Source organism: Azospirillum sp. TSO35-2, assembly GCF_003116095.1.
GTDB lineage: Bacteria > Pseudomonadota > Alphaproteobacteria > Azospirillales > Azospirillaceae > Azospirillum.
The window spans coordinates 1,342-229,408 of sequence record NZ_LGRA01000013.1 but is presented as its reverse complement, the minus strand read 5'-3'; the positions used below and the strand labels follow the sequence as shown (position 1 = coordinate 229,408).

Below are 228,067 nucleotides of genomic sequence, written 5' to 3'. Positions count from 1 at the left end.
CCCGCTGATCTCGGCGCTGAGCGGCATCGTCGCCGGCCGAATCGTCGACCGTTTCGGCGCGTCGGTCATGGTCGTCGCCGGGCTCGCCGCGACGGCGGCCGGTGCGCTCGCCCTGTCGGTGCTGCCGTCGCTGTTCGGCGTTGCCGGCTACATCGCGGCCATCGCCGTGCTGACGCCGGGCTACCAGCTGTTCCAGGCCGCCAACAACACCATGGTCATGATGGACGTCGCGGCGGACCGGCGCGGCGTCGTGTCGGGCATGCTGAACCTGTCGCGCAACCTGGGGCTCATCACCGGGGCGTCGGCGATGGGGGCGCTGTTCGCGCTGACGGCGGGGGCGGCCGACATCACCGCGGCACCGCCCGCCGCCGTTGCCGCCGGGATGCGGGCGACCTTCGCCGTCGCGGCGGTCCTGGTCGTCGCCGCCCTCGCCATCGCCGGCCTCAGCCGTGCCGCCGCGGCCCACCGCCCACGAACCGGCGACGCGGTGTGAGCGGTGGGTTCAGCCTCAATCGCCGGCGCGGGCCTCCGCCCACTTGGCTATCGCGGGCATGGGCCCGCGGGGCCGCCGTCGCGGCCCTCCAGCGACACCGGCCGATGACCGGTGCCGCTGGCCTTACAGCTTCGCCGCCGCGTCGAACACCGCGTGGCTGTAGGCGCCCTCCGGCTTCTTGGAGATCACCGGGGTGGACGCGCCCGACATCAGGATGCCGACGGTGCGGTCGAAGTCGGCCGGGTCGAGATAGCCGGTGCCCTTGGCGCCGCCCTCGATCAGCTTGGCGACCTCCTGCATCATGGTGGTCTGGTGCTCTTCGGTCTGGGCGCCGGTGGTGTCGTTCTCCAGCACGATCTTCACCGCTTCGGGCTGGTTCTTGGCGGCGTACTCCCAGCCCTTGGCCGAGGCCTTCACGAACTTCGCCAGCTTGGCGACGATCTTCGGATCGGAGAGCGACTTTTCGGTGGCGTAGAGACCGTCCTCCAGCGTCGCCACACCCTGGTCCTGGTACTTGAAGACGGTCAGCTCGTCGGCCTTCATGCCGGCTTCGATCAGCTGCCAGTATTCATTGTAGGTCATGGTGGAGATGCAGGCCGCCTGCTTCTGCAGCAGCGGGTCGACGTTGAAGCCCTGCTTCAGCACCTTCACGTCCGGGTTGGCGCCCGAGGTGGAATAGCCGAGCTTGCTCATCCAGGACAGGAACGGATACTCGTTGCCGGAGAACCAGACGCCCAGGGTGTGGCCCTTGAAGTCCTTCGGATCCTTGATGTTGGCGTCCTTGCGGCAGGTCAGCATCATGCCCGACGTCTGGAACATCTGGGCGATGTTGACCAGCGGCACGCCCTTTTCGCGGCTGGCCAGCGCCGAGGGCAGCCAGTCGACGATCACGTCGGCGCCGCCGGCGGCGATCACCTGGGTCGGGTTGATGTCGGGACCACCGGCCTTGATCGTCACGTCCAGCCCGGCGTCCTTGTAGAAGCCCTTGGCCGCCGCGACGTAGTAGCCGGCGAACTGGGCCTGGGTCACCCATTTCAGCTGGAGCGTCAGCGGGTCGGCGGCGGCGGCCGGGTCGGCGAAGCCGGTCAGCGCGGTGGCGGCGAGCAGGACGGCGGAGGCAAGGGTCTTCATCGCGTGCGATCCTCTTTTGGCTGGGGTCTGCAAATGGCTTTTTATAAGGACGGACTGTAAAGACGGGCGTCGGGGCCACGTTGATCTTCAGCCCATTGAACAAAAAGGGCAAGGCGCCGCGAGGCTCGGCGTGGCCGGGGCTGGGCGGCTGGCACGGGGGTCCTGGTCCCTTCGCGTTGGCCTCTCTCGCCGGAACGGCAGCAAGAAGCGAGCCAGACCGGGCGCCGCGCCGCGGCTGCCACGCCAACCCGTTGATTTCAAAGGTGGGAAACCTGTCCGACCGGACAGGACCTGACGGAACGGACAGCGCCGGGCCGGTTCGGGTGGGGGGCGGCCGCACATTCTCCGGGCTGCCGTCGCCGGTCTGGTCAAATTTTGGGCGGCGGGACGGCAGCAAACCGGAGCTTGCCAGCCGTGCGGCGTCCCCGCTAACTGGTGGGCCGACCGACGGACTGACCGGATCTCATGATCGACAGTTTTCTGCTCGCCTTCACCGCGCTGTTCTCGATCGTCAACCCGATCGCGATGGCGCTGATCTTCAGCCAGGTGACGGCGGAGCGCAGCCGGCGCGACCGGGCGCGGCTGGCCGGCCTGGTCAGCCTCTATTCCGCCATCGTCATGCTGACCGCGCTGTGGGCGGGTGCCTATGTGCTGAACTTCTTCGGCGTGTCGATGGCGGCGCTGCGGATCGCCGGCGGCTTCATCGTGGCGGAACGCGCCTGGGCGCTGCTGTCCGCCCCGGAAACCCACGAGGCGCGCAAGCAGGAGCAGGCCGCCTCGGCCGGGGAGGGCGAGGGCGTCGCCGAATCGGCCTTCTTCCCGCTGACCATCCCCTTCACCACCGGGCCCGGCACCATCTCGGTCGCCATCGCGCTGGGCTCCACCCGCCCGACCCGCGGCGGCGGGCTGGTGGAGTTCTTCATCGGCATGTCGGGGGCGGCGCTGGCGATCGCCGGGCTGATCTGGCTGTCCTACCGCTCGGCCGACCACATCGTCGCCTTCCTCGGGCCGACGCGGGTGCGGGTGCTGACCCGGCTGTTCGCCTTCCTGCTGTTCTGCGTCGGCGTCCAGATCCTGCTGACCGGTGTTCTGGACGCCTTCCCGCTGTTGTCGCAGAAGAACTGAGCCGGAGGATCAAACCGCCTTCGGCCGCAGGTCCTGCACCCGCTTGGCCTTGCCGATCGACCGGGCGATGCCGCCCGGTTCGACGACCTCGACCCGGGTGTTGATGCCGATCAACGACTTGATCGAGTGCTGCAGGTGCTTGGCGTGGCCGTCCCATTCCGACGGGTGGACGCCCTCGTGCATCTCCACCCGGACGGCGAGGTTGTCCATGTGGCCGTCGCGCGTCACCACCAGTTCGTAGTGGGGGGCGAGCGCCGGGATCTTGCAGATCAGCTCCTCGACCTGGGTCGGGAAGACGTTCACGCCGCGGATGATGAGCATGTCGTCCGACCGCCCGGTGATCTTGTCCATCCGCCGCATGCCGCGGGACGTCGGCGGCAGCAGCCGGGTCAGGTCGCGGGTGCGGTAGCGGATGACCGGCATGCCCTGCTTGGTCAGGGTGGTGAAGACCAGCTCGCCGTAGGAGCCGTCGGGCAGCACCTCGCCGGTGTCGGGGTCGATGATCTCGGGATAGAAATGGTCCTCCCAGATCACCGGGCCGTCCTTGGTCTCCACGCATTCCGAGGCGACGCCGGGCCCCATCACCTCCGACAGGCCGTAGATGTCGACGGCGTGGATGTTGAAGGTGCGCTCGATCTCCTCGCGCAGCGCGGCGGTCCAGGGCTCGGCGCCGAAGATGCCGACGCGCAGGCTGGTGCTGCGCGGGTCGATGCCCTGGCGGCGCATCTCGTCGGCGATGTTCAGCATGTAGGACGGCGTGACCATGATGATGGTCGGCTGGAAGTCCTGGATCAGCTGGACCTGCTTCTCGGTCTGGCCGCCCGACATCGGGATGACGGAGCAGCCCAGCCGCTCCGCGCCGTAATGGGCGCCCAGGCCGCCGGTGAACAGGCCATAGCCGTAGGCGATGTGCACCCGGTCGCGGCGCGAGCCGCCGGCGGCGCGGATGGAGCGGGCGACGACCTCCGCCCACACGTCGATGTCGCCCTGGGTGTAGCCGACCACCGTCGGCCGGCCGGTGGTGCCGCTGGAGGCGTGGACGCGGACGATGTCGTCCATCGGCACGGCGAACATGCCGAAGGGATAGGCTTGGCGCAGGTCGTCCTTCACGGTGAAGGGGAACAGCGCCAGGTCCTTCAGCTCCTTGAAGTCGTCGGGATGAACGCCCTTCGCCTCGCACTTGGCGCGGAAGGGCGGGACGTTGTCGTAAGAGTGGCGCAGCGACCAGGCCAGCCGCTCGGTCTGCATCGCCGTGATCTCGTCACGGCTGGCCATTTCGTAGCGGTCCAGGCCGCCCTGGGCGGCGGCGGTCTGATCCATGCCGCCCTTGGTGCTGGCGGCGGGCGCGGTCTCGGTCATGATGGACGACATGGTGCGTTTCTCCCGTTGTCATGGTTCCGGCGCTTTCCGGCCGGTGTGGCGTCGAACCCGCCCGATCAGACCCGTTCGAGCATCATGGCGATGCCCTGGCCGACGCCGATGCACATGGTGCAGAGCGCCCGCGCCGCCTTGCGGTCTTCCAGCTCCATCACCGCGGTGGCGACCAGACGGGTGCCGCTGGCGCCCAGCGGGTGGCCGAGCGCGATGGCGCCGCCGTTGGGGTTCACATGCTCCGCGTCGTCCGGCAGACCCAGCATGCGCAGCACGGCCAGCCCCTGCGCCGCGAAGGCCTCGTTCAGCTCGATCACGTCGACGTCGGCGATGGTGAGGCCGAGGCGGGCCAGCAGCTTCTGCGTCGCCGGGGCCGGGCCGATGCCCATCACGCGCGGCGCGACACCGGCCACCGCGGTGCCGACGATGCGGGCGCGCGGGGTCAGGCCATAGCGCTTCACCGCGTCTTCCGACGCCACGATCACCGCGGCGGCGCCGTCGTTGACACCGGACGCGTTGCCGGCGGTGACGCTGCCGCCCTCCTTGCGGAAGGGGGTGCCGAGCTTGGCCAGCGCCTCCAGCGTCGTGTCGGGGCGCAGATGCTCGTCGGCGGCGATCACCGTCGGCTCACCCTTGCGGCGCGGGATGCTGACCGGGACGATCTCGCGGGCGAGGCGGCCGGATTCCTGGGCGCGGCCGGCGCGCTGCTGGCTGCGGACGGCGAAGGCGTCCTGGTCGGCGCGGCTGATGCCGTAGTCGGCGGCGACGTTCTCCGCCGTCTCCGGCATGCTGTCGATGCCGAAGCGGGCCTTCATCAGCGGATTGACGAAGCGCCAGCCGATGGTGGTGTCGAAGATCTCGGCCTGGCGGGAGAAGGCGCTGTCCGACTTGCCCATGACGAAGGGGGCGCGGGTCATGCTCTCGACGCCGCCGGCGATCATCAACTCGGCCTCGCCCGCCTTGATGGCGCGGGCGGCCATGCCGATGCTGTCCATGCCGGAGCCGCACAGGCGGTTGACCGTGGTGCCGGGAACGCCGTCGGGCAGTCCCGCCAGCAGCGTCGCCATGCGGGCGACGTTGCGGTTGTCCTCGCCGGCCTGGTTGGCGCAGCCGAGGATGACGTCGTCCACGGCCGACCATTCGACGCCGGGGTTGCGCTCCATCAGCGCCTTCAGCGGCACGGCGGCGAGGTCGTCGGGGCGCACCGGGGCCAGCCCGCCGCCATAACGGCCGAAGGGGGTGCGGACGGCGTCGCAGAGAAAGGCTTCACGCATGGTTGGCTCCCGAAACTATCAGATGGGGATCGTGACCGTGGCCGCCAGGGGCAGCTATTCGACCGGGATCACGGTCCCCGCAATGCGCGCCGACTGGCCGCGGAACAGGCCGACCACCGTGCCGTCCTGGTTGGTGACGGTGACGTCGTAGACGCCGGAGCGGCCACGCTTGTGCACCTCCCGGCATTCGGCGGTCAGCACGTCGCCCAGCCGCGCCGGGGCCGGGAAGGTGATGGAGCAGCCCGCGGCCACCGTCACCTCGTTCGCCGCGTTGCAGGCGTAGGCGAAGGCGGTGTCGGCCAGCGTGAAGGTCATGCCGCCATGGCCGATGTCGTGGCCGTTCACCATGTCCTTGCGCACGGTCATCGCCATGCGGGCGTAGCCGGGGGCAATCTCCAGCAGCTCGATGCCATGGGCCTGGGCGCAATGGTCGCGCTCGTACATGCCGCGGCCGACCGCTTCGGCGAGGCTTTGGGGATCGGTGTGGGTCTCAGCCATGGAAGCGGTTTCCTCCGGAAATCTTGCGGCGCAGCAGGGCCGACGCGCGGTAACGGTCTTCGCCATAGGTGCGGGCCAGGGCGTCGAGCACGGCCAGCACATGGGGCAGCCCGATGCGGTCGGCCCAGGCCAGCGGCCCCAGCGGGTAGTTCACGCCCTTGGTCATCGCGGTGTCGACGTCGGCGGCGCTGGCGACGCCCTGCATCGCCGCGTCGGCCGCCTCGTTGGCGAGCATGGCGACGGTGCGCATCACCACCAGACCGGGGGCGTCGTCGATCACCGACACCGCCTTGCCCAGCGCCTGGAACAGGCCGGCCGCGGCGGCAAGCGCGTCCGCCGGCGCGCCGTCGGCGGGGGCCAGCGCGACACGGGTCGCCTTGGCGTAGTCCAGCGCCAGATCGAACAGCACCAGCGGGGCGATGCCGTCCTCCGCCGCACGGGCGGTGGCGGTGCGGCCGTCGGTCAGGGCCAGCGTGACGCCATCCACCAGCAGGACGCCGGGGCCGGCGGTTTCCTCGACCGCGATGCCGGCTTCGCGCAGCAGCCCGACCAGCGCTGCGGCGGGGCCGAGGTCGCCCTGCACCGTCACCCGCCCCGGCTTGGCGGCCGGTTCGGCGGTGTGCGGCGCCGGCTTGGCGGCGCCGGGGCTGTGGTTGTAGAAACCGCGGCCGGTCTTGCGGCCGAGACGCCCGGCCTCCACCAGCTCCTGCTGGATCAGCGAGGGCTGGAAGCGCGGGTCGCCGAAATAGGCGGCGTGGACCGAGCGGGTGACCGCGAAGTTCACGTCATGGCCGATCAGGTCCATCAGCTCGAACGGCCCCATGCGGAAGCCGCCGGCCTCGCGGGCGACGGCGTCGATGGTGGCGGGGGCGGCCGCCTGCTCCTGCACCAACCGCAGCCCTTCGGCGTAGAAGGGGCGGGCGACGCGGTTGACGATGAAGCCGGGAGTCGAGCGGCAGCGCACCGGGCTCTTGCCCCAGCCCTTCGCGGTGTCGAACAGTGTGTCGAGCACGCCTGAGTCGGTGGCCAGCCCGCTGACGATCTCCACCAGCGCCATCAGCGGCGCCGGGTTGAAGAAATGCAGCCCGGCCAGCCGCTCCGGCCGCTGCACCCCGGCGCCGATGGCGGTGACGGACAGCGACGAGGTGTTGGTGGCGAGGATGGCATCCGGTCCGACAATGCCCTCCAGCTCGGCGAACAGGCGGCGCTTGACGTCGAGATCCTCGACGATGGCCTCCACCACCAGCCCGGCGGGGGCGAGGTCGGGCAGGCCGTTGACGGCGCGCAGACGGTCGACCGTGGCGTCGCGCTCCGCCACCGTGCGCTTGCCCTTGTCGACCAGCGCGGTCAGCGCCTTGGCGATCGACTCGACGGCGGCCTGCGCGGCACCGGGGCGGGTGTCGACCAGCAGGACCGGGTGGCCGGCCTGGGCCGCGACCTGGGCGATGCCCTGGCCCATGGCGCCGGCGCCGACCACCGCGATGGTGACGGAGGGATCGAGCGCCGCCATCACCGTCCCTCGAACTTCGGCGCGCGCTTCTCGACGAAGGCGGCAACGCCCTCGCGATAGTCCTGCGTGCGGCCGGCCTCGCGCTGGAGGTCGCGTTCCAGGTCCAGCTGGGTGTCGAGGTCGTTGGCGGAGGAGGCGTTGAGCGCCTGCTTGATAAGGGCGAGACCGCGCGTCGGCTGGGTGGCCAGCTGGCGGGCGAGCGCGCCGGCCTCGGCCATCAGCGTGTCGTCGTCCACCGCCTTCCAGATCATGCCCCAGGCTTCCGCCTGCTCGGCCGAGACCTTGTCGCCCAGCATGGCGAGGCCCATGGCGCGGGCATGGCCGACCAGACGCGGCAGGGTCCAGGTGCCGCCGCTGTCGGGGATCAGCCCGATCTTGCAGAAGGCTTGGATGAAGCTGGCCGACCGCGCCGCCAGGACGATGTCGCAGGCCAGAGCGATGTTGGCGCCCGCCCCGGCGGCGACGCCGTTGACGGCGCAGACCACCGGCATCGGCAGGGCGCGCAAGGACCGGACCAGCGGGTTGTAGTTGGTCTCGATCGACACGCCGAGATCGGGACCCTGGGCGCCCGGCGCGACGGCGCGATCGGACAGGTCCTGCCCGGCGCAGAAGCCGCGCCCGGCGCCGGTCAGCAGCAGGCAGCGCACGGCCTTGTCGTCGCGCACCTCGCCGACGGCCTCGCGCAGTTCCTCATGCATCGCCGCGGTGAAGCTGTTCAGCCGGTCCGGCCGGTTCAGCGTGATGGTGGCGACGCCGTCGGCGATGGCCAGGAGGATGGTTTTGTCGCTCATTGCGCGGTCTCCAGCACCGGAACGCGGCTCTGCACCACGCGGAAGCGGTTGGCGACGAAGGCGAGGTCGCACAGCGCGGCATTCGCCGCTGGGTTGGCGCCGGTGCCGTGGAAGTCGCTGTAGGCCGCCGACTGGTTGACGAAGACGCCGCCGGTCAGGTTGACCGACAGGGCGACGCCGGCCTCGACGAACAGGTCGGTCGCCTGCTCGATCAACTGCGGGTCGGTGCTGTAGAGGCCGGTGGTCAGCGCCCCCTTGGTGCGGGTCAGGCGGGCGGCGCGCTCCAGGCTGTCGGCGGTGCTGTCGGTCTTCACGATGATGGAGATCGGGCCGAACAGCTCATGGCCGTACTTGCCCTCGTCGGCCGCGTCCATGGTCAGGATCAGCGGCGTGCGGATGCGGGCTTGCCCGAACTTCGGGTGGGTGATGGCGCGCGACGGCAGGACGACGGTGCCGAGCTTGGCGGCCTCGTCGATGCGGGCCAGCGTGGCGTCGGACTGGATGGCGCCTAGCACCTCCACCGCGCGTTCCGGGTCGGACAGGAACTTGTCGACGCCGCCGGCCAGCGCCGCGACGACCTGATCGAAGCTCATCCGTTCCGGCCCGGCCTGGATGCCGTCCTTGGGCACGAAGATGACCTGGGTCGTCGTGCACATCTGCCCCGAATAGAGGCTGAGCGTGAAGGCGAGGTTGCGCACCATGCCCTTGGGATCGTCGGTGCTGTCGATCACCACCGTGTTGACGCCGGCCTTCTCGGTGTAGACCTGGGCCTGGCGGGCGTTCTGCTCCAGCCAGTCGCCGAAGCCGGTGGAGCCGGTGTAGTCGATCACCGCCACCTCCGGCCGCAGCGCCAGATCCTTGGCGACGGTGTCGCCGATGGCCAGCGTGACGAGGTTGGGGTCGAGACCGCAGTCCGCCAGCACCTCGCGGGCGATCTTCACCGTGATGGCGAGCGGCAGGATGGCGGTCGGGCCGGGCTTCACCACCACGGCGTTGCCGGTGACGAGGCTGGCGAACAGGCCGGGATAGCCGTTCCAGGTCGGGAAGGTGGCGCAGCCGATGACCAGCCCGACGCCGCGGCCGACCACCTCGAAGCGCTTGTCCATCACCAGCGGCGGGTTCTTGCCCTGCGGCTTTTCCCAGCGGGCCGTCGGGGTCTGGTCGGTCATCGCCTTCCAGCCATAGGCCACCGCCTCCAGCCCGCGGTCCTGGGCGTGCGGGGCGCCGGCCTGGAACGCCATCATGAAGGCCTGGCCGGTGGTGTGCATCACCGCGTTGGCGATCTCGAAGCTGCGCGCGTTCAGCCGCTTCAGGATCTCGATGCAGACGCCGGCGCGGCCGTTCGGCCCGGCCTTGCGCCAGCCCGGCATCGCCGCCTTGCCCGCCTTCAGCAGCGCATCGATGTCCGACACCGGGTAGGTGATGCCGAGGTCGAAGCCGAAGGGCGAGCGCTCGCCCCCCGCGGTGCCGGTGACGCCGGGCTGGTCGAGGGTGAAGGGCTTGTCGCGGTAGGCGGCGAAGGCCGCCTCGCCATCGGCCGCCGCCGTCTCGCCATAGGCGCGCGGGCTCGGCATCTCGGGGAAGGCCGCCCAGTAGGCGCGGCTGCGGCAGGCGTCCACCGCCTGACGGAGCGTCGCCTCATGCGTCTCGAACAGGCCCAGTGGCGTCAGATGCGGAGTGCTGGTCATGGCGGGGCGTTTCCTTATTGTCGTTGGGCAGGCGGTGGGGCGTCAGGCGGCGTCGAAGTCGATGACGACCCGTTCGGTCAGCGGGCGCGACTGGCAGGTCAGGACATAGCCGGCCTCGACCTCCCACGGCTCCAGCGAGTAGTTCTCGGCCATCTCCACCTTGCCTTCGCGGACCTTGGCGCGGCAGGTGCAGCAGACGCCGGACTTGCAGGAATAGGGCAGGTCGGCACCGTGGCGGTGGGCGGCGTCGAGGATGCTCTCGCCGTCATAGGGCAGCGTGAATTCCTTGCGCTTGCCGTCCTGCAGGATGGCGATGGTCGCCGCGTCGGTCGGGGTGTCGGCGGCGGCCTTCTTCGCGGCGGGGCGTGCGGCGGTCGTCGTGCCGAACAGCTCGACATGGATGTTGGCGGCGGGTGTGCCGCAGGCGGCCAGCGCGTCGCGCACCTCCTCCACCATCGGCTGGGGACCGCAGAGGAAGGCGGCGTCGATGTCCTCCGCCGTCAGCGGGCCATCGCACAGCGCGCGCACCAGCTCGGCGCCGATGCGGCCACGCAGAAGCCCGGCTTCCTCCGGCTCGCGGCTCAGCACATGGTGGATGACCAGCCGGCCCATGTAGCGGTTCTTCAGATCCTCCAGCTCTTCCCGGAAGATGATGGAGGAGACGGTGCGGTTGCCGTAGACCAGCACGAAGCGGCTCTTCGGTTCCTGCGCCAGCACGGTCTTCACGATCGACAGCACCGGCGTGATGCCGCTGCCGGCGGCGAAGGCGACGTAGGTGCGGGCCGCCTCCGGGTCGATGGGGGTGTGGAAGCGCCCCATCGGCGTCATCACGTCGAGCACCGCGCCGGGCGCCAGCGACTGGTTGGCGTGGGTGGAGAACAGGCCGCCATCGACCTTCTTCACCGCGACGCGCAACTCGCCCTCGTCCACGCCGGAGCAGATGGAGTAGGAGCGCCGCACCTCCTCGTCGCCGATGCGGGTCTTGAGGGTGAGGTACTGGCCCTGGATGAAGCGGAAGCGGTCGGCGAGATCGGCCGGCACGTCGAAGGCGATCGACACGGTGTCCGCGGTCTCCCGCCGGCACTCGCGGATGGTCAGCGGGTGGAAGCTGGGGGTGGTCATGGGCTCGGGATCCTTGTGGAGCAGACGCGACGAGGCCCCCTCCCCAACCCTCCCCCGCTGGCGCGGGAGAGGGGACTGCCGCCGTTTTGGCGCGTGCTCCCTCTCCCGCGAAGCGGGGGAGGGTTGGGGAGGGGGCAAACGCCGCGACCACTCATCAATGGCATTTGAACACGTCGAACGGTTCGAGGCAGGCGTTGCAGGCGTGCAGCGCCTTGCAGGCGGTGGAACCGAAGCGGCTGATCTGGCGGGTGTCGTGCGAGCCGCAGCGCGGGCAGGCGATCACCTCGTCCGGCGCCGTCAGCGACCGCTTGCCGGAGTGCGGCGGCGGGACGATGCCGACCTCGGCCAGCTTTTCCCGGCCGGTGTCGCTGATCCAGTCGGTCGTCCAGGGCGGGGCGATCACCACCGACACGGCGGCGTCCAGCCCGGCGCGGGCCAGCGCGGTTTCCGCTTCCAGCACGATCACGTTGGTCGCCGGGCAGCCGGAATAGGTCGGCGTGAGATCCACCGACAGCCGGCCTTGCGCGTCGGCCGACACCGCGCGGACGATGCCGAGATCGACGATGCTCAGCACCGGGATCTCCGGATCCATCACCCCGGCCAGGGCGTCCCAGGCGGCCTTCACGCCCGCGTCGGCGCCCGGTTCCGGTCCCCAGCAGCCCGCTGCATCCGGCATTACGCCCTCACCACGTCGCGTCGGGATAGGCGCGCGGCAGGAACTGCATCTCGGCCAGCAGATAGCCCAGATGCTCGCTGTGCTCGCCGCGGCGGCCGCCCTTCTGCATCCAGCCGTCGGCCGGGCGGTCCAGCGTCGCCTCCTCCAGCACCGCTTCGACGCGGGCGGTCCAGGCCGCCTTCAGCTCGGCCGGGTCGGGGATGATGCCGGCGGCGACCAGCGCCTGTTCGGCCTCGTCGCGCTCGAACATCTCGCCGGTGTAGGGCCAGAGCCGGCCGAGCGCGTCGGCGACCTTGGCGTGGCTGACGTCGGTACCGTCGCCCAGCCGGACCAGCCAGTCGCCGCTGTGGCGGACATGGTAGCGCACCTCCTTCACCGCCTTGGCGGCGATGCCGGCCAGGGTGGCGTCGGTCGAGGCGCAGAGCCGCCCGTACAGCTCCACCGCCCAGGCGTCGTGCAGGAACTGGCGGACGATGGTGTGGCCGAAGTCGCGGTTGGGCTGTTCGACCAGCAGGTGGTTGCGGTAGTCGAAGACGTCGCGCCGGTAGGCGAGGCGGTCCTCGTCGCGGCCCTTGCCCTCCAGCTCGCCGGCGTAGGTCAGCAGCATCCGGGCATGGCCGACGAGGTCGAGCGCGACGTTGGTCAGCGCGATGTCCTCCTCCAGCTCCGGCGCGTGGCCGCACCATTCCGACAGCCGGTGCCCCAGCACCAGCGAGGTGTCGCCCAGCCGCAGCGTGGTGGCGAAGAGCGCTTCTTTGAGATCCGTGCTCATCAGATGTTCTTCACGTCTGCCGGGATGTCGTAGAAGGTCGGGTGGCGGTAGACCTTGTCATCGGCCGGTTCGAACAGGCTGGCCTTGTCCGAGGGATCCGACGCCGCGATGCTGGCGGCCGGGACCGCCCAGATGCTGACCCCTTCGCCGCGGCGGGTGTAGACGTCGCGGGCGTTGTCGAGCGCCATGTGGGCGTCGGCGGCGTGCAGGCTGCCGACATGCTTGTGCGACAACCCGTTCTTCGGCCGGATGAAGATCTCGAACAGCGGCCAGTCTTTACGGTCCATGGTCTCGTCCCCTCGGATTTCTTTGGTCAGCCGGCCTTCTTCAGGGCGCGCTGCTTGCGTTTGGCGGCGTGGGCGGATGCTGCGTCCCGCACCCAGGCGCCGTCGTCCCACGCCTGGCGGCGGGCCTCGATGCGCTCGCGGTTGCAGGGGCCGTTGCCCTTCAGGATCTCGTTGAACTCGGTCCAGTCGATGGCGCCGAACTCGTAATGGCCGGTCTCGGCGTTCAGGCGCAGCTCCGGGTCCGGGATGGTCAGGCCGAGGAACTCCGCCTGCGGCACGGTGGCGTCGACGAAGCGCTGGCGCAGCTCGTCGTTGGAGAAGCGCTTGATCTTCCACGCCATGTTCTGCGCGGAGTGGGCGGACTGGTCGTCCGACGGACCGAACATCATCAGCGACGGCCACCACCAGCGGTTCAGCGCGTCCTGCGCCATCCGCTTCTGCTCCGGCGTGCCCTGGGCCAGCGCCAGCATCAGCTCGTAGCCCTGGCGCTGGTGGAAGCTCTCCTCGCGGCAGATGCGGACCATGGCGCGGGCATAGGGCCCGTAGGAGCAGCGGCAGAGCGGCACCTGGTTCATGATCGCCGCACCGTCGACCAGCCAGCCGATGGCGCCGATGTCGGCCCAGGTCGGCGTCGGGTAGTTGAAGATGCTGGAGTATTTGGCCTTGCCGGACAGCAGTTGCCCGACCAGCTCGTCGCGCGACACGCCCAGCGTCTCCGCCGCGCTGTAGAGGTACAGGCCGTGCCCGCCCTCGTCCTGGACCTTGGCCAGCAAGGCGACCTTGCGGCGCAGGGTCGGCGCGCGGGTGACCCAGTTGCCTTCCGGCAGCATGCCGACGATTTCCGAATGGGCGTGCTGCGAGATCTGGCGGACCAGCGTGCGGCGGTAGCCCTCCGGCATCCAGTCGCGCGGCTCGATCTTCTCCTCGGCGTCGACGCGCGCCTGGAAGCGGCCCTGAAGGCGGATTTCGTCGTCCGTCACCAGCCGGGGAGACGGCTGAGCGCCCTGGTCGGTCTTGGCATCCAAACCCTGCGTGTACATCGGCGTCCCCGAGATGGATTGAACGTCCAGCGAACAATGTGTGTGCGGAAAATATGATACAGATCAAAGACTGTAAAGCGAAAATATGTGTCGCTTTGGTGCCGGCTCCTGCCCTGCCGGAGAAAATTCAATGAAATCAGCTCTATAAGCCGAGTTATCCCGAAGAGGGAGAGCCTGCGATCCCGCCGGTTTTGATTGAAGGCGGCGGACAGCGATACAGGAATGTGCGTCTGTCGCCGCTTTTGTGCGGTGCGGGGAACGGTGGGCCGGGCGGGGGTGGATGGGCCGGCGCTATGGTTGACGAAAACGCTGTGTTTTGAGACCGCGGCCATCGGCCTCGGCCGGTGCCGCCATACGTTGCGGGAGGCCCGGCCAGAATTCCGGCGGGTTAATACATCCATTCGCACCAATCATCGCGCGACTCTCAAAAGATCCGCCCGGCGACGGCTGGAGGGGCGACAGTCCTGGCAAGACATCCGGCCCGGCCCGATGGTGCGGGACGGTGCAACCATTTGTTTCGGGCCCGGAAATCGGCGGCCGGCGGCCGCGATGCCGTCTCCGGGTTTATTTTCCTTCGATAATCTTGCAATCGATTGGCGAACCGACACCGCGCGCCGCGCCGCTGCTTAGCGGTCCGGCTCCGTGCCGGGGGCGAGCGGCTGCGGGCGGAACCGCACCAGGAAACGGGTGCCGGGGCCGGCGTCCTCGACCGTCAGCCGGGCGTCGAGCTGCCGCGTCAGCCCGGTCAGCAACCGCATGCCCAGGCTCTTGGGCTTGCCGGTCATCGCCTCCGCCGGCATGCCGGGGCCATGGTCGCGCACGCTGATGGTGACGAGCCCCTCGGCGTCCATCCCAAGCCCGACCTCGATGGTCCAGTCGTCGGCGTTGGTGGTGCGCGGCTGTCCATGCTTCAGCGCGTTGGTGACCAGCTCGTTGACCATCAGCCCGAGCGGGACCGCCTGGTCGGTCGGCAGGTCCATCGCATCGGCGGCGACCCGGATGCGCCAGAGCGGCTGGCTGGCCGGAGCCGACTGTTGCAGATCGGCGCAGAGCGCGCGGAGATAGGCGGCGATCTCCACCCGCTGGACGTCGGAGGTCTGGTAGAGCTGGTCATGCACGCGGGCGATGGCGTGCAGCCGCGCCACCGTGTCGGTCAACTGCTGCCGGGTGTCCGGCGATTCGACGATCTGCCGCTGCATCTGCACCAGCGACGCCGCCAGTTGCAGGCTGTTCTTCAGGCGGTGGTTGACCTCGCGCAGCAGCAGGTCGCGCTGGGCCAGCGCCTGGGTGCGCTCGGAGACATGCTCCTCCAGCTCGATGTTGGTGCGGCGCAGCCGTCCGGCCAGCGCGGTCAGGGCGTTCCGGCTCGCCTCGTCGGCGGTCGACCAGCGCAGCAGCACCAGGGCGATGACCGCCAGCAGCACCGACACCATCAGGTCGAGCGCCAGGGCCGGTGGCGCGGTCGCCATCCAGCGGTCCAGCACCGCCCGCCCGGTCGCCGTCACCTCCACCAGCAGGGGGTGGTCCCCGACCATCCGGCGGACGGTCGCCCCCGCCGGCTCGCCATCCGGCCGGGACAGCACCGCCATGTCCTGCCCGTCCCGGTGCCGCCAGCGGATGCGGCTGACGTCGCCCATGAGCGGACGAGCGGTGTCCCGCATCAGGTCGGCGGCGATCTCCGCCGGCCGGACCGACAGGGTGGCCACACCGGCGAAACCGCCGTCCGGGCGGTTCAGGCGGTGGCTCAGCACCAGGATGGCGGAGCCGTCGACGATGGAGGACAGCGGGGTGCTGATCTCCAGCCCGTTGTGGCCGCCCGCGCCACGCTCCGCGTGGACGGTGAAGTAGGGCCGGTCGGCGATGCTCAGGCCCGGCGCCAGATTGCTTTCGGTGGTGGCGAGCGGCCGCGCCGCGGTGTCCCACAGGCCCAGCCGGACCACCGGCGGCAGCAGGGTGCGCAGCCGCCGCAGCTCCGCCGACACCCGCGGGGCGCTGGCCGGATCGGCCCAGTCGGTGTCTTCCCCCAGCCGCGTCACCCGGTCGAGCAGCACGGCCGCCGCCTGGATCACCAGCTTGGTGCGGTCGGCCAGCGAGTCGGCCTGCACCTCCAGCGCGGCGAGCACGTCGCGCTCCGCCCGCTGGTGGAAGTCATAGGCGGCGACGGCCAGCGCCACCGCGACGACGCCCGCCGACAGCCCGGCGCCCAGCCCCAGCCGCCGCGCCATGCGGCGCAGGCGCGGTGACGGCAACCTGTCCGCCTTGACGGTCTGCCCGGCGTCGTGCGGCGGTCCCGCCAGCGTCACGCCTTCGGTCTTTCGGCGTCGTCATGCGGCGCGTGCCGGGGCCGGACGTCGGAAAAGGCGCGCTCCAGACGCCGCGGCGCGTGGATCAGGTGCAGGTACAACTCGTCGAACTGGCCGACCGAGGCGAGCTGGCGAACGTCGTTGACGGTGATCCGCTGGCCGTTCAGGTCGATCAGCCCGCTGTCGCGCAGCCGCCGCAAGGTGCGGTTGATGTGGACGATGCTGAGCCCGAGCGCGTCGGCCAGGATCTCCTGGGTGACCGGCAGCACGAAATGGCCGTCGGTGGCCATGTTGACGACGCTGAGCCGCCGCAGCAGCTCGACGATCAGGTGGGCGGTGCGTTCCAGCGCGGTGCGCCGGCCCAGGCTGAGCAGCCGTTCGGCGAGGATCGCCTCCTCCCGCGCGCCGGACCAGGCGAGCGCCGCCGCCAGCCGCGGGAAGGAGCGGAACAGCTCGCCGAGCCGTTCCGGCGGGAAGCTCGCCACCTCGACCGCCGTCAGCGTGGTGACGCTGTGGTCGGCCGATTCGAACAGCGTGCAGTACATGCCAATGATGTCGCCGGGCAGAACAAAGTTCACGACCTGCCGGCGCCCGTCCGGCAAGGCCTTGTGACGGATCGCCCAGCCGTCCCGCATGATCCGGACGTCGCGATACCGTTCGCCCTGTTGGAGGAGGTCGGTGCGCGGCGGTTGCCTGGAGGTCGTGTTCTCCAGATCGGTGAGGTACATCTTTTCCTCATCCGACAGGACGAGGTAGCTGCTCAATTTGAGCCACAATGGAGTGGGTTCCGGCACTCGGCTCGCCGGGGCGCGAGTCATGATCGTCTCTTTGCCTTCTTTGTCCTAATATTCAGTGCCTAAGGAACGGACTCGCTGCTAACCCTGTTCCGAGCGGTCTCGCACGATTAAGGCTTTCGACGAAGGCGGCTACAACATAGGTTAAGGGGACTAAGATTTTTCTCGAACACCGTGCGACGGCCCCAGGACCCGGCTGTTGTTCCTATGTCTTCGGGCAATGCCGGTGGGAACCCGAAACGACCTTGAAACCCGACATGCGGGGGACGTGATGACATCGGAGGATGGAGCGGCGGGTTTGGCCGCTCTCTCGATTTGTGAATCGCTGGTGATTGCCATGGTTGAAAAGGGCCTGCTCACGGCGGAGGAGGCCCGCGGGGCGCTGGAGGACGCCGCGGCGGCCCATTTGCGGCAGGAGACGCCGGGACCGGTGCGCCACCACCAGGAACTGGCGGCGCAGTTCATCGAACGGCTGGCCATGCAGGTCGATGCGGCCGGCCAAGTCGACGGTGGTCAAGTCGATGGTGGCCACATCAACGGTGGCCACATCAACCGTGATTGAACAGACGCAGGGGAGTTGAAGACGCAACGGGGCACGGGCTGGTGACGCCGGCTCCGCCCCGTCGGCCGCCCGTCCTCAGCCGCGTAGCGCGGCCGATCCGTGATTGCGGGGGGCGGGGCTGCGGGACGCCGGTTTCTTCGCTCGCCCGGATTGGCTCAGCAACTGCGCGACCTCCTTGGCGGCGATCGGCTTGTGCAGGATGCGGTAGCCGCTGGCCTCGGCGTCGGCGATGCGTTGGGGGGCGGTGTCGCCGGTCAGCACGACGCAGAGCGGCTGCGGGCGCCCCCGTTCCTTCAGCAGCGCTTCGACGGCGCGGATCGCCTCCAGGCCGGTGGCGCCCGCCTCCAGCCGGTAATCGGCGATCACCAGATCGGGGGAGGGGGACGACTCGCCCAGCAGGCGCAGGGCGTCGGCGGCGCTGTCGGCGGCGATCGCGCGCCAGCCGAAATCCTCGATCAGCAGGGTCAGCCCCTCGCGCACCAGCGGATCGTCGTCGATCACCAGCGCCATGCCCCGGCCGGGATCCGGCGGCAGTTCCGCCGTTTCGTCCGCCGCCGGCCCCGCCGTGCTGGGCAAGGCCGGATCGCTGATCTCCAGCGTGAAGCAGGAGCCCTTGCCCGGCCAGGACGCCACATGCACCCGGTAGCCCAGCAGCCGCGCCAGCCGGTCGACGATGGCAAGCCCCAGCCCCAGCCCCTTGCCGCGGTCGCGGGTCGGGTTGGAAACCTGGTAGAACTCGTGGAAGATGCGCTCCAGATGCTCCTGCGGGATGCCGATGCCGGTGTCGTAGACTTGGATGCGCAGGCCCTTGGCGCTGCGGCGGCAGCCCAGCAGGATGCGGCCATGGTCGGTGTAGCGCAGCGCGTTCTCGACCAGATTGCGGATGATCCGCTCCAGCAGCGCCGGGTCGGCGCACAGCGTCAGGCTGTTGGGCACGCTGCGGAAGGCGATGCCCTTCTCCGCGGCGCGCAACCGGTATTCACCCTCCAGCCGTTCGAAGATGGCGCCCAGCGACACCGTCTGCACGGTGGGCGAGACGGTGCCGGCGTCCAGTTTGGAGACGTCGAGGATGGCGTCGAGCAGCCGGCACAGCGCGTCCATCGACGCCTCGATGCTGCCGACCAGCGACGCCGCCGGATGGTCGCCCAGCCGGATTGCCAGCGCCGAGGTCAGCAGCACCAGCGACTGCACCGGCTGGCGCAGGTCGTGGCTGGCCGCCGCCAGGAAATGGGTCTTGGCGGCGTTGGCGCGCTCCGCCACCATCAGCGCCATGATGGCCTCCTGGCGCGAGCGTTCCGCCTCGTTGCGGGCGCTTTCGGCCTCGGCGCGCGCCTGCTCGGCCCGTTCGGCCAGCGTGCGCTGGATGGTGATCTCTTCCGCCGCGCGCATCTCGCGCTCGCGCTGGATCGCCGCGATGTGGTCCAGCATGGCGTTGAAGCCGCGGGCCAGCGCCGACACCTCGTCGTCGCCGCGCACGGTGGCCCGCTGCCCGGTGAAGCCGTTGGTGGCGATGGAGCCGGCCAGCCGTTCCAGATCGCGCAGCGAGCGGGTCATGTGGTTGCCGACGGCGCGGCTGCCAAGATAGATCGCCAGCAGCGCGGCGATCGTCACCAGCCCATAGGCCGGCAGCATCCAGGACAGGAAGGCGGCGGTCGGCGCCGCCGGCGCCTCCAGCCGCAGCATCAGCCCCAGCGTCGACAGCCGGTAGGGCACCGTCAGCGGGACGGTCACCACCATCCGGTCGCTGGGCACCGGGATCGGCGGTTGCCCGGCGTAGATCAGGTCGGCCTCCGGATGGGGGACCAGCGCGTCGAGCGGCACCTTGTAGAGCAGCGCCCCCTCCGGCGACGCGGTGCGGGAGTAGATCAGCATCTCCGCCGCCAGCAGATAGGCGGTGCCGCCCTGCTCGACCACGATGGCGGCGGGCTTGCCGGTGGCGATGACGGTGCGCAGCCACGCCATGTCGCCCGGCGTGATGGCCAGCGCGCCGGAGTGGCGCCCGTTGTCGGCGATCGGGCTGCCTTCGAAATCGGTCAGGATCATCGCCACCGGCACGCTGGCGATGTGGTTGAAGCTGCGCAGGAACGGCAACAGGTAGGTTTCCTTGCCCGCGGAATCGACCAGCGCGGTGGCCAGCACGCTGTTGTCGGCCAACTCGCGCACCGTGCTCGCCAGCGTGCCGAGCAGCCCCTCGGTCTGGCGGGCGGCGAGGCTGGCGTTCGCCTCGACGTTGGCGTGGTGCTGGCGCATCAGGTGGCGGCTCGACACCAGATAGAGGCTGGCGCCGATCATCACCGCCAGCACAACCCCCAGCATCAGCGAGACCATCGCGAAGCGCCGCGCCAGCCGGCCGGAGGTCAGCCGCCGCGGGGGGCCGCGGTGCCGCGGGCCGGGGACCGGACCGGGGTATGGGCCGGAATGCAGGGTGCTGTGGGGATCGTCACCGGACATCCGCGCTTCCTCAATCGACCGGCGCCAGGACACCGTCCGGGCGGAATCGGGCCATCAGCAGATCGTCCGGTCCCAGCGCGTCGTGCCGGTCCGGGGTGAAGGGGCGGTCGAAATCCTTGACGACCCCGTGGTATGGGCCGACCTGCTCCAGCGCGTCGCGGACGGCGGCGCGGTCGGTGGTGCCGGCACGATTGATGGCGAGCGCCAGGATGCGCGTCAGGTCGTAGGCCTGGAGGAAGCCGGCCGGCGACACGATGTCCTCCGGCCGGTGGATGCCGAACAGCCGCCCGGCGGTTTCCAGAACGGGGGCGAGACGGTCGGGCGGGATGCGCAGCGGGCTGACGGTCTGGATGACGGTGAAGTCGACCTGCTGCAGCGCCGGCCCCGCCTCCGCCACGAAATTGCCGCCGGTGACGCCCCAGTGGCTGAGGATCGGCAGCCGCCGTTCGGGCGGCAGGGCGGCGACCTCGCGCACCAGCACCGCGGCCTCGTCGTCGTTGGCGACCAGCACGATCGCCTGGGCGCCGGCGGCGGCCAGCGTCTCGTACTTGTCGATCAGCGAGCGGTCGCGCCAGTTGTACCAGACGGTCCCGACCGACTCCGGCACCCGGTGCCGTTCGAAGTGGCGGTTGGCGGCGTCGAGGTTGGAGCGGCCCCAGGCGGTGTTGGTCAGCAGCAGGCCGACCCGCGTCAGGCCGCGGTCGGCGGCGCGCCGCAGCAGGAACGGCATCGCCAAGCTGTCGCGCAACGACAGGCGGAAGATGTAGTTGGGCGTCATCCCGTTGTCGACGATGGCGTCCGCCGACGACCAGGGCGCCAGGAACAGGGTGCGGGTCTGCTCGAGGACGGGCAGCTCCTCGATCACCACCGGGCTGAAGCGCCCGCCGAACACGGCGACGAGGCCGGGGATCGTGGCGAGTTCCCGGATGTTCTTGATGCCGCGGGCGGAGATCGACCGGTGTTCCCGGGTGATCAGGGTCAGCGGCCGCCCGCCCAGCACGCCGCCCGACCGGTTGATCTGGTCGATGGCGGTCCGGATGCCGCGCTCGATCGCTTCCGCCGACGTGCTGTTGGTCAGCCCGAACTCCCCATCCAGCGCCAGGATCACCGGCTCCGGCGCGGCCGCCAGGGTGCTTCCTGCCCACGCGAGGTGGAGCAGCAGGGCAAGCAGCAGGGGAAGGCGGAGACTGGCGGCCAGCATCGTCCGTCGTTCAATGGGGTGCGGCCGGAAGACGGGCTTCCGCACGCAGAACGCGGCACTATGGGTGGGGGGATGCCGTAAGGTCAATCTGCCCTTCGGCCGAAGGGTGCATCCGTCGGCCCGTCCAGCCGATCAATCGCCTCCGCCATCGCCGCCAGCACCCGGTCCGGCTGGTCGCGGTGGGGGGTGTGCCCGCACTCGTCGAGCACCAGCACGCTCACCGGCCCGCCGGATCCGGCGGCGATGGCGTCGTACTGGGCGGCGGTGGCGTATTCGTCGTGCACGCCCTGGATGACCAGCAGCGGCGCGCCGATGGCGGGCAGGCGGTCCTCCACGTTCCACGACCGGAAATGCGGCGCCAGCCACGTCTCGCTCCAGCCGCGGAAGGCGGTGTCGGTGTTGGCGCCGTGCAGCCGCTCCAGCCCGCGGCGTAGCGCACCGTCGCGGTAGGCGGCGCAGGCGGCCTCGATCCCGGCGATGGTCACGTCCTCGACGAAGACGTGGGGCGCCTCGACGATGGCGAGGCGGATGCGGGGGCCGAGCGTCCCGGCCGCCGCCAGCAGCGCGATGGTCGCGCCGTCGCTGTGCCCGACCAGCACCAGATCGCCGCTCACCCCCAGCCGCTCCAGCAGCGGCGGCAGCACGCCGTCGGCCTCGTCGCGGTGGTAGTGCAGCGGGCGCGGCAGCGGACAGGGGGTGGAGCGGCCATAGCCCCGCCGCGAATAGACCACAGCGGCGCAGCCGGTCGCCGCGGCCAGGCGGTCGGGGAAATCCTTCCAGATGGCGACGCAGCCCAGCCCTTCATGCAGGAACACCAGCGTCGGCGCGCCGCTGCGCCGGGCCGGAATGCGCCGGAACTCCAGCCGGGCGTCCTCCACCTCGACGAAACCCTCGTCTACAAAGCTGTTGGCCGCCGTCATGCCGCCACTCTCCGCCCCCGTCGATTCCAAGCTCCAGGGGCGTGGCGGAGGGGTGCGCCGCCCGGCCCCGGGCCGCGCACCCTAGCATTGGTCTGACCTATAAGGGAAACGCCGCGCTCACAGCAGCGTGGCGGTCAGGCTGATCTGCGTGCCGGCCAGCGCCTTCGAGACCGGGCAATTGGCCTTGGCAGTGTTCGCCTGCTCCTGGAAGGCGGCGTCGTCGATGCCGGGGACCTCGGCCTCGCAGGCCAGCTCGATCCGGCTGATGGCGAAGCCGGCGCCCGCCTTCTCCAGATGCACCTTGGCGGTGGTGTGCACGCGGGTCGGCGGGTGGCCGGCCTGACTCAGCCCGGCCGACAGCGCCATGGAGAAGCAGCCGGCGTGCGCCGCCGCGATCAGCTCCTCCGGGTTGGTGCCGCTGCCGTTCTCGAAGCGCGACGGGAACGAATAGGCGCCTTCGAAGGCGCCGCTGCCCAGCCGCATGGTGCCGCTGCCCGATTTCAGGTCGCCGCGCCATTCGGCGTCCGATTGCCGCATCGCCATGTCCGGTGTCTCCCCTCTTGGTGGTTGTGCCTCTGCCGGCTCGCCGCGGTCGGGAGCCTGTCCAGCGTCAAGTGGGGCGCCGCGGCCGCTCCGCCATCGGCATACCCCTTTGCGGCAGGGCGGCGCCCCGATCTGCACATCGTTGCGCCAGTCAGCCCAAGGGTTGAACAGTTGCAGGTCAATTCCTCCTTTTGGTCCCCTTCCGCGGCGTGGCAAGCCGAACGGCCCGCATTTTGCGTCGCAAGATCGAAAGGCGGGCGGGGCCAAAGGATCGGCCCTTTCGGCTGGGGTCCCGCGACCGATCGCCGTGGCGGGGCCGGCAATGGCATTGGCAAGGGGGGTGAGCATGACAGGAACCGTCTCGACCCGGGGTGTCTCGATGCGCGATCTGCGCGCCGCCGCCCGGTTCGTCCTGGTGACGCGTTTCCGGCGCGTGCGCGACCTGGAGCAGTTGGCCGCCGTCTGCGGCCTGGTGTCCGCCGTCGCCGGCCTGATCCACGAGCTGCAGAAGGAGCGTGGCCTGTGGAACCTGCGTCTCGGCACCGCCGGAAGCCGCTTTTCCGGCCCGCTCGACGCCCAGACCGGCGCGTGCCGCAACCATGAGCAGGCTGTCCGCGCCGCCATCGACGGCCTCGACCGCATGGCGCATGGCGCCGCCCTGTTCGGCGCGGTCCGGCGGGCGCTGGCCGACCTCGACGCGCTGCCGGCGGCGCGCGGGCGTGCCGGCCGGGCGGAGATCCCGGCGCGCGAGCTGTTTGCCATCTTCTGCGGCCTGATCGCCAAGCTGCTGGCGGTGGTGTCGGTCGCGACCGACGTCGCCGCCGATCCTTCGGTGTCGCGCGCGCTGATCGCCGCCTTCAACCTGATGCAGGGCAAGGAGCAGGCGGCGCAGGAGCGGGGCACCGGTGCGGCCGGCCTGTCGGCCGGGCGGTTCGACACCGCGCAGCACCGCCGTTTCCTGGCGCTGATCGCCGCGCAGGAGCGCTCGTTCCAGGTGGTGGCCGAGACCGCCGCCCCGGCGCTGGCCGACCGGTTGCGGGCTCTGCTGGCCGATCAGGCGGAGTTCGCGCGGATGCGCGACGCCGTGCGGGCCGGCGGGCTGACCGGCGCGCTGGAGGGGATGGACGGCCCCGCCTGGTTTGCCGCCGCCACCCGCCGCATCGACGGGCTGAAGGCGGTGGAGGACGCGCTGATCGCCGACCTCGGCCGCCTGTGCGCCAGCGGTCTGGACAGCGCGCGCCGCGCCTTCGCCGCGCCGCTCGACGGGGCGTCGCCGTTGCTGCGGCTGGCCGTCTGGTGGACCCGCCGCCGCCTGACCGCGGAGGCGCGGCGTGGCGACGGGGTGGCCGGCGCCATGGCCGCCGCCGCTGGTCGGCTGGTCGCGGCGGGAGGGGCGCTGCCGGGTTGGGCCGGCGAGGCGGCGGGCCGGTTTCGCGACGGTACGGGCGACGGAACCGGCGATGTCGCCTCGCTCGCCGCCCAGCAACAGCGCGAGCGCGACCTTGCGGAGGAACGCCAGCGTGCGCTGGAGGACGCGGTCCATGATTTCGGCGCCAGCAGCGACGGGGCGCTGGCCACCATGACGGCGATGGCCGCACGCATGCACGACAGCGCCCGCCGCATGACCGACCTTGCCGGGCAGAACAGCGAGCGCTCGCTCACCATGGCGGGCGCGTCGCGCCAGTCGCTCGATGGGGTGCGGACGGTCGCCACCGCCGCCGACGAGTTGAGCGCCGCCATCCGCGACATCACCCGCCAGACCGAGAAGAGCCTGCGCGTCACCGGCGCGGCGGTCGCCGAGGTGGAGCGCACCAGCGGCACCGTCGGCGGCCTGCACGAGGCGGCGAACCAGATCGGTCAGGTGGTCGGGCTGATCCACGAGATCGCCGGCCAGACCAACCTGCTGGCGCTGAACGCCACCATCGAGGCGGCCCGCGCCGGGGAGGCTGGCAAGGGTTTCGCCGTCGTCGCCGGCGAGGTGAAGACGCTGGCCAACCAGACGGCGCGGGCGACCGAGCGGATCGCCGGACAGGTGCAGGGCATCCAGGAGGCCGCGCTGGCGGCGGTCAACACCATCGGCACGATCCGCGGGACGGTGTCGCGCATGGAGGACATCGCCGCCCGCATCGCCGCCGCGCTGGCGCAGCAGGAGGCGGCGACCGACCGCATTGCCGCCACCATCCAGCAGGTCGCCGCCGGGGCGGAAAGCGTGTCCGGCACGGTCGACGGCGTCGCCGCGGCGGCGGACGACATCGGCGCCATGGCCGGTCAGGTGCTGGACGCGGCGCGCGACCTCGACGGGCTGGCACGTTCGCTGCGCGACGATCTGACCGGCTTCATCGCCACGGTGCGGGCGGCCTGACGGGGCCGCGGCACTGTATCACGCCTCCTGCACCGTCTCGATCTCCGACAGGTCGGACAGGCGGCGGGCCAGCCGTTCGGTGCAGCGGACCTCCAGGATGCCGAAGCCGGCGTTGGGGGCGATGGTGTGCAGGTCGCCGGCCATCCCGTTCTCGCTGGCCAGCCGCCGCACCCGCTCCACCATCGAGTCCCGCTCCGGCCGGCCGGGGCGCAGGCCGGGCAGCGGGCGGGTGAAGTGCAGCTTGTAGCGCTTGAAGATCGAAGGTGCCATGAGGTCACGCGGGCGGTGGTGGGGGACGGTTGGTGGTGGGCGTGCGTTGCGGCACCGTCCCCCGGATCTCGCACAGGCCGGTCGCCGGACGCCAGGGTTTCCGTGCGGCCGCCCGGCTGCCGACGGTCACGGCGCCCGTCCGGCGGCTGGAGGGCGGTTGAGTTTTGTCACAGAACAGCGCGCATTAATGGAATTTGTTGCTTGCAACGCCCGCCATGGGTCGGCAATCCTTTGCGTGCATGCGGAGTGTGTTTTGAAGCCATTCCGGGAAACGCGCAAGCGACATCAGCCTCAGGAAGCCAGATTCCATGTCCACCAAGAAGCTCGGCCGCCTTCCCCGTGTCCATAACCCGCGCGTGCCGCATCTGAGCGCGTTGCTGTCCGGCCAGACCCTGCCGCCTCCGCCGGCGTCGGTCGACTACACGGCCGGCCTGCCCGCCAACCTGGGGGTGATGCTGAACGACCGGCTGGGCGATTGCACCTGCGCCGCCTTCTACCACGCGCTTCAGGTCTGGAGCGCCAAGGCGCAGGGCGCCATCCAGACCCAGCCCGACGTCGACGTCGAGCAGCTCTACATCCAGGCCTGCGGCTACAACCCCAACGAGCCGGGCGAGGGGCCGGGCGGAATCGAGCAGAACGTCCTGACCTACCTGCTGAACACCGGCGCCCCGGTGGGCCCGGACGGCCAGTCGCGCCACAAGATCGCCGCCTTCGTCGAGGTCGATCCGCGCAACACCGTCGACGTGAAGACGGTGATCGCCGACTGCGGTGTCGCCTACATCGGCTTCCAGGTTCCGGAGTTCATCCTGCCGCCGGACCAGCCGTCGCCGGCGATCTGGGACGTCCAGACCAGCGACACCACGATCAAGGGCGGCCACGCCGTCGTTCTGGCCGGCTATGACGACAACGGCGTCCGGGTCATCTCCTGGGGGAACTACTACACGATGACCTGGGCCTTCTTCGCCCAGTATGTCGACGAGGTCTACGCCATCGTCGACACCAGCTGGATCGAGAATGGCGGCACGACCCCGGCCGGCCTGACGCTGGCCCAGCTCGAAAGCCAGATGGCGGCTCTGAAGGAAGCGGCCTGACCGTCGCGGCCGGCGGTTCCGGGGCGGTCCGCCCCGGCGCTGCCGGCATCCGGACGTCGGCCCGCCGGGTCAGCCCTTCTTCTTGTGCTCGACATTCTCCGCGCCGGCGCGGGTGCCGCCGAAGCGGTCGGCGCCCTTGGCGTCGGGGGCGTCGGGCGTCTTGTGGTTGCCGGTGTTCTGCTCGCCCTCGGTGTGGCGGACGGTCTGTTCGGTGTGGGGCTGCTTGTTCTGCGGACCGGTCATCGGGGGACTCTCCCTTGTGAAGGATGTCCCCCGTCAACCGGATCAGATCACATTGGTTTCCAGCAGCGGACGGTTTTCGACCAGCCGCTGGTAGCCGAAGGGCGTCAGGTCCAGGCTGCGGAAGCCGCCATGGACGATCAGCTCGGCCAGCCCGCGGCCGACGCCCGGCGCCTGCTGCAGGCCGTGGCCGCTGAAGCCGTTGCAGAAGATGAAGTTGGCGAGGTCGGGGTGCGGCCCGATCACCGCGTTCTGGTCGACGTCGTTGTATTCGTAGAAGCCGGCCCAGGCGTTGGTGACCTTGATCGCTTCGAAGGCCGGGACGCGGGCGGCCAGCGCCGGCCACATCATCTCGTCGAACAGGTCATGTTCCACCGTCAGGTCGTCGGTGTCGGGGTCGCGGTCGGCCGGCGGCGGGGCGCCGCAGATGAACTGCGCGCCCTCCGGCCGCCACCAGACGCCCGACGGGTCGATGACCAGCGGGCAGCCGGGCAGCGGTTCGCGGCAGTCGAAGACGAAGACGCAGCGCTTGCGCGCCGACACCGGCAGTTCGACGCCGGCCATCTCGGCGACGCGGCGCGCCTTGGCGCCGGCGGCGTTGACGGCCACCCCGCAGGCCAGCCGGTCGCCGTTGTCCAGCGTCACCGCGGTGACGCGGCCGTTCTCGGTCTCCACCCCGGTGACGTCGGCGGTGATGAAGGTGACGCCCAGCGACTTCGCCTTGCGGCGGAAACCCTGCATCAGGCTGTAGCCGTCGAACCAGCCCTCGCCCGACAGGCCGAGCGAGCCGGACACCAGCCCCTCGGTCGACAGCCAGGGGAAGCGGGCGGTCAGCTCGTCCGGCGTCAGCAGGGCGACGTCGACGCCGCAGGATTTCTGGATGGCGTGGTTGCGCGCCAGGATCTCCGCCCCCGCCGCCGTCGCCAGATAGAGGTAGCCGGGCTCGCGCAGGCCCAGATCCACCGGATCGCCGTCGACGCCCAGATGCTCGGTCGCGTTGCGCAGGAAGGACAGGCCGTATTGCGACAGGGCGATGTTGGCGGGGGTGGAGAACTGCTGCCGGATCGAACTGGCCGACAGGGCGGACGACGCGGTGCGGTAGGTCGGGTCGCGCTCCACCACGGCGACGCTGCCGCCGAAACCAGGGTCCGACGCCAGGTAATAGGCCACCGAACAGCCCATCACGCCGCCACCGACGATCACCACATCATACCGACCGCTCATCATGCCTCCGCTGGTCCGGCCACGTTTTTCCGGCTGCCGCCGCACGGACGCGCGGCACCGGTCGATCGGCGGATTAAGGCATGGAAAATCGGCTTGGAAAATACAGGAAAATTATCGCGATACGTTGGTTATAAGGAATCGATTATAACTCATCTTTCTTGCGATATGGCTTGCGCCACCGCGATCCATTCATCGCCATCGTCGGCGTCATGGAGCGCCCGCAAGGGCGGCCACACGCCGAGCCGGCTGGACCGGCGGAGCGCGAAGAAACGGTCGAGTTCGTCCGGGGTGGGCAGCCGGTCGGCCTTGCGCTGGTTGCAGCGGCGGTGCGCCAGCACGACGTTGGCCGGGTCGTCGATCCCGCCATAGGCCTGCGGGATCAGGTGATCGAAGGTGGCCTGGCCACCCACCGGCCCATCGCAGAAGAAGCAGCGCCCGCCCTGCTGGACGTCCATCAGTTGGGCATCGTCCGGCGTCACGGGCATGGCGCACTCCTTATATAGTGTCCCAGGCTGTGCGGCCCCGGCCACGACGGCGGCGTCTGAGGGCTCAGCATGCCCCGGCCAACAGCCGGGACATGCTGAAATCACCGAATCACTCAGGCGTCGCGTTCGACGCTGCCCCACAGGTCATACTCGTCGGCGTGCTCGATGGTGACATCGACGAGGTCGCCCGGCTTCAGGCCGGTTTCGCCGTTCAGGAAGACGCTGCCGTCGATCTCCGGGGCGTCGGCGTAGGAGCGGCCGATGGCGCCGTCCTCGTCGACCTCGTCGATCAGCACGCCCAGCGTCCAGCCGACCTTCTGCTGCAGGCGCTCGGCGCTGATCGCCTTCTGCGTCTCCATGAACCGCTCCCAGCGCTCCTGCTTGACCTCTTCCGGGACGGCACCGGGCAGCTCGTTGGCGGCGGCGCCCTCCACCGGCTCGTACTTGAAGCAGCCGACGCGGTCGAGCTGGGCCTCCTTCAGCCAGTCCAGCATGAACTGGAAGTCCTCCTCCGTCTCGCCGGGGAAGCCGGTGATGAAGGTGGAGCGCAGCACCAGATGCGGGCACTCGTCGCGCCACTTGCGGATGCGGTCGAGCTGTTTTTCCTGGGCGGCCGGGCGGCGCATCGCCTTCAGCACCGTCGGCGAGGCGTGCTGGAACGGGATGTCGAGGTAGGGGAGGATCTTGCCCTCCGCCATCAGCGGGATGACCTCGTCGACATGCGGGTAGGGGTAGACATAGTGCAGGCGGACCCACAGGTCGAAGTTCGCCAGCTCCTTGCACAGGTCGAAGAAGCGGGTGCGGACCTCGCGGTCGTACCAGGTCTCCGGCTTGTACTTCACGTCGACGCCGTAGGCGCTGGTGTCCTGGGAGATGACCAGCAGTTCCTTGACGCCGGCGACCGCCAGCTTCTCCGCCTCGCGCAGGACCGAGGTGATCGGCCGGCTGACCAGATCGCCGCGCAGGCTGGGGATGATGCAGAAGCTGCAGCGGTTGTTGCAGCCCTCGGAAATCTTCAGGTAGGCGTAGTGGCGCGGGGTCAGCCGCAGCCCTTCCGGCGGCACCAGGTCGGTGTAGGGGTTGTGGACCGGCGGCAGCGCGTCGTGCACCGCGCTGACCACCTGTTCGTACTGGTGCGGACCGGTGACCGCCAGCACGCCGGGGTGGGTCTGGCGGATCAGGTCCGATTCCACGCCCATGCAGCCGGTGACGATGACCCGCCCGTTCTCCTTGATCGCCTCGCCGATGGCGTCGAGCGATTCCTTCTTCGCGCTGTCGAGGAAGCCGCAGGTGTTCACCAGCACGACATCGGCGCCGTCGTAGGACGGCGAGATCTCGTACCCCTCGGCGCGCAGGCGCGTCAGGATGCGCTCGGAATCGACGAGGGCTTTCGGGCAGCCGAGGCTGACGATGCCGACCTTCGGGGCGGAAGCCGGCGAGGTGGGCTTGGCAACGGACGATGTGGTCATCGCGCGCGTATACAGGCTTGCCGGGAGAGGCGCCAGAGAAACCTTGATCGGACCCATCTTCGTCATGCCGGCCATGCCGATTCCGCCGGACCGGGCGCCAGCGGGAAGCGCGTCCGGCACCCGCCGGGCCGATGCGACAATTCGCAACAAAAGGATGAAGTCTGCCGGGTTCCGTTTTCTCTCCAGTCGCGGTACAGTGCTTCGCGATCTTAGGATCGACGTGGCTGCCGCCGTTACAGCGATAGCCGCCAGCCTTTTTGTATGCCCATCGTATAGCCTCTATACGTTATAGAGTGGAACAAATGGACCTCACAAAATTGCGCGGCGTTGCGGTGGATCGGGCCATGCTGCGGAACACGGTTGCACTGGATCGGTCACCGGCCGGATCGGCTGTGGGAGCCGCGATGGACGGACTCGACTCGACTGGGATGGGCGGCGGCGCATCGCCGTCGGCGATCGCCGACGTCATGCTGCAGATCGCCCACATCGCCGACAGCCTCGGCTACACGCATGGGCTGAAACCGTCGCAATGGACGGCCCTGCGCTATTTCGCCAGCGCGAACAACAGCCAGCGCACGGTGTCGGCCTTCGCCGACTTCCACGCCACCACCCGGGGCGCCGCCTCGCAGATGGTGGAAGTGCTGGTGGGCAAGGAACTGCTGGTCCGTGTCCCGGTCCCGGAAGACCGCCGGGTCACCCAACTGCACCCGACGCCGAAGGCGCTGGAGCTGCTGCGCCACGACCCGCTGAACGGCTTCGCCGACGTCATCGCCGACCTGCCGGCGGACGACCAGTACCGTCTGGCTGAAACCCTGACGACCCTGCTGCGCGGACTGCTGGAGAAGCGTCAGGCGGTCTGACGCGCCCGCGCGCCCGGCTTGTGCGCCCCCGGGCCGGGGGCGACGCCTTCCCCGCGCTGTCGCGGGTCCGCCAGCCGTGAAGGGGCTGTCGGCGCCCCTGCCGACCAAATGCCGACCAAAGCCGGCGGGTGTCAGCTGTCGCTGGAAACCGGGACGGTGTCGAACGGGGTGCTGATGAAGGGGCGGCCTTGGCCGTGCCCGGCCCGCGCATGGCCGCGTTCCGTCGCCGCCTGCCGGAAGTAACCGACCACGAACACCCGCAACGCGTTGGCGAGCGAAACGCCGGATTGCGCCGCGCGGCGGGATTGCTGCTCCATCCGGTCCTGGACGTCGGCGCACAACTCGTCCACCGTCAGATCCTCGCGCCGGCAGATCTCCTCCAGCCCTTCCCAATAGGAGGGTTCCAGCCGGATTGCGGTTGCACGACCCAACAGCTTCAAGGTGCGGGTTTCCAACGATGCAACGCCTGACGGTTGATTGCTGCGGGGTGTTCTGTTCCCGTCGCTCGACATGACCCTGGATCCTCGTGCTACCCGTGCGATGGCCCCCCACCGCACACCCATTATAGCGCGACTGCCACCCGCCAAGGGAACAAAACTTTCGGCTGGTAAGTATTGCCCCTAGGGGCCCCGCTCGGGATCCCCGGCCATATCCTTGAGTAGAGCCAGATCCGTGATGACGATAAAACCTTTGGCATATGTCACTGCGCCAGTCTTGCGCAGCGCGCCGAGGCACTTGTTCACCATCTCGCGGGTGACGCCCAGCATGTTCGCCAGCGCTTCCTGGGACAGCGGCAGGGTCAGCCGCAAGCCGGCCGGAGTGGCCTGGCCATAGCTGTCCGACAGCAGCAGCAGGCGGCGGGCCAGACGGCGGGGGACATCGTGGAAGACGGCGTCCTCGATGTTCTCCGACACCCAGCGCAGCCGTTCGCACAGCACGACCATCATCCGCGTGCACAGTTTCGGATGGCGTTCCAGGAACGGGATGAAATCGGCGCGGTCGATGCGGTAGAGGTGGGTCGGGCGCAGGGCGATGGCGGCGGCGGTGCGTTCCCGCCCGTCGATCAGGCCGATCTCGCCCAGGACGTCGCCGGTCTCCAGGATGTTCAGCAGCATCGTCTTGCCGTCGGCCGACGAGGTGCGGATGGCGATCTGCCCCTTCAGCACGGCGAACAGGCAGTCGCCCGGGTCGCCCTTGTCGAAGATGGTCTGGTCGGCGTCGAAACGGGCAATGTGTCCCAGGCCGAGCAGTTCGGCCATCTGCCCGGAATCCAGCTCTTCGAGCAAGCGGTTGCGCCGCAGCACCCCCGCAACATCCATCGGCGCGTTCATCCATCCATCCAGACACCGTTTCGCGCCCCGGTGAACCGGTCTTCCACCGGAGCGCGATCACTGTAGCGGATGCGCCCTCACATCGCGAGGGGGGCGGCCTCGCGCAGGGCACGATCCCACAGAACGGTGTGTTCGAAATGGAAGCGGGCTTCCGCCGCCGCGTCGCGCGGGTCGGCCGCCCGGCCCAGCCGGCGGGCCATGGTCCGCAGCATCGCCTTGGCGTCGTTGCGCTTCTGGTCGAAGCGGCCCTGCGGCAACCATTGGCGGAAGGCCGCCAGTTCGCCGGCCGACAGGCCGATGTCGCCGCCAAGGCGCAGCATGCGGCCATAGCCGCGGTCGCGGTAGGGCAGTTCCTTGGCGATCGCCTCCAGGCGCAACGCGGTGTCCTGCGCCAGCACCCGCTCGGCCACCGCGTCGGACAGGGTGCGGCGGATGTTGACCATCGCCTCGGACAGGGCGGTGTAGCCCAGCTCGGCCGGGCCGTGGATCACCGCCACCTCGTCGTCGTCCTCCAGCCGGCCGTCGCGGTAGGCCTCGAAGATGGCGCCGACGCCGATCATGCCGAAGGGGTACAGCTCCGCCGCGCGCAGCGCGCCCATGCTGGAGGCGCCGAACACCGGGATGCCGGCGTGGATGGCGTACAGGATCTCCTTGTGCCACACCGACGGCACGCTTTCGAAGAAGCCGTCGATGATCCCGATCGCCGCCGGCTTCTGCGCGCACAGCCGCAGGACATCGCCCTGGGCGACCGGCGGCAGGAAGGTGGCGTCCAACTCACGCGCCGCGTCCTCACGCGGCAGGGTCGGGCCGAGGAAGACATAGACGCCGCTCATGCCGCCTTCTCCAGTGCATCATGGCCAAGCGCGCGCAGCCCGCGGTCGCCCAGCAGATAGTCAGGGGATTCGTCCGCACCCTCCAGCCCGGGCACGACGACGCGGACGACGGGGATGCCGAACTCGGGCTTGGTCAGGTCGACCGCCACCGCCTCGTCGATGCCGACCGCCCGCAGCCGGTCCAGCTGGTGGGCGAGGTCGGCCTCGATGGTCGGCGCGGCGCTGGTCGGGCACTCGGCGAAGGCGCGCCGGCCGCGGCCGTCGACGATGGAGGCCTTCCAACGGGCGTGGTGGGCGGGGTCGAGGTGCCGTTCGTACTCGGCACGGGGCATGTCGTCGCGCGCGCCGGCGATGAAGGTCAGCCGGCTCTGCGCCGCCTCGGTCAGGGCGCGGGACAGGGCGATCTCGCGCGCGGCGTGGCAGCCCATGCCGGTGGCCGGGCGGATGGAGTGCTGCGGCAGCTCCTCACGCTCGACGATGCGGCAGAGGTAGGCGGGCAGGCCGACGTCGCTGGTGATCTCCCACACGCCGACGGCGACGCCCGCCGCCTCGAACCGGTCGATCAGCGAGCGGCAGACCGGGTCGTCGACGCTGTCGAGGTCGATCCGGGTCGCCGCCTGCGCCGCCGGGCCGGACAGGCGCCACAGCGTGGTCGCGTCGCGTTCCACCAGCTCGGTCACCGCGTGGCTGATCGCCTCCACCCGGTGATTGCCGGAGGCCAGCCCGTTGGAGCCGGCCAGGAATCCGCCATGGCCGGGGGCCATCGGCACGGTGAAATTCAGGTGGACCATCTCGAACGGCACCCATTTCGGGCCGCCGTTCAGCAGATCCTGCCCCTCGATCCACAGGATGGGGCTGTGCGGGTTGTAGCTGCTGGTCGACAGCCGGGGCAGGCGGTCGACGTTCACCACCGGGTGGGTCCAGCGCAGCTCTTCGAAGCTGGCGAACTTCAGCGGCAGCGTAATGCGTTCGGCGTGGTAGCTCTCGATCGATTCCATGACGCCCGACGCCTTGGCGGCGGCCAGCGTCACCCCCTTGCCCTGCGACACCGAGATCGAACGCGAGTTCGGCCGCGTCACCATGACGACCGGGATCCCGACGCCGTCGAGTCCGGTGACGTTGGCGACCCGGGTGATCCCCATGATCGGCAGGAACGGCGCGACCCGCGCCAGGGTCTGTTCGGGTGCCATGACCCGGTGGGTGCCCACCGTGTGGGCCTTCACCGCGTCCGTTACGGACGCTTGGACATCGAGCAGATCGAAGGGCATCGCGGCTCATCCAGGCGAAAGACAATCAACGAGACAGGGGGCCAACGAGACAGAGGGCCAAAACGAAACAGGAGTGCCGGCCTCGGGTCCGTGGCCGGTCAGCGCCTTGCGGCGCTGGTGGCCACGGTCCGAAAGAACCGGATCCGAGGACCCGATCAGGCGCCCGGGGTGATCATGACGCGGGCGGCTTCGTGGTCGCCGAACTGGACACCGTCGCGGTCGCCCGAACGAATATGGCTGCGGGCGGTGGCGGTGGCGGTGTCGGCGACTTCCGACACACCATGCGCGGTCACGGCATAGAGACGGCCGTCGGCGCCGCGGACCATCGAAGCCTGGGAGATCGAGACGTTCATGAACACGTTCCTTCTTGTGCGTTGTGACGGGCCGATTCTTCACATGCGAAGGGATGTTCCGCTGTGAAGGATTTCACAGTGTGGGCGGTACCGGCGGTGTAGACACGGTCACATGCTGTCATCGCATGGCGAACGCGTCGTATGGCGCGCACGGCGAGGATGCAATGCAGGGAGGAGCGGACCGATGTTCATTCAGAAGAGGGCTTTCACCGAAACGACCGACGTGATCGACCTCACCGCCCTCATGGCGTGGCCGACGGTTGTCTCGCGCACCATTCCGTTGCCGAACCGGCGCGCCCGGCTGCGGCTGGAATCGGCGATCTGGAGCGGTCTGGACGACATCGCCCGGAAGGAACGCCGGCCGGTTCAGGAATTGTGCCGGGACGTGGACGCGACCCGGCCATCGAGCACGCCTCTGACCAGCGCGATCCGCAGCTATGTTCTGGATTACTACCGCGAAGCCGAAGTGCGTTGACCGTGTCAAACCACTGTGATGGTGCCGGCCAGGCCAAAACGGTTGATCTTCGTGTTTCCGATTCGAAGATCAGCGCAGCGGGCAGCAATTTTCTTCAACGATAGACGTTGTGCTTCCTGCTCGGCCCGAACCAGGGCCTCGTAAGATTGCTCGTCGCCGCCGCTCATCATGAATGCAGCTTCGGCGTCGAGCGCCTGTGCTTTGGTAAGATAGCCGATTCGGCCCGTCTTGTAGGCCGACGCCTGCACCAGTGCGGCGTGCTGTCGAGCTTCCGCCGCGTTCCGGGCAAGCAGACACGATTCTCCAAACCATAAATGGACTTGGTTCAAATAGGCGCTGACCGGCTCATGTCGGGCTGACAGGAACGATTGCTCGAACAGCCGAAAGCCTTCCTGGCTCTGTCCTCCAAGGACATGCGCATAGGCGCTGGCGCCCAATAAAAACGCTTTATGAAGCTTGGAGTTTATTGCATTGCAAAGCTCCAATGCCGTTCCAAGATATCGAATCGAGTTTCCGGGGTCCCCCAACAACAGGTAAGACCAGCCCATGTGCTGATAAGCGAAGAGCCGCGAGAAATTATGCGAGCTGGATTCGGCAGCATCGACGGCTTTGGATGCTGCTGAAATGGCTTTGGCGGCGCAGTCCATTTCGGCATAGCTGCGGGCAAGGTTCGCACAGACTCCAACCTCGCCGATAACGGCAAGACCGAATCGCTCGTGCGGGCGCCCCCCGGAAAGCATGCCTCGAGCCGTTTCCAGCACGTCCCGCCCTTCTGCGAAATTTCCTTTTTCGGTCAGGATACCGCCAAGGCGTCCCAGGAGCTGTATACGGGTGTTCAGATCAAACCTGCCGTCGTCGGCGTCCAGACCCTGCTGGCTGTACTGGATGGCACGGTCGATGTGACCGTGCGGCCATTCGATCGCAGCCAGCATCGACGACGCCCTGGCGAAGCGCCGGGCGTCGGGAATGGATTGGGAGAGTTGCCGGGCCTGTTCGAGCAGCTCGTTGGAGTCGGTCAGACCGCGCGGCAGTCTGACCCGCGCCAGTGCGATCGAGCCGTCGATCCGACGCAGGCGGTTGTGCGCCGTGTCCGGTGAGCGTGACAGGGCGTCCAGGGCGTTCCGGCAATGCCGGCTGGCGTCTTCCAGCTTGGACCGCAACTCCGCCCGCACCCCCGCCCGGCGGCCGAACAGGTAGGCGGCCGGCCAGTTCTCGGCCATGAAGGCGTGGTGGGCCAGCAGATCCAGGCGGTTCGGCAGATTCTCGTCCCGGCGGTGCTGAAGCGCCTCCAGCACCCGCGTGTGCAGCGTCCTGCGGTCGGCCTTGGTCAGGGTCGCGTAGGCGACCTCCTGGATCAGCGCGTGCTTGAACGAGAATTCCAGGTTGGGCAGCAGGCGGGTGCGCAGCAGGAAGCCGGCGCGTTCCAGATAGGCCAGATGCTCGGTCAGGACGGACTGCGCCATGCCGGTCAGCGCCTGGAGCAGGCCGACGTCGAAGGTGGTGCCGATCACCGCCGCGTTCATCAGCAGCCGCCGCCGTTCCAGCGTCAGCAGGTCCATCCGCTCGGCCAGCAGGCCGTGCAGCGAACGCGGCAGCCGGTGGACCACCATCGGGTCGTTCAGCCGGTAGGCGCCGGGGGTGCCCTCGATGGCGTTCGACGCCTCCAGCGTGCGCAGCACCTCTTCCAGATACAGCGGCACGCCCTGGCAACGGGCAGCGACCTGGGCCTTCAGTTCGACCAGCGACCAGTCGGGGCCGAGCCAATGGGTCAGGAACGCCTGCACCTGCTCCGGCGTCAGCGTGCCCAGTTCGAGGCGCCGGGTGCCGGGCGGTCCGACCCAGCCCCGCTCCTGCGATTCCGGGCCGAGCGGCGGCGGCCGCCGGGTGGCGAGCAGCAGCAGGCGGGCACCGCTGCCCCGCAGCGCCTCCGCCAGCCGGTCGAGCAGCCGGACCATCACCGGCCGTGCCCAATGGGCGTCCTCCACCAGGACCAGCAACGGACGGCCGACGACGCCGGCCAACTCTCCGGCGATGTCCGCGGGAGCGGCCGCAAGGGCGGCGGCCGGGCTGGGCGACGCCAGTTCCAGGACGGCGCCGACCAGCCCCTCGATGCCCAGGGACAGGCGCTGGGAGGGGTCGAGGCCGGTCCACAGCGGATCGCTGGCCGGCCGGCCGAACAGCGCGCGCACGGCGTCGCCGGCCAGCGGGCCGGACCGGTGGTGGGCGGCGTCGCACACCCAGCCGATGCCCTCCGCGCTGGCGCGGCCCGCCACCTGCTCTGCCAGGCTGAGCGCCACCGCCTCCAGGTCGTCCGGATCGGTCAGGCGGCGGATCGGCATCTGCGGCCATTGCAGCAGGGTCCAGCGCCGGCTGCGCGGATCGCGCAGGAACTGGCCGACCAGCCGGGACTTGCCGATGCCGGCCTCGCCCTGCAGCAGCAGCGCGCCGGCCGTCCCCGTCTCCACCGACGAGGCGGCGGCGAACAGGGTGGCGACCTCCGCCGCCCGGCCGACATAGGGCGCGTCGCTGGCCGACAGCAGGTCGGTCGCGGTGCGGCGCACCGCCCGCGCCCCGTCGAGCAGGAAGGCCGGCGTCGGTTCGACGGTCGGCGACAGGGTGACGCTGCCGACCGGGCGCGCCGCCACCCCGACCGGGATCAGGTCCAGCGTGTCGCGGCTGAGCTGCGCGGTGTCGGGGGCGGCGCGCTGCTGCAGCTTGGCCGCCATGTGCACGCATTCGCCGACGGCGCGATAGTCGGCCCACAGCCCGTTCGACATGACATGGGCGACCGCATCGCCGGAACTGATGCCGATTCGGATCTGGAAGGCCGGCAGGCCGGTCTGGTCGCGGGTGGCGCTCAGGATGTCCTGCGCCGCCAGGCAGGCGCGCAGCGCGTGGTCCTCCTTGGCGCCGGGGGCGCCGAACAGCGCCATGAAGCCGTCGCCCAGCATCTGCGTCACCGTGCCTTCATAGCGCGGCACCGCTTCGGTCAGGCAGGTCAGGATCGACAGCAGGCGGTCGTCGGCGTCCTCCGGATCGCAGCCGGCCACCATGACGGAGGAGCGCACGATGTCGACGAACATCGCGGTGACGACCTTGCGCTCGCGCGGCTTTCCAACCGTCAGGCGCGATGCGTCCTGACAGGGCCGGCCGTCGTCGGGTGCTGCGCTCCAGTCGGTGTCCGCCATGTCCGCCCCCCTCGCGGAATTCGCGTTGACATATTAGAGCATGCATTTTGCATTTTGCGAATATCCCAGCGATGCAGGGCGTAAAGTTTTTCGCGTGGGTGGAATGCAACATACGGCCGTATGGCGATCCCCGCAAAAAAGAAAGCGCCGCGATTCACGCGGCGCTTGTTGGCGTTATTTGCATGGGATAGCCGACGCCGCGCGTTGGTGGGGCGCGGTGTCATGGCCAGCCTGTGTTGATCAGCGGCGGACGGCGATGCCTTCGACTTGGGACACGTCGCGCACCGCGCCACGGTCGGCGCTGGTGGTCAGGGCGGCGTAGGCGCGCAGCGCCGGAGTCACCACGCGGTCGCGGCTGGCCGGCTTCCAGGCGTTGACGCCCTTGGCGTTCATCGCGTCGCGGCGGCGTTGCATCTCCTCGTCGCTGACGACCAGACGGATGACGCGGTTGGGGATGTCGATCTCGATGCGGTCGCCGTCCTCGACCAGGCCGATGGCGCCGCCGGCCGCCGCTTCCGGCGAGGCGTGGCCGATCGACAGCCCGGAGGTGCCGCCGGAGAAGCGGCCGTCGGTGACCAGCGCGCAGGCCTTGCCCAGCCCCTTCGACTTCAGGTAGCTGGTCGGGTACAGCATCTCCTGCATGCCGGGGCCGCCGCGCGGGCCTTCATAGCGGATGACCACGACCTCGCCGGCCTTGACCACGTCGCCCAGGATGCCGGCGACGGCGTCGTCCTGGCTTTCAAACACGCGGGCCGGACCGGCGAAGATCAGGTTGGAGGCGTCGACGCCCGCCGTCTTCACGATGCAGCCGTCCGCCGCGATGTTGCCGTACAGCACGGCCAGCCCGCCATCCTGGCTGAAGGCGTTTTCGACCTTGCGGATCACGCCCTTCTCACGGTCGAGATTCAGGTCGGGCCAGCGGCGTTCCTGGCTGAAGGGCACCACGGTCGGGATGCCGCCGGGCGCCGCCTTGTAGAGGGTGTGGACGGCCGGGTCCTGCGTGCGCACCACGTCCCAGCGGTCCAGCGCCTCGCCCAGCGTCCTGGCGTGGACGGTCGGCGCGTCGCGGTGCAGCAGGCCGCCGCGATCCAGCTCGCCCAGGATGCCGAAGATGCCGCCGGCGCGGTGCACGTCCTCGATGTGGACGTCGGACACCGCCGGGGCGACCTTGCAGACGTTGGGGACGCGGCGCGACAGCCGGTCGATGTCGGCCATGGTGAAGTCGATGCAGCCCTCCTGCGCCGCCGCCAGGATGTGCAGCACGGTGTTGGTCGAACCGCCCATGGCGATGTCCAGCGTCATCGCGTTCTCGAAAGCTTCCTTGGTGGCGATGCCGCGCGGCAGGGCGGTCGCGTCCTCCTCCTGGTACCAGCGGCGGCAGAGCTCGACCGCGGTACGGCCGGCGGCGAGGAACAGCTCCTTGCGGTCGGCGTGGGTGGCCAGGATGGTGCCGTTGCCGGGCAGCGACAGGCCCAGCGCCTCGGTCAGGCAGTTCATCGAGTTGGCGGTGAACATGCCGGAGCAGGAGCCGCAGGTCGGGCAGGACCCGCGCTCCATCTCCGCCGCCTCTTCATCGCTGACCGTCGGGTCGGCGGCGGCGACCATGGCGTCGATCAGGTCGACCGCCTTGACCTTGCCGCGCCAGTTGACCTTGCCGGCCTCCATCGGGCCGCCGGACACGAACACCGCCGGGATGTTGAGGCGCATGGCGGCCATCAGCATGCCCGGGGTGATCTTGTCGCAGTTGGAGATGCAGACCAGCGCGTCGGCGCAATGGGCGTTCGCCATGTATTCGACCGCGTCGGCGATCAACTCGCGCGAGGGCAGGCTGTAGAGCATGCCGCCATGGCCCATGGCGATGCCGTCGTCCACCGCGATGGTGTTGAATTCCTTGGCGACGCCGCCGGCCTTCTCGATCTCGCGGGCGACGAGCTGACCCAGATCCTTCAGGTGGACGTGGCCGGGCACGAACTGGGTGAAGGAGTTGGCGATGGCGATGATCGGCTTGCCGAAATCGCCGTCCTTCATGCCGGTCGCCCGCCACAGGCCGCGCGCGCCCGCCATGTTGCGGCCATGGGTGGAGGTGCGGGAACGGTAGTGCGGCATGGATCGGTCCTCAGCTGGTCGATTTTGGCGAGTTGGCGAAAGGAATGGAACGAAACGGGTGGGCACCTTAGCAATCTCCTGTCGCGGATGCCAGAGGCGCGACGCCCGCGTGGCCCTGCCATGCACGCGGCGAGGATTGTCGATCGTAAGCAAGCTTATTAACTTCGCCGGAGTAATAAGCAAGCTTATGATGTCGAGCCATGCCCTCCAGCGCCAAACCGCATTCCCTCACCCTGGGCGCCGTCCTGAACGACACCGCGCGGCTGATGCGCGTGCGTTTCGACCAGCGCGCCCGCCATCTCGGCCTGACCCGCGCCCAATGGTCGGTGATCGCCACGCTGGCGCGGAACGGCGGGATCAAGCAGGCGGCGCTGGCCGACCTGCTGGAGATCGAGCCGATCACGCTGTGCCGGCAGATCGACCGCATGGAGGAGGGCGGCTGGATCGAGCGCCACCCCGACCCGCAGGACCGGCGCGCCCGCCTGCCGCACCTGACCGCCAAGGCGCACGCCATTCTGGAGCAGGGCCGGGCGCTCGCCGCGGAGATCTACGCCGAGGCGCTGGCCGGCCTGCCCCCCGACACCGAGGAGCGCCTGGTCGGCATCCTGGCCGCCATGCGTGCCAACCTGTCCGACCGGCGTGCCGAACCGGCCGCCAAGGCGGTTGTTCGTTCGTGAGGCCGCCTTTCCTGAACCCGCACCGTTCTTCCGCTTGGGACCGACCCCGATGACCGCCGTGACCGACCGCGATACCGACACCCGCCCCACCGTTCCTGCGAAACCCGCCCGGCGGTCGCGCTGGCGGCGTTACCTGCTGATGGCCGCCCTGCCGCTGCTGGTCGCCGTCGGCGGCGGCTACGAGTATGTGGTGGGGGGCCGCTTCGTCTCGACCGACAACGCCTATGTCCAGCAGGACAAGGTGACGATCAGCCCCGACGTCTCCGGCCGCATCGTCGAGGTGGCGGTGCGCGAGAACCAGCCGGTGTCGCGCGGCGCCGTGCTGTTCCGCATCGACGACGAGCCCTACCGGCTGGCCCTGCAGCAGGCCGAGGCCGCGCTCGCCTCGGCCCGGCTGAAGGTGGAGCAGCTGCGCGCCGACCTGGGCGAGGAGCTGGCCAAGCAGGCCGCCGCCGAGGAGAAGGTCGCCTTCGAGCAGCGCGAGTTCCAGCGCCAGCAGGATCTGCTGAAGACCGGCGTCGCCGCGCGGGCGACCTACGATTCCGTCCGCCACGACCTGATGGCGGCGCAGCAGGACCTGAACACCGCCAAGCAGGCGGTGGTCAGCGCCCGCGCCGCGCTGGGCGGCGACCCCGAAGTCCCCACCGACCGCCACCCGACGGTGCTGGAGGCGCTGGCGAAGACGGCGACGGCGCAGCGCGACCTGGACCACACGGTGGTGCGGGCGCCGGCCGACGGCGTCGTCAGCCAGACCGAGCGGCTGCTGGTCGGCCAGTACATGCCGGTCGGCCTGTCGGCGGTCAGCGTCGTCATGAACGGGGCGAGCTGGGTCGAAGCCAACTTCAAGGAGACCGACCTGACCCACATGGCGGTCGGCCAGACCGCCACCGTGGTGGTCGACGCCTATTCCGGCCGCACCCTGACCGCCCATGTCGAGAGCATCGGCGCCGGCACCGGGTCGGAGTTCTCGGTGCTGCCCGCCCAGAACGCCACCGGCAATTGGGTGAAGGTGGTGCAGCGCGTGCCGGTCCGCCTGCGCATCGACGGCAACGAGCCGGTCGATGGCAACGCGGCGGTGCCGCTGCGCACCGGCCTGAGCGCCGACGTCGAGGTCGACACCCACTACGCCCGGCCGCTGCCGGGGGTGATCGGCAGCGCGCTGGCGGCGATCCGGTAAAGCTCGACCCCCACCATAACCCTCCCCCGCTGGGCGGGGGAGGGGACTGCCGCCACTCTCCCAATCAAGCACTTACTCCCTCTCCCGCTGACAAGCCGGGGAGGGTTGGGGAGGGGCATCGGGCAATCACGTTTCCCATCAGCCGCAGGCACTCCCATGGCCGCCACCCAATCCTCCGCCGCCCCGCATGAGGTGAAGCACCGCGGCATGATCACCGTGTCGATCATGCTCGCCACCATCATGCAGGTGCTGGACACCACCATCGCCAACGTCGCGCTGCCCAGCATGCAGGGCAGCCTGGGGGCGGCGCAGGACACCATCACCTGGGTGCTGACCTCCTACATCGTCGCCGCGGCCATCGCCACGCCGGCCACCGGCTGGCTGGCCGACCGGTTCGGGCGCAAGCGGCTGTTCCTGATCGCGGTCGCCGGCTTCACCGCGGCGTCGGTGCTGTGCGGGCTGGCCGGCAGCCTGACGGAGATGGTGGCCTTCCGGCTGGTCCAGGGCATCTTTGGTGCGGCGCTGGTGCCGCTGTCGCAGTCGGTGCTGCTCGACATCAACCCGAAGGAGCGGCACGGGCAGGCGATGGCGATGTGGGGCGCCGGCATCATGGTGGGGCCGATCGCCGGGCCGACGCTGGGCGGCTGGCTGACCGACAGCTTCAGTTGGCGCTGGGTCTTCTACATCAACCTGCCGGTCGGGCTTCTGGCCTTCTTCGGCATGCTGGTGTTCCTGCACGAAACCAAGGGCCGCCAGCGCTCGTTCGATGTCTTCGGCTTTGCCATGCTGGGCCTGGCGGTCGGCGCCTTCCAGATGCTGCTGGACCGCGGCGAGCAGCTCGACTGGTTCGGCGCGACCGAGATCTGGGTCGAGACGGCGCTGGCCGCCTGCGCCTTCTGGATCTTCGCCATTCACATCGCCACCGCCCATGGCAACAGCCGGACCGAGCCCTTCATCGACCCGCATCTGCTGCGCGACCGCAACTTCATCGCCGGGCTGATCCTGATCTTCGTGATCGGCGTGATCCTGCTGGCGACCATGGCGCTGCTGCCGCCGATGCTGCAGAATCTGCTGGGCTATCCGACGGTCACCACCGGCCTGGTGCTGGCGCCGCGCGGCGTCGGCACGATGATCTCGATGCTGGTGGTCGGGCGGCTGGTGCGAAGGATCGACGCGCGGCTGCTGATCCTGGCCGGCATCCTGCTGACCAGCTGGTCGCTGTGGGCCATGACCGGCTTCACCATCGTGATGGACCGCAGCCCGATCATCATCAGCGGCGTGGTGCAGGGGCTGGGCCTCGGCCTCGTCTTCGTGCCGCTCAGCACCATCGCCTTCGCGACGTTGGAACCGCGCTTTCGCACCGACGCCGCCAGCCTGTTCAGCCTGGTCCGCAACCTGGGCAGCAGCGTCGGCATCTCGGTGGTGATGACGCTGCTGTCGCAGAACACCCAGATCAACCACGCCGATCTGGCCGCGCACCTCACGCCCTTCTCGTCGACGCTGAGCGAACAGGCGGTGGCGTCGCCGGCGGCGCTGGCGATGCTGAACGCCCAGGTCACCCAGCAGGCGGCGATGATCGCCTACATCGACGACTTCAAGCTGATGATGTACGTCGCGCTGCTGGTCATCCCGATGCTGCTGCTGCTCCGCCGGCCGAAAGCGGGCGCGGCGGCGGCGGACGCGGCGGTGATGGAGTAGGCGGGGCGGCCCTGTCGCAAAGGTCAGGCCGCTGCGGTCGACATCGCCCGGCAGCTTTCGGCGCAGCGGCGGCAGGTTTCGGCGCAGCGCTTCATCATCGGGTCGTCGGCCATGCGGTCGCAGCCGTCGGCACAGGCCGCGCAGATCTCCGCGCAGGCGCCGCAGGTCCGGTGATGGAAGCGCGAGCCGCGGATCATGAAGTCGGCGCTGGTGCGGCAGATGTCGACGCAGTCCAGCAGCAGGCGGATGTGCCCGGCCTCGGCGTGCTGCCCACCCTTGGTCAGGCAATGGGCAACGGTCGCCAGGCAGACGGCGTGGCAGTCGGTGCAGTTTCGGATGCAGTCGTCCATCGACGGCGAGGCGGTCATCGGTCGGTCCTCCGGTCGGTTGTCAGTGTGGTCAGACAACCGTTCGGGAAGCTGGACGGTTCCGTCGCCGCGGCCTCGCCGCCGGGTGTGGTCAGCCGGCCGAGGCGCTCTTGCCGCTGTCCTTCTTCGAGCCGCGGGCGGGCTTCGCCGCCGGGGCCTTTTCAGCGGTCTTGCCGGTCGATTTGCCGGTGGTCTTGCCGGTCTGGGCGGTTTCGGCCTTGCCGCGCTCCGCCTTCACGCTTTCGGTCTTCGTGCTTTCGGCCTTGCTGCCGCCCTTGCGGGTGGAGGGCGGCGCGGCCTTGTCGACCTCCGACAGGGATTCGGCGGCGGCGCGGGTGGTCTTGCCGGTCGTCTTGCCCGGGCCCGCCTTTTCGGCGCCCGCCTTGTCCGGGGCCGTCTTGGCGGTGGCCTTGCGGCGCGAGCCGGCCACCTTCTCGGCCGGTTCCGGCACGCCGGCGCCGCGGATTTCCGCCTCGGCCTGGGCCCAATGCTCGCTCTCGCGGCCATGCGGATGCCCTTCGCGCTCCCACAGTTCGTGGGCGCGGCGTCGGATACGCTCCTGGATATCATCGGTGTCGGCCATCGGGTCCCCCGTTCGTCTGCCCAATTGGTCTGCCATACCGTATTTTGTGGCAGTCCCCCGCCGGTGTTGCAAAGCCACTCCTGCGAGGCACCCCGAAAGGGGCGCACGCGCACGCGTCCACCCTGTGATGAGCGTGCAACAGGGGGCGCTGGACATGGTTCCCAACCGGCGGATTCCGTGCCACAAGGCGCGGCCGGTCCGAACCGGCCAGCGACACTGGACCGCACGCCCGCCATGACACCCGACCTCCGCACCGCCCGCCCCTCCCTCCTCGACCGTGTCGCGGCGGCGCCCTGGTGGGCGTTGTGCCTGGGGCTGGCGGCGGCGATGGCGCTGTCGGTGCTGCTCGTTGGTTTCCGGCTGCCCTACTGGATGCACGCCGACCAGGATCTGGTGCTGGCCTATCACGGGCTGCTGTTCGGCGACGGGCTGCCGCAGGAGTATTTCGACCATCCCGGCTACGGCTATTTCCTGGTGATCGACGTCTGGTACCGGCTGCTGCACGGCCTCGGCCTGCTGCCGGTCGCCACCCTGTCGGCGCTGCCGCCCGGCGCCGATCCGGCGGCGACCGCGGCGGCGTGGCAGGCGCTGGTCGAGGCGGGCCGCGCGCTGTCGATCCTGCTGACCGCCGCCTTCGCCGTCACCTACGCCACGCTGCTGCGCGGCCTGACCGGCGACCGCCGGGTGGCGCTGCTGGCCGGCATCGTCCTGGCCTTCGGCGTCGGGCTGACGGCGCAGGGCCGGCAGATGCGCACCGACCTGCTGTCGGCCGGTTTCGTCGTCACGGCGCTGCTGCTGGTCCTGCAGGCGGTGCGCCCGTTGCCGGGCCGGGGCTGCGGCGGCCGGTCGGTCCTGCAACTGGCGCTCGCCGGGCTGCTGGTCGGGCTCGCCATGGTGACCAAGGTGCAGGCGGTGTTCCTGGCGATGGGCATCCCGGTGGCGGCGATCCTGTTCGGCCGCACCGGTGAGGACCGGACCGGCCTACAAGGCAAGACGGGGGCCACGGCGGCGGTGCTGGTCGGGCTGGCGGTCGCCGCGGCGGTGCCGGCCTTCGGGCTGGTCGCGGCGGGGTTGGCCGGCTGGGGCCGCGCCGTCTACCCCTACACCCCGGTCGGCGGCGGGCTGTCGGGCGGCGGCTATCAGGGGATCGTCGCCGGCTGGGTGCTGCTCGGCATCCTGGTCCATGCCGGGGTGCACCGGGTGCCGCCGCTGCGGGCGGTGGCCGGGGCGGCGGCGGTGCTGCTCGGTCTGTCGCTCGGGCTGCTGGCGCTCGACCTTCGCTGGAACGAGCAGAACGCCATCGCCGTGGCGAACTTCGTCGAGCACATGTTCGTCTTCACCTCCTGGCGCCACGGCGCCGAACTCCAGGGCCAGGGGCAGGTGGTGGGGGAGGGGACGCTGGCGCTGCTGCTGGCGGGGATCGGCCGCACGCTGGCGATCCGCACCATCGTCCTGCACCCCGACAACATCCCGCAGACCATCATCGTCGAGTGGTTCGCCATCGCCGGCTCGGTGGTGCTGTGGCGCCGCGGCCAGCGGTTGGCGGCGGTCCAGGCGCTGTTCCTGCTGCTGGTGGCCTGGGGGCTGGAGGCGCTGTTCTCGCTGCGCGGCTTCCAGCGCGCCTACGCCGCCTACACCGACCCGCTGGCGGTGCTGTCGGCCGCCTGGGTGCTGACGCGGCTGCCGGGCCTGCTCGACCGGCCGCGGCCGCGCCGCTGGATCCTGGCCGGCGTCGCGCTGGTGGTGGTCGCCGCCCACGCCTGGCCGGTCGTCGAGAGCCGCCGGCTGCCCAACCCGGTGACCCATTGCGACTGGATCCCGATCTACATGCCGAAGGTGGCGCCCTTCCCGTTCTGCCGTTAATACCGTCGTGCGTAAAGCCTGACATATCAGGCTTTACGCACGCCCTCAAACGGCGGGCGCGGCCGTCCGGCCGCTTGCCTTCGCAGGCATGGGCCTGCGGGGCCGCAGTCGCGGCCCTTGCCGTCGAGCGTCAGTCAGAACTTGCGCTCGATGGTATCAAGACGCCTTGCCGCGTATCCCGTCGAGCGCGTCGAGCACGCCGGCGCTGTCCATCGCGGCGAAGTCGGGGCGGTGGTGGATCAGGGCGCGCGGGCCGGTGCTGTGGATCGGGTTCGACGCGTCGGAGAAGACCACCACCGTCGGGCAGCCGACCGCCGCGATCAGGTGGGTCGGGCCGGTGTCGTTGCCGACGGCGCCCCAGGCCCGCCGCGCCAGCCCGCCCAGCTCCGGTACGCTGGTGCGGTCGGTCAGGTCGACCGCCTGCGGGCAGAACTCCACCACCGCGCGGGCGAGGTCGCGTTCGATCGCGGTGCCGATCACCACCGGCGTGACCCCGCGCCCGGTCAGCGCCGCCGCCAGCTCGGCGTAGCGGCTGACCGGCCAGCGCTTGTCCGGGCGGCCGGGGGAGGAGCCCGGCACCAGCAGCGCGAAGGGGCCGTCCAGGCCGAAGCGCCCGATGTCGGCGTCCAGCCAGGACAGGTCCGGCGTCTCGTCCAGGACGATGCCGAAGGGCGCCAGTTGGCGGACGTAGCGCTCGCGCACCGGCACCTTGCGCCGCCCCTCGTAGCGGTCGGGGTGCGAGGCGCCGTGCGCGGTGCCCGACCATTCCGGCCAGGGTCCGGGGAACAGCAGCCGGTGGTACAGGTCGGTGCGCGTCTGCGCCTGGAGGTCATAGACGCGGTCGAACCGGTGGGCGCGCAGCGTCCGGCGGATCGCCAGATAGGCGGCGAGCGAGCGCTCGCGCGGGTCCTCCAGCACCTCGTCGAACAGGCCGCTCATCCGGGCGAGCGGCGCCAGCGAGGGCAGGGTCAGCAGGGTCAGCCGGTCGCCGGCATGGTGGCGGCGGATCGCGGCGAAAGCGGTCTGGGCCAGGAAGAAGTCGCCGAAGGCGCCCAGCTTGATGACCAGGATGCGGAGCGGACGCTTGCTCATCGCGGGTCTCCCTCCGGCTGTCCGGCGATGCGGGTGGCCAGCCGCAGCATCAGCGCGGCGGCGAGGAATCCCGCCATCCACCACGCCTGCCAGATGCCGTAGGCGGTGCTGCCCATCGCCAGCGCGGTGGCGTAGAGCGCCAGCGCGAAGGGCTGGTCGTGCCGGCTCAACCGCGCCGTCCCGGCCAGCAGCAGCAGCATCGCGGCGAGCGCCAGCATCGCCCCGGCGGCGCCGGTCTCCAGCCAGACCTGAAGGAAGGCGTTGTGCGGGTGCAGCGGCAACAGGCTGTCGCCGATCGGCGCGAAGTCGGACACCGCGCCCTCCGGCGGCAGCGCGCGCGAGGAATCGATGCCCTGGCCGAACCACGGGGTCTGCAGGGCGCGCGTCGCCGCGTGGCCCCAGATCTCGACCCGGTGCTGGGCGGAGCGGAACAGCCAGTGGGCGTGGTCCAGATCCAGCCGTCCGGCGATCAGCAGCGCCCCCGGCAGCACCAGCAGGAAGGCGGCGGTGACGACGGCGCCGATCACCCGGCGGGTCCAGCGGGCGCAGCGCCGCGCCGCCGCCAGCGTCACCAGCCCGACCGCGATGCCCAGCATCGCCGACCGGCTGGTCAGCGGCAGGCAGACCAGGGCGTAGCCCACCGGCACCAGCAGGGCGATCAGGCGGTGGCCGAAACGGTCGACCGCCAGCGCCGCCGGCCAGACCAGCAGGCACAGCAGCGCCGCCGTCCGTTTCGGCACGTTGCCGTTCAGCAGGTTGGGCAGATGGTCGTCGGGGACGGCGTTCCACCAGCGGTTCAGCGGGAAGTCCAGCGCCGCCTCGACCGCGAACACCGCGACGCCGGCCAGCCCGCCGCCGAGGAACAGGACGGCCAGCCGCCGGGCGTCGGCCGCCGGCAGCGTCGCCACCCAGGCGCCGCCGGCCAGCGCGCCGAGCGCGATGTAGCCGATCTCCGCCACGGTGGCGAGCGCGCGGTCGGACGGGCTCCACAGGCAGGACAGCAGGGCCACCAGCAGGAAGGCGACGACGACCAGGATCGGCGTCCGCGACCGGGCCAGCCGGCCGAGCGCGTGGCCGCGCGCCAGCCCGGCCAGCGCCAGCAGGGTGAAGGCGATCGCCCAGATCGGCAGGCCGCGCGGGGCCAGCGCCGCCAGCGGCCCCAGGGCCAGGGCGGCGGCGCCCGACAGCAGGCGCAACGCCGCATCGGGGCCGGCAGCCCGCGGTGCATGGGTGGAGGCGGTGGGACGCGAGACGGTGACGGCCATGAACTCTGCGCGGACTGCGGAAACCGGCGGGGACTTAACCGCACTCCCGCCGGGAAAGCAACGTCCAGCGCCCCGGCCGGCCCGGGCCGTCAGGCCAGCAGGTCGCCGTGCTGCTTGTTCCGCCGCATCCACAGGGCGGCGTAGCTGCACAGCGGCACCACCTTCAGCCCTTCGCTGCGCGCCGCGTCCATGACCCCTTCCATCAGCCGCCCGGCGGCCCCGGTGCCGCGCAGCGACGGCGGCGCCTCGACGTAGGAGATCACCAGCGTCCGCCCGTTGCGGCGGTAGTCGGCGAAGACCGTCTGGTTGCCGACGGCCAGTTCGAACCGGCTCTGGTCCCGGTTGTCGGTGATCGCCTGTCCCATTCCGTCCTCATCCCTGCTTGTTGCGGTCGGCCTTTCCCTAAACATTGGGGCGCGCCGGTCGGGACGGAAGCACCCCATTTGCGTTCAGTCTCCCGGCCAGCCGCAGGCGGCCAGTGCGTCGCGCATGTGTTCTGGGATCGGGGCGACCGCGGTGATCCGCGGCCGTTCGGAGGCGAGCTGGAAGGTGACCGAGCGCGCCAGCAGATGCAGCCCGCCCGGCACCCGGCGCTCTGGCCCGTAGAAGGGTTCGCCGACCAGCGGGCAGCCGATCGCGGCGCAATGGATCCGGATCTGGTGGGTGCGGCCGGTGCGCGGGCTCAGCTCCAGCCAGGAGCGGCCGTTGCCGGTGCCCAGCACGCGGTAGTCGGTGACCGCCGGCTGGCCGTCGGGATGGGGCAGGATGGTCCAGGAGGATTGCCCGGTGGCCGGTGCCTCCGGCGTCGCTTTCGGCATGATCCGCTTCAGCAGCGGCAGGTCGATCGTCCCGGCCTCGTCCGCCGGGATGCCGTCGGCGACCGCCCAATAGGTCTTGTCGACCTGGCCGGCGGCGAACATCTGGCCGAAGCGCTTCAACGCCCAGGACGTGCGGCCCAGGATCAGGCAGCCGGCGGTGTCGCGGTCCAGCCGGTGCGCCAGCTTGGGCGGCTCGCCGCCGGGGTCGGCCAGGAACGGCAGGTAGAGGTCGAGATGATCGGTGATGCGGCCGGCCTTGTGGACCGCCAGCCCGGCCGGCTTGTCGATGACGAAGCACAGCTCATCCTGGTGGAGCACGCGGGCGCGCAGCGAGTCGGGGGTCATGGCGGTCCGGCCGGTGCGGAAGACGGCCGGCACCATGGCCGCAGTGGCCCGGCGATGCAAGCCCGCCGGACGTGGTGGCAACGGGGGCTGGAACGGGGGTCCGGAACGCGATGAACGGCAGCGGCACGGTGTCGCGCCGTGCGCTCCACCGCCTATGAGAAAGGTTCGGGTTTATGTCGGACGTTGCGGATAAAGATCGACTGCAACGAGGACATTCGGCTGATTTTCGTTTGATTTCGCCCTCTGGGACTAGCCTTTTGCCCGGTCTCGGAAGGTTTGTTGCGCCGCCGGGGAAGGCATGGCAGAAAGCCGGGACAACGGCTGTGCCCCCGTCGGTTCCGCTTGCGGTCCGGCGTGTGCGCGACCATTGATCTTGCCTTCGCCTTAACCACAAGAGACGTCCAATGCGGAAACCCGTGCGCAAGGTGGTGTTCCCGGTCGCCGGTCTCGGCACGCGCTTCCTGCCGGCCACCAAGGCCATCCCGAAAGAGATGCTGCCGCTGGTCGACCGCCCCCTGCTGCAGCACGCCGTCGAAGAGGCGCGCGCCGCCGGCATCGAGGATTTCGTCTTCGTCACCGGCCGTTCCAAGCGCGCCATCGAAGACCACTTCGACGCCGACACCGAACTGAACCGCACCCTGGAAGAGCGCGGCAAGCTGGACGCGCTGGAAGAGGTCCGCCACAGCGAGATCGCGCCCGGCCGCTGCTTCTACACCCGCCAGCAGGTGCCGCTCGGCCTCGGCCACGCGGTGTGGTGCGCCCGCGCCCTGATCGGCAACGATCCCTTCGCCATCGTGCTGCCTGACGACTATGTCCAGGGCAAGACCCCCTGCCTGAAGCAGATGGTCGAGGCGTACGAGGAGGTCGGCGGCAACATCGTCGCCGTCGTCGACGTGCCGCGCGAGCGCACCAGCAGCTACGGCATCCTGGATGTCGAGAAGGACGACGGCCGCCTCGCCACCGTGCGCGGGCTGGTCGAGAAGCCGAAGCCGGAAGAGGCGCCGTCGACGCTGTCGATCATCGGCCGCTACATCCTGCAGCCGGAGATCTTCGATCATCTGGAAAAGCAGCAGCGCGGCACCGGCAACGAAATCCAGTTGACCGACGCGATGGCCAAGCTGATCGGCAACCAGCCGTTCCACGGCCTGCGCTTCGAAGGCACCCGCTACGACTGCGGCGACAAGATCGGCTTCATCGAGGCCACGCTCGCCCATGCGCTGAACCGGCCCGACATGGCCGGCAAGGTGCGCGAGATGCTGCGGAAATATTGCTGACCGACGGGCAGCATGCGTGATGCCGTGCCCGCCCCGTCCCCTGAACCGGACGGCGGCGGGCGCGTGCGTTTGTGCCGACGCCAATTCGGCCAACCAACGAATGAGCCGGCCGCAAGAAACAGGCCGGCCCGAGGAAAGCCCGGCAGGGCGCCCACGAGTGATACGGGATTCCTTAATTCAAAGGACATGAGGGGGACACGATGCGCATAGCGATGATCGGCACGGGCTATGTCGGCCTGGTCTCCGGCGCCTGCTTTTCGGAATTTGGCGTGCACGTCACGTGCGTCGACAAGGACGCCGGCAAGATCGAGCGGCTGAAGCGCGGCGAGATTCCGATCTATGAACCCGGCCTCGACGATCTGGTCGCCCGCAACGTCGCCGCCGGCCGGCTGTCCTTCACCATGGACCTGCGGGAAGCGATGCAGGGCGTCGACGCCGTGTTCATCGCGGTGGGCACCCCGTCGCGCCGCGGCGACGGCCACGCCGACCTGTCCTACGTCTATGGCGCGGCGGAAGAGATCGCCCAGCATCTCGACCACTACACCGTGGTCGTCACCAAATCGACCGTCCCGGTCGGCACCGGCCGCGAGGTCGAGGCGATCATCCGCCGCGTGCGGCCCGACGCCGAGTTCGACGTCGCCTCCAACCCGGAATTCCTGCGCGAAGGCTCGGCCATCGGCGACTTCATGCGGCCCGACCGCGTCGTCATCGGCGCCACCTCGGACCGCGCGGGCGATGTGATGCGCCGGCTGTACCGGCCGCTCTACCTGATCGAGACGCCGATCGTCATCACCTCGCTGGAGACGGCGGAGCTGACGAAATACGCCGCCAACACCTTCCTGGCCGCCAAGATCACCTTCATCAACGAGATCGCCGACCTGTGCGAGAAGGTCGGCGCCAACGTCCACGACGTGGCGCGCGGCATCGGGCTGGACGGCCGCATCGGCCGCAAGTTCCTGCACCCCGGCCCCGGCTATGGCGGGTCCTGCTTCCCGAAGGACACGCTGGCGCTGGTCCGCACCGCCCAGCAGGTCGGCAGCCCGCTGCGCATCATCGAGACGGTGGTGGACATCAACGACAAGCGCAAGAAGCAGATGGCGGAGCGCATCATCGCCGCCTGCGGCGGAACGGTGGACGGCAAGATCGTCGCCGTGCTGGGCGTCGCCTTCAAGCCGAACACCGACGACATGCGCGACAGCCCGTCGCTGGACATCGTTCCCGCCCTGCAGGCGGCCGGCGCCACGGTGCGCGCCTTCGACCCGGCGGCGATGCACGAGGCCGAAAAGCTGCTTCCCGGCGTGGAATGGTCCAAGGACGTCTATGGCACCTTGGAGGGCGCCGACTGCGTCGCTATCCTGACGGAGTGGAACGAGTTCCGCGCCCTCGACCTGCGTCGGGTGAAGACGATGCTCAAGCGGCCGGTGATGGTCGACCTGCGCAACATCTACAACCCCGAGGACATGGCAAAGGCCGGATTCACCTACAGTTCCATCGGTCGGCCGACGCCGGCCGCCAACCCCGATGGCCGGCCGACGACGCCGTCCGGCGACACAGACCGTGGCTGAGGTCTGAGACGGCGTGCAACAGAGGACGAACAAGACGATGAGCGAAGCCCATACCTTCCACCCCACGGTGCTGCGCGAGTACGACATCCGCGGCATCGTCGGCACGACGCTGACCCCCGCCGACGCCCGCGCGGTCGGCCGTTCCTTCGGCACCGTCGTGGTGCGCAAGGGCGGCAAGACGGTCTGCGTCGGCTACGACGGCCGTCTGTCCTCGCCGGATCTGGAGGAAGCGCTGGTCGAGGGTCTGGTCTCCACCGGCCTGCATGTCCTGCGCATCGGGCTCGGCCCCACGCCGATGCTGTATTTCGCCACCCGCGACCGCGAGGCGGCGGCCGGCATCATGATCACCGGCTCGCACAACCCGCCGGACTACAACGGCATCAAGATGATGCTGGGCAAGGGCCCGGTCTATGGCCAGCAGATCCTCGACCTCGGCACCATGGCGGCCAAGGCCGACTGGGAGCAGGGCCAGGGCTCGTCGGAGAAGATCGACGTCCAGGACGAGTATGTCGCCCGCCTGCTGAAGGACTATGACGGCACCCGCGACCTGACGATCGCCTGGGACGCCGGCAACGGCGCGTCGGGCGAGATCCTGCGCCGCCTGACCGCCAAGCTGCCGGGCAAGCACATCCTGCTGTTCGATGACATCGATGGCAACTTCCCGAACCACCACCCCGATCCGACGGTCGAGAAGAACCTGATCGACCTGAAGAAGGCGGTGGCGGAGCATGGCTGCGACATCGGCATCGGCTTCGACGGTGACGGCGACCGCATCGGCGCCATCGACCACAAGGGCCGCGTGGTGTGGGGCGACCAGCTCGTCGCGCTCTACGCCGCCGACGTGCTGAAGAGCCATCCGGGCGCCACCATCATCGCCGACGTCAAGGCCAGCCAGGCCCTGTTCGACGAGATCGCCAAGCATGGGGGCGTTCCGCTGATGTGGAAGACCGGCCACTCGCTGCTGAAGGCCAAGATGGCGGAGACCGGGTCGCCGCTGGCCGGCGAGATGTCGGGCCACATCTTCTTCGCCGACAAGTGGTACGGCTTCGACGACGCGCTCTATTGCGGCGTGCGGCTGGTCGGGCTGGTCAGCAAGCTGAACACCACGCTGGCCGCCCTGCGCGACGGCCTGCCCGACATGGTCAACACCCCGGAGACCCGCTTCCAGATCGACGAGGAGCGCAAGTTCGCCGTCGTCGACGAGGTGAAGGCGCGGGTCAAGGCGTCGGGCGCCAAGGTCAACGACATCGACGGCGTCCGGGTGACGACCGACGACGGCTGGTGGCTGCTGCGCGCGTCCAACACCCAGGACGTGCTGGTCGCCCGCGCCGAGTCCTACAGCCAGGAGGGTCTGGAGCGGCTGAAGACCGCCCTGATCGACCAGCTGGTGGCGTCCGGCCTGCCGGCGCCGTCCTTCGAGGGCGGCGGTTCGGCGCACTGAGCGCGGTCCCCGGTCCGGTGTGACAACGAGCCCTCTCCCCCCGGGGAGAGGGCTTCGTCGTTTCAGCGGAACGTTTTCAGCGGAAGAGCGGGGCGTACAGCATGCCGCCGCGGGTCCAGGGCTGGTTCAGCCCGCGCTCCATCCCGTAGGGCTTGCCCAGGTTGCGGTCGAAGATCTCGCCGTAGTTCCCGACCTGTGCCAGGACCTGCAGGGCCCAGTCGTCGGGCAGGCCCAAGTTGCGGGCGGCGTTGCCGGCATGGCCCAGCATGCGGTCGAGTTCCGGGTCGTCGGGGATGCGGCCGGCCTGCACGTCGGCGGCGGTGACGCCCTTGGCGTCGGCCAGGATGATGGCGTGGAGGATCCAGCGGGTGACGTCGTACCAGTTGCGGTCGCCGCGCGCGATGTAGGGCGTCAGCGGTTCGCGCGAGATCACGTCGGGGTAGATGTGGATGCCCACCGCCTCGCGGTAGCCGGCCAGCGAGGTCACCAGCACGGTGCGGTCGGTGGTCAGCAGCCCGCATTCATGGGCCAGGAACGCCTGCAGCGCCTCGTCGAAGGTCTTGAAGGTGCGGATGGTCCAGGGCCGGTCGGCCTGCCGGATATGGTCCTCCAGATTGCGGACGGTGGTGGTCGGCGACTTGACGCAGACCGTCTGCGGCCCCAGCCGGTCGAGCGGCGGCGGCGGGCCGTCGCTGAGGATGGCGAAGCCCTGGCCGTCGTAGAGCAGCGGCAGCAGGAATTCGACGTCGAAGGACAGGTCGCGGCTGAAGGTCCAGGTCGTGGTGGTCAGCGCCACGTCGACCTCGTGCTTCTCCACCGCCTCGAACTCCTGCGGCTTGTCGGGCAGGCGGACGACGCGGATCGCCTGGGCGCTGCCCAGCGTTGCGGCGGCGAAGGCGCGGCAGACATCGACCAGGAAGCCGTCGAGATGGCCCTGCGGGTCGGTGAAGGAGATGCCGCTGACCCCGCTGCGCAGCCCGCAGACCAGGACGCCGCGGTTGTGGATGCGCTCCAGCGTCTCACCGTCGGCCGCCCGGGCCGGGACCACGGAGGTCGCCAGCCCCGCCAAAACGGCGAGGCCCATCACCATCCACGCGCCGAACCCCATCGCCACCGCCGCTCCACCCCACCGGACGCGGCGCGCGCGGCCCCGGGATCAGGCCGCCTGCTGGGCGCGCAGCGTGTTGAGCAGACTATGCAGCGATCCCGCTTCCTCGGCCAGCGTGTTCGCCGTCTCGGTCAGGGTGCCGGCGATGTCGCCGGTGCGCGCGGCCTGGGCGCTGACCCCGTCGATCAGCGCCGCCACCTCGCCGGAGGTCGCGGCGATCTCGCCGACGCGGTTGCGAATGTCGGTGGAGGATTCGGTCTGCCGCGCCACCGCGTCGCCGATCAGGTCCTGCACCGTGTTGATCCGCTCGACCGAGGAGGACAGGCGGGTGAAGCTGTCCACCGTGTTCTGGATGCTGCCGTTGATGGCGCTGACCGAGGTGGCGATCTGCACGGTGGCGTTGGCGGTCTCCTCCGCCAGCTTCTTCACCTCGGCGGCGACGACGGCGAAGCCCTTGCCGGCCTCGCCGGCCACCGCCGCCTCGATGGTGGCGTTCAGCGCCAGCAGCTTGGTCTGGTGGGCGATGCCGGTGATGACGTCGACGATCCGGCGGATCTGGTCGGTGTTCTCGCCCAGCTGGCCGACCACGCCGCGGGCGGCGCCCAGCTCGCCGATGGTGGCGCCGACCACGCCGGCGGCCTCGTTCGCCAGGCTGGCGACGGTGCCGATGGTGTCCATCAGCGTCACGGCGCTGCCGTTGCATGTGGCGGCGTTGCGGTTGCTCTCGGCGACGAAGCTGCCGGCGCTGACCGTGCTGTCGATGGTGCTGGCCGACTGCTGGCGTAGCGTGTCGGCCAGCGTCCGCAACTGGCCCGATTGCAGCGCCACGCCCGACGCCACCTGATGCACGTCCTCCATCAACTGGCGGGCCAGCGCGGCCGAGCGCACCTGATCGGTGACGTCGGTCCAGGACAGCGTCTTGCCCAGCACGTTGCCCTGGTCGTCGAACACGGTGTCGACATGGGCCTCCACCGTCGTCTCGTCGACGGTCAGGGTGCGGCGCGGGATCGGCGGGCGGGTGGGATCGGTGCAGTCGGCGGTGAAGCCGGGCCCCTGGGCCAGCAGGTCGGGGCTGGCCGGGTCGATGCCGTGCGCCTCGCAGAAGCGGCGCGCCGCCGGGTTGACGAAGCCGACCTGTCCGTCTCCGGTTGGCCCGCCGGTGCGCAGCAGCGCCGTCGGCACCGGGCTGGAATCGACCATGCGCTTCATCAGCAGCACCTGCTCGACGCTGCCGCGCAGCCGGCGCAGGGCGGCCGCCATCACCGCCAGCTCGTCGCGGCCGGTGCGGGGGACCTCGATCGACAGGTCGCCGGCGGCGATCTGCTCCATGGCGCGGGCGAACTTGCGCAGGCTGGCGAAGACGGCGACGCGCAGCAGCAGCGCCGCGGCGATGGCGACGGCCAGGGCGAAGGCGCCGACCATCGTCAGCGCGTCGTTGCGTAACGCCTCGGTGGCGCCGACGAAATCGGCGATGTCGCGCGATATCTCGGCGGTCGCCCAGGGCAGCCCGCCGTCGCCGCCGATGGCGACGCTGGTGTTCGACAGGGTGGCGTGCTGCGACGGCGCGCCGCCCTTGCTCTCGTACAGCAGCTCGCCCTTGGCGTCCTTGAAGCGGATGTCGGCGTCGAGCACCGCGCCCAGGCTGGACAGCGCCGGCAGCGGGTCGGTCACCACCTCCAGGAAACCCAGCACGCGGAAGCCGCCGATCGGCATGATCATGCTGTGGAGCGGCCGTCCCTGCGCGTCCCGCCACAGCAGGCCGGCGGGGCGGCGCTTGTCGGCCAGCTCGCGCGCCTTCAGCGCCTCGAACAGCGGGGCGACGGTGGCGACGGTGTCCTGGTCGGTGCCGCCGGTGGCGGCGACGCGGTTCATGTCGGCGTCGAACACCGCGACCGACACCAGCTTGACCTCGCGGTCGACGACGACCGGGCGGGCGTGGATGTTCTTCAGCGCCAGCGTCGCCTTGGCGAAATCCTTCTGCGACACGCTGTCGACCAGGAAGCCGTCGCGGCTCCATTCGTTGGCGTGGCCTTGCAGCCATTCCGTGTAGTTCTTGCGGATGCGGTCGTTGACCAGCACGCTGAGCGTCGCGGCGCTGCTGCTGTTGAAGGTCGCCACCGCGAAGTCGGTGTAGCGTTGCGACACCCAGGCCTGGCTGGCGATCAGCGCCGCCACCAGCACGCCGACGACCGACACCATCGCCCGCCGCAGGGTCCAGAAGCGGAAGCGGGCCCCGGACTCATCGACCCGTGCCCTTGCCGCCCGTGCCTTCACCATCGTCGCGACTGCCCTCATGCCCAAACCCCCCGCCGCCAGAACACGGTTTCACGGATTGCAACACGGTCATCATCGCTCGGCTCTTTGAACGGCTTAGCGTCGCTGTGTGAACAGCTCGTGTCATTTCGTTCGCATTTGGGACAAGACGAGCGGTCGAGACCAAAAATTCACCAGATTTTCTGCCGCCGGGGCCGGAGCATGACTTCGCCCCGGTCGCAACGGAAAAGAAAAGCAGCAACCACGAGTGACGACATGACTTGAAAAGCGGCGGCCTGCCGCGATGAATGCACAAAAATAGGGCCACGGCAGCGGGTGACACGTTGTTCACCGCTTCCGTGGCCAGGTTGCCGAGCGCGTGGCCGCCGCGTGATGGCTGCGGCGGGGGAGTTTGCTCGGGGTACTCGATTTCGGGGTTGTCCGGTAAGGCTCAGCCGTCCTGCGCCACGTCGCCGGCGAACAGATAGCCGGTGCCGTGCACGGTCACGATCAGCCGCGGGTCGGCGGGATCGCTTTCGATCAGGCGGCGCAGGCGGCGGACCAGGCTGTCGATGGTGCGGTCGGTGGCGTCGGACTTGCGCCGCGTCGTCGCCGTCAGCAGATAGTCGCGGTTCATCACCCGGCCAGGGTTGCAGACGAAGGTCGACAGCAGCTCGAACTCGGCGCCGGTCAGCCGCACCGGCTGGCCTTGCGGGTCGGTCAGCCGCATGCGGTCGAGCCACAGCGTCCAGCCGGCGAACAGCCGCCGCCGGTCGTCGCGCTGGTCGCCCGGCGCCTTCAGCCGGCGCAGCAGGTTGCGCACCCGCGCCAGGATCTCCCGCGGCTCGAACGGCTTGGCGATGTAGTCGTCCGCCCCCATCTCCAGCCCGACGATGCGGTCGAGCTTCTCCGCCCGGCTGCTGACCAGGATGATGCCGATCTCCGACGCCGCCCGCAGCTCGCGGGTCAGGGTCAGCCCGTCCTGGCGCGGCAGCCGGATGTCGAGCAGCACCAGATCGACCGCGGTGGTCGCCAGCAGCTCCTTCAGCTCCTCGGCGCTGCGGGCCGCCAGCACGGCGAAGCCCTCGTCCGCCAGATAGGACTTCAGCGTTTCGCGCGTCACCGCGTCGTCGTCGGTGATCGCAATGGTCGCCGGCATGACCCCCATCCGCTTCTGCCTGTCGCCGCCCGCCCTGTCCTCAATGCTCCAGAATCTGGCCGAGGAACTGGCGGGTGCGCTCGCTTTTCGGGTTCTCGAAGAAGTCGGCCGGCGACCCGCTCTCGATGATCGAGCCTTCGGCCATGAAGACAATAGAGTCGGCGACCTGCCGGGCGAAGCCCATTTCATGGGTGACGCAGACCATGGTCATGCCTTCGCCCGCCAGCTCGATCATGACGTCCAGCACCTCCTTGACCATTTCGGGGTCGAGCGCCGAGGTCGGCTCGTCGAACAGCATGATCTCCGGCCGCATGCACAGCGCGCGGGCGATGGCGACGCGCTGCTGCTGGCCGCCGGACAACTGGCCGGGGAACTTGTGCGCCTGGTCGGGGATGCGCACCCGCTTCAGGTACATCATGGCGATCTCCTCGATCTCGGACTTCGCCATGCCGCGCACCCAGATCGGCGCCAGCGTCAGGTTCTGCAGCACGGTCAGGTGCGGGAACAGGTTGAAGTTCTGGAAGACCATGCCGACCTTGCGGCGGATTTTCTCCACCGACTTGACGTCGTCGGTCAACTCGGTGCCGTCGACGATGATGTGGCCGGTCTGGTGCGCCTCCAGCCGGTTGATGCAGCGGATCATCGTCGACTTGCCCGAGCCCGACGGGCCGCAGACGACGACCTTCTCGCCCTTGCCGATGGTCAGGCTGACGTCGCGCAGCGCGTGGTAGCTGTTGTACCACTTGCCGACCTTGCGGAGTTCGATGATGGCGTTCTCGGTCATGTCTCGTCTCCAAAAGCCGGTCAGCGGCGGGTGTAGCGGTTGGCCAGACGCTCCAGCCACTGGCTGTAGCGCGACATGCTGAAGCAGAAGATCCAGAACATCAGGCCGGCGAAGACATAGACCTCGGCGAAGTAGGGGCGCCATTCGGGGTCGGTCGTCGCCACCGTCGCGGCGGTCAGCAGGTCGTACAGGCCGACGATGGTGACCAGCGAGGTGTCCTTGAAGCAGCTGATGAACTGGTTGACGATGGGCGGGATGACGATGCGCAACGCCTGCGGCAGGATGATCAGCGCCGTCTTCTGCCAGTAGGACAGGCCGAGCGCGTCGGCCGCCTCGTACTGGCCGCGCGGGATCGCCTGCAGGCCGCCGCGCACGGCTTCGGCCAGATAGGCGGCGGTGAACAGGGTCAGGCCGGCCAGCGCGCGCAGCAGCTTGTCCACCGTGACGCCTTCCGGCAGGAACAGCGGGAACATCACCGACGCCATGAACAGCACGCTGACCAGCGGCACGCCGCGCATCAGCTCGATGAAGCCGATGCAGAAGCTGCGGATGGCCGGCAGCGAGGACTGGCGGCCCAGCGCCAGCAGGATCGACAGCGGGAAGGCCAGCGTGATCGAGAAGACCGACAGCATCAGCGTGATCGGCAGCCCGCCCCACTTGTCGTTGGCGACGTAGGTCAGGCCGAAGACGCCGCCCCACATCAGCACGCCCATGGCGCCCAGCACCAGCGCCCAGGCGCCGGCCAGCCAGGGCCGCCACAGCGCGCGCACGCCGCTGACGCCCAGCATCGCCACGAACAGGGCGCAGGCCAGGAACGGGCGCCACTGCTCGTCATAGGGGTAGGTGCCGAAGAAGATCAGCCGGTGCTTGACGACGATGATCGACCAGCAGGCGCCGGCCGCCTCGCGGCACGCCTCCGACGAGCCGCTCCAGCTGGCGTTCAGCAGGACCCAGCCGACGATCGGCGGCACCGCGAACCACAGGATGGCGAGGCAGGCCACCGACAGCGCCGTGTTCAGCGGCGTGTTGAACAGGTTGTCCTTTGCCCAGCCGAACGGCTTCAGCGCGGTGACGCCGTTCGGCTGCGGCGGGGCCGAGGCCTGCGACGGCTCCTCTTCATAGGAGGCGGCCCAGCCGGCGGCGGGAAGGGTGGACGGGGTGGTGGGGGTGTCCTTGCTCATCGCGTCACCAGGGCCACTCGGCGGTTGTACCAGTTCATGAAGCCGGCGATGCACAGGCTGATGACGAGGTAGACCGCCATCATCATCGACACCGCCTCCACCACCTGGCCGGTCTGGTTGGCCGAAGTGTTGGTGACGCTGACCAGATCCGGATAACCGATGGCGACGGCCAGCGAGCTGTTCTTGGTCAGGTTCAGGTATTGGCTGGTCAGCGGCGGCACGATCACCCGCAGCGCCTGCGGCAGGATGACCAGCCGCAGGATCTGCACCGGCGACAGGCCGAGCGCCAGCCCGGCCTCGGTCTGGCCCTGCGGCACGGCGAGGATGCCGGAGCGCACGATCTCGGCGATGAAGCCGGCGGTGTAGACCGACAGGCCGATCAGCAGCGCGGTGAACTCCGGCGTCACCGCGCCGCCGCCCTCGAAGTTGAAGCCGGCCAGCACCGGCAGGTCGAAGGCCAGCGGCGCGCCGGTGGCGATGAACGCGGCGACCGGCGGCAGAATGACCGCGGCGATGGCCAGCGGCACGGTGGGGAAGGGCTTCCCGGTGGTTTCGCGGTGACGGCGGCCGTAGCGGACGAGGGCGACCGCGGCGGCGATGCCGGCGATCAGCGCCAGCAGGGCCCAGCCATGGCCGGGATGCTCGGCCAGCACCGGGAACTTCATGCCGCGGTTGCTGAGGAAGACGTGCGGCAGCGGCTCCAGCGCCTCGCGCGGGCTCGGCAGCCGGTTCATGATGGTGTACCAGACCACCAGTTGCAGCAGCAGCGGCACGTTGCGGATGGTCTCGACATAGACGGCGGCGAAGCGGCCGACCATCCAGTTCGACGACAGCCGCGCCACGCCGATCAGCACGCCCAGCACCGACGCCAGCACCACGGCGGCGGCCGACACCGCCAGCGTGTTCAGCAGCCCGACCGCCAGCGCCTTCAGATAGGTGTCGGAGGCGGCGTAGGCGAGGAAGCTCTCGCCGATCTCGAAGCCGGCCTCGCGGTTCAGGAAGCCGAAGCCGGTGGCGACGCCGCGGTTGGCGAGGTTGGTCAGGGTGTTGGAAACCAGATACCACGCGACGGCGAGGGCGCAGGCCAGGAACAGCCCCTGATACAGCCACCCCCGCACGCGCGCGGAGTTCAGCGCCTGGACTAGGTTGGACATGATGATGCTCCGTGCGGGGGAGTGAGGCGTGGCGGACACTTGCCCCCACCCCGACCCTCCCCCGCTCCGCAGGGGAGGGAGAGATCCCCTCCCCCGCCCAGCGGGGGAGGTTAGGGTGGGGGCAATGCGCGGCCTTACTTCAGCGGCGGGGCGTACATCAGGCCGCCTTCGGTGTAGAGCGCGTTCTGGCCGCGCGGCATCTTCAGCTTGGAGCCGGCGCCGACGTTGCGCTCATAGCTCTGGCCGTAGTTGCCGACCTGCTTGACGATGTTGAAGGCCCAGTTCTCCTCGACGCCCAGCGCCTTGCCGTTGCCGGCGGTGACGCCCAGCAGGCGCTTCACGTCGGGGTCGGGGGAGGTCATGGCGGCGTCGACCGTCTCCGAGGTGATGCCCTTCTCCTCGGCCTGGACCATGGCGTAGAAGGCCCAGGTCACCAAGTTGGTCCAATCCTCGTCGCCCTGGCGGATCGCCGGGGACAGCGGCTCCTTGGAGATCAGCTCGGGCAGGATGACGTAGTCGGCGGGGTTCTGCGTCTCGGCCGCGCGGATGGCGGCGAGCTGCGAGGCGTCCGACGTCAGCGCGTCGCAACGGCCGCCGAAGAAGGCCTTGTGCAGCTCCTCGTTCTTCTCGATGACGACCGGCTTGAAGGTCATCTTGTTGGCGCGGAAATAGTCGGAGACGTTCTGCTCGGTCGTGGTGCCGGGCAGCACGCAGACGGTGGCGCCGTTCAACTGCTTGGCGCTCTTCAGCCCCAGCTTGGCCGCCACCATGAAGCCCTGGCCGTCGAAATAGTTGGTGGGTGCGAAGTTCAGGCCGTTGGCGGTGTCGCGGGTCAGCGTGCGGGTGGTGTTGCGCGCCAGGATGTCGATCTCGCCGGACTGGAGCGCCGGCAGGCGCTGCTGCGCCGACAGCGGCGTGTACTTCACCTTCTCCGCGTCGCCGAACATGGCGGCGGCGACCGCGCGGCAGACGTCGACGTCCAGGCCCGACCACTTGCCCTTGTCGTCGGGGGCCGAGAAGCCGTAGAGGCCCAGGTTGACGCCGCACTGGACGTAACCCTTCTGCTTCACGCCGTCGAAGGTCGCGCCGGCCTGGGCGGTGCCGGATGCCGCAATGCTCGTCAGGGCGATGGCGGAAACGGACAGGGTGGCCGCGATGGCGAACGCACGGAGAGAGGTCTTCACGGGGCGTGGCTCCTTCAGCCTTGGTCATTCTGGTCGCCGTGGCCGGGGCGCGCCCCTGGCCGGTCGACCGCCACCATCGCGCCGGCGCTTGAACAACGTGCCCCGCCGGGTTGAACGGGAGTGGCCGAGATGTGAACAGCTTTGGACAAACCGGACGCGTCCGGCGCTGGCGAATCCGGACAGCCCCGGACAGCCGATGGCTTTTTCATCGCCAAGCCACGAACTATCTGTGATCCTGTCGGTTGCAGCGGGGACCGGTCGGCGACAGCGGGAGGGTTCTGATGGCGACGCTGAAGGAGTTCGAGGACGCGCTGAAGGCGGCGGGCAACACCGCCGCGCTCGACATCCTGGAGGGGTTGCGGGCGCGCGACCGCAGCCAGCGCACCGTCCGCCCGGCGCGGCGCCTGACCGGGCGCAAGATGACCCCGGAACTCGCCGCCGAGGTGCTGCACCTGCACCAGACCACCAGCATGACCCAGCAGGAGATCGCCTTTCAGCTCGGCGTGAACCAGGGCCGGGTGAACGAGGTGATCAAGCACCGCAAATGGCTGGACGGCGATCCCAACGCGCCGGAGGCCCAGGCCCGCGACAAGGCCAAGCAGCGCGCCAAGGACGGTGTCGGCTTCGCCCCACGCTCGACGGCCCCCAAGCCCGCAGCCCCCAAGCCCGCCGCCCCGCCCGAGCCGGCACCGGCGCCGGTGGCCGCCCCGCCGGTGGTCGCCGAGCCTCCGTCCCCGGCCGAGCCCCCGCTGGCCCCCGCACCATCCGCGGAGCCGAAGACCAAGTCCCCACCCCGCCGGTCGAAGCGGGCCGACCCGCCGGCGCAGTTCGCGTTCAAGGATCTGCTGTAACGCGGCTTTGCCATCCGGTCGCTCGGCCGTCCGGGCCGTGCGGCCGTGGCCGAGCCATGCCCCATGTTCATCTCGCACCCGCGAAATTGACGGCCTGCGACCGATTGCCACGGGGTGCCCTTGGCAAATATCGTGGTTGGTCCCCGGTTGCGTCCGTTCGTCCGACCGCCGGGCCCTTTTTCCCAGCGGCGACAGCGGAGAATCACCATGCCTTCTGCCGGGCACGACGCCGACGCGCGTCGTCACGACCTCGCGGCGTCCCACCATCCCGGTCTGGTGCTCCTGGCGTTGGCGATGGGTGGTTTCGCCATCGGAACGACCGAGTTCGCGACGATGAGCCTGCTGCCCTGCTTCGCCCGCGGCCTGTCGATCGACGAGCCGACCGCCGGCCACGTCATCAGCGCCTACGCGCTGGGCGTGGTGGTGGGGGCGCCGGTGATCGCGGTGCTGGCGGCGCGGCTGTCACGACGGACCCTGCTGATCGCGCTGATGGCGGTCTTCGCCGTCGCCAACGTGTTGAGCGCCTTTTCGCCGTCCTATGGCTGGATGCTGGCTTTCCGCTTCCTCAGCGGCCTGCCGCACGGCGCCTATTTCGGCGTCGCCTCGCTGGTCGCCGCCTCGCTGGTGCCGCCGGACCGCCGGGCGCAGGCGGTGGCGCGCACCATGCTGGGGCTGACCATCGCCACCATCGTCGGCGTGCCGCTCGCCAACTGGATCGGGCAGGCGGTGGGCTGGCGCTGGGGCTTCGGCGTCGTCGGGCTGCTGGCCCTGCTGACCGTCGCCCTGGTCTGGGCCTTCGCACCCAACGACCGGCCGCACCCGCAATCCAGCCCGCTGCGCGAGTTGGGCGCGCTGAAGCGCCGGCAGGTCTGGCTGACGCTGGGCATCGGCGCCATCGGCTTCGGCGGGCTGTTCGCCGTCTACACCTACGTCGCCTCGACCCTGATGGAGGTGACGCAGGTGTCGCCGGCGATGGTGCCGGTCGTGCTGGCCGTCTTCGGCGCCGGCATGACGGTGGGCACGCTGGCCTGCGCCTGGGCGGCCGACCGGGCGCTGATGCCGTCGGTCGGCGGCATCCTGCTGTGGAGCGCCGCCGCGCTGGCGCTCTACCCGCTGGCCGCCGGCAACATCTGGGCGGTGTCGGCGGTGGTCTTCCTGATCGGCTGCGGCGGCGGGCTGGGCACCGCGCTGCAGACCCGGCTGATGGACGTGGCGGAGGACGCGCAGACCCTGGCCGCCGCACTCAACCACAGCGCCTTCAACGCCGCCAACGCGCTCGGCCCCTGGCTGGGCGGCATGGCCATCGCCGCCGGCTGGGGCTGGACCTCCACCGGCTGGGTCGGGGCGGCGCTGGCGCTCTGCGGCATCCTGGTGTGGGGGGCGGCGCTGCTCGACGACCGTGTCACCAACGCCCGGCTGGCGACGGCCTGCGCCGGGGATTGAGGGTGATCGGGAGGGGCGTCGCCAAGCGATCCCCTCCCGATCAACGGTCGCTCACCGTTTTCAGTCCCCGCTGCCCGCCAGCGTCCCGATCAGCCGGTTGCGGATCGCCGACACCGCGCATTCCAACTGGCGGTCGTCATCCGGCTTGGGCGGGCTGTCCATGACGTCCCGGCACATCTCCGGCGCCGCCCACACCCGCGGCTTGGGCGGGACCGGGGCGTTGGGATCGCAGGTGGCGGGGTCGGGGTGGGTTTCCTCGGTGTTGCCGTGGGTCGGCTTGACCTCCAGGTTCGGCGACACGCCGAAGCAGTCGACCAGCGCGCCTGACGGACGGTAATAGCGGGCGGTGGTCAGCCGGATGCCGGTGTCGGCGCTGAGCGAGGAGATGGTCTGCACCGATCCCTTGCCGTAGGAGCGCGACCCGAACAGCAGCGCCCGGTGATGGTCCTGCAAGGCGCCCGCCACGATCTCCGACGCCGAGGCGGAGCCGCTGTTGATCAGCACCACCACCGGCAGGCCGGACAGCAGGTCGCCCGGGGTGCCGCGGTAGGAGCGGGATTCCTCCGGATCGCGGCCGCGCACCGACACGATGTCCACCGTTCCCAGGAAGCGGTCGGCCACCTGCACCGCCTGCTCCAGCAGGCCGCCGGGGTTGTTGCGCAGGTCGATCACGGCGCCGGCCAGCCGGCCCTTGGCCTGCCGGCGCATGTCCTCGATCGCCGCGTCCAGCGACGACGAGGTCGACTGGTTGAAGGTGGCGATGCGGACATAGGCGACGTCGCCCTCCAGCCGGTAGCGCACCGGCTGGATCTTCACGATGGCGCGGGTCAGCGACACCCGGTTGTTCGCCTCGGTCGAGGGCGGGCGGCGGATGGTCAGCGCCACCGAGCTGCCGACCGGCCCGCGCATGCGGGCGACGGCGTCGTGCAGGTTCAGCCCCTTGACCGCGACGTCGTCGATGCGGGTGATCAGGTCGCCGGTGCGCAGGCCGGCGCGGGCGGCGGGCGAGCCGTCGATGGGGGAGACGACGCGGATCAGGCCGCTTTCCTCGTCCATCGTCACCTCGATGCCGAGGCCGCCGAACTCGCCCTGCGTCTGTTCGCGCAGATAGCGGTAGCGCTCGGCGTCGAGGAAGCTGGAATAGGGGTCGAGCGAGCCCAGCATGCTGTCCAGCGCCGCTTCGGTCAGGGCGCGGTCGCCGGCCTTCGGCGTTTCCGCCTTCTTCTTCTGAAGGCCGACCAGCGCCTTGTCGACCAGGACCTGCGGGTCGTAGGGCTTCACATGTTCGGTCAGGACCCGGCGCATCGCGTCGGCGAACAGCACGTAATTGCGGTCGGCGGTGGAGAGCGAGCCGTAGCCACGGACCTTCGCGAACTCCCCGCGGTAGCGGTCGAGCGCCGCGACGGTATCGGCACGGCTGGTCGGCGCCACGGCGCAGGCCGGTCCGATCGCCACCATCAGCAGCAGCAGGGCACCCAGCAGCTTCGCCATCCTAGGCCCCTCTTGACTGGCCGGTCCGTCCGGCGGTCTTGCATGCATCGTTCAGTTTACCAGGGGTTTCGCCGGTGCGGCGACCCTAGCACGTCGTTCGCCCATTCTCAAAGTCCGCCCCGATTTCGGCAAGAGGGTAGCGCCGAAACCGCAGATGGGGCGTGCGAACGGCCCTGTCGCGCGCCCGGATGGGACGCGCGCGGGCGTGAACGGATGGCTGCTTTCGGGGGTGCGAGGGGGATGGCGATGCTGCGTCGCTCTCGTGTTCAATAGGCGCCGCTGCCCTTCACCATGACGCGCACCGTGCGCAGCATGATGGAGAGGTCGGCCCAGAAGCTCCAGCCGACGACGTAGGCGGTGTCGAGCTGGACGCGGCGCACGTAATCGACGTCGCTGCGGCCGCTGACCTGCCACAGCCCGGTCAGGCCGGGGCGGCAGCGGGCGTAGAAGTGGAAGCAGGCGCGGTAATAAGGCACCTCGTCGTCGATGATCGGCCGGGGGCCGACCAGGCTCATCTCGCCGCGCAGGACGTTGACCAGCTGCGGCAGCTCGTCCAGGCTCGACTTGCGCAGGAAACGGCCGACCCGGGTGACGCGCGGGTCGTTGCGCAGCTTGCGCGTCGCCAGCCATTCGGCACGCGCCGTCTCGTCGGTCGCCAGCAGCCGCTCCAGCGCCTCGTTGGCGTTGACCACCATCGACCGGAATTTCAGGCAGGTGAAGGGGCGGCCGTCGGCGCCGATGCGGCGGTGGCCGAACACCGCCGGTCCGCCGTCGCGCGCCACCATCCAGGCCACCGCCAGCATCAGCGGCCCGAACAGGGCAAGCAGCCCCAGCGAACCGATGATGTCGAAGGCACGCTTCACGCGGTGCCGGTGCAGCGGCGGGCATCCGGGCAGCCGGTCCATCGCCTGCATGGCGGACCGGGTCCCGGCCAGCCGGCCGGGGTCCAGACGGGGAGCGCCCAAAAGAGCGATGTTGGACAATGCCATCGGAATTCGTCGTCCCTGATCGTCTCGGGTCAGAGCATAGGACCATCCGAGAGAGGCAACGGCCAGGGCGCGAATGGGGTCCTTCCGACGGGGCGGTGTTTTTGGAAAGGACGGGTTAGCCCGGCGGAGCCGGTCAGCAGATGCGGGGGAGCTGCTCCCCGGTCAGCCAGTCGACGATCCGGCGGCCGCCGAAGCGGGTCTCCATCTGAACGAAGCGGTGGGGGTCCTCGACCACACGGCCGATGCAGGCGGCGTCCACCCCCAACGGGTGGGCGCGCATCGCGGCGAGCAGACGGTCGCACTCCTCTTCGGCGCAGATCGCGATCAGTTTACCCTCGTTGGCGGCGTAGAGCGCGTCCAGACCCAACAGTTCGCAGGCGGCGGCGACTTCGGCGCGCACCGGGATAGCCGCCTCGGACAGCCGCATGCCGACGCCGGACTGGTGCGCGATCTCGTTCAGCGTCGTCGCCAGCCCGCCGCGGGTGGGGTCGCGCAGCGTGTGGACGTCGGGGACCGCCGCCACCATCGCCGCGACCAGCCCGTTCAGCGCCGCGCTGTCGGAGCGGATGGCGGTCTCGAATCCCAGATTGTCGCGGGTCGACATGATGGCGACGCCGTGGTCGCCCATGGTGCCGCTGACCAGGATGACGTCGCCCGGCCGCGCCCGGTCGCCCGACGGCGCCACCCCCGGCGGCACCATGCCGATGCCGGTGGTGGTGATGAAGAGGCCGTCGCCCTTGCCGCGCTCCACCACCTTGGTGTCGCCGGAGACGATGGCGACCCCGGCCTCGCGCGCCGCCGCCGCCATGCTGTCGACCACCCGCTTCAGGTCGGCCAGCGGGAAGCCCTCCTCGATGATGAAGCCGGCGGTCAGGTGCAGCGGCACGGCGCCCGCCATGGCGACGTCGTTGACCGTGCCGTGGACCGCCAGCGAGCCGATGTCGCCGCCGGGGAAGAACAGCGGCGAGACGACGAAGCCGTCGGTCGTCATCACCATCCGCCCGCCCGGCACGTCGAAGGCCGCTTGGTCGTTGCCCTGGTCGAGCCAGGGGTTGGCGAAGGCGGCGGCGAACAGCTCGCGCACCAGCTGGGCCATCGCCTTGCCGCCCGACCCATGGGTCATGTCCACCGCTCCATGTGCGATGTCGAGCTTGCGGGCGAAGAGGCGGCGGTCGGTCATGATGGCGTCCGGGATGGTCGGCGGGAGGGGCGGCGGTGAAGCAGGCCTGGAGGTGAAGCGGGGCTGGTGGTCAGGCGGCTGCGGCCCCGGCGTCCGCGACCTCGGCGAGCAGGGCCAGCGTGCGCTCCGCCTCCTCCGCGTCGAGGCGGGACAGGGCGTAGCCGACATGGACGATCACATAGTCGCCGACCGCGACGCCGTCGACCAGCTCCAGCGAGCAGGTGGAGGACACGCCGCCCAGGCTGACGGTGGCGCGGTCGTCGGGCAGCAGGGCGGTGACCAGGGCGGGAACGGCGAGGCACATGGCGGCGGTCCTTCTTCTCGATCAGGCGGTGACGGCGGCGGCGGCCTTGACCTCCGCCAGCCCGTCGGCGATCCAGTCGTACCACTCATCCAGCCCCTGGCCGGTGGTGGCGGACAGCTGGATCACCGCCAGCGACGGGTTCAGGCGCTGGGCGTAGCCGATCATGCGCTCGACGTCGAAGCTGAGATAGGGCAGCAGGTCGATCTTGTTGACGATCAGCAGGTCGGCGCCGGCGAACATCGCCGGGTATTTCAGGGGCTTGTCCTCGCCCTCCGTCACCGACAGCACGACGACGCGGTGCGTCTCGCCCAGGTCGAAGCCGGCCGGGCAGACCAGGTTGCCGACATTCTCGACGAACAGCACGCCGTCGCCGGCGAACTGGCCGTCGGCGGCCAGCTTGTCGGTCGCCTGGGCCACCATGCCGGCGTCGAGATGGCAGCCCTTGCCGGTGTTGACCTGCACCGCCGGGGTGCCGGTGGCGCGGATGCGGTCGGCGTCGAAGCTGGTCTGCTGGTCGCCCTCGATCACCGCGACCGGGAAGCGGCCCTTCAGGTCGGTCAGGCTGCGGGTCAGCAGCGTCGTCTTGCCCGAGCCGGGGCTGGACATCAGGTTCAGCACGAACACGCCGCGGCCGGCGAAGCGGCGGCGGTTGACCTCGGCCAGAGCGTCGTTCTTGGCCAGGATGCCGCGCTCGATCGTCACCAGCCGCGGCTGGTTCAGCGCCGCCCCGCCATCGATGGCGTCCGGCCGGTCGGGGCGGTGATGGTCGTGGCCATGGGTGTGGTCATGATCATGGCCGTGATCATGCTCATGGTGCTCATGGTGGTCATGACCGGTGTGGCTGTGGCGGAACACCGTGCCGTCGGGGCCGACATGCTCGTGGGTGTCGTCGTGGTGGTGCGCCTCGTGGTGGTAGCCGGGGGCGTGGGTGTGGCCCCCATCGTGTCCCCCGTCGTGTCCGTGATCGTGCCCGGCATCGTGGCGGTGACGGTAGATCTTGCCGTCGGGGCCGACGTGTTCATGGTCGCCGTGTTCATGGTCGCCGCCGGCCGCAACGCCGTCGATCCGGGTTTCGCCTTCACCGCATCCGCAAACCGTGCACATCACTCCACCTCCCGCTCATCGCGCGTCGCGTCGCCCGTCATCCGGCCGCCATCTCGCGCGTCATCCGTCGTGTTTTCAAGAGTGTCCGCATCGTCGACGGTGATGGTGCAGGCGACGCAGGGATCCAGCATGGCGACCAGCAGCCGCGCCCGCTCCACCGCATCGCCGTCGCCGCCACCCGTCGGCATGTCTCCCAACCCGCAGGCCAGCGGCCCGTCGGCCGCGAAATTCCAGTCGGTCGGCGCCACCATGCGGGCATCGGCAAGGCGGCCGTCGCCGTCCAGCCGCACCCAGTGGGCGAGCCGCCCGCGCGCCGTCTCCGCGACACCGCCGCCGGAGCCGGGACCATGCGCCGATCGCTGCTCCACCGGGTCGGCCGCGTCCAACGCCGCGACGGCGGCGGCCATCCGCCGCGGCAGCTCCGCCAGATCGGCGAGGCGGGCCGCGAACAGCCGGGCCAGCCCGTCGCCATGACGCTCCGTCACCGACCGCACCAGCGGGTGCCCGGCCTGCCGCTCCAGCGGGCCGGTATGGGCCGGGGCGCCGTGGCACCGCGGTCGCGCCGCGAAGCCGGGGTCGGCGGCCAGCGCCGCCGCGAACCAGTCGGGCGACCGCTCGGCCAGGGCCGGGACGCCGCAGGCTCCCCAACCCGCCAGCGCCGGTTCCAGCAGCCGGGCCGCCAGACGCGCCGCGTCGCAGCCGCCGCGGGCGGCCCAGGCGGCCAGCGCGTCGGCGTCCTGCGGGGCCGAGCCGGCGAACACCCGCTGCTCCAGCCAGCCGGTCATCCGGGCCAGCGCCTCGCGCAGCGCCGCCGCATCCGGCCGCAGGGCGCCGCCGCCGAGTCGCAAGGCATCCTTGCCGGGGTACAGCGCCGCGGCGACCGCCGCCGTCGCGGCGCGCAGGTCGCGCAGATCCGCCGGCCGCGGCGACTGTCCCAGCCGCGCCGGCCATTCGACGACGGCCTGCCAGCCGTGGCTTTCCAGCGCCTCCGCGTCGGTCAGCAGGGCGCGCGCCGTCTCGTGCGCGCCGGCGTCCAGCCCGAGCGCCGCCTCGCAGGCGCGGGCGACCGCCAGACCCTGCGCGGTGCCGCACAGGCTGAACAGCAATGGCGCCAGCCGCACCGCCTCGTCCGGGGTGCGCCCGACCAGCGCCGCGACGGCCCGCGGGCGTCGGCTGGCGACCGTGGCCCGGCGGATGGCGCCATCGGCCACCGCCAGCCGGACGGTCACGGAACCTTCGGTGGGCAGAGGGGCGGTGGCCAGACGGGCGGGGGGCAGGCTGTGTCCGCTCATCGCCGCACCGTGCCGTTGCCATTGCCGCCCACATCGCTGGTGTCCAGGACCTGCCTCGGAATGCCCAGGCACATGCGCGCACTACCCTTCGGGGACGACAGACACCACCGGCCGGCGGCCGGTGCGGAGAGGGACCAAAAACCGACGCCTATCCTGACGGAACCGTGCCGCAACACATTGACCTGCGTCAAAATACGTAGATCCGGCGGTGCAGCGCCGGCCCGTCGGCCCTGGCCGCGGTACGGCTTTCTGCTACACTTCCGGTCAAATGCGCCCGGCAGTCACCGCCATCCCTTCGCCGGACCGGCGGGGGCTGACCGGGCGTGACCTGACATCAGGGGTGCTTCGCATGAAACGTTTCTCGCTCGCCTCGGCCGTTGCCCTGGCCGGGGTGGTGTTGCCCGCGGTCGCCGACGCCCACAGCTTCGGCGCGCACGACGCCGGCTTCGTCCACGGTGTCCTCCACCCGATCGGCGGCTTGGACCATCTGCTCGCCATGGTCGCAGTCGGCCTGTGGGCGGCGCAGCGCGGCGGGGCCGCCCTGTGGGCGCTGCCGGCGGCCTTCGTGACGGCGATGGTCGGCGGCGGGCTGCTCGGCATGGCCGGCGTCGGCCTGCCGGCGGTGGAACTGGGGATCGCCGGCTCGGTGGTCGCGCTGGGCGCCCTGGTCGCGACGCAGGCGTGCCTGTCGCTGCCGGTGTCGATGGCGGCGGTCGCGCTGTTCGCCCTGTTCCACGGCCACGCCCACGGCGTCGAGATGCCGGAGGCGGCGCAGCCGCTGCTCTATGGCCTGGGCTTCGCGCTCGCCACCGCGGCGCTGCACGGCGCCGGCGTCGCCGCGGCGCTGTCGCTGCGCGGTCTGGCCCAGGGCCGCACCGGCGCCCTGGCGCTGCGCGGCCTGGGGGCCGTCATCGGCCTGGGCGGCGTCGCGCTGGCGGCGCTGGCCTGACACCCGGCCCGTACACAACACGGCTGGCGAAAGGGCCGGACCGGGGCAACCCCCGTCCGGCCCTTTTCATGACCGCCGCTCAGTCCCGGCGCACCACCGCCAGGAAGCCCGACACCTCGCTCGACAGCGTCTGCGACTCGCCGAGCAGCGAGTGGGCGGCGGACAGCAACTCCTCCGCGCTGGCGCCGGTGCTGCGGGCCTGGTGGGAGACGTCCTCGATGCTGGTGGTCACCTCGTGGGTGCCGGTGGAGGCCTCCTGCACGTTGCGGGCGATCTCGCGCGTGGCCTCGCCCTGCTGGCCGACGGCGTGGGAGACGGTGGTGGTCAGGTCGCTGATGCGGCGGATGGTCGACACGATGGTGGTGATCGCCGCCACCGCCGCGTGGGTTTCGCCCTGGATGCCGGCGACCTGGGTCTGGATGTCCTCGGTCGCCTTGGCGGTCTGGCTGGCGAGGTTCTTCACCTCCTGCGCGACGACGGCGAAGCCCTTGCCGGCCTCGCCCGCCCGGGCCGCCTCGATGGTGGCGTTCAACGCCAGCAGGTTGGTCTGGGCGGCGATGGAGTTGATGAGTTCGACCACCTCGCCGATGCGGTTGGCGGCCTCGGCCAGCCCCTTCACCGTGTCGTTGGTCGCCTGGGCCTCGCCGACCGCCCGCTCGGCGACGGCGCTCGCCTCGCCGACGTGACGGCCGATCTCACCGATGGAGGCGGACAGCTCCTCCGCGGCGGCGGCCACCGTCTCGACGTTGCTGGAGGCCTGGACCGAGGCGCTCGACACGCTGCTGGCCGCCGCCTGGGTGCTTTCGGCGCTGCCCGACAGCCGCTCGGCGTTGCCGCGCATGCGCTGGGCCGATTCGGCGACCGACCGGACGATGCCGTCGATCTTGCCGGCGAAACCGCGGGTGGCGGCGTCGATCTCGGCGTGGCGGCGGGCCTGCGCCTGCTCGGCGTCGCGCTGCTGGCGGGCCAACGTCTCGGCGTCGCTCAGGCTGTCGCGGAACACCGCGACGGCGCGGGCCATGTCGCCGATCTCGTCGGCGCGGTCGGTTTCCCGCACCGTGACGGAGAAGTCCTTGGTGCCGATGGCCTGGATGGCGCCGGCCAGATGCTGCAACGCCCGCATCTGCCGCTTTACGTAGAGGAAGATCGCCCCGCACAGGCCAAGCCCGACCAGCAGCGACACCGGGGCGATGCGCCAGCCCAGCGCCCCGACCAGCGCGTAGAACTCGCCCGACGGCATGCCGACGGCGATGGCGCCGACCGGCTTGCCCGACTGGTCCTTCAACGGCTCGTAGCTGACCAGATAGCTGGTCCCCAGCACCGGGTATTCGCCGAGCAGGCTGTTGCCCTCGCCGACGACGCGCCGGTGGATGTCCGCCGGCATCCTGGAGCCGACCGGCCGGGTGCCGTCCGGGTTGACCAGCGTGGTGGCGATGCGGGTGTCCTCGCGGAACAGGGTGACGGTGACGTTCAGCGCCGCCTTGATCCGGTCGACCGGCCCGGTCGCGCCTTCCAGCAGAGTGTCGCCGACCATCAGCTTGCCATCGGCGATCCGGTAGGGGCCGGCGTTCGGGTTCAGGATCTCGCGCGCCACCCGGATGTTCAGGTTCTGGCGTTCGATCTCCTGGGCTTTCAGGTCGGTGGTGATGAAGTAGAGCGCGACGCCCAGCGTGGCGGCACAGCTGGCGAGGGTGCCGAGCAGGGTGAGGCCGACCAGCTTCTGGGCGAAGGACAGGCGGTCGATGAGGTGACGCATACGGAACTCTCCCCCCGGCGACGGCCCGGGCGTGACGATGGCGCGATGGAGGGGAGCTTCTAGACAGAAGTGGTTACCAAACCGTGTCTTATGGAATGAGTAGCGCCGCAAGAAGCGACGTATCCGGTCGAGATTGGAACGTCCTCGTGCAAAGTCGGTGCTATATGCGCGTCCAGTGGGCATTCTGCTCAATCAAATCGCAGGGCGGCTGCGGTTGCGACCCTGCCGGCGGCGGCGCAAGCCCGCGGCGGATCGACCCACCCCGATGTTCGGACGGCCGGAAACCGGCTCCGCCGGCGCGGCCTTCGCACGCAACGTCTTTCCGATGTTTTTCCACCATCGCCGGGCGACATGGTTGCGTGCCGTGTTGTTCACGCGCTATAGGGCTTGCCTTCCCTTAACCAACAACCGACGACGGATCGCCCGTGGACTCGCTGATTCCGGAACTGATCGCGCTGGGTCAGGTCGTCTTCATCGATCTGGTGCTGGCCGGCGACAACGCGATCGTCGTCGGCATGGCCGCCGCCGGCGTGGCCCGGGACAAGCGGGCGAAGGTCATCTTCTGGGGCATCGCCGCCGCGGTGGTGCTCCGCATCGGCTTCGCCCTGGCGACGACGCGGCTGCTCGACGTCATCGGCCTGACGCTGGCCGGCGGGCTGCTGCTGCTGTGGGTGTGCTGGAAGCTGTTCCGCGAGCTGCGCGGCCAGCGCGAGGAGGCGGAGGCCGCCGCCGTGATGGCCGAGGACGAGGGCGGCGCCCCCGTCGCCGCCCCCGTCGGCGGCGGCAAGCCGGTGGGCACCGCCATCTGGGAAGTGATCATCGCCGACGTGTCGATGTCGCTCGACAACGTGCTGGCGGTCGCGGGTGCGGCGCGCGAGCATCTGTGGGTGCTGGCGATCGGCCTGCTGCTGTCGGTGGCGCTGATGGGGGCGGCGGCCAGCCTGATCGCCCGGCTGCTGAGCCGCTTCCACTGGGTCGCCTATCTCGGCCTCGCGGTCATCGCCTACGTCGCGGTGCGCATGATCTACCACGGCAGCATCGAGGTGCTGGCCTTCTCCCAGCATGTCGGCTGACCGGAAGGGGCGCTGAAGAGACCGTCCGCATCGGTGGCGCCGCCGGAACAATCGGCGCCAGACGGTGTTGCAAGCCGGCAGCCTCCAGGGAGACGCCGGCATGACCCACCACGACGACGCCATTCCGTCCGCCTCGGGATCCGAGGCCACCACGACCACGGCGCCCGGCCTCGGGGCGCAAGACATCGAACGCCGCCGGCCGGAAGAGATCGAGCATGAGATCGGTGCGATCCGCGCCCGCATGGACGCCGTGATCGACGAGATCGAGTTCCGCCTGTCGCCCGGCCAGATGTCGGGCGGGGTGATGCAGGTCGTCCACGACGTCATCCAGGGCGGTGGCGACGGCCTGTCGGGACGCATCGCCCGCGCCGTCCGCGCCAACCCGATCCCGGTCGCCCTGATCGGTGTCGGCGCCCTGTGGCTCGGCTGGGCGGTCGCCCGCACGCCGGAGCTGACCACCGAATTCGACGATTACGATGCCCACGGCCGCCGGCTCGATCCGGAGGGCCGGCAACTGCTGGCCGACCTGATCGCCGTCTGCCGCGACGGCGCCCGCTCGTTCCGCCGTGCCGACATGACCATCGGCGACCAGGGCCTGTCGAGCCGTCTGGAGAGCCTCGCCGATCAGCTCGACCGCAGCGCCGCGGCGCTCGACGCCGAACTGCGCCAGTCGGTCGCGTGGTCGGAGACCGAAGGCGACGTCGGCGTCCACCGCGTCTGGTCGCCGATCAACGGGCTGGCCGAGGCGAGCGCCCGCAGCGTCGTCGCCGGCGTGGGCGGGGCCAGCGGGCGCGGCGATCTGCTGGCGTCGCTGGAAGGCGGGCTGGACGGCACGCTCGCCCTGTTCCGCAACGCCCTGCACGATGTCCGGGACGAGCATCTCCAGGTCGCCATCGGCGCCCAGTTCCACGCGATCGAGACGGCGCGCCACCGCGTCGGCGCGCTCCGCGAAGCCGTGGTCTGAGGAGGCGTCATGCTGGGATTGAGCCGTCGCCACCATTACGCCCGCCAGCGTCCCGCCAACGACGGGCGCGGGCGCTCGGCCGACACCCCGTCCGACATCCCGAAAAGCGGCTGGAAGGACATCCTGCTGCGGGTGTGGGACGAGCAGAGCAAGGACAACGTGTCGATGTTGGCGGCGGGCGTCGCCTATTACGCCCTGCTCGCCATCTTCCCGGCGGTGGCGGCGCTGGTCTCGATCTACGGTCTGGTCGCCGACCCGGTGATGATCGAGAACCAGATCAGCCAGCTCTCCGCCCTGCTGCCGCCGGAGGCGCTGTCGATCGTCAGCGACCAGGCGCGCAAGGTGGCGACGACCCCGTCGCAGGGGCTGGGCTTCGGCCTGCTGTTCGGCCTGCTGCTGACGCTGTGGAGCGCGTCGCGCGGGACCAACTCGCTGGTGTCGGCGCTCAACATCGCCTACGGCGAAAAGGAGACGCGCGGCATCGTCAAACTGGCCGCGCTGTCGATGGGGCTGACGGTGGCCGGGCTGCTGTTCGTCATCGTCGCGATGGTGATGATCGTCGCGGTGCCCGCCGCGATCAACATCGTCGGGCTCAAGGACACGCCGATCGGCTGGATCGCCAGCCTTGCCCGCTGGCCGATCCTGGCGGTGGCGATCGTGGTGGCGCTCGCCGTGCTCTACCGCTACGCCCCCGACCGGCGCGAGCCGCAATGGCGCTGGGTGTCGTGGGGATCGGCGACGGCGACCGTGGTCTGGCTGCTGGGATCGGCGGGCTTTTCGGTCTACGTGTCCCATTTCGGCAGCTACAACGAGACCTACGGGTCGGTCGGCGCCGTGGTCATCCTGCTGCTGTGGTTCAACCTGACCTCCTACGTCGTGCTGCTGGGGGCCGAGCTGAACGCCGAGATCGAGCACCAGACCGCCCGCGACACCACCGACCGCGACGGGCGGCCGGAACGCCCGATGGGCCGGCGCGACGCCTACGTCGCCGACACGCTGGGCGAGCGCAAGACGGGCTGAGGCGTTCCGCACCGCGGAATTGGCTTGGCACGGCCGTGGCGGCGCGCTATGGTCATGACATGCGACACACGCTTTCCATTCCGTCTGTCGGCACGTCCACCGGACGCTCCCGATATTTTGGCCGCTGGTTTCTCCAGGCGGCCTAGGAACGCGCATTCGTCGCTCACTCCCGAAGCCGCCCGGACCGACCCGCGGCGGCTTTCGTGTGTGACCCCAAGACCAAGCCCTTACGGGCGGCACATTCTGAAAATCCGAACACGGGCGACCCGGGCGGCCTCACCATCCGCAAGAGAGGTTGTCATGTTCGATTTCGACGTCGTCACCGGCCCCACCCAGCCGCCCCATCCCCACGCCGAAGACGCTGCCGCCGCCGGCCCGATCCACTCCCCTGGTCCGTCGTCCGCCACCGCACCGGCGCAGGCGGCTTCGGCCCACTCCCGCCCGGAGGCAAAGGTGAAACAGCCGTCCTGAGCGGGCGTCTTGCCCGTCCTCGCCCGCGACCCCGGCGGCCGACTGTGGCCGCCCGGTCCCGGCCCCGACGATTCGATCAAAAAAATCACGAATCCTGCACAGGACTCGCCGGCTGTTGTCGTATACTCTCGGACGGGTATGCTCCCTCTTTGGGGGTGGACCCTGTGCGACGGAACAGCCGGCCGTGCCGGTGTCCTGGGCGATTGCCGCCCGGAGCCCTGCGAATGGTCGGTATGGAAGAAGGATGACCAATCATGGCGGATGATGCTCTCTCAAGCGTCAGCTCTATGGTGTCCAGCCTCAACGCGTCGATCAACAACGCGGTGGCTGCCCTTCAGAAGTCGCAAAGCAACCAAGCCATCGGCGAGGTCAAGACCTATGAGAAGACGGTCAAGAAATCGCCGCTGAACACCACGGGCGGCGCCACCGATATCGGCGTCCTCGCCAAGAACACCACGCGCCTGAACGTCGCCAGCACTCTGGCGGCGAACGACAAGGTCGATTTCTACAAGTTCAAGGTCACCTCCAAGGGTGAAGCGACGCTGGGCCAGGTCGGCGACGACGGTCTGCGGATCCAGGTGATGAGCAAGCTCGGCACCGTGGTGGCCGACAGCGATCCCAAGGCCGGCGACAATTACGACAGCTTCAAGAAGCTGCAGGCTGGCCGGCTGTCCCTCGACAAGGGCGATTACACGCTGCGCGTCAGCCGTCAGAAGGGCGAGCCGGAGAAGAATCCGAAGAACTACGCCATGCAGCTGGTGATGGGCAACTACAGCCAGGATTACGACACCACCGCCAAACAGCCGTCCAAGGGCGACACCGGCCTGACGCTGACCACCGGGCAGCAGGCGATGCTGGATGGGCTGAACAGCTCCATCAGCAGCATGAACTCGATCCAGACCGGCCTGACCGGCACGCAAAAGCTGATGGGCAGCTTCAGCCTGTTCGTCTGACTGTTCGTCCGATCCGGACGGATGCTATGACGCGTCTCCCGAGTCGCTGCGGAGAACCGTCGTGCCGTCCATCACCCGTCTGACCCCCGCCGACCACCGCCGCGTTCCCTGGAAGAACGGGCAGGGCGTCACCACCGAACTCGCGGTTGAGCCGCTGGACGATGCCGCGGGGCAAGGCCGCTTCCTGTGGCGCGTCAGCATCGCCGACGTGACCGTCGCCGGCCCGTTCTCCGCCTTTCCCGGATACGACCGTTTGATCGCCGTGGTGGAAGGCGCCGGCATGCGCCTGTCGGTCGACGGCGCCCCACCGGTGGAGCGCCGCCGGCTGGAGCCGGCCTTCGCCTTCCCGGGAGAGGCCGCGGTGTGGTGCGAGCCGACCGCCGGCCCGATTCGCGACGTCAACCTGATGCTCGACCGCGCTGGCGCCACCGGGGCGCTGACCCTGCTGGCCGGAGCCGGTCATCCGGTTTCCAGCCATCGCGCGCAGGGCGATGCGTTGCTGATCCACGCCCTGGCCGGAACGGTCGCCGTGACCCCCGACGGTGGTGAATCGGTCACCCTGCCGGCTGGACACAGCCTTCTGCTGCGCGGCCTCGCGGCGCAGGTCGAGGTTGCGGCGGACGCCGAGGCGGTCTGCGCCGAGGTGCGCCGGCGCTAAGCCTTCGCCGCCCGGATCAGGTCGGCGTACCAGCGCGCCGAGTCCTTCGAGGTGCGGGCCAGGGTCTGGAAATCGACGTGGACGACGCCGAAGCGTTGGCCATAGCCGCTGCCCCATTCGAAATTGTCCAGCAGCGACCAGACGAAATAGCCGCGGACATCGGCGCCCTGGCGCATCGCGTCGCGCATCGCCGCGTTGTAGATGGTCAGGTAATTGATGCGGTGGGGGTCATGGACGGCGCCGTCGGGGCTGACCACGTCGCTGCCGCCGCAGCCGTTCTCCGTTACCACGATGGGCAGGCGGTAACGGTTGTGGATGGTCAGCAGCTCGTCGCGGAAGGCGTCGGGGAAGATCGCCCAGCCGACGCCATGGGTCGGCGAATCGGGCGGGGCGTCGCCCCAGCCATAGCCCCAGACCCGCGTCGGGTCGGTCTTGGCGAAGATCGGGCCGTAATGGTTCAGCCCGAACCAATCGACCGGCCGGGCGATGCGGGCCATGTCGCCGGCCTGCACGAACGGCTCGATCGCGGCGGCGGTCTGCGGCGGGTAATGGCCCAGGATCTGCGGATCGCAGAACACCAGGTTCCAGTGCTCGTCCAGCAGGGCGGCGGCGGCGCGATTCTCCGCCGTGTCGGTTTCGGGGATCACGACCTGCCGGTTGTGGATCGCGCCGATCGAGGCGCCGGGCACCAGGTCGCGCAGCACCTCGACCCCGGCGCCGTGGGCGAGGTTGACGTGGTGGATGGCGCGCAGATGCTGCGTCCGGTCGACGATGCCCGGCGCCGCCCAGGGAATGGCGTAGCCGAACAGGGTGAAGACCGAGAATTCGTTGAAGGTGATCCAGCGCTTGACCCGGTCGCCGTAGCGCTTGGCGCAGAGCGCGGCGTAATCGGCGTACCAGCCGGCGCAATCCCGGCTCGACCAGCCGCCCAGGTCGTGCAGCGCCTGCGGCAGGTCCCAATGATAGAGGCACAGCCACGGTTCGATGCCGCTCTCCAGCAGCCGGTCGATCAGCCGGTCGTAGAAATCCAGCCCCGCCTCGTTCACGCCGCCGCGTCCGCGCGGCAGCACCCGTGGCCAGGAGACGGAGAAGCGGTAGGCCTGCAGGCCGAGCGACGCCATCAGCGCCACGTCCTCCGGCATCCGGTGGTAATGGTCGCAGGCGACGTCGCCGCTGTCGCCGTTGTCGACCCGGCCCTTCAGCCGGCAGAAGCTGTCCCAGATACCGGGCGCCCGACCGTCGGCCTCCGCCCCGCCCTCGATCTGGTAGGCGGAGGTGGAGGCACCCCACAGGAAATCTTTTGGAAAGGCGGGAAACTCGGCCATGGCGGTGCACCCGGATGGAGGATGGGGGGGATCCTACCTCTTTCCACGCGGGGGGAAAGGGGGCCAATCGCCGCTGTCGTGTCCGCCATCGGTGGAGCGTCCGTCACCATATCGCGGTCGACAGGACCGCGCGCCGCTCCTATGGTCACGCCGACCGGAAGCGGACGATCCTGCTGGCGATCCTGCCGGCGATCAGAAGGGCGAGTGCATCATGGCGAGCAAGGACGGGGTCAACGGTAAGGGTGGCGCGCAGTTCACCGGGACTCCGGCCGACCGGCTGGTCCGGCTGTGGCGCAACAACGACGAGCGCTTCGGCGCGCTGCTGGACGAGGTGCTGGACGGCAACCGCCAGGGCGTGATCGAGGCGGCGCTCGGCAAGCTGCGCGAGGAGGAGGGCTACGACTTCATGGATGAGGTCGAATCCTTCGCCGAGACGCTCCAGCGCACCGACGAGCATGACGATCCGACCATCGTGACGCTGTTCTGGCTGGTGCTGGAGGTCGACGGCCGGCTGGACGCGCCGCCGGCGATCGAGGTGATCGAACAGTCGCTGGATTCGGCCGGCCTGCTGGAAAAGGCCGCCGACATGCGGCTGCTGCCGCTGTGGCTCGACCCGGAGCCGCTGTCCTACCTGGAGGCCGCCGACCGCCGCACCCTGCTGCACCGCCTGCTCGCCGCGCCGGCCGAGGCGGAGGCCTTCGTGCGCCAGCAGGATCTGGTGGCCGCACCCGACGACACCGGCGTCCGTCTGGTCGCCGTCGTCGGCCTGGTCGAGGAGGAGGACACCGGCGAGGCGGCGGACGCGCTGCCCGACCCGCTGAACCTCGGCTTCGGCGACCAGCCGGAACCGGAACTCGACCCGATCGAGGAGGAGCGCGTCCGCCAATCGCTCGCCGCCTTCTCCGAGGCGGTGGCCGCCGCCGATCCGCGGGTGCGGCGTTGCGAGCCGATCGGCGGGCTGAACGACCTGCTGGACTTCACCGCCGACGGCAACTGGCCGGAGGAGGGTCCCGGCAGCTTCGACGAGGTGAACGACTTCCTCGACATCGCCAGCAACGAGACGGCCGACGGCGTGCTCGACCTGACGGTGGAGGAGACCGACGACGGCCTGCAGGTCCGCGCCTACAACTCCGACGGCCTGCTGCTGGACGAGCGCGACTTCAGCCTCGGCGCCGACCGGGTGGCCGACGCGGTGGCGCTGATGAAGCGGCGCTGCCGCCGCGTCACCGCGGTGTGAGCGGCGACGGGGGTCAGGCCCGGTTGGGTCGGGCCCCCAGCACGCAGGCGACGGCGGCGAGGATCAGCGCCAGCGCCGCCGCCAGCCGCAGGGTCAGCGGGTCGCCCAGCAGCAGCACGGCGCTGCCGACCCCGACCACCGGGATCAGCAGGGTGCTGACCGCCGCCTCGCCCACCGTCAGGCGGCGGACGGTGACGTACCACAGCGCCTGCGCGACGCAGATCGAGCAGACGATGTGCCAGGCGAAGCCTACCCACACCGCGCCGTGCAGCTCGGCCAGCGCCGGCCGGCTCTCGGTCGCGGCGAGCAGCAGCATCGGCAGGGCGCACAGCGCATATTGCCAGCCGGTGATCACCATCGGGTGGGTGCGCCAGACCTGCCGCTTCATCACGATGGTGCCGAGCGCCCAGGCGACGGCGGCGACCAGCATCACCGCCGGGCCGGCCAGCGCCGCCGGCGGCGCCGACAGCGCCTCCGGCCCCATCAGCACCGCCAGCCCGGCCAGCCCGCAGGCCAGCCCGACGATCTGGCGCCGCCCCGGCCGCTCGCCCAGCAGGGGAATGGCGAGCAGCGTCGCCCACACCGGCATGGTGAAGGCGACGATCGCCGCCTGCGACGTCGCCATCAGGGTCTGGCCCAGCGCGCTGCACACATTGAAGACCAGCACGTTGCACAGCGCCGCCGTGGCCAGCGCCGGCCATTCCGCCCGGTCGACCCGCAGCCGGTGCCCGGCCAGCCGCGCCGCCCCCAGCATCAGCAGCGCCCCGGCGGTGAAGCCGATGGCGCGCAGGCTGAAGATCGGCACCTGGGTCAGGATCGTCTTCACCGCCGGCCAGTTCAGGCCCCAGCACAGGCTGATGGTGGCGATCAGGATGTACTTGACCGGATCGCGGCCGGCGCCGGCGGCGGTGACGGCGGTCATGCGCCGGCCGTGCTCTCGAAGCCGCCTTCGAACCCATCAAGGAAGCTGGACAGGTTGGCCGACAGCGCGTCGATGGCGTAGCCGCCCTCCTGCACCAGCACGGTCGGCAGCCCGGTGGCGGCGATCATCGCGCCCATCCGGGCGAAGCCGGGGGTGGTGACGCCGAAGGCGGCCAGCGGGTCGCCGATGAAGGTGTCGAAGCCCAGTGAGACGAACAGGATCTCCGGCGCAAAGCGGGCGATGTCGGCCAGACCGGTGCCGATGGTGGCGAGCACGGTTGCTTCGTCGCTGCCGATCGGCAGCGGCAGGTTCAGGGTGTAGCCCTCGCCGCGGCCGGTGCCGCGCTCCTGGGCGTAGCCGGCCATGTGCGGGTAGAACTCGGCCGGGTCGCCGTGGACCGAGACGAAGAAGACGTCGTCGCGGTCGTAGAAGATGTCCTGCGTGCCGTTGCCGTGGTGGACGTCGACGTCGATGATGGCGACGCGGGCCGGGCGGCCCTGGGCGCGCAGCGTCGGCAGCACCGATTCGGCGGCGATGGCGACGTGGTTCAGGTAGCAGAAGCCGCCGGCCATGTCGCGGGTGGCGTGGTGCCCCGGCGGCCGGCACAGCGCATAAGCGGCGCGGTCGGCCCCGGTGGCGACCAGCCGCGCGGCGTGCACAGCGGCGTTGGCGGCGGCGCAGGTGGCGGTCCAGGTGTTGCCGTCGATCGGGCAGGCGGTGTCGAACATGTGCCAGCCAGCCTGTCCGACGACGCTGGTCGGGTAGGAGGGTGCGGCCTGCATGCGGTGGACGTTGGGCAGCACCACCTCGCCCATGTCGCCCTCGGCGACCCAGCGGGCGTGCGCGGTCTCCAGGAAGGCGAGATAGGCCGGCGTGTGCACCGCGGCGCGCGGGGCGGAGCCGTAATCGTCGGGACGGATCAGGGCGTGCCCGCGCTTTTCGATCAGCGAGGCCAGCGCCCCGACCCGCTCGGGCTTCTCCGGCAGGGCGCGCAGCAGGCCCTTGTTGAAGTAGGTGGCGGGGCGGTGCAGGGCGGCGTCGGGGTGGTGGACGAACTTCATGGGGGGACTCCGGAGCGGGAGGGAACTCAGGCGGTCAAGGCCGTCCGGCGGTGGCGACCAGCGCGTCGAACAGCACGGCGGCGCCGCGGGCGCCGTCGGCCGGCGTGATGTTCTCGATCTCGTTGTGGCTGATGCCGCCCTCGCAGGGGATGAAGATCATCGCGGTCGGCACCTTGCCCGCCACATACACCGCGTCGTGGCCGGCGCCCGACACGATGTCGCGGTGGCTGAAGCCGAAGCCGGCCGCCGCCGCGCGCACGCGGTCGACCAGTTCCGTCGCGAAGGGCGTCGGCGGGAAGTGCCAGAAATCGGCGACCTCGGCGGTCACCCCCGCCTGTCCGGCGATCGCGGCGACGGCGTCGCGGAAGCGGCGATCCATATCCGCCAGCGTGCCGGCGTCGGGGTGGCGCAGGTCGACGGTGAAGAACACCCGGCCGGGGATGACGTTGCGCGAATGCGGATGGACGTCGAGGATACCGACGGTGGCGCACGGGTCGCCCGGCGTCTCCAGCCCGACCCGCTGCACCGCCTGCACCATGGCTGACGCGGCGACCAGCGCGTCGCGGCGCAGGCGCATCGGCGTCGGGCCGGCGTGCGCCTCGGTCCCCGTCACCGTCACCTCGTACCAGCGCTGGCCCTGGGCGCCGGTGACGACGCCGATCTCCTTGCCCTCGACCTCCAGCACCGGGCCCTGCTCGATGTGGGCCTCCAGATAGGCGTGCATCGAGTGGTCGGTGGTGGCGTCGCCGGCGTAGCCGGTGCGGACCAGCTCGTCGCCCAGCCGGGCGCCGTCCTGCGCCACCTTGTCGAGGATCTCCTCCAGCGTGAACACGCCGGTGACGACGCCCGACCCCATCATCGGCGGTGAGAAGCGCGAGCCCTCCTCGTTGGTCCACACCGCGACCTCCACCGGGTGGCGGGTCTCGACACCGCGGTCGTTCAGCGAGCGCACCACCTCCAGCGCCGCCAGCACGCCGAAGACGCCGTCGAAGCGCCCGCCGGTCGGCTGGGTGTCGAGGTGGCTGCCCATCACCACCGGCGGCAGGGCGGGATCGCGGCCGGGGCGGCGGGCGAAGATGTTGCCGACGCGGTCGACGGTGACGGTGCAGCCGGCGTCGCGGCACCAGGAGACGAACAGGTCGCGGCCTGCCTTGTCCTCGTCCGACAGGGCGAGGCGGCAACTGCCGCCCTTGGCGGTCGCGCCGATGCGCGCCATGGCGGCGAGGCTATCCCACAGGCGGCCGGCGTCGATCGGCAGGTTGGAGGGCAGGGGCATGGGGGACTCCGGGGGAATGTTCTGGAAAAGGGATGGCGGGCGGGCCTCAGGCCGCCTCCCGCCGCTCCCGCGCTTTCAGGTCGACCAGCGCCTGCACCGCGCGCAGCATCGGCACCTCGACGCCGACGCGCTCGGCCAGCTCGATCACCGATCCCAGGATCGCCTCCAGTTCCAACCGGCGGCCGGCTTCGTAGTCCTGGAGCATCGAGGTCTTGAAGTCGCCGACGCCGGCTGCCATGGCGATGCGCTCGTCGACGCTGGTGGTGAAGACCACCCCCAGCCGTTCGGCGACCGTCTTGGCCTCCTGCATCATGGCGCGGCCGGTCTCGCGCGTGCCGGGGTCGTTGCACAGCCGGCCGAGCGTTGCGCCGGTCAGCACGCTCAACGGGTTGAAGGCGAGGTTGCCCCACAGCTTGACCCAGATCGCCTGCCGGATGTCGGCGGTCTTCGCCGGCTGGAACCCGGCCTGACCGAACAGGGCGACGATGCGGTCGACCGCCGGGTTTTCTCGCCCGGCGGCGTCGCCGAAGACGAAGCGCTGGTCGCTGACATGGCGGATGCGGCAGGGGCCATCGCCCTCCACCGCGACGAAGCTGGTCGCCCCCACCACCCGGTCGGGGTCGATGGAGCGCCACAGCAGCCCGTCGGGGTCGACGCTGGCGAGCGGCCGGTCGGCCAGCGGCTCCGGCTGGTGGTGCGGATACCACCAGGGGATGCCGTTGACCATCGGCACCAGGACGGTGTCCGGCCCCAGCAGCGGGGCCAGCGTGTCGATGGTGCCGCGCAGGGCGTGTGCCTTGACGCAGAGGAACACCGCGTCCTGCGGCCCGAGCGACAGGCTGTCGTCGGTGACGCGCGGGCTGAGCCGGGCGACGCGGTTCAGCGGCGTCACCATGGTCAGGCCGCTGCGGCGGATCGCGGTCGCGGCGTTCGGCCGGGCAACCAGCGTCACCTCGCCGCCGGTGGTGGCCTCGGTGGCGCCGAGCCGGGCCGCCAGCAGGCCGCCCACCGCACCGGCGCCGATGATGGCGACCTTCATTCAGTGGGCCTCCGCCTTGGCGGTCTGCAGGTCGTCGGGGATGTGCCACGCCTTGCCGGGAATGGCGTCGAGCAGGCTGCGGGTGTAGGCGTCCCTGGGGTGGGTGAAGACCTCCCGCGCGGTGCCAAGCTCGACGATCTTGCCGCGGCGCATCACCGCGATGGTGTCGCAGACCTGGGCCGCCACCCGCAGATCGTGGGTGATGAACAGCATGGCGAGGTTCAGGCGCTTGCGGATGTCGTCCAGCAGCTCCAGCACCTGCCCCTGCACCGACACGTCGAGGGCCGAGACGGGTTCGTCCGCCACCAGCAGCTTCGGTTCCATGGCGAGCGCGCGGGCGATGCCGATGCGCTGGCGCTGGCCGCCGGAGAATTCGTGCGGGTAGCGGTCGGCGGCCGAGCCATCGAGCCCGACCATCGCCAGCAGCTCCCGCGCGCGGGCCAGTGCCCGGCCGCGGTCCTCGCCGAACGCCACCGGCCCTTGCGCCACGATGTCGCCGACGCGGTGGCGCGGGTTCAGCGAGGCGTAGGGGTCCTGGAACACCATCTGCACCAATCGGCGGTAGGGCCGGAAGCCCTTGCGATCGAGCGCCAGCAGGTCGGTGCCCTCGAACAGGATGCGGCCCGAATCCGGCTTGATCAGCCCGACGATGCTGCGGCCCAGCGTCGATTTGCCCGACCCGGACTCGCCGACCAGCCCGACCGTCTCGCCGGGGTGGATGGTCAGCGACAGGTCGTCGCCGGCCACCACCGGCTTGGATTTCCGGAACAGCCCGCCGCCGACCTGGAAGACCTTGCGCACCCGCTCCGCCACCAGCAGCGGCGCGCCGGATTTGGTGTGGTCGTCGCGGTGTTCGATGTAGTGGGGCACCGACGCGATCAGCTGGCGGGTGTAGGGGTGCTGCGGCCGGTTCAGCACGTCGGACGCCGCGCCATATTCCACCAGCTTGCCGTGCCGCATCACCGCGACGCGGTGGGCGATCTCCGCCACCACGCCGAAGTCGTGGGTGATGAACATCATGCCCATGTGGCGCTCGGCCTGGATCGCGCGGATCAGGTCGAGGATCTGCTTTTGCGTCGTGACGTCCAGCGCGGTGGTCGGCTCGTCGGCGATCAGGATGTCGGGCTGGCAGGCCAGCGCCATGGCGATCATCACGCGCTGGCGTTGGCCGCCCGACAGGCGGAAGGGGTAGGCGTCGGCCAGCTCCGCCGGGTTGGGCAGGCCGACCTGGGCCAGCAGCTCCACCACGCGGGCACGCCGCGCGGCGGGGGGCAGGGTGGTGTGCTCGCGCAGGCTCTCGCCGATCTGGCGGCCGACCCGCATCAGCGGGTTCAGCGCGGTCATCGGCTCCTGGAACACCATGGCGATGCGGCCGCCGCGCAAACTGCGCTGCTCCGCCTCCGGCATGGTCAGCACGTCGCGGCCCTTGAACAGCAGGCTGCCGCCGGCGACGCGGACATGGGGAGCCGGCAGCAGCCCCATCATGGCGTGCGCGGTCATCGACTTGCCGGAGCCGGACTCGCCGACCACGCACAGGATCTCGTTCGGGTTCAGGGTGAAGGTCAGATTGTCCACCGCCAGCGGGCGGTCGGCGCCCGGCGGCAGCGCGATGCTGAGGCCCCGAACATCCAAGAGGGGCACGTCCAGGAGAGGCGTGGTCATGGCGGCGGTCTCCACGGGGGTTCGGAGCAGGTCGAGCTGGCTCATCGCATCAGCCCCGCGACCGGGCGAGCTTCGGGTTCAGGGCGTCGTTCAGCCCCTCGCCGACCAGGTTGAGCGCCAGCACCGTCAGCACGATGGCGAGGCCGGGGAAGACGCTCATCCACCACGCCTGCCGGATCACCGTGCGGGCGGCGCCGATCATGTAGCCCCAGCTCATCGCGTTGGGATCGCCGAGGCCGAGGAAGCTCAGCGAGCTTTCCAGCAGGATGGCAGTCGCCACCATCAGCGAGGCCGACACGATGATCGGCGACAGGCTGTTGGGCAGGATCTGGCGCAGGATGATGCTGCTGTTGCTCTGCCCGGTGGTGATGGCGGCCTGCACGAACTCGCGGGTGCGCAGGCTGAGGAACTCGGCGCGGGCGAGGCGGGCGAGCGGCGGCCAACTGACGACGGCGATGGCGGCGACGATGGTGGTCAGGCTGGGGGTGAAGATCGCCACCAGCACCACCGCCAGCACGAAGTTGGGAATGGTCTGGAACAGCTCGGTGAAGCGCATGATGGCGTCGTCGATCCGTCCGCCGTGGAAGCCGGCCAGCGCCCCCAGCGTGACGCCGATGGCGAGCGCCGCCGCGGTGGAGGTCAGCCCGATCAGCAGCGACACCCGCGCGCCATGGGCGATGCCCGACGCGATGTCGCGACCCAGCATGTCGGAGCCCAGCGGCGCCCCCTCGGACAGCGGCGGCTGGAACGGCGCCGTTGCCATGTCCCACGGATCGCCGGGGAACAGCACGGAGGCGAAGGCGGCCAGCACGACGATGGCGGTGAGGATCACGAGGCCCAGCACGGCGCCCTTGTTGCGGGCAAAGGCCCGCCAGAAATCGGATTTCATCATCGGGACACCTGCTTACTGGGAAACCTGGATCCGGGGATCGACGAGGCCGTAGAGGATGTCGGTCAGGATGTTGAAGAGGATCACCATGATCGACGTGACCAGGAAGATGCCGAGCAGCACCTGATAGTCGCGCTGCAACACCGCCTCGAAGGCCAGCCGGCCGATGCCGGGCCAGGCGAACACCGTCTCGATCAGGATGGAGCCGCCGACGAGCTGCCCGGCCTGGATGCCCGCCACGGTGATGACCGGCAGGATGGCGTTGCGCAGGACGTGGCGGGTGACGATGCGGCTCTGCGACAGGCCCTTGGCCTTCGCGGTCTTGATGAAGTCCAGCCCGCGCACCTCCAGCATCGAGGCGCGGGTGAGCCGGGCGTAGCTCGCCATGTAGAACAGCGCCAGCGTGATCACCGGCAGGATCAGGTGGGCCGCCACATCGGCGGCGTGGGCCAGCCCGGTGTAGCCGGCGCCGATCGTCTCGTAGCCGAAGGCGGGCAGCCAGCCGAGCTGGATGGAGAACAGCAGGCTCAGCATCAGACCGATCCAGTAGATCGGCGTGGCGTAGGCCAGCAGCGCCACCACGGTGATGGCGCTGTCCGCCCAGGTGCCGACGGTCACCGCCGCCAGCGTGCCCAGCGCGACGCCCAGCGCCAGCGCCAGCACGAAGGCGGTCAGCGTCAGCACCAGCGTCGCCGGCAGCCGTTCCGCCAGGATGTCCCACACCGGCCGCTGCTGCCGGTAGGAGAAGCCGAGGTCGCCCTGCGCGATCTTGCCGACGTAGGTGCCGAGCTGTTCGTAGAGCGGCCGGTCGAGGCCGAACTGCTCGCGCAGCTGGGCGACGAACCTCTCGTCGGCGGCGCCGGCCTCGCCCGCCATCACCATGGCCGGGTCGCCGGGGGCGGCGTGGACGAGGAAGAAGTTCATCACCACGATGGCGATCAGGATCGCGACGGCCTTGACCAGGCGGCTCGCGAAGAGATGGGCGAATCCCAGCATGGGCGTGTTCCTGTGTGCGGAGCCCCGGCACCCGATGCCCCCACCCCGACCCTCCCCCGCTTCGCAGGGGAGGGAGCAAGTGCTTGTTCGGGAGGGCGGAGTTCCCTCCCCCGCCCAGCGGGGGAGGGTTAGGGTGGGGGCAAGTGCAGCGGCGCGTCTCGTTACTTCGCCAGCCAGACGCTCTCATACGTGTCGTTCACGCCGATGGCGGTGGTGTTGGCGTTGCGGACGCGTTTGTCGAGGAAGGTCGGGAATTCCATCTCCAGCAGCCAGACGACGGGCAGGTCGTCGGACAGGATGCGCTGGACCTCGCTGTAGTCGGCCTGGCGCTTGGCCGGGTCGATTTCCTGCGCGGCGTGGGCGAACAGCTCGTCCACCTTGGGGTTCGAATAGCCCATGGTGTTGGTGAACAGCACGCCCTTGCGGATGTTGGATGAGATGTAGGTGCGGGCGACGCCCAGCGCCGGGTCGCCGTACTGGTAGAGGAAGTTGGTGGTGATCTCATAGTCCCAGTTGGAGACGCGCTGCGCCCAGCCGGCGGCATCGGTGCTCTCCAGCACGACGGCGATGCCGACCTTGCCCAGCGCCTGCTTCAGATACTCGCCCAGCCGGGTCCAGGTCTCGCCATAGGGCATCGGCATCAGCTTGACGGTGGCGCGCACACCCTTGCCGTCGGGCTTCAGCCCCATCTCGTCGAGCAGGGCCTTGGCCTTGTCGAGATTCGGTTCGTAGGTCGTGACCTTGGGATCGTAGAACTTGACCACCGAGTTGATCGGGCCGGTCGGCACGCGGCCGAGGCCGAACCAGATCTTGTCGCGGATGAACTTGCGGTCGATGGCGTAGGCGATCGCCTTGCGGAAGCGCTTGTCACCCAGCGGCTTGACCCGGTGGTTGATCTCGAGCCAGGACAGCGGCGCCACGAACTCGTAGCCGGCGGTGGTCAGGGTCAGGTTGGGCAGCGCCTTCATGCGCGGAACCTCGAACGGCTCCAGGTCGCTGTACTGGGTCTGCTGCACCTGCCCGCTTTCCAGCGCCAGCGACCGGCTGGCGGCGTCGGGGATCACGCGGAAGGTGATGCCGTCCAGATAGGGCAGGTCCTTCTTGTAATACTCCTCATTGCGGACGAGCTGGATGTGGCTGCCCTTGACCCACTCCTTCAGCTTGAACGGGCCGGTGCCGATCGGGGTGTTGTTGGCCGGGTTGGCGCGGTAGTCGGTGCCCTCGTAGATGTGGGCCGGGACGATCGGGGCCGACGACACCTCGAACGCCTGGATAAAGGCGGGGAACGGCTCCTTCAGCTTGAACTCGACGGTGTGGTCGTCCAGCGCGGTGATGGACTCGCAGCGGCTGAACACGGCGCGGGCGCGCGGATGGACCTCCATCAGGAACTTGGAGGTGGAGAAGACGACGTCCTTGGCGGTGAAGGGTTGGCCGTCATGCCATTTGACGTTCGGGAACAGCTTGAACGTGTAGGTCAGCCCGTCGGGCGACACCGTCCAGCTTTCGGCCAGCGACGGCATCGGATTGAGCTTCTGGTCGTAGGTCAGCAGGCCCTGGTAGATCTTGCCGGCGACCGTCTGGGTCGGACCCTGCTGGTTCAGGCCCAGCATCAGGGTCGGCGGTTCGGGCTGGACGATGGAGTTGAGGACACCGCCGCGGACGGGCGTCTCCTGGGCCATGGCCGGGGCGGCCACCAGGGCAGCCGTGCCGGGAATGGCGAGCGCGGCGGCCAGCAGGCCGGCTGCGACGGCGCGGTGGACGCTGCGGCGGAAGCCGCGTTGGAAGCTGGCGGGGAAACCGGTAAGGCGTCTGGTCATCGGGTGTCCTCGTCTCCAGAAGTGTCGGTGGTGTTGGCGACCCTGTCGTCGTCGGTTGTTGTTTTGGGGAGGGTTCGGCGGACGATGCCCCCTCCCTAACCCTCCCCCTCTTCGAGGGAGAGGGGACTGCCGCCGCGCTGCCACTTACTCCCTCTCCCGCCAAAGGCGGGGGAGGGTTGGGGAGGGGGCAGCCGCGCTGTCCTCACCGCGGCCCCACCGGCCCGGACGTGCTGTCCAGCCAGCGCAGCAGCGCGTCCCACTCCAGGACGCCGGCGCGGGGGTAGGCGTGTTCGTATTGGCGGGCGGTGTGTTCGCACACGTCGTGCGGCGGGGTGATCAGCGGACGGCCGCCGGCCAGCGCCATGATCTGCTGCTTGCAGGCCTGCTCCAGGTAATACATCAGCACCGCCGCCTCGGCGACGTCCTGGCCGACCGTCAGCAGGCCGTGGTTGCGCAGGATCATGCTGTGATGCCGGCCGAGATCGGCGACCAACCGCTCCCGTTCCGCCAGATCCAGCGCGATGCCTTCATAGGCGTGGTAGGCGATGCGGTTGTACCAGCGCAGCGAATGCTGGGTGATCGGCAGCAGCCCATCGGCCTGGGCGCTGACCGCCATGCCGGCGTCGGTGTGCAGGTGGATGACGGCGCCGACGTCGGGCCGGGCGTGGTGCACCGCGCTGTGGATGGTGAAGCCGGCCGGGTTGATCGCCTCGCCGTCGCGGCCATCGACCAGATTGCCGTCGATGTCGACCTTGACGAGGTTGTCGGGCGTCACCTCGTGGAACATCAGGCCATAGGGGTTGATCAGGAAATGGTCGGGCGTGTCGGGGATGCGCGCCGACATGTGGGTGTAGATCAGGTCGGTCATGCCGAGCCGGTCGAACAGCCGGTAGGCGGCGGCAAGGTCGGTGCGCGCCTTCCACTCCACGTCGGAGCAGGCGAGGGTGGAGCGCGGGGCGTGGGCGGCGGTGGCGGTCAGCGTGGCGGCGGTCATGGCATGGGATCTCGTCGAGGGGGGCATCACAGGGGTTCCAGGCCGCACCAGCCGGCGATGAACAGCGCCAGCACGCGGGTCACGTCGCGCAGGCTGTCCAGCGACACCGACTCGTCGATGCCGTGGATGCGCGTCGCTTCCGGCCCGTAGCAGGTGGCGGGGGTATCGCCGTACAGCGCGAAGAAGCGGGCGTCGGTGGTGCAGGTCAGCGCCACCCGCTCCGGCTCGTCGCCGCGCACCGCGCGGTGGCTGTCGGCCAGCATCGTCACCAGCGGGTGGTTCGGGTCGATGTCGCAGCCGGCGGCCTGAAAGCCGTTCCAGCGCAGGTCCACCCCGACGCCGGCCAGCGCCGGGTCGGCGCGGCGGGCCTGCTCGACCGCCGCCGTCACCTCGGCGCGGATCGCCTGCGGCTCCTGGCCGGGGAAGAAGCCGAGCCGCAGGTCGAGCGTGCAGCGCGTCGGCACCGACGACGGCCATTCGCCGCCCTCGATCCGGCCGAGGTTGATGTTGACCGGGTGGGCGTGGCCGCAGAAGGCCGGGTGGCGGCAGGACGGCTCGTTCCAGCGCACCTCCAGCGCCTTCAGGTGGGCGGCCAGCGCGTAGGCCGCCTCGATGGCGTTGGTGCCGGCGGCGGTGTCGAGCACATGGGCCGGCGTGCCGGTGACCACCAGCGTCACCCACATCACCCCGACCTGGGCGATGGAGATGGAGTGGTTGAACGGCTCCGGGATCACGGCGGCGTCGGCGCGGTAACCGCGGTGCAGGCAGGCCAGCGCGCCGTTGCCGGTGCATTCCTCTTCGATCACCGACTGGAGAAAGACGGGGGCGGCCGGCCGGTAGCCCAGGCGGCGCAGGGCGGCGAAGGCGGCGGTATAGGCGGCGATGCCGGCCTTCATGTCGCCGGCGCCGCGGCCATAGAGCCGGCCGTCGGCGATCCGCGGTTCGAAGGGCGGGGTGGTCCACAGCTCGGCCGGGCCGGCAGGCACCACGTCGATGTGGCCGTTCAGGATCAGCGAGCGGCCCTTGGCCTCGCGCGGCGTGTGGACGCCGACGACGTTCTCGCGGCCGGCGTAGGCGCCGGGGAGCACGGGCGGCGAGAAGCCGGGCAGCGTCGAGATCGCCGCCTCGTCCACCTCGAAGCGGTCGACGGCCAAGCCGAGATCGGCGAAGCGGCCGGCCATCAGCGCCTGCGCCCCGGCCTCTCCCCCCAGCAGGGAGGGCTGGCGGACCAAGTCGGAGAGCAGCGCCACGCAGTCGCCCTGCTCGGCGTCGGCGGCGTCGAGGATGGCGGCGCGCAGGCCGGGGTCTGGCAACGCCTGCTCGAGATGGTTGGGGGCAAGACGGTCAGGGTTGTGTGACGCGGCTGTTTCTCGTGTCATTCCTGATCCTCTTCGCCGCTGCGGAACGCCCGCGCGGTCTTGCGCAAAAGATGGAGCGGATGAGTCGCGGCCATCCGCAATGGATATGACCGTCCTATCGGCTGGTTGTGTTCGATCGGGTGCGGCGTTGTTTGGAAGCCGCCATGAATTGATTAGGCGGTGTCGGAAGGCCACGACGCAAATAAGCATTTTTCATTGCGCCCATGAGTTTGATTTATGCCGCAGTTGCTCACAGCGCGTTCATGTGCGTAGAATTTGAGCGGCCGGGCGGTTGCCCCGGAAAAAGGCAGCGCAGCGAGAGGGCGGGCGGTGAACGAAACCGAGGCGGAACGGCAGGCTTTGGCCCGTCTGGGCCAGCAACTGGACTGGAACCTGCTGCGCACCTTCATGGTGATCGTGCAGGAAGGCAGCATCACCCGCGCCGCCGTCCGCCTGTTTTTGACGCAGCCGGCGGTCAGCCTCGCGCTGAAGCGGCTGGAGGAGCAGCTGGGCCGGCCGCTGGTCGACCGCAGCCCCGGCCGCTTCGTCGTCACCGCGGCGGGCGAGCAGGTCTATGACGAGGCGGTGTCGATCCATGGCACGGTGTCGCGCCTGGGCGCCCTGGTGCGCGACGCCAAGGACGGCGTCAGCGGTCATGTCCACATCCTGATGACCAGCCGCATCCAGACCGCGCTGTTCGACCGCTCGCTGCGCGAGTTCCATCGGCTCTACCCGCAGGTGACCTTCCGCATCGACGTGATGGCCTCGGCCGACGCGCACATCGCGTTGCAGCAGCGGGTCGGCGCCATGGCGATCTGCCTGCTGCGCGAACCGATTCCCGGCCTGTCGAGCGTCATCTTCCTGCGCCAGACCTACCGGCTCTATTGCGGGCCCGACTTCCGCCTGTTCGGCCAGAGCGACATCGACATCGCCGAGTTGCGGCACGAGAATTTCGTGTCCTTCACCTCCGACCAGATCGACGGCGCCCTGTCGCCGCTGACCCTGTTCCGCGCGCGGGAGGGCTTTGCCGGCCGGGTCGTCGCCTCCTCGGCCAACCTGGAGGAGGTGCGGCGGATGATCGTCTGCGGCCTCGGCATCGGCCCGCTGCCGGAGCACATCGCCGCCCGCGACGTGGAGGACGGGCTGTTGTGGGAGTTGCCGCCCTACGAGGGCGTCGCCCCGGTCAACATCCACCTGATCTGGAACGAGCAGGCGAAGATGAACCGGGCCGAACGCGCCTTCCTGGAGTATCTGCAGGCCGCGGTCGCTACCGCCCCGGCGCGGGAACTGGCGGGGGCGCCGCAATCGGCGCCCCGATCGTTGGGGAGCGTTCGCGCAGAAGCGTGATGAAGGCCCGCAGTCCCGCCGGCACATGGCGGTGCCCGGGATAATAGAGGCCGAGGGTCGCGAAGGGCGGCGTCCAATCCTCCAGCATCCGGATCAGTCGGCCGGCCGCCAAGTCCTGAGCCACCATCGGTTCGGCGAGCATGGCGAGGCCCGCGCCGTCCAGCACAGCCTCCAGCATCAGGCGGGAGCTGTCGAGCGTCAGCACGCCCGGCACGTCGATGCGCAGTTCCTCGCCCTGCCTTGCGAACTCCCATGTGTAGAGGCGGCCGCTCGGCATGCGGCGGCGGATGCAGATGTGGGTGTGCAGGTCGGCGGGCGTGGTGGGAAGCGGGTGTCGGGCGAGATAGCCCGGTGACCCGACCACGGCGAAACGTTGCGGCGGACCGAAGGGGACGGCGATCATGTCCTGGGGCACGGTGTCGGTCAGCCGGATGCCGGCGTCGAAACCCTCCGCGACGATGTCGACCAGTCGCCCTTCGGTGACCAGATCGATCCGCATGTCGGGATGGCGGCGCAGGAACTCCAGCACCACCGGACGCAGGATTTGCCGCGCGGCCTCCTCCGAGCTGTTGAGGCGCAGCGTTCCGGCGGGCCGGTCGCGCCGATCGTTCGCTGCGGTCATCGCCTCGTCGATCGCGCGCAGGGCCGGGCGGATGCGGGCCAGGAATTGCTCGCCGGCGTCGGTCAGCGCCACGCTGCGCGTGGTGCGGTGGAACAGCCGTGTGCCCAGCCGCCGTTCCAGCGCCGCGATGGCGTGGCTCAACGCCGAGGTCGACAGACCGAGGTCCAACGCGGCGCGGCGGAAGCTGCGATGCTCAGCCACCGCTGCGACGGCGTGCAGTTCGACCAGTCCGCTCCGGTTCATCGGCCACCGGTCATTGTTCGATTTTCCGCATCATCACATCCAGGATCATCCCGCTTATCGGGCCAATCCCAAGGCACTACGTTCCGGGTCGCGGGTCAAGCGCCCGTTCTCACGACCGAAGGAACACCAACACCATGCGCAAGACCGTACTCATCACCGGTTGCTCGTCGGGCATCGGCCGGGCCACCGCTTTGCGGTTTGCGCGGCAGGGCTGGAACGTCGTCGCCACCATGCGGCGGCCGGAACCTCTGCCGACGCCTGTGGAAGAGTCCGGCGGTGACATCCTGGTCACGCGGCTCGACGTGCAGGACCGCGCCAGCATCGCCGAGGCCGTCAGTGTCGGGCTGGGGCGGTTCGGGCGGATCGACGCGCTGGTCAACAACGCCGGCTTTGGCCATTTCGGCCTGTTCGAGGCGGCACCGCGCGAGACCATGCTGGAACAATTCGATGTCAATGTCTTCGGCGTGATGGACGTCACCCGGGCGCTGTTGCCGCAGTTCCGCGCCAACCGGGCGGGGGTCATCGTCAATGTCGGGTCGGGGGCCGGACTGTTCACCTTGCCGATGCTGTCGCTCTATTGCGCCAGCAAATTCGCGCTGGAGGGTTTTTCGGAGGCGCTGTCCTACGAGTTGGCCTCGCAGGGGATCGCGGTGAAGCTGGTCGAACCGCATGGCGGCGTTTCCGCCACCCGCTTCGGCGAACGGAGCGCGGAGGAGCACCGGGCAGACGCCGAACTGGCCGATTACGACGGCTTCGTCGCCCGCACCCGCGACGCCTTCGGCCGCATGGTGTCGGCGACGACGATGGATTCCGACGATGTCGCCCGCGTGGTGTTCGAGGCGGTGACCGACGGCACCGACCAACTGCGCTATCTGGTCGGCGACGACGCCCGCGGCTTCATCAAGGCGCGGCGCACCCTGCCGGAGGCGGAGTATGTCGCTTTCATGCGCTCCTGGTTCCGCCCTTGACCGGTCAGTGCATCTCTTCCAGCCGCAGCGGCGTGGCGACCAGCAGGCGGAAGCGGCCGCGGCCGGTCTTCTCGATGCGCAGGGCGCCGCAGCGGTCGGCCAGCCGCCGTTGCAGCAGGATCAGCCGCGCTTCCAGATTCTCGGCGAAGTCGGGCAACGGAATGTCGGGGGCCAGCCGCAGCTCGCGGTTGGTGAAGTCGACGCGGCCGAGCGACGTGTGGTCACGCACCAGCTTCCACAGGATGGCGCCGGCCACCCCCTTGATCAGATAGTCGTGGTCGAGGAAGACGCTGTCGTCGGTGGCATAGTGGCGCACGGTGACCGGCGCGCCGTGCGGGCAGCCGGTGAGACGGATGTCGGCCGGTGCGGCGGCGGGTCGGGCCGGTTCCTCCGCCTCCGCCGCGTGGGGCGCCGGCAGGCCGCGCATCAGCGCGCCGATCTGGGCGGCGACCGTCACCAGCGCGTCCTCGTCGTCGTAGGTGAAGCGCATCTCGCGCGGGCTCTCGACGAACAGGATGCCGGCCAGTTGCTCGTCCGGGAGGCCGGGCTCGTGGCTCAGGATCGGCACCGCGAGTTGGCTGTGCGGGCGCTCCAGGCCGGGGAAGGGGATCTCGCGCGCCAGCCCCGGATCATCGGCGGTCGCGTCGCGCATGGCGAGGCTGTAGGCGACGTCGGTCGTCATGTGGGTGATGCGGATCGGCACCCGCTCGCGCGCCGCCACCCCGATCACACCGTCGCCGGGCGCCACCTCCCAGCCGATGCCGGAGCCGCGGCCGCTGCCCTCGTAGCCCAGCGCCGCCACGGTGAACAGCCGGCCGGTCGCCGCGTCGGGCAGCAGGATCAGCGCGTGCTCCACCCCGAACAGATCACGCAAGGCCGCCATGGCGCGGTCGAGCAGTTCCGCCAGATCGGCGCAGCCGCGCAAGCCCTCGCAGGCGCGGCGGGCGGCCGACAGCAGGCTGCGCGGGCGCACCGGGGCGGGCAGCGAGCGGCCGGGCACCGATTCGATCGCGACGACGCGGAACAGGTCGGCGCCGCGCAGCCGGAACACCTCCGCCATCCCGACATGGGAGGCGATGCCCGACAGCTTCGCCTTCATGCTCTCGAACAGCGGCCCCGCCGTCTCGGTCCGCAGGTAGCTCAGCCGCAGCCGGTACTGCGCGCCGGTCGGCGGGTCGATGACCTGCAGCAGCGCGTCCGGGTTGTCCAGGATGTTGGCGCGGGTCTTGTTGAAGAACTGGTAGGACAGGGCGATGTGGTCGGGGTCGACGTAATGGACCTGCGACAGCAGCGACACGTTCGGCGTGCCGTCGGGCGCCACCGTGGCGATGGTCGCCGGGATCACCCCTTCCAGGCAGGCGCGGATGGCGTCGAGCGTCAGCCGGTCGCAGGGCGGCGGGAGGTCGGTGGGCGTGGCGCGGCCGGACGCGCCCGGATCGGTGCTCATGGCGGCACCCGTGTCGACAGGGGCGCGCCGGCGTTGGGGCCGGGCGTCTGGTCGAAGACGGCGCCGGGGCGCAGATGCAGCGCCACGAGGTCGGCCGGGTCGTGCGCGCACACCGTGCGGACGAAAGGCTCGGTGAAGCCGATGCCAACCAGTTCGGCGACGAAGAGATCGGTGTGGTGGGCGGGGAGGGCGGCCTCATCCGCGGTCGGCGTTGCCACCACCGCGGTGTCGCCCTTCACCTGGATCGAGCGGTGGGTGCTGGGTTCGGAAATGACGACGGCGAGGCGCCCGGTCTCGGCGACGGCGGCGACCAGCGCCGCGTTGGCCCGGCCGTCGACCAGCACGGTCAGCCGCGCCCCGTCGGCCGAGGCCCGCGCGCCCAGCGCCCGCCCGACGCAGGGGCGGTTCGCCCGGTCGCTGGAGGCGACGCTGACGCTGACCCTGCGGGCCAGGAAGGCGATCGTCGCGTCGCCCAACCCGCCACCCGGCTGAAGACCCGCTGCCGCCACGTCCGTCATCCCGCGCTGCTGTTGCGGCCCCAGGATAGCAAGCGGAGCGGGCCGGCGGCAAACCAACGGACGGGCGTCATCCGTTCGCCCGACGCGGTCACGCGCCCGGCGCCACGACGAAGCAGGCCATGCCCATGGTGACGAGGCCGCTGCACGCGCTGGCGGCGTCCTGCTGCGACAGGCCGGACAGGCGGGCGCGGTAGAGCGGCCCGGTCTGGGTGTCGACCGCCTGGACGACGCGCTGGGTGCGCGACAGCATGCCGGGCATCGAGCTGCGGGCGCGGTCGATCACCCGCGAGCTGTCGTCGGCCGAGCGGAAGGCGCCCAACTGCACCGTCCACACACCGCTGGAGCCGCCGCCCATCGCCACTCCGGAAGCGATACCGGCCGACGCCACCAGCCGCGGCGCCGGGGATTCCGACGTCGAGGTGTCGGGCGCCACCACCCGGACGGCCGGCGCGGGAGCCGGGGCCGGCGTCGGCGCGGGAGACGGCAGGGCCGCGACGCTGATCGGCGCCCGGTTCTGCACCCGGGCAGCCGGCGGCTCGTAGGATGGGGCGGTGTAGGAGGGCGCCGTGTAGGACGGAGTCGGCCGGGAGGAGGCGTAGGCCGAGCCGTAATCGGGCGGCGAGTCGGAGGACGGGGCGCTGACCAGCACGATGTCGGCGCCGTTGGGCGCCGGGGTGCGGTTCAGCCGCGGTCCGACCGAGGCGATGTAGCGCTTGGTCTCGCCCGGCAGGTTGCGCTTGCCGGCCAGATAGTCGCCGTAACAGCCCGGACCGCAATTGTAGGCGCCGAGGAAGCCGGGGGCGCCGAACAAATTGTACATCTCGCGCAGATAGGCGGTGCCGGCGATGATGTTGTCGTGCGGATCGTAGGGATCGGAGCCGAGATTGTGCTTGCGCCGCATCTCGTCGTAGGTCGCCGGCATCACCTGCATCAGGCCCATGGCGCCGGCCTTGCTGACGATCGGCTGGCCGTTGACGGTGGTGCGCCCGCCGCTTTCCTGGCGGATCACCTCGCGGATCCACAACTCCGGCATGTCGAACCGCTTCGACGCCTCGGCGACATGGGCGTCGATTTCCGCCGGGGACGCGGTTCGGTGCGACCCGCCGCCGCTGGCGCAGGCGCTCAGCAGGGCGGTCAGGGCGGCACAGGTCAGCAACGGCTTGAGGCGACGCACGGAACCCCCGGTCATCGTTCGATTCTGCTTTTGGATAAGTCCGAATTGGAGGTAGCGACCTTTGCACATTCCGGCTTCGCCGTAAACCGTCCCGGCTGTGATCTTCGACGCGGCCGGAGGACGCGGAGGGGGGAGGGCGCCGGAGTCCTTCGGTCGGCCAAGCGACCGGATGGGCATCTGCCGTCCGGTGCGGCCCCTAGGATTCCCGGTCCTCAGCTTTCCCGGTCATCGTCCGGATCGCGACGGGTTGCCAGTTCGCGCAACAGCCGTTCCTTGGCGGTCTTCCGGCTGGGCCGCCCGGCCCCCCGGCCGAACAGTCCGCCCAGCAATCCGGTGGGCCGCGGCTGGTCATCCGGCTCCTCGGTCGCTTGGGTCCGCTCCGCCTCCCGCCGGGCCAGCATCGCCGCCCGTTCGGCCAGCGGCGTGCGCAGGCGGGGCGGCAATGCCCGGAAGGCGATGTTCGCCCGCTCCAGGTCGGCCACCGATTCGGTGGAGCGGGCGATGCGCAGCGCGACGCGGAACAGGTCGAGCCGCCAGGCATCCTCCGGCGCGTGGGGAAGGGTCTCCGCCGCCGCCAGCAGGGTGTCCAGGCCCTTGCCGGTCAGGCCGCCGGATGACGTGTCGCTGTGTCGGTCCCGTCCCATGCCGCTTTCGTCGCTGTCGCGCTGAAGGCGGACTGTAGGACGGCTGGACCGGATTTGTCTGCCCCCATGCGGAGATCCCACCATTCGGGGGAGGGAAGGGGGCGGGAATGGAGCGCCGATCGCCCCGAAGCGGGACGAGACCCTCCCCACTGTGGGGGAGGGCCGTCACCGTCACCCCGCCGCCTGCGCCACGGTCAGGCCCAGGCGCTTGGCGACGCCCTCGCCATAGGCCGGGTCGGCGGCCAGGAAATGCTTCAGCTGGCGCTGCTGGATGAACAGTGGGGCCTTGGCCAGCGAGCCGGCGATGTTGTCCATCAGCCGGTCCTGCGCCTCGGTGCCGATCAGGCGGAACAGGGCTCCGGCCTGGGCGTAGTCGTCGTTGCCGGCGCGGTGGTCGTAGTGGGCGGCGTCGCCGCTGATGCGCAGCGGCGGTTCGGAGGCGACGCCGGTCTGGGCCGGGCCGCCGAAGCTGTTCGGCTCGTAGTTCGGCCGGCCGCCGCCGTTGCCGTCGGTGCGCATCGCGCCGTCGCGCTGGTAGTTGTGGACCGGGCAGCCCTTGGGCGTGTTCACCGGGATGTGCGCGTAGTTGCCGCCCAGCCTGTAGCGGTGGGCGTCGGCGTAGGCGAACAGGCGGCCCTGCAGCATCTTGTCCGGGCTGAAGGAGACACCGGGCACCACGCTGGCCGGGCTGAAGGCGGCCTGCTCGGTTTCCGCGAAGAAGTTCTCCGGATTGCGGTTCAGCACCAGCTCGCCGATCTCGATCAGCGGGTAGTCGGCGTGCGGCCACACCTTGGTCAGGTCGAACGGGTTGATGCGGTAGCTGTCGGCCTCGGCCTCCGGCATGATCTGGACGGAGACGGTCCAGGCCGGGAAGTCGCCGTCCTCGATGGCGGCGTAGAGGTCGCGGGTCGCGTGGTCGGGGTCGATGCCGGCCATCGCCGTGGCCTGCTCGGCGGTCAGGTTCTGGATGCCCTGGCGGGTCTTGAAGTGGTACTTGACCCAGACGCGTTCGTTCGCCGCGTTGATCCACGAGAAGGTGTGGCTGCTGAAGCCGTCCATGTGGCGGTAGCCGCGCGGGGTGCCGCGGTCGCTGAACAGGATGGTCAGCTGGTGCATGGTCTCCGGCGACAGCGAGAAGAAGTCCCACATCGCCGTGGGATCCTTCAGGTTGGTGGCCGGGTTGCGCTTTTGCGTGTGGATGAAGTCGGGGAACTTCAGCGGATCGCGCAGGAAGAAGACCGGCGTGTTGTTGCCGACCAGATCGTAATTGCCCTCTTCCGTGTAGAACTTCACGGCGAAGCCGCGCGGGTCGCGGTCGGCGTCGGCCGAGCCCTTTTCGCCGCCGACGGTGGAAAAGCGCAGGAAGACGCCGGTCTCCTTGCCCACCGATGACAGGAAGGCCGCCTTGGTCCAGGCGGTGACGTCGCGGGTGACGCGGAAGGTGCCGTAGGCGCCGGCGCCCTTGGCGTGGACGACGCGCTCCGGAATGCGTTCGCGGTTGAAGTGGGCCAGCTTCTCGATCAGGTGGAAATCCTGCAGCAGCAGCGGCCCGCGCGGACCGGCGCTCAGCGAATTCTGGTTGTCGGGAACCGGCTGGCCGAAGCTGGTGGTCAGGGTGGTCATCGGATCGTCCTTGCTGAAGGCGGTTGGCGAATGGCGCTTGCCACGGGCTGCGTCATTGTTTCGCCTTGGTTATCCGGCGTCTTGAACGATATATCCAAGACATTGAAGAAAACGAACCAATAGGCAGCGCCTATGAATATCGCCGGCCTTTCCCTGCGCGACCTGGAATACGCGGTGGCGGTCGCCGAGCTACGGCACTTCGGCAAGGCGGCGGAGCGCTGTGCCGTCAGCCAGCCGTCGCTGAGCGCCCAGATCCGCAAGCTGGAGGAGCAGCTCGGCGTCGCGCTGTTCGAGCGGACCAGCCGCAAGGTGCTGCTGACCCCGGCCGGCGAGGCGATCGTCGCCCAGGCCCGCGTGGTGCTGGACGAGGCGCGGCGCCTGCTGACGCTGGCCGACGGGTCGGACGGCGGCCTGAGCGGGCGGCTGCGGCTGGCGGCGATCCACACGCTGGGTCCCTACCTGTTCCCGCACATCCTGCCGCCGCTGCGCGCGGCGTGGCCCGACCTGACGCTGATCCTGTCGGAGGGTCGCACCGACGACCTGCTGGAGGAGCTGCGCGATGGCCGGCTGGACGCGGTGCTGCTGGCGCTGCCGGTCGAGGTCGACGGCCTGCACGCCGAGCCGTTGTTCTTCGAACCCTTCCTGCTCGCCCATCCGGCCGGGCACCGGCTCTGCGCCCTGCCCAGACCGGCGCTGGGCGATCTCGACGCCAGCGAGCTTCTGTTGCTGGAGGAGGGGCATTGCCTGCGCGACCAGGCGCTGGCCGCCTGCGGCCTGACCGCGCGCGGCGGCGGCGTCCACGCCACCGGACTGGAGACGCTGCGCCACATGGTGGCGGCCGGGGCCGGCTGCACCCTGATGCCGCTGCTGGCGACCCGCGGCCTGGACGGCGGCGTGGCCAGCGTCGGCGGTCTGGTGGGGTACCGCGACTTCGCCGACACCGCCACCGGAGGGCCGCCGGGCCGGGTGATCGGTCTGGTCCGGCGCGCCGGCGACCCGCGGGCCCGCGGCCTGGACGAACTGGCCGACCGGCTGCGCCGCGCCGCCCCCGCCGGGACGAAAACTCTGTCGTCCGGAAAGGATGGTTCCCAGGGGTAAGGAACAAGCGCCCATCGGCCGGGTTGAAGGCTGGCACCGTGCTCCTCACTGTCTTGAGCCGGTGCGGTTCCTTTACGGTGGAGAGCAGGGCGACCATGGCGAATATCCTGAGGCAGGCGACGCGGCTCGGCGAAGGAATGCCCTTTCCGCTGGGGGCGACGTGGGACGGGCTGGGTGTCAACTTCGCCTTGTTTTCGGCCAACGCCACCAAGGTCGAGCTGTGCCTGTTCGACGAGAGCGGCGAGGAGGAGCTGGAGCGCATCGAGCTTCCCGAATTCACCAACGAGATCTGGCACGGCTACCTGCCCGACGCCCGCCCCGGCCTGCTCTACGGCTACCGGGTCCATGGCCCGTACGAGCCGGAGAACGGGCACCGCTTCAACCCGCACAAGCTGCTGCTCGACCCCTACGCCAAGGAGCTGGTCGGCGAGATCCGCTGGAACCCGGCCCATTTCGGCTATGTGATGGAATCGGGCGACGACCTGACCTTCGACAAGCGCGACAGCGCGCCCTTCATGCCGAAATGCAAGGTGATCGACCCCGCCTTCACCTGGGGCCGCGACCACAAGCCGGGCACCGCCTGGGACCGCACCATCTTTTATGAAACCCACGTCAAGGGCTTCACCCGGCTGCACCCGGCGGTGCCCGACACGCTGCGCGGCACCTACGGCGGGCTGGCGGTGAAGGAGGTGGTCGACTACGTCAAGAGCCTGGGCGTCACTGCGGTGGAGCTGTTGCCGGTCCACGCCTTCGTCCAAGACCAGCATCTGGTCGACAAGGGGCTGGCCAACTACTGGGGCTACAACAGCATCGGCTTCTTCGCGCCGGAGCCGCGCTACGCCGCGTCGGGCAACGCCATCAAGGAATTCAAGGAGATGGTGGCCCATCTCCACAATGGTGGGCTGGAGGTGGTCCTCGACGTCGTCTACAACCACACGGCGGAAGGGAACGAGCGCGGGCCGACCCTGTCCTTCAAGGGGATCGACAACGCCTCCTACTACCGGCTGATCCCGGACCAGCAGCGCTATTACATCAACGAAACCGGCACCGGCAACACCGTCAACCTCAGCCATCCGCGCGTGCTGCAGATGGTGACGGACAGCTTGCGCTACTGGGCGACGGAGATGCACGTCGACGGTTTCCGCTTCGACCTCGCGACGATCCTGGGCCGCGAGCCCTACGGCTTCGACGAGGGCGGCGGCTTCCTCGACAGCTGCCTGCAGGACCCGATCCTCAACAGCCTGAAGCTGATCGCCGAGCCGTGGGACTGCGGCCCCGGCGGCTATCAGGTCGGCAACTTCCCGCCGGGCTGGGCGGAGTGGAACGACAAGTTCCGCGACACCGCCCGCGCCTTCTGGAAGGGCGACGAGGGCAAGCTGCCGGAGGTGGCACCGCGCCTGTGCGGCTCGGCCGACGTCTTCAACAAGCGCGGGCGCAAGCCGTGGGCCAGCGTCAACTTCATCACCGCGCACGACGGCTACACGCTGAACGACCTCGTTTCCTACAATGACAAGCACAACGAGGCGAACGGCGAGGACAACAACGACGGCCACTCGCACAACCTGTCCTGGAACCATGGGGTGGAGGGGCCGACCGACGACCCCGAGATCCGGGAGCTGCGCGAACGGCAGAAGCGCAACATGCTGGCCACCCTGCTGCTGTCGCAGGGCACGCCGATGCTGCTGGCCGGCGACGAGTTCGGCAACACCCAGCACGGCAACAACAACGCCTACTGCCAGGACAACGAGACGGCGTGGCTGAACTGGGACAGCATCGACGAGGATGGGCAGGCGCTGATCGAGTTCGTCCGCCGGGTCGTCGCGGTGCGCCAGTCCTTCCCGATGCTGCGGCGCGGGCGTTTCCTGTCGGGCGAGTACAACGCCGAGTTCGACATCAAGGACGTGACCTGGCTGACCCCCGCCGGCGACGAGATGGACGAGAGCCACTGGCACGACGGCAACGCCCGCTGCATGGGCATGCTGCTGGACGGCCGTGCCCAGGCCACCGGCATCAAGCGGCCGGCGATGGACGCCACGCTGCTGCTGGTCATCAACGCCCACCACGACGTGGTCGGCTTCACCCTGCCCGAGGTGACGGGCGGCAGCGTCTGGCGCTGTCTGGTCGACACCAACCTGCCGGACCCCGACGAGGCGCCGCGCGTCGACACCGGCGACAGCTACATGGTGACCGGCCGTTCGCTGCTGCTGCTGGCGCTGGAGCCGGAAGGCAAGCCGTCCTTCGCCCTGCGCCGCGCCGCCCGTGCCCTGCGCAACGTCGCTGAATCGCCGACCCCGGTGTCGTTCGGGGAAGGCGCATCGGACGCGGAGAAGCCTGCGGTTCCAGTCGAAGCCAGCGAGCCGGAGGCGGAGGAGGTTGGGCCGGACGCCGCCCCCGAGGTGGTGGAGGCGATCCCGGCGGCGCGGGTGTCCAAGCCGGCCGGGAAGACATCGTCATGAAGCTGTTCGAGTGCCAGAACTGCCACCAGCCGCTCTATTTCGAGAACACCCGGTGCGAGCGTTGCGGCTTTCGGCTCGGCTATCTGCCGGACATCGGCACGCTGTCGGCGCTGAACCCGACCGACCATGACGAGGTGTGGAGCGCGCTCGCCACCGACGAGCCGCTCTACAAGTTCTGTGCGAACGCCGACCTGGACGCCTGCAATTGGATGCTGCCGGCCGATTCGGCGGACACCCACTGCGTCGCCTGCCGGCACAACCATATCATCCCCGACCTGTCGGACACCGCCAACCTGACGCTGTGGCGCCGGATGGAGCTGGCCAAGCACCATCTGTTCTACACGCTGACCAACCTGAAGCTGCCGCTGCAGACCCGGATCGAGAACCCGGAGGAGGGGCTGGCCTTCGACTTCCTGTCCGACACGGTTGGGCCCGACGGCGCGGTCACGCCGGTCTTGACCGGCCACGCCAACGGGCTGATCACCATCAACGTCGCCGAGGCCGACGACGCCGAGCGCGAGAAGCGGCGCGCGGTGATGGGGGAGCCCTACCGCACGCTGCTCGGTCATTTCCGGCACGAGATCGGCCATTACGTCTGGGACCGGCTGGTCCGTGACGACCCGGCGGTGCTGGAGCGCTTCCGCGCCCTGTTCGGCGACGAACGCGGGGATTACGGCGAGGCGCTGCAACGCCATTACGCCAACGGGGCACCGCCCGACTGGCAGGCGAACTTCGTCAGCGCCTACGCCACCGCCCACCCGTGGGAGGATTTCGCCGAGACCTGGGCGCATTACCTGCACATCATCGACACGCTGGAAACCGCCCGCGCCTTCGGCCTGCGGATCCGTCCGCGCATCAGCGAAGGCGCCGAGTTGGAGGCGGAGGTCGACTTCAACCCGCACAAGGCCAAGCGGATCGAGGATCTGATCGAGGCGTGGCTGCCCCTGACCTACGCGGTGAACAGCCTGAACCGCAGCATGGGGCAGCCCGACCTCTACCCCTTCATCCTGTCGGCGACGGTGATCGGAAAGCTGGGCTTCATGAACCGGCTGGTTCGCGCGCTGTAGCGCGCCGTCAGTGGGAGGGCGCCGTGTGCACCGGCGCGTCGGCGACGGTCGGCGACCAGCGCACCGCGCGGTTGCGGCCCTCGCGCTTGGCCTTGTAGAGCGCGGCGTCGGCGTGGCGCAGCACCGCCGCCATGTCGGTGCCGTCCTCCGGCCACGCGGCGATGCCGATCGAACAGCCGACCCGCAGGCTCTGGCTGCCAAACGACACCGGCTCGTTGACGGCGGCAATGATGCGGGCCGCCAGTTCGGCGCTGTCCGGGCCGGGATGGCTGGCGCGGCAGGGCAGGATGGCGGCGAACTCGTCGTCGCCCAGCCGGGCGATGACGTCGTCGTTGCGGACGATGGCGGCCAGCCGGCGGCCGACCTGCCGCAGCACCGCGTCGCTGGCGTCGTGGCCCAGCCGGTCGTTGACCGGCTTGCGGCCGTCGAGGTCGATGCACATCACCGTGGCGGACCCATCGCCGCCGGTGAACGCCTCGACATACTGTTCGAAATAACGGCGGTTGGGCAGGGCGGTCAGCCGGTCCTCATAGGCGATGTCCTCCAGCCGCATCAGGGCGGCGTCCTTGTTGGTCAGGCTGATCAGGTCGCGCAGCGACACCGACAGCCGGCGGATCTCCGCCGCGCCGCCGACCTCGGGGATCACCACGCCGCGCTCGCCATGGCGCAGCCGTTCGGCGGCGTCGGCGATGGCGGTCAGTGGCCGGGCGATGCGGCCGGCGGCGAACCAGCCGATCACGCTGAACAGCAGGGCCAGCACGAGGCCGGCACCGAGGATCTTCAGGCGCAGCCGGTTGGTTTCGGCATAGAGGACGTCGGCCGGCTGGCGGGCGACCACCGTCCAGCCCAGCCCGGCGTAATCATGCAGCCCCTTGCCGTGCGCCACCCCGGTCACGTAGGTGACGCCGTCGGGCCAGACGTCGCGGCTCCAGCCGTCGCGCAGCGTCGCCGTCACCGTCGGCACCGGCAGCGGCTTGCCGGGGGTGGGGTCGGGGCCGATCAGCACGGTGCCGTCGGCCGACAGGATGTAGAGGGTCAGCCCCTTGCGGTCGTGCAGCGGTTCGATCAACTGGCGGATCGCGCCCTGCGCCCAGTCCCAACTGTAATGCGCCGCCAGCACGCCGATGGGGGTGCCGTCCGCCTTCTGCAGCGGGGCCGACACGTCGACGAATTTCGGCGTCTCGCCCGGCAGATGCGGCACCTTGCCCCGCAGCGCCACCGCCTCGTGCACGTCGCCGACGAACAGGCTCTTCATGCCCTCCTGGTGCACCGGCCGGCTGCCGATGTCGGCGCCCATCAGCAACCCGTTCGAGGCGGCGACCACGCGGCCGGTCGCGTCGGTCATGCCGATCCAGGCGATGGTCGGGTCGCGGCGCTTCAACTCGTCGATGGTCGACTGCGCCACTGCCGGGTCCTTCAGCGCCTCGATGCGCGACAGCGCCGCGATCTGGTTGGCGCGCGCCCACATCGTCGAATCGAGCTGCCGGGCCAACGACTGGGCCAGCCCGGTCATCGAGCTGCCGATCTCGGCCGCCAGCGCGTCGGCGGCGCCATTGCCGATGAACAGCCCCTTCGCCAGGGTGGAGCACAACACCAGCACCGCCAGGGTGATGGCGACCGTCATCCTCAGGCCAAGGGGCTGGGTGGGCCGGTACGAGTCGCCGTTTCGCTGCGCAGGTCGGATCATGCAGGGGACCTTTCGACGGCGGGCCGGTGCTGCGACGGACGAACGATGCCGCAGGGGATTGGGCACGCATCCATCATCCCGCTCCAATCGAACGGGTCAAGCATATCCCATTAAGAGTCTGCACAATGTTCCCGCGAGCAGGAATCCGTCCTTGACATCCAAGGGTCGCGGCGCGCTGGAAAAGTTGGCGGAGCTGACTTTCAGCGTATTGCGTAAAAAGAGAAAGGCCGCTAGCTATACAGCCGCGGCCTGAGTCTAGGGAGGAAACGCCTGAAAGGCGATCGAAACGAAAAATAATGCTGCGTCGCCGAAAATCCAGCCCATGCGGCTGGATTTTTCGTTTGTGGCCCGCACCGTCGTGTCTTCGACAATCCGCAAGTCGACAGTCCGCTCCGGGACGAAGGGGATTCCCCCGCCGCCTGCTTGCGCTATCATGGGCGGCCAACAGAGCCAACCAAGCGGGAAGAAACTCCACCATGAAACGGCGTGCGTTCCTCACCAGCGCCGGCGTCGGCCTTGCCGCCGGCACCGTCGCAGCCCCGGCCATCGCCCAGAGCCAGCCCGAGATCAAGTGGCGCCTGGCGTCGAGCTATCCCAAGAGCCTCGACACCATCTATGGCGCCGCCGAGTTCATCACCAAGCGCGTGTCCGACGCCACCGACGGCAAGTTCCAGATCCGCCCCTTCGCCGCGGGTGAGCTGGTGCCGGCGCTGCAGGTGCTGGACGCGGTGCAGAACGGGACGGTCGAGTGCGGCCAGTCGGCGGCCTATTTCTATGTCGGCAAGGACCCGACCTTCTGCTTCGACACGGCGATGCCCTTCGGCCTGAACACCCGCCAGCACATCGCCTGGATGATGCATGGCGGCGGGCTGGAGCTGATGCGCGAGGTGTTTAAGGATTACAACATCCTGCACATCCCGGCCGGCAACACCGGCGCCCAGATGGGCGGCTGGTTCCGCAAGGAGATCAAGAGCCTTGAGGATCTGAAGGGCCTGAAGATGCGCATCGGCGGGCTGGTCGGCCAGATCCTGACGCCTTTCGGGCTGGTGCCGCAGCAGCTCGGCGGCGGCGACATCTACCCGGCGCTGGAGCGCGGCACCATCGACGCGGCGGAGTTCGTCGGCCCCTACGACGACGAGAAGCTGGGCTTCTACAAGGTCGCCAAGAACTACTATTACCCCGGCTGGTGGGAGGGTTCGGCCCAGATCCCGCTGATGTTCAACATCCAGGCGTGGGAATCGCTGCCCGCCTCCTACCGCACCATCCTGGAACAGGCCTGTTGGGAGGCCAACAGCTGGATGATCGCGAAGTACGACACCGTGAACGCCAAGGCCCTGAAGCGGCTGGTGGGCGGCGGTGCGGTGCTGCGCGCCTTCCCGCGCGACATGATGCAGGCGTGCGAGACGGCGGCGTTCGAGTTCTACGACAAGCTCGCCGCCGGCAACCCGCGCTTCAAGAAGGTCTACGACGCCTGGAAGCCCTTCCTGGACGAGGAGCGGCTGTGGTTCCGCGTGGCCGAGAACGGCTTCGACAGCTTCGTCTACAGCCAGTCGGCCCAGCGTCGCTGAGCCTGTGGGGGTGGGTCGCCCGACAGCGATTCGCCCCCGCAAATCCGTGGCGCCGGACGCCTGCGTCGGTATGTCCATCCGTGATAACGATCATCGGCCTTCTCAATCGCACGCGGATGGAGCACACTGCCGATCGAAGCGTGGGCACGGCGTTCGCAGTTGCACAAAAAAACGGCAAACTGTTGAATTGATCACGACATAGTCATTCCTCTTGTCTATTTTCTTAAACGCATGCTACCGTCAGGACCAGAAAGACGGACCGGGCCGGGGCTGACCTCCCCAGGATCGGGTCCCCTCGGACGGGAGCGGACGGATGGACGGCGGGATGATCGCAACGACAGAAACCCTGGTGCGGTTCACCGGGGTGCAGAAATCCTACGATGGCGAGCATCTCGTGGTGAAAAGCCTCGATCTCGACATCCGCAAGGGCGAATTCCTGACGCTGCTCGGCCCGTCGGGCTCGGGCAAGACCACCACGTTGATGATGCTGGCCGGGTTCGAGGTGCCGACGCAGGGCGAGATCTTCCTCGCCGACCGGCCGATCAAGAACATGCCGCCGCACAAGCGCGACATCGGCATGGTCTTCCAGAACTACGCCCTGTTCCCCCACCTGACGATCGAGGAAAACGTCGCCTTCCCGCTGTCGGTGCGCGGCGTTTCCAAGGCGGAGATCAAGGAACGGGTGGCCGCCGCGCTGGACATGATCAAGCTCGGCAACCTCGCCAACCGCCGCCCCGGCCAGCTGTCCGGCGGCCAGCAGCAGCGTGTCGCGCTGGCGCGGGCGCTGGTGTTCAACCCCGCCCTGGTGCTGATGGACGAGCCGCTGGGCGCGCTCGACAAGCGCCTGCGCGAGCACATGCAATTGGAGATCAAGCGCCTGCACGAGACGATGGGCCTGACCGTCGTCTACGTCACCCACGACCAGGGGGAGGCGCTGACGATGTCCGACCGCATCGCGGTCTTCAACGACGGCATCGTCCAGCAGATCGACCGCCCCGACGCGCTGTATGAGCGCCCGGTGAACAGCTTCGTCGCCAACTTCATCGGCGAGAGCAACGTCCTGAGCGGGGTCGTTGAAAATATCGAACAGGGCTGGGTCCGCGTCGCGCTCGATACCGGCGGGACGGTGACGGCGCTGGCGGTCAACATCGGCGGCCCCGGCAGCCGCACCTCGCTGTCGGTGCGGCCGGAGCGGGTGGCGATCGAGACCGGCGATTCGGGCGACACCACCATGAACCGCCTGCCGGCCACCCTGACCGACCTGATCTATCTCGGCGACCACACGCTGGCGGTGCTGCACACCCCCGGCAATCCGGAATTCATGGTCAAGCTGCCGGCCGGCGCCTATGCCGGGCTGGTTCCGGGCCAGGACGTCTATATCGCCTTCCGCCCGGACGACTGCCGGGCGCTCGATCCGGTCTGAGAGCGTGGTTTCTCAGGCCAGGTGCCTCCCACCAACGAACAACCACGGATAAAAGGACGGGGATCATGTCGAAGTTTAGGATGGCTCTCGGTTTCGTCGCGACCTTCACCGCCATCACGGCCCTGGCCTCGGCCGCCAGCGCCCGCGACCTGACCGTCGTGTCGTGGGGCGGCGCCTATCAGGACGTGCAGAAGAAGGTCTATTTCGAGCCGTTCAAGGCCGCCGGCACGCCGATGAACGATGAATCCTGGGACGGCGGCGTCGGCGTCCTGCGCGCCAAGGTCCAGGGCGGCGCGTCCACCTGGGACGTTGTCCAGGTCGAGAGCGACGAGCTGGCGCTGGGCTGCGACGAAGGCCTGTACGAGCAGATCAACTATTCGAAGATCGGCGGCGAGGATGCCTACCTGCCGGCGACGGTGAACCCCTGCGGCGTCGGCGCGATCGTCTATGACTTCGTGCTCGGCTACGACAAGGACAAGATGGCGAACCCGCCGAAGAGCTGGGCCGACTTCTTCGACACCAAGAAGTTCCCGGGCAAGCGCGGCCTGCGCCAGGGCGCCAAGACCACGCTGGAAATCGCGCTGATGGCCGACGGCGTCGCCCCGGCCGACGTCTACAAGGTCCTGGCGACCGAGGCCGGCATCGACCGCGCCTTCAAGAAGCTCGACACCATCAAGAACGACATCGTCTGGTGGAAGGCCGGCGCCCAGCCGCCGCAGCTGCTCGCGTCCGGTGAAGTGGCGATGACCTCGGTCTACAACGGCCGCATCGACGCCGCGAACAAGAACGAGAAGAAGAACTTCGGCATGGTGTGGAACGGCGCGCTGTTCACCATCGACAGCTGGGTCATCCTGAAGGGCAGCCCGAACGTCGAGGCCGCGCACAAGTTCCTCGACTTCGTCGGCAAGCCGGAGAACCAGGCCAAGCTGTCGCAGGGCATCGCCTACGGCACGTCGAACAAGAAGGCCCCGTCGCTGGTCCCCCCGGCGATCCTGGCCGACCTGCCGACCGCCCCGGCCAACATGAAGAACGCGATCGAGATCAACGTGAACTTCTGGCTGGAAAACATCGACCGCCTGACCGAGCGCTTCAACAAGTGGGCGGCGAAGTAAGCGTGTGAGCGGTATTTCCCTCTCCCGTCCCGGGAGAGGGAGGGACCCGCCGCAGAGCGGTGGGAAGGGTGAGGGGCAGCTCAAAAATCCTGAACCGCATGGTTCCTTGGATCACCCCTCACCCGGCGCCTTCGGCGCTCTTCCGACCCAGCGCCTTCGGCGCTCTTCCGACCATCGGTCGGACGGTTACACGCCTCTCCCGGGCCGGGAGAGGGAAGCGACTTTTCGACAGGACGAACCCGATGACAGCCGCATTCGTTGCCGGCGCCGACGTGCCGTTGAAGCGTCGATTGAAACGGTCCGAGCGGGCCCGGCAGCTCCGTGCGCTGGGTCTGGTGATGCCGCTGCTGGCCTTCCTGCTGTTCACCTTCGTCATTCCGCTGGCCGGGATGATCTGGAAGTCGGTGGACGATTGGGAGGTGCCGCAGGTGCTGCCCCACACCGTGGCGGCGTTGGAGCACTGGAACGGCCAGGGACTGCCTGACGAGGCGGCCTACGCCGCGCTGGCCGCCGACATGCGCGCGGCGCGCGACGCCGGGACGCTGCCGGTGGCGGCCAAGCGGCTGAACTACGTCGTGAACGGCTTCCGCACCACGCTGCTGTCGACCGCCCGCAAGCTGAAGGAGCAGCCGGCCCCCGGCACCGCCAAGGAGACGCTGATCGGCCTCACCCCGGCCTGGGGCGAGCGCGAGAGCTGGACGGCGATCAAGAGCGCCAGCGGTCCGGTCACCAGCTATTACCTGCTGGCGGCGGTCGACCTGACGCGGAACGCCGACGGCGCCATCGTCTCGGCGCCGGAGGACCAGGCGATCTACCGCGACGTCTTCATCCGCACCTTCACGATCGGCATCGGCGTCACCGTGCTGTGCCTCGTGCTGGGCTTCCCGGTGGCCTACCTGCTGGCCAACCTGCCGACCGGCCGGTCGAACCTGCTGATGATCTTCGTGCTGCTGCCCTTCTGGACCTCGCTTCTGGTGCGCACCTGCGCCTGGATCGTGATTTTGCAGAGCGAGGGCATCGTCAACGGCTCGCTGCAATGGCTGGGCGTGATCGACGAGCCGCTGCGGCTGATCTACAACCGGTTCGGCGTCTACATGGCGATGACCCATGTGCTGCTGCCCTTCATGATCCTGCCGCTCTACAGCGTCATGCGGTCGATCTCGCCGGCCTACATGCGGGCCGCCGCCTCGCTGGGCGCGCCGCCGACCACCGCCTTCTGGCGCATCTACCTGCCGCAGACCATCCCCGGCATCGGCGCCGGCTGCCTGCTCGTCTTCATCCTGGCCATCGGCTACTACATCACGCCGGCCCTGGTCGGCGGCGCGGCGGACCAGATGATCTCGGCCTTCATCGCCTTCTACACCACGGAAACGGTCAACTGGGGCCTGGCCTCGGCGCTGGGGGCGGTGCTGCTGCTCTCCACGCTGGTGCTGGCGACGGTCTACGGCAAGCTGGCGCTCGGTCGCCAGACGACGGGAGGATTGAAGAATTGAGCGCCGCCCACTCCCCCCGCACCGCCAGCCAGCGGATCGCCTGGATCACGACGATCGTCTCGGCCACGCTGGTGTTCATCTTCCTGATGGCGCCGATCCTGGCGATCGTGCCGCTGTCCTTCAGCTCCAGCACCTATCTGACCTACCCGCTGCCCGGCTTCTCGCTGCGCTGGTACATCGATTTCCTCAGCTCGGCCCGTTGGATGTCGTCGCTGAAGAACAGCGTCATCATCGGCGTCTCGTCGGCCTGCCTGTCGATGGTGCTGGGCACCATCGCCTCGCTGGGGCTGGCGCAGTGGAAGAGCAAGTGGAAGCCGCTGGTGCTGGCGCTGGTGCTGTCGCCGATGGTGGTCCCGGTGGTCATCACCGCGGTTGGCGTCTATTTCTTCTTCGCGCCCCTGGGTCTGACCGGCAACTATCTCGGTCTGATCCTGGTGCACACCGCGCTGGCCACGCCCTTCGTCGTCATCACGGTGTCGGCGACCCTGCAGGGCTTCGACATGACGCTGGCGCGCGCCGCCGCCTCGCTGGGGGCGCCGCCGCTGCTGACCTTCCGCAAAGTCATCCTGCCGCTGATCCTGCCCGGTCTGGCGTCGGGCGCTCTGTTCGCCTTCGCCACCAGCTTCGACGAGGTGGTGACGGTGCTGTTCCTCGCCGGGCCGGAGCAGCGCACCCTGCCGCGCGAGATGTTCAGCGGCATCCGCGAAAACATCAGCCCGACCATCACCGCGGTGGCGGTGGTGCTGACGGTGATCTCGGTCTGCCTGCTGTCGACGCTGGAATTCCTGCGCCGGCGGAACGAGCGGCTGAAAGGGAACGTGGAGTAGGGGAGTGGCCGGGGGAGGGGGCTTATGCCCCTCCCTTCCGCGGCGACGGGCGCTTACAGATAGGGCGGCGTGCAGGCGCTGATCAGTTCGCAGTCCTCGTCGCCGATGTTGCGGAAGCGATGGGGGATGCGGCTGTCGAACAGGTAGGCGTCGCCGGGGCCGAGGATTTGCTTGCGGTCGCCGACCGTCAGTTCGATCCGGCCCTTGACGACGATGCCGCCCTCTTCGGACTCGTGCTGGAGCATGGTGCGGCCGGTGTCGGCGCCGGGAGCGTAACGTTCGTGCAGGATCTGGAGGTTGCGGCCGCGCAGGTCGCCGACCTGCCGGAAGGAGACCTGACCGACGGTGCCCTTCAGTTCGCCGGCCAGCTCGATCAACTCGCCGTCCTGGAAGAAGATCTGCTCGGGCGGCGGCAGGTCGTCGGAGGAGAAGAATTCGGCAAGGCTCATCGGGATGCCTTGCAGCACCTTGCGCAGCGACGACACCGACGGGCTGCTGCGGTTCTGCTCGATCAGCGAGATCGTGCCGTTGGTGACACCGGCCCGCTGGGCCAGCGCCCGCTGCGACAGGCCGTGCTGCTCGCGGATCTGCTTCAACCGCGCGCCGACATCGAATTCCATCACCGATACCCCCTCCCGTTCCGGTCTAGGCAATAGCCCATCTGCGCAACCCCGTCATCAGAATATGAACAGTTAAACAGGGGTTGTTTAATTTATTAAACATGGTAGGCTCCTGTCCATGGTCCAGGCCCCCGCGCCGGAAGCCGCCCCGGAACGTTCCGTTCCGCCGGGCCTTTCAGCCGGGCGCGGCCTCCCAGACCCAACCTTTCCATTCCAGGGCGGATCGAACATGCTGTCGCTGAACGACCAGGGCCTTCTTCGAACCAAGGGCTACGTGAACGGTGCGTGGCGCGCGGCCGATTCCGGGAAGAGCTTCCCGGTCACCAACCCCGCCACCGGCGCGGTCATCGCCGAGGTCGCCGACATGGGCGCCGCCGAGACGCGCGAGGCGATCGACGCCGCCAACGCCGCGCTGCCCGGCTGGAAGGCCAAGACCGCCAAGGAGCGCGCGGCCATCCTGCGCCGCTGGTACGAGCTGATCCTCGCCGCGCAGGAGGATCTGGCCCAGCTGATGACCGCCGAGCAGGGCAAGCCGCTGGCCGAGGCCCGCGGCGAGGTGGTCTACGGCGCCTCCTTCATCGAGTGGTTCGCGGAAGAGGGCAAGCGCGCCTACGGCGACGTCGTCCCGACCTTCGCCGCCAACAAGCGCATCGTCGTGCTGAAGGAGGCGATCGGCGTCGTCGCGGCGATCACGCCGTGGAACTTCCCGAACGCGATGATCACCCGCAAATGCGCCCCGGCGCTGGCCGCCGGCTGCACCGTGGTGGTCAAGCCGGCCGAGGACACCCCCCTGTCCGCCCTGGCGCTGGCCGAACTGGCGGAGCGCGCCGGCATGCCGGCCGGCGTCTTCAACATCGTGATGGGCAGCGAGCCGGCGGCCATCGGCAACGAGCTGACCCACAGCCCGATCGTCCGCAAGGTCAGCTTCACCGGCTCGACCGAGGTCGGCAAGCTGCTGATGCGGCAGGCCGCCAGCACGGTCAAGAAGGTGTCGCTGGAGCTGGGCGGCAACGCCCCGTTCATCGTCTTCGACGACGCCGACCTGGACGAGGCGGTCAAGGGCGCCATGGCGTCGAAGTACCGCAACGCCGGCCAGACCTGCGTCTGTGCCAACCGGCTGCTGGTGCAGTCCAGCGTCTACGACGCCTTCACCGCCAAGCTGGCCGAGGCTGTCAAGCAGCTGAAGGTCGGCAACGGTGTCGAGGCCGGCGTGACCCAGGGTCCGCTGATCAACGCCGACGCCATCGCCAAGGTCGAGGAGCTGATGGGCGACGCGCTGGAGAAGGGCGCCAAGGTCGCGCTGGGCGGCAAGCGCCACGCGCTGGGCGGCACCTTCTTCGAGCCGACGATCCTGACCGGCATCACCCCCGAGATGCGTCTGGCCCGCGAGGAGATCTTCGGCCCGGTCGCCCCGCTCTTCCGCTTCGAGACGGAAGAGGAGGCGATCCGCATGGCCAACGACACCGAGTTCGGCCTGGCCGCCTATTTCTACAGCCGCGACATCGGCCGCGTCTGGCGTGTGGCGGAGCAACTGGAATACGGCATCGTCGGCATCAACGAGGGCATCATCTCGACCGAGGTGGCCCCGTTCGGCGGCGTCAAGGAGTCCGGCATCGGCCGCGAAGGCTCCAAGTACGGCCTCGACGATTTCATGGAAGTCAAATACCTCTGCGTCGGCCTCGGCGCCTGACGTCCGCTTGCTTCAAGGAAGACCAGCAATGAGCAACCAGTCGTTCGCCACCCGCCGCGAGGCCGCCGTTTCCCGTGGCATTTCCGCCGGCCTGCCGATCTACGTCGATCGCGCCGAAAACGCCGAGATCTGGGACATCGAGGGCAAGCGCTACATCGATTTCGCCGGCGGCATCGCCGTGCTGAACACCGGCCACCGTCACCCGAAGGTGATGGAGGCGGTCAAGGCCCAGCTCGACCGCTTCACCCACACCTGCGCCATGGTCACGCCCTACGACAGCTTCGTCGAGCTGGCGGAAAAGCTGAACAGCCTGGTCCCCGGCCCGACCCCGAAGAAGACCGCCTTCTTCACCACCGGCGCTGAAGCGGTGGAAAACGCGGTGAAGGTCGCCCGTGCCGCCACCGGCCGGCCGGCGGTCATCGCCTTCTCCGGCGGCTTCCACGGCCGCACCCTGCTGACCATGGGCCTGACCGGCAAGGTCGTGCCCTACAAGGTCGGCTTCGGTCCCTTCCCGGCCGACATCTACCATGTGCCGTTCCCCAACGCCTACCGCGGCATCACCGAGGCGGAAAGCCTGAAGGCGCTGGACACCCTGTTCAAGTCCGACGTCGATCCGGCCCGCGTCGCCGCGCTCATCATCGAGCCGGTGCAGGGTGAAGGCGGCTTCAACATCGCCTCGCCCGCCTTCCTGCAGGCGCTGCGCGCGCTGTGCGACAAGCACGGCATCGTCATGATCGTCGACGAGATCCAGACCGGCTTCGCCCGCACCGGCAAGATGTTCGCCGTCGAGCATGCCGGGATCGAGCCGGACCTCGTCACCATGGCGAAGAGCCTGGCCGGCGGCTTCCCGCTGTCGGCGCTGACCGGCAAGGCCCATCTGATGGACGCTCCGGTCCCGGGCGGCCTCGGCGGCACCTACGCCGGCAGCCCGCTGGCGACCACCGCCGCGCTGGCCGTCATCAAGGTCATCGAGGACGAGAAGCTGGTCGAGCGCAGCCAGGAGCTGGGCGAGCGCATCGCCGGCCGCTTCCGCACCATGGGCCAGCGCAACAGCCTGTCGGTGGTGGGCGACGTCCGCAACCTGGGCGCCATGGTGGCGATGGAACTGGTCACCGACCGCGAGACCAAGGAGCCGGCAGCCGACCTGACCAAGGCGCTGGTCGCCAAGGCGGCGGAAAAGGGCCTGATCCTGCTGTCCTGCGGCACCTACGCCAACGTCATCCGCGTCCTGGTCCCGCTGACCGCGTCGGATGCCCTGGTCGACGAAGGCCTGGACATCATCGAGCGTTCCCTGGAAGAACTGGTGTCGGCGTGAACTGATCCCTCTCCCGCCCGGCTTCCCTCTCCCCCCTGGGGAGAGGGAAGGGGCCCAAGCGAAGCTTGGGAAGGGTGAGGGGGAAGCATGGCGAGGATTTTCAAGCAACGCGGAGTGCCGGCATCATCACCGGCGCTCCGCAATGCTTCCCCCTCACCCTGCCCCTCTCCCCAGGGGGAGAGGGGACTTAAGGGCGGGAGAGGGCTATAAAAAACCAATCGGGAGGAACAGTCTTGGCCGGACCCTTGTCGCACATCCGGGTGCTGGAGCTGTCGCGCGTGCTGGCCGGGCCGTGGTCGGCGCAGACGCTGGCCGATCTCGGCGCCGACGTGATCAAGGTGGAACGGCCGGGGGCCGGCGACGATACCCGCGCCTGGGGTCCGCCCTGGGCCGGCGACCAGTCGGCCTATTTCCTGTCGACCAACCGCGGCAAGCGCTCCATCACCATCGACTTCGAGCGCCCGGAAGGGCAGGAGCTGGTGCGCAAGCTGGCCGCCCAGGCCGACGTCGTCATCGAGAATTTCAAGGTCGGCGGGCTGGTCAAATACGGGCTGGACTATGACAGCCTGAAGGCGGTCAACCCGCGGCTGGTCTATTGCTCGATCACCGGCTTCGGGCAGACCGGGCCGTACCGCAACCGCGCCGGCTACGACTTCATGATCCAGGGCATGGGCGGGCTGATGAGCGTCACCGGCCAGCCCGACGGCGAACCGGGCGGCGGTCCGGTCAAGGTCGGCGTCGCGGTGACCGACATCTTCACCGGCCTCTACGCCACCATCGGCATCATGGGCGCGCTGGCCCACCGCGACCGCACCGGCGAGGGGCAGCAGGTCGACGTGGCGCTGCTCGACGTCCAGGTGGCGGTCCTCGCCAACCAGGCGATGAACTGCCTGGTCGGCGGCACGGCGCCGCAGCGGCTCGGCAACGCCCACCCCAACATCGTGCCCTATCAGGCCTTCGCCACCCGCGACGGCTACATCATCCTGGCGGTCGGCAACGACGGCCAGTTCGCCAAGTTCTGCACCGTCGCCGGCCGGCCGGATCTGGCGAAGGACGAACGCTACGCCACCAATCCCGCCCGCGTCGCCAATCGCAAGGAGCTGGTGCCGCTGCTGGAGGAGCTGATCCGCACCCGCGACAGCCACGACTGGCTGAGCGCGCTGGAGGCGGTCGGCGTGCCCTGCGGCCCGATCAACGACCTGACGGCGGTGTTCGCCGATCCCCAGGTCCAGGCCCGCAACATCCGTCAGGATCTGCCGCACCCGACCCAGGGCAGCGTGCCGACGGTGGCGAGCCCGATCCGCTATTCCGGCACCCCGCTGGTGCATGACACCGCCCCGCCGACGCTGGGCCAGCACACCGACGCCGTCCTGGCCGACGGGCTGGGGCTGAGCGCGGCCGACATCTCGGCGCTGCGGGACAGGGGTGTGATCTGAGGGCGTGATGCCGGGGCGGCGTTTCCGCTAGGGTGCCGTCCCCGTCACCACCGACCCTCGAACCTCCGGGCGACCTCATGACCGCCGCACCCGCGACCGACACCCGCCTCGGCATCCTGATGATGCTGGGCGGGATGACGCTTTTCACGCTGAACGACGCGCTCGGCAAATGGCTGGTGGCCGACCACCCGGTCGCCATGCTGGTGGCGGTGCGCAGCCTGTTCGGGCTGGCGGTGTTGGCACCGCTGATCCTGCGCGAGGGCGTGGCCACGGTCTTCGCCGTCCGCCGGCTGCCGCTGCACATCCTGCGCGTCGTGATGATGACGGTGGACGTCGCCTGCTTCTACTGGGCGGTCGGCTATCTGCCGCTGGCCGACGTCATGACCATCTACATGTCGGCGCCGCTGATCGTCACCGCGCTGTCGGTGCTGATCCTGCGCGAGAGCGTCGGCTGGCGGCGCTGGGCGGCGGTGCTGGTCGGCTTCGTCGGCGTCGTCATCGTGCTGAACCCGACCGGCCGGTTCGACCCGTTGCCGTCGCTGGTCGCCCTACTCGGCGCCGTCATCTTTTCCAGCAGCGTGATCTCCACCCGGATGCTGCGCCAGTCCGGCAGCCTGACGCTGGTCGGCAACCAGATGGTCGGCGGCCTGCTGATCGGCGGGGCGGCGCTGCCCTGGTCCTGGTCGCTGCCGGGCTGGCTCGACTTCTTCCTGCTCGGCCTGCTGGGCGTCACCGCGCTGATCGGCCACGCGATGATGAACCGCTCGCTGCAGCTCAGCCCGGCCGCGGTGGTGGTGCCGTTCCAGTATGTCTCGATCCTGTGGGCGGTGGCGCTCGACCTGCTGGTCTGGGGCACGGCGCCGAACCTGCGGATCGGCATCGGTGCGGCGCTGATCATCGGCAGCGGCCTGTTCATCGTCTACCGCGAGCAGCGGCTGAAGCGCGGCGTCGCGGCGGCGGGCGCGGCGGAGGTGCCGTAAAGGCTACGTCTTCTTCCGAGCGCCCTCCCGCGCCCGGGACGCGCTCTCGCGTTCCAGCCGTTCGCGCAGGAAGGCGAGCACCGCGGCCTCTTCGGCGTCCAGGCCGGCCAGATCGTCGCGCAGCTCGGCCTCGACCTCGCGTTTCATCGCGTCCAGCAGGCTGCCCTCCAGATAGGCGTCGAGCAGCTCGGGGTGGATGTAGCTCTTGCGGCAGACGCTGGGGGTGTTGCCCAGCCGGGTCGCCACCTGCTCGATGGCGCGGGTGACGTTGCGCTTGGCGGCGGTGGCGCTGTCGAAGGCTTCGAACTCGGTCAAGGCCATCGCCGCCAGCACGGTGCCGGCCCAGGTGCGGAAGTCCTTGGCGGTGAAGTCGGCGCCGGTGGCGTCGCGCAGATAGGCGTTGACGTCGCCGGAGGTCACGGCGTGCCGCTGGCCGTCGGGGTCGAGATACTGGAACAGCTCGTCGCCCGGCACGTCACGGCAGGCGCGGACGACGCGGGCCAGCCGGCGGTCGCGCAGCGCCACGTTCCATTCCTTGCCCGACTTGCCCTTGAAGGCGAAGCGGACCTCCGACCCATCGATCTCGGTGTGGCCGTCACGCAGCGTGGTCAGGCCGTAGCTGTGGTTCTCGCGGGCATAGCTTTCGTTGCCGACGCGGATCAGCGTGGTTTCCAGCAGCCGGACCACCGCGGCCAGCACCTTCTCGCGCGGCAGGCCGCGCCGGCCCAGATCGGCGTCCACCCGCTCGCGCAGCCCCGGCAGGGCGCGGCAGAACTCCAGCATGCGGCCGAACTTGGTGCCCTCGCGCAGTTCGGTCCAGCGCCGGTGGTAGCGGTACTGCTTGCGCCCGCGGGCGTCGCGGCCGGTCGCCTGCAGGTGGCCGTCGGGGTCGGGGCAGATCCAGACATCGCGGTAGGCCGGCGGGATCGCCAGCTTGCGGATGCGGGCGAGCGTGTCCTCCTCCGTCACCGTCCGGCCGTCCGGCCAGAGGTAGCGGAAGCCCTTGCCGGCCCGTCGTCGCCGGATGCCGGGCGTCTCGTCGGAGCTGTAGGCGAGGCCGGCGCAGGCGGCGTCCTGTTCGGGCGACGGTGTGTCCGCGCCGGTGCCGCTGTCGGGAGAGGGGAGGGCGTTGTCCATGCCGGCATCAACGGCCGGCGCCTGCTTTGGTTGCAGGCTCCTCCTTTGGAGAGGGTTACTTCGCAGTTGCAAAAACCCTATCCTGCCACCGCCCACCCTTTCAGGAGCCATCCCATGGACCGCAAGCCGGACGAAACCACGCTGACCGCCAGCCTGCCGAACCTGGAGATCCAGATCATCCACCGTGATTGCCCGGAGGAGAACGCCGAGGTGATCGCCATCCAGTTCCGCGCCACCCCGTCCTTCGACGCGATGCGCGGCCTGCTGGCGCCGTCGCTGATGACCCCGCTGCTGCTGGGCGGCCCCGGCATCGGCGCGGCCGGGATGCCGTCCTCCACCCCGCTGGCCGACCTGTGGCTGGCGCCGATGCGGCTGTGGGGCGAGATGGTGCGGCAGGCCTGGGCGCCGTGGCTGAACGCCACCAAGCGCTGACCGGGCCTTACGGCCACTTCACCTCGGGCGGCAGGCTCATCAGGATCGCCTCGGTGTTGCCGCCGGTCTTCAGGCCAAAGGTAGTGCCGCGGTCGTACAGCAGGTTGAACTCGACGTAGCGGCCGCGGCGGACGAGCTGGTGCTCGCGCTGCTCGGCGGTCCAGGGGCGGTTCATGTGCCGGCGCACCAACGCCGCGTAGGTGTCGAGGAAGGCGGTGCCGACGTCGCGGGTGAAGGCGAAGTCGGCCTCCCAGTCTCCGCTGTCCAGGCCGTCGAAGAAGATGCCACCGACGCCGCGCGCCTCCCCCCGGTGCGGCAGGTAGAAATAGCGGTCGCACCACTCCTTGTAGCGCTGGTAATAGTCCGGGTCGTGGCGGTCGCAGGCGGCGCGCAGCCCGGCGTGGAAGTCGGCGGTGTCCTGGTCGTCGGGCACCATCGGCGTCAGGTCGGCCCCGCCGCCGAACCAGCCCTTGGTCGTCACGATGTGGCGCGTGTTCATGTGCGTCGCCGGCACCAGCGGCGAGCGCATGTGCGCCACCAGGCTGATGCCCGCGGCCCAGAACTCGCCGGTTTCGGCGGCGCCGGGAATGCTGGCGCGGAATTCCGGGCTGAACACGCCATGGACGGTCGAGATGTTGACCCCGACCTTCTCGAACACCCGGCCCTTCATCACCGACATGGTGCCGCCGCCGCCTTCGCCGCCGCCATGGTCGGGGCGGGTCCAGCGGCTGCGTTCGAAACGGCCGGGCGCGAGATCGGCGTGGGTGCCGGTCAACTCGTCCTCCAGCGCCTCGAACGCGGTGCAGATGCGGTCGCGCAGTTCCTGGAACCAGGCGGCGGCACGGGCCTTGCGATCCTCGGTTTCAGCCGAGGTCGGGGAGGTGGCCGATTCGGGTGGGGTGGCGGCGGTCATGGCGTGTCCGTGTCCGGCGGGGGGCTCCAGGGGCTGTCCGGCCCCGGTGCGGCAGTCTGCCGCAAGGCCTCACCCAACACCATCGCCGCGCTGACCGCAACGTTCAAGGAGCGGGCCGGCGGCACCATCGGGATGATCAGCCGGGCGTCGGCCGCCTCATGCACGGCGTCCGGCACCCCGGCGCTTTCCCGCCCGACCAGGATGCGGTCGTCGGGGGCGAAGCGGAAGCCGGTGTAGGGGATCGCCGCCCGCGTCGTTAGCAGCACCAGCCGTCCCGGAGCCTGCCCTTCCGGCCGGGGCGCGGCGGCGTAGGCCGCCCAGGAGCTGTGCCGGGTCCAGTCGAGATGGTCCAGGTAGTCCATGCCCGCCCGCCGCAGCCGGCGGTCGTCCAGCACGAAGCCGCAGGGCTCGACCAGATCGAGCGCCACGCCGAGCCCGGCGGCGAGTCGCATCAGCGTGCCGGCGTTCTGCGGAATGTCCGGTTCGAACAGCACGAGACGCAACGCAGGCCTTGCCTGGAAGTGTTTGTTTTGCATACAAATGTTCGTGCCCTTCGCACACGCGACAAATTGTCCCCCGGACTAGGACTTTTCAAGAGGTCGACGCGACGGTATACCGCACCCGAAACTCCGGAGAAACCAACTCCGGGCGCGCGCGGCATGGCCGAGGGTCGTCGACCCGGCGGACAGGTCCGTCGCGTCGTGCTTAAAGAACGGTCCAACGGTCGTCCGGCGCGGGTATAGTGCGTCGGGCATGCCTTTAGGAGAAACAGGCTTATGGCTCAGACCACGCATCCGCCCGGGACGGGTGGCCACGCGGCCTCCAGCGGCGAGGGCGGTTCTCGCCGCGATTTTCTGTATCTTGCCACCGGTGCGGTCGGCGTTGTCGGAGCCGCTTCGGCGGCTTGGCCGTTCATCGACAGCCTGAACCCGGCCCGCGACACGCTGGCGCTGGCCTCCATCGAGGTCGATCTGGCTCCCGTCGTCGTCGGGCAGGCGATCACCGTCACCTGGCGCGGCAAGCCGGTCTTCGTCCGTCACCGCACCGCCGAGGAGATCGAGTCCGCCAAGACGGTGAACCTCGGTGACCTGCGTGATCCGGTCGCCGACGACGCCCGCGTGAAGAAGCCGGAATGGCTGATCGTCATCGGCATCTGCACCCATCTCGGCTGCGTGCCGCTTGGGCAGAAGGTCACCGATCCGCGCGGCGACTATGGCGGGTGGTTCTGTCCCTGCCACGGGTCGCACTACGACACCGCTGGGCGCATCCGCAAGGGCCCGGCTCCGGCCAATCTGGTTCTTCCCACCTACGCCTTCACCGGCGACACGAAGATCCGGATCGGTTAAACGGCCCTAAGGTTCTGGAGACCCCGAGATGGCTCAGGCTCAAGCCTCGAAATTCAAGAATCCGGTCGTGAACTGGATCGACAGCCGCCTGCCGATCTTCACGATGATGGATCACGAGTACAATCACTACCCGATGCCGCGCAACGTCAACTATCTGTGGGCGTTCGGCGCGATTGCCGGCATCATGCTGGTGATCATGATCGCCACCGGCCTGTTCCTGGCGATGCAGTATTCGTCGCACACCTCGCTGGCCTTCGATTCGGTCGAGCGCATCATGCGCGACGTGAATTACGGCTGGCTGCTGCGGTATCTGCACGCCAACGGCGCGTCGATGTTCTTCATCGCCGTCTACATCCACATGTTCCGCGGCATGTATTACGGCTCCTACAAGGCGCCGCGCGAGATCCTGTGGATCCTGGGCGTGATCATCTTCCTCGTCATGATGGGCACCGCCTTCATGGGCTACGTGCTGCCGTGGGGCCAGATGAGCTTCTGGGGCGCCACCGTCATCACGAACCTGTTCTCGGCCTTCCCGATCGTCGGCGACCCGATCGTCACCCTGCTGTGGGGCGGCTTCTCGGTCGACAACCCGACGCTGAACCGCTTCTTCGCGCTGCACTTCCTGCTGCCGTTCGTGCTGCTGGGTCTGGTGATCCTGCACACCGCGGCGCTGCACGTCTGCGGTTCGAACAACCCGCTCGGCATCGACGCCAAGGGCCCGCAGGACACCGTCCCGTTCAACCCGTACGTCACCGTCAAGGACGGGTTCGCCGTGGTGATCTTCCTGATCGCCTACGCGGCGTTCGTGTTCTTCATGCCGAACTACATGGGCCATCCGGACAACTACATCCCGGCCAACCCGCTGGTGACGCCGGCGCACATCGTGCCGGAATGGTACTTCCTGCCCTTCTACGCCATGCTGCGCGCCATTCCCGACAAGCTGGGCGGCGTCCTGGCGATGTTCGGCTCGATCGCGCTGCTGGCTTTCCTGCCGTGGCTCGACCGCTCCAAGGTCCGCAGCTGCAAGTTCCGTCCGATCTACCGCCAGTTCTTCTGGATCCTGGCCATCGACGGGCTGGTGCTGGGCTACGCCGGTGCGCAGCCGGCCGAAGGCGCCTGGCTGATCATCGCCCGTCTCGGCACCTTCTACTACTTCTTCCATTTCCTGGTTCTGCTGCCGGTGCTGGGCAAGCTGGAACGGCCGCGTCCGCTTCCCACCAGCATCAGCGAGTCCGTTCTGAAGGGCGGTGGCCGCGTCGCCGCCGGCGCCCATGCCAAGCCGATGGAGAAGGCCTGATGCGCGCGTTGAAGACTGCAATCCTCTCGGCGGCGCTGGCGCTCGGCATCGCCGGGGCCGCGCAGGCCTCCGAAGGCGTGCACATCCCCAAGCAGAGCTGGCCGCACGCCGGCATCTTCGGCACCGTCGACAAGGCGGCGGCGCAGCGCGGCTTCCAGATTTACAAGGAAGTCTGCTCGGCCTGCCACTCGATGCGTCTGGTCCCGATCCGCACGCTGGCGGGCATCGGCTTCACCGAGGACGAGCTGAAGGGCATCGCCGCCGGTTATGAGATGCAGGCCGGTCCGAACGACGCGGGCGAGATGTTCAAGCGTCCGGGTGTTCCGGCCGACCGCTTCCCGTCGCCGTTCCCCAACGACCAGGCGGCGCGCGCGTCGAACAACGGCGCCCTGCCGCCGGACCTGTCGCTGATGGCGAAGGCCCGCGTTGGTGGCGAGGACTACATCTACGCCTTCCTCACCGGGTTCGAGGAGCCGCCGGCCGACGTCAAGCTGATGGACGGCATGAACTACAACAAGGTGTTCCCCGGCCATCAGGTCGGCATGCCGAACATCCTGCAGCCCGACGGCGTGACCTACGCCGACGGCACCAAGGCGACGGTCGAGCAGGAAGCCCACGATGTGGCGACCTTCCTGACCTTCGTCGCGGAACCGCACCTGGATGCCCGCAAGCAGATGGGCGTCAAGGTGATCCTGTTCCTGCTGGTGCTGGCCGGCCTGATGTACGCGACCAAGCGCAAGCTGTGGAGCACGCTGCACTGAGGCTTGCCTCGGCGCTCGGTGTTTCGACTGGACAGGGCGCCCCTTCGGGCGCCCTGTTTTGTTTGGGGGACAGGGTCGACCGGGCAGACACGCAGGAGACGAGGCATGGTGGACAGTCTGATCGACGAGATCGTCGATTTCTGGTTCGACGAGGCGATGAAGCCCTATTGGTTCCGCCGGTCGGACAGCTTCGACCGGGCGGTGGCCGACACGCTGGGCCCGCATCACGAGGCGGCGGCGCGCGGCGACTATGATCACTGGATGGAGGACGTCGACGGCTGCATCGCGCTGTGCGTCCTGCTCGACCAAGTGCCGCGCAACATGTTCCGCGACAGCCCGCGCGCCTTCGAAACCGACGCCAAGGCCCGCGCGGTCAGCGACCACGCCATCGCCAACGAATTCGACCTGGAATGCACCAACGACGAGCGGATCTTCCTCTATCTGCCCTATGAACACCACGAGGACATGGCGAGCCAGGACCGCTCGGTCGCCCTGTTCGCCGAGCGGGTGGAGGATGACACCACGCTGCGCTACGCCGAGCGTCACCGCGAGATCATCCAGCGCTTCGGCCGCTTCCCCCACCGCAACGCCGTCCTCGGCCGCCCCAGCACACCGGAGGAGGAGGCGTTCCTGACGGAGCCGGACTCGTCCTTCTGAGGGTGGGCCGTCAGGCCGCCGGTGCCAGCCAGCGTTCCAGGGCGCCCAGCAGGTCGGTGCGGCGGACCGGCTTGGTCAGATAGTCGTTCATGCCGGCGGCGAGGCAGCGGCTGCGGTCCTCCGGCTGGGCGTTGGCGGTCACCGCGATGATCGGGATGCGGGCGCGGTCGTCGCCCAGCGACCGGATCGTCGTGGTGGCGGCGACCCCGTCCATGTCCGGCATGGCGACGTCCATCAGCACCGCCTCCGGCGGCACCGCCGACTGGGCGACGGCGACCACCGCCTCCGCTCCGCCGTTGGCGGTTTCCACCGAGAATCCGGCCTTGGCCAGCAACCCGGCGACGACCATCCGGTTGGTCGCGCTGTCGTCCACCACCAGCAGCCGGCCGCCGCGGGCCTGCGCCCAGTGCATCAGGCGGTCGGCGTCGGTGGCGCGCGACGGCAGCGTCACCGGCAGGTCCAGCGCCGCGCGCAACAGCCCGTCCGGCTGGCGTTCCAGCGTCACCCGGGCGCCCAGCGCCGCCATCAACCGGCGGGACAACTCCAGTCCGAAGCCGCCGTCAGCCGCGCCGCCGTCGCCACGGGCGTCGAACCGGCCGGTCAGCTCGGCGCGCAGCGTGACCCGCTCCCCTCCGTCGGGCAGGGCCGACAGGCGCAGGGTCAGCCGGCCGGGGCCTGGATCGGGCGTGGCGACGACGCTGGCGATGGCGCTGGAGGCCAGCGCGTTGCACAGCGCCGCTGCGGTTTCCGCGTCGCCGACCAGCCGCGGCGGCGTGCCCGACAGCACGTGGATGTCCAGATGGATGCCCCGGCTGTGGGCGAGCGGGGCGGCCGACACCGACAGCATGCGGGCAAGCGCCTCCGGCGCGAAGGGAGTCCCCCGCCGGGTCGGTGCGTGATGCAAAATGTCACTGTCCATGGCCCGCCATTGGCAAAATGCGAAGCAGGTTGCACGGACCGGTTCCGAAAACGGCGGATGCCGTCGCCGAGCCCGGTCCTGCGACCGTTTCTCAGCAAGCGGCGGGCCAGATGGGGCAGATGGGCCCGATCGGGAAAATGGGTGTTCAGCGCTGGGGCATGTCCGGCGGGTTGAACAGGTAGGGGACGAAGCTGCGGTGATGCTCGTTCACCCGCAACTCGCTGCCGATCGGTGGAAACGCGCGCTGCTGGCAGTCGGTGCGCTCGCACAAGCGGCAGTTGACGCCGATCGGCACCGCGGCCTTGACATCGGTGATGTTGATGCCGGTGGCGTAGACCAGCTCCGGCGCGTGGCTCGCTTCGCAACCCAGGCTCACCGCGAACTGGCGCGAGGGCTTCAGATAGGCCCCGCCGCGCTTGGTGACGGTGCGGGCGATGCTGATGTAGGTGGTGCGGTCGGGCATCTGGGCGAACTGCACCAGGATCTTGCCGGGCTGGGCGAAGGCCTCGTGCACGTTCCACAGCGGGCAGGCGCCGCCGAAGCGGGCGAAGTGGAAGCGGGTCGCCGAATGGCGCTTGGTGATGTTGCCCGCCATGTCGACCCGCACGAAATAGAAGGGCAGGCCGCGGGCACCGGGCCGCTGCAGGGTCGACAGCCGGTGGCAGACCTGCTCGAAGCTGGCGGAGAAGCGGCTTTGCAACTGCTCCACATCGTGGCGCAGCGCGCGGGCCTGCGCGGCGAAGGTGCGGTAGGGCATGACCAGCGCCCCGGCGAAATAGTTGGCGAGGCCGACGCGGCAGATCGAGCGCGCGTCCTCGCTGGAGAATTTCGCCTGATCGACCAGCTCGTCGATGAGGTCGCCGAAGCCCAGCAGCGCGATCTGGTTGGCCATGTGGAAGGCCCGGCTCGGCCCGTTCAGCAGCGCCGACAGCCGCAACGTGCCGGTGGACGCGTCGTAGCTGCGCATGGCGGTGTCGCCCGCCTCGTCGGCGACGATCTTCACCCGCACATCGTGGCGCCGCTTCAGGTAGGCGGCGAGTTCGTTCAGCAGCGAACCGGAATGGATCTTCTCGTCGTCCCACAGCCGCTCCGCCGCCTCGTCCAGCGGGCCGACGTAGTTGTTGCAGTAGTGGAAATAATCCCGCACTTCCTCGTAGGGAAACTGCGGCCCGGCAAAACTGTCGCCCTGTTCGCGGTTCGACAGGCTGTCGGCCAGCGACTGCACCCGCTCGTGCAGCTTCTGGTAGGCCTGGTGCAGGCTGAGCACCCGGCGGGCCAGTTCCGGGCTGGAGCCGACGACGCTGCGCAGCTCTCCCGCGGTCAGCGGGGCTCCGCCGAACAGCGGGTCGGCCAGCGCCTCGCGCAGGTCGGAGACGAGGCGGCTGTCCTCGTCCTCCAGGAAGGCGGACAGCTCCAACTCGAACACGGCGGCGATCCGCATCAGCACCGGTAGGGTCAGCGGGCGCTGGTTGTTCTCCAACTGGTTGAGATAGCTGGGAGAAAGTTCCAGCGTCTTGGCGAGCGACGCCTGGGTCAGGCCTCGCTGTTCGCGCAGGCGGCGCAGCTTGTAGCCAAGGAAGAGTTTCTTTTGCATGCGTATAAAATCCCGCCCCGGCGCCGGCCTTGGAAAGCCTCCGTTCTTCGCAAGCTTAGCAAGCGTAGAGTGGCGTTTGCAAAGGGCTTCGCAAGTTCGCACGTTTTTGCGAACAGGCTGTTTGAACCCATGCGAAGTTTGTGAATAATCCGCGGCGTTCCGGTGAACGATTGCGTCGCCGACGCTGGAGCGGGGACCGACACGGCGACGCCTAGGAGTGGAAACGCCCGATGCAAGACATTCTGGCCAAGTTGGAGTCCAAGCGCGCCGCGGCGCGGCTGGGCGGCGGTGAGAAGCGCATCGCCGGCCAGCATGCCAAAGGCAAGCTGACCGCGCGCGAACGCATCGACTTGTTCCTCGACGAAGGATCGTTCGAGGAGTTCGACATGTTCGTCGAACACCGCTGCATCGACTTCGGCATGGAAAACCAGAAGATCCCCGGTGACGGCGTGGTCACCGGCCACGGCACCGTCAACGGGCGACTCGTCTTCGTCTTCAGCCAGGATTTCACCGTCTTCGGCGGCGCGCTGTCGGAAGCGCATGCCGAGAAGATCTGCAAGATCATGGACCAGGCGCTGAAGGTCGGCGCGCCGGTGATCGGCCTGAACGATTCCGGCGGCGCCCGCATCCAGGAGGGTGTCGCCTCGCTCGGCGGCTACGCCGAGGTGTTCCAGCGCAACGTCGACGCGTCGGGCGTCATCCCGCAGATCTCGCTGATCATGGGACCGTGCGCGGGCGGCGCGGTGTACTCGCCGGCGATGACCGACTTCATCTTCATGGTGAAGGACAGCTCCTACATGTTCGTCACCGGCCCGGACGTGGTGAAGACCGTCACCCACGAGGTCGTGACCGCGGAAGAGTTGGGCGGCGCCATCACCCATTCCACCAAGTCGGGTGTCGCCGACCTGGCCTTCGAGAATGACGTCGAGGCGCTGCTGCAACTGCGCCGCTTCGTCGATTTCCTGCCGTCGTCGAACCGCGAGAAGGCGCCGGTGCGTCCCTGCGTCGACCCGCTCGACCGCCAGGACTTCTCGCTCGACACGCTGGTGCCGGAGAACCCGAACAAGCCGTACGACATGAAGGAGCTGATCCTCAAGATCGTCGACGAGGGCGACTTCTTCGAACTCCAGCCGGAATACGCCAAGAACATCCTGATCGGCTTCGCCCGGATGAACGGCTCCACCGTCGGCATCGTCGCCAACCAGCCGATGGTGCTCGCCGGCTGCCTCGACATCGACAGCTCCAAGAAGGCGGCGCGCTTCGTACGCTTCTGCGACGCCTTCGAAATCCCGATCCTGACGCTGGTCGACGTCCCCGGCTTCATGCCCGGCACCAGCCAGGAGTACAACGGCATCATCAAGCACGGTGCCAAGCTGCTGTACGCGTACGCCGAGGCCACCGTGCCGAAGGTGACGGTCATCACCCGCAAGGCGTACGGCGGCGCGTACGACGTGATGTCGTCCAAGCATCTGCGCGGCGACATCAATTACGCTTGGCCGACGGCCGAGATCGCCGTGATGGGGTCCAAGGGTGCGGTGGAGATCATCTTCCGCGGCGACATCGGCGACGCCGAGAAGATCGAGGCGCGGACCGAGGAATACCGCCAGAAGTTCGCCAACCCCTTCGTCGCCGCGTCGCGTGGCTACATCGACGACGTCATCATGCCGCACGGCACCCGCCGCCGCATCACGAAGGCGCTGTCCATGCTGAAGAACAAGCAGCTCCAGAACCCCTGGCGCAAGCACGACAACATTCCGCTGTGAGGGCCGGCAGCATGTTCGAGAAGATTCTCATCGCCAACCGTGGCGAGATCGCCTGCCGCGTCATCCGCACGGCGCGCCGCATGGGCATCAAGACGGTCGCGGTCTATTCCGACGCCGACAAGAACGCCCTGCATGTCGAGATGGCCGACGAGGCCGTGCACATCGGCCCGCCGGCCTCGGCGCAGAGCTACCTGCTGATCGACCGGATCGTCGACGCCTGCAAGAAGACCGGCGCCCAGGCCGTTCATCCCGGCTACGGCTTCCTGTCCGAGAAGCCCGACTTCCAGGAGGCGCTGGCCGCTGCCGGCATCGCCTTCATCGGTCCCGACGCCCATGCCATGCGGGCGATGGGCGACAAGATCGAGTCCAAGAAGCTGGCGAAGGCCGCCGGCGTGTCGACCGTCCCCGGCTATCTCGGCGTCATCGCCGACGATGAAGAGGCGGTGATGATCGCCCGCGACATCGGCTATCCGGTGATGATCAAGGCGTCGGCCGGCGGCGGTGGCAAGGGCATGCGCGTGGCCTGGAACGACGAGGAGGCCCGCGAGGGCTTCCGTTCGGCGACCAACGAGGCACGCTCCAGCTTCGCCGACGACCGCGTCTTCGTCGAGAAGTACATCCAGCAGCCGCGCCACATCGAAATCCAGCTGCTGGCCGACGGGCAGGGCACCTCGCTCTATCTGGGCGAGCGCGAATGCTCGATCCAGCGCCGCCATCAGAAGGTGATCGAGGAGGCGCCGAGCCCGTTCCTCGACGCCGCCACCCGCAAGGCGATGGGCGAGCAGGCGGTGGCCCTGGCCGACGCGGTCCAGTACAAGTCGGCCGGTACCGTCGAGTTCATCGTCGACGCCGAGCGCAACTTCTACTTCCTGGAGATGAACACCCGTCTCCAGGTCGAGCACCCGGTCACCGAGCTGATCACCGGCTTCGATCTGGTCGAGCTGATGATCCGTGTCGCGGCGGGCGAGAAGCTGACGATCAAGCAGGACGACGTCCGCCTGCATGGCTGGGCGATCGAGGCGCGCGTCTATGCGGAGGACCCCTTCCGCAACTTCCTGCCCTCCACCGGCCGCCTGTCGCAGTACCGTCCGCCCGCCGACGACCCCCATGTCCGCGTCGACACCGGCGTGTTCGAGGGTGGCGAGATCTCGATGTTCTACGACCCGATGATCGCCAAGCTCTGCACCTGGGGCTCGACCCGCGATGCGGCGATCGGCCGGATGCGCGAGGCGCTGGACCAGTATTACATCCGTGGCGTCAGCCACAACATCCCGTTCCTGGCCTCGCTGATGGCGAACCAGCGCTTCGTCGACGGCCGGCTGACCACCAACTTCATCGCCGAGGAATACGCCAACGGCTTCCACGCGTCGGATCTGCCGCCGGAGGACCCGGCGGTGCTGGTCGCGGTCGCCGCCGTCATCCACCGCAGCCACAACGACCGCGACATCCAGATCTCCGGCAAGCTGCCGGGCAGCAAGGTCAAGGTGCGCGACGACTGGGTGGTGGTGCTGGACGGCACGCCGCACCCGGTGCACCTGCACCCGGCCGAGGGTAGCCCGCAGCGTGTCGGCTACACCGTCGACATCGACGGCAAGCACCACACGGTGTGGAGCGACTGGCAGTTGGGCGAGCCGCTGTTCCGCGGCACGGTCAACGGCGAGCATGTCTGCATCCAGATCGACCGTGTCGGCATCGGCTATCGCCTGCACCACAGCGGTTCGCAGGCGGTGGTGAAGGTGCTGACGCCGAAGGCGGCCACGCTCGACGCGCTGATGCCGGTGAAGGCGCCGCCGGACATGTCGAAGTTCCTCCTGTCGCCGATGCCGGGCCTGCTGGTGTCGCTGGCGGTGACGGAAGGCCAGGAGATCAAGGCCGGCGAGGTGCTGGCCGTGGTCGAGGCGATGAAGATGGAAAACATCCTGCGGGCCTCGCAGGACGGAACGGTCGCGAAAATCCACGCAGCCCCGGGCAGCAGCCTGGCGGTCGATCAGAAGATCGTGGAATTCGCGTAACCCAATAAGAAAAAAAGCACCCGAGAGGAAGCGTCCCCCTTGCCCCTCTCCCGCCGACCGGCGGGAGAGGGGTTTCGGGAGGAAGCGCACTGAAAAGCTCCTACCTACGCCCATAAGAAGCCCTCAGGAGGCGTCGATGACCGAGTTCCCCAAGAAGACCCTTGCCGATTGGGACAAGCTGGCCGCCAAGGATCTCGGCGCCGACGGCGACCTGGGCAAGCTGACCTGGAAGACGCCGGAAGGTCTCGACGTCAAGGCGCTCTACACCGCCGCCGACCTGGAGGGGTTGGAACTGGATGGCCTGCCCGGCTTCGCCCCCTTCACCCGCGGCCCGCGCGCCACGATGTACGCGGTGAAGCCCTGGACCATCCGCCAGTACGCCGGCTTCTCGACCGCCGAGGAATCGAACGCCTTCTACAAGGCGAACCTCAAGGCCGGGCAGATGGGCCTGTCGGTGGCCTTCGACCTCGCCACCCACCGCGGCTACGACAGCGACCATCCGCGCGTCGTCGGTGACGTTGGCAAGGCCGGCGTCGCCATCGACAGCGTCGAGGACATGAAGCTGCTGTTCGCCGACATCCCGCTCGACAAGATGTCGGTGTCGATGACGATGAACGGGGCGGTGCTGCCGATCCTCGCCGGCTACATCGTCGCGGCGGAAGAGCAGGGCGTGTCGCAGGACAAGCTGAGCGGAACCATTCAGAACGACATCCTGAAGGAGTTCATGGTCCGCAACACCTACATCTACCCGCCCGAACCCTCGATGCGGATCATTGCCGACATCATCGAGTACACCTCGCAGCACATGCCGAAGTTCAACTCGATCTCGATTTCCGGCTATCACATGCAGGAAGCCGGGGCGACGGCGGTGCAGGAACTCGCCTTCACCATCGCCGACGGGCTGGAATATGTCCGCGCCGCCATGTCGAAGGGCCTGCCGGTCGACAAGTTCGCGCCGCGCCTGTCCTTCTTCTTCTCCATCGGCATGAATTTCTTCATGGAGATCGCCAAGCTGCGCGCCGCGCGCCTGCTGTGGTCGTCGCTGATGCAGGAGAAGTTCCAGCCGAAGGACGCGCGCTCGCTGGCGCTGCGCACCCATTGCCAGACCTCGGGCGTGTCGTTGACCGAGCAGGACCCCTACAACAACGTCATCCGCACCACCATCGAGGCGATGGCGGCGGTGCTGGGCGGCACCCAGTCGCTGCACACCAACGCCTTCGACGAGGCGCTGGGCCTGCCGACCAAGACCTCGGCCCGCATCGCCCGCAACACCCAGCTGGTGATCGCCGAGGAAACCGGCGTGACCAAGGTGGTCGATCCGCTCGGCGGCTCCTACTATGTCGAGCACCTGACCCACAGCCTCGCCAAGGCGGCGATGGAACTGATCAATCGGGTCGAGGAGATGGGCGGCATGACCAAGGCCGTCGAGAGCGGCATGCCCAAGCTGCTGATCGAGGAGGCCGCCGCCCGCCGGCAGGCCGCCATCGACCGCGGCGAGGAGGTCATCGTCGGCGTCAACAAGTACCGTCCGGAAAACCCGGAGGGCGTCGACGTGCTGGACATCGACAACACCGCCGTCCGCGAATCGCAGATCGCCCGGCTGAAATCGGTCCGCGCCAACCGCGACGAGGCCAAGTGCGTCGCGGCGCTGGAGGCCCTGACCAAGGCGGCGACCGAGAAGACCGGCAACCTGCTGGCGCTCGCCGTCGAGGCGACCCGCGCCCGCGCCACCGTCGGCGAAATCTCCGACGCGCTGGAAAAGGCCTTCACGCGGCATGTCGCGGTCATCCGCTCGGTGTCGGGCGTCTACGGCTCGGCCTATGACGGCGACGAGGGCTTCAAGAAGATCCAGGAGGATGTCGCCGCCTTCGCCGCTGAGGAAGGCCGCCGGCCGCGCATCCTGGTGGTGAAGATGGGCCAGGACGGCCATGACCGCGGCGCCAAGGTCATCGCCACCAGCTTCGCCGACATCGGCTTCGACGTCGACATCGGCCCGCTGTTCCAGACCCCGGACGAGGCCGCCCGCCAGGCGGTGGAGAACGACGTCCACGTCATCGGCGTGTCGAGCCAGGCCGCCGGCCACAAGACCCTGGTGCCGCAACTGATCGAGGAACTGCGCAAACAGGGCGCCGGTGACATCCTGGTGGTGTGCGGCGGCGTCATCCCGCCGCAGGATTACGATTACCTGTACAAGGCGGGCGCCGCGGCGATCTACGGGCCGGGCACCAACATCCCGAAGGCCGCGGCGGACATCCTGGGCATCCTGCGCAAGCAGAAGGCTGCGGCGTGATGGGTGGCCGATAGGGCTTGCCTGCTTTCCCGCCCTGGACAGTGCCGGGGCGGGAGCCTATCCTTTACAAACCGATCAGGAGTGGGAGGCAAGCCTATGGCCAATCGTTCGGCCGGAAAGAACGGCGCGGCTGCTTCGCGTCACTCCGGCAGGCATGGGCAGGCCAAAACCACCGAAGCTGAAAAGCAACGGTGGATCGAGGAAAATCGTGAGGCCATGAAAGCCTATGATGAATACGTAGAGAAGAGTGGTGTTTTCGGTGACGGCTTAAGGCTGTTTTGATGCGTTTTCTGGATGTGTGCCGCAATCCGGCAGCGCGCAGCCCGAGCAATAATCCGGTGCCCTACCTGCTGATCGTGCAAGGGGACTATGTCGAGATACGGGCATCGAAGCTCGTTGTACCTCTGAGGCGTGAGGCGCATGCACCGCCGCTCATTCGTGACATCATGCCGGTCGTCAATGTTCTCGGCGAAGCCTTTGTTGTGATGACCCCCGAGATGGCTGCGGTTTCGGTGTCCCATATTGGACCAGTCGTGTCATCGCTGAACCATGATTATTTCGCGATTCGACGCGCCATTGATGTCCTGACAGGCGATTTTTGACCATCACCGCCGAAACCGACCTCTACGCCCCGGTGAAAGCCTTTCTGGAAGCCCAGGGCTATGACGTGAAGGCCGAGATCCACGGTTGCGACCTCGTCGCCACCCGGGCGGCCGAGCCGCCGGTGGTGGTCGAGTTGAAGAAACGCTTCACGCTCGACCTCGTGCTCCAGGGCGTCGACCGGCTGGCGATCAGCGACAGCGTCTACCTCGCCGTGCCGCAGCCGGGGCGCAAGGCGACCGGCCCGTCGCCGCTGGACAGCGACGTGAAGAAGCTGTGCCGCCGGCTCGGGCTCGGCCTGCTGATGGTCGATCTTGGGTTGGCGGAGGGCCATCGCGTCGCCGTGCTGCTCGACCCGGTCCCCTACACCCCGCGCAAGGACAAGAAACGCACTCACCGCCTGCTGGGCGAGCACGCGCGGCGGGTCGGCGATCCCAACCGCGGCGGCTCGACCCGGGTCGCCATCGTCACTGCCTACCGCCAGGACGCGTTGCGTTGCGCCCGGCTGTTGCGCGCCGGGCCGCTGACGGTCGCCGCGTTGCGCAAGGCCGGGGCGCCGAAGGACGTCGCCGCCATCCTGCAACGCAACGTCTATGGCTGGTTCGAGCGGGTCGGGCGCGGCACCTACCAACTCACCCCGGCGGGATTGCAGGGGCTGGAGAGCTTCGCCCACGCATTGATCGAGGGGTGACGCCCGTGTCGGCCAAGCCTATGATTGGTGTGACCAATCCTTGAATGCAAACGGGCGGTGCCGCGTTGTCCGACTACATCAGCAACCTCGTCGTCTTCTTCGTCGTGGTCGATCCGCCGGGGCTGGTGCCGCTGTTCATCGCGCTGACCCGCGGCTTCGACGACCGCCACAAGCGGATCATCGCGCTGCGCGGCACCGCCATCGCCTTCGTGGTGCTGGTGTTCTTCGCCTATTTCGGCAAGGTCGTGCTGCAGACGCTGTCGATCGACATGCCGGCCTTCCGCATCGCCGGCGGTGCGCTGCTGTTCTGGATCGCCTTCGAGATGCTGTTCGGCCGGCGCTCCGAACGCAAGGAGCGTGACACCGGCGAGGCGATGACCGACGAGGACGCGCACGACATCGCGGTGTTCCCGCTGGCGGTGCCGCTGATCGCCGGGCCGGGGGCGATCACCTCGATCCTGCTGCTGATGGACCGCACCGGCGTCACGGTGGCGGGACAGGCCAGCGTGCTGGGGGCGGCGGCGACGGTGATCGGCGGGGTGACGCTGATCCTGCTGGCGGCCGACCGGGTCGGGCGATTGCTGGGCCGCACGGTGATCCACACCGTCAGCCGGGTGCTGGGCATCGTGCTGGCGGCGCTGGCGGCGCAGACCATCATTTCCGGCATCACCAGCGTCTATCCGCCGCATTGAATCCCCGCGCCGGAGCCCCCCGCTCCGGCGACTGTGGGCCATCCGGCGAAAAGCGGCGCATCGCTGTTATCCCGTTCAGCGCCAGGATGGCCCCGAAAGACTAGTCCCCTTTCCGGCGCAATCACTCACCCTACATGGGGTCTTGCCACAGCCAACGCCGCGCTTGCGCTCGGCGTGCGGCTTTTCATGCGCCCAAACAAAAAGAGGCGGCGGCCATGGACCTCGATCCATTGATCCTGTCGCGGATCCAGTTCGCGTTCACGATCTCCTTCCACATCCTGTTCCCCAGCTTCACCGTCGGTCTTGCCTGCTGGATCGCGTTGCTGGAGGCGCTGTGGGTCGGCACCGGCAAGGGCATCTACCGCAGCCTGTCGGAGTTCTGGACCAAGATCTTCGCCCTGTCCTTCGGGCTGGGCGTGGTGTCGGGGATCGTCATGTCCTACCAGTTCGGCACCAACTGGAGCCGCTGGTCCGACACGGTGGGCAATGTGCTGGGCCCGCTGATCCAGTATGAGGTCGTCACCGCCTTCTTCCTGGAGGCCGCCTTCCTCGGCATCCTGCTGTTCGGCCGCGACCGGGTGCCGCGCGGCATCCATCTGATGGCGGCCTGCCTGGTGGCGCTGGGCACGCTGCTGTCGTCCTTCTGGATCCTGTCGGCCAACAGCTGGATGCACACCCCGGCCGGCTTCACCATCCGCGACGGCCGCTATTTCGTCACCGACTGGTGGCAGGTGGTGTTCAACCCCTCCTTCCCCTATCGCCTCGTCCACATGGTGACGGCGATGTTCCTGACGACCAGCTTCGTCGTCGCCGGCATCAGCGCGTGGTATCTGCTGACGCGCCGCTACCTCGACCACGCGCGGCTGGGGTTGAGCATGGCGCTGGGGCTGATCACCGTGCTGGCGCCCTTGCAGATCTTCCTGGGCGACCAGCACGGCCTGAACACGCTGGAACACCAGCCGGCCAAGATCGCCGCGATGGAAGGCAACTGGGAGGGCGGCACGCGGGCCCCCCTGGTGCTGTTCGCCATTCCCGACGTGAAGGCGGAAACCAACCACTGGGAGATCGGCATCGACGGGCTGTCGAGCCTGATCCTGACCCACGACCTCAACGGCCGTGTTCCCGGCCTGAAGGAGTTCCCGGCCGATGAGCGGCCGAGCCCGGCCATCATCTTCTGGACCTTCCGCCTGATGGTCGGCATCGGCATGCTGATGCTGGCGGTCGCGGTGGTGCATCTGGTGCTGCGGTTCCGCGACCGGCTGTACCGCACCGACTGGTTCTTCCGGGTCCTGATCGCCTGCATGCCGATCGGCTTCATCGCCATCCTGGCCGGCTGGTTCACCACCGAGATCGGCCGGCAGCCCTGGGTCGTCCAGGGCCATCTGCGCACCGCCGACGCGGTGACGCCGTCGCTGACGGTGGCGGCGGCGCTGACTTCGCTGCTGGCCTTCGTCGTCGCCTACAGCATCATCTACGGCGCCGGCACCTATTACCTGATCCGGCTGCTGCGTATCGGGCCGAAACCGCTGCACGACACAGGCCAGCCCCGCGAGGCGCAGAGCCCGAAGCGGCCGCTGTCGGCCGCGGAGCCGGGCGACGACCACGCCATCACCCCCGCGGAGTGACCGCCATGGAACAGATTGCGGAAGGAAGCCTGCTCACCCTGATCTGGGTCGGCATCGTCGGCTTCGCGGTGTTCATGTATGTGCTGATGGACGGCTTCGACCTCGGCATCGGCATCCTCTACCCCTTCGCGCCGACCGAGGAGGACCGCGACACCATGATGAACACGGTGGCGCCGGTCTGGGACTTCAACGAGACGTGGCTGGTGCTGGGCGGCGCCGGGCTGTTCGCCGCCTTCCCCATAGCCTACGCCGTCGTGCTGCCGGCGATGTACCTGCCGCTGCTGGTCATGCTGGTCGCCCTGATCTTCCGCGGCGTGGCGTTCGAATTCCGCTTCAAGGCGCAGGCGCGGCGGCACTGGTGGAACCGCTCCTTCTTCCTGGGGTCGCTGCTGGCGACCTTCGCGCAGGGCGTCGTGCTGGGGTCCTTCATCCAGGGCATCCCGGTCGAAGGACGGCAGTTCGTCGGCGGCATGCTGCATTGGCTGTCGCCGTTCAGCCTGTTCTGCGGCGCGGCGCTGGTGGTCGGCTATGCCCTGCTGGGGGCGACCTGGCTGATCTGGCGCACCATCGGTCCGTTGCAGGACTGGTGCTATCGCACCGCGAAGCGGCTGATGCTGGTGGTGCTGGCCGGCGTTGCCGTCGTCAGCCTGTGGACGCCCTTCCTGATGCCGCAGATCGCCCTGCGCTGGTTCTCCATGCCCAACCTGATCTTCCTGTCGCCGGTGCCGATCGTCACCGCGGCGCTGGCCTATGCCCTATGGCGGGCGATCGACGACGGGCGGGAGGTGGCGCCCTTCGCGCTGTCGATGGCGCTGTTCGCCCTGTCGTACCTGGGCCTCGCCATCAGCCTGTGGCCGCACCTGATCCCGCCCGGCGTCACGGTGTGGCAGGCGGCGGCCCCGCCCGAGACGCAGGTGTTCCTGCTGGTCGGCATGGCCTTCCTGATCCCGGCGATCCTGGGCTACACCGCCTATTCCTACTGGGTGTTCCGCGGAAAGGTGACGGGCGCCTTCGGTTACCATTGAGCCGCGGGGCCGCCCTGCCCTAAAACAGCCGGCGTTGAGCAGAGGGAGGGCGACGCCATGGACATCGACATCAGCTTTGCCGAGGCGATGCTGCGCCGCGGCGCCGGCCTGCTCGACAGCGGGACCGACGAGGCGGGCACCGACCCGTTCGCCATGCTGGCCCGGATGCTGGCCGCCGCGGCGGCGACCGACGCGCCGCTGGTGGTGCTGAGCGAGGGCGGCAGCCATCCGGCCCTGTTCGACGAGGCCGCCCGCCGCGCGGCGCAGCCGCTGACCGCCCGGATTACCGGCCTCGCCGCCGCCCGCCAGGGCGAGCGCGCCACCCTGTACGAGTTCGACGGCACCGGCCCGCTGACCGGCAACCGCATCGTCGCCGCCCTGCTGCGGCCGGAGGAGCGGCCCGACCTGCTGCACGTCTACATCGCGGTCGGCCGTTTGCGTGGGGGCGAGGCGCAGATCACCGTGGCGCCGGCTCTTCTGCGCTTCGACGCCGCAGCGTTGGGGCAGACGTTGGGCTTGCTGGGCGACGCGGTGACGCGCAGTCTGAACGCGGCCACGGCGGCGCTCGCCCACGCCTCCGCCGTGCTGCCGATGGCGGGGCATGAGGAGGGCGGCATGCCGGCAGCGCTGCTCGATCTCTATTGGCACGCCCTGACGCTGGCGTCGGTGCGGGCGGAAGGCGGGGTGTGGGATGACGGGGACGGGCTGGCCGGGATGGAACCGCAGGGGAACGCCTGATCCGGAACGCCGGAGGCCTCGCCGCTGGAGGGGTGTGGCGCTGGCCCTCACCAGCTTGTTCGGCGCGGTGCTGTCCGGCGGCCCGGCGCTGGCGCAGGGGCCGTCCTTCTCCTGCGCGCAGGCGTCGAGCAGCGTCGAGAGGCTGGTGTGCGCCGACCAGTCGCTGTCGGACCTCGATCGCAAGCTGGCCGAGGTGTTCGTCCAGGCCGCCGCCACCCGGATGGCAACCGCCGACCCGGTGACGCTGAAGGCCGAACAGCGCGGCTGGATCAAGGGCCGCGACGACTGCTGGAAAAGCAAGGATATGAGAGGCTGCGTCGAGCAGCTTTACCAGGACCGCATCGTCGAGCTTCAGGCGCGCTATGGGCTGGTCGCCGCCGAGCCGCCGATCGTCTGGGTCTGCGACGGCGACGCGAAGAGCTTGGTGACGGTGCGCTTCTTCGACACCGATCCGCCGACGCTGATCGCCGAGCGCGGTGGCCGCTCGTCGTTGATGTATGGGCGGTCCGCCGCCAGCGGCGCCCGCTATGAAGGGCAGAACACCGCCTTTTGGGAGCATCATGGCGAGGCGGCGGTGGTGTGGGGCGTCGGCGCGCCGGAGATGACCTGCCGGCCCCTGCGGTAGGATGCGGCGGCGGGGCCTGCTTTGCGGATCGTTTGAAAGTCTTTCCCGCGCTCCCGATCTGGTGACAGAGTCGACGTCGGTGGAATACTGCGTCGTTTCGTCACCAGCCCAACGGGAGCAGCCATGCGCCAGCGCCTCCGCTTCTATCTCGGCGACGAGCTTCGGGAGATCGACACGGTCGATCCGACCCTGACGGTGCTCGACTGGCTGCGCCTGTCGGAACGGCGGGTCGGCACCAAGGAGGGCTGTGCCGAGGGCGACTGCGGCGCCTGCACCGTGGTGGTCGGCCGGCTGGACGGCGACAGCCTGCGCTACGAGGCGGTGAACGCCTGCATCCGCTTCCTGGCGACGCTGGACGGTTGCCAACTGCTGACGGTGGAGCATCTGAAGGGGCCGGACGGCCGGCTGCACCCGGTGCAGCAGGCGATGGTCGATGGACACGGCTCGCAATGCGGCTTCTGCACGCCGGGCTTCGTCATGTCGCTGCTGGCGCTCTACCTCAACGACCCGCAGCCGGGGGACCAGCGGATCGACGACGCGCTGGCCGGCAATCTGTGCCGCTGCACCGGCTATGAGCCGATCGTCAAGGCGGCCCACGCCATGTATGACATCGGCGACCGCGGCGCCGACCGTTTCGCCGACGGGGCGGCCGTCGCCGCCCGGCTGATGGCGTTGCGCGACGAGGAAACGCTGAGCGTCGGGGCGCAGGGCCGCCGCTTCATCGCGCCGGCCACCGTGCCGCAACTGGCGCAACTGCTGCTGGACAACCCCGACGCCACCATCGTGGCCGGGGCGACCGATGTCGGGCTGTGGGTGACCAAGTTCCAGCGCGTGCTGGCGACCGTCCTCTACACCGGCCGGGTCCGCGCGCTGCGGCGGATCGAGGACGCCGGCGACGCCCTGATGATCGGGGCAAGCGTGACCTACAGCGAGGCGGCCGGCCCCATCGCCGCGCTCTACCCCGATTTCGGCGAGTTGATCCGCCGCATCGGTGCGGAGCAGGTGCGCAACATGGGCACCATCGGCGGCAACATCGCCAACGGCTCCCCCATCGGCGACACGCCGCCGGCCCTGATCGCCTGCGGTGCCCGCTTGCGGCTGCGCCGGGGCGACGAGACGCGCGAATTGCCGCTGGAGGACTATTTCATCGCCTATGGCCAGCAGGACCGCCGGCCGGGCGAGTTTGTCGAGGCGGTGATCCTGCCAAAGCCGACAGCGGAGGTGCGCTTCCGCGCCTACAAGATCGCCAAGCGCTTCGACCAGGACATCTCCGCCGTCTGCGGCGCCTTCCGCCTGACGCTGGACGGCGACGGCCGGGTCGCCGACATCCGCATCGCCTTCGGCGGCATGGCCGGCACGCCCAAGCGCGCCGCCGGTGCCGAAGCGATGCTGCTCGGCCGCCATTGGACCGAGGAGACGGTGCGGCAGGCGATGGAGGCGCTGACCGCCGACTTCGCGCCGCTGTCCGACTGGCGGGCCAGCGCGGGTTATCGCTCCATGGTGGCGGCCAACCTTCTGATGAAGCTGTATGTCGAGACCAGCGACCCGGCGGCGGACACCCGTCTGGTCGGCGACCGGAGGCTTGCCCATGCCTGACGTTATGGCTCCCGCCGCCCCTGCCACGGTGGTTCCCGACCGCATCGAGGGCGCCGTCCACGACCCGCGCCGGCACGAAAGCGCCCACAAGCATGTCAGCGGCGAGGCGGTCTATGTCGATGACATCGCCGAGCCGGCCGGACTGCTGCATGTCCAACTCGGCCTCAGCGCCAAGGCGCACGCCCGCATCCGCTCCATCGACTTGGGTCCGGTGCGGCAGGCGCCGGGCGTGGTGGCGGTCTTCACCGCCGACGACGTGCCGGGGGTGAACGACATCGGCTGCATGGGCAAGCATGATGAGCCGCTGTTCGCCTCCACCCTGGTCGAGCATGTCGGCCAGCCGATCTTCGCCGTCGCCGCCGAAACGCGCGACCAGGCCCGCCGTGCCGCAAGGCTGGCGGTGATCGAGTATGAGGAGTTGCCGGCCGTCCTGACCGTCGCCGCCGCCCGCGACGGTGAGCGGACCCTGGTCACCGCGCCGATGACGCTGCGGGTGGGCGACGCCGACGCCGCGCTGGCCGCCGCACCCCACCGCGTCGACGGCCGGCTGGCGGTCGGCGGGCAGGAGCATTTCTACCTGGAAAGCCAGATCGCCATGGCGGTGCCGGGCGAGGATGAGGAGGTGCTGGTCCATGTCTCCACCCAGCACCCGACCGAGGTGCAGCACATCGTCGCCCATGTCCTGAACGTGCCGAGCGGCGCGGTGACGGTGGAGGTGCGGCGGATGGGCGGCGGCTTCGGCGGCAAGGAAACCCAGTCGAACCTGTTCGCCGCCTGCACCGCCCTGGTCGCCAAGCGGACCGGCCGCGCCGCCAAGCTGCGCCCCGACCGCGACGATGACTTCCAGGTCACCGGCAAGCGCCACGACTTCGAGATCGATTACCGCGTCGGCTTCGACGACAGCGGGCTGATCCAGGGCGTCGACATGCTGTTTGCCGCACGGGCCGGCTACGCCGCCGACCTGTCCGGCCCGGTGACCGACCGCGCGCTGTTCCACGCCGACAACGGCTATTTCTACCCGGCGGCGCGGCTGGAATCGCTGCCGTTGAAAACCAACACCGTGTCCAACACCGCCTTCCGCGGCTTCGGTGGTCCGCAGGGCACGATGGCGGCGGAACGGCTGATCGACGAGATCGCCTTCGCGCTGGGCAAGGATCCGCTGGAGATCCGCAAGCGGAACTTCTACGGCACCGATCCCGAACGTGACGGACGCAACCTCACCCCCTACCACCAGACCGTCACCGACAACATCCTGCCGGAGCTGGTGGCGCAACTGGAGGAAAGCAGCGGCTATTGGCAGCGGCGCGAGGAGATCCGCGCCTACAACGCGGCCAGCCGGATCCTGCGCAAAGGGCTGGCGCTGACGCCGGTGAAGTTCGGCATCTCCTTCACCGCGACCCACTACAACCAGGCCGGCGCGCTGGTCCATGTCTACACCGACGGCAGCCTCCAGCTGAACCACGGCGGCACCGAGATGGGGCAGGGGCTCCACACCAAGGTCGCCCAGGTGGTGGCGGAGGAGTTCCAGGTCGACATCGCCAACGTCCGCCCGACCGCCACCAACACCGGCAAGGTGCCCAACACCTCGGCCACAGCGGCGTCGTCCGGCACCGATCTGAACGGCAAGGCGGCCCAGGCGGCGGCGCGCACCATCAAGGAGCGGCTGGTCGCCTTCGCCGCCGAGAATTGGGGCGTGGCGCCCGAGACGGTGCGGTTCACGCGCAACCGCGTCCAGGTCGGCGAGCGGGAGATGAGCTTTGCCGATCTGGTGCGCGCCGCCTATATGGCCCGGGTGCAGCTGTCGGCGACCGGCTTCTACAAGACGCCGAAGATCCATTGGGACCGGGCGGCGGGGCGCGGCACGCCGTTTTACTATTTCGCCTATGGCGCCGCCTGCGCCGAGGTGACGGTGGACACGCTGACCGGCGAGTACATTGTCGACCGGGTCGACATCCTGCACGACTGCGGCCGGTCACTGAACCCGGCGATCGACCGGGGCCAGATCGAGGGCGGCTTCGTCCAGGGCATGGGCTGGCTGACCATGGAGGAGCTGTGGTGGGACGCCCAGGGCCGCCTGCGCACCCACGCCCCCAGCACCTACAAGATCCCCGCCTGCTCCGACCGTCCGCGCATCTTCAACGTGGCGCTGCTGGAGAACCAGCCCAACCGCGAGGACAGCATCTTCCGCTCGAAGGCGGTGGGCGAGCCGCCCTTCATGCTCGGCATGTCGGTGTTCCACGCCCTGTCCGACGCCGTCGCCAGCGTCGCCGGCCACCAGCTTTACCCCCGGCTGGACGCGCCGGCGACGCCGGAGCGGGTGTTGCGCTGCATCGCGGCGTTGCGTGAGCGGATGGGTGGTGGCGGCGAATGCCCCCTCCCTAACCCTCCCCCGCCGGTGGCGGTGGAGGGGACTGCCGCCGCTTCGCACATCAGTCACGCCGACCAGCATCCTGCCCCCTCCACCGCCGAAGGTGGGGGAGGGATGGGGAGGGGGCATTCGACGTCATCTCCACCATGACCCCCCTCTCCACCACCCTCACCGGCTGGCTGTCCGACAACGAACCCGCCGTGCTGGTCACCGTCGCCGAGGCGCGCGGTTCCACCCCGCGCGAGGCGGGCGCCGGCATGCTGGTCGGCCGCGACGCCTGCGCCGGCACCGTCGGCGGCGGCCGGCTGGAATGGAGCGCCATCGCCACCGCCCGCCGGATGCTGGAGGATGGCGGCGCGCTTGAGACGCTCGACCTGCCGCTGGGGCCGGCGACCGGGCAGTGCTGCGGCGGCCATGTCGTGCTGCGGCTGGAACGGGCCGACGCCGGCACCGTCGCGGCCTTGCAGGAGCGCGAGCGCCGCGACGCGGCGGCCCGGCCGACGCTGCTGCTGTTCGGGGCGGGGCATGTCGGGCGCGCCATGGCGATGGCCTTTGCGCCGCTGCCGCTGCGCCTGCTGTGGATCGACGGTCGCGCCCAGGAGTTTCCGACGGACATCCCGGCGGGGGTGGAGCGCATCCTGACCGACAGCCCACTCGACCCGCTGGCGAGTGCCCCGGCGGGCGCCGGCTGTCTGGTGCTGACCCACAGCCACGCGCTGGACTTCGAGATCACCGAAGCGGCGTTGCGGCGTGGCGACGTCGCCTATGTCGGAATGATCGGCTCCGCCACCAAGCGCGCCAAGTTCGAGCGCTGGTATCGCGCGCGGGCCGCAGCCCGCGGTGGCGATGCAACGGGGCTGGCCGGACTGACCTGCCCGATCGCCACAGCGCTGACCGGCGACAAGCGCCCTGAGGTCATCGCCGCGCTGGCCGCCGCGGAACTGCTGGTGGCCTTTGCGCGGGCGCGCTCGTCCCTGATCAGTTTGGAAGGGTGAGCGTCGGGACGCCCACCCCCCTTTCCTTCACTCCGCGGCGGCGGCGCGGCGCTGGGCCTCACGGTCCTTGCGGCCCTGCTTCAGCTTTTCGGCCAGCAGGAAGGCCAGCTCCAGCGACTGGCTGGCGTTCAGGCGCGGGTCGCAGGCGGTGTGGTAGCGCAGCGCCAGATTGTGGTCGGTGATCGCCTGGGCGCCACCGGTGCACTCCGTCACGTCCTGGCCGGTCAGCTCGAAATGCACGCCGCCGGCGTGGGTGCCTTCGGCCTGATGGACCTCGAAGAAGCCGCGCGCCTCGGCCAGCACGCGCTCCACCGGCCGGGTCTTGTAGCCGGTGGTCGACTTGATCGTGTTGCCGTGCATCGGGTCGCAGGACCACACCACGGTGCGGCCCTCGCGCTGGACCTTGCGCAGCAGCGGCGGGAACTTCTCCGCCACCTTGTCGGAGCCCATGCGCACGATCAGCGTCAGGCGCCCGGCCTCGTTGGTCGGGTTCAGGATGTCGATCAGGCGGATCAGCTCGTCCGGGTCGGTGGTCGGGCCGCATTTCAGCCCGATCGGGTTCTTCACCCCGCGCAGGAACTCGACATGGGCGCCGTCGGGCTGGCGGGTGCGGTCACCGATCCACAGCATGTGGGCCGACACGTCGTACCAGTCGCCGCTGGTGCTGTCGACGCGGGTCAGCGCCTGCTCGAACGGCAGCAGCAGCGCCTCGTGGCTGGTGAAGAAGTCGGTTTCGCGGATCTGCGGCGTCGTTTCCGCGGTGATGCCGCAGGCGGCCATGAAGGACAGCGTCTCGTCCAGGCGGTTGGCGAGTTCCCGGAAGTTCTCGCCGGCCGGCGACTTCTCGACGAAGCTCAGCGTCCACTGATGGACCTTGTGCAGGTCGGCGTAGCCGCCCTGGGCGAAGGCGCGCAGCAGGTTCAGCGTCGCGGCGGCCTGGGTGTAGGCCTGCATCATGCGTTCCGGGTCGGGAACGCGGGCGTCGGCGGTGAAATCGAAGCCGTTGACGATGTCGCCGCGGTAGGACGGCAGTTCCACCCCGTCGATCGTCTCCAGGTCGGCCGAGCGCGGCTTGGCGAACTGGCCGGCCATGCGGCCGACCTTGATCACCGGGATCGAGGCGCCGAAGGTCAGCACCACGGCCATCTGCAGCAGGACGCGGAAGGTGTCGCGGATGTTGTTGGGGTGGAACTCGGCGAAGCTCTCGGCGCAGTCGCCGCCCTGCAGCAGGAACGCCTTGCCGACGGCGGCCTCGGCCAGCTTGGCCTTCAGCCGGCGCGCCTCGCCGGCGAAGACCAGCGGCGGGTAGGAGGACAGGCGCTGCTCGACCGCCTCGACCTTGGTCTGGTCGGGATAAGTCGGCATCTGCTTCGCCGGTTTCGTCCTCCAACTGGCGGGTGTCCAACGCTCGACCATGACGCGCCTGCTCTTCCTTGACGATTGCGGAACGGGGGCCGGGCGGGCGGCGAACGACCGGCGGCGGGACCCGTGGGGGGTACTCTATAGCGCGACTCGCGGTAACTTTTCCACAGTTTCGGGCCGCCTGCCGGCAACGCTGTGCTGCCGACCGTTGCCGGGAACCACCACAGATGGGCGCCGGCCCAAAAAACTTCGCGCCGGCGCCGCTGGCGGCGGACCGCGGCGCCCTTTATACATCGGGGGCGCCAACCCAGCCTTCGAGGAGCCTTACCCGGTGAAAGCGACATCCCGGCCGACCACGCGTCTGGCCTCCTGGGGGCAGGCGCTGGCGGTCTACCGCGACCCACGCGTGCTGGCGATCCTGTTCCTCGGCTTTTCCGAAGGGCTGCCGCTGGCGCTCACGGGGGCGACGCTGAACGTCTGGCTGCGCGAGCAGGGTGTCAGCAAGACCGGCATCGGGCTGTTCGCGCTGGTCACCATGCCCTACGCGCTGAAGTTCCTGTGGGCGCCGCTGATCGACCGGCTGCGGCTGCCGGTGGTGGCGCGGCTGTTCGGGCGGCGGCGCGGCTGGGCGCTGACGGCGCAGGCCGCGCTGATCGCGGCGCTGCTGGGGCTGGGCAGCACCAACCCGGCGGCCGACCTGTGGTGGACGGCGCTCTGCGCGGTGCTGGTCGCCTTCTGCTCGGCCAGCCAGGACATCGTCGTCGACGCCTACCGGGTCGAGGTGCTGGAGGAGCGGCAGCAGGCGGCCGGCGCGGCGGTGCTGGTGCTGGGCTACCGTTTCGGCATGATGGCGGCGGGGGCCGGCGCCCTCTACATCGCCGAGTTCCACGGCTGGCGCGCCGCCTACGAGACGATGGCGGCGCTGGTGCTGGTCGGCATGGCCACCATCCTGCTGTGCCCGGAGCCCAAGGCGCCGCCGGTCAACGCGCGGGAACGGCAGATCGCCGAGTGGCTGCGTGCCCGGCCACACCTGTCCGGGCGCAGCGGCGTGGTCTTGGCGTGGCTCTATGGCGCGGTGGTGGCGCCCTTCGCCCAGTTCATGAGCCGGCGCGGCTGGATCGTCATCCTCGCCTTCATCGCCAGCTACAAGCTGGGCGAGGTGCTGGCCGGGGTGATGTCGTCGCCCTTCTACGTCGATCTGGGATTCTCCAAGGCGGAGATCGCCACGGTCAGCAAGCTGTTCGGGCTGTGGGCGACGATCGCCGGCGGGCTGCTCGGCGGGCTGCTGGTCGGGCGGGTCGGGGTGCTGCGCGGCCTGATGATCGGCGGCATCCTGCAGATGGTGTCGAACCTGGGCTATGTCGCGCTGGCCTGGACCGGCAACGACGTGTCGATGCTGGCGGTGACCGTGGCGGTCGAGAATGTCTGCGCCGGGATCGCCACCGCCGCCTTCGTCGCCTACCTGTCGAGCCTGTGCGACGCCGCCTACACGGCGACGCAATACGCGCTGCTGTCCAGCCTGTACAAGCTGGGCGGCGACCTGTTCGGCGCCTCGTCCGGCTGGCTGGCCGACCGGATGGACTGGGTCAGCTTCTTCCTGCTGTCGATGGCCGGCTCGCTGCCGGCGCTCTGCCTGCTGGTCTGGCTGATGGGCCTGCAGCGGCGGAGCGAAGCCGCCGTCCCCGCCGAGTAGCGGAAACGGCGACGCCGCGGGGACGATCAGCCCTTGGTCTTGGCGGTCGTCTTGGTCTTGCCGGCGCCCGGCCCGGCGCCCAGGTCGGCGCCGGTCGTCGGGTCGCTGTCCGGCTTGGACATGGTGCGGGCGGCCACGGCGTTGACCGCGGCCAGCTCCGACGCGGCCAGCTTGACCGTCGGGTTGCCGTCGCCGCCGTTGACCGGGGCGTCGGTGCTCTTGACGTCGACGAACTCCCACTGCGCGCCCTGGTTCCAGGGGCCGCGCATGTCGCCCTCGCCCTGGCTGGTGTTGTAGTACTTGTCGGTGTACTGCGGCATGCCCGGCAGCTTGCCCGGCGGGAAGTTGTTGTCGATGGCGTACAGCGCCTTCTCGAAGCTCTTCTGGTGGGCGATCTCGCGGGTCATCAGGAAGCCCAGCGCGTCCTTCACGCCGGGATCGTTGGTCACGTTGATCAGCCGTTCGTAGATGATCTTGGCGCGCGATTCCGCCGCGATGTTGGAGCGCAGGTCGGCCGTCGGATCGCCGATGCTGTCGATGTAGCCGCCGGTCCACAACTGGCCGGCCGAGTTCACCAGCGCCGGGCCGCCGCCGTAGAGGATCGACAGGGTGTGGCTGCCGTTGCCCTGGGTGATGTTGGCGTACAGGTCGGTGGTCTCCTCCGCCCCTTCGGCCAGCTTGCCCTTCACGCCCTTGGTCAGCATGGCGACGATGGAGCCGATGACCTCCAGATGGCTCAGCTCCTCGGTTGCGATGTCGATCAGCATGTCCTTGCGGCCCGGATCCTCATCGGCCAGCCCCTGCGTGAAGTAGCGCATGGCCGCGGCGAGTTCGCCCTGCGGGCCACCGAACTGCTCCAGCATCAGGCTGGCGAGCACCGGATTGGGCTCCGACACGCGCACCGTGTACATGAGGTTTTTGTTGTGCATGAACATGCGAGGGACTCCTCCCGCTTCTATGGGCCGAGGGATGGCGGACGATCCGGACCGGGCGGGCCCCACCCCGGATCGCTCCATGCTCTCAACCCGCTTTTTTTAGAAGCGTTCCAGAGGAATGTCCCTGTACCGGCGCGCTATGCCGCTTGGGTGTCGTCGCGGCGTCGTCGGACCGGCGGGAACGACGGGTGGGTTACTGAGCCTGCGCGCGGCAGGCTTCGAGCGCCGAGATCGCCTTGCGCGTGTCGTCCAGATAATAGGTGTAGGCGTAGTCGTCGCTCTTGCCGTCGATTTCCATGTAAAGCTCGCGGCCGTTCATCAGGGCGTCGATCGCCTTGGAGGTGGCCGGAATGCCGACGGCGGCCATCGTCTTGTCGATCGCGGCGCCGGGGAACTTGTCGCTCCACTTCTTGTCGACCGACAGCGAGATGGTCAGATCTTCCTTTTCCTTCAGCTTCCAGCTCGAGTCGCCGAAGATCATCACCATGGCTTGGCCCTTGTTGGTGTAGGCCAGGCCAACGACGGCCGTGTCCTTCGAATCGGTCTTCCATTCCTGGGTGATGCTGCAGTCCTTGTCGATCTTGACCGTCCACACGCCGATTTTCGTTTGAGCATGGGCCGTGCCGATGGAGAAGAGGGCTGCAACGCCGGCAGCCGCAGCAATAATTCCGCGCATGGGTGGACCGTTCCTGAAGTGGGTAAAACGCCCACCCACTCTAGGTAACGCATTCGAGTTAAGTCCAGCGCCTTATCCGGCCGGAGCGAGCCCCTCTACAGCGTCTGCGGCGGCGGCGCCTTTTCGCGCATCAGCACGAACTCTTCGGCGGTGGAGGGGTGGAGCGCGATGGTGCGGTCGAAGTCGCGCTTGGTGGCGCCGCAGTTCAGCGCGATGCCCAGCGCCTGCATCATCTCCGGCGCGTCCATGCCCATCATGTGGCAGCCCAGCACGCGCTGGCTGTCGCCGTCGACGACCAGCTTCATCAGAACCCGCTCGTCGCGGCCGGACAGGGTGTGCTTCATCGGGCGGAAGCCGGCCTTGTAGATGTCGACCTGCGGGTATTTGGCGCGGGCCTGTGCCTCGGTCAGGCCGACGGTGCCCAGCGGCGGCAGGGAGAACACCGCGGTCGGCACGTTGTCGTAGCTGATGTGGGTCGGGTTGTCGTTGAACAGGGTTTCGGCCAGCGCGCGACCCTCGGCGATGGCGATCGGGGTCAGCGCCATGCGGTCGGTGACGTCGCCGATGGCGTAGATGCTGTCGACGCTGGTGCGCGACCATTGGTCGACCGGGATGGCGCCATCGGCGTTCAGCGCGATGCCGACCTCCTCCAGCCCGAGATTACGGGTGTTCGGCCGCCGGCCGGTGGCGGCCATGACCAGACCGGCGGAATGCTCGCGCCCCATATGGTCGGTGACGGTGTAGCCGCCGGCGCCCTGCACCACCTTCACCGGCTTGCAGCGCGACACGATGGTGATGCCGCGCTTGGTCATCTCCTGCGCCAGCGCGATGCGGATGTCGTCGTCGAAGCCGTTCAGCAGGTCGTCGCCGCGGATCATCAGCGTCACCTCGGCGCCCAGGCCGCGGAAGATGCTGGCGAACTCGACCGCGATGTAGCCGCCGCCGATGATCAGCACCGAATGGGGCAGGGTCGGCAGATGCAGCGCCTCGTTGGAGGTCGCGACATGCTCGATCCCCTCGACGGCGGGCAGCGATGGCCAGCCGCCGGTGGCGACCAGGATGTTGCGGGCGGTGTAGCGCTTGCCGGCGACCTCGACGGTGTGGGGATCGACGATCCGGCCGTTGCCCTCGACCAGGGCCACGCCGGAATTCTTCAGCATGGTGATGTAGAGGCCGTTCAACCGATCGATCTCGCGGTCCTTCCGCGCGATCAGCGCCTCCCAATCGAAGGCGGGGACGTGGGAATTCCAGCCATAGCCGACCGAATCCTCGAAGCCGTCGCGGAACTGGGCGGCGTAGACCAGCAGCTTCTTCGGCACGCAGCCGCGGATGACGCAGGTGCCGCCGACGCGGCTGCCCTCGCACACCGCGACCTTGGCGCCGAAGGACGCGGCGCGCCGGCTGGAGGCGACACCCCCCGAACCCGCTCCGATGGTGAAGAGGTCGAAATCGAACTCGGCCACGGCCGTCTCCTTCCAGTCGACTGCGTCTCGTTCCGCCCTTCATGGTCTTCCGGCCGGCGGAACAGGCGGACCGGCAGCATATGGGGCGTGGGGCGGCGATGGGAAGCGCGCCGTCAGCGCAGCAGCATGTCCTGGATCAGCACTTGTCGAAGCTTCAACGGTCGCATGGTGCGGTTGGCGACGAAGCGCAGCGCGTCCTTGAGGTAGGCCGAACCATCCGCCCCCCGCAGGTCGGCGGGGTCGACGTCGAGCATGCGCAGGCCCATCGCGTCGGCGATCCGCGGCAGGTGGGGGATCACCGCCTCCAGCGAGGTCGTCGGATCGAACTCCAGCACCGCGCGCACCCGCAGCTCGCGCAGGCGGATGCCGTCGTTCAGCGTGAAGGTCATCGTCGGCATGGTGGCGTAGAGCGCCGGTGGGGTCTGAACCGGCGGCGGGGCGTAGGCGCCCTGGGCGGGGGCCGGCCGCAGCAGCAGCAGGCCGGCGGCGCCAGTCCCGGCGAAGGTCAGCAGCAGGGCCAGCAGGACCAGCACCAGACGGTTCCCGACCCGCTCCGGCAGGGCCGCGAGGCCGCTGCGCCCGGTCGGTGTGTCCATCGTCGCTGTCTTTGCCATGCCGGGTGCACCCGCGATAGTGACGACGGTCCGCCGATCGAAGCCGAAGCGTGTCCCAGGACTGTAGAAGCGCAAAATGGGTAGGTCAAATAAAGGCATTTTAGCGGGTTTTGTCTTGGATCGACAGCGGCGGCTGGTCGTCGCGCCGTGCGGAGATGGGTGGCATTTGTTGAAACTGCTTGGCGTGCCGCCGTTGTCAAGCTGCGGCGCTTCGGATGACCAACTCCCTTCTGGAAACGCAACGCTGCCATCGTGACGGCCGGACGGGGCAGGAAGCCTCTTCCCCCGCCCGCCCGGGGCGTATAATGCTGGCATCCCACGACAATCGCGTGGCTGTGCGGGTGGCGAACGGGCCATTCACGACGAATCAGCGTTGAATCATACCCAGGCAGGGGCGGAAGGCGAGGGCGAGCGGCATGAGCGACAGCGACAATCGATCCGTTGGCAACCGATCCGTTGGCAACCGTCCGGCGGAGGCCCATCCCTCGCTGCATCCGGCGGCGGCGGCGATTCCCGACTGGACCGACACCTATTTCCGCCGCACCAAGGAAGCGGTCGGCAAGTTCGGCGACAAGACGGTCACCTACGCGATCTTCATGCGCCGCCCGGTGGTCTGCGCGCCGCGACTGGCCGTGGAATGGCTGGAGGCGGTGGCGCGCGAGCGCAACTTTCCGGTCCAGATCGAGCTGAACTACCCCGAGGGCAAATGGATCGGCGCCGGCGAGCCGATCCTGTACATCACCGGCTCCTTCTATCATCTCGTCGATTGCGAGACGATCCTCCTGCAAAAGCTGGGGCCGGCCAGCGTCGCCGCCTACAACGCCTTCACCATGTGCGCCGACCTGCCGAAGGTTGCCTTCCTCGCCATGGACGCCCGCCACTGCGCCGGCACCGAAATGGCGGAGATGATGGCCTACGCCGCCACCGTCGGGTCGGACCGCGCCAAGCGCAAGGTCGGGGCCAAGGGCTTCATCGGCAACGCCACCGACGCCACCGCGCCCTTCTTCGGCCAGGAAAAGGGCATGGGCACCATGCCGCACGCCCTGATCGGCTACGCCGGCTCGACCGTCCGCGCGGCGGAGATGTTCCACGAAACCTTCCCCGACCTGCCGCTGACCGTGCTGGTCGATTATTTCGGCCGCGAGATCACCGACGGGCTGGAGGTCTGCCGCCGCTTCCCGCAGCTCGCCGCGCAAGGCAAGCTGTCGCTGCGGCTCGACACCCCCGGCGGCCGCTTCGTCGAGGGGCTGGACCCGCCCGGCTCCTACGCCGTGCTGGAGCGCCACGCGCCGCATTCGATCCGCGGCTATCGCGACGAAACCCAGCTGCGCTACCTGATCGGCACCGGCGTCTCGGCCGCGGCGATCCATTATGTCCGCGAACGGCTCGACGCCGCCGGCTTCCCGGCGGTGAAGATCGTCGCCAGCAGCGGCTTCGGCCCGGCCAAATGCCGGCTGATGGCCGAGGCCAACGCCCCGGTCGACGTCATCGGCACCGGCAGCTACCTGCCCGAACGCTGGACCGAGACCTACGCCACCGCCGACATCATCGAGTATGACGGCGAACGCCGGGTGAAGGTCGGCCGCGAGTTCCTGTTCCGGCGGTAATCGGCGACCGCCGGTCGTCCCTCTCCCGTCCCGGGAGAGGGGCATTCCGCGCACCTCACCCCAGGCGCTTGGCGATCAACGGGCCACGCTCCGGCGCTGTTTCCCCCACGGTGAACGAGGCGCGCAGGCGGCGTTCGGCCTCGGCGGCTTGCGCCTCGGTGCGGGCGTGCAGCACCGCCAGCGGGCGCCCGGTCGGGCCGACGGCGTCGCCGAGGCCGGCGACCTCGTCGAAGCCAACGGCGAAGTCGATGGCGTCGGTCGTCCTGGTCCGGCCGCCGCCCAGCGCCACCACCGCCATGCCGACGCCGCGGGTGTCGATGGCGCCGACGAACCCGGCCCGTTCGGCAAACACCGGGCGGACGATCGGCGCGCGGTCCAGATGGCGGTCCGGCTGTTCCAGCAGGTCGCCCGGCCCACCCAGCGCCGCGACCATGCGGGCGAAGCGGTCGGCGGCCTGCCCGCTGGCGATGGAGCGGTCGGCCATCGCGCGGCCGGCCACGGCGTCGGGCGCCAGACCGCTCAGCGCCAGCAGCTCGGCCGCCAGCGCCGCGGTGACCTCGTAGAGCCGCGGCTCGGCCGGCTCGCCGCGCAGGATGGCGAGGCACTCGCGCATTTCCAGCGCGTTGCCGGCGCTGCGGCCCAGCACCTCGTTCATGTCGGTCAGCAGGGCCACCGCCGGCAGGCCGGCGCCCTTCGACACGGTGACGATGCTGTCGGCCAGCGCCTCGGCGTCCTCAAGGCGCTGCATGAAGGCGCCGCTGCCGAACTTCACGTCCATCACCAGCGCGTCCAGCCCGGCGGCCAGCTTCTTCGACAGGATCGACGCGGTGATGAGGTCGAGCGACTCGACGGTCGCCGTGACGTCGCGGATGGCGTAGAGCCGCTTGTCGGCCGGGGCGATGTCGTCGGTGGCGCCGATCACCGCGCAGCCGACCTGCTTCACCACCCGGCGCAGCAGATCGTTGTCGGGTTTGGCGCGGTAGCCGGGGATGCTCTCGAACTTGTCGAGCGTGCCGCCGGTGTGGCCCAGGCCGCGGCCCGACACCATCGGCACGAAGCCGCCGCAGGCGGCCAGCATCGGCGCCAGGATCAGGCTGACCTTGTCGCCGACGCCGCCGGTGGAATGCTTGTCGATCACCGGGCCGGGCAGGCCGAGCGAGCGCCACTCCATCACCGTGCCGCTGTCGCGCATGGCGCGGGTCAGCGCCACCCGCTCGTCCAGGCTCATGCCGCGGAAGAACACCGCCATGGCGAAGGCGGCGGCCTGCGCCTCCGACACCCGGCCGTCGGTGATGCCGGCGACGAAGTCCTGGATGGTGGCGGCGTCGAGCGGCTGGCCGTCGCGCTTGGCGCGGACGATCTCCTGCGGCAGCATCGCTCAGTATCCTCCGGCCGGCGCGGGGGCCGGCGCGTCCGCGCCGTCGCCGGTGGCGGCCAGCAGCGCGTCGAGCAGGCTCGACGCCCCGAAGCGGAAGGTCTGCGGCGTCGCCCAGCCCTCGCCCAGGATGTGGTCGGCCAGCGCCAGATAGCGCGCCGCCTCCGCCGTGTCGCGGATTCCGCCGGACGCCTTGAAGCCGACGCTCTTGCCCGATTCATAGATGCTGTCGAGCATCACCGCCGCCGCCGGCAGGGTCGCCGCCGGCTGGGTCTTGCCGGTGGAGGTCTTGAGGAAATCCGCCCCCGCGGCGATGGCGTCGCGCGCCGCCCAGGCCAGCAGGTCGGCGTCGGGGAAGGCGCCCGATTCCAGGATGACCTTCATCAGCGCCTTGGTCCCGCAGGCTTCGCGGCAGGCCTTGACCACGTTCATCGGCTGGGTGCGGGCACCGTCGATGAAGGCCTTGTAGGGCAGCACGACGTCGATCTCGTCGGCGCCGTCGGCGATCGCCCGCCGCGTCTCGGCGGCGACGGCGGTGGCGTCCGCCTCGCCGCTGGGGAAATTGACGACGGTGGCGATCTTCACCGGCGTGCCCTCCAGCGCCTTGCGCGCGGTGGGGACGAAGCGGGCCCAGACGCAGACGGCGGCCACCGGCCCGGCCGGCGTTTGGGCGCGGGCGCATAGCGCCTCCACCGTCCGCTCGCTGTCGTCGCCGTTCAGGCTGGTGAGGTCGAGCAGCCCGACCGCCCGGCGCGCCAGCGCGGCGTCGGACGGGGCGTTGGCGCTGGCGTCGAGCGCGCTTTGCAGGTCGGCAGACAGTTTCATGACCGGGACCCGTCCTTCTCATGCAGGCGTTCGAGGAAGCCGACCAGCAGTCGTTCCAGGTCGGTGGCGGCCGCCGCGGCGGCGGTCAGCGTCTGGTGATGGTCGACCGGCCCGTCGCCGAGCCCGACCCCCAGGTTGGTGATGACGGCGCAGCCGGCGACCCTGAGGCCGCAGTGGCGCGCCACGATGCATTCGGGAACGGTGGACATGCCGACCGCGTCGGCGCCCAGCGCCTTCATCATCCGCACCTCGGCCGGCGTCTCGAAGGACGGCCCGGGGTAGGCGGCGTAGACGCCCTCCGCCAGGTCGATGCCGAGGCCGGAGGCCACGTCGCGCAGCAGGCCGCGCAACGCCGGGTCCCAGGCGTCGGTCATGCTGGGGAAACGCTCGCCGAAGGCCTCGTCGTTCGGGCCGGTCAGCGGGTTGGCGCCCAGCAGGTTCAGATGGTCGCTGATCGCCATCAGCCGGCCCGGCCCGACCTCCACCCGCAGCGAGCCGGCGGCGGCGGTCAGCACCAGCGTGTCGCAGCCGGCCAGCTTCAGCGCCCGCACCGCGGTCTTCAGCGCGTCGAAGCCGTTGCCCTCATAGGCGTGGACGCGGCCCTGCATGCAGGCGACCTCCACCCCGCCGAGCCGTCCGACCACCAGCCGCCCGGCATGGCCGGAGACGCTGGGGACCGGAAACCCCGGCAGGTCGGCGTAGGGGATGGCGACGGCGTCGGCGATGCGGTCGGCGATGCCGCCGAGGCCGGAGCCCAGCACGATGCCCACCCGCGGCCGGTGGCCGGGGGCACGGTGAAGGATGTCCGCGGCGGCGCGGGCTGCGGTCATGTCGGGTGTCTCCGCTCAGAAGGCTAAATTGGTGGGGCCGAACGACTGCGGCAACAGCGCGTCGAGGGTAAAGCTCCGCCGCAATCCGGCCGGGTCGCAGACATGGATCGGCGTATCGGGGGCGGCGAATTCGCGGATGCGCTGGCGGCAGCCGCCGCAGGGGGTGCAGAGCTCCGCCGCCCCCGGCTCGCCGCCCATCACGACGATCATGCGGATGCGGCGGTCGCCGGCGGTGACCATGGCGCCGATGGCGCTGGTTTCCGCGCACTGCCCCTGCGGGTAGGCGGCGTTCTCGACGTTGCAGCCGGCGAAGATGCGGCCCGATTCGCCGAGGATGGCGGCGCCGACCTTGAATTTCGAATAGGGGGCGTGGGCGTTCTCCCGCGCGGCGCGGGCGGCCTCGATCAGGAGGGACAAGTCGGGCGTGTCGGCCATCGCTCAGCGCTCCTTGACATAGGGGATGCCGCTCGCCTTCGGGGCGATGGCCTTGCCGACAAAGCCGGCCAGCAGCAGGACGGTCAGCACATAGGGCAGCATCTGGATGAACTGCACCGGGATGACGCCGATCCCCGGCAGCGCCACGCCCTGCAACCGCACCTGCACCGCGTCGGTGAAGGCGAACAGCAGGCAGGCGAACAGGGTCGGCCCCGGCCGCCATTTGCCGAAGATCAGCGCCGCCAGCGCCAGATAGCCCTTGCCGGCGGTCATGTCGCGGACAAAGCCGGCGCCGTGCCCGGTGGAGAGGTAGGCCCCGGCCATGCCGGTCAGCGCCCCGGTCACCAGCAGCGCCTGATAGCGCAGCCGCGTCACCGACAGGCCGGCGGTGTCGACCGCCGCCGGGTTTTCCCCCACCGCGCGCAGCCGGAGCCCGAAGCGCGAGCGGTAGAGCACCCAATGCGTCGCGATCACCACGACCAGCGTCACCCAGATCAGGATGTTGTTGCCGTTCAGCAGTTCCCGGCAGACCGGTCCCAGCACCGGCACGCCGGACAGCGCCTCGACCCCCGGCAACTCCACCGCCGGGAGGCGCGCCTCCGCCGGCAGCAGCGGGGTCTGGCCGCCCTGCTTGAACCACGCGTAGGCCAGCGTCGGGGCCAGCCCGGCGACCAGGATGTTGATCGCCATCCCCGACACCACCTGGTTGCCGTTGTGGGTGATGCAGGCGAAGCCGTGGATCAGCGCCAGCGCCACCCCGGCGGCGATGCCGGCCAGCAGCCCCAGCCATGGGTTGACGGTGGCCGAGGCAACGGCGGCGGCGAAGAAGGCGCCGGCCAGCATCTTGCCCTCCAGCCCGATGTCGACGACGCCCGACCGCTCGCAATACATCCCGGCGAAGGCGGCGAGCACCAGCGGCGTCGCCACGCGGATGGTGGCGGCCAGCAGTTGCAGGGCGAGCAGCAGCGCGTCATCCATCGCCGTCAGCCCCTTCCCGCTTCAGTGACGGCCGTGCGGCGCCGGAACAGGCGCCGGAACAGCGCCTCCACCTGCGGCTTGAACAGGTTCTCCATCGCGCCGGCGAACAGGATGACCAGTCCCTGGATGACCATCACCAGCTCGCGGTTGATCGTCGGGTATTCGAAGGAGACCTGGCCGCCGCCCTGGGCCAGCACGCCGAACAGCAGCGCTGCCAGGATGATCCCGACCGGGTGGTTGCGGCCCATCAGCGCCACGGCGATGCCGACGAAGCCGACGCCGCCGGTGAAGTTCAGGATGACGCGGTGCTGCACGCCCAGGATCTCGTTCACCCCGACGAAGCCGGCCAGCGCGCCGGAGATCAGCATGGCGATGACGATGTTGCGCGACGGCGAGATGCCGGCATAGACCGCCGCCCGCTCGTTGCGGCCGACGGTGCGCAGCTCGTAGCCCCAGCGGGTGTGGCGCAGGAACAGGTGGAACAGGCCGCAGCAGGCCAGCGCCCACAGGAAGGACAGGTTCAGCGGCGAGGACGGGATGGTGATGCCGAACCAGCCGAGCGCCCGGTCCATCGACGGCAGCCAGACGCCGGGGTCGAACTCGCGGGTTTCCGGCGACTGGCTGCCGGGGCGGATCAGCACATCGACCAGCAGCCAGGTCATGATCGACGCGGCGATGAAGTTGAACATGATCGTCGTGATGACGATGTGGCTGCCGCGCTTGGCCTGCAGCCACGCCGGGATGAAGGCCCAGGCGGCGCCGAACAGGGCCGACGCCAGCACCGCCAGCAGCGCCACCACCGGCCAGGGCCAGCCGGTCAGCGCCAGCGCCACCAGCCCGGCGCCGAGCCCGCCCAGATAGGCCTGCCCCTCGCCGCCGATGTTGAACAGCCCGCAATGGAAGGCGATGGCGACCGCCAATCCGGTGAAGACGTAATCGGTGGTGTAATAGAGGGTGTAGCCGATCGCCTCCGGGTAGCCCAGGGCCTCCGACAGCATCAGCGACAGCACGTCGACCGGATTCTCGCCGATGACCAGGATCACCAGCCCCGACAGAGCGAAGGCGGCGACGAGGTTCAGAACCGGCAGCAGCGCGTACCCGACCCAGCCCGGCACGGCGCCCGGCTGCCCTTTCCCCGACCCGCTCAGCACCACGGCTTCCCCCGGATTGCCCCTGACCGGATTCTTAACCGGCAATTCACGCCCTGACCAAGACTTTTAGTCGCCAGGGTTTTTCCGGCGGGGATCGAGCTTAGAACCGTTACAAAATTCTTGCCGCGCCGCAGCATTCTGGCATGATCCATATCCATAAAAAATTTATGGCTATGGAGCGCCCGATGCCGCTGGATATCCCGCAGACCTTCCGCCATCACGTCTTCTGCTGCGCCCAGCAGCGCCCGCCCGGCCACCCGCGCGGCAGTTGCGCCGCCAAGGGCGCGCACCCGCTGTGGCAGCGACTCGACCAGAAAATCCAGGGCAAGGGGCTGGTCGACGTCGGCATGGCGATGACCGGCTGCCTTGGCTTCTGCTCCGCCGGGCCGCTGATGGTGGTCTATCCCGACGGCATCTGGTACCGCCCCGAAACGCCGGAGGACATCGACGAGATCGTCGAGTCGCATCTGGTCAACGACACCCCGGTCGAGCGGCTGGTGATGGTGCTGACCCGGTGAGGGACGTGAATACGGACGCCCCTCGATCAAATGAAAAGCCTCTCACCGACCCCGCGCCATGGCAACCAAACCATGCAATTGCCGGCAATCGCAAGTTTTCACTTGTAAGTTGCCGGGGCGCGCCTTACCTCTGACTGGTCGACGTTACTCTGGGCTATGCTATTCTGATCCGTCACTGGATCTGGGTCTCTTCCCGAAGTGAAATTGATGCCTCACGCAACGTCGTGTGGGGCAACAGCCAGGAAGGGAAGCGATCCATGGCTATTGGTACCGTCAAGTTCTTCAACGCCACCAAGGGCTTCGGCTTCATCCAGCCGGAAGACGGCACGGCCGACGTGTTCGTCCACATCTCCGCCGTCGAGCGCGCCGGGATCAGCAACCTTGGGGAAGGCCAGAAGCTCTCCTTCGATGCCGTTCGCGATCCGCGTCGCGGCAAGGTTGCTGCCGAGAACCTGCGCGCGCTCTGAGCGCAGCCGGTTCGGCAAGGAAGGGCGGCTCCGGCCGCCCTTTTTGTATTGGAATCCGGGAACGCCGGCGCCGGGACGGTTGATGTCCAGCGCCGCATCGCCGCCTTCGGCGAACGGTCCCGACGTAGGATTTGCATGACGGCCGGCCTGGGGGCAGGGCCGAATTCAGGAAATGGACAAACATGAACGGTTTCAAGAACGCGGGCCTTTCCGAACGGTTGAGCACGGCCGCCAGCGCGAAAAAGGCGCTGCTCGAGAAATTCAAGGCGCAGCCGGGTGTGAACGATCCGGTCTTCGTGGAACGGGAAGAGGCCCGGCGGGCCGTCCGTGAGGCTCGCGAGGCCCGCGAGGCTGGGCGTCAGGCCGAGCGTGACGCGCGCAAGGCCGCCGAACAGGAGGCGTTGCAGGCCAAACAGGCCGAGCGTGCCGCCCGCGAGGCGCTGGACGCCCAGGAAACCGTCGAGCGGGCGGCGCGCCAAGTGGCAAAGGAAGCCGAGGCGAAGGCCGCCCGCGACGCGCGCTACGCGGCCCGGAAGGCCAGAAGCCGGTAATCGGCCGATCCGCCATCGGCGCTCTGTGCCTTCGGCCGGGGAGGGGCATGCCGGCTGGACCGGTTCGGGATCCACGCCGGTCTGACCTGCGGTTGCGGCATTGGGACGCGGCGGCGTTTGCCCATAATGTGGGCATCCCCCGCCATTGCTGTCCCGAACCGATCCCATGACCGACGCCGAAACCGCCGAGCTGCTGCCCGCCGAGGCCGATTCGGTTCCCTACGCCGTCGGCTGCTTCCTGGGCGCGATCCTGCTGTTCGCGGCGATGGACACGCTGATCAAGCTGCTGACCGCCGACTATCCGGTGCCGCAGCTGATGTTCGTCCGCTCGCTGGTCGCCTTCCTGATGGTCGGCGGCTACACCCTGGTGCGCGGCGGCGGGCTGGCGGCGATGCGGACGCGGCGGCCGCTGGGCCATGTCTGGCGTGCCTTCGCCGGGCTGATCTCGATGGGCTGCTTCTTCTACGCGTTCAAGGAGTTGCCGCTCGCCGACGTCTATGTGCTGAGCTTTGCCGGGCCGCTGTTCATCACCGCGCTGTCCGCCCCGCTGCTGGGCGAACCGGTGGGCTGGCGGCGCTGGCTGGCGGTGGTCGCCGGCTTCGGCGGCGTCGTGGTGATGGCGCAGCCGTCGGCCGGGGCGCCGCTGGTGCCGGTGTTGGTCGGGCTGACCGCGGCGCTGTTCTACGCGCTGGCGGCGCTGGCGGTGCGCGGGCTGTCGCGGACCGAAACCAGCGCGTCGATCGTGCTCTATCTGCTGCTGACGACGACGGTGGTCAGCGGCGCGCTGGCGCTGCCGGTGTGGACGGCGCCGACCGCCGCGGCGCTGGGGCTGATGGCGCTGGTGGGCGCCGTCGGGGCCGGGGCGCAGGTGCTGCTGACCCAGGCCTTCCGCCGGGCGCCGCCATCGGTGGTGGCGCCGTTCGAGTACACCGGCATGGTGTGGGCCAGCCTGTTCGGCTGGCTGGTGTTCGGCGACCTGCCGACGGTGCCGGTGCTGGCCGGCGCCATGGTCATCATCGGCAGCGGGCTCTACATCCTGCATCGTGAAACGCTGGTGGCGCGCCGCCGGCTGGGTGCTTGACAGAGGACGCCGGGCGGCGACACTCTCGCCCCTCGTTCACGGCTGGGGTGCCCGTGCCGGCGCAGGATGCGCGGCTGCACGGGCTGAGACACACCCATCGAACCTGATCCGGGTCATGCCGGCGAAGGGAGCCGACCGGACCCGACGATCCGCCTGACGGCCCGTCCTCCCGCGTCGCCCCCTGCCGCCGGCGCGAGTGAGGAGTATTCGGTCATGCGGCGCGCGCTTTCCCTTCTGATCGGCCTGCTGGCGGGCGTTCCCATCGCGGCCAGGGCCGACACGCTGTCCTTCCCGGTGCTGGTGCCGCTGACCGGATTCCTGTCGCTGGAGGGCACCAGCCAGCGCAACGGCGCGGTCCTGGCGCTGAAGCAGACGCCGGCCGGCATCACCGTCGCGTCGGAGGTGGTCGACACCGGCACCTCGCCGGAGGCCGCGGTGACGGCGCTGGAGCGCGCGGCCGGCAGCGGCACGGTCGGTGCGGTGGCGGCCAGCATGCTCGGCACCCAGATGCTGGCGATGCTGCCGCTGGCGCAGGAGCTGAAGCTGCCGCTGGTGACGGTGTCCGGCACCGCCTCGATCACCGAGCAGGGCAATCCCTGGGTCTTCCGCTTCTTCCCCGGCGACGCGGTGACCAAATCCGCCCACGCCCGCTATGTGGTGGAGGAACTGGGCAAGCGCCGTCCTGCCGTCATCTACCAGACCACCGCCTATGGCCAGAGCGGCAAGACCCACCTCGACGCCGCCTTCAAGGCGCTGGGCGTCACCCCGGTGTTCGAGGAGGGGGTGGACCCGGCGGCCAAGGACCTGCTGCCGGTGCTGACCAAGGCGCTGGCCGCCGGCCCCGACGTGCTGGTGCTGCACCTGCATTCCGGCCCGACCGCGCTGCTGCTGCGCCAGGCGGCGTCCAGCGGCGTCACCCTGCCGATCGTCGCCGGCTCCGCCATGCACCAGCCGAGCACGGCGGCGCTGCTGGAGCCGTCGGAGCTGAAGGGCGTCTGCGCCGAAACCGCGGCCTCCCCGGTGTCCGGCGGTTCGGCGGAGATGCAGGCCTTCACCGACAGCTACCGCGCCGCCTTCGGCAAGGAGCCGGACGCCTTCGCGCTCGGCCAGTATGACGGCATGACCATGGTGCTGGAGGCGGTGAAGGCCGGCGCCCGCAGTCCCGACGCCATCCGCAAGGCGCTGTCGGCGGAGGCATTCCAGGGGCTGGCGATGACCTACAAGTCCGACGGCAAGGGGAACATGGCCCATTCGGCCGTCATCGTCTGCTACGACGGGACCAGCCGGGTGCCGAAGCTGGCCAAGCGGTACGACGACCCGACCCTCGCGGCGCAGTGAGCCGATGGCGGCGCTGCAACTGCTGGTCAATGGCGTGGCGCTGGGGGCCGCCTATGCGCTGGTGGCGCTGGGCTTCGTGCTGGTGCTGAACGCCACCGCGGCGGTGAACTTTGCCCAGGGCGACCTGGTGATGGCCGGCGGGCTGCTCGGCGTGGCGGCGGCGCCGCTGATCCCCCTGCCGGGCATCGTGCTGCTGCCGGTGGTGCTGGCGCTGATGGCCGCGCTTGGGCTGCTGCTGGCGGTGGTGGCCTATCTGCCGCTGCGCAACCGGCCGCCGGTGTCGGTCTTCATCAGCACCATCGCGGTTGGCATCATCCTGCAGAACGGCGCCGCCATCCTGTTCGGGCCGGAGCCGCGCGCCGCGCCGCCGCTGTTCGGCGACGACACGCTGCGTCTCGGCGGGCTGGCGCTGCCCGAGCAGTCGCTCGCCATCATCGCGGTGGCGGCGCTGCTGATCGGGGCGCAGCAATGGGTGTTCGGCCGCACGCAACTCGGCCGCCGGCTGCGCGCGACGGCGCAGGACCCGGAGATGGCCCGCGCCTGCGGCGTGCCGGTGACGGCGATGATCCTGGTGACCTTCGCCATCGGCGCCGCCTGCGCCGGGGCGGCCGGGCTGCTGCTCGCCAACCGCTATTTCGTCACGCCGACGGCGGGCGGCGACCTGATTTTGAAAGCCTACATTGCGGTGACGGTCGGCGGCTGGGGCTCGGTGCCCGGCGCGGTGGTGGGGGCGCTGTTGATCGCGCTGTTCGAGGTCGGGGTATCGTCGGTGCTGTCCTACCCGGTGGCGCTGGGGGCGCTGTACGCGACCCTGCTGGCGATCCTGGTGCTGCGGCCGCAGGGCCTGTTCGGCGAAGCGGTGCGCCGCCGTGGATAGCCCGCGCTCCCTGGGGGGGAGAGGGGGGAATCGCGTGTGCGTTGCGGGTGCCCTCGCCCTGCTGGTCTACGCCCTCACCACCGCCTCGCCCTACGGGTTGCGCGTCCTGACGGTCGCTGGCGTCTATGCGCTGGCCACCTTCGGGTTCCAGATTGTCTTCGGCCTGGGCGGGGCGCTGTCGCTGGCGCAGGGCGCTTTCTTCGGCCTCGGCGCCTACGTCACCGGGATCCTCGGCAGCCGCTATGGCCTGGGTTTCGAAGCGACCTTTCCGCTGTCGCTGCTGGTGCCGGTGGTGGTGGCGGCGCCGGTTGGACTGGCGGTGCTGCGGCTGGAGTCGCATTATTTCGCGCTGGCGACGCTGGGCATCGCCCAGGTGCTGCATCTGCTGGCGGTCAATGTGCCGGAGCTGACCGGCGGTGCCAACGGGCTGGCGGGGGTGCCGGGGGTGGTGCTGTTCGGCTGGGCGGTGCCGCGCGGGCTGCCGATGGCGGCGCTGGTCTGGGGGCTGGTGGCGCTGGGCGGGCTGGCCGGCTGGCGGCTGACGCGCGGGCGGCTGGGGCGGTCGCTGACCACGTTGCGCGACGACCCGCTGGCCGCCGCCACGCTGGGGCTGGATGTCGGCCGGCTGCGGCTGACCGCCTTCGCGGTGAGCGCGCTGTTCGCCGGGGCCGCCGGGGCGCTGGCGGTCCACACCCAGCGCGTCGTCTCGCCGGAGGTGCTGGAGTTCCCGGTCATGGTGTCGATCCTGACCATCGCCGTCGTCGGCGGGCGCGGGCGGATGGCCGGGGCGGTGCTGGGCGCCGTGCTGCTGCTCCACCTGCCGGAGTGGTTCCGTTTCCTGGAGCGCGGCTATCTGGTGGTCTACGGCGCCGCCCTGCTGCTGACGGTGGTGCTGGCGCCGGACGGGCTGACCGGGCTGCTCGACCGCGCCGCGGTCCGGCTGTTCGGCCCGCGCCCCCGCCGCCTGCCCGACCCGCGGGAGCCGCCGCGCCCACCCACCCCGGCGGAGGGGCTGACGGTGGCGGGGCTGGAGAAGTCCTTCGGCGGCGTCCGCGCGGTGGACGGGGTGTCGCTGGCCTTGCGGCCCGGCGGCATCACCGGGCTGATCGGCCCCAACGGCTCGGGCAAGACGACGGTCATCAACCTGCTGTCGGGGCTGGAGCAGCCCGACTCCGGTCGGGTGCGGCTGGGTGGCCGCGACGTCACCGGCGCCCCGGCCGACCGGCTGGCCCGCGCCGGGCTGGCCCGCAGCTTCCAGGCGGCGGCGCTGCCCGGCGGCACGTCCGTGCTGGAGGCGGTGGCCGCCGCCCGCCTCGCCCTTGATCCCGACGCGGCGACGGCGGAGGCGCACGCGCTGTGGGCGCTCGAACGGCTGGGCGTCGGCGAACTGGCCGGGAGGTCGTGCGACGGCCTGCCGGCGGCGCTGCGGCGGCGGGTGGAACTGGCGCGCTCGCTGGTCCGTCGGCCGGCGGTGCTGTTGCTGGACGAGCCGGCGGCCGGACTGACCGATGGCGAGAAGGCCGAACTGGCGACGCTGCTGCGCGCCCTGGCGCGGGAGGGGATGGCGATCCTGCTGGTCGAGCACGACATGGGCTTCCTGCTGCCGCTCGCCGGCCGGGTGGTCTGCCTCGATCGCGGCCGCACCCTCTACGATGGTCCGCCGGACGGGGTGCGCCGCGACCCGGCGGTCGCCGCCGCCTATCTCGGTACCGTCCCGCCGGCGGAGCGGCCGGCGTGAGCGCGCTGCTGTCCATCACGGGCGTGAGCGCCGGTTACGGCGGCGCCGACGCGCTCGACGGCGTGTCGCTGACCGTCGCGGCGGGGGAGACGGTGGCGCTGCTCGGCGCCAACGGGGCGGGGAAGTCGACGCTGTTGAAGGCGGTGCTCGGCCTCGTGCCGGCGCGGGGGGAGCTGCGCTTCGACGGCGCCGATCTCGGCGGGCTGGCGACCGAGGCGCGGGTCCGCCGCGGCATCGGCTATGTGCCGGAGGGGCGGCGGGTCTTCCCCGGCATGAGCGTGCGCGACAATCTGGAGGTCGCCGGCTTGGCCGCGGCGCGCGACCGGGCGGAGGACGTCGAGCGGGTCTTCGCCCTGTTCCCCGATCTGGCGCGCAAGAGCCGCGACAGCGCCTGGCGCCTGTCCGGCGGGCAGCAGCAGATGCTGAGCCTGGGGCGCGCGCTGATGGGCCGGCCGCGGCTGCTGCTGCTCGACGAACCGTCGCTCGGCCTGTCGCCCAAGCTGGCCGACGAGGTCTTCGCCGCCATCCGCCATATCGCCGCGGCGGGCACCGCGGTGCTGCTCGCCGAACAGAGCGCCGCCCGCGCCCTGTCCGCCGCCCCGCGCGCCGTGCTGTTGCGGCTGGGCCGTGTCGTGGCCGACGGGCCGGTGGCGGCGCTGTCGGAGGAGGCGGTGCGGGATGCCTTCTTCGGGTGAGGGGAGCGTCGCTGCGCCTGCTGCGTGTCCTGTGCAACAGGTGGCAGCCTCCCGCGGTCGGCAGGCCGGTTGCGCTTGCGGATGGATGCGGGCACGGATAGCTTCGCCGCCACAACCGACTCTGTGGATTACCTCGTCATGACCGCCCGCCTCGCCGCTTCGCTGTCCGCTCTTCTCCTGCTGGGGGCGGCGTCGGTTCCAGCGATGGCCGAACTGGTGCCGGTCGAGCCGAACGTTCCGCCATCCGCCTATTACGGCCTGCCGGAACCGGAGTCCGAACTGGTGGTGCCGCGTGGCGGGGCCAACGATGCCCCGGCGAAGGCGCCGCCGGGCAAGGGCGGCCCCGACAAGCCGGGGCCCAAGCCGGACGGCAAGGCCGACGGGCCGGCCGAACTAATCGAGAGCTGGGACGGCGGCGCCGCCAAGAAGAAGGACGGCAGCTTCGCCTATTGCGTGGTGGAGGGGGAATTCACCTCCGGCCATGTGCTGATGATCGCCCGCAGCCCGAAGGGCGAAACCAACCTCGGCATCGGCATTCCCGGCGCCGACCTGCCCAAGGGCGGCGAATGGCCGGTCAAGGTCGAGGTCGACGGCAAGCTGAAGCGCGAACGGACCGCGATGGCCTCGCAGCCGGACATGCTGGTCGTCTCCAACGGCAAGGACGAGGAGCTGGTCACCGCGCTGATGAACGGCAGCGAACTGGTGGTGTCCTCCGCCACCGACCGGATCACCTTCAAGCTGAGCGGCACCAAGAAGGCGCTGGGCGACCTGAAGACCTGTGTCGACAAGGACGGCAACGTCCCGCCGATCAAGGTCGCGGCCGGCCGGCCGGCGCCCGAGAAGCCGAAGGCGGCGCGGCTGCCGGAAGGGCTGGAGACCCTGCTGACCGCCGCCGGCGTCCATGACGCGGAGCTGGTGCCGATGGACAAGGTGCCGCCGGAGCGGCGCCCGGCCGACGTTGCCTGGCGCTTCGGTCCGATCGTCGGCGGCATCCGCGAGCGCGCGGTGCCCGAAGGCGCCAAGATCGACGAGCTGTCCACCTCCTTCGCCGACAGCATGAAGCAGAAATGCGAGGGCACCGGCACCATCACGCTGAACCCGCCCGAACAGTCCGGTGCGGTGTGGCTGCGCACCGGCGCCGTCGACTGCGCGATGACGCAGGGCACGCTGCACGTCTCCCTGACCTTCCTGCTGTCGCAGCGCCGGCTGTTCACCGTGCTGTTCCACGAGGCGGGCGAGCCCGACGTGGCGTTGGCCGACAAGGTGCGCGACAACCTCGCCCAGGTGCTGCGCCGTGCCGGTACGATGGCTCCTGGTGCGCCGGCCGATGCGGTTGCTGCCCCGGCCAGCCCGCCGTTCACGCCTCCCGCTCCGGCGGCGTCGCCCACACCCCCTGCCGCTGTGCCGTCGGTGAAGCCACAGACGAAGCCACCCCCCTCCAAGTCCTGATGACTGTCCAGCTTCTCCACCCCTTTCCGGCACTTGGATTATGGTCGGCTGTAACTCATTGAGCATTCTCAGGTGATTTGCACAGAAGGGTGTGGTCTGAGCCGCCAAACGCAAGAGGGCGATTGGGCGGCGATTTTGTTGACTTCACAGACTTACAAAGTTACTTCATGAAAATTCCACGGGGTCCGGTCTGGGATCCGAATCTCTGGACGATGTGTTTAGAGGCCACGCGATTGTAACCAACCTCGAAATCTGATCTTGCTTTCCCAAGATAGGTTGATCGCCTGTCGGGATTCGGTCGAATGACCCGTGAGTTCTTAGGAAAGAATGTTGACTTCCACTCTTATCGATCTTAAAAATGCCCTATTGAGGAACGGAAATAGCAGGGGTAGCTGGGTATGTCCTTTTTGGACCTCGTCGGATCAGAGGACGCAATGAAGGAGATTGCGTCCAATGTTGCGCACCGCGCCTTAAATGTTGGGTTCGCGCCTGTAACGAACAGTGGCGTAACACCCGATCAGCTACTCACCCGCATCCGGGCATCATCTATTCCGCGCATGGCGGACGAAAGGGATATATCGGCTGATCTTAGCCACAGTCTGGTCCAGGCCGTTAACGATCTTGGAATCTGATTTATTTAACAATATTTAATCTGAATCATGGCCGGGGCGCTTCGACTACCCTGGTGGAGATTTATAGTGCCGGTTGATAAAGAATTGCCGAGCTTCCTAACCAAGGAGATGCTCGAAGAGCTGACCAAGCAGTTCTACATAACGGTGAAGCTTGTCGTCCGTCAGATTCAAGGCTTTGCCGTGACATCCGGCAAGCCGACTGATATCGATTTCAGCCGTCTTTGGGTATCGGAGCCCGAACTCGAATCCGCCTTCAGAGAGGCGGAGAATGATCTGCGCTTTCTGATGCTTCGTCGCGGCTTTCGGGCAGAAGATGTGCGGACCAAAGGCGTTGCCGAGGGCAAAGTGGCGGGCATGATCGCCTTTCGGCTGCTGCGCCACCGAATCATTCACATCGGCCATACGAACGGGCGAATAACCGACAGCTATTTTGGGCGTGTCCAGGAATTGGTGGTTTTACGGCTGATTTCGGAATCAATTCTGGGCATTGCGATTGATAAGGCTCCCTTCGTCCAACCTGGAGAAGGTGGAGCCTCCAAGCCGTGGCTCCTCCATGAACTGCTGTATCTGATCGCTCGCCGTCACTTTAATCAGGAAACTCTGGCACTGATTTTCGATACCGCCGTGCAATTGCATCGGGCGACGGGCTACGCCCGCTCCTGATATCCACGGTCCTTTTCGGGCCGCTTTGCGGATGGGGAGAAGAGTCTGGTGCTTGGGGTCGAATGCCCTGCGGAGCGAGTTGAGAGGGTTGGCGCGAAACACGGGAGCTCTGCGATTCTATCGGGCTCAATCCATATTTCCACATGATTGGAACCCGATGCACAATTCGGATGTAATCAATACATCTGAAGCATCGCACGCCATCATGCCAGACAACACCGCATCCATCGACGGGGTGGGCGACAACGCCCGCACCGGAGCCAGCCTTTACGCGACGCTCGACGCCTCGGCCGCCACCACCCTGTCCGACCGCTGGAGCGTGCGCGACAGCGTGCTGGCGGTTGTGCTGCTTGCCGCGCTGATCGGCGGCGCGGTCGGGCTGGCGGTCGGCCTGCTGCACGAGGGGGTGCTGGCGCTCCAGGGTGCCGCCTTCGACCTGCCGCACGGCGAACGTCTGGGCCAGAGCGCGCCGGAGATGCTGCGCACGCTGGGCGTGCCGGTGGCGGGCGGGTTGCTGCTCGGCCTGCTGTCGTCGCTGGTGCGGCGCTGGCGCCCGAACGCCATCATCGACGCGGTGGAGGCGAACGCGCTCTACGGCGGCAAGATGTCGCTGATCGACAGCCTGCGCCTGACGGTGACCACCACCCTGTCGAACGGCTCCGGCGCGTCGGTGGGGATGGAGGCGGCCTACACCCAGGCCGGCGCCGGCTTCGCGTCGGTCGTCGGGCAGCGGTTGCGGCTGCGGCGGGCCGACCTGCGCACCATGGTCGGCTGCGGTGCGGCGGCGGCCATCGCCGCGGCCTACCACGCGCCGCTGGCCGGCGCCTTCTACGCCTTCGAACTGGTGCTGGGCGGCTACACCCTGGCGGCGCTGGCTCCGGTGGGAGCGGCGGCGGTGTTGGCGGTGGCGGCGTCCGGGCTGCTGACCGGCGGCGAAATCCCGCTGGCGCTCGGCCGGCCGGTGGTGATCGCCGGGTGGGACTACGCCGCCTGCGGCGTCGTCGGCTTCCTGGCCGGCTGGCTCAGCATCCTGGCCATGCAGGCGGTCACGGTGGCGGAGCGGGTGTTCAAGCGCCTGCCGGGACCGCTGTGGCTGCGGCCGGCGCTGGGCGGCGCCGCCTTCGGCGCGCTGGCGCTGGCGGTGCCGGCGGTGATGGGCAGCGGACCGGGGGCGGTCCCGCCGGAGCTGGCGGGCGGCGCGCTGGCGCTGGCGCTGACGCTGGTCGCCAAGGTGCTGGCGTCGGCGCTGTCGCTGGGATCGGGCTTCCGCGGCGGCCTGTTCAGCGCCTCGCTGTTCATCGGCGGGCTGTTCGGCGGCCTGCTGGCGGTGGCGACCGACGGGTTCCTGCCGCAGTTGGGCATCGACGGCGGGTTGCTGCTGCTGGTCGGCATGGGATCGGTCGCCGCCGGCATCGTCGGCGCGCCGGTCACCATGGTGCTGCTGGTGCTGGAGACGACGCAGGATCTGTGGGCGGCGTCGGGCGTGCTGATCGGGGTGGTGCTGTCTACCACGGTGGTGCGTCAGGCCTTCGGCTATTCCTTCGCGACCTGGCGCTTCCATCTGCGCGGCGTGCCGATCCGCGGCGCCTACGATGTCGGCTGGCTGTCGGAGCTGACGGCGTTCCGGCTGATGCGCCGCGACGCCAAGATCGCCCCCGCCAACCTGACGGTGGAGGCGCTGCGCCGGCTCTACCCGCTGGGCGCTGCCAAGATGGTGTTCACCGTCGACGAGGCGGGCACCTACGCCGGCCTCGTCGACATGGCGACCATCCACGACCCGGACCAGGACGCGACCGCCGGCGAGACCCGCGTCTCGACGCTGGCCCGCAACGCCGACGCGGTCCTGCTGCCGGGCGACGACGCCCGCACCGTGCTGCGCCGCTTCGGCAGCGCGGAGGTGGAGGCGCTGCCGGTCCTGTCCTCCCCCACCGACCGCCGGGTCATCGGCTATGTGACGGAGTCCTTTGCGCTGCGCCGCTACTCCCAGGCGCTGGAACGCCAGCGCGGCGAGGATCTGGGCGAGCGCGGGCTGTGGGGACGGGACTGAGGAGCGTCTGCCCCCTCACGCCTCCACGTTGCGGTCGCCGTCTTCCCCACCCGCGCCGGGATGCATGCCGAGGATTTCCGCGGCGATCCTGGCGACGTTGCCGTTGACCGGCGGCGGGGCGATGGTGACGCCGGCCTTCAGCGCGGCCGTCACGATCTCCAGCACCTTCAGCCGGGCGTGCCATTTGGAGTTCGCCTCCACCGCGTGCCACGGTGCCTGCGGGGTGGAGGTCTTGTCGAACATCGCCTCCGTCGCCTTGGCGTAATCGTCCCAGCGGGCGCGGTTGCGCAAATCCTCCTCGGTCAGCTTCCAGCGCTTGTAGGGGTTCTTCATGCGCTCGCGGAAGCGTTCCAGCTGCTCTTCCGGCGTGATGTGCAGGAACAGCTTGACGATGCGCACGCCGTCGTCGGTCAGCAGCCGCTCGAACTCGTTGATCTCGTCGTAGGCGCGCTTCCACTGCTCCTTGGTCGCCAGCTTTTCCACCCGTTCGACCAGGACGCGGCCGTACCAGGAGCGGTCGAAGACGGCGAAGGTGCCGCCGGCCGGCAGCTTGGTCCAGAAGCGGTAGAGATAGTGCTTGCTCTGCTCCTCCGCCGTGGGGGCGGAGATCGGCCAGACGTGGAAGCCGCGGGGGTCGAGCGGCTCGGTCATGCGGCGAATGGCCCCACCTTTTCCGGCGGCGTCCCAGCCTTCGAACAGGACGACGGCGCGGCGCTTCTCGTGCCAGTAGGTCTGCTGGATGTGCAGCAGCTCCTTCTGGAGCTTGCCGAGTCGGCGGTCGTACTCCTCCGCCGTGTCGATCCGCGCCTTGGTCTGATCCAGTTTGGCGAGGCGGATTTTCGGGGTCTTGCCGGACGTCGCGGCCATGCGGGTCATCCTGTGGGCTGTTGCGCGGGTGGGGTGGGGCGGAACCTTCGCCGCTCCGCCGGGTTTGAGCGGCGGGGGTGTGGCGCCGACCGCCGGTGGTGCCGCGCCCCGAAGAACGAGGTTCCGGGGGAGCGCGTCCGATCCTCGCCATCGATCCCACAACGGGGGCGGCGGGCTGTCAACGGTGGAGGCTGCGGCGGGGCATTCCCTGCCGCGCGCGACCGGCCGGCCCGGACCGGAGAACCAGCGTCAAGGAAGGGGGTTCCATGAACATCGTCGGACCGCGCATCTACAACCTGTTTCCGACCCTGGCCGGTCCGGTCCGCGACTGGGCCGGGCACCTGCCGCGGATCCAGGGGATGGGATTCGACTGGATCTTCCTGAACCCCATCCACCAGCCCGGATTTTCCGGCAGCCTCTACGCAATCAAGGACCCCTACCGGCTGCACCCGCAGTTGCGCGGCGATGCGCCGGAGAGCGACGACGACCTGCTGCGCGGCTTCATCGCCGAGGCGCGGCGCCATGGCCAGTCGGTGATGATGGACCTTGTCATCAATCACACCGCGCGCGACGCCCTGCTGGTCGACCAGCATCCGGACTGGTACACGCGCGGGCCCGACGGTGACCTGCACAGCCCCGGCGCCGTCGATCCGACCAACACCAACCACGTCACGGTGTGGGGCGACCTCGCCTCGCTCGACTATGACCGGGCCGACGCACGGGCCGGGCTGGTCGCCTACTGGACCGACTATCTGCGCCATTACGTCGGTCTGGGGGTGACGGGGTTCCGCTGCGACGCCGCCTATCAGGTCCCGGCCGAGGTGTGGAAGAGCCTGATCGATGCCGCCCGCTCCTGGAACCCGGAGATCAAATTCTTCGCCGAGACGCTGGGCTGCACGGTGGAGCAGGTGCGCGAGCTGTGCGGCGCCGGCTTCGACTTCCTGTTCAACAGCGCCAAATGGTGGGACTTCAAGGCCGACTGGCTGCTCGACCAGTACGAGGCGTTCCGCTGGATCGCGCCGTCCGTTGCCTTCCCCGAAAGCCACGACACCGACCGCCTCGCCGCGGAGGTCGGCAGCCAGGACGCGGTGCGGCTGGCCGCCCAGTTGAAGATGCATTACCTGTTCGCCGCCAGCTTCTCCACCGGGATCATGATGCCGGTCGGCTTCGAATACGGCTTCACCCGCAAGCTGGACGTCGTCAACACCCACCCCGGCGACTGGGAACAGCCCAAGCTGGACCTGACCGGCTTCATCGGCGCGGTGAACGCGATGAAGGCCGCCACCCCGGCGCTGAACGTCGAGGGGCCGCAGCGCCGCGTGACGTCGCCGCACAGCGCCGTGCTGGGGCTGGTGCGGCAGGTCGACGGCGCCGCGCTGGACCAGCCCGACGGCTGCGCCATCCTGCTGCTGAACCCGGACGAGAACCGGCCGCATGTCCTCGACGTCGGTCCGGTGCTGGCCGCCACCGGCGGCGGCTTCGAGGCGTTCGAGGACGTGACGCCGGAGGCCGAGCCGCTGCCGATGGAGCCCGGCACCCCGCTGACCCTGCGCCCGCTGGAACTGCGCGTCTTCCGCGCCCGCCAGGCCCGCGCCCACCCCGTCGAACTGCACGACGTGGAGGAGCGCGGCTGGATGGACTCGATCGCCGCCGGCCGGATGACCATCGAGAACGTCTCGCCGGAGCTGGATGGCGGCCGCTTCGCCGTGAAGCGTGCGGTCGGCGACGTGATGGAGGTGTGTGCCGATATCTTCACCGACGGCACCTTCGTGCTCGCCGCGTCGGTGATGTACAAGGCGGACGGCGACGAGGCATGGAGCGAGGCGCCGATGCGCCTGCTGGACAACGACCGCTGGACCGGCCATGTCCCGCTGACCCGCAACGCCCGCTACACCTACAGCATCGAGGCGTGGCGCGACGTCTGGGAAAGCTGGCGCGCCGATTTCAAGAAGAAGGTCGACGTCGGCATGACCGTCGACCTGGAGCTGGTGGAGGGCCGCCGCTTCGTCGAGCAGGCGCTGGAACTGAACCATGGTGACGGCCGCGCCGCGCTGGCCGCGGTGATCGAGCGGATGCAGGCGCTGGCCGGCCGCGAGGCCATCGACTACGCGCTGTCCGACGAGCCGCGCCGGATCATGGCGCGCTATGGCGAGCGGCAGTACAAGTCGCGCTACGTCCGCGAGCTGGAGGTCTATGTCGACCGCACCGCCGGCGCCTATTCGGCGTGGTTCGAGATCTTCCCGCGCTCGGCCTCGCCCGATCCGTCGCGGCCCGGCACCTTCGACGATGTCGTCGGGATGCTGCCGATGGTCCGCGACATGGGCTTCGACGTGCTGTACTTCCCGCCGATCCACCCGATCGGCCGCGCCTTCCGCAAGGGCCGGAACAACACGCTGAATCCCGGCCCGGACGATCCCGGTGTCCCCTACGCCATCGGCGGGGAGGAGGGCGGGCACGACGCCATCGACCCGATGATCGGCGATTTCGACAGCTTCCGCCGGCTGGTGCGCGAGGCCAAGCGCCATGGCATCGAGATCGCGCTGGACTTCGCGGTCCAATGCTCCCCCGACCATCCCTGGGTGAAGGAGCATCCGCACTGGTTCTACTGGCGGCCCGACGGCACCATCCGCTACGCCGAGAATCCGCCGAAGAAGTACCAGGACATCGTCAATGTCAGCTTCTACCGCCAGTCCTACCCGGACCTGTGGTACGCGCTGCGCGACGTCGTGCTGATGTGGTGCCGGGAGGGTGTCCGCATCTTCCGCGTCGACAACCCGCACACCAAGCCCTTCCCCTTCTGGGAATGGATGATCCGCGAGGTGCAGGACCGCTACCCCGACGCCCTGTTCCTGGCCGAAGCCTTCACCCGGCCGAAGCTGATGAAGCGGCTGGCCAAGGTCGGCTTCACCCAGTCCTACAGCTACTTCACCTGGCGCACCACCAAGCCGGAGCTGACCGAGTACCTGACCGAACTGACGCAGGGTGAATCGCGGGAGTACATGCGGCCGAACTTCTTCGCCAACACGCCCGACATCCTGCCGCCGATCCTGACCCATGGCGGCCGGCCGGCCCACATGATGCGGGCGGTGCTGGCGGCGACGCTGGCCGGCGTCTACGGGTTGTACGGCCCCTATCTGCTGTGCGAAGCCGAAGCCTATCCCGGCAAGGAGGAATACAACCACTCAGAGAAGTACGAGGTCCGGCACTGGAACTGGGACCAGCCCGGCAACATCCGCGACTATGTCACCACGATCAACCGCATCCGCCGCGAGAATCCGGCGCTGCACCAGTTCACCAACCTGCGCTTCTACAACGCCTTTGACGACAACATCCTGCTCTACGGCAAGATGACGGCGGCCAAGGACAACGTGATCCTGATCGCGGTCAACCTCGACCCGTACAACGGCCATGGCGGAACCATCGAGGTGCCGCTGTGGGAGCTGGGCCTGCCCGACGGCGCCCATGTCCAGGTCGAGGACCTGTTCAGCGGTCACCGTTTCACCTGGATCGGCAAGTTCCAGCACGTCTGGCTCGACCCCCACCGCAACCCCGCCGCGATCTGGCGCATCGTGCCGCCGGGGGTGTGAGAGCGGAGCAGTCGCATTGGGCATTCACGCCCTCTCCCGCCTCTCGCACAAACTTCGTTTGTGCTGACGGCGTCAGGCGGATCGAAGATCCGCTGAGAGCCCCGGGAGAGGGAAGGGGCCCATGCGGAGCATGGGAAGGGTGAGGGTTGATCCAAGGATCGAGGATCCATGTCCGGATCGCCCCTCACCCTCCCCACTTCGTGGGGCCCCTCCCTCTCCCGGGGCGGGAGAGGGCATTTATGCCCCAACCCCCGGCCCGCCCGCCGCAGCGTCCTCATTAAGATTTGGTGTGCGAATTGTCACGACGTCACTCATTTCCCGTTGCGCGTTTGGATCGATCCAATTAGGGTGGCGACAGACCGGTTGGTTCGACGGTCCCCAGGCTTGCCGGGGACGCGTGGTTTCCGGACACCGTCTCTGGACCAGGACGATCCGCGCGACGCCACACCCCCGAACACCGCAAAAAAAGGGGGCCGGCAACGGCGCGGCTGCGGAGGAACGCCCGTGACCTACAACTTCCAGTTCGATGCGGTGTTCGCGTCGTGGGACTATCTGCTGACCGGGGCCTGGCTGACGGTCAAGCTGTCGTTCGGCGCCATGGCGATCGGCATGGTGGTCGCCATCCTGTGCGCGCTCGGCAAGACCTCCGGCCCGAAGCCGGTGCGCTGGCTGATCAACGCCTACATCGAGGTGATCCGCAACACGCCGTTCCTGGTGCAGATCTTCCTGATCTTCTTCGGCCTGCCGACGATCGGCCTGCGGCTGTCGCCCGACGTGGCGGCGCTGATCGCCATGGTGGTCAATGTCGGGGCCTACGCCACCGAGATCATCCGCGCCGGCATCGAATCCATCCACAAGGGCCAGATCGAGGCCGGGCTGGCGTTGGGCCTGCGCCCGTTGCAGGTCTTCCGCTACGTCGTGCTGAAGCCGGCGCTGCGGACGGTCTACCCGGCGCTGACCAGCCAGTTCATCCTGCTGATGCTGAGCTCCAGCGTGGTTTCCGCCATCTCGGCGGACGAGCTGACCTCCGTCGCCAACAACATCCAGTCGCAGACCTTCCGCAGCTTCGAGATCTACATCGTGGTGACCGGAATCTATCTGGTGCTGGCGATGATGTTCTCGGCCCTGTTCGCCGGCATCTACCGCCTGGCGTTCGCCTACTCCGTCGACCGGCGCTGAAGGGGGGCCACGCCATGATCCGCGCCTTCGGGTACAACGAGTTCCTGTTCCTGCTCAGCGCCGTGCAATGGACGCTGGCGCTGTCGGTCATCGCCTTCCTGGGCGGCGCCACCGTCGGGCTGTTCGTGGCGCTCGGCCGCACCTGCGACGTGAAGCCGCTGCGCTGGCTCGCGACCGGCTACATCCAGATCTTCCAGGGCACGCCGCTGCTGATGCAGCTGTTCCTGGTGTTCTTCGGCGCCACCGTGCTGGGCATCGACATGAGCCCGTGGGTCGCCGCCGCGCTGGGCCTGACGCTGAACACCAGCGCCTTCCTGGGCGAGATCTGGCGCGGCTGCATCCAGTCGGTGCCCAAGGGCCAGTGGGAGGCGGCGTCGGCCTTGGGCCTGCGCTACCCCGGCCTGATGCGCTACGTCGTCCTGCCGCAGGCGGTGAAGGTCGCGGTGCCGCCGACCGTCGGCTATCTGGTCCAGGTCATCAAGGGCACCTCGCTGGCCGCCATCATCGGCTTCGTCGAGCTGACCCGCGCCGGCCAGATCGTCAACAACGCCACCTTCCAGCCCTTCCTGGTCTTCGGCGTCGTCGCCGCGATGTATTTCGTCCTGTGCTGGCCGCTGTCGCTGCTCAGCGCCCGGCTCGAAGCGCGCTACGCCGCCCCCACCCGCTGAACACCCAAAACGCTCGAAAAACGGAGGAAACCCCCATGGCCTTTACCGTCACCCGCCGTCTCGCCGTCGCCGGCGCCCTGATGGCCGGCGCCGTCGGTCTCACCGCGTCGCTGGCCGCCCCGGCCCACGCCCAGTCGGTCGAGGACATCAAGGGCAAGGGCAAGCTGACCGTTGGCATGCTGGTCGACTTCCCGCCCTTCGGCATCACCAGCGCCGACGGCAAGCCCGACGGCTATGACGCCGACGTCGCCAAGCTGATGGCCAAGCACATGGGCGTGCCGGTGGAGATCGTGCCGGTGACCGGGCCGAACCGCATCCCCTACCTGCTGACCGGCAAGGTCGACGTGCTGGTCGCCTCGCTCGGCATCACGCCGGAACGGGCCAAGCAGGTCGCCTTCTCCGACCCCTACGCCGCGATCGAGATCGGGCTGCTGGCGCCGCAGAAGTCGCCGGTCAAGAAGGCCGAGGACCTGTCGGGCAAGAGCGTCGGCGTCGCCCGCGCCAGCACGCAGGACCAGTCGCTGACCGCCGTCGCGCCGAAGGACGCGCGCATCATGCGCTTCGACGACGACGCCAGCGCGGTGCAGGCCATGCTGTCGGGCCAGGTCGACGCGCTGGGCGTCAGCAACGTCGTCGCCCAGCAGATCAAGACGATGGCGCCGCAGGCCAACTACGAGATGAAGTTCGTCCTGAAGAGCCAGGTCCAGGGCGTCGCCCTGCGCCAGGGCCAGGACAAGCTGCTGGGCTGGGTCAACGGCTTCCTCGACACGGTCAAGAAGAACGGCGAGCTGAACGCCATCCACCAGAAGTGGCTGGGCACCGACCTGCCGGCCGCGGTCACCACCAAGTCCTGATCCCCCCTGGTGTGGGCCGGCAGCCGGGCCGGCCCGCGCGCCCCTTATCCGACACGCCCCCCGCGGAGGACACGAGCATGGCACTGGCGGCCGAACCGATGAGCGCGGACGTCGTCATCCGCATGGAGGGCGTCCAGAAATGGTACGATCAGTTCCAGGTGCTGAAGGACATCGACCTGGAGGTCCGCAAGGGCGAGCGGATCGTGATCTGCGGCCCGTCGGGGTCGGGCAAATCGACGCTGATCCGCTGCATCAACCAGCTTGAACGCCACCAGAAGGGCCGCATCGTCGTCAACGGCGTCGAGCTTGGCCCCAAGCACCGCCAGCTCGACACCGTGCGGCGCGAGGTCGGCATGGTGTTCCAGAGCTTCAACCTGTTCCCGCACCTGACCGTGCTGGAGAACTGCATGCTGGCGCCGCTGAAGGTCCGCGGCGTGTCGAAGGCCGAGGCGAAGGCCACCGCGATGACCTACCTGGAGCGCGTCCGCATCCCGGAGCAGGCCGACAAGTATCCGGGCCAGCTCTCCGGCGGCCAGCAGCAGCGCGTCGCCATCGCGCGGTCGTTGTGCATGAACCCGCTGGTCATGCTGTTCGACGAACCGACCTCCGCCCTCGATCCCGAGATGGTGAAGGAGGTGCTCGACACCATGATCGGGCTGGCCGAGGACGGCATGACCATGCTGTGCGTGACCCACGAGATGGGCTTCGCCAAATCGGTCGCCCACCGCGTGATCTTCATGGACCGCGGCGAGATCGTGGAGCAGAACACGCCGGACGAATTCTTCACCGATCCGAAGTCCGAACGCACGCGGAGCTTCCTCGGTCAGATTCTCTCCCACTAAGGACATGTTGCGATGAAGCCCGAGATTCTGTTGGTCGAGCCGATGATGCCCGCCATCGAGGCGGCGCTGGACGCGGCCTACACCGTTCACCGCCTCGCCACCGCGCCCGACCGCGACGGCATGATCGCCGAGGTGGGGCCGCGGGTGCGCGCCGTCGTCACCGGCGGCGGCACCGGCGTGAAGCCGGCGGTGGTCGAGGCCTGCCCCAAGCTGGGCATCGTCGCCATCAACGGCGTCGGCACCGACGCGGTCGACCTGGAGCACGCCCGCCGCCGCGGCGTCCGCGTCACCAACACGCCGGGCGTCCTGACCGACGACGTCGCCGATCTGGCGATGGGGCTGGTGATCGCCACCGCGCGGCGGATGGCGGTCGGCGACCGCTTCGTCCGCGCCGGGCAATGGCCGACCGGCAAGCTGCCGCTGGCCCGCAAGGTCACCGGCAAGCGGATGGGCATCCTGGGGCTGGGCCGCATCGGCGAGGCCATCGCGGTGCGCGCCGCCGCCTTCGGCATGAGCATCGCCTACACCAACCGCAAGCCGCGCGAGGGCGTGCCCTACCGCTTCGTCGCCTCCCCCGTGGATCTGGCGCGCGAGAGCGACATCCTGGTCGTCGCCGCCTCGGCCGGGCCGGACGCGCGCAACATGATCGGGCGCGCCGTGCTCGACGCGCTGGGGCCGGACGGCATCCTGGTCAACGTGGCGCGCGGCAGCGTCGTCGACGAGCCGGAATTGGTCGCCGCCCTGACCGAAGGGCGCCTGGGCGGCGCCGGGCTGGACGTCTTCGCCGACGAGCCGAACGTGCCGGACGCCCTGTTCGGCCTCGACAGCGTCGTGCTCCAGCCGCACCAGGCCAGCGCCACGATCGAAACCCGTACGGCGATGGGCCAGCTGGTGCTGGACAATCTGGCCGCTTACTTCGCCGACCAGCCGCTGCCGACGGCCGTGGTGTGAGGCGGCCGGGCGGATGGCAGAGCGGACGGATGGGCGGACGGATGGGCGGACCGACCAGCGTCCCGGCCGCATCACCCTGACGGAGGTCGCCGACCACGCCGGGGTGTCGCGGTCGACGGTGTCGCTGGTGCTGCGCGGCAGCCCGCTGGTGGCGGCGGACACGCGCGAGCGGGTCCAGGCTGCCATCGCGGCGCTGGGCTACATCTACAACCGCGGCGCCGCCACCCTGCGCGCCGCCCGGACCCAGACCGCCGGCCTGCTGGTCTGCGAGATCAACAACCCCTTCTACGCCGAACTGACGGCCGGGGTGGACGACGTGCTGGACACCGAAGGCTTCGTCGCCTTCATCGCCAACACCGCCGAATCGCCGGAGCGGCAGGACCGCTTCCTGCAGCGCATGCGGGAGCACAACGTCGACGGGGTGATCCTGTGCCCGGCCGCCGGCACGTCGCCCGACCTGCTCGACCGCCTGCGCCGCTGGGACCTGCCGTTCGTCCAGGCGCTGCGCTTCGTCTCGGCGCGGGACAGCGACTACGCCGGCGTCGATTATCAGGCCGGCGTCGAGACGGTCACCGATCATCTGGTCGGGCTGGGGCACCGGCGGATCGCCTTCGTCGGCGGCAACCTCGACCACTCCGCCTACGCGGCGCGGCGCGCCGGCTTCGCCGCGGCGATGCGGCGGCACGGGCTGTCCGACGATCTGGTGCTGCGCTGCCCGCTCACCCGCCGGGCGGGGGCGGAGGTGGTCGGGCCGCTGCTCGACCGCCCCGAGCCGCCGACCGCGGCGCTGTGCTACAACGACGTGCTGGCGCTCGGCCTGCTGCTCGGGCTGGAGGCGCGCGGATTGCGGGCCGGGCGCGACCTGGCGGTCACCGGCTTCGACGACGTGCCGGAAGCGGCGTTGAGCCGCCCGGCGCTGACCACCGTCGCCACCTCCGCCCGGCAGATCGGCCAGGAGGCCGCCCGCCTGCTGCTGCGCCGCATCGCCGACCCGCAGGGACCGCCGGAGCGCATCATCCTGCCGAGCCGGCTGGTCGTCCGCGCCTCCTGCGGCGGCGGCTCCCCCACCCTTTGAAACGACCCGATCCAACAGCCGAGAGACATCATGAACGAGATCGTCGACGCCCTGATCGCGGCGCGCGAAACCCGCCGCTGGCTGAGCGAACTGCCGGCCCGCCCGGCGGACGAGGCCGAAGCCTACGCCATCCAGGACGCGGTCGCCCGCCGGCTCGGCCCGGTCACCGGCTGGAAGGTCGGGGCGAAGACGCCGGAGTCCGAGCCGTTCCGCGGCCCGATCAACCAGGCCACCCTGTTCGAAGGCGTCGACCGGCTGCCGGCGTCGCTGTTCCAGGTCATCGGGATCGAGGCGGAGATCGCCTACCGCTTCGCCCGCGACCTGCCGGCGCGCGAACAACCCTACAGCCGGGAAGAGGTGCTGGACGCCGTCGCCTCCGTCCACCCGGCCTGGGAGATCGTCGACACCCGCTTCGCCGGCTTCGGCAGCCAGGACCCGCTGAGCCACGCGGCCGACCAGATGAACCACGGCGCGCTGGTCGTCGGCCCGGCCATCGCCGACTGGCGGGCGCTCGACCCGCTGACCGAGGCGGTCACGCTGGAGGTCGACGGCGCCGTCGCGGTGGAGACGGTCGGAGGCAACTCCGCCGGGGATCCCGTCCGCCTGCTGGTGTGGATGGCCAACACCGGCGCCCGCAGCGTCGGCGGCCTGCACGCCGGGGACGTCGTCACCACCGGTTCCTGCACCGGCACGGTGTTCGTGCAGCCGGGCAGCCGCGCCGTGGCGCGCTACGGCACCATGGGAACCATCGCGCTGACGGTGGAGTGATCGTCGAAGCGTTGCCGGCCTCGGCCGAAGAGTAGCGACGGAGGGCGCGCGTGGCATGGCCGCACGCGCCCTCCGTCGCCTGGTGCTCACGGCAATTCTGTGTCACGGCGACGTTGCATGAGATCACCGTCGCTTGGCGGCGCTGCAAGAATCTGCCAAGTAAGAAGACTATTAATCGGTATGATTTTAGGGATATGCGTCATACAGGGCGCTATACAGAGCCGGAAGAACCCGCCCCGGGGCCTGTAAACACCCCTGACTTTGCTGTTAACAGTTTGGCAAGAGCGCCAGAGCATCCTTGAACCCAAGCGCGACACAAGAACAGTGCGTGAAGGGGAACGGCGATGCCGACCGTGCTGGTCATCGACGACGAGGATATGGTTCGTCTGGTTCTGCGGCAGTTCCTCGAACGCCTGGGGATGGAGGTCGTCGAGGCGCAGGACGGCGAGGAGGGTTTGCGGCTGTTCCGCGCCCATCGCATCGACCTGGTCATCTGCGACCTGATCATGCCGCGGGCCGACGGCATCGGCACCATCATGCACATCCGGCAGATCGCGCCGAAGATGAAGATCATCGCCATATCCGGCGGCGGCCGCAGCCACGCCATGGAACTGCTGAAGGTCGCGGAGGAGATGGGGGCGGACCATGCCCTCGCGAAGCCGTTCACGCGGGACCAGATGACCGCCGCCGTCGCCGCCTGCCTGCCCAACCGTCCCAACACCGCCCCGGGTCCCCGCCCCCGTTGACGTCGCGGTCCTGGAGGAAACGATCATGCTCGGCCTGTCCTTGGGGGAAAAACTGCGGAACTGGTTCGCCGAGGAGGAGCCGATCGCCACGGCGCACCCGGCGAAGACGGCTCCGGCCGGGCTGGCCGACCTGGAGCGCATGCAGTCCCTGGAACGCCGGCTGAAAGACCTGCTGGCGCAGCCGCAACTGTTGTCCGCCGGCCGTGTCCACATGCTCAATTTCACCCAGTTGCGCGACAGCCTCGGCACCGCCTGGGAGGAGATGCGCGACCGCGTCCATGCCGCCGCCGACCGCATCATCGCCCGCCACATCGCCGACCAGGACGTCCAGTTCCGAACCGGGGACGGTGAGTACATCATCGTCTTCGCCACGCTGAACCGGCAGGCCGCCACGCTGGTCTGCGCCAAGGTCGCCGAGGAACTCCACCGGCTGTTCCTGGGCGATCCCGATCTGGCCGACATCAAGATCGCGACCGCCGTCGGGCAACTGGACGGCAAGATCCTGTACGAACACGCGTCGGTCGCCGATCTGCTGTCGACCATCGGGCAGGCCGCCGGCCCCCGTGCCACCGACGCCGTCGACGCCGCGCCCACCGCCGTTGCCCCGTCCGCCGAACCGGCCGCGGCCCGCCCGACGGAGCCGCGCAAGCTTCAGCTGTCGCAGGTCGAGCTGGCGCAGATCAGCACCATGTTCCGCCCGCTCTGGGACGTCGGGCGGCAGGTCATCTCCACCTACATGTGCACGCCGGTCCGCCGCTTCCCCGACGGGTCGGCGGTCGAGGGGGTGGCGGCCCTGGCGGCGATCACCGACCCGCAGCAACTGGCCAAGATCAACACCGACACCCTGATCGACACCGTCGAAATCCTCGACGAGCTGTTCCGCAACAAATTCCGGCTGATGGTGTCGGTCCCGGTCTGTTTCGAGACGCTGGCGGCGCGGCGCACGCGGCAGGAGTACATCGCGGTCTGCCAGTCGGTGCCGGATTACCTGCGCCAGTTCCTGAGCTTCGAGTTCCTGCGCTTTCCGGCCGGCGTTCCCAACGGCCGCATGACCGAACTGGTCAACGAGATGCGCCCCTTCTGCCGCTGGTCGTTCCTGCGGGTGGAGTTCAGGCAGCAGAGCTTCACCAGTCTGGCCGGGACCGGGCTGACCGGGCTGACCACGCTGGTGCCGTCCGACCGGGCGGCCGAGGCGCGGACCATGGAGGACCTGAACAGCTTCGTCGCGTCCGCCGAGCGGGCGAACCTGCGGACCTGCGTGGTCGGCGTCGCCTCCACCAGCCTGGCGATCGCGGCGCGCGCGGCGGGAACCACCCTGATCGCGGGCGACCGCATCGGCCGCGCCGAGGAGATCCCGCAGCACATGCTGCGCTTCCGCTGGCAGGACCTGTTCCTGCGGGACGCCCCGCGGTAGCGGACGGGGCCGGAGGCTGCGCACCCAACGACCGGAGGTTCGGCGATGCCCTTCACGACCGGATGCTCGAGCGCGGCCATCAGGACGCTCACCCTCACCGCCGCCGACCTGACCCCCGACGCCCTGGCGACGCTGGCCTTCGCGGGCGACGCCCCGGCGCTCGTCCTCGGCTTCGTCTCGCCGGAGGTGCCCTTCGCCGAGGTCGCCGGCAGCCTGCGCGCGGCGCTGGACGGCGGAACCCGCCTGATCCTGGTCTCCACCGCCGGGGAACTGTGCTCCGGAACGCCGGGGGGGCTCTACGACCCCGGCGCCGGGGATCGGGACATCATCGTCCTGCAGGCGTTCAGCCGCGACCTGTTCGCGGATGTCAGCCTCCACACCGTTCCGCTGCACAGCGAAGACATCCGGTCCGGCGACATCCGGCTGAGCCACGACCAGCGCATCGCCGCCATCCGGCGGGAGCTGGACGCCGTCACCCCCTCCTTCCCGCTCGACTGCCACGACAGCCTGGCGCTGCTGTTCATCGACGGCCTGTCGGCCAGCGAGAGCTGCCTGATGGAAGCGGTCTACGCCACCGGCCGCTTTCCGGTGCTGTTCGTCGGCGGGTCGGCCGGCGGCCGGCTGGATTTCCGCAACACCTGGCTGTTCGACGGCGAGCGGATCCTGGAGAACCACGCTGTCATCGCCTTCGTGAGGATGGCGGCGGACAAGCGCTACGGCGTCTTCAAGTCGCAGAATTTCCGCAAGACGGCGATCTCCTTCACCATCCTCGACTGCGACCCGATCCGCCGCACCGTCTCCAGCGTCATCGACCCGGACAGCCTGGAGGTGGTCGGCTTCATCGACGCGCTGTGCCGAAGCCTGGGCTGCCGGCGGGAGGATCTGGAGCGCCGACTGAATGCCCACACCTTCGCCGTCGACCTCGACGGCGGGCTGTTCGTCCGCTCGGTCGCCAGGATCGGCCACGCCAGCGGCAAGGTCGCCTTCTTCTGCGACATCGATTCCGGCGACGAGCTGTTCCTGGTCGAGGCGACCGACTTCGTCGAACAGACCAAAGCCGACTTCGCCGCCTTCCTCGACGGCAAGCCCAAGCCGATCGGCGGCATCCTCAACGATTGCGTCCTGCGGCGCCTGAACAACGTCCCCCACCTGTCGCGGCTGACCATGTTCGACGACATCCCGGTCGCCGGTTTTTCGACCTTCGGCGAGACCCTGGGGATCAACGTCAACGAGACGCTGTCGGCGGTCCTGTTCTTCGCCGACGACGGCACCGGACGGTTCCGTGACGAGTACGCCAGCCGCTTCCCGGTCCATTACGCGAATTTCCAGAATTATTTCAGCCGCGCCCGCAGCAACCGGCTGCGCATGCTGAACCGGCTGCGCCAGCGCCTGATCCAGAATCTGGTCAGCCGCAACGGCGCCACCGGATCGCTCTACGGCCGGGTCGAACAGATCGGCAGCTACACGGCGCAGATCGCGTCGGACGGCGCGGACACCCTCAACTCGACGGTGGTGGAACTGCTCACCGCCGTGCGCCAGGCGACGGAGGAACGCGAGGCGGTGACCGAGGTGCTGAGCGTCCGCGAATCCGAGCTGCGCCGCGCCGAGGAACGGCGGGAAGCGGCGGAGGCCCGGATGGTGCTGGAGGCGCAACTGCAGCAGGCGCAGAAGCTGGAGGCGCTGGGCTGCCTGGCCGGCGGGCTGGCGCACGAGATCAACAACATGCTGCAGCCCATCATCGGCCTGACGGAACTGGTGATGGACGACGTGCCGCCGGACAGCCAGGCCCAGAGCAACCTCGCACGGGTGATCGAGGCCGCGCAGCGGGCCAAGCGCATCACGCAGCAGGTCCTGACCTTCAGCCGGTCCGACCGTGGTCGGGTCGGCCCGTTGCGGCTGGCCGAGGCGGTGCGCAACGCCGCCGACATGGCCAACGTCATGGTCCCGCGCCACGTCCGCCTGATCTGGCGGATCGAGGCGGAGGATGTGGTGGTCCATGCCGACGAAACGCAGGTGGCGCAGATCCTGATCAACCTGATCCGCAACGCCGCCGACGCGCTGGGCGACGGCGGCGGCGAGGTCGAAATCCGGCTCGGCACCGTCGGTCCGGGCGATCCGGTGGAGGCGGGATGGCCACAGCCGGCCGGCCGTTGCGCCCTCCTGACGGTGAGCGACACCGGGTGCGGCATGGACGGGCCGACGCTGAAGCGCGTCTTCGACCCGTTCTTCACCACCAAGGCGGTCGGCGAGGGAACCGGGCTGGGGCTGCCCGTCGTGCATGGCATCGTCACCAACTGGGGCGGCCACATCACCGTCGACAGCACCGAGGGCGTCGGCACCACCATGCGCATCCTGCTGCCGGCGCTGCCGGCCGGCGCGTCCGATGGGGACGCTCCGCTGCGCGATCCCCGGGTCGCCGCCGACTGATCCGAAAGCCCTGACCGGCCCCATGACGCGCGGCCGCGGCCTGCCGGTTCCGTGACCGGGAAGAAACCTTTCGCATCATCCGGACCGCGCCGTCGGCGGCGAGCAAATCGGCTGCCAGCCATCCGATTGGACGTGCGCGGGCTTCCAACCAGAAATCGTGGATCCTTCGTGTCGGTCAACACAACTTGAATTTGCGTCGTCGCAACAACCTTCGCTGATCTTGTGAAATACGTAGGTATTCTGACCCTAACAGCCCTTATTTCCGCCAAGTCGTTGATGCATCCAGAGTCACAGCCACGATAACCGAACATTTTATGAAACATCAAAAGTATCTGTGACGCGAACGACTGTCATACTATGATATGTCAATACCATTACAAAACAAATATTTCCTACACAATTTCGGTTTACCAAATCTTTGGAGTTACCGTTTAGCCTCCAACACACTTTCCTAAAGTGCTGGTGTGCCTGGAGCCGTTTATGCAACCCCCATTGATCGCAAACCCGCGCACGACTTTGCCTGTTCTGACGATCTTCGGGCTTTGCCTCCTGTCTTACCTGTTTTATGCGAAATTTTACGCAACATTTATCCAGCACGGCGGCGACGCCAGCGAGGCCTTGCTCCACACCGCGCTGCAGGCGGTGCGCGACCGTGTGACGATGGCCGCGGCGGCGCTGTCCGTCGGCGTCGGTCTGGCCGCCCTGCTGGCGCCGTCCCTCCTGCGCGCCGCCGGTGCCACCCCCTTGCGCGCCCTGCTGCTGGTGACCGGTGTCCTGCTGGCGCTCGGCGCCGCGCTGCTGCCGCCGATCGCGGAGACGCTGAACGCCGAGGCGCTGCGCGGCTTCATGCTGGACGGGACCATCCTGCTGGTCGTCGCGCTGCTGCTGGTGTTCGAGGGCTTGCTGCTGCTGGGCGCCGGACCACGCGGGAAGACGGCGACGGCGCCGGACGCCGCCCAGGACACGTCGGTGGCGGGCATGCGCTTCGCCCTGTTCCTGTTCATGCTGGCGGAAGAGCTGTCGCGCTCCTTCCTGCCGCTCTACGCCCGCGCGCTGTACACGCCGGTGCCCGGCCTGTCGGACACCCTGGTGATGGGGCTGCCGATCGGCCTGTTCATGCTGCTGGTCGCCGTCTTCACCCCCGTCGCCGGCGTCTGGGCCGACCGGTTCGGCAGCCGCCGCACCCTGCTGCTCGGCACGCTGCCGGCGGTGGCGGGCTTCGCCGGCACCGCCATGGCCCAGTCGCTGCCCGAGCTGCTGCTGTGGCGCAGCGCCTGCGCGCTCGGCTACGCCGTGATGTTCATCGGCGCGCAGGGCTTCATCGCCCGCCACACCCCAGCGCGGCACCGGGCGCGCGGCATGGCGCAGTTCGTCGCCGCGGTGATCGTCGCCGGCCTGTGCGGCGCGCCGATCGGCGGCATCCTGGCCGACCATCTCGGCGAGCGCGCCACCTTCCTGGTGTCGGCGCTGCTGGCGCTCGCCGCCGCCGTTGCCGCCGCGACGCTGCTGCCGGCCGACCGGATCGAACCGTCGCAAGCCCGGCCGGTCCGCCTGCGCGACGCCACCGGCCTGCTGGCCAACCCGCGCTTCCTGGCGCTTCTGCTGTTCTCGTCGGTGCCGACGAAGCTGATGCTGACCGGCTACCTCTTCTATCTGGTCCCGGTGTCGCTGCACGCCGCGGGCGAGACGCCGGCCGGCATCGGCCGCATGATGATGACCTACGGCCTGACCATCGTCGTCCTCGGCCCCTGGGTGTCGCGGATCGCCGACCGCACCGGCCGCCACGCGCTGTTCGCCGGCCTCGGCGGGCTGGTCGGCGGGCTCGGTACCCTGGTGATCCTCCAGGCGCCGGGCGTGCCGGGCATCCTGGCCGGCATCGCCGCGCTGGGCGGCGCCCACGCCTTCAACAACGCCACGCAGCTGGCGCTGGTGCCCGACGTCTGCCGCGAGGAGTGCGCCCGCATCGGCTCGACCAGCGTCTTCGCCGTCTACCGCCTGCTGGAACGCGGCGGCTCGGTGCTGGGCCCGCTGATGGCCGCCGCCCTGGCCGACCGCTTCGGCGTCCAGACGGCGCTGGGAGCGCTCGGCGGGCTCGGCATGCTGTGCGGGACGGCGTTCTGCGCCGTGTTCCTGCTGGCGCCGAACGCCGCCGCTCCCGTGCCGGACGCCGCCCGGGACGGTGCCGCCCCATGACCGTCCCGCTTTCCCCCTGCCACCGTCCTTCACCCCACCCATCGATCATGGAGGCGATGACGCCCATGCCTGACCAGATGCTCGTGGAGCCCATCCAGGCCGACCCGGCCGCCCTGACCTGCCGAACCGACACCCATCACGGCCACCCGCACACGGCGGCGATGAGCGCGTTGCGCAGCGCGCTCGACACGCTCGGCGTCGCCGCCGACCGGATGGCCTGGAAGGATTACGAGAAGATCATGCGGACGATCGAGCCGCTGATCGGCGCCGGCCACACGCTGCGCCATTTCGACTACACCCACAGCGCGGCGCTGCAGCCCGGCACGGTGGAGCGGCTGCGCAGCGACTACACCGTCCGCCTCGCCTACACGGAATGGGGCAGCCCGCTGCAGCCGACGCTGCTGTGCCTGGGCGGCATCGCCAACTCGGCCCGGCGGTTCGACTATCTCGCCCGCGCGCTGGCGCCGGACCACCATGTCCTGTGCATGGACTGGGCCGGCCGCGGCCGCAGCGGCTGGCTGGTGGAGCAGTCCGACTACAGCTTCGAGGGCAACGTCGCCCAGGTGCTGGCGCTGATCCGCCACAAGCGGCTGGGCCGCGTCACGCTGCTCGGCTCCTCGCTGGGCGGCAACGTGGCGATGCGGGTGGCCGCCGAGGCGCCGGAGCTGGTCGACGGGCTGATCCTCAACGACATCGGCCCGTTCATCCCGACCGAGCGCCGCCGCCGCCGCGCCGAGGCGGTCGCCCGCCACTACGTCTTCCGCCACCCGGCCCAGCTGTTCCACCGCACCGGCGCCGCCCAGAAGAACGACGGCCCGGTGGATGACACCGTCCTGCTGCACAACAGCTTCCACCAGACGCGCTGGTCGGAGGAGAATGGCGGACGCGTCTACCGGCACGACATCCGCGCGCTGCAATGCTACCGCGACGGCGCCAGCCGCGACCACGACCAGTGGGACGACTGGCAACGCGTCAAGTGCCCGGTCCTGCTGGTGCACGGCATGATGAGCGACGCGCTGCTGGACACGACCATCGCGCGGATGCTGGACAAGCCGCGCGTCAGCGTCCTGCATGTGCCCGACGTCGGCCACACCCCGACGCTGAGCGATCCGCTGCACATCGAGGCGCTGCGCCGCTGGCTGGCGGCGCCCCAGCCCTGGCCGGTGGAAAGCACCATCGGCTGGACGGCGGGCGCCGACCGCATCCTGTTCCGCTGAGGGCCGGCCCATGACGACCGGCTTCCATTTCGTCCGTCACGGCCAGACCGAGGACAACCGCCGCGGCGTGCGGTGCGGCGGCGATCGCGACGTGGCGCTGACCGACCAGGGGGTCGAGCAGGCCCGCCGGGCGGCGGCGCGCTTCCGCGAGGCCGAAACCGGCTGCGGTCTGGTGATCGCCGGGCCGCTGCAGCGCACCGCGGTGACCGGCGCCCTGTTCGCGGCCGAGCTGGGCGTGCCGCTGCTGACCCGGGACTGGCTGCGCGAGCGGGCGCTGGGCGCGTGGAACGGCTTGCCGATCGCGCTCACCCGCCCCTGGTTCGCGGCCGGCGACACCCCGCCCGGCGGTGAAGGCGAGGCGGCGTTCGCCGGCCGCGTGCTGGCCGGCGTGGCCGGGCTGGACGATGTGCTGGCGCAGCGGCCGCTGCTGGTCGGCAGCAAGGGGATCGGCCGGATCCTGCTGCAGCATCTGGCCGGCCGGCCGGGCGTCGAGCTGGAGAATTGCGCGGTGGTCGCCTTTAGCCGCCGTCCCGACCCGGCCGGCGGCGCGGAGCGCTGGCGCTGCGATCTTCCGGCCCGCTGCGGCCCCGCCGGGGCGGCGGCATGACCGGATACAGAGAACGACACCAAGACCGAACGATGCGTGGGAACCGCGCGGTGCCGCGCGGTGATGATGAGGAGAAGGGCGCGATGAAGCTCAAGATTGGTACGCGGCTTTTGCTGCTGGTGTTCGGTGTGGCGCTGCTCAGCACGCTGGCCGGTGCCACCGTCCACCTGACGGGAATGCGCACGAACCTGATCGAACAGCGCAAGGCCAAGGTCAAGGAGATGGTCGATGCGGCCGCGTCCGTGATCGCGCTGTATGGCGAGCAGGAAAAGGCCGGCACCCTGCCGCGGGCCGAGGCGCAGGACCGCGCCCGCAGCGCGGTGCGCGCCATGCGCTATGGCAACGGCGAGTATTTCTTCGTCTACGACTATGACGGGGTCAGCCTGGTGCACGGGCTGCGGCCGCAGGTCGAGGGCAAGAACCTGCTGAACCTGAAGGACCCCGACGGCGTTCCCTTCAACGTGCAGATGACCGAGGCGGCGAAGGCCGGCGGCGGCTTCGTCGCCTTCCGCCACAAGCGCAGCGACGACGCCGAGCCGACGCCGAAGATCGCCTACGCCACCGGCTACCAGCCGTGGAAGTGGATGATCGGCACCGGGATCTACACCGACGACGTCGATGCGGAGTTCCGCGCCCGCGCCGGCCGGGAGCTGATCGTCAGCCTGCTGCTGCTGGCGGTCAGCGTCGGCATCGGCGTCTGGGTGTCGCGCGGGATGTCGCGCCCGCTGCTGGCGATCCGCGACGTGCTGGGCCGGATCGGCGGTGGTGATCTGGCGGTCGAGGTGCCGCATGCGGAGCGGCCGGACGAGATCGGCGACATGGCGCGCGCCGTGGCCGGCCTCGCCACCACCCTGCGGGTCGCCCACGACGAAGCGGAGCGGGCGGAGCTGGAGCGCGCGGTGCGCGACCAGCAGCGCGAGCGCCTGTCGGCGCGCGCGGCGGAGTTCGCCCGCGCCATGGACGAGGTCGTCGCGATGCTCAGCACCTCCACCGTGGCGCTGCACGAGCGCACCGCAGCGCTGTCCGGCGACGCCGCCAGCACGACCGAGGAGGCGCACGCCGCCGCCGGCGCGGCGCAGGGCGCGTCCGACAGCGTCGAGTCCGCCGCCCAGGCCAGCGAGGAGCTGCGCAGCTCGATCGCCGCGATCAGCCGTCAGGTGGAAAGCGCCGCCCACACGGCATCGCGCGCGGTGACGGAAACCGCCAACACCACCAACATCGTCTCCAGCCTGGTGTCCGCCGCCGAGCAGATCGGCGCGGTGGTCGAGCTGATCAACTCGATCGCCGGCCAGACCAACCTGCTGGCGCTGAACGCCACCATCGAGGCGGCGCGCGCCGGCGAAGCCGGCAAGGGCTTCGCCGTGGTGGCCAGCGAGGTCAAGAGCCTCGCCAACCAGACCGCCAAGGCGACCGAGGAGATCACCGGCCAGATCACCACCATCCAGGGCGCCACGCGCGAGGCGGTCACCGCCATCGAGGAGATCGGCCGCATCATCACCGAGATCAGCCAGATCTCCGCGACCATCGCCTCGGCGGTCGAGCAGCAGAGCGCCGCCACCCAGGAGATCAGCCGCAACGTCCAGGAGGCGGCCCAGGGCACCCAGCAGGTGACCAGCAACATCGTCGGCGTCACCCGCGCCGCCGGCGACACCGGCCGCGCCGCCGGCGAGGTCCGCACCGTCGCCGACCACCTGACCAGCGAATCGGCCCGCCTGCGCCAGGAGGTCGAGAGCTTCCTGACCGGCGTGAAGACGGCCTGACCCCGGCACCACCCGAGCGCGATCCCAGCAAAAAGCCCCTGTTCCGCTTGGAACAGGGGCTTTTCCTTGCAATCCGGAACCGCGCCGTCAGTGCGACAGCAGCAGCGGCACCGGGCAGGTGCGCAGGACGTGGCGCGTCCCGCCGCCGCGGTGCAGGAACGGGAAGCCGTAATGGCCGTGCGCGCCCATCACCATCAGGTCGGCGCCGGTGTCCATGGCGCGGGCCAGCAGCGCGTCCATCGCGCCGATGTCGGTCACGGTGAAGTGGGTCTGCTCCGCCGTCACGCCGTGCAGCGCCAGATGGTCGAGCACGCCGACTCGCGGCGATTCGGCCACCGACGACGCGGCCTGGGTCAGCACGGTGATGACCGTCACCTCGTCGGCCTTCTCCAGCATCGGCATGGCGTCGGACAGCGCGCGGGCGGCCTCGCGTTCGGCGTTCCAGGCAACGGCGACCCGCTTGCCGATCACCGGGAAGCGGCCGGCGTAGGGGATGACCAGGACCGGCCGGCCGGAGTTCAGCACCACCTGCTCGTTCAGTTCCTCCGGCGCCGCGTGCGCGCCGGCGTCGCGGTCGTACTGGCCCAGCACCGTCAGGTCGGCGAAGCGCGACCAGATGATGACCTCGCGGATGACGTGGTTGTACTCACCGTGGGTCAGGCCGTGCCAATGGCCCTGAATCCCGGCCGCCGCCAGCTTCTCGTTGAACAGCGCCTCGCTGCGCGCCGCCGCCTCGACCAGATGCTCGCTCGACCGGCGGGCGATGATGCTGGTCGCGTTGCGGTCGCCCTGGGCGAACAGCCCGCGCAGGAAGGCGCCGTGCTTGGCGGCCAGCGCGATGGCGGCGTCGAGTCGCGCCTCGACGTGCGGGCTGCTGTCGAGATGGACGAGGATGTGTGTGTAAGCCATGCGGCCCTCCCGGAATGTGGTTCGGTGTCCTGCGACGCCGGTCCCTGGTCTTTGATCCGCCCTCCCCCGGCCCGCCGGCGGTGATCGACCGCGGGCTCGGGGGTGTGGCTGATTGTTTCATCGGCATCATGTTTAACCGCGGGGCGTTCGTCCAGCCTGTGGATCCGCTCCGCGGCGTAAGATCGCGGCGCCCGGTCGGTCAGGCGTCGCGGAAGCGTCCATAGGTGTAGTGCGCGGCGCAGGCGCCCTCCGCCGACACCATGCAGGACCCCATCGGGTTCTCCGGCGTGCAGACGGTCCCGAACAGCTTGCAGTCGATCGGCCGCTTCACCCCACGCAGGATGGCGCCGCAGTCGCAACCCTTGTGGTCGGGCACGCTGGCGTTGGCGACGGCAAAGCGCCGCTCGGCGTCGAAGGCGGCGTAGGCGTCGCGCAGCTTCAGCCCGCTGTGCGGGATGCTGCCCAGCCCGCGCCACTCGAAGGACGGCCGGGTTTCGAAGATCTCGGCGACCAGGGCCTGCGCCTTGCGGTTGCCTTCGGCGGTGACCGCGCGGGTGAACTGGTTCTCCACCTCCGCCCGGCCGTCGTTGATCTGGCGGACCAGCATCAGGATGGACTGCAGCACGTCGAGCGGTTCGAAGCCGGAGATCACCACCGGCTTGCCATGCTCCACCGCCGCCGGGGCGTAGGCGTCCGAGCCGATGACGACCGAGACGTGGGCCGGCCCGACGAACCCGTCGAGCGACGGCGCGTCCTCCGCCCCGACCTCGCTGGCCAGGATGCCGTCGATCGCCGACGGGGTGAGGACGTGGTTGCAGAAGACGGTGAAGTTGGTCAGCCCCTGCGCCGCCGCGGCCCGCACCGCCAGCGCGGTCGGCGGGGTCGTCGTCTCGAAGCCGATGGCGAGGAACACCACCTGGCGGTCCGGGTTCTCCGCGGCGATCCGCACCGCGGCGTCGGCCGACACCACCATGCGGACGTCGGCCCCCTGCGCCTTGGCCTTCAGCAGGCTGAGCCGCCCCGACCCCGGCACCCGCATGACGTCGCCGTAGGTGCACAGCGTCACCTCGGGCCGGCGGGCCAGCGCGATGGCGTCGTCGATCCGCCCGACCGGCAGGACGCAGACCGGGCAGCCCGGCCCGTGGATCATGCGGACGTTGGCCGGCAGCAGGTCCGGAATGCCATAACGCGAGATGGCATGGGTGTGGCCACCGCAGAATTCCATCAGGTGATAGGCGCGGTCCGGCCGCACTTCCCGCGCGATGGCGGCCGCGACGTTGCGGGCCAGGACCGGATCGCGGAACTCGTCGACGTACTTCATGGGCGCTCCCTCTGCTCCGCCATTTCACCGGCAAACCGGATCGTTCGCGTTGATACGGATCAAGCGAGCGGTTCGGGAGGGACCGGGCCGGGGGAAGCGGACTCCCGGGCCGTTACGCCTCGACCGGCTCCCGATCCTTCAGCCGTTCCCAGATGGCGTCGAATTCGGCGTGGCGGGCCGCGAACAGGGCCATCAGGCGCGGGTCGAAATGGGCGGCCGGGTCGATGCGGTCGTCGCCCGTCAGCATGATCGCCACCGTCTTCCCGTGGCTGAAGGACGGCTTGTAGGGCCGCTGGCTGCGCAGCGCGTCGTAGCAGTCGGCGAGCGCGACGATGCGGGCGGCCAGCGGGATGTCCTCGCCCTTCAGGCCGCGGGGGTAGCCGGTGCCGGCCCATTGCTCGTGGTGGCACAGCGCGATGTCGGCCGCCATCTTCAGCCGGTCGGACGCCGACAGGATGTCGAAGCCATAGACCGGGTGCCGGCGCATCTCCGCCAGTTCGCGCTCGTCCAGCCGGCCCTTCTTGTGCAGCACCGCCTGGTCGACGCTCATCTTGCCGACATCGTGCAGGGCGGCGGAAAAGCGGATCTCGTTGCAGAAGGCGCGGTTGCAGCCGGCCCAGACCGCCAGCGCGTGGGAGTATTCGTTGACGCGCAGGATGTGGTTGCCGGTGTCCTCGTCATGGACCTCGGCGGCGCGGGCCAGCAAATTGACCGACACCATGAAGGCCCGTTCGGTCTCGGCCTGCAGTTCGGCGACACGGCGGCGCTCTCGGGTCAGGGCGCGGTTGCGTTCGGTCAGCCGTTCCAGCGTCGCGGCACGTTCCAGCGCGCGGCCGACGATGTGGTTGACCGGGGCGATCATCCGCTCGTGGTCGGGCAGGAAGGTCGGCACTCCACCGCGATCCGGCTCATCGCCGGCGGCGCGGCGGTTGATCAGTTGCACCACGCCGACCGGCCGGTCGCGGAAGCCCTTCAGCGCGAAGGTCATGATCGACTGCGTGCGGTAGCCGGTGCGCTGGTCGAAGGCCGGGTTGAAACGGTAGGGGCGGTCCGGCGGGATGGCGTAGGCGTCGTCCAGCAGCAGCGTCTCGCCGGTCGCCGCGACGTAGCCGACGATGGAGGTCAGGTCGACCGGCACGGTGAAGAGGGTGGAGCGGGTGCGCACCGCGTCGTTCTGGACGCTGACCGCTTCCAACTGGCGGCCCCGGCCCCGGCCGTGCAGCATGAAGATGCTGCCGGCCTCCGCCCCCGTCAGCTCACGGCATTTGTGCAGGACACGGCCGCTCAGCGTGCGCAGGGACTGGTTCGGCGCGCGTTCGATGAATTCCAGAAATTGACCGACCAGCACCACCGCGACCGCACTCCCCCACCCCGCAAGCCGGACCAGGACACCCGACGGGAACGCCGGAACACTACCCCATATGCGTCGGATGGAAGAAGAGCCATCGGGGCGGTCCGGTCACCGAATCATTACAGCACGAACGATGTCACGGCGCCATCCAGCCGCCGGCCCACAGCCAGAGCGCCGCCACCGCCATCGACAGCAGCGCCATCGGCACGCCGCAACGGGCATGCTCGACGAAGCCCAGCCGCACGCCGCTCGCCGCCGCCCGCTCGGCGACGATGATGTTGGCAAGGCTGCCCGGCAGCAGCAGGTTGCCGGCCAGCGTCGACAGCAGCGCCAGCCCGTACAGCGCCCCCACCGGCGGCGACGGCCAGGCGGCCAGCAGCAGGATCACCGCCGGGACGTTGCCGATGCTGTTGCTGCCGGCCAGCGCCAGCGGCACCATCACCGCCAGCCGGTCGGGCAGCCAGCCGGCGGCGGCCAGGTCCTGGACCAGCGCCGCCGGCAGGCCGGTCAGCCCCAGCGCGTGGTTGATGGCGAACAGCGCGGCGAACAGCACCAGCAGGTGCCAGTCGACCATCCCCAGCATGTCGCGGCTGGCCATGCGGCGGCTGATCATCATCACGCCGGCGACCAGCAGCACCGCGTGCTCCTGCGGGATGTCGCGGGTGAACAGCACCAGCAGCGCCACGGTCGCCGCCACCGCCTTGGCCAGTTGCCAACGGTCGAGCGGCACCGGCGTCACCTCCCCCATGCCCTCCGGCAGGCCGAAGCGGCCGCGCCAGACCAGCCCGACGGTGGCGTAGACGATCAGCATGGCGACCAGCGCCGGGCCGCCGCACACGGCGAGGAAGCGCCAGAAATCGAGGTGCCCGACCTGCCCGATCAGGATGTTCTGCGGGTTGCCGATCATCGTCGCCGCCGACCCGGCGTTCGCCGCCCCGGCCAGCGCGATCAGGTAGGGCCGCGGGTCGAGCCGCCGCGCCTGCAGGCCCAGGCACAGCATCGGCGTCATGGCGAAGACGACGACGTCGTTGGCCAGCAGCGCCGACAGCCCGCCGGCGACCGCGACGATCACCGCCAGCAGCCGCGCCGGCGACCGCGCCGCCCGCGCCACCCGCAGGGCGCACCAGTCGTAGAACCCGCTGCCGGCGTATTGCGCCGACAGGATCATCAGGCCGAGCAGGATGAAGATGGTCGGGAAATCGACCGCCGCGACCACTTGGCCGGTGTCGAGCGCGCCGGTCGCCAGCAGCAGGATCGCCGCCACCAGCGCGATGCCGGTGCGGTCGATGCGCAGGCCGGGAAAGCGCCCCAGCGCCATCCCGACATAGGTGGCGGTGAACAGCAGCAGGATGGTGAGGGTCATGGAAGCCTTGGAAAGCCTTGTCGTCAGGCCAGCGTGATCGTCGTGCCTTCGCGCGCGGCGAAACAGTCCGGGAATTCCGCCTGCGCCTGCGCCTCGATCGCCGCCATCGTGGCGTCGTCATGGTCGGGGTCGTGGTGGAACAGGCCCAGCCGCTTGACGTGGGCGGCGCGGGCGATGCGCACCGCCTCCATCCAGGTCGAATGGCCCCAGCCGATGCGCTGCGCCCACTCCTCGTCGGTGTAGGTCGAGTCGTAGAGCAGCAGGTCGACGCCGTCGACCAGGTTCAGGATGTTGCGGTCGGGATGGTCCGGCACATGCTCGGTGTCGGTGACGTAGGCCATGGCGTGGCCCTGGTACTCGATCCGGTAGCCGGTGGCGCCGTCGGGATGGTTCAGCGCCGCGGTGTGGATGCGCACCCCGCCCTCCAGCTTGAAGCTGTGGCCGGCCGGCACCTCGATGAAGCTGATGTCGCCGCCCATCGTGCGCAGCGGCACCGGGAACAGCGGCCGGTCCATCTGCCGCGCCATCACCGTCTCGATGTCCGGGCTGCCGGACAGGTGGCCGGAGATCACCCGCAGGCCGAACCCCTTGGTGTAGGCCGGCGCGAAGAAGGGAAAGCCGCTGATGTGGTCGAGGTGGGTGTGGCTGAGCAGCAGCGTGGCGCTGGTCACCCCGTCCGCCAGCAGCTTCCGGCCCAGCGCCCGCAGGCCGGTGCCGGCGTCGATGATGATGCGCTGCCGCCCGGCCCGCACCTCGACGCAGGAGGTGTTGCCGCCGTAGCCCAGATGCGAGGCCATCGGGCAGGGAATCGTGCCGCGCACGCCCCAGAAGGTGACCGTGAACCCCATTCCCCCGCCTCCAAAGCGCACGTTGGCGCCGCCTCTGCCCTTTGGAGCGGGAGTCTACCGCGAATTGACCGGATGTACACGGTGATGCTGCCCGGGAGGCGGCCCCCGCGTTACACCCTGCCCGCCGTCACACCTTGTAGGCGACGCGCAGCCCGCCCCAATGGCGGCCGCGCACCGTCACCGGGGCGGAGACGTCCTTCATCAGGGCGAACGTGCCGCCGCCCATGTCGCGGCGGTAGGTCTGCAGCAGGAAGGGCTTGGTGTTGCGCCCGGCGGCCAGGCCGACGCGGTCGTTGAAGATGCGGCGGTTGCGGCAGTGGGCGGCGTTCCACACCGGGTCACGGCCCTGGGGCTGGCTGAATTGGCGGTTGTGGGTCGGCAGATAGCCGTTGTCGTCGATCGCCACGCAGAAGACGATGCGGTCGTTGGCGGACAGCACCGGATCCTGGATGCCGGGCAGCACCCGGTCGCACAGCTGGGTGTAGCGGGTCATGAACTGCTGCGGGTCCGATCCGGCGACCGGCTGGTAGGCGCGGTCGAACAGGTCGGCCTCGGTCAGGTCGCCGCGGGCAAGCGCGTCCTCGAACGCCGCGGACACGCGGGCGGCGGCGTCCTTCACCGCGGTGATGAAGGGGGTGTCGACCGTTTCGATGTTCAGTTCGGCGGTGATGCCGATCAGCCGCTCGCTCATGCCGACCAGGCTGTTCACCCGCTCGCCGGCCTTGGCCAGATTCTCGCTGGACAGCTTCACGCCGACCGCCAGATCGGCGATCTCATGCTCCAGTTCGCCGCAGTTGCTGCCGATCTCCGACGAGGCGGCGTCGATCTTGTCGGTTTCCCCGTTCAACTCGCGCATGGCGCGGCCGACCGTCTCGATCACGGTGCCGATGGCGCTGGTGCCCTCGCTGACGGCGCGGGCCTTGGCGGCGCTGGCGGCGCTCTCGGCCATCAGGCGTTGCGCCTGCTCGTTCAGGTATTTCAGCGTCGCGTCGATCTCGGTCGTCGCCTCGCTGGTCTTGGTGGACAGCGACTTCACCTCGTTGGCGACCACGGCGAATCCGCGGCCGGCGTCCCCGGCCCGGGCGGCCTCGATGGTGGCGTTCAGCGCCAGCAGGTTGGTCTGCTTGGCGATGGTGAAGATCTCCTTGGCAACCTTGCCGACCCGGTCCAGCGCGTCGCGCAGCCCGATGATCTGGCCCTCGATCCCGGTCACCGACGCCACCAGCGCGTGGATGTCAGCCATCGACCGCTGCACCCGGTCGTGGGAGCCGTCGACCTCCTGCCGCGCCTGTTCGGTCACCGAGCGCGCCACCGATGAGGCCTCGGATATGCGTTGCGTGCTGCGGGACATCTTGGCGCCGGTGTCACGCAACTGCGTGAAAACCTCCGACTGGTGGGTGACTCTGGCGTTCACATCCTGGATGTGGCCGGCGATGTCCGCGATTTCGATGCCGAGATTTCCCGCCTCCTTCGCGATGTCCGCGATGAGGTGCGGCCGAAGCCCGAACCCACTGTCCATGGTCGCCACCGTTCTTGATGTTTTGTAACCGAGCGCGTTCTCCCGGGCAGGATTATTACGATTTTTAGATGTTTACGCAACGGATGGAGGTACCAAGACGCGTCTTGTCACACTGTCCTTTGGTCGGATATCGCATGGGGGAAGGCGCGCGGAGATTGCAGCCAAGCCCCCCTTTGTCGCGCCATGCGGGGAAGGTGCGTCGCCCCCACCCTTCGATCCGCCCTACCCTTCGATTCGGTGGTCCAGCCGTTCGTCCGCCAGCCCGGCCGGTTCCTGGTGGACCAGGACCTCAGCGTTGTCGAAGGCGGCGCTCAGCCGCCGCTCCACCCCGTCGGCGATGTCGTGGGCCGCGGTCAGGGTCAGGGTGCCGTCCAGTTCCAGATGCAGCTCGATGAAGCGGCCGGTCCCGGCGTTGCGGGTGCGCAGGTCGTGCAGGCCGCGCACCCCCGGCTCCGCCCGCACCAGCGCCACGATGCGCTCGCGCTCCTCCGGCCCCAGTTCCTTGTCCATCAGCACGTCCAGCGCGTCGCGCGCCACGCCGCGGGCGCCGTTCACCAGGAACAGCGCGATGCCGACGCCGAACAGCGGGTCGATCACGGTGATGCCGGTCGCCCCGGTCAGCAGGATGGCGGCGATGACCGCGCTGTTCATCAGCAGGTCGCCGGAATAATGCAGCCGGTCGGCACCGATGGCGACGGAGCCGGTGGCGACCTGCACCCGCCGCTGGAAGGCGATCAGCAGCGCGGTCAGGACGATCGACAGCAGCATGACGCCGATGCCGGCCGCCCCTTCGGTGATCGGTTCGGGATGGAGCAGCCGCCGCACCGCCTCGATGCTCAGCAGCACGGCCGATCCGCCGATGAAGGCGGCCTGCGCCAGCGCCGCCAGCGCCTCCGCCTTGCCATGGCCGAAGCGGTGGTTGGCGTCGGCCGGGCGCAGCGCGTGGCGCACCCCCAGCAGCGTGACCACCGAAGCCATCAGGTCGGTGCTGCTGTCGATCAGCGACGACAGGATGCTGACCGACTCGGTCATCAGGTAGGCGACCAGCTTCGTGGCGATCAGCGTCGAGGCGACCGCCACGCTGGCGTAGGTGGCGTACCGGCGCAGACGGTCCGGCGACGCGACGCCGCTCCGCGTCGGCGCGTCGCTCACGGAAACAGCCGCTCCGTCGTCCAGCCCGGCGCGCCGCTGCCGGAGTCGGCCACGGCCTCCGCCGGGCTGCGGAGATAGACCAGCCGGTCGTGCAGCCGGAAGGGACGGTCGCGCCAGAACTCGATGCGGGCGGGCAGCACGCGGAAGCCGGTCCAGTGCGGCGGGCGCGGCACGGTGCCCAGCCCGAACTTGGCGGCGTACTGCGCCACGCGCTTTTCCAGCTCCCAGCGGCCTTCCAGCGGCCGCGACTGCACCGAGGCCCAAGCGCCGATGCGGCTTTCGCGCGGGCGGCTGTTGAAATAGGCGTCGGCCTCGGCGTCGGTGACGGTCTCCACCGCGCCCTCGACCCGGACGGAGCGGCGCAGCGTCTTCCAGTGGAAGCACAGCGCGGCGTTCCGATTCGCCAGCAACTGCTCGCCCTTGCGGCTTTCGGTGTTGGTGTAGAAGACGAAACCGCGGGCGTCGACGCCTTTCAGCAGCACCATGCGGACCGACGGAATGCCCGCCGCATCGGCGGTCGCCAGCGCCATGGCGTTGGGGTCGTTGGGCTCGCTCTGCTCGGCCTCTTTCAGCCATTCGGCAAAGAGTTCGTAGGGATCGCGGTCGCTGCTGTCGGTCATGACTGGTGGTCCTGCGTCGATGGCTCCGCGCCGGTCCGCGGGCGGCCGAGGGGCGGCCGGGGATGGCGGCGGATCGTGTCCTGATGCGAAAGCGTAAGGGTCACAGCCTCATCACAATTCACAGCAAGGATAGGCTCGCTTATATCACTGTCCACCGCGAAGCCCCACCGTGAAGCGGATGGGTATGGCGCGCGGCAACCAACCTTTTCGAGGCGCAAGGATGTTCGTGAAGAAAGTCGTTCCGGCCCTGATCGTCGTGGCCACGCTGGCCGCATGCACGACGGGTGGCCAGAAGGAGACGGTCGGCACCGTCGGCGGCGCCGTGGCCGGTGGCCTGATCGGTTCCCAGATCGGCGGCGGTACCGGCAAGCTGGTGGCGACCGGCGTCGGAACGCTGCTGGGCGCCTTCATCGGCCGCGAGGTCGGCAACTCGCTCGACAAGGCGGACGCCGGCTATGCCGAGACGGCGGCCCGCAAGGCCTACGCCGCCCCGGTCGGCGACCGCATCACCTGGAACAACCCGCAGTCCGGCAATTCCGGCACCGTGGTGACCACGCGCGACGGCTACAGCAACACCGGAACCTACTGCCGCGAGTTCCAGCAGACCGTCGTCGTCCAGGGCCGGACGGAGCAGGCCTACGGAACCGCTTGCAAACAGGCCGACGGTACGTGGAAGATCATCGGGAACCAGTAATCCGACCGTCCCGCAACCTTTAAGCCCCGTTGGGGTGGGAATCCTCTGCCCGTGGCTACGCGTGATCCCTACAGCGTTCTCGGCGTCAGCCGGTCCGCCACTGCCGACGACATCAAGAAGGCGTACCGCAAGCTCGCCAAGCAGCATCACCCGGACCTGAAGCCGGGCGATTCCGCCAACGAGGAGCGGTTCAAGGAAATCTCGGCGGCCTACACGCTGCTGTCGGACGCCGAGAAACGCGCCAGGTTCGACCGGGGCGAGATCGACTCGTCCGGGCAGGAGCGGCACGCGGGCTTCGGCACCCGCAGCCGCACCAGCCGCGGGCGCGCCTACACCGGCACCGCCGACGACAGCTTCTTCGGCGGGGCCGCCGGCGGCGACGACTGGTTCTCCGACCTGTTCGGCGGCGGCCGGCGGCGCGGCGGGCCGGGGGCCGGGGCGGCCGGCGGCGGGTCCGCCGGGCCGAAGGTGCGCGGCAGCGACATCTCCTACTCCGTGACCGTCCCCTTCATCGAGGCAGCGAACGGGGCCAAGCGGCGCATCAACCTGTCCAACGGCAAGAGCATCGACGTCGCCATCCCTCCGGGCACGGAGAACGAGACGAAGCTGCGGCTGAAGGGCCAGGGCCTGCCCGGCATGGGCGGCATGCCCAACGGCGACGCCATCGTCGAGGTGCATGTCGAAGCCCACCCCTTCTTCACCCGGCAGGACAGCGACATCCATCTCGAACTGCCGATCACCCTGAACGAGGCGGTTCTGGGCGCCACCATCCATGTGCCGACCATCAGCGGCAAGGTGGCGGTGAAGGTGCCGGCCGGGGCCAACACCGGCTCGGTCCTGCGGCTGCGCGGCCGGGGCGTGATGAACCCGGCGACCAAGCAGCCGGGCGACCAATACGTCAAGCTGAAGGTCGTCCTGCCCGACCCGCCCGACGCCGAACTGGTCAGTTTCGTCGAGCAGTGGGCCAAGACCCGCAGCTACGACGTCCGCAAGAAGGCCGGGCTGGAGTAGGTCGGCCCCGTCCGGGACGACGATCGACGGCCTGCCCTCCGGGGCAGGCCGTTTTCGCGAGCGCACCCTCCCTTTACCGCCGCATGGTCATGCTGCGACACGATGCTGCGGGCCGCGCCGGTTCCCGGAGACGGTGTTGCGGCCCGCCGATTGCCTGGGAAACGTGACGGCATCCGGGCATTTCGATCGTGGCGTTCCAAACGCCGAAAGGGGGGACGATGGGCTTTGTCGACGCCGTCAAATCGGTGTTTTCCCAGTATGTCGGGCTGTCCGGCCGCGCGGCGCGGTCGGAATATTGGTACTGGGTGCTGTTCACCGTGCTGGTCAGCATCGCCACGGTCATCCTCGACCTCGCGCTCTTCCCCGACAACGACGTCAGCCCGCTGAACTCGATCGCCAACCTGGTCTTCCTGCTGCCGGGCTGGGCCGTTTCGGTCCGCCGGCTCCACGACCTCGACCGCTCCGGCTGGTGGCTGCTGATCGTCCTGGTGCCGCTGATCGGCTGGATCGTCCTTTTCGTCTGGGCGGCGACGAAGGGCGACGCGACGGAGAACCGCTTCGGCCCACCGCCGCTGGCAGCGGCCGGCTCGACCGCGGCCGCCTGACGGCTATTTCTTCACCGCCCGCAACGGCACGGCGCCCTGCCCCGCCGCCCCCTGGCCGGCCGGCTGGCCTTCCGGCGGCTGGTCGTCGGTCAGCAGCGTCTTGATCGACACGCTCAGCAGGTCGCTCTCCCGCGCATCGGCGGCGGCGAGCAGGCGGGCGGTGCGCTCCTGCCAGGGCAGGTCGAGCCCGCCCAGCCCGTGGACGGAGCCGCGCATGCCGATGCCCAGCGCCTTCATCAGCTCCAGCAGGGTCGCCTCGCCCAGGTCGCGGGTCACCACCCAGGCGTCGCGCGTGGTGTGGGCGACCCAATGGGCGTCGCGCAACTGTTCCAGGATGCCGTCGATCAGCAGGGTGCCGACGGGCACCCGGCCGACCAGCGTGCGGCGGCGCATGCCGACGCCCAGCCGGCTCGCCTCCATCAGCTCGTGCAGCACCGCCAGCGCCAGCGCCAGCCGCTGCGCCGGCAGCAGCCCCTCCATGCCGCCGCGGGTGACCTTGCCGGCCCGCCATTCCGGCAGCGACGCCGCCACCACCGCGCCGAACAGCACCGTCGACCACGCGATGTAGAGCCAGAACAGGAAGATCGGCACCACCGACAGCGCGCCGTAGATCGTCTGGTAGGCCGGGTATTCGCGCATGTACCAGCCGAAGATCGCCTTCGACCCCTCCAGCAGGATCGAGCCGATCGCCCCGCCGCACAGCGCGTCCAGCCAGAACACGTCGCGATTCGGGATCACCAGATAGAGCAGCGAGCAGCCGACGAGCTGAAGGGCAAAGGGCAGCAGCATGCCGATGCCCGCCAGCGGGTGGACCACCCCTTCCAGGTGGGCGACCTCCAGCGCGGTCCACAGGCTGCTGGACAGCGACAGGCTGGCGCCGGCGAACAGCGGGGTCAGCGACACCACCGCCCAGAAGGACAGGATGCGGGTGACGTAGGATCGCGGCTCGCGCACCCGCCAGACGGTGGCGAACGACCCCTCGATCGTCCAGATCAGCAGCACCGCCGACACCGCCAGCCCGATCACCCCGAAGATCGGCATCTGCCCGGCGTTCGCCATGAAACGGCCGAGATACTCCAGGATCGCGTCGCCGATCTCCGGCACCAGATTCTTGATCAGGGCGGTCTGGATGCGCATCTGCAGCGCGCTGAACGCCGGAAAGGCCGAGAAGATGGCGAAGCCGATGGTCATCATCGGCACGATCGCCAGCAGCGAGGTGTAGGTCAGCGCCGCCGCGGTCTGGAAGCAGTTGTCGTTGTAGAAGCGCAGCATCGAATGGCCGAAGAAGCCGCCCAGCTCGCGCAGGGCCACCAGGATGCGGCTGCGCTCCTCCTCCTCGCCGTGGAGACTGCCCTTAGGGTGAGCCATGCGGCGCCTCCTGTGCCAAGGTCGGTTGCCTCGGTTTGACCAATGGACGCTTTCGTGTAGGATGCGCCGCACTTTTCGCGGCAACACCCGCAGCACTTCCGTCGTTCACGAGGTTCCGATGTCCAATCCGATGCCGCTCATGGCCGGCAAGCGTGGCCTGATCATGGGCGTGGCCAACGATCGTTCGATCGCCTGGGGGATCGCCTCCACCCTGGCCCAGCACGGGGCGGAGCTGGCCTTCACCTATCAGGGCGACGCGCTGCTGAAGCGGGTGAAGCCGCTGGCCGACCAGGTCGGCGCCAAGCTGGTCCTGCCCTGCGACGTGACGGACGAAGCCAGCATCGACGCCACCTTCGCCGCGATCGAGCAGGAATGGGGCGGGCTGGACTTCGTGGTTCATGCCATCGCCTTTTCCGACAAGAACGAGCTGGACGGGCTGTACCTGGACACGACGCGGGCGAACTTCCTGCGGACCATGGACATCTCCTGCTACTCCTTCACCGCGGTGGCGCAACGCGCCGTGCCGCTGATGAAGGACGGCGGCAGCCTGCTCACTCTATCCTACTACGGCGCCGAACGCGTCATGCCCCATTACAACGTGATGGGTGTCGCCAAGGCGGCGCTGGAGGCGAGCGTGCGCTACCTTGCCGTCGATCTGGGTGGCCGCAACATCCGTGTCAACGCGATCTCCGCCGGCCCGATCAAGACTCTGGCCGCCAGCGGCATCGGCGATTTCCGCTACATCCTGAAATGGAACGAGCTGAACGCCCCGCTGAAGCGCAACGTCACCATCCAGGAGGTCGGCGGCGCCGGCCTGTTCCTGATGTCGGATCTCGGCAGCGGCGTCACCGGCGAGGTGATGCACGTCGACAGCGGCTATCACACCGTCGGCATGGTCGCGGTGGACGAGGCAGCCGAAGTTGCAAGCCTGCTGGGCTCGCTGGGCGGGACGCCGAAATCCAACGCGTGAGTTGAACAGCAGTGATGCGCTCGCCATCGCAGGATGGGAAGGAGGGATCGGCAACGATCCCTCTTTGCGTTTGCGGCAACGGCGTCTATGATTTTTGCAATATTCGAGACTTCGGGTAAGATTAATGCGCGCTCGCAAGAAAATGGACTCTGTTTCTCCGGTTCTTGAGCAGATCCTCTATGGCGGCTCCAGCGTGTCGATGAACCTCATCGCCATCACGCGCGAAATCCCCGAAGACCAGCGCATGTTCAAGGCGCAGGGACTGAACAGCGCCATCCTGTTCAAGTACCCGAGCTTCGACGACCGCGCCGACGACGGCGGCGACCCGATCGCCGAGGACGAGGAGCTGGAGGGTGGCGAACGGCCGGTCGAAACCGGCATCTACGTCCCCCACAACGCCAAGGCGCCGGACGCCGGCGGCGTCGCCATCTACCTGCGGGCCCGCAACGCGTCGGCGCTGCTGGAAGAACAGTTCGGCATCACGAATGGTCCGCAGGAAAACGGCGTCATCGGCGACATGAAGATGCTGTCGATGATCGACGATGTCCCGTCGCTCGACGCCTTCCTGCTGAAGACCTGCTTCGAAGCGGAAAAGATCAACGTCGACCCGCGCCACTGGCTGATCAGCAACGAGGAGGACCACCAGCTCCGCCGCCTGATCCGCGCCCGCATCGAACCGATCGTCCGCAAGGCGCTGTCGGGCAGCCAGGGCAACGCCCAGAGCATCGAACGGTTCCTGGAGGCCATCTGGAACCCCAACCTGGAAGAGGCCGGGCTGTTCGTCTCCGCCTTCGGCATCGAGCGCAGCGAGGCCGACACCATCTTCAGCGCCTGGAAGGGCACGACCTTCTACGAATACCAGCTGCGCCGCATCGCGCCGCGCGCCCGCATCATCCTGACCTGGCTGAAGTCGCGCGAGTGCATTCCGGTCGATATCCGCATGCACAAGCCCTACGAGACCCAGCTGCTGATGCACATCGAAAAGGTGGGCAAGCTGCTGGAGACGACGCTGCTCGACATCCGCACCATCCTGTCGGACTACGAGACCGCCTTCAGCGCCTTCATGAACGGCCAGCCGGAACCCTTCCGCGACTATCTGCGCAGCATCCGCTCGCGCTATTGGCTGCTCGGCTACTGCGTCTCGGCGCTCACCAGCGTCGCCCATCTGGACGCCCGCTGCATGAAGAACACGCCGTCGCGCAAGCTCTACTTCGAAGGCATGCAGAAGCTGCTGCGCCAGTTCGACGTCGCCCTGGACCGCCGGCGCGAGCAGAAGGGCGCCTTCTGAGGCTGTCCTGACGAGGCGCGGGAGGCCCCTCCCCACCTAACCCACATACGCAGAACAAGAAGAAGGGCGGCGCCTCACAGCGCCGCCCTTCTTCTTGTCGAGGACTGAACCCTCAGGTGCCCTGCGGCTCCGGGTCCATCCCGCCGCTTTCCTTGCCGCTCGGCGGCACGGAGGAGCGGCGGCCGGTCGAGGTCGGCTGACGCGGCGGGGTGGCGGCGAGGCTGTCGCGGTCGTCGTCGCGCAGGATCGGTTCGCCACGCAGCAGACGGTTGATCTCGTCGCCGCTCAGGGTCTCGTACTCCAGCAGGCCCTTGGCCAGGGTGTGGAGCTGGTCGATGTTCTCGGTCAGGATGGCCCGGGCGCGGTCGTAGCTCTCGTCCACGATGCGGCGGATTTCCTCGTCGACCAGCTGGGCGGTGCGGTCGGACATGTTCTTGTGCTGGGTCACCGAATGACCCAGGAACACCTCCTGCGTCGGCTCGCCGTAGAGCAGCGGGCCGAGCTTGTCGCTCATGCCCCACTCCGTCACCATGCGGCGCGACATCTCGGTCGCCATCTTGATGTCGCCCGACGCGCCGGTGGTCACCCGCTCCTTGCCGAAGATCAGCTCCTCGGCGATGCGGCCGCCCATGGCGACGCACAGGTCGGCCAGAAGCTTGGCCTGCGACAGGCTGATGCGGTCGCCTTCCGGCAGGCGCATCACCATGCCCAGCGCACGGCCGCGCGGGATGATGGTGGCCTTGTGGACCGGGTCGCTGTCGACGCAGTGGATCGCGCAGATGGCGTGGCCGGCCTCGTGGTAGGCGGTCAGCTTCTTCTCGTCCTCGGTCATGACCATGGAGCGGCGTTCCGCGCCCATCATGACCTTGTCCTTGGCGGCCTCGAACTCGTTCATGCCGACGACGCGCTTGCCGATGCGGGCCGCCAGCAGCGCCGCCTCGTTGACCAGGTTGGCCAGATCGGCGCCGGAGAAGCCGGGGGTGCCGCGGGCGATGACCTTGGCGTCAACGTCCGGCGACAGCGGCACCTTGCGCATGTGGACCTTGAGGATCTTCTCGCGGCCCAGCACGTCGGGGTTCGGCACCACGACCTGGCGGTCGAAGCGGCCGGGGCGCAGCAGCGCCGGGTCGAGCACGTCCGGACGGTTGGTGGCGGCGATCAGGATAACGCCCTCGTTCGCCTCGAAGCCGTCCATCTCGACCAGCAACTGGTTGAGGGTCTGCTCGCGCTCGTCGTTGCCGCCGCCCAGGCCGGCGCCGCGATGGCGGCCGACCGCGTCGATCTCGTCGATGAAGATGATGCAGGGGGCGTTCTTCTTGCCCTGTTCGAACATGTCGCGGACGCGGCTGGCGCCGACGCCGACGAACATCTCGACGAAGTCCGAACCGGAGATGGTGAAGAACGGCACGTTGGCTTCACCGGCCACGGCGCGCGCGGTCAGCGTCTTGCCGGTGCCGGGAGGGCCGACGAGCAGGCAGCCCTTCGGGATCTTGCCGCCCAGCCGCTGGAACTTCTGCGGGTCCTTCAGGAACTCGACGATTTCCGTCAGTTCCTGCTTGGCCTCGTCGATGCCGGCGACGTCGTCGAAGGTGACGCGGCCGACCTTCTCGGTCAGCAGCCGGGCCCGCGACTTGCCGAAGCCCATCGCCTTGCCGCCGCCGGACTGCATCTGGCGCATGAAGAAGATCCACACGCCGATCAGCAGCAGCATCGGGAACCAGGACAGCAGCACCGAGAACAGCGACGGCACGTTGCTGTCGTCGGGGACCGCGTTGATCCGAACGTTCTTGTTCGTCAGGCGCTCCACCAGCCCCGCTTCGGGCGGGACATAGGTGCTGAAGGAGCGGCCGTCGGTGAAATGGCCGGAGACCTGGTTGCCCTTGATCGTCACGTCGGCGACCTGGCCCCGATCCACTTCGGCGAGAAGCTCGCTGAACGGAACGGTCGTCTGCGGGCTGCGGGTGGAGGAACTCTGGAACAGATTGAACAGGGCCACGAGCAGCAGCCCTATAATGATCCAGAGCGCGAGGTTCTTGCCGAAATTGTTCACGTCACACGCCTTTCTGCGAACCCATCGCCATGCGGTGCGCCGACAAGGCCGCACCCCGGTCTCCACGGGCACGTTCTTCAGATTAAATAATGCCGTCGCGGTGCGAAACAACCGCAAAAGCTTGTCTTCCCAGCGGGAATGACGGGGCAAGGCTGGCGCTGTCCGCCGGAGCGTCCTCGTCAGCGCCCGAAAACATTGCGGGCACCGCCAACAATTCCGTTCCCGACCAAAGGCTTGGCAGTGTCTCCCGCACCACGGCCGGCAACGCTTTCGCCGCCGCGGCCGGGGTTCGTTCCGCCCATTCGTTCCAGCCGGCGGCGCCCAGCGCCGCGACCGTCACCGGCCCGCCGCGCGCCGCGGAAACCCGGACGCTGTAACGGCGATCCCACCACACGCAGCCACCCGGTTCGACGGTCAGGCGCTCGACCGCCGCCGCGGGTTCGCGCGCGATCATCACCGCGCCGCGCCAGGGCCGCACGACGCAGCCGGCCAGCGTGGTGCCGGCAACAGCCCGGCCCGGCGCCACCGCCAAGCTCGCCAGCAGCCGCTCGACCGCCTCGTCGCGCACCGGGTGGGCACCGCCGCCGGCCAGCGCCAGCGCCCGGGTCAGCGCCCGCAGCGCGATCTCCTCCGGCGCCGCCCGCAACGCGGCCGGGGCGAGGGTGACCCAGCCTTCCGGCTGCAGCGTCGCCGCCTCGGCCAGCAGGGCGGCCGTCGCCTGTTCCAGCGCGGCGCGCGCCCGCCCGGCACGGCGGGCGACCTCGCACAGCCGCTCGCGATCCAGCCCCTCGCCGCCGAGCAGGTCGCGGGCGACGCGCAGCCGGGCGCGGGCGAAACGGGGGTTGTGGTTGGACGGGTCCTCGACCCAGGGCACGCCGTGGGCGCGGCAGGTCGCCAGCAGGCGTTCCTTCGGGAATCCCAGCAGCGGGCGGATCAGCCGGACCGGACCATCGGCGCGCACCGCCGCCATGCCGGCCAGCCCGTCGGTGCCGGAACCGCGGGCCAGCCGCAGCAGCACCGTTTCGGCCTGGTCGTCGCTGTGGTGCGCCAGGGCGAGGTGGAGGATGCCGGCCTCGGCGCAGGCGTCGGCCAGCAGCCGGTGCCGCGCCGCCCGCGCCGCGGCCTGGAGCCCGCCGGCCGGCTTGACGCCGTCCCAGCGCAGGATCCGGTGCGGCACGCCGAGCCGGGTCATGGCGTCGCCCACCGCCGCGGCCTCCGCCGCCGATTCGGCGCGCAGCCCATGGTCGACGGTCAGCGTCCGCAGCGTCCCGCCACAGGCCGCGACCCATTGCCGCAGCAACAGCGCCAGCGCCAGGCTGTCGCCGCCGCCCGACAGGGCGACCGCGACGGCCGGCGCCGGTTCGAAGCCGCCCAGCGCCGCCATGGCGCCGGCGAACTCCGCCGCCCCGATGGGGCGCGGATCGGCCGCAGGGGTGACGACGGGCGCCGTCCCCGCCATCAGGCGGGGCAATTGATGCGCTTGCGCTCGGTGTCGGCGCGGCGCTTCACGCTGGCCGAGGCTTCGGGGAACTTGGTCAGCAACTGGCCGAAGGCGGTACAGGCGTCCGACTTCTTGTTCATCTGCTGCAGGGTCATGCCCAGCTTCAGCAGGCTGTCGGCCGCCTTCGGGTTGGAGCGGTACTTCGACAGCACCTCGGCAAAGGCCTGCGCCGCCTCCGGGAACTTGTTGCGGACGTAATAGCTCTCGCCGAGCCAGTATTGGGCGTTGCCGGCGTAGGCGTGCGACTTGTTCTTGGCGATGAAGTCCTGCAACGCCTTCTCCGCGTGGTCGTAGTCGGAGTTGCGCAGCAGTTCGAACGCCTGCTCATACTGCTTTTCCGGAGTCATCCCGGCGGTCGAGGGCGGCGTGGCCGCGGCGGTCTGCGCCGGCTTCTTGTCCTCGCTCTTGGCCGTCGCCTTCGGCGGCGGGGCCGCGTCGGACATCGCGCCGCCGCCCATCGCCCCACCCATCGCCCCACCGCCCTTCGACTCGAGGTCCTTCAGGCGGAAGTCGATGTCGCCGTTCATCTTCTCCAGCCGGTCGCGCAGGGTGGCGAGTTGGTGGTTCGATTCCTCGTACTTGCCGGTCAGCTCCGACATCGAGCGTTCCAGGTTCTGCAGGCGGATCTCGAAGTCGGCGGCGACCGACGGCGACAGCTGCGCCACCTCGACCGGGCCGTCCAGCGCCGCGACCTGGGCCTCCAGCCGTTGCAGACGGTCGATCTGGCCGGCCGACTGGGCGAGGACGGGGCTGGCGCCGAGCAGACCACCCAGCAGCACGGCGGACGACAGGACGGCGAAGGGACGGATGTGGGTCATGCGCGTGGGATCCTGGAAGCGATCTGGGTGGGACCGTAGCGACCGAAAAAGGCAAGCCGGTGGCGGCTGTTTAACAGAACTCGCGCGCCCGGGCAAAACATGCGGCCAGGAAAATACAGGCGGGAAAAGGCAGGCAAGGAAAAGGCGCCGCCCCGGTTGCCCGATGGCGGCGCCTTCCCTCAAACCCCAGCCGAAGGCGGGGACCGGCGTCAGTTGACGACGGTCACGCCACGGCGGTTCTGCGACCAGGCGGCCTCACCCGAGCCAGCCACCGCCGGACGCTCCTTGCCGTACGACACGACGGTGACGCGGTTGGCGGGGATGCCCTTGGCGGCCAGGTAGTTCTTCACCGAGTTGGCGCGACGCTCGCCGAGCGCCAGGTTGTACTCGCGGGTGCCGCGCTCGTCGGCGTGGCCTTCGATCGTGATGGTGACCGAGCCGTAGGTCTGCAGCCACTTGGCCTGACGGTCCAGGGTGGCGCGAGCCTCCGGCGACAGGTCGAAGCGGTCGAAGCCGAAGAAGACGCGGTCGCCGACGTTGACGACGAAATCTTCCGCCGAGCCCGGACGGACGGCCGACTGGTTGGCACCGGTGTTGGCGCCGTTGGCGGCGTCGTTCGGCGTGGATTCGCAAGCGGCGAGCAGAGCAACCGCGGCGAGAGCGAGGAACTTCATACGCATGTTCAGGGACCCCTTGAACGACAGTCGTTGATTTGACCGGTCTTTATCCGCGTGAGAGCCGCTTCTTCCCGCCAAGCCCCGACGGTAAGACGACATCCGGCCTTTGTCTTCGCCTTGCTCCCGCGCCGCCGCAAAATAGGGCTACTCCACTAGGGAATCAAGGGCGACCATGCAGGGTCCGATGCGTCCAGCGGGGTGCTGACCCGACGTTCGTTCGCACCGGTGATGTCGATGGTGTACAGCTTTGCGTTGCGACCACGACCGTCACCCGACGGCAAGTCCTTGAAGTACATCAGAACACGGCCGTTCGGCGCCCAGGTTGGGCCCTCGACATGGTAGGACTCGGTCAGGATTCGTTCACCCGTCCCGTCCGGGCGGATTACCCCGATTGCAAAGCTGCTTCCACGCTGGCGCGTGAAGGCGATCAGATCGCCGCGCGGCGACCACACTGGGGTGCCGTAACGGCCCTCGCCGAAGCTCAGCCGCTTCACCCCGGAGCCGTCGGCGCCCATGATGTAGAGCTGCTGGCTGCCGCCGCGGTCCGACTCGAAGACGATCTTCTGGCCGTCCGGCGAATAGCTGGGGCCGGTGTCGATGCCCGGCGAGTCGGTCAGCTGGGTCTGGCGGCGCGTCCGCAAGTCAAGCGTGTAGATGTCGGTGTTGCCGTTCTGCGCCATCGACATGACGACCTTGTTGCCGTCCGGCGAGAAGCGCGGCGCGAAGGTCATGCCGGGGAAGTCGCCCAGCACCTCCTGGCGGCCGGTGTCGATGTTGAACAGGTACACGCGCGGCTTCTTGTTGAAGTACGACATGTACGTGATTTCCTGGGTCGTCGGCGAGAAGCGCGGCGTCAGGACCAGCGTCTGCCCGTCGGTCAGGAACTGATGGTTCTCGCTGTCCTGGTCCATGATGGCCAGTTGCTTCTTGCGCGCGTTCGCCGGCCCCGACTCGGCGACATAGACGACGCGCGTGTCGAAATAGCCGTCCTCGCCGGTCAGGCGCTTGTAGATGGCGTCGGCGACGATGTGGGCGATGCGGCGCCATTCCTGCGGCGAGGCGCTGTAGCTCAGCCCCTGCATGTACTGGCCGGCGGCGACGTCCCACAGGCGGAAATCCACCTTCATGCGGCCGTCGCCGCCGGTGGTGGTGTTGCCGGCCACCAGCGCCTGGGCGCCCAGCGCCTTCCAGTCCTGGTAGCGCGGCTCACCGGTGCGCAGCTGGTCCGGCGTCTGCAGGAAGCCGCGCGGGTCGAGCGGACGGAACAGGCCCGAACGCTCCAGGTCGGCCGAGATCACCTTGGAGATGTCGGCGCCGATCTGCGCATCGCGGCCGCCGGACCCGGCAAAGCTGGTGATCGCGATGGGCAGCGGTTCGGCCACGCCCCGCGTGATGTCGATGCGCAACTCGGCGCGCGCCTCCTGCGGAGCGGCAACGCCGAGGGAGAGGAGAAGCGCGCCGGAGAGCCCGGCCAGCTTCAGGAGAAGCCTCGTCTTCGTCGTCATGGTCAAAACATGTCCCTCGGGTCGAAATTGAACACGATGAAGCGCCAGTCTTCATAGGTCTGGGCCGTGAACTCGCTGGTCAGCAGATCCAGCGGGCTGGATCGCTTGACCGCGCGCACGGCGGCGTCGGCCGACGCGCGGAAGGCGGCGTCCGACATGTAGCGCGACCGGTACTTGTCGTCGATCCAGGCGCGGATCACCGAATGGTCGCGGCCGACCTCCACATGGATCTCGATCTGCATCGACGCTGCGTCCTTGCGGCCGGAGTCGACGTTCCAGTTCTTGCTCAGCTGGCCGCGGATGGCGTCCAGCGCCCGGCCCGACGGCTTGAACGGCCGGTCGGGGCCGTTCGTCGCCTTCGCCGCGCCGCTGGGCGCCGCCGACGCGGTCTTCTGGCTGGGCTTGGCGTCGCTGTTGGCGCTGGCCGATGCCTTGCCGTCCGCCTTCGGGTTGTCCGACGGCTTGATCTTCCCGACGTTCGACAGCAGGTCGGACAGCGGGTCGGTCTTGGCCGACGGCTTCTCCGGCTGCTTGGCCGGGGCGTCCGACTTCTTCGGTTCGGCCTTGGCGACCTCCTTCGACGGCTCCGGCTTGGCCGGTTCCGGCTTCTTGGGCTCGGCCTTGGGCGGCTCCGGCTTCTTCGGCTCCGGCTTGGGCGGTTCCGGTTTGGGCGGTTCCGGCTTCGGCTCGTGCTTCGGCGGCTCCGGCTTGGGAGGCTCGGGCTTCGGGGGTTCCGGTTTCGGCGGCTCCGGCGGCTTCGGAGTCGGCGACGGCGCCGGATCCGGGGGAGGCGGCGGCGGAGGGGGCGGCGGGGGTGGCGCCGGGGTCGGCTTGGGCGGCGGCGTCGGCTCGCGCGGGGGCGGCGGCACCTGGGCGACCTTCGGCGGCTCCGGTGTCTTGGTTGGCGGCGGCGGGGGCGGCGGCGGCTCGTCCTCCGCGTCGGGTGGTTCGGGCGCCGGCGGGGCCGGCTTCGCCTCGGGCACCGGCGGACGCGGCGCGGCGTTGGCCGGCTTCGGCTCGCCCTTCTCGGTGCGGGCGGCCTGGGTCACCTCGCCGATGTCGACGATCTCGATCGGGATCGAGGCGGCCACTTCCAGTTTGCGATCGCTGGGCGGCAGGCCGAGCACCATCAGCGCGACCAGCGCGACGTGCAGCACCGCCGAGGCGATCAGGGGCTTGCGCATGGGAGTTCCGCCCGCCTCAACGCGCCGGCTTGGCCCCGACCCGCGCGGAGGACGCGGTCGGACCGTTCGGCATCTCGGCGACCAGACCGACCTTCTTGAAGCCGGCTGCGCTCATCGTCCCCATCACCTCCAGCATCTTGCCGTAGGCGATCTTGGCGTCGCCGCGCACCAGGATGCGGGCTTCGGGGTTGTTGTTGGTCACCGCGATCAGCAGCGGCACCATGTTGCCCAGCTCGACCGGGGTTTCCTGCACGAACAGGCGTCCGTCGGTCTGCACGGTGACGAACAGCGGGTCCTTCTGCTGCTCCAGTGGAGCGGCGTTGGTCTTGGGCAGGTCGACCGGCACGCCGACGGTCAGCATCGGGGCGGCGACCATGAAGACGATCAGCAGGACCAGCATGACGTCGATGAACGGCGTCATGTTGATCTCGGCCATCGCGCGATAGCCCCGGCGCTTGCCGCGGCCGTGGGATTTGCCTGCGAGTTGTCCGGCCATGGTTCAGGCGGCTCCCCGCTCCTCGAGGTGGCGGGACAGGATCGCCGAGAACTCGCCGGAGAAGGTGTCCAGCCGGTCGGCGTAGCGGCCGAGGTCGGTGGAGAACTTGTTGTAGGACAGCACGGCGGGAATGGCGGCCAGCAGGCCCATGGCGGTGGCGAACAGCGCCTCGGCGATGCCCGGCGCCACCACGGCGAGGCTGGTGTTGCCCGACCCGGCGATCGAGGTGAAGGAGTTCATGATGCCCCACACCGTGCCGAACAGGCCGATGAAGGGCGCCGTCGAGCCGACCGAGGCCAGGAAGGTCATGTAGCGTTCGGCCCGCGCCATCTCGCGGCCGATGGTCACCGCCATCACCCGCTCCACCCGCTGCTGCAGCGACCCCTTCATCGTGCCGGCGATGCCGCGGTCGGCGGCGTGGCGCCACTCGCGCATGCCGGCGGCGAAGGTCGCCGCCATCGGGTCGCCCGGCGTCTGGCCGATGCGGTCGTACAGCGCGTCCAGCGAGCCGCCGGACCAGAACGCCTCCTCGAAGGCGTCGGCCTGGGCGTTCAGCCGGCGGATCCGCATCAACTTCTCGATGATGATCGCCCAGCACCAGATCGAGGCGACGACCAGCATCAGCATCACGATCTTGACGATCGCGTCGGCCTGCCAGAACAGGCCGAGGATCGTCACCTCGTGAGCCGTTGCGGCAGCGTTGCCGACCAGTTGGGCGGTTTGCAGGGCATCCATCGCAGTCAGTCTCGCGTTTGCGCTGTGGGCACGGGGGTGGGGGAGTAAGAGAGGGTCAGAGGGCCGAAGATCAAAGGGACAAAGTCAGGAACCGGGCGATCAGGAAGACGGGGAGGCGTCGCGGGTACGGTCCGTCTGGGTCTCATACAGCGCCGCCATCGCGGCGCGCACCGGTTCGGGAAGGCGTACGGCCCGTCCGGCCCGATTGATCGTCACCAGCTGCAGGTCGGCGCGCGCCAGCACGCGACCGTCGCGGCGGATGATGTGTGCAACTGCGAAGGAGGCTCCGCGGATATCGACGATTCGCGTTTCCACTTCAAGCGTGTCCTCAAGCTTGGCAGGGGCGTCGAAATCGATGGTCGCGCGCCGTACCGCAAATGACACACCTGTGGCATCGCCCCCGGGCGCCGCCATCTCGGTCTGGCGGAAGCCCAGCAGGTACAGCATTTCCGACCGCGCCCGCTCGGCGAAGCACAGGTAATTGGCGTGGTAGACAATCCCGCCGGCGTCGGTGTCCTCGTAATAGACGCGCAGCGGAAAGCGGTGCGTCCCATCCGATGCGAACCAGCCGGACAGCGTGGACCCGGTGGGCGTGGGGGTGGAACCGGCGGCCGCGTCACTCATCGGCGCCCTCATCCGCAGAGTCGGGGGCGTCCGGGATGCGGTCGAGCAGGTCGAGTTGCCGGACCGGCGCGCTCGGCGGGTTGAGCCCGAGATAGCGGAAACCCTGGTCGGTCAGCATGCGCCCGCGCGGCGTCCGCTGCAGGAAGCCCTGCTGGATCAGGTAGGGTTCCACCACCTCCTCCAGCACGTCGCGCTGCTCGCCCAGCGCGGCGCCGAGCGTCTCCACCCCGACCGGTCCGCCGCCATAGTTGGTGGCGACCAGCCCGAGATAGCGGCGGTCCATGCTGTCGAGGCCGAGCCGGTCGACCTCCAGCCGGGTCAACGCTGCGTCGGCAACGCGCTTGTCGACCTCCTCCACCCCGGCGACCGCGGCGAAATCGCGCACCCGGCGCAGCAGCCGCCCCGACACGCGCGGCGTGCCGCGCGACCGGTTGGCGATCTCCCGCGCGCCTTCCGGCGTGATGCCCATGCCCAGCACGCCGGCGGCGCGGCGCACGATCAGTTCCAGCTCGTCCGGTTCGTAGAATTGCAGGCGGACGGGAATGCCGAAGCGTTCGCGCAACGGGCGCGTGATCAGGCCGCTGCGCGTCGTGGCGCCGACCAGGGTGAAGGGCGGCAGGTCGATGCGGATCGACCGCGCCGACGGGCCTTCACCAATGATGAGGTCAAGCTGGAAATCCTCCATGGCGGGATACAGCACCTCTTCCACGGCGGGATTAAGGCGATGAATCTCGTCGATGAACAAAACATCGTGCGGCTGCAGGTTGGTCAGCAGCGCCGCCAGGTCGCCGGCCCGCGCGATCACCGGGCCGGAGGTGGCGCGGAACCCCACCCCCAGCTCGCGCGCGACGATCTGCGCCAGCGTGGTCTTGCCCAGGCCGGGCGGGCCGAACAGCAGCACATGGTCCAGCGCCTCGTTGCGGGAGCGGGCGGCCTGGATGAAGATCGACAGGTTCTCGCGCGCCTGGCGCTGGCCGATGAACTCGGCGAGCGTCAGCGGGCGGATCGAGGACTCGGCGCCGTCGCCGCTGCCCTGACCCGGCTGGACCAGACGATCGTGGTTTGGGTCGCTCATTGGCTCAGTTCCTTCAGGCCCTGGCGGATCAGGTCGGAGACGCCGGCGCCGTCACCCAGCACCCGCCCGGCGGCGACGACCGCGCCGAAGGCCTCCGACCGGCCATAGCCGAGATTGACCAGCGCCGACACCGCGTCGGCCAGCGCCGGGCTGGCGCCGGGCACCCCGGCGGGCGCGCCCTTGACCGGTGCCGCACCGGCGCCGGCCGCGGGGCCGAGCGCCAGATTGCCGACCTTGTCCTTCAACTCGTTGAGGATGCGCGCCGCCACCTTCGGCCCGACGCCGTCGGCGCGGACCAGCGCGGTCTTGTCCTGCGCCGCGATGGCGCGGGTCAGCTGGTCGGGGTCGAGCACGCCGAGGATCGACAGCGCCAGCCGGGCGCCGACGCCCTGGATGGTGGTCAGCAGCTTGAACCACTCGCGCTCGGCCTGATCGCCGAAGCCGTGCAGGACGATGCGCTCCTCGCGGATGAAGGTCTCGACCACCAGCGACACCCGCTCCCCCACCGCCATGCGCGACAGCGTGCGGTTGGAGCAGGACAGCAGGTAACCGACGCCGTTGACGTCGATCACGACCCAGTCGGTGCCGGTGGAATCGACGATGCCGGTCAGCTTGGCGATCATGGATCAGGACTCCGAATCCCTCTCCCGCCCCGGGAGAGGGTGGCCCGCAGGGCCGGGTGAGGGGTTCGCCACGGCGACCGGCCGCCGCAGAACCGACGTTTCCTCCAGCCGCGCCTTGATCATCGTCAGAACACCGTCGAGGTTGTCGCCAACGTCCGTATTCCAAAATCGCACGATCCGGAAACCGGCCTGCTCCAGCATCTTGGTTCGACGCTCGTCGTGCGCGGCGCGCTGTTCCGCATGCTGACCACCATCGAGTTCGATGATCAACCGGTGGTCATGCGACACGAAGTCGACGGTGAAGCCGAAGATCGGCTCCTGCCGGCGGAATTTGGCGCCCAGCTGGCCGTTCCGCAGCTTCTGCCACAGGAGCTTTTCCACCTCGGTGGAATCACGGCGAAGCACGCGTGCGCGTTCGGCTTCCTGAGGGGCGGGATAGCGTTTGGCTTGTGTGGCGAGCGGCGAGGCGGATGGCCCCTCCCCCCCCCCGCCTGCGGCGGGTCCCCTCCCTCTCCCGGGGCGGGAGAGGGCCTTCTGGGGCTTTTCCGCTCCCTTCCGCCACATCGACCAGCTCGCGCGGTGGTGGGCGTGGCAGATCGCCACGGCCAGGGCGTCGGCGGCGTCGGGGCTGCCGATCTCGCAGCCGGGCAGCAGCAGGCGAACCATCATCTGGACCTGCGCCTTCTCGGCGCGGCCCTGCCCGACCACCGCCTTCTTCACCATGTTGTTGGCGTATTCCGCCACGGCCAGCCCGGCCTGGGCCGGGACCAGCAGGGCCACGGCGCGGGCCTGCCCCAGCTTCAGCGTCGACACGGCGTTGGCGTTGACGAAGGTTTCCTCCACCGCCGCCTCGTCGGGGCGGTAGCGCTCCAGCACCGCCGACAGGGCGTCGTGGAGCTGGACCAGCCGTTCGGCCAGCGAGCAGGAGTCGTCGGAATGCACCGCGCCGTCGGCGACGTGGCTCAGGCGGTTGCCCGCCACGTCGATGATGCCCCAGCCGGTGTGGCGCAGGCCGGGGTCGATCCCCAGCAGGCGCACCGGCGTGGGCACCGTCGCATCAGTCCGTCCGGCGCGCGCAACCACGGCCCCCGTCTCCCGCCAGTCCCGACTCATCGCCGGCCCGAACTCCGGCCCGGCACCGATCCGCCTTGCGCTTACGCGGTCAGCTTCTGCATCAGCTCGTCGGAGATGTCGAAGTTGCCCTCGACCGCCTGGACGTCGTCGTTGTCCTCCAGCACGTCCAGCAGCTTCATCAGGCTGGCGGCGGCGTCCTCGGACGGCGCGACGGTGTTCAGCGGGCGCCAGGTCAGCCGGGCGCTCTCCGCACCGCCGAACTTGGCCTCCAGCGCGTCGCGCACGAGGCCGAAATTCTCGACCGTGCTCGTCACCTCGTGGCCGTTCTCGTCGGATTCGACGTTGTCGGCCCCGGCCTCCAGCGCCACCTCGAACAGGGCGTCGGCGTCCGCCGCGGCGGCCGGGTAGAAGATGGCGCCGACCCGGTTGAACATGAAGCTGACCGAGTTGGTCTCGCCCAGCGTGCCGCCATGCTTGGTGAAGGCGGAGCGGACTTCCGAGGCGGTGCGGTTGCGGTTGTCGGTCAGCGCCTCGACGATCAGGGCGACGCCGCCGGGGCCGTAGCCCTCGTACCGCACCTCTTCATAGTTGGTGTCGTCGCCGCCGCCCGGCGTGCCCTGCTTGATGGCGCGGTCGATGCGGTCGCGCGGCATGTTCTGCGCGCGGCCGGCCAGGATGGCGGCGCGCAGCCGCGGGTTGGCCGCCGGGTCGGGCAGGCCGCTCTTGGCGGCGACGGTGATCTCGCGGGCGAGCTTGTTGAAGATCTTGGACCGCTTGGCGTCCTGTGCGCCCTTGCGGTGCATGATGTTCTTGAACTGGGAATGACCGGCCATGGGTCGAACGAGCCTCGAAAAACGGAATTTGGTCAATCGGCGGGTGAGCGCACGACACATGTAACAGGTCTGCCGCCCCACCGCACCTTTTCGGCGCGGGAGACGACACCCACCGGATTAGAAAGTCAATATGGCGAGATTGCGGCGCGGCCCCAGCGGGAGCCTGGCCGCGGAAGCGGCGAGCGCTATTGCATCCGTTCAGGCAAGGTCTGGCTCAGGCGGCCGCCGACGCGCAGCGGCTCGATGCGCAACGCCAGCCCGGTGCGGTCGTCGGTCTCGACGTAGCAGCCGCAGACGGTGCCCTCGCCTTCCGCCGGCGACAGACGCTCGGTCGGCAGCTTGCGCACCATCTTGGCCAGCGCGATCTCCTTCTTCATGCCGATGGCGCTGTCATAGTCGCCGCACATGCCGGCGTCGGACTGGTAGGCGGTGCCCTTCGGCAGCACCATGTGGTCGGCGGTCGGCACATGGCTGTGGGTGCCGACCACCAGCGAGGCGCGGCCGTCGCAGTGATGGCCCATGATCATCTTCTCGCTGGTCGCCTCGCCGTGCATGTCGATCAGCACCGCGTCGACGCCGCCCGGCCCCAGCCGGTGCGCCTTCAGCACCCGGTCGACCGCGGCGAACGGGTCGTCCATCGGCTCCATGAACAGGCGCAGCAGCACGTTGACGACCAGCACCTTGCGCCCGCCGCGCGCCTGCAGCAGGACGAAGCCGCGGCCGGGCGTGCCCTCCGGGTAGTTCAGCGGGCGGATGATGCGCGGCTGCTGCTCGATGGTGCCGACCAGCTCCTTCTGGTCCCAGGTGTGGTTGCCCAGCGTCACCACGTCGATGCCGGCGGCGAAGAACTCCTCGGCGATCTTGACGGTGACGCCGTAGCCGCCGGCGGCGTTCTCGCCGTTGACCACGGTCAGGTCGGGGTCCAGCCGCTCGCGCAGCGCCGGCATGTGGTTGATCACCGCCTCGCGCCCGGCCCGCCCGACCACGTCACCGAAAAACAGAATCCGCATCGCCACCCTGCTCCCAAAACCCTGAAAACCTGTGAAAACCTACACGCCGATCCGGAGCGTCTCGCGCTCCGTCACGATCCAGTCCAGCCGCTGGTCATGGCCGTCGACCGGGACCGCCGCCATTTCCTGCGCGGCGAAGGCGACGCCGACCGCCACCACCCGGCCCAGATCCCGCAGCGTGTCGAGCGTCCGGTCGTAATAGCCGGCGCCATAGCCAAGCCGATGCCCGCCGCGGTCGAAGGCCAGCAGCGGCACCAGCAGCAGCGACGGCCGCAGCAGCGCGCGGCCCTCCTCCGGCTCGTGGATGCCGTAGCGCCCGACCGCCATCGGCAGTGCCGGATCCCAGGCGCGGAAGACCAGCGCCGTGCCGCGCGGCCCCGACACCGGCAGCGCCACCGGATGACCCAGGGCTTTAAGATGGAGCAAAGCCGGCCGCGCGTCGAGTTCCGAACCAAGCGGCCAGTAACCGCCGACGGCGCCCCGCGGCAGATGGCCGTCGCGCGCCAGGGCGGCGACACGGTCGCGCACCGCGGTGGCGGCGGCGTGGCGGTCAGGATCGGCGATGGAGTCGCGCCGGACGCGCGCCGCGCGGCGGGCGGCGTCCTTGGCCTGCCGGTCGGCGGACTCCCGGTCCGCGGTCGGCTTGTCCGCATCCGGCGGGCCGATCATCGCGGACTCGTGGCCGTCGTCGGGAAAAGAAGGGCGGAAGGTGCCGCCTCGGCCGGTGGCCATATGCCTATCCTCCATGGCCTGCATGAGCAGGTGGGCGCCATATACCCGGGCCTAGGGCCCGGACAGGGACAGCTCCCTAGAGTTCAAGGTTATCGGCCCTGGGGATTATTGCAGCCTGTCGAACCAGGCAGCGGTCCTTCCGTACACCAATCTAGGCACGTTCGAGCCGCGCGGCAACCTCTTCGATGCGTTTTGCCACGGTATCGAGCTGACCGGCCACCGCGGCCTCGTCGACCGCCGGGGCGATCCCGCGCCCGGCCATCACGTCCTGCAATTCGTCGGCGAGGACCAGGCAGGTCATCAGCATCATCTGCGCCTCCGCCCCGCTGCGGCCGCCGCCGGTCAGCTGGCGCAGGCGGCCGTCGACGTAGGCGGCCAGCTCGCGCAGCCGCTCCTCCTGGCCGTCCTCGCACAGCATGCGATAGGCGCGGCCGTTCACCTCGAGGTCGACTTGGGCCATGGCTCAGCTCTCCAGCACATGTTGCAGGCGGGCGATGGCGACCTCCAGCCGCTGCGACACCGCCTCCGCCGTGGCCTGGGCGGTCGCGCGGTCTTCCCTCGCGGTTTCCAGCGCCTGCGACAGGTCCTGTTCGCGCCGGCCGACCCGCTCCTCGCGGGCGGCGGCGGCGTGTTCCAGCCGGTCCACGGCCCGGCCGAGACGGTCGAGAGCGGCTTTCAGGGAGTCCATGGACGTCAAACCTCGACCAGTGGGCACGTCGTGCAGCGGGGGACCCGACGCCCGCCCGGAAACCGGTGAAGCCGAGCCGCTGCCGTTGCGAGCCGATAGAGTTGGGCCGCCACGCCGGCCGCGTCAACCGTTCCGAAGTTCCTTACCACTGAAAGCCGATGCGGAACGCCACGGCGTGACGGAAGGCCGCAGCGGTCCAACCGTCCCGGGACCATGCCGGATTTCCTTGCCGATACCGCTCCCCGGTCCGGCGCGACCTGCCATGCCCGGTCCACCCCCAATCCCATGTTGACCTGGGCACGGCGGTTCTGCATGGTGCGCCCGTTTCGCGGCGCCCTTTCGGGCGACCGTGCAACGACCGTTGCCGCTGCCGCAACCGCGCGCCCGACCCGCAGGAAACGCCCCGATGTCCGCTGCCTCCGCCGCCCAGCCTTCCCTCCACACGATGGCCAGCGCGATCCGCGCCCTGTCCATGGACGCGGTCGAGGCCGCGAAGTCCGGCCACCCCGGCATGCCGATGGGCATGGCCGACGTCGCCACGGTGCTGTTCACCCAGTTCCTGAAGTTCGATCCGAAGACCCCGGCCTGGCCCGACCGCGACCGCTTCGTGCTGTCGGCCGGCCACGGCTCGATGCTGCTCTACTCGCTGGCCTACCTGACCGGCTACGAGCGGATGACGATCGACGAGATCAAGCGCTTCCGCCAGCTCGGCAGCCTGACGCCGGGCCATCCGGAAGTCGACCCGACGCTGGGCATCGAGATGACCACCGGGCCGCTCGGCCAGGGCGTCTCCACCGCGGTCGGCATGGCGCTGGCGGAGCGGATCACCAACGCCCGCTTCGGCGACGAGCTGATCGACCATTACACCTACGTCATCGCCTCGGACGGCGACCTGATGGAGGGCGTCAGCCACGAGGCCTGCTCGCTGGCCGGCCATCTCGGGCTGAACCGCCTGATCGTGCTGTGGGACGACAACCACATCTCCATCGACGGCTCGACCGACCTCAGCTTCACCGACGACACCCAGGCGCGTTTCCGCTCCTACGGCTGGAACACCATCGCCGTTGACGGCCACGACACCGACGCGGTGTCCAAGGCGATCGCCCAGGCGCGGACCTCCACCGACAAGCCGACGCTGATCGCCTGCCGCACCATCATCGGCAAGGGCGCGCCGAACAAGGCCAACACCCACGGCTGCCACGGCTCGCCGCTGGGCGCCGACGAGGTCGCCGCGACCCGCACCGCCATCGGCTGGACCCACGAGCCCTTCGTCGTTCCCGACGAGGTGCTGGCCGCCTGGCGCGCCGCCGGCACCCGCAGCGCCGATCAGGTGCGTGCCTGGAACGAGCGCCGCGCCGGCCTGACCAAGGGCGCCGGCGCGGCGTTCGACGAGGCGTTCGGCCGCGGCGTTCCGTCCGCCCTGACCGACACCATCGTCGCCTTCAAGGAAAAGGTCAGCGCCGACAAGCCGAACTGGGCGACCCGCGTCGCCTCGGGCAACGTGCTGGAGGTGCTGGTCCCGGCGATCCACGAGATGATCGGCGGTTCCGCCGACCTGACCCCGTCGAACAACACCAAGGTCAAGAACACCGCCGACGTGAAGGGCAAGGGCGAGTTCGCCGGCCGTTACGTCCGCTACGGCGTGCGCGAGCACGGCATGGCGACGCTGATGAACGGCATGACGCTGCACGGCGGCGTCATTCCCTACGGCGGCACCTTCATGCAGTTCGCCGACTATTGCCGCCCGTCGATCCGTCTGGCCGCGCTGATGAAGCAGCGCACGATCTTCGTGATGACCCACGACTCGATCGGCCTCGGCGAAGACGGCCCGACCCACCAGCCGGTCGAGCATCTGGCGGCGCTGCGCGCCATCCCCAACCTGCTGGTGCTGCGCCCGGCCGACGCGGTCGAGACCGCCGAGTGCTGGCAGATCGCGCTGGAGGCCACCGGCGCCCCGTCGGTGCTGGCGCTGACCCGCCAGAACGTGCCGACCCTGCGCACCGAGCACACGGCCGAGAACCGCAGCGCCCGCGGCGCCTACGTCCTGGCCGAGGCCGAGGGCGCGCGCAAGGCGACCATCCTCGCCACCGGTTCGGAGGTTTCGCTCGCCATGGAGGCCCGCAAGGCGCTCCAGGCCGAGGGGATCGGCACCGCCGTCGTGTCTATGCCGAGTTGGGAACTGTTCGCCAAGCAGGACGACGCGTACAAGGCCAGCGTGCTCGGCACCGGCGTGCGCGTCGGCGTCGAGGCGGCCATCCGTCTCGGCTGGGACCGCTGGCTGGGTGACAACGGCACCTTCGTCGGCATGGCCGGCTTCGGCGAGTCGGCGCCCTACCAGGAGCTCTACAAGCACTTCGGCATCACCGCCGAAGCGGTTGCGAACGCCGTCAAGGCGCGTCTCTGAGAGAAGCGGAGGGGCGCCCGGCAGAGTGTGGGCGCCCCGGATCATCAAAACTGGAGGAAGTCATGGCTGTTCGGGTAGCGATCAACGGTTTTGGCCGCATCGGCCGTCTGGTTCTGCGCGCGATCTACGAGAGCGGCCGCAAGGACGTCGAAGTGGTGGCGATCAACGACCTCGCCGACCTCAAGGCCAACGCCCACCTGCTGAAGTACGACAGCGTCCATGGCCGCTTCCCCGGCACCATCGAGACCGGCGACGGCGTT

The 228,067-nt window shown here is 69.5% G+C and carries 204 protein-coding genes, 1 other RNA gene, 1 pseudogene and 1 riboswitch (1 of these 207 cut by a window edge); of the genes and pseudogenes, 92 read left to right on the top strand and 114 right to left on the bottom strand.

Annotated features, from left to right (window positions below):
• Nucleotides 1-493, top strand: partial view of an MFS transporter gene (locus tag TSO352_RS08435; RefSeq protein WP_199231540.1) — the final stretch only. Its footprint begins 926 nt before the window's first position; 493 of the gene's 1,419 nt are visible here — the last part of the coding sequence; the start codon falls outside the window, past its left edge; it ends in the stop codon at nt 491-493.
• A 123-nt stretch (nt 494-616) separates the two neighbouring features.
• On the opposite strand, the gene TSO352_RS08430 is transcribed toward TSO352_RS08435, so the two are convergent.
• A complete protein-coding gene (locus TSO352_RS08430; protein WP_109106899.1) occupies nt 617-1,624 on the bottom strand; it encodes an ABC transporter substrate-binding protein in 1,008 nt (335 codons plus the stop codon).
• Nucleotides 1,625-2,089: 465 nt separating this feature from the next.
• Here TSO352_RS08430 and TSO352_RS08425 point away from each other — a divergent pair, with 465 nt between their 5' ends.
• Nucleotides 2,090-2,749, top strand: coding sequence for a MarC family protein (locus TSO352_RS08425; RefSeq protein WP_109106898.1), 660 nt, complete (start codon nt 2,090-2,092; stop codon nt 2,747-2,749).
• A 9-nt stretch (nt 2,750-2,758) separates the two neighbouring features.
• Here the strand turns inward: TSO352_RS08425 and paaK are convergent, their stop codons facing one another.
• The 13 genes from paaK to TSO352_RS08360 all read right to left on the bottom strand — a co-directional run bounded on the left by paaK (nt 2,759) and on the right by TSO352_RS08360 (nt 16,845).
• Nucleotides 2,759-4,069 carry a phenylacetate--CoA ligase PaaK gene (gene paaK / locus TSO352_RS08420; RefSeq protein WP_109107366.1) on the bottom strand — a complete coding sequence of 437 codons (1,311 nt, stop codon included), beginning with the start codon at nt 4,067-4,069 and terminating at the stop codon, nt 2,759-2,761.
• Between the two features lie 116 nt (nt 4,070-4,185).
• A complete protein-coding gene (pcaF, locus tag TSO352_RS08415; protein ID WP_109106897.1) occupies nt 4,186-5,394 on the bottom strand; it encodes a 3-oxoadipyl-CoA thiolase in 1,209 nt (402 codons plus the stop codon).
• A 54-nt stretch (nt 5,395-5,448) separates the two neighbouring features.
• Nucleotides 5,449-5,892 carry a hydroxyphenylacetyl-CoA thioesterase PaaI gene (paaI, locus tag TSO352_RS08410; protein ID WP_109106896.1) on the bottom strand — a complete coding sequence of 148 codons (444 nt, stop codon included), beginning with the start codon at nt 5,890-5,892 and terminating at the stop codon, nt 5,449-5,451.
• Complete coding sequence (gene paaH / locus TSO352_RS08405; RefSeq protein ID WP_109106895.1) at nt 5,885-7,402, bottom strand: 3-hydroxyacyl-CoA dehydrogenase PaaH; 1,518 nt, start codon at nt 7,400-7,402, stop codon at nt 5,885-5,887. The genes paaI and paaH overlap by 8 nt, the downstream gene beginning before the upstream one ends.
• Nucleotides 7,402-8,193: a 2-(1,2-epoxy-1,2-dihydrophenyl)acetyl-CoA isomerase PaaG gene (gene paaG / locus TSO352_RS08400; protein WP_109106894.1), complete on the bottom strand. Its 792-nt coding sequence runs from the start codon at nt 8,191-8,193 to the stop codon at nt 7,402-7,404. The genes paaH and paaG overlap by 1 nt, the downstream gene beginning before the upstream one ends.
• On the bottom strand, nt 8,190-9,881 hold the full coding sequence (paaN, locus tag TSO352_RS08395) for a phenylacetic acid degradation protein PaaN (RefSeq protein WP_109106893.1): 1,692 nt from the start codon (nt 9,879-9,881) through the stop codon (nt 8,190-8,192). Before paaN ends, paaG begins: the two co-directional genes overlap by 4 nt.
• Nucleotides 9,882-9,923: 42 nt before the next feature.
• A complete protein-coding gene (gene paaE / locus TSO352_RS08390) occupies nt 9,924-11,003 on the bottom strand; it encodes a 1,2-phenylacetyl-CoA epoxidase subunit PaaE (protein WP_109106892.1) in 1,080 nt (359 codons plus the stop codon).
• A gap of 154 nt (nt 11,004-11,157) precedes the next feature.
• Entirely contained in the window at nt 11,158-11,679 is a 522-nt protein-coding gene (paaD, locus tag TSO352_RS08385; protein ID WP_109106891.1) for a 1,2-phenylacetyl-CoA epoxidase subunit PaaD, read from the bottom strand.
• Between the two features lie 7 nt (nt 11,680-11,686).
• Nucleotides 11,687-12,451 (bottom strand): 1,2-phenylacetyl-CoA epoxidase subunit PaaC, encoded by a 765-nt coding sequence (gene paaC / locus TSO352_RS08380; protein ID WP_109106890.1) that lies wholly within the window; start codon nt 12,449-12,451, stop codon nt 11,687-11,689.
• A complete protein-coding gene (gene paaB, locus TSO352_RS08375) occupies nt 12,451-12,738 on the bottom strand; it encodes a 1,2-phenylacetyl-CoA epoxidase subunit PaaB (RefSeq protein ID WP_109106889.1) in 288 nt (95 codons plus the stop codon). Before paaB ends, paaC begins: the two co-directional genes overlap by 1 nt.
• Nucleotides 12,739-12,764: 26 nt before the next feature.
• A complete protein-coding gene (paaA, locus tag TSO352_RS08370; protein ID WP_109106888.1) occupies nt 12,765-13,778 on the bottom strand; it encodes a 1,2-phenylacetyl-CoA epoxidase subunit PaaA in 1,014 nt (337 codons plus the stop codon).
• A gap of 626 nt (nt 13,779-14,404) precedes the next feature.
• Complete coding sequence (locus TSO352_RS08365) at nt 14,405-16,081, bottom strand: sensor histidine kinase (protein WP_109106887.1); 1,677 nt, start codon at nt 16,079-16,081, stop codon at nt 14,405-14,407.
• On the bottom strand, nt 16,078-16,845 hold the full coding sequence (locus TSO352_RS08360; protein ID WP_158284554.1) for a Crp/Fnr family transcriptional regulator: 768 nt from the start codon (nt 16,843-16,845) through the stop codon (nt 16,078-16,080). The genes TSO352_RS08365 and TSO352_RS08360 overlap by 4 nt, the downstream gene beginning before the upstream one ends.
• Before the next feature lie 301 nt (nt 16,846-17,146).
• Between TSO352_RS08360 and TSO352_RS08355 the strand changes: the two genes are divergently transcribed.
• A complete protein-coding gene (locus TSO352_RS08355; protein WP_199231539.1) occupies nt 17,147-17,437 on the top strand; it encodes a hypothetical protein in 291 nt (96 codons plus the stop codon).
• A gap of 75 nt (nt 17,438-17,512) precedes the next feature.
• Here the strand turns inward: TSO352_RS08355 and TSO352_RS08350 are convergent, their stop codons facing one another.
• The 4 genes from TSO352_RS08350 to TSO352_RS08335 all read right to left on the bottom strand — a co-directional run bounded on the left by TSO352_RS08350 (nt 17,513) and on the right by TSO352_RS08335 (nt 22,552).
• The gene (locus TSO352_RS08350) at nt 17,513-19,888 is read right to left on the bottom strand and encodes an ATP-binding protein (RefSeq protein ID WP_109106885.1); all 2,376 of its coding nucleotides are present in this window, start codon (nt 19,886-19,888) and stop codon (nt 17,513-17,515) included.
• A 10-nt stretch (nt 19,889-19,898) separates the two neighbouring features.
• Complete coding sequence (locus TSO352_RS08345) at nt 19,899-21,089, bottom strand: ABC transporter substrate-binding protein (RefSeq protein WP_247871981.1); 1,191 nt, start codon at nt 21,087-21,089, stop codon at nt 19,899-19,901.
• An 83-nt stretch (nt 21,090-21,172) separates the two neighbouring features.
• Nucleotides 21,173-22,009, bottom strand: a complete 837-nt coding sequence (locus TSO352_RS08340) for an alpha/beta hydrolase (protein ID WP_109106884.1) — start codon at nt 22,007-22,009, stop codon at nt 21,173-21,175.
• A gap of 117 nt (nt 22,010-22,126) precedes the next feature.
• Entirely contained in the window at nt 22,127-22,552 is a 426-nt protein-coding gene (locus tag TSO352_RS08335; RefSeq protein WP_109107364.1) for an OsmC family protein, read from the bottom strand.
• Between the two features lie 346 nt (nt 22,553-22,898).
• Between TSO352_RS08335 and TSO352_RS08330 the strand changes: the two genes are divergently transcribed.
• Complete coding sequence (locus TSO352_RS08330; RefSeq protein WP_158284553.1) at nt 22,899-24,914, top strand: nitrate- and nitrite sensing domain-containing protein; 2,016 nt, start codon at nt 22,899-22,901, stop codon at nt 24,912-24,914.
• An 18-nt stretch (nt 24,915-24,932) separates the two neighbouring features.
• Here the strand turns inward: TSO352_RS08330 and TSO352_RS08325 are convergent, their stop codons facing one another.
• Complete coding sequence (locus TSO352_RS08325; protein WP_109106882.1) at nt 24,933-25,184, bottom strand: hypothetical protein; 252 nt, start codon at nt 25,182-25,184, stop codon at nt 24,933-24,935.
• A 308-nt stretch (nt 25,185-25,492) separates the two neighbouring features.
• Here TSO352_RS08325 and TSO352_RS08320 point away from each other — a divergent pair, with 308 nt between their 5' ends.
• Nucleotides 25,493-26,275, top strand: coding sequence for a hypothetical protein (locus TSO352_RS08320; protein WP_109106881.1), 783 nt, complete (start codon nt 25,493-25,495; stop codon nt 26,273-26,275).
• 69 nt (nt 26,276-26,344) lie between these two features.
• Here the strand turns inward: TSO352_RS08320 and TSO352_RS33465 are convergent, their stop codons facing one another.
• The 4 genes from TSO352_RS33465 to rimO all read right to left on the bottom strand — a co-directional run bounded on the left by TSO352_RS33465 (nt 26,345) and on the right by rimO (nt 29,693).
• Nucleotides 26,345-26,518: a hypothetical protein gene (locus TSO352_RS33465; RefSeq protein WP_199231538.1), complete on the bottom strand. Its 174-nt coding sequence runs from the start codon at nt 26,516-26,518 to the stop codon at nt 26,345-26,347.
• Between the two features lie 42 nt (nt 26,519-26,560).
• Nucleotides 26,561-27,739, bottom strand: coding sequence for an FAD-binding oxidoreductase (locus TSO352_RS08315; protein WP_109107363.1), 1,179 nt, complete (start codon nt 27,737-27,739; stop codon nt 26,561-26,563).
• A 149-nt stretch (nt 27,740-27,888) separates the two neighbouring features.
• Nucleotides 27,889-28,224 (bottom strand): HNH endonuclease, encoded by a 336-nt coding sequence (locus TSO352_RS08310; protein ID WP_109106880.1) that lies wholly within the window; start codon nt 28,222-28,224, stop codon nt 27,889-27,891.
• Nucleotides 28,225-28,337: 113 nt separating this feature from the next.
• A complete protein-coding gene (gene rimO / locus TSO352_RS08305; RefSeq protein ID WP_109107362.1) occupies nt 28,338-29,693 on the bottom strand; it encodes a 30S ribosomal protein S12 methylthiotransferase RimO in 1,356 nt (451 codons plus the stop codon).
• Between the two features lie 404 nt (nt 29,694-30,097).
• Here rimO and TSO352_RS08300 point away from each other — a divergent pair, with 404 nt between their 5' ends.
• Nucleotides 30,098-30,553: a MarR family transcriptional regulator gene (locus tag TSO352_RS08300; protein WP_247871980.1), complete on the top strand. Its 456-nt coding sequence runs from the start codon at nt 30,098-30,100 to the stop codon at nt 30,551-30,553.
• A gap of 131 nt (nt 30,554-30,684) precedes the next feature.
• Here TSO352_RS08300 and TSO352_RS08295 read toward each other — a convergent pair whose 3' ends face one another.
• From TSO352_RS08295 to TSO352_RS08275, 5 genes are all read right to left on the bottom strand, one after another.
• Nucleotides 30,685-30,993 carry a ribbon-helix-helix domain-containing protein gene (locus TSO352_RS08295; RefSeq protein WP_247871979.1) on the bottom strand — a complete coding sequence of 103 codons (309 nt, stop codon included), beginning with the start codon at nt 30,991-30,993 and terminating at the stop codon, nt 30,685-30,687.
• Between the two features lie 180 nt (nt 30,994-31,173).
• A complete protein-coding gene (locus tag TSO352_RS08290) occupies nt 31,174-31,884 on the bottom strand; it encodes a Crp/Fnr family transcriptional regulator (protein ID WP_199231537.1) in 711 nt (236 codons plus the stop codon).
• Between the two features lie 77 nt (nt 31,885-31,961).
• Complete coding sequence (locus TSO352_RS08285; RefSeq protein WP_109106877.1) at nt 31,962-32,717, bottom strand: TfuA-like protein; 756 nt, start codon at nt 32,715-32,717, stop codon at nt 31,962-31,964.
• The gene (locus TSO352_RS08280; protein WP_109106876.1) at nt 32,714-33,985 is read right to left on the bottom strand and encodes a YcaO-like family protein; all 1,272 of its coding nucleotides are present in this window, start codon (nt 33,983-33,985) and stop codon (nt 32,714-32,716) included. Before TSO352_RS08280 ends, TSO352_RS08285 begins: the two co-directional genes overlap by 4 nt.
• A gap of 155 nt (nt 33,986-34,140) precedes the next feature.
• Complete coding sequence (locus TSO352_RS08275; RefSeq protein WP_109106875.1) at nt 34,141-34,338, bottom strand: hypothetical protein; 198 nt, start codon at nt 34,336-34,338, stop codon at nt 34,141-34,143.
• 184 nt (nt 34,339-34,522) lie between these two features.
• Between TSO352_RS08275 and TSO352_RS08270 the strand changes: the two genes are divergently transcribed.
• Entirely contained in the window at nt 34,523-34,813 is a 291-nt protein-coding gene (locus TSO352_RS08270) for a ribbon-helix-helix domain-containing protein (protein ID WP_158284552.1), read from the top strand.
• 5 nt (nt 34,814-34,818) lie between these two features.
• Here the strand turns inward: TSO352_RS08270 and TSO352_RS08265 are convergent, their stop codons facing one another.
• Both TSO352_RS08265 and ilvD read right to left on the bottom strand, forming a co-directional pair.
• Nucleotides 34,819-38,001, bottom strand: coding sequence for an adenylate/guanylate cyclase domain-containing protein (locus tag TSO352_RS08265; protein WP_109106873.1), 3,183 nt, complete (start codon nt 37,999-38,001; stop codon nt 34,819-34,821).
• Between the two features lie 240 nt (nt 38,002-38,241).
• Entirely contained in the window at nt 38,242-40,107 is a 1,866-nt protein-coding gene (ilvD, locus tag TSO352_RS08260; RefSeq protein ID WP_109106872.1) for a dihydroxy-acid dehydratase, read from the bottom strand.
• A 200-nt stretch (nt 40,108-40,307) separates the two neighbouring features.
• On the opposite strand from ilvD, the gene TSO352_RS08255 reads away from it, so the two are divergent.
• The 3 genes from TSO352_RS08255 (at nt 40,308) to TSO352_RS08245 (ending at nt 43,659) form a co-directional block, all read left to right on the top strand.
• Nucleotides 40,308-40,784 (top strand): MarR family transcriptional regulator, encoded by a 477-nt coding sequence (locus TSO352_RS08255; protein ID WP_109106871.1) that lies wholly within the window; start codon nt 40,308-40,310, stop codon nt 40,782-40,784.
• A gap of 49 nt (nt 40,785-40,833) precedes the next feature.
• Nucleotides 40,834-41,961: an HlyD family secretion protein gene (locus TSO352_RS08250; RefSeq protein ID WP_109106870.1), complete on the top strand. Its 1,128-nt coding sequence runs from the start codon at nt 40,834-40,836 to the stop codon at nt 41,959-41,961.
• Nucleotides 41,962-42,117: 156 nt separating this feature from the next.
• Entirely contained in the window at nt 42,118-43,659 is a 1,542-nt protein-coding gene (locus TSO352_RS08245; protein ID WP_109106869.1) for an MDR family MFS transporter, read from the top strand.
• A gap of 23 nt (nt 43,660-43,682) precedes the next feature.
• On the opposite strand, the gene TSO352_RS08240 is transcribed toward TSO352_RS08245, so the two are convergent.
• Nucleotides 43,683-44,027: a four-helix bundle copper-binding protein gene (locus tag TSO352_RS08240; RefSeq protein WP_109106868.1), complete on the bottom strand. Its 345-nt coding sequence runs from the start codon at nt 44,025-44,027 to the stop codon at nt 43,683-43,685.
• A gap of 91 nt (nt 44,028-44,118) precedes the next feature.
• A complete protein-coding gene (locus tag TSO352_RS08235) occupies nt 44,119-44,610 on the bottom strand; it encodes a DUF2934 domain-containing protein (RefSeq protein ID WP_109106867.1) in 492 nt (163 codons plus the stop codon).
• A gap of 234 nt (nt 44,611-44,844) precedes the next feature.
• On the opposite strand from TSO352_RS08235, the gene TSO352_RS08230 reads away from it, so the two are divergent.
• A complete protein-coding gene (locus TSO352_RS08230) occupies nt 44,845-46,473 on the top strand; it encodes a phospholipid carrier-dependent glycosyltransferase (protein WP_109106866.1) in 1,629 nt (542 codons plus the stop codon).
• A 156-nt stretch (nt 46,474-46,629) separates the two neighbouring features.
• On the opposite strand, the gene TSO352_RS08225 is transcribed toward TSO352_RS08230, so the two are convergent.
• The 4 genes from TSO352_RS08225 to TSO352_RS08210 all read right to left on the bottom strand — a co-directional run bounded on the left by TSO352_RS08225 (nt 46,630) and on the right by TSO352_RS08210 (nt 50,029).
• Entirely contained in the window at nt 46,630-47,565 is a 936-nt protein-coding gene (locus TSO352_RS08225; RefSeq protein WP_109106865.1) for a glycosyltransferase family 9 protein, read from the bottom strand.
• Entirely contained in the window at nt 47,562-48,830 is a 1,269-nt protein-coding gene (locus TSO352_RS08220; RefSeq protein ID WP_109106864.1) for an O-antigen ligase family protein, read from the bottom strand. The genes TSO352_RS08225 and TSO352_RS08220 overlap by 4 nt, the downstream gene beginning before the upstream one ends.
• An 89-nt stretch (nt 48,831-48,919) precedes the next feature.
• Nucleotides 48,920-49,195 (bottom strand): GNAT family N-acetyltransferase, encoded by a 276-nt coding sequence (locus tag TSO352_RS08215; protein WP_109106863.1) that lies wholly within the window; start codon nt 49,193-49,195, stop codon nt 48,920-48,922.
• A gap of 84 nt (nt 49,196-49,279) precedes the next feature.
• A complete protein-coding gene (locus TSO352_RS08210; protein WP_247871978.1) occupies nt 49,280-50,029 on the bottom strand; it encodes an RNA pseudouridine synthase in 750 nt (249 codons plus the stop codon).
• A gap of 368 nt (nt 50,030-50,397) precedes the next feature.
• Here TSO352_RS08210 and galU point away from each other — a divergent pair, with 368 nt between their 5' ends.
• The 3 genes from galU to TSO352_RS08195 all read left to right on the top strand — a co-directional run bounded on the left by galU (nt 50,398) and on the right by TSO352_RS08195 (nt 54,273).
• Nucleotides 50,398-51,267, top strand: coding sequence for a UTP--glucose-1-phosphate uridylyltransferase GalU (galU, locus tag TSO352_RS08205; protein ID WP_109106862.1), 870 nt, complete (start codon nt 50,398-50,400; stop codon nt 51,265-51,267).
• 200 nt (nt 51,268-51,467) lie between these two features.
• Nucleotides 51,468-52,832, top strand: a complete 1,365-nt coding sequence (locus tag TSO352_RS08200; RefSeq protein ID WP_109106861.1) for a UDP-glucose/GDP-mannose dehydrogenase family protein — start codon at nt 51,468-51,470, stop codon at nt 52,830-52,832.
• Nucleotides 52,833-52,869: 37 nt separating this feature from the next.
• Nucleotides 52,870-54,273, top strand: a complete 1,404-nt coding sequence (locus tag TSO352_RS08195) for a phosphomannomutase/phosphoglucomutase (RefSeq protein WP_109106860.1) — start codon at nt 52,870-52,872, stop codon at nt 54,271-54,273.
• A 76-nt stretch (nt 54,274-54,349) separates the two neighbouring features.
• On the opposite strand, the gene TSO352_RS08190 is transcribed toward TSO352_RS08195, so the two are convergent.
• The 7 genes from TSO352_RS08190 to TSO352_RS08160 all read right to left on the bottom strand — a co-directional run bounded on the left by TSO352_RS08190 (nt 54,350) and on the right by TSO352_RS08160 (nt 63,096).
• Nucleotides 54,350-55,381: an amino acid ABC transporter substrate-binding protein gene (locus tag TSO352_RS08190; RefSeq protein ID WP_109106859.1), complete on the bottom strand. Its 1,032-nt coding sequence runs from the start codon at nt 55,379-55,381 to the stop codon at nt 54,350-54,352.
• Nucleotides 55,382-55,429: 48 nt separating this feature from the next.
• On the bottom strand, nt 55,430-57,676 hold the full coding sequence (locus tag TSO352_RS08185) for a HAMP domain-containing methyl-accepting chemotaxis protein (RefSeq protein ID WP_247871977.1): 2,247 nt from the start codon (nt 57,674-57,676) through the stop codon (nt 55,430-55,432).
• 409 nt (nt 57,677-58,085) lie between these two features.
• The gene (locus tag TSO352_RS08180) at nt 58,086-58,793 is read right to left on the bottom strand and encodes a response regulator (protein WP_109107359.1); all 708 of its coding nucleotides are present in this window, start codon (nt 58,791-58,793) and stop codon (nt 58,086-58,088) included.
• Nucleotides 58,794-58,833: 40 nt separating this feature from the next.
• Nucleotides 58,834-59,577 (bottom strand): amino acid ABC transporter ATP-binding protein, encoded by a 744-nt coding sequence (locus tag TSO352_RS08175; protein ID WP_109106857.1) that lies wholly within the window; start codon nt 59,575-59,577, stop codon nt 58,834-58,836.
• Nucleotides 59,578-59,597: 20 nt separating this feature from the next.
• Nucleotides 59,598-60,758 carry an amino acid ABC transporter permease gene (locus TSO352_RS08170; protein ID WP_109106856.1) on the bottom strand — a complete coding sequence of 387 codons (1,161 nt, stop codon included), beginning with the start codon at nt 60,756-60,758 and terminating at the stop codon, nt 59,598-59,600.
• A complete protein-coding gene (locus tag TSO352_RS08165; protein ID WP_109106855.1) occupies nt 60,755-61,912 on the bottom strand; it encodes an ABC transporter permease subunit in 1,158 nt (385 codons plus the stop codon). Before TSO352_RS08165 ends, TSO352_RS08170 begins: the two co-directional genes overlap by 4 nt.
• Before the next feature lie 134 nt (nt 61,913-62,046).
• A complete protein-coding gene (locus TSO352_RS08160; protein ID WP_247871975.1) occupies nt 62,047-63,096 on the bottom strand; it encodes an amino acid ABC transporter substrate-binding protein in 1,050 nt (349 codons plus the stop codon).
• A gap of 281 nt (nt 63,097-63,377) precedes the next feature.
• On the opposite strand from TSO352_RS08160, the gene TSO352_RS08155 reads away from it, so the two are divergent.
• The gene (locus TSO352_RS08155) at nt 63,378-63,947 is read left to right on the top strand and encodes a hypothetical protein (RefSeq protein ID WP_109106854.1); all 570 of its coding nucleotides are present in this window, start codon (nt 63,378-63,380) and stop codon (nt 63,945-63,947) included.
• Between the two features lie 207 nt (nt 63,948-64,154).
• Entirely contained in the window at nt 64,155-65,390 is a 1,236-nt protein-coding gene (locus TSO352_RS08150) for an MFS transporter (RefSeq protein WP_109106853.1), read from the top strand.
• A gap of 60 nt (nt 65,391-65,450) precedes the next feature.
• Here TSO352_RS08150 and TSO352_RS08145 read toward each other — a convergent pair whose 3' ends face one another.
• The 6 genes from TSO352_RS08145 to TSO352_RS08120 all read right to left on the bottom strand — a co-directional run bounded on the left by TSO352_RS08145 (nt 65,451) and on the right by TSO352_RS08120 (nt 71,750).
• Nucleotides 65,451-66,881, bottom strand: coding sequence for a S41 family peptidase (locus tag TSO352_RS08145; protein WP_109106852.1), 1,431 nt, complete (start codon nt 66,879-66,881; stop codon nt 65,451-65,453).
• A gap of 266 nt (nt 66,882-67,147) precedes the next feature.
• On the bottom strand, nt 67,148-67,870 hold the full coding sequence (locus TSO352_RS08140; RefSeq protein ID WP_247871974.1) for a sugar transferase: 723 nt from the start codon (nt 67,868-67,870) through the stop codon (nt 67,148-67,150).
• A 133-nt stretch (nt 67,871-68,003) separates the two neighbouring features.
• Nucleotides 68,004-69,050 carry a hydrogenase expression/formation protein HypE gene (gene hypE / locus TSO352_RS08135; protein WP_109106851.1) on the bottom strand — a complete coding sequence of 349 codons (1,047 nt, stop codon included), beginning with the start codon at nt 69,048-69,050 and terminating at the stop codon, nt 68,004-68,006.
• A 70-nt stretch (nt 69,051-69,120) separates the two neighbouring features.
• Complete coding sequence (locus tag TSO352_RS08130) at nt 69,121-69,354, bottom strand: HypC/HybG/HupF family hydrogenase formation chaperone (RefSeq protein ID WP_109106850.1); 234 nt, start codon at nt 69,352-69,354, stop codon at nt 69,121-69,123.
• A gap of 21 nt (nt 69,355-69,375) precedes the next feature.
• Nucleotides 69,376-70,458, bottom strand: coding sequence for a hydrogenase nickel incorporation protein HypB (gene hypB, locus TSO352_RS08125; RefSeq protein WP_109106849.1), 1,083 nt, complete (start codon nt 70,456-70,458; stop codon nt 69,376-69,378).
• Nucleotides 70,458-71,750: a nickel-dependent hydrogenase large subunit gene (locus TSO352_RS08120; protein WP_109106848.1), complete on the bottom strand. Its 1,293-nt coding sequence runs from the start codon at nt 71,748-71,750 to the stop codon at nt 70,458-70,460. Before TSO352_RS08120 ends, hypB begins: the two co-directional genes overlap by 1 nt.
• A gap of 349 nt (nt 71,751-72,099) precedes the next feature.
• On the opposite strand from TSO352_RS08120, the gene TSO352_RS08115 reads away from it, so the two are divergent.
• A complete protein-coding gene (locus tag TSO352_RS08115; RefSeq protein WP_109106847.1) occupies nt 72,100-72,699 on the top strand; it encodes a HupE/UreJ family protein in 600 nt (199 codons plus the stop codon).
• 79 nt (nt 72,700-72,778) lie between these two features.
• Here TSO352_RS08115 and TSO352_RS08110 read toward each other — a convergent pair whose 3' ends face one another.
• Nucleotides 72,779-74,455 carry a methyl-accepting chemotaxis protein gene (locus TSO352_RS08110; protein ID WP_158284551.1) on the bottom strand — a complete coding sequence of 559 codons (1,677 nt, stop codon included), beginning with the start codon at nt 74,453-74,455 and terminating at the stop codon, nt 72,779-72,781.
• Nucleotides 74,456-74,880: 425 nt separating this feature from the next.
• Between TSO352_RS08110 and TSO352_RS08105 the strand changes: the two genes are divergently transcribed.
• The 6 genes from TSO352_RS08105 to TSO352_RS08085 all read left to right on the top strand — a co-directional run bounded on the left by TSO352_RS08105 (nt 74,881) and on the right by TSO352_RS08085 (nt 79,594).
• Nucleotides 74,881-75,528, top strand: a complete 648-nt coding sequence (locus TSO352_RS08105) for a YjbE family putative metal transport protein (protein WP_109106845.1) — start codon at nt 74,881-74,883, stop codon at nt 75,526-75,528.
• A gap of 100 nt (nt 75,529-75,628) precedes the next feature.
• The gene (locus tag TSO352_RS08100) at nt 75,629-76,492 is read left to right on the top strand and encodes a DUF3618 domain-containing protein (protein ID WP_109106844.1); all 864 of its coding nucleotides are present in this window, start codon (nt 75,629-75,631) and stop codon (nt 76,490-76,492) included.
• A 9-nt stretch (nt 76,493-76,501) separates the two neighbouring features.
• Nucleotides 76,502-77,512: a YihY/virulence factor BrkB family protein gene (locus TSO352_RS08095; RefSeq protein WP_109106843.1), complete on the top strand. Its 1,011-nt coding sequence runs from the start codon at nt 76,502-76,504 to the stop codon at nt 77,510-77,512.
• 300 nt (nt 77,513-77,812) lie between these two features.
• Complete coding sequence (locus TSO352_RS33180) at nt 77,813-77,983, top strand: hypothetical protein (protein WP_158284550.1); 171 nt, start codon at nt 77,813-77,815, stop codon at nt 77,981-77,983.
• 254 nt (nt 77,984-78,237) lie between these two features.
• Nucleotides 78,238-78,936: a hypothetical protein gene (locus tag TSO352_RS08090; protein WP_109106842.1), complete on the top strand. Its 699-nt coding sequence runs from the start codon at nt 78,238-78,240 to the stop codon at nt 78,934-78,936.
• Between the two features lie 61 nt (nt 78,937-78,997).
• A complete protein-coding gene (locus TSO352_RS08085; RefSeq protein ID WP_109106841.1) occupies nt 78,998-79,594 on the top strand; it encodes a HutD family protein in 597 nt (198 codons plus the stop codon).
• Here TSO352_RS08085 and TSO352_RS08080 read toward each other — a convergent pair.
• A complete protein-coding gene (locus tag TSO352_RS08080; RefSeq protein ID WP_109106840.1) occupies nt 79,591-80,919 on the bottom strand; it encodes a GH1 family beta-glucosidase in 1,329 nt (442 codons plus the stop codon). The genes TSO352_RS08085 and TSO352_RS08080 overlap by 4 nt on opposite strands.
• A gap of 211 nt (nt 80,920-81,130) precedes the next feature.
• Here TSO352_RS08080 and TSO352_RS08075 point away from each other — a divergent pair, with 211 nt between their 5' ends.
• Nucleotides 81,131-82,156: a hypothetical protein gene (locus TSO352_RS08075; protein WP_109106839.1), complete on the top strand. Its 1,026-nt coding sequence runs from the start codon at nt 81,131-81,133 to the stop codon at nt 82,154-82,156.
• A 13-nt stretch (nt 82,157-82,169) separates the two neighbouring features.
• On the opposite strand, the gene TSO352_RS08070 is transcribed toward TSO352_RS08075, so the two are convergent.
• The 10 genes from TSO352_RS08070 to TSO352_RS08025 all read right to left on the bottom strand — a co-directional run bounded on the left by TSO352_RS08070 (nt 82,170) and on the right by TSO352_RS08025 (nt 94,191).
• On the bottom strand, nt 82,170-83,078 hold the full coding sequence (locus tag TSO352_RS08070) for a DMT family transporter (RefSeq protein WP_109106838.1): 909 nt from the start codon (nt 83,076-83,078) through the stop codon (nt 82,170-82,172).
• Nucleotides 83,075-84,139 (bottom strand): histone deacetylase family protein, encoded by a 1,065-nt coding sequence (locus TSO352_RS08065; RefSeq protein WP_109106837.1) that lies wholly within the window; start codon nt 84,137-84,139, stop codon nt 83,075-83,077. Before TSO352_RS08065 ends, TSO352_RS08070 begins: the two co-directional genes overlap by 4 nt.
• Nucleotides 84,140-84,173: 34 nt before the next feature.
• Nucleotides 84,174-85,415 (bottom strand): Zn-dependent hydrolase, encoded by a 1,242-nt coding sequence (locus TSO352_RS08060; RefSeq protein ID WP_109106836.1) that lies wholly within the window; start codon nt 85,413-85,415, stop codon nt 84,174-84,176.
• Between the two features lie 46 nt (nt 85,416-85,461).
• Complete coding sequence (locus tag TSO352_RS08055) at nt 85,462-86,454, bottom strand: 2-dehydropantoate 2-reductase (protein WP_109106835.1); 993 nt, start codon at nt 86,452-86,454, stop codon at nt 85,462-85,464.
• Entirely contained in the window at nt 86,455-88,116 is a 1,662-nt protein-coding gene (locus tag TSO352_RS08050; protein WP_199231536.1) for an ABC transporter ATP-binding protein, read from the bottom strand. It abuts the gene before it with no gap.
• Nucleotides 88,117-88,165: 49 nt separating this feature from the next.
• On the bottom strand, nt 88,166-89,008 hold the full coding sequence (locus tag TSO352_RS08045) for an ABC transporter permease (protein WP_109106833.1): 843 nt from the start codon (nt 89,006-89,008) through the stop codon (nt 88,166-88,168).
• A 12-nt stretch (nt 89,009-89,020) separates the two neighbouring features.
• The gene (locus tag TSO352_RS08040; protein ID WP_109106832.1) at nt 89,021-90,001 is read right to left on the bottom strand and encodes an ABC transporter permease; all 981 of its coding nucleotides are present in this window, start codon (nt 89,999-90,001) and stop codon (nt 89,021-89,023) included.
• 161 nt (nt 90,002-90,162) lie between these two features.
• On the bottom strand, nt 90,163-91,818 hold the full coding sequence (locus tag TSO352_RS08035; RefSeq protein WP_109106831.1) for an ABC transporter substrate-binding protein: 1,656 nt from the start codon (nt 91,816-91,818) through the stop codon (nt 90,163-90,165).
• A gap of 202 nt (nt 91,819-92,020) precedes the next feature.
• Nucleotides 92,021-92,812 (bottom strand): class II aldolase/adducin family protein, encoded by a 792-nt coding sequence (locus TSO352_RS08030; protein WP_109106830.1) that lies wholly within the window; start codon nt 92,810-92,812, stop codon nt 92,021-92,023.
• Nucleotides 92,813-92,838: 26 nt separating this feature from the next.
• Entirely contained in the window at nt 92,839-94,191 is a 1,353-nt protein-coding gene (locus TSO352_RS08025; protein WP_109106829.1) for an ArgE/DapE family deacylase, read from the bottom strand.
• Nucleotides 94,192-94,500: 309 nt separating this feature from the next.
• Between TSO352_RS08025 and TSO352_RS08020 the strand changes: the two genes are divergently transcribed.
• Nucleotides 94,501-95,517, top strand: coding sequence for a LysR family transcriptional regulator (locus TSO352_RS08020; protein WP_109106828.1), 1,017 nt, complete (start codon nt 94,501-94,503; stop codon nt 95,515-95,517).
• Here TSO352_RS08020 and TSO352_RS08015 read toward each other — a convergent pair.
• Nucleotides 95,438-96,382 carry a LysR family transcriptional regulator gene (locus TSO352_RS08015; protein ID WP_109106827.1) on the bottom strand — a complete coding sequence of 315 codons (945 nt, stop codon included), beginning with the start codon at nt 96,380-96,382 and terminating at the stop codon, nt 95,438-95,440. The two genes, TSO352_RS08020 and TSO352_RS08015, sit on opposite strands and share 80 nt — an antisense overlap.
• A gap of 134 nt (nt 96,383-96,516) precedes the next feature.
• On the opposite strand from TSO352_RS08015, the gene TSO352_RS08010 reads away from it, so the two are divergent.
• On the top strand, nt 96,517-97,350 hold the full coding sequence (locus tag TSO352_RS08010; protein ID WP_109106826.1) for an SDR family oxidoreductase: 834 nt from the start codon (nt 96,517-96,519) through the stop codon (nt 97,348-97,350).
• Between the two features lie 4 nt (nt 97,351-97,354).
• On the opposite strand, the gene TSO352_RS08005 is transcribed toward TSO352_RS08010, so the two are convergent.
• The 5 genes from TSO352_RS08005 to TSO352_RS07985 form a co-directional block, all read right to left on the bottom strand.
• On the bottom strand, nt 97,355-98,797 hold the full coding sequence (locus tag TSO352_RS08005) for a GAF domain-containing protein (protein ID WP_109106825.1): 1,443 nt from the start codon (nt 98,795-98,797) through the stop codon (nt 97,355-97,357).
• On the bottom strand, nt 98,794-99,306 hold the full coding sequence (locus TSO352_RS08000) for a hypothetical protein (RefSeq protein ID WP_247871973.1): 513 nt from the start codon (nt 99,304-99,306) through the stop codon (nt 98,794-98,796). The genes TSO352_RS08005 and TSO352_RS08000 overlap by 4 nt, the downstream gene beginning before the upstream one ends.
• A gap of 97 nt (nt 99,307-99,403) precedes the next feature.
• A complete protein-coding gene (locus TSO352_RS07995) occupies nt 99,404-100,504 on the bottom strand; it encodes a lytic transglycosylase domain-containing protein (protein WP_109106823.1) in 1,101 nt (366 codons plus the stop codon).
• Between the two features lie 197 nt (nt 100,505-100,701).
• The gene (locus TSO352_RS07990) at nt 100,702-101,133 is read right to left on the bottom strand and encodes a hypothetical protein (RefSeq protein WP_109106822.1); all 432 of its coding nucleotides are present in this window, start codon (nt 101,131-101,133) and stop codon (nt 100,702-100,704) included.
• 171 nt (nt 101,134-101,304) lie between these two features.
• Entirely contained in the window at nt 101,305-102,756 is a 1,452-nt protein-coding gene (locus TSO352_RS07985) for a catalase (RefSeq protein WP_109106821.1), read from the bottom strand.
• A gap of 132 nt (nt 102,757-102,888) precedes the next feature.
• On the opposite strand from TSO352_RS07985, the gene TSO352_RS07980 reads away from it, so the two are divergent.
• The 3 genes from TSO352_RS07980 (at nt 102,889) to TSO352_RS07970 (ending at nt 107,377) form a co-directional block, all read left to right on the top strand.
• Nucleotides 102,889-103,854, top strand: coding sequence for a LysR substrate-binding domain-containing protein (locus tag TSO352_RS07980; protein ID WP_109106820.1), 966 nt, complete (start codon nt 102,889-102,891; stop codon nt 103,852-103,854).
• A 95-nt stretch (nt 103,855-103,949) separates the two neighbouring features.
• Nucleotides 103,950-106,310: a glycogen debranching protein GlgX gene (gene glgX / locus TSO352_RS07975; RefSeq protein ID WP_247871972.1), complete on the top strand. Its 2,361-nt coding sequence runs from the start codon at nt 103,950-103,952 to the stop codon at nt 106,308-106,310.
• Complete coding sequence (locus TSO352_RS07970; RefSeq protein WP_109106819.1) at nt 106,307-107,377, top strand: putative zinc-binding peptidase; 1,071 nt, start codon at nt 106,307-106,309, stop codon at nt 107,375-107,377. Before glgX ends, TSO352_RS07970 begins: the two co-directional genes overlap by 4 nt.
• Before the next feature lie 7 nt (nt 107,378-107,384).
• Here the strand turns inward: TSO352_RS07970 and TSO352_RS07965 are convergent, their stop codons facing one another.
• Nucleotides 107,385-109,001: a sensor domain-containing diguanylate cyclase gene (locus TSO352_RS07965; protein WP_158284549.1), complete on the bottom strand. Its 1,617-nt coding sequence runs from the start codon at nt 108,999-109,001 to the stop codon at nt 107,385-107,387.
• Nucleotides 109,002-109,540: 539 nt separating this feature from the next.
• On the opposite strand from TSO352_RS07965, the gene TSO352_RS07960 reads away from it, so the two are divergent.
• The 5 genes from TSO352_RS07960 to TSO352_RS07940 all read left to right on the top strand — a co-directional run bounded on the left by TSO352_RS07960 (nt 109,541) and on the right by TSO352_RS07940 (nt 115,487).
• Nucleotides 109,541-110,632, top strand: coding sequence for a TRAP transporter substrate-binding protein (locus TSO352_RS07960; protein WP_109106817.1), 1,092 nt, complete (start codon nt 109,541-109,543; stop codon nt 110,630-110,632).
• A gap of 313 nt (nt 110,633-110,945) precedes the next feature.
• On the top strand, nt 110,946-112,055 hold the full coding sequence (locus tag TSO352_RS07955) for an ABC transporter ATP-binding protein (protein ID WP_109106816.1): 1,110 nt from the start codon (nt 110,946-110,948) through the stop codon (nt 112,053-112,055).
• Between the two features lie 65 nt (nt 112,056-112,120).
• Entirely contained in the window at nt 112,121-113,167 is a 1,047-nt protein-coding gene (locus TSO352_RS07950) for an ABC transporter substrate-binding protein (RefSeq protein WP_109106815.1), read from the top strand.
• Nucleotides 113,168-113,409: 242 nt separating this feature from the next.
• Complete coding sequence (locus tag TSO352_RS07945; RefSeq protein WP_109106814.1) at nt 113,410-114,660, top strand: ABC transporter permease; 1,251 nt, start codon at nt 113,410-113,412, stop codon at nt 114,658-114,660.
• Nucleotides 114,657-115,487 carry an ABC transporter permease gene (locus TSO352_RS07940; protein WP_199231535.1) on the top strand — a complete coding sequence of 277 codons (831 nt, stop codon included), beginning with the start codon at nt 114,657-114,659 and terminating at the stop codon, nt 115,485-115,487. The genes TSO352_RS07945 and TSO352_RS07940 overlap by 4 nt, the downstream gene beginning before the upstream one ends.
• Before the next feature lie 53 nt (nt 115,488-115,540).
• Here the strand turns inward: TSO352_RS07940 and TSO352_RS07935 are convergent, their stop codons facing one another.
• A complete protein-coding gene (locus TSO352_RS07935) occupies nt 115,541-116,107 on the bottom strand; it encodes a cupin domain-containing protein (RefSeq protein ID WP_109106813.1) in 567 nt (188 codons plus the stop codon).
• 229 nt (nt 116,108-116,336) lie between these two features.
• Here TSO352_RS07935 and TSO352_RS07930 point away from each other — a divergent pair, with 229 nt between their 5' ends.
• The 4 genes from TSO352_RS07930 (at nt 116,337) to TSO352_RS07915 (ending at nt 121,528) form a co-directional block, all read left to right on the top strand.
• A complete protein-coding gene (locus TSO352_RS07930) occupies nt 116,337-117,797 on the top strand; it encodes an NAD-dependent succinate-semialdehyde dehydrogenase (protein WP_199231534.1) in 1,461 nt (486 codons plus the stop codon).
• 28 nt (nt 117,798-117,825) lie between these two features.
• Nucleotides 117,826-119,112, top strand: a complete 1,287-nt coding sequence (gene gabT, locus TSO352_RS07925) for a 4-aminobutyrate--2-oxoglutarate transaminase (RefSeq protein WP_109106812.1) — start codon at nt 117,826-117,828, stop codon at nt 119,110-119,112.
• Between the two features lie 233 nt (nt 119,113-119,345).
• Nucleotides 119,346-120,548, top strand: a complete 1,203-nt coding sequence (locus TSO352_RS07920) for a CaiB/BaiF CoA-transferase family protein (protein WP_109106811.1) — start codon at nt 119,346-119,348, stop codon at nt 120,546-120,548.
• 77 nt (nt 120,549-120,625) lie between these two features.
• Nucleotides 120,626-121,528 carry a DMT family transporter gene (locus tag TSO352_RS07915; RefSeq protein WP_109106810.1) on the top strand — a complete coding sequence of 301 codons (903 nt, stop codon included), beginning with the start codon at nt 120,626-120,628 and terminating at the stop codon, nt 121,526-121,528.
• 3 nt (nt 121,529-121,531) lie between these two features.
• Here TSO352_RS07915 and TSO352_RS07910 read toward each other — a convergent pair whose 3' ends face one another.
• Nucleotides 121,532-122,665 (bottom strand): DNA topoisomerase IB, encoded by a 1,134-nt coding sequence (locus TSO352_RS07910; protein WP_109106809.1) that lies wholly within the window; start codon nt 122,663-122,665, stop codon nt 121,532-121,534.
• A 114-nt stretch (nt 122,666-122,779) separates the two neighbouring features.
• Here TSO352_RS07910 and TSO352_RS07905 point away from each other — a divergent pair, with 114 nt between their 5' ends.
• Nucleotides 122,780-123,097: a hypothetical protein gene (locus TSO352_RS07905; RefSeq protein ID WP_109106808.1), complete on the top strand. Its 318-nt coding sequence runs from the start codon at nt 122,780-122,782 to the stop codon at nt 123,095-123,097.
• 7 nt (nt 123,098-123,104) lie between these two features.
• Here TSO352_RS07905 and hemF read toward each other — a convergent pair whose 3' ends face one another.
• Together hemF and TSO352_RS07895 are read right to left on the bottom strand one after the other, a co-directional pair.
• Nucleotides 123,105-124,010 (bottom strand): oxygen-dependent coproporphyrinogen oxidase, encoded by a 906-nt coding sequence (gene hemF / locus TSO352_RS07900; RefSeq protein WP_109106807.1) that lies wholly within the window; start codon nt 124,008-124,010, stop codon nt 123,105-123,107.
• Nucleotides 124,007-124,513, bottom strand: coding sequence for a tRNA (cytidine(34)-2'-O)-methyltransferase (locus tag TSO352_RS07895; protein WP_199231558.1), 507 nt, complete (start codon nt 124,511-124,513; stop codon nt 124,007-124,009). The genes hemF and TSO352_RS07895 overlap by 4 nt, the downstream gene beginning before the upstream one ends.
• Before the next feature lie 273 nt (nt 124,514-124,786).
• Between TSO352_RS07895 and petA the strand changes: the two genes are divergently transcribed.
• The 4 genes from petA to TSO352_RS07875 all read left to right on the top strand — a co-directional run bounded on the left by petA (nt 124,787) and on the right by TSO352_RS07875 (nt 128,071).
• The gene (petA, locus tag TSO352_RS07890; RefSeq protein WP_109106805.1) at nt 124,787-125,356 is read left to right on the top strand and encodes a ubiquinol-cytochrome c reductase iron-sulfur subunit; all 570 of its coding nucleotides are present in this window, start codon (nt 124,787-124,789) and stop codon (nt 125,354-125,356) included.
• 28 nt (nt 125,357-125,384) lie between these two features.
• Complete coding sequence (locus TSO352_RS07885; RefSeq protein WP_109106804.1) at nt 125,385-126,653, top strand: cytochrome b N-terminal domain-containing protein; 1,269 nt, start codon at nt 125,385-125,387, stop codon at nt 126,651-126,653.
• On the top strand, nt 126,653-127,414 hold the full coding sequence (locus tag TSO352_RS07880; RefSeq protein WP_109106803.1) for a cytochrome c1: 762 nt from the start codon (nt 126,653-126,655) through the stop codon (nt 127,412-127,414). Before TSO352_RS07885 ends, TSO352_RS07880 begins: the two co-directional genes overlap by 1 nt.
• Before the next feature lie 105 nt (nt 127,415-127,519).
• Complete coding sequence (locus TSO352_RS07875) at nt 127,520-128,071, top strand: DUF924 family protein (RefSeq protein WP_109106802.1); 552 nt, start codon at nt 127,520-127,522, stop codon at nt 128,069-128,071.
• A 10-nt stretch (nt 128,072-128,081) separates the two neighbouring features.
• Here TSO352_RS07875 and TSO352_RS07870 read toward each other — a convergent pair whose 3' ends face one another.
• Both TSO352_RS07870 and TSO352_RS07865 read right to left on the bottom strand, forming a co-directional pair.
• Entirely contained in the window at nt 128,082-128,918 is an 837-nt protein-coding gene (locus TSO352_RS07870) for a response regulator (RefSeq protein WP_247871971.1), read from the bottom strand.
• Nucleotides 128,919-129,135: 217 nt separating this feature from the next.
• The gene (locus TSO352_RS07865) at nt 129,136-130,584 is read right to left on the bottom strand and encodes a short-chain fatty acyl-CoA regulator family protein (protein WP_109106800.1); all 1,449 of its coding nucleotides are present in this window, start codon (nt 130,582-130,584) and stop codon (nt 129,136-129,138) included.
• A gap of 230 nt (nt 130,585-130,814) precedes the next feature.
• Here TSO352_RS07865 and TSO352_RS07860 point away from each other — a divergent pair, with 230 nt between their 5' ends.
• From TSO352_RS07860 to xdhC, 14 genes are all read left to right on the top strand, one after another.
• Entirely contained in the window at nt 130,815-132,347 is a 1,533-nt protein-coding gene (locus tag TSO352_RS07860; protein ID WP_109106799.1) for an acyl-CoA carboxylase subunit beta, read from the top strand.
• A gap of 11 nt (nt 132,348-132,358) precedes the next feature.
• Nucleotides 132,359-134,359 (top strand): acetyl/propionyl/methylcrotonyl-CoA carboxylase subunit alpha, encoded by a 2,001-nt coding sequence (locus tag TSO352_RS07855; RefSeq protein WP_109106798.1) that lies wholly within the window; start codon nt 132,359-132,361, stop codon nt 134,357-134,359.
• Nucleotides 134,360-134,495: 136 nt separating this feature from the next.
• Nucleotides 134,496-136,649: a methylmalonyl-CoA mutase gene (scpA, locus tag TSO352_RS07850; protein ID WP_109106797.1), complete on the top strand. Its 2,154-nt coding sequence runs from the start codon at nt 134,496-134,498 to the stop codon at nt 136,647-136,649.
• 96 nt (nt 136,650-136,745) lie between these two features.
• Nucleotides 136,746-136,931 carry a type II toxin-antitoxin system CcdA family antitoxin gene (locus tag TSO352_RS07845; protein ID WP_109106796.1) on the top strand — a complete coding sequence of 62 codons (186 nt, stop codon included), beginning with the start codon at nt 136,746-136,748 and terminating at the stop codon, nt 136,929-136,931.
• Nucleotides 136,931-137,251, top strand: coding sequence for a CcdB family protein (locus tag TSO352_RS07840; protein ID WP_109106795.1), 321 nt, complete (start codon nt 136,931-136,933; stop codon nt 137,249-137,251). Before TSO352_RS07845 ends, TSO352_RS07840 begins: the two co-directional genes overlap by 1 nt.
• A complete protein-coding gene (locus TSO352_RS07835; RefSeq protein WP_109106794.1) occupies nt 137,248-137,940 on the top strand; it encodes a DUF2161 family putative PD-(D/E)XK-type phosphodiesterase in 693 nt (230 codons plus the stop codon). Before TSO352_RS07840 ends, TSO352_RS07835 begins: the two co-directional genes overlap by 4 nt.
• A 65-nt stretch (nt 137,941-138,005) precedes the next feature.
• Nucleotides 138,006-138,632 carry a MarC family protein gene (locus TSO352_RS07830; protein WP_247871970.1) on the top strand — a complete coding sequence of 209 codons (627 nt, stop codon included), beginning with the start codon at nt 138,006-138,008 and terminating at the stop codon, nt 138,630-138,632.
• A gap of 215 nt (nt 138,633-138,847) precedes the next feature.
• Nucleotides 138,848-140,257 carry a cytochrome ubiquinol oxidase subunit I gene (locus TSO352_RS07825; protein WP_109106792.1) on the top strand — a complete coding sequence of 470 codons (1,410 nt, stop codon included), beginning with the start codon at nt 138,848-138,850 and terminating at the stop codon, nt 140,255-140,257.
• Nucleotides 140,258-140,262: 5 nt separating this feature from the next.
• Nucleotides 140,263-141,282, top strand: coding sequence for a cytochrome d ubiquinol oxidase subunit II (gene cydB, locus TSO352_RS07820; protein ID WP_109106791.1), 1,020 nt, complete (start codon nt 140,263-140,265; stop codon nt 141,280-141,282).
• Between the two features lie 57 nt (nt 141,283-141,339).
• On the top strand, nt 141,340-142,020 hold the full coding sequence (locus tag TSO352_RS07815; RefSeq protein WP_109106790.1) for a hypothetical protein: 681 nt from the start codon (nt 141,340-141,342) through the stop codon (nt 142,018-142,020).
• Nucleotides 142,021-142,054: 34 nt separating this feature from the next.
• On the top strand, nt 142,055-142,645 hold the full coding sequence (locus tag TSO352_RS07810) for an MliC family protein (RefSeq protein WP_199231533.1): 591 nt from the start codon (nt 142,055-142,057) through the stop codon (nt 142,643-142,645).
• Nucleotides 142,646-142,768: 123 nt separating this feature from the next.
• Nucleotides 142,769-144,241, top strand: coding sequence for a xanthine dehydrogenase small subunit (xdhA, locus tag TSO352_RS07805; RefSeq protein ID WP_109106788.1), 1,473 nt, complete (start codon nt 142,769-142,771; stop codon nt 144,239-144,241).
• Nucleotides 144,234-146,759, top strand: coding sequence for a xanthine dehydrogenase molybdopterin binding subunit (xdhB, locus tag TSO352_RS07800; RefSeq protein ID WP_247871969.1), 2,526 nt, complete (start codon nt 144,234-144,236; stop codon nt 146,757-146,759). Before xdhA ends, xdhB begins: the two co-directional genes overlap by 8 nt.
• Nucleotides 146,756-147,604: a xanthine dehydrogenase accessory protein XdhC gene (gene xdhC / locus TSO352_RS07795; protein WP_109106787.1), complete on the top strand. Its 849-nt coding sequence runs from the start codon at nt 146,756-146,758 to the stop codon at nt 147,602-147,604. The genes xdhB and xdhC overlap by 4 nt, the downstream gene beginning before the upstream one ends.
• Nucleotides 147,605-147,631: 27 nt before the next feature.
• Here the strand turns inward: xdhC and TSO352_RS07790 are convergent, their stop codons facing one another.
• Entirely contained in the window at nt 147,632-149,020 is a 1,389-nt protein-coding gene (locus TSO352_RS07790; protein WP_109106786.1) for a 3-deoxy-7-phosphoheptulonate synthase class II, read from the bottom strand.
• Between the two features lie 277 nt (nt 149,021-149,297).
• Between TSO352_RS07790 and TSO352_RS07785 the strand changes: the two genes are divergently transcribed.
• Entirely contained in the window at nt 149,298-150,659 is a 1,362-nt protein-coding gene (locus TSO352_RS07785; RefSeq protein ID WP_109106785.1) for an AmpG family muropeptide MFS transporter, read from the top strand.
• A 26-nt stretch (nt 150,660-150,685) separates the two neighbouring features.
• Here TSO352_RS07785 and TSO352_RS07780 read toward each other — a convergent pair whose 3' ends face one another.
• The 4 genes from TSO352_RS07780 to TSO352_RS07765 all read right to left on the bottom strand — a co-directional run bounded on the left by TSO352_RS07780 (nt 150,686) and on the right by TSO352_RS07765 (nt 154,329).
• Complete coding sequence (locus TSO352_RS07780; RefSeq protein ID WP_109106784.1) at nt 150,686-151,594, bottom strand: manganese catalase family protein; 909 nt, start codon at nt 151,592-151,594, stop codon at nt 150,686-150,688.
• Between the two features lie 193 nt (nt 151,595-151,787).
• On the bottom strand, nt 151,788-152,270 hold the full coding sequence (locus tag TSO352_RS07775; protein WP_109106783.1) for a hypothetical protein: 483 nt from the start codon (nt 152,268-152,270) through the stop codon (nt 151,788-151,790).
• Between the two features lie 95 nt (nt 152,271-152,365).
• The gene (gor, locus tag TSO352_RS07770; RefSeq protein ID WP_109106782.1) at nt 152,366-153,733 is read right to left on the bottom strand and encodes a glutathione-disulfide reductase; all 1,368 of its coding nucleotides are present in this window, start codon (nt 153,731-153,733) and stop codon (nt 152,366-152,368) included.
• 113 nt (nt 153,734-153,846) lie between these two features.
• Nucleotides 153,847-154,329 (bottom strand): flagellar basal body-associated FliL family protein, encoded by a 483-nt coding sequence (locus tag TSO352_RS07765; RefSeq protein ID WP_109106781.1) that lies wholly within the window; start codon nt 154,327-154,329, stop codon nt 153,847-153,849.
• A 434-nt stretch (nt 154,330-154,763) separates the two neighbouring features.
• On the opposite strand from TSO352_RS07765, the gene TSO352_RS07760 reads away from it, so the two are divergent.
• Entirely contained in the window at nt 154,764-155,954 is a 1,191-nt protein-coding gene (locus tag TSO352_RS07760) for a nicotinate phosphoribosyltransferase (protein WP_109106780.1), read from the top strand.
• 55 nt (nt 155,955-156,009) lie between these two features.
• Here the strand turns inward: TSO352_RS07760 and deoA are convergent, their stop codons facing one another.
• The 6 genes from deoA to TSO352_RS07730 are packed head-to-tail and all read right to left on the bottom strand — an operon-like array spanning nt 156,010 to nt 161,551.
• Nucleotides 156,010-157,329 carry a thymidine phosphorylase gene (gene deoA / locus TSO352_RS07755; RefSeq protein WP_109106779.1) on the bottom strand — a complete coding sequence of 440 codons (1,320 nt, stop codon included), beginning with the start codon at nt 157,327-157,329 and terminating at the stop codon, nt 156,010-156,012.
• Between the two features lie 3 nt (nt 157,330-157,332).
• Nucleotides 157,333-158,154 carry a deoxyribose-phosphate aldolase gene (gene deoC, locus TSO352_RS07750; protein ID WP_109106778.1) on the bottom strand — a complete coding sequence of 274 codons (822 nt, stop codon included), beginning with the start codon at nt 158,152-158,154 and terminating at the stop codon, nt 157,333-157,335.
• Nucleotides 158,151-158,984, bottom strand: coding sequence for a purine-nucleoside phosphorylase (locus TSO352_RS07745; protein WP_109106777.1), 834 nt, complete (start codon nt 158,982-158,984; stop codon nt 158,151-158,153). Before TSO352_RS07745 ends, deoC begins: the two co-directional genes overlap by 4 nt.
• A gap of 15 nt (nt 158,985-158,999) precedes the next feature.
• Nucleotides 159,000-159,419, bottom strand: a complete 420-nt coding sequence (gene cdd, locus TSO352_RS07740) for a cytidine deaminase (protein ID WP_109106776.1) — start codon at nt 159,417-159,419, stop codon at nt 159,000-159,002.
• Nucleotides 159,420-159,422: 3 nt separating this feature from the next.
• Nucleotides 159,423-160,397 carry an ABC transporter permease gene (locus TSO352_RS07735; protein WP_109106775.1) on the bottom strand — a complete coding sequence of 325 codons (975 nt, stop codon included), beginning with the start codon at nt 160,395-160,397 and terminating at the stop codon, nt 159,423-159,425.
• A gap of 5 nt (nt 160,398-160,402) precedes the next feature.
• On the bottom strand, nt 160,403-161,551 hold the full coding sequence (locus TSO352_RS07730; RefSeq protein ID WP_109106774.1) for an ABC transporter permease: 1,149 nt from the start codon (nt 161,549-161,551) through the stop codon (nt 160,403-160,405).
• Nucleotides 161,552-161,733: 182 nt separating this feature from the next.
• Between TSO352_RS07730 and TSO352_RS07725 the strand changes: the two genes are divergently transcribed.
• The 11 genes from TSO352_RS07725 (at nt 161,734) to TSO352_RS07675 (ending at nt 173,604) form a co-directional block, all read left to right on the top strand.
• The gene (locus TSO352_RS07725) at nt 161,734-162,066 is read left to right on the top strand and encodes a (2Fe-2S) ferredoxin domain-containing protein (protein ID WP_109107354.1); all 333 of its coding nucleotides are present in this window, start codon (nt 161,734-161,736) and stop codon (nt 162,064-162,066) included.
• 257 nt (nt 162,067-162,323) lie between these two features.
• Nucleotides 162,324-162,533 (top strand): cold-shock protein, encoded by a 210-nt coding sequence (locus TSO352_RS07720; RefSeq protein WP_109106773.1) that lies wholly within the window; start codon nt 162,324-162,326, stop codon nt 162,531-162,533.
• A gap of 182 nt (nt 162,534-162,715) precedes the next feature.
• Nucleotides 162,716-163,084, top strand: a complete 369-nt coding sequence (locus TSO352_RS07715) for a DUF6481 family protein (protein WP_109106772.1) — start codon at nt 162,716-162,718, stop codon at nt 163,082-163,084.
• Nucleotides 163,085-163,250: 166 nt separating this feature from the next.
• Nucleotides 163,251-164,165: a DMT family transporter gene (locus tag TSO352_RS07710; RefSeq protein WP_109106771.1), complete on the top strand. Its 915-nt coding sequence runs from the start codon at nt 163,251-163,253 to the stop codon at nt 164,163-164,165.
• Nucleotides 164,166-164,198: 33 nt separating this feature from the next.
• Nucleotides 164,199-164,312: riboswitch (TPP riboswitch) on the top strand.
• A 66-nt stretch (nt 164,313-164,378) separates the two neighbouring features.
• Entirely contained in the window at nt 164,379-165,503 is a 1,125-nt protein-coding gene (locus TSO352_RS07705; protein WP_109106770.1) for an ABC transporter substrate-binding protein, read from the top strand.
• Nucleotides 165,504-165,507: 4 nt separating this feature from the next.
• Entirely contained in the window at nt 165,508-166,380 is an 873-nt protein-coding gene (locus TSO352_RS07700; RefSeq protein ID WP_109106769.1) for a branched-chain amino acid ABC transporter permease, read from the top strand.
• 34 nt (nt 166,381-166,414) lie between these two features.
• Nucleotides 166,415-168,118: a branched-chain amino acid ABC transporter ATP-binding protein/permease gene (locus TSO352_RS07695; protein WP_247871968.1), complete on the top strand. Its 1,704-nt coding sequence runs from the start codon at nt 166,415-166,417 to the stop codon at nt 168,116-168,118.
• Complete coding sequence (locus TSO352_RS07690) at nt 168,115-168,813, top strand: ABC transporter ATP-binding protein (protein WP_109106768.1); 699 nt, start codon at nt 168,115-168,117, stop codon at nt 168,811-168,813. Before TSO352_RS07695 ends, TSO352_RS07690 begins: the two co-directional genes overlap by 4 nt.
• Before the next feature lie 138 nt (nt 168,814-168,951).
• Entirely contained in the window at nt 168,952-170,262 is a 1,311-nt protein-coding gene (locus TSO352_RS07685) for a hypothetical protein (protein ID WP_109107352.1), read from the top strand.
• A gap of 698 nt (nt 170,263-170,960) precedes the next feature.
• Nucleotides 170,961-171,557 carry a hypothetical protein gene (locus TSO352_RS07680; RefSeq protein WP_146210730.1) on the top strand — a complete coding sequence of 199 codons (597 nt, stop codon included), beginning with the start codon at nt 170,961-170,963 and terminating at the stop codon, nt 171,555-171,557.
• A 205-nt stretch (nt 171,558-171,762) separates the two neighbouring features.
• Nucleotides 171,763-173,604, top strand: a complete 1,842-nt coding sequence (locus TSO352_RS07675) for a chloride channel protein (RefSeq protein ID WP_109106766.1) — start codon at nt 171,763-171,765, stop codon at nt 173,602-173,604.
• 15 nt (nt 173,605-173,619) lie between these two features.
• On the opposite strand, the gene TSO352_RS07670 is transcribed toward TSO352_RS07675, so the two are convergent.
• Nucleotides 173,620-174,471, bottom strand: a complete 852-nt coding sequence (locus TSO352_RS07670) for a polyphosphate kinase (RefSeq protein WP_247871967.1) — start codon at nt 174,469-174,471, stop codon at nt 173,620-173,622.
• Nucleotides 174,472-174,737: 266 nt separating this feature from the next.
• On the opposite strand from TSO352_RS07670, the gene TSO352_RS07665 reads away from it, so the two are divergent.
• The 15 genes from TSO352_RS07665 to TSO352_RS07595 all read left to right on the top strand — a co-directional run bounded on the left by TSO352_RS07665 (nt 174,738) and on the right by TSO352_RS07595 (nt 194,759).
• Nucleotides 174,738-178,058, top strand: coding sequence for a maltotransferase domain-containing protein (locus tag TSO352_RS07665; RefSeq protein ID WP_109106764.1), 3,321 nt, complete (start codon nt 174,738-174,740; stop codon nt 178,056-178,058).
• Between the two features lie 504 nt (nt 178,059-178,562).
• Nucleotides 178,563-179,237: an amino acid ABC transporter permease gene (locus TSO352_RS07660; protein ID WP_109106763.1), complete on the top strand. Its 675-nt coding sequence runs from the start codon at nt 178,563-178,565 to the stop codon at nt 179,235-179,237.
• Nucleotides 179,238-179,251: 14 nt separating this feature from the next.
• A complete protein-coding gene (locus tag TSO352_RS07655; RefSeq protein WP_109106762.1) occupies nt 179,252-179,905 on the top strand; it encodes an amino acid ABC transporter permease in 654 nt (217 codons plus the stop codon).
• A 35-nt stretch (nt 179,906-179,940) separates the two neighbouring features.
• Complete coding sequence (locus TSO352_RS07650) at nt 179,941-180,759, top strand: transporter substrate-binding domain-containing protein (protein ID WP_109106761.1); 819 nt, start codon at nt 179,941-179,943, stop codon at nt 180,757-180,759.
• A gap of 77 nt (nt 180,760-180,836) precedes the next feature.
• Entirely contained in the window at nt 180,837-181,601 is a 765-nt protein-coding gene (locus TSO352_RS07645) for an amino acid ABC transporter ATP-binding protein (RefSeq protein WP_109106760.1), read from the top strand.
• 12 nt (nt 181,602-181,613) lie between these two features.
• On the top strand, nt 181,614-182,552 hold the full coding sequence (locus tag TSO352_RS07640; protein WP_109106759.1) for a 2-hydroxyacid dehydrogenase: 939 nt from the start codon (nt 181,614-181,616) through the stop codon (nt 182,550-182,552).
• Nucleotides 182,553-182,565: 13 nt separating this feature from the next.
• Nucleotides 182,566-183,627 carry a LacI family DNA-binding transcriptional regulator gene (locus TSO352_RS07635; protein WP_109106758.1) on the top strand — a complete coding sequence of 354 codons (1,062 nt, stop codon included), beginning with the start codon at nt 182,566-182,568 and terminating at the stop codon, nt 183,625-183,627.
• Between the two features lie 30 nt (nt 183,628-183,657).
• Nucleotides 183,658-184,395, top strand: coding sequence for a fumarylacetoacetate hydrolase family protein (locus tag TSO352_RS07630; RefSeq protein WP_109106757.1), 738 nt, complete (start codon nt 183,658-183,660; stop codon nt 184,393-184,395).
• 344 nt (nt 184,396-184,739) lie between these two features.
• On the top strand, nt 184,740-185,141 hold the full coding sequence (locus TSO352_RS07625; RefSeq protein WP_109106756.1) for a response regulator: 402 nt from the start codon (nt 184,740-184,742) through the stop codon (nt 185,139-185,141).
• Nucleotides 185,142-185,166: 25 nt separating this feature from the next.
• Nucleotides 185,167-186,555, top strand: coding sequence for a hypothetical protein (locus TSO352_RS07620; protein WP_109106755.1), 1,389 nt, complete (start codon nt 185,167-185,169; stop codon nt 186,553-186,555).
• Between the two features lie 45 nt (nt 186,556-186,600).
• Entirely contained in the window at nt 186,601-188,982 is a 2,382-nt protein-coding gene (locus tag TSO352_RS07615) for an FIST N-terminal domain-containing protein (protein ID WP_109106754.1), read from the top strand.
• A gap of 618 nt (nt 188,983-189,600) precedes the next feature.
• Nucleotides 189,601-191,175 carry an MFS transporter gene (locus TSO352_RS07610; protein WP_247871966.1) on the top strand — a complete coding sequence of 525 codons (1,575 nt, stop codon included), beginning with the start codon at nt 189,601-189,603 and terminating at the stop codon, nt 191,173-191,175.
• Nucleotides 191,176-191,240: 65 nt separating this feature from the next.
• Nucleotides 191,241-192,392 (top strand): alpha/beta hydrolase, encoded by a 1,152-nt coding sequence (locus TSO352_RS07605; RefSeq protein ID WP_109107351.1) that lies wholly within the window; start codon nt 191,241-191,243, stop codon nt 192,390-192,392.
• Nucleotides 192,393-192,402: 10 nt separating this feature from the next.
• The gene (locus TSO352_RS07600) at nt 192,403-192,999 is read left to right on the top strand and encodes a histidine phosphatase family protein (RefSeq protein WP_109106752.1); all 597 of its coding nucleotides are present in this window, start codon (nt 192,403-192,405) and stop codon (nt 192,997-192,999) included.
• 83 nt (nt 193,000-193,082) lie between these two features.
• Entirely contained in the window at nt 193,083-194,759 is a 1,677-nt protein-coding gene (locus tag TSO352_RS07595) for a methyl-accepting chemotaxis protein (RefSeq protein WP_109107350.1), read from the top strand.
• An 87-nt stretch (nt 194,760-194,846) separates the two neighbouring features.
• Here TSO352_RS07595 and TSO352_RS07590 read toward each other — a convergent pair whose 3' ends face one another.
• From TSO352_RS07590 to pdxH, 8 genes are all read right to left on the bottom strand, one after another.
• Nucleotides 194,847-195,668, bottom strand: coding sequence for a universal stress protein (locus TSO352_RS07590; RefSeq protein WP_109106751.1), 822 nt, complete (start codon nt 195,666-195,668; stop codon nt 194,847-194,849).
• Between the two features lie 199 nt (nt 195,669-195,867).
• Nucleotides 195,868-196,989: a hydrogenase formation protein HypD gene (gene hypD, locus TSO352_RS07585; RefSeq protein WP_109106750.1), complete on the bottom strand. Its 1,122-nt coding sequence runs from the start codon at nt 196,987-196,989 to the stop codon at nt 195,868-195,870.
• Nucleotides 196,990-197,101: 112 nt separating this feature from the next.
• Nucleotides 197,102-198,340: an HD domain-containing phosphohydrolase gene (locus TSO352_RS07580; RefSeq protein ID WP_247871965.1), complete on the bottom strand. Its 1,239-nt coding sequence runs from the start codon at nt 198,338-198,340 to the stop codon at nt 197,102-197,104.
• A gap of 136 nt (nt 198,341-198,476) precedes the next feature.
• Nucleotides 198,477-199,703: an SLC13 family permease gene (locus TSO352_RS07575; protein ID WP_109106749.1), complete on the bottom strand. Its 1,227-nt coding sequence runs from the start codon at nt 199,701-199,703 to the stop codon at nt 198,477-198,479.
• A 23-nt stretch (nt 199,704-199,726) separates the two neighbouring features.
• Nucleotides 199,727-200,551, bottom strand: a complete 825-nt coding sequence (locus tag TSO352_RS07570; RefSeq protein ID WP_109106748.1) for an MBL fold metallo-hydrolase — start codon at nt 200,549-200,551, stop codon at nt 199,727-199,729.
• A gap of 127 nt (nt 200,552-200,678) precedes the next feature.
• Nucleotides 200,679-202,070, bottom strand: coding sequence for a methyl-accepting chemotaxis protein (locus tag TSO352_RS07565; protein ID WP_109106747.1), 1,392 nt, complete (start codon nt 202,068-202,070; stop codon nt 200,679-200,681).
• Nucleotides 202,071-202,292: 222 nt separating this feature from the next.
• On the bottom strand, nt 202,293-203,222 hold the full coding sequence (locus tag TSO352_RS07560) for a cation diffusion facilitator family transporter (RefSeq protein ID WP_247871964.1): 930 nt from the start codon (nt 203,220-203,222) through the stop codon (nt 202,293-202,295).
• Entirely contained in the window at nt 203,219-203,842 is a 624-nt protein-coding gene (gene pdxH, locus TSO352_RS07555; RefSeq protein ID WP_109106746.1) for a pyridoxamine 5'-phosphate oxidase, read from the bottom strand. Before pdxH ends, TSO352_RS07560 begins: the two co-directional genes overlap by 4 nt.
• 220 nt (nt 203,843-204,062) lie before the next feature.
• Between pdxH and TSO352_RS07550 the strand changes: the two genes are divergently transcribed.
• The 3 genes from TSO352_RS07550 (at nt 204,063) to TSO352_RS07540 (ending at nt 206,152) form a co-directional block, all read left to right on the top strand.
• Nucleotides 204,063-204,536, top strand: a complete 474-nt coding sequence (locus TSO352_RS07550; protein ID WP_199231532.1) for an RT0821/Lpp0805 family surface protein — start codon at nt 204,063-204,065, stop codon at nt 204,534-204,536.
• 51 nt (nt 204,537-204,587) lie between these two features.
• The gene (locus TSO352_RS07545; protein ID WP_109106745.1) at nt 204,588-205,547 is read left to right on the top strand and encodes a J domain-containing protein; all 960 of its coding nucleotides are present in this window, start codon (nt 204,588-204,590) and stop codon (nt 205,545-205,547) included.
• 218 nt (nt 205,548-205,765) lie between these two features.
• On the top strand, nt 205,766-206,152 hold the full coding sequence (locus TSO352_RS07540) for a DUF805 domain-containing protein (protein WP_109106744.1): 387 nt from the start codon (nt 205,766-205,768) through the stop codon (nt 206,150-206,152).
• Between the two features lie 3 nt (nt 206,153-206,155).
• Here TSO352_RS07540 and TSO352_RS07535 read toward each other — a convergent pair whose 3' ends face one another.
• Nucleotides 206,156-207,520, bottom strand: coding sequence for a YihY family inner membrane protein (locus tag TSO352_RS07535; protein WP_247871963.1), 1,365 nt, complete (start codon nt 207,518-207,520; stop codon nt 206,156-206,158).
• Between the two features lie 118 nt (nt 207,521-207,638).
• Between TSO352_RS07535 and fabI the strand changes: the two genes are divergently transcribed.
• A complete protein-coding gene (gene fabI / locus TSO352_RS07530) occupies nt 207,639-208,490 on the top strand; it encodes an enoyl-ACP reductase FabI (RefSeq protein WP_109106742.1) in 852 nt (283 codons plus the stop codon).
• Between the two features lie 142 nt (nt 208,491-208,632).
• Nucleotides 208,633-209,778 (top strand): hypothetical protein, encoded by a 1,146-nt coding sequence (locus TSO352_RS07525; RefSeq protein ID WP_247871962.1) that lies wholly within the window; start codon nt 208,633-208,635, stop codon nt 209,776-209,778.
• A 112-nt stretch (nt 209,779-209,890) separates the two neighbouring features.
• On the opposite strand, the gene ftsH is transcribed toward TSO352_RS07525, so the two are convergent.
• The 19 genes and pseudogenes from ftsH to TSO352_RS07435 all read right to left on the bottom strand — a co-directional run bounded on the left by ftsH (nt 209,891) and on the right by TSO352_RS07435 (nt 225,403).
• Nucleotides 209,891-211,828 carry an ATP-dependent zinc metalloprotease FtsH gene (ftsH, locus tag TSO352_RS07520; protein ID WP_109106740.1) on the bottom strand — a complete coding sequence of 646 codons (1,938 nt, stop codon included), beginning with the start codon at nt 211,826-211,828 and terminating at the stop codon, nt 209,891-209,893.
• Nucleotides 211,829-211,910: 82 nt separating this feature from the next.
• The gene (gene tilS / locus TSO352_RS07515) at nt 211,911-213,299 is read right to left on the bottom strand and encodes a tRNA lysidine(34) synthetase TilS (protein ID WP_247871961.1); all 1,389 of its coding nucleotides are present in this window, start codon (nt 213,297-213,299) and stop codon (nt 211,911-211,913) included.
• Nucleotides 213,287-214,147 (bottom strand): tol-pal system protein YbgF, encoded by an 861-nt coding sequence (ybgF, locus tag TSO352_RS07510; protein WP_109106739.1) that lies wholly within the window; start codon nt 214,145-214,147, stop codon nt 213,287-213,289. Before ybgF ends, tilS begins: the two co-directional genes overlap by 13 nt.
• A gap of 209 nt (nt 214,148-214,356) precedes the next feature.
• Complete coding sequence (gene pal, locus TSO352_RS07505; RefSeq protein ID WP_109106738.1) at nt 214,357-214,827, bottom strand: peptidoglycan-associated lipoprotein Pal; 471 nt, start codon at nt 214,825-214,827, stop codon at nt 214,357-214,359.
• Nucleotides 214,828-214,976: 149 nt separating this feature from the next.
• Nucleotides 214,977-216,329 (bottom strand): Tol-Pal system beta propeller repeat protein TolB, encoded by a 1,353-nt coding sequence (gene tolB, locus TSO352_RS07500; protein WP_109106737.1) that lies wholly within the window; start codon nt 216,327-216,329, stop codon nt 214,977-214,979.
• A gap of 2 nt (nt 216,330-216,331) precedes the next feature.
• The gene (locus TSO352_RS07495; protein WP_109106736.1) at nt 216,332-217,513 is read right to left on the bottom strand and encodes a hypothetical protein; all 1,182 of its coding nucleotides are present in this window, start codon (nt 217,511-217,513) and stop codon (nt 216,332-216,334) included.
• Between the two features lie 16 nt (nt 217,514-217,529).
• Complete coding sequence (locus tag TSO352_RS07490) at nt 217,530-218,009, bottom strand: biopolymer transporter ExbD (RefSeq protein ID WP_109106735.1); 480 nt, start codon at nt 218,007-218,009, stop codon at nt 217,530-217,532.
• Nucleotides 218,010-218,012: 3 nt separating this feature from the next.
• Entirely contained in the window at nt 218,013-218,744 is a 732-nt protein-coding gene (gene tolQ, locus TSO352_RS07485; protein WP_109106734.1) for a protein TolQ, read from the bottom strand.
• Between the two features lie 99 nt (nt 218,745-218,843).
• Nucleotides 218,844-219,368, bottom strand: coding sequence for a YbgC/FadM family acyl-CoA thioesterase (locus TSO352_RS07480; RefSeq protein ID WP_109106733.1), 525 nt, complete (start codon nt 219,366-219,368; stop codon nt 218,844-218,846).
• Nucleotides 219,361-220,443 (bottom strand): Holliday junction branch migration DNA helicase RuvB, encoded by a 1,083-nt coding sequence (ruvB, locus tag TSO352_RS07475; RefSeq protein WP_109106732.1) that lies wholly within the window; start codon nt 220,441-220,443, stop codon nt 219,361-219,363. The genes TSO352_RS07480 and ruvB overlap by 8 nt, the downstream gene beginning before the upstream one ends.
• On the bottom strand, nt 220,440-221,066 hold the full coding sequence (gene ruvA, locus TSO352_RS07470) for a Holliday junction branch migration protein RuvA (protein ID WP_109106731.1): 627 nt from the start codon (nt 221,064-221,066) through the stop codon (nt 220,440-220,442). The genes ruvB and ruvA overlap by 4 nt, the downstream gene beginning before the upstream one ends.
• Before the next feature lie 3 nt (nt 221,067-221,069).
• A complete protein-coding gene (locus TSO352_RS33865) occupies nt 221,070-221,630 on the bottom strand; it encodes a DUF559 domain-containing protein (RefSeq protein WP_247872025.1) in 561 nt (186 codons plus the stop codon).
• A gap of 9 nt (nt 221,631-221,639) precedes the next feature.
• Nucleotides 221,640-222,104: pseudogene (gene ruvC / locus TSO352_RS33860) on the bottom strand (crossover junction endodeoxyribonuclease RuvC); the annotation flags it as partial.
• 116 nt (nt 222,105-222,220) lie between these two features.
• Nucleotides 222,221-222,973 carry a YebC/PmpR family DNA-binding transcriptional regulator gene (locus TSO352_RS07460; RefSeq protein WP_109106729.1) on the bottom strand — a complete coding sequence of 251 codons (753 nt, stop codon included), beginning with the start codon at nt 222,971-222,973 and terminating at the stop codon, nt 222,221-222,223.
• Between the two features lie 185 nt (nt 222,974-223,158).
• Complete coding sequence (locus TSO352_RS07455; RefSeq protein WP_109106728.1) at nt 223,159-223,983, bottom strand: TIGR00282 family metallophosphoesterase; 825 nt, start codon at nt 223,981-223,983, stop codon at nt 223,159-223,161.
• A gap of 39 nt (nt 223,984-224,022) precedes the next feature.
• On the bottom strand, nt 224,023-224,652 hold the full coding sequence (locus TSO352_RS07450) for a 5-formyltetrahydrofolate cyclo-ligase (RefSeq protein WP_109106727.1): 630 nt from the start codon (nt 224,650-224,652) through the stop codon (nt 224,023-224,025).
• Nucleotides 224,653-224,688: 36 nt separating this feature from the next.
• Nucleotides 224,689-224,852: non-coding RNA, 6S RNA (ssrS, locus tag TSO352_RS07445), on the bottom strand.
• Between the two features lie 14 nt (nt 224,853-224,866).
• Nucleotides 224,867-225,175 (bottom strand): cell division protein ZapA, encoded by a 309-nt coding sequence (locus TSO352_RS07440; RefSeq protein ID WP_109106726.1) that lies wholly within the window; start codon nt 225,173-225,175, stop codon nt 224,867-224,869.
• Nucleotides 225,176-225,178: 3 nt separating this feature from the next.
• Entirely contained in the window at nt 225,179-225,403 is a 225-nt protein-coding gene (locus TSO352_RS07435; RefSeq protein WP_109106725.1) for a hypothetical protein, read from the bottom strand.
• A gap of 406 nt (nt 225,404-225,809) precedes the next feature.
• On the opposite strand from TSO352_RS07435, the gene tkt reads away from it, so the two are divergent.
• Both tkt and TSO352_RS07425 read left to right on the top strand, forming a co-directional pair.
• On the top strand, nt 225,810-227,807 hold the full coding sequence (gene tkt, locus TSO352_RS07430; protein ID WP_109106724.1) for a transketolase: 1,998 nt from the start codon (nt 225,810-225,812) through the stop codon (nt 227,805-227,807).
• Nucleotides 227,808-227,869: 62 nt separating this feature from the next.
• Nucleotides 227,870-228,067: glyceraldehyde 3-phosphate dehydrogenase NAD-binding domain-containing protein (locus TSO352_RS07425; protein ID WP_247871960.1), on the top strand; the 198-nt coding region annotated here is incomplete at its 3' end.

Coding starts and splice junctions, on each gene's coding strand:
- TSO352_RS08430 (WP_109106899.1), bottom strand. CDS start 1,624: ATGAAGACCCTTGCCTCCGCCGTCCTGCTCGCCGCCACCGCGCTGACC.
- TSO352_RS08425 (WP_109106898.1), top strand. CDS start 2,090: ATGATCGACAGTTTTCTGCTCGCCTTCACCGCGCTGTTCTCGATCGTC.
- paaK (WP_109107366.1), bottom strand. CDS start 4,069: ATGGATCAGACCGCCGCCGCCCAGGGCGGCCTGGACCGCTACGAAATG.
- pcaF (WP_109106897.1), bottom strand. CDS start 5,394: ATGCGTGAAGCCTTTCTCTGCGACGCCGTCCGCACCCCCTTCGGCCGT.
- paaI (WP_109106896.1), bottom strand. CDS start 5,892: ATGGCTGAGACCCACACCGATCCCCAAAGCCTCGCCGAAGCGGTCGGC.
- paaH (WP_109106895.1), bottom strand. CDS start 7,402: ATGGCGGCGCTCGATCCCTCCGTCACCATCGCGGTGGTCGGCGCCGGC.
- paaG (WP_109106894.1), bottom strand. CDS start 8,193: ATGAGCGACAAAACCATCCTCCTGGCCATCGCCGACGGCGTCGCCACC.
- paaN (WP_109106893.1), bottom strand. CDS start 9,881: ATGACCAGCACTCCGCATCTGACGCCACTGGGCCTGTTCGAGACGCAT.
- paaE (WP_109106892.1), bottom strand. CDS start 11,003: ATGACCACCCCCAGCTTCCACCCGCTGACCATCCGCGAGTGCCGGCGG.
- paaD (WP_109106891.1), bottom strand. CDS start 11,679: ATGCCGGATGCAGCGGGCTGCTGGGGACCGGAACCGGGCGCCGACGCG.
- paaC (WP_109106890.1), bottom strand. CDS start 12,451: ATGAGCACGGATCTCAAAGAAGCGCTCTTCGCCACCACGCTGCGGCTG.
- paaB (WP_109106889.1), bottom strand. CDS start 12,738: ATGGACCGTAAAGACTGGCCGCTGTTCGAGATCTTCATCCGGCCGAAG.
- paaA (WP_109106888.1), bottom strand. CDS start 13,778: ATGTACACGCAGGGTTTGGATGCCAAGACCGACCAGGGCGCTCAGCCG.
- TSO352_RS08355 (WP_199231539.1), top strand. CDS start 17,147: ATGACATCGGAGGATGGAGCGGCGGGTTTGGCCGCTCTCTCGATTTGT.
- TSO352_RS08350 (WP_109106885.1), bottom strand. CDS start 19,888: ATGTCCGGTGACGATCCCCACAGCACCCTGCATTCCGGCCCATACCCC.
- TSO352_RS08345 (WP_247871981.1), bottom strand. CDS start 21,089: ATGCTGGCCGCCAGTCTCCGCCTTCCCCTGCTGCTTGCCCTGCTGCTC.
- TSO352_RS08340 (WP_109106884.1), bottom strand. CDS start 22,009: ATGACGGCGGCCAACAGCTTTGTAGACGAGGGTTTCGTCGAGGTGGAG.
- TSO352_RS08335 (WP_109107364.1), bottom strand. CDS start 22,552: ATGGCGATGCGGCAATCGGACGCCGAATGGCGCGGCGACCTGAAATCG.
- TSO352_RS08330 (WP_158284553.1), top strand. CDS start 22,899: ATGACAGGAACCGTCTCGACCCGGGGTGTCTCGATGCGCGATCTGCGC.
- TSO352_RS08325 (WP_109106882.1), bottom strand. CDS start 25,184: ATGGCACCTTCGATCTTCAAGCGCTACAAGCTGCACTTCACCCGCCCG.
- TSO352_RS08320 (WP_109106881.1), top strand. CDS start 25,493: ATGTCCACCAAGAAGCTCGGCCGCCTTCCCCGTGTCCATAACCCGCGC.
- TSO352_RS33465 (WP_199231538.1), bottom strand. CDS start 26,518: ATGACCGGTCCGCAGAACAAGCAGCCCCACACCGAACAGACCGTCCGC.
- TSO352_RS08315 (WP_109107363.1), bottom strand. CDS start 27,739: ATGAGCGGTCGGTATGATGTGGTGATCGTCGGTGGCGGCGTGATGGGC.
- TSO352_RS08310 (WP_109106880.1), bottom strand. CDS start 28,224: ATGCCCGTGACGCCGGACGATGCCCAACTGATGGACGTCCAGCAGGGC.
- rimO (WP_109107362.1), bottom strand. CDS start 29,693: ATGACCACATCGTCCGTTGCCAAGCCCACCTCGCCGGCTTCCGCCCCG.
- TSO352_RS08300 (WP_247871980.1), top strand. CDS start 30,098: ATGGACGGACTCGACTCGACTGGGATGGGCGGCGGCGCATCGCCGTCG.
- TSO352_RS08290 (WP_199231537.1), bottom strand. CDS start 31,884: ATGAACGCGCCGATGGATGTTGCGGGGGTGCTGCGGCGCAACCGCTTG.
- TSO352_RS08285 (WP_109106877.1), bottom strand. CDS start 32,717: ATGAGCGGCGTCTATGTCTTCCTCGGCCCGACCCTGCCGCGTGAGGAC.
- TSO352_RS08280 (WP_109106876.1), bottom strand. CDS start 33,985: ATGCCCTTCGATCTGCTCGATGTCCAAGCGTCCGTAACGGACGCGGTG.
- TSO352_RS08275 (WP_109106875.1), bottom strand. CDS start 34,338: ATGAACGTCTCGATCTCCCAGGCTTCGATGGTCCGCGGCGCCGACGGC.
- TSO352_RS08270 (WP_158284552.1), top strand. CDS start 34,523: ATGTTCATTCAGAAGAGGGCTTTCACCGAAACGACCGACGTGATCGAC.
- TSO352_RS08265 (WP_109106873.1), bottom strand. CDS start 38,001: ATGGCGGACACCGACTGGAGCGCAGCACCCGACGACGGCCGGCCCTGT.
- ilvD (WP_109106872.1), bottom strand. CDS start 40,107: ATGCCGCACTACCGTTCCCGCACCTCCACCCATGGCCGCAACATGGCG.
- TSO352_RS08255 (WP_109106871.1), top strand. CDS start 40,308: ATGCCCTCCAGCGCCAAACCGCATTCCCTCACCCTGGGCGCCGTCCTG.
- TSO352_RS08250 (WP_109106870.1), top strand. CDS start 40,834: ATGACCGCCGTGACCGACCGCGATACCGACACCCGCCCCACCGTTCCT.
- TSO352_RS08245 (WP_109106869.1), top strand. CDS start 42,118: ATGGCCGCCACCCAATCCTCCGCCGCCCCGCATGAGGTGAAGCACCGC.
- TSO352_RS08240 (WP_109106868.1), bottom strand. CDS start 44,027: ATGACCGCCTCGCCGTCGATGGACGACTGCATCCGAAACTGCACCGAC.
- TSO352_RS08235 (WP_109106867.1), bottom strand. CDS start 44,610: ATGGCCGACACCGATGATATCCAGGAGCGTATCCGACGCCGCGCCCAC.
- TSO352_RS08230 (WP_109106866.1), top strand. CDS start 44,845: ATGACACCCGACCTCCGCACCGCCCGCCCCTCCCTCCTCGACCGTGTC.
- TSO352_RS08225 (WP_109106865.1), bottom strand. CDS start 47,565: ATGAGCAAGCGTCCGCTCCGCATCCTGGTCATCAAGCTGGGCGCCTTC.
- TSO352_RS08220 (WP_109106864.1), bottom strand. CDS start 48,830: ATGGCCGTCACCGTCTCGCGTCCCACCGCCTCCACCCATGCACCGCGG.
- TSO352_RS08215 (WP_109106863.1), bottom strand. CDS start 49,195: ATGGGACAGGCGATCACCGACAACCGGGACCAGAGCCGGTTCGAACTG.
- TSO352_RS08210 (WP_247871978.1), bottom strand. CDS start 50,029: ATGGTGCCGGCCGTCTTCCGCACCGGCCGGACCGCCATGACCCCCGAC.
- galU (WP_109106862.1), top strand. CDS start 50,398: ATGCGGAAACCCGTGCGCAAGGTGGTGTTCCCGGTCGCCGGTCTCGGC.
- TSO352_RS08200 (WP_109106861.1), top strand. CDS start 51,468: ATGCGCATAGCGATGATCGGCACGGGCTATGTCGGCCTGGTCTCCGGC.
- TSO352_RS08195 (WP_109106860.1), top strand. CDS start 52,870: ATGAGCGAAGCCCATACCTTCCACCCCACGGTGCTGCGCGAGTACGAC.
- TSO352_RS08190 (WP_109106859.1), bottom strand. CDS start 55,381: ATGGGGTTCGGCGCGTGGATGGTGATGGGCCTCGCCGTTTTGGCGGGG.
- TSO352_RS08185 (WP_247871977.1), bottom strand. CDS start 57,676: ATGAGGGCAGTCGCGACGATGGTGAAGGCACGGGCGGCAAGGGCACGG.
- TSO352_RS08180 (WP_109107359.1), bottom strand. CDS start 58,793: ATGCCGGCGACCATTGCGATCACCGACGACGACGCGGTGACGCGCGAA.
- TSO352_RS08175 (WP_109106857.1), bottom strand. CDS start 59,577: ATGACCGAGAACGCCATCATCGAACTCCGCAAGGTCGGCAAGTGGTAC.
- TSO352_RS08170 (WP_109106856.1), bottom strand. CDS start 60,758: ATGAGCAAGGACACCCCCACCACCCCGTCCACCCTTCCCGCCGCCGGC.
- TSO352_RS08165 (WP_109106855.1), bottom strand. CDS start 61,912: ATGTCCAACCTAGTCCAGGCGCTGAACTCCGCGCGCGTGCGGGGGTGG.
- TSO352_RS08155 (WP_109106854.1), top strand. CDS start 63,378: ATGGCGACGCTGAAGGAGTTCGAGGACGCGCTGAAGGCGGCGGGCAAC.
- TSO352_RS08150 (WP_109106853.1), top strand. CDS start 64,155: ATGCCTTCTGCCGGGCACGACGCCGACGCGCGTCGTCACGACCTCGCG.
- TSO352_RS08145 (WP_109106852.1), bottom strand. CDS start 66,881: ATGGCGAAGCTGCTGGGTGCCCTGCTGCTGCTGATGGTGGCGATCGGA.
- TSO352_RS08140 (WP_247871974.1), bottom strand. CDS start 67,870: ATGGCATTGTCCAACATCGCTCTTTTGGGCGCTCCCCGTCTGGACCCC.
- hypE (WP_109106851.1), bottom strand. CDS start 69,050: ATGACCGACCGCCGCCTCTTCGCCCGCAAGCTCGACATCGCACATGGA.
- TSO352_RS08130 (WP_109106850.1), bottom strand. CDS start 69,354: ATGTGCCTCGCCGTTCCCGCCCTGGTCACCGCCCTGCTGCCCGACGAC.
- hypB (WP_109106849.1), bottom strand. CDS start 70,458: ATGTGCACGGTTTGCGGATGCGGTGAAGGCGAAACCCGGATCGACGGC.
- TSO352_RS08120 (WP_109106848.1), bottom strand. CDS start 71,750: ATGAGCGGACACAGCCTGCCCCCCGCCCGTCTGGCCACCGCCCCTCTG.
- TSO352_RS08115 (WP_109106847.1), top strand. CDS start 72,100: ATGAAACGTTTCTCGCTCGCCTCGGCCGTTGCCCTGGCCGGGGTGGTG.
- TSO352_RS08110 (WP_158284551.1), bottom strand. CDS start 74,455: ATGCGTCACCTCATCGACCGCCTGTCCTTCGCCCAGAAGCTGGTCGGC.
- TSO352_RS08100 (WP_109106844.1), top strand. CDS start 75,629: ATGACCCACCACGACGACGCCATTCCGTCCGCCTCGGGATCCGAGGCC.
- TSO352_RS08095 (WP_109106843.1), top strand. CDS start 76,502: ATGCTGGGATTGAGCCGTCGCCACCATTACGCCCGCCAGCGTCCCGCC.
- TSO352_RS33180 (WP_158284550.1), top strand. CDS start 77,813: ATGTTCGATTTCGACGTCGTCACCGGCCCCACCCAGCCGCCCCATCCC.
- TSO352_RS08090 (WP_109106842.1), top strand. CDS start 78,238: ATGGCGGATGATGCTCTCTCAAGCGTCAGCTCTATGGTGTCCAGCCTC.
- TSO352_RS08080 (WP_109106840.1), bottom strand. CDS start 80,919: ATGGCCGAGTTTCCCGCCTTTCCAAAAGATTTCCTGTGGGGTGCCTCC.
- TSO352_RS08075 (WP_109106839.1), top strand. CDS start 81,131: ATGGCGAGCAAGGACGGGGTCAACGGTAAGGGTGGCGCGCAGTTCACC.
- TSO352_RS08070 (WP_109106838.1), bottom strand. CDS start 83,078: ATGACCGCCGTCACCGCCGCCGGCGCCGGCCGCGATCCGGTCAAGTAC.
- TSO352_RS08065 (WP_109106837.1), bottom strand. CDS start 84,139: ATGAAGTTCGTCCACCACCCCGACGCCGCCCTGCACCGCCCCGCCACC.
- TSO352_RS08060 (WP_109106836.1), bottom strand. CDS start 85,415: ATGCCCCTGCCCTCCAACCTGCCGATCGACGCCGGCCGCCTGTGGGAT.
- TSO352_RS08055 (WP_109106835.1), bottom strand. CDS start 86,454: ATGAAGGTCGCCATCATCGGCGCCGGTGCGGTGGGCGGCCTGCTGGCG.
- TSO352_RS08050 (WP_199231536.1), bottom strand. CDS start 88,116: ATGACCACGCCTCTCCTGGACGTGCCCCTCTTGGATGTTCGGGGCCTC.
- TSO352_RS08045 (WP_109106833.1), bottom strand. CDS start 89,008: ATGATGAAATCCGATTTCTGGCGGGCCTTTGCCCGCAACAAGGGCGCC.
- TSO352_RS08040 (WP_109106832.1), bottom strand. CDS start 90,001: ATGCTGGGATTCGCCCATCTCTTCGCGAGCCGCCTGGTCAAGGCCGTC.
- TSO352_RS08035 (WP_109106831.1), bottom strand. CDS start 91,818: ATGACCAGACGCCTTACCGGTTTCCCCGCCAGCTTCCAACGCGGCTTC.
- TSO352_RS08030 (WP_109106830.1), bottom strand. CDS start 92,812: ATGACCGCCGCCACGCTGACCGCCACCGCCGCCCACGCCCCGCGCTCC.
- TSO352_RS08025 (WP_109106829.1), bottom strand. CDS start 94,191: ATGACACGAGAAACAGCCGCGTCACACAACCCTGACCGTCTTGCCCCC.
- TSO352_RS08015 (WP_109106827.1), bottom strand. CDS start 96,382: ATGAACCGGAGCGGACTGGTCGAACTGCACGCCGTCGCAGCGGTGGCT.
- TSO352_RS08010 (WP_109106826.1), top strand. CDS start 96,517: ATGCGCAAGACCGTACTCATCACCGGTTGCTCGTCGGGCATCGGCCGG.
- TSO352_RS08005 (WP_109106825.1), bottom strand. CDS start 98,797: ATGAGCACCGATCCGGGCGCGTCCGGCCGCGCCACGCCCACCGACCTC.
- TSO352_RS07995 (WP_109106823.1), bottom strand. CDS start 100,504: ATGACCGGGGGTTCCGTGCGTCGCCTCAAGCCGTTGCTGACCTGTGCC.
- TSO352_RS07990 (WP_109106822.1), bottom strand. CDS start 101,133: ATGGGACGGGACCGACACAGCGACACGTCATCCGGCGGCCTGACCGGC.
- TSO352_RS07985 (WP_109106821.1), bottom strand. CDS start 102,756: ATGACCACCCTGACCACCAGCTTCGGCCAGCCGGTTCCCGACAACCAG.
- TSO352_RS07980 (WP_109106820.1), top strand. CDS start 102,889: ATGAATATCGCCGGCCTTTCCCTGCGCGACCTGGAATACGCGGTGGCG.
- glgX (WP_247871972.1), top strand. CDS start 103,950: ATGGCGAATATCCTGAGGCAGGCGACGCGGCTCGGCGAAGGAATGCCC.
- TSO352_RS07970 (WP_109106819.1), top strand. CDS start 106,307: ATGAAGCTGTTCGAGTGCCAGAACTGCCACCAGCCGCTCTATTTCGAG.
- TSO352_RS07965 (WP_158284549.1), bottom strand. CDS start 109,001: ATGACGGTCGCCATCACCCTGGCGGTGCTGGTGTTGTGCTCCACCCTG.
- TSO352_RS07960 (WP_109106817.1), top strand. CDS start 109,541: ATGAAACGGCGTGCGTTCCTCACCAGCGCCGGCGTCGGCCTTGCCGCC.
- TSO352_RS07955 (WP_109106816.1), top strand. CDS start 110,946: ATGGACGGCGGGATGATCGCAACGACAGAAACCCTGGTGCGGTTCACC.
- TSO352_RS07950 (WP_109106815.1), top strand. CDS start 112,121: ATGTCGAAGTTTAGGATGGCTCTCGGTTTCGTCGCGACCTTCACCGCC.
- TSO352_RS07945 (WP_109106814.1), top strand. CDS start 113,410: ATGACAGCCGCATTCGTTGCCGGCGCCGACGTGCCGTTGAAGCGTCGA.
- TSO352_RS07935 (WP_109106813.1), bottom strand. CDS start 116,107: ATGGAATTCGATGTCGGCGCGCGGTTGAAGCAGATCCGCGAGCAGCAC.
- TSO352_RS07930 (WP_199231534.1), top strand. CDS start 116,337: ATGCTGTCGCTGAACGACCAGGGCCTTCTTCGAACCAAGGGCTACGTG.
- gabT (WP_109106812.1), top strand. CDS start 117,826: ATGAGCAACCAGTCGTTCGCCACCCGCCGCGAGGCCGCCGTTTCCCGT.
- TSO352_RS07915 (WP_109106810.1), top strand. CDS start 120,626: ATGACCGCCGCACCCGCGACCGACACCCGCCTCGGCATCCTGATGATG.
- TSO352_RS07910 (WP_109106809.1), bottom strand. CDS start 122,665: ATGGACAACGCCCTCCCCTCTCCCGACAGCGGCACCGGCGCGGACACA.
- TSO352_RS07905 (WP_109106808.1), top strand. CDS start 122,780: ATGGACCGCAAGCCGGACGAAACCACGCTGACCGCCAGCCTGCCGAAC.
- hemF (WP_109106807.1), bottom strand. CDS start 124,010: ATGACCGCCGCCACCCCACCCGAATCGGCCACCTCCCCGACCTCGGCT.
- petA (WP_109106805.1), top strand. CDS start 124,787: ATGGCTCAGACCACGCATCCGCCCGGGACGGGTGGCCACGCGGCCTCC.
- TSO352_RS07885 (WP_109106804.1), top strand. CDS start 125,385: ATGGCTCAGGCTCAAGCCTCGAAATTCAAGAATCCGGTCGTGAACTGG.
- TSO352_RS07880 (WP_109106803.1), top strand. CDS start 126,653: ATGCGCGCGTTGAAGACTGCAATCCTCTCGGCGGCGCTGGCGCTCGGC.
- TSO352_RS07875 (WP_109106802.1), top strand. CDS start 127,520: ATGGTGGACAGTCTGATCGACGAGATCGTCGATTTCTGGTTCGACGAG.
- TSO352_RS07870 (WP_247871971.1), bottom strand. CDS start 128,918: ATGCTGTCGGTGTCGGCCGCCCCGCTCGCCCACAGCCGGGGCATCCAT.
- TSO352_RS07865 (WP_109106800.1), bottom strand. CDS start 130,584: ATGCAAAAGAAACTCTTCCTTGGCTACAAGCTGCGCCGCCTGCGCGAA.
- TSO352_RS07860 (WP_109106799.1), top strand. CDS start 130,815: ATGCAAGACATTCTGGCCAAGTTGGAGTCCAAGCGCGCCGCGGCGCGG.
- TSO352_RS07855 (WP_109106798.1), top strand. CDS start 132,359: ATGTTCGAGAAGATTCTCATCGCCAACCGTGGCGAGATCGCCTGCCGC.
- scpA (WP_109106797.1), top strand. CDS start 134,496: ATGACCGAGTTCCCCAAGAAGACCCTTGCCGATTGGGACAAGCTGGCC.
- TSO352_RS07845 (WP_109106796.1), top strand. CDS start 136,746: ATGGCCAATCGTTCGGCCGGAAAGAACGGCGCGGCTGCTTCGCGTCAC.
- TSO352_RS07840 (WP_109106795.1), top strand. CDS start 136,931: ATGCGTTTTCTGGATGTGTGCCGCAATCCGGCAGCGCGCAGCCCGAGC.
- TSO352_RS07825 (WP_109106792.1), top strand. CDS start 138,848: ATGGACCTCGATCCATTGATCCTGTCGCGGATCCAGTTCGCGTTCACG.
- cydB (WP_109106791.1), top strand. CDS start 140,263: ATGGAACAGATTGCGGAAGGAAGCCTGCTCACCCTGATCTGGGTCGGC.
- TSO352_RS07815 (WP_109106790.1), top strand. CDS start 141,340: ATGGACATCGACATCAGCTTTGCCGAGGCGATGCTGCGCCGCGGCGCC.
- xdhA (WP_109106788.1), top strand. CDS start 142,769: ATGCGCCAGCGCCTCCGCTTCTATCTCGGCGACGAGCTTCGGGAGATC.
- xdhB (WP_247871969.1), top strand. CDS start 144,234: ATGCCTGACGTTATGGCTCCCGCCGCCCCTGCCACGGTGGTTCCCGAC.
- xdhC (WP_109106787.1), top strand. CDS start 146,756: ATGACCCCCCTCTCCACCACCCTCACCGGCTGGCTGTCCGACAACGAA.
- TSO352_RS07790 (WP_109106786.1), bottom strand. CDS start 149,020: ATGGTCGAGCGTTGGACACCCGCCAGTTGGAGGACGAAACCGGCGAAG.
- TSO352_RS07780 (WP_109106784.1), bottom strand. CDS start 151,594: ATGTTCATGCACAACAAAAACCTCATGTACACGGTGCGCGTGTCGGAG.
- TSO352_RS07775 (WP_109106783.1), bottom strand. CDS start 152,270: ATGCGCGGAATTATTGCTGCGGCTGCCGGCGTTGCAGCCCTCTTCTCC.
- TSO352_RS07765 (WP_109106781.1), bottom strand. CDS start 154,329: ATGGACACACCGACCGGGCGCAGCGGCCTCGCGGCCCTGCCGGAGCGG.
- TSO352_RS07760 (WP_109106780.1), top strand. CDS start 154,764: ATGAGCGACAGCGACAATCGATCCGTTGGCAACCGATCCGTTGGCAAC.
- deoA (WP_109106779.1), bottom strand. CDS start 157,329: ATGCTGCCGCAGGAGATCGTCCGCGCCAAGCGCGACGGCCAGCCGCTC.
- deoC (WP_109106778.1), bottom strand. CDS start 158,154: ATGAAACTGTCTGCCGACCTGCAAAGCGCGCTCGACGCCAGCGCCAAC.
- TSO352_RS07745 (WP_109106777.1), bottom strand. CDS start 158,984: ATGACCGCAGCCCGCGCCGCCGCGGACATCCTTCACCGTGCCCCCGGC.
- cdd (WP_109106776.1), bottom strand. CDS start 159,419: ATGGCCGACACGCCCGACTTGTCCCTCCTGATCGAGGCCGCCCGCGCC.
- TSO352_RS07735 (WP_109106775.1), bottom strand. CDS start 160,397: ATGGATGACGCGCTGCTGCTCGCCCTGCAACTGCTGGCCGCCACCATC.
- TSO352_RS07725 (WP_109107354.1), top strand. CDS start 161,734: ATGCCGCTGGATATCCCGCAGACCTTCCGCCATCACGTCTTCTGCTGC.
- TSO352_RS07720 (WP_109106773.1), top strand. CDS start 162,324: ATGGCTATTGGTACCGTCAAGTTCTTCAACGCCACCAAGGGCTTCGGC.
- TSO352_RS07715 (WP_109106772.1), top strand. CDS start 162,716: ATGAACGGTTTCAAGAACGCGGGCCTTTCCGAACGGTTGAGCACGGCC.
- TSO352_RS07710 (WP_109106771.1), top strand. CDS start 163,251: ATGACCGACGCCGAAACCGCCGAGCTGCTGCCCGCCGAGGCCGATTCG.
- TSO352_RS07705 (WP_109106770.1), top strand. CDS start 164,379: ATGCGGCGCGCGCTTTCCCTTCTGATCGGCCTGCTGGCGGGCGTTCCC.
- TSO352_RS07700 (WP_109106769.1), top strand. CDS start 165,508: ATGGCGGCGCTGCAACTGCTGGTCAATGGCGTGGCGCTGGGGGCCGCC.
- TSO352_RS07685 (WP_109107352.1), top strand. CDS start 168,952: ATGACCGCCCGCCTCGCCGCTTCGCTGTCCGCTCTTCTCCTGCTGGGG.
- TSO352_RS07675 (WP_109106766.1), top strand. CDS start 171,763: ATGCCAGACAACACCGCATCCATCGACGGGGTGGGCGACAACGCCCGC.
- TSO352_RS07670 (WP_247871967.1), bottom strand. CDS start 174,471: ATGGCCGCGACGTCCGGCAAGACCCCGAAAATCCGCCTCGCCAAACTG.
- TSO352_RS07665 (WP_109106764.1), top strand. CDS start 174,738: ATGAACATCGTCGGACCGCGCATCTACAACCTGTTTCCGACCCTGGCC.
- TSO352_RS07655 (WP_109106762.1), top strand. CDS start 179,252: ATGATCCGCGCCTTCGGGTACAACGAGTTCCTGTTCCTGCTCAGCGCC.
- TSO352_RS07650 (WP_109106761.1), top strand. CDS start 179,941: ATGGCCTTTACCGTCACCCGCCGTCTCGCCGTCGCCGGCGCCCTGATG.
- TSO352_RS07645 (WP_109106760.1), top strand. CDS start 180,837: ATGGCACTGGCGGCCGAACCGATGAGCGCGGACGTCGTCATCCGCATG.
- TSO352_RS07640 (WP_109106759.1), top strand. CDS start 181,614: ATGAAGCCCGAGATTCTGTTGGTCGAGCCGATGATGCCCGCCATCGAG.
- TSO352_RS07635 (WP_109106758.1), top strand. CDS start 182,566: ATGGCAGAGCGGACGGATGGGCGGACGGATGGGCGGACCGACCAGCGT.
- TSO352_RS07630 (WP_109106757.1), top strand. CDS start 183,658: ATGAACGAGATCGTCGACGCCCTGATCGCGGCGCGCGAAACCCGCCGC.
- TSO352_RS07625 (WP_109106756.1), top strand. CDS start 184,740: ATGCCGACCGTGCTGGTCATCGACGACGAGGATATGGTTCGTCTGGTT.
- TSO352_RS07620 (WP_109106755.1), top strand. CDS start 185,167: ATGCTCGGCCTGTCCTTGGGGGAAAAACTGCGGAACTGGTTCGCCGAG.
- TSO352_RS07615 (WP_109106754.1), top strand. CDS start 186,601: ATGCCCTTCACGACCGGATGCTCGAGCGCGGCCATCAGGACGCTCACC.
- TSO352_RS07605 (WP_109107351.1), top strand. CDS start 191,241: ATGCCTGACCAGATGCTCGTGGAGCCCATCCAGGCCGACCCGGCCGCC.
- TSO352_RS07600 (WP_109106752.1), top strand. CDS start 192,403: ATGACGACCGGCTTCCATTTCGTCCGTCACGGCCAGACCGAGGACAAC.
- TSO352_RS07595 (WP_109107350.1), top strand. CDS start 193,083: ATGAAGCTCAAGATTGGTACGCGGCTTTTGCTGCTGGTGTTCGGTGTG.
- TSO352_RS07590 (WP_109106751.1), bottom strand. CDS start 195,668: ATGGCTTACACACACATCCTCGTCCATCTCGACAGCAGCCCGCACGTC.
- hypD (WP_109106750.1), bottom strand. CDS start 196,989: ATGAAGTACGTCGACGAGTTCCGCGATCCGGTCCTGGCCCGCAACGTC.
- TSO352_RS07575 (WP_109106749.1), bottom strand. CDS start 199,703: ATGACCCTCACCATCCTGCTGCTGTTCACCGCCACCTATGTCGGGATG.
- TSO352_RS07570 (WP_109106748.1), bottom strand. CDS start 200,551: ATGGGGTTCACGGTCACCTTCTGGGGCGTGCGCGGCACGATTCCCTGC.
- TSO352_RS07565 (WP_109106747.1), bottom strand. CDS start 202,070: ATGGACAGTGGGTTCGGGCTTCGGCCGCACCTCATCGCGGACATCGCG.
- pdxH (WP_109106746.1), bottom strand. CDS start 203,842: ATGACCGACAGCAGCGACCGCGATCCCTACGAACTCTTTGCCGAATGG.
- TSO352_RS07550 (WP_199231532.1), top strand. CDS start 204,063: ATGTTCGTGAAGAAAGTCGTTCCGGCCCTGATCGTCGTGGCCACGCTG.
- TSO352_RS07540 (WP_109106744.1), top strand. CDS start 205,766: ATGGGCTTTGTCGACGCCGTCAAATCGGTGTTTTCCCAGTATGTCGGG.
- TSO352_RS07535 (WP_247871963.1), bottom strand. CDS start 207,520: ATGGCTCACCCTAAGGGCAGTCTCCACGGCGAGGAGGAGGAGCGCAGC.
- fabI (WP_109106742.1), top strand. CDS start 207,639: ATGTCCAATCCGATGCCGCTCATGGCCGGCAAGCGTGGCCTGATCATG.
- TSO352_RS07525 (WP_247871962.1), top strand. CDS start 208,633: ATGGACTCTGTTTCTCCGGTTCTTGAGCAGATCCTCTATGGCGGCTCC.
- ybgF (WP_109106739.1), bottom strand. CDS start 214,147: ATGACCCACATCCGTCCCTTCGCCGTCCTGTCGTCCGCCGTGCTGCTG.
- pal (WP_109106738.1), bottom strand. CDS start 214,827: ATGCGTATGAAGTTCCTCGCTCTCGCCGCGGTTGCTCTGCTCGCCGCT.
- tolB (WP_109106737.1), bottom strand. CDS start 216,329: ATGACGACGAAGACGAGGCTTCTCCTGAAGCTGGCCGGGCTCTCCGGC.
- TSO352_RS07495 (WP_109106736.1), bottom strand. CDS start 217,513: ATGCGCAAGCCCCTGATCGCCTCGGCGGTGCTGCACGTCGCGCTGGTC.
- TSO352_RS07490 (WP_109106735.1), bottom strand. CDS start 218,009: ATGGCCGGACAACTCGCAGGCAAATCCCACGGCCGCGGCAAGCGCCGG.
- tolQ (WP_109106734.1), bottom strand. CDS start 218,744: ATGGATGCCCTGCAAACCGCCCAACTGGTCGGCAACGCTGCCGCAACG.
- TSO352_RS07480 (WP_109106733.1), bottom strand. CDS start 219,368: ATGAGTGACGCGGCCGCCGGTTCCACCCCCACGCCCACCGGGTCCACG.
- ruvB (WP_109106732.1), bottom strand. CDS start 220,443: ATGAGCGACCCAAACCACGATCGTCTGGTCCAGCCGGGTCAGGGCAGC.
- ruvA (WP_109106731.1), bottom strand. CDS start 221,066: ATGATCGCCAAGCTGACCGGCATCGTCGATTCCACCGGCACCGACTGG.
- TSO352_RS33865 (WP_247872025.1), bottom strand. CDS start 221,630: ATGTGGCGGAAGGGAGCGGAAAAGCCCCAGAAGGCCCTCTCCCGCCCC.
- TSO352_RS07460 (WP_109106729.1), bottom strand. CDS start 222,973: ATGGCCGGTCATTCCCAGTTCAAGAACATCATGCACCGCAAGGGCGCA.
- TSO352_RS07455 (WP_109106728.1), bottom strand. CDS start 223,983: ATGCGGATTCTGTTTTTCGGTGACGTGGTCGGGCGGGCCGGGCGCGAG.
- TSO352_RS07450 (WP_109106727.1), bottom strand. CDS start 224,652: ATGATCGGCCCGCCGGATGCGGACAAGCCGACCGCGGACCGGGAGTCC.
- TSO352_RS07440 (WP_109106726.1), bottom strand. CDS start 225,175: ATGGCCCAAGTCGACCTCGAGGTGAACGGCCGCGCCTATCGCATGCTG.
- TSO352_RS07435 (WP_109106725.1), bottom strand. CDS start 225,403: ATGGACTCCCTGAAAGCCGCTCTCGACCGTCTCGGCCGGGCCGTGGAC.
- tkt (WP_109106724.1), top strand. CDS start 225,810: ATGTCCGCTGCCTCCGCCGCCCAGCCTTCCCTCCACACGATGGCCAGC.